This is a genomic window from Porphyromonas pogonae (assembly GCF_036320655.1).
Lineage (GTDB): Bacteria > Bacteroidota > Bacteroidia > Bacteroidales > Porphyromonadaceae > Porphyromonas > Porphyromonas pogonae.
This window is the reverse complement of sequence record NZ_CP143258.1, coordinates 1,384,115-1,614,800: the sequence shown is the minus strand read 5'-3', so window position 1 is coordinate 1,614,800 and position 230,686 is coordinate 1,384,115. Positions and strand designations below refer to the sequence as shown.

General features: G+C 39.8%; 175 protein-coding genes, 4 tRNA genes, 1 other RNA gene, 4 pseudogenes and 2 riboswitches (2 of these 186 cut by a window edge). Of the genes and pseudogenes, 73 read left to right on the top strand and 111 right to left on the bottom strand.

All coding sequences use genetic code 11. The annotated features are described in order from the left end of the window. From gmk to VYJ22_RS06210, 3 genes are all read left to right on the top strand, one after another. A protein-coding gene (gene gmk / locus VYJ22_RS06220) for a guanylate kinase (RefSeq protein ID WP_329903053.1) crosses the window boundary here: on the top strand, positions 1–328 show its 3' portion. Its footprint begins 239 nt before the window's first position; only the last 328 of its 567 coding nucleotides appear in the window; the start codon falls outside the window, past its left edge; its stop codon occupies positions 326–328. Positions 329–423: 95 nt separating this feature from the next. Then, the gene (locus VYJ22_RS06215; protein ID WP_329903052.1) at positions 424–2,073 is read left to right on the top strand and encodes a diphosphate--fructose-6-phosphate 1-phosphotransferase; all 1,650 of its coding nucleotides are present in this window, start codon (positions 424–426) and stop codon (positions 2,071–2,073) included. 116 nt (positions 2,074–2,189) lie between these two features. After that, a complete protein-coding gene (locus VYJ22_RS06210) occupies positions 2,190–2,534 on the top strand; it encodes a C-GCAxxG-C-C family (seleno)protein (RefSeq protein ID WP_329903051.1) in 345 nt (114 codons plus the stop codon). 44 nt (positions 2,535–2,578) lie between these two features. Here the strand turns inward: VYJ22_RS06210 and VYJ22_RS06205 are convergent, their stop codons facing one another. The 7 genes from VYJ22_RS06205 to VYJ22_RS06175 all read right to left on the bottom strand — a co-directional run bounded on the left by VYJ22_RS06205 (position 2,579) and on the right by VYJ22_RS06175 (position 11,391). Continuing rightward, positions 2,579–4,033 carry a TrkH family potassium uptake protein gene (locus VYJ22_RS06205; protein ID WP_329903050.1) on the bottom strand — a complete coding sequence of 485 codons (1,455 nt, stop codon included), beginning with the start codon at positions 4,031–4,033 and terminating at the stop codon, positions 2,579–2,581. Between the two features lie 19 nt (positions 4,034–4,052). Beyond that, entirely contained in the window at positions 4,053–5,393 is a 1,341-nt protein-coding gene (gene trkA / locus VYJ22_RS06200; protein ID WP_329903049.1) for a Trk system potassium transporter TrkA, read from the bottom strand. A 40-nt stretch (positions 5,394–5,433) separates the two neighbouring features. After that, on the bottom strand, positions 5,434–7,350 hold the full coding sequence (gene dxs / locus VYJ22_RS06195) for a 1-deoxy-D-xylulose-5-phosphate synthase (protein ID WP_329903048.1): 1,917 nt from the start codon (positions 7,348–7,350) through the stop codon (positions 5,434–5,436). A gap of 62 nt (positions 7,351–7,412) precedes the next feature. Beyond that, positions 7,413–8,777, bottom strand: a complete 1,365-nt coding sequence (gene hisS, locus VYJ22_RS06190; RefSeq protein ID WP_329903047.1) for a histidine--tRNA ligase — start codon at positions 8,775–8,777, stop codon at positions 7,413–7,415. Between the two features lie 17 nt (positions 8,778–8,794). Then, positions 8,795–9,295 (bottom strand): dihydrofolate reductase, encoded by a 501-nt coding sequence (locus VYJ22_RS06185; protein ID WP_329903046.1) that lies wholly within the window; start codon positions 9,293–9,295, stop codon positions 8,795–8,797. 15 nt (positions 9,296–9,310) lie between these two features. Further along, on the bottom strand, positions 9,311–10,105 hold the full coding sequence (locus VYJ22_RS06180) for a thymidylate synthase (protein WP_329903045.1): 795 nt from the start codon (positions 10,103–10,105) through the stop codon (positions 9,311–9,313). 200 nt (positions 10,106–10,305) lie between these two features. Continuing rightward, complete coding sequence (locus tag VYJ22_RS06175; RefSeq protein ID WP_329903044.1) at positions 10,306–11,391, bottom strand: IS5 family transposase; 1,086 nt, start codon at positions 11,389–11,391, stop codon at positions 10,306–10,308. Positions 11,392–11,828: 437 nt separating this feature from the next. On the opposite strand from VYJ22_RS06175, the gene asnA reads away from it, so the two are divergent. Beyond that, positions 11,829–12,866 (top strand): aspartate--ammonia ligase, encoded by a 1,038-nt coding sequence (gene asnA / locus VYJ22_RS06170; RefSeq protein ID WP_329903043.1) that lies wholly within the window; start codon positions 11,829–11,831, stop codon positions 12,864–12,866. 1,309 nt (positions 12,867–14,175) lie between these two features. Here the strand turns inward: asnA and VYJ22_RS06165 are convergent. Beyond that, positions 14,176–15,315 carry an acyltransferase family protein gene (locus VYJ22_RS06165; protein WP_329903042.1) on the bottom strand — a complete coding sequence of 380 codons (1,140 nt, stop codon included), beginning with the start codon at positions 15,313–15,315 and terminating at the stop codon, positions 14,176–14,178. Positions 15,316–15,641: 326 nt separating this feature from the next. On the opposite strand from VYJ22_RS06165, the gene alaS reads away from it, so the two are divergent. The 10 genes from alaS to VYJ22_RS06115 all read left to right on the top strand — a co-directional run bounded on the left by alaS (position 15,642) and on the right by VYJ22_RS06115 (position 26,587). Beyond that, a complete protein-coding gene (gene alaS / locus VYJ22_RS06160) occupies positions 15,642–18,272 on the top strand; it encodes an alanine--tRNA ligase (RefSeq protein WP_329903041.1) in 2,631 nt (876 codons plus the stop codon). A gap of 22 nt (positions 18,273–18,294) precedes the next feature. Further along, positions 18,295–19,353, top strand: a complete 1,059-nt coding sequence (gene aroB / locus VYJ22_RS06155; RefSeq protein WP_329903040.1) for a 3-dehydroquinate synthase — start codon at positions 18,295–18,297, stop codon at positions 19,351–19,353. A 29-nt stretch (positions 19,354–19,382) separates the two neighbouring features. Further along, a tRNA-Pro gene (locus tag VYJ22_RS06150) sits at positions 19,383–19,457 on the top strand. A gap of 283 nt (positions 19,458–19,740) precedes the next feature. Next, positions 19,741–20,883, top strand: coding sequence for a DNA polymerase III subunit beta (gene dnaN / locus VYJ22_RS06145; protein WP_329903039.1), 1,143 nt, complete (start codon positions 19,741–19,743; stop codon positions 20,881–20,883). After that, positions 20,883–21,647, top strand: coding sequence for a 3'-5' exonuclease (locus VYJ22_RS06140; RefSeq protein ID WP_329903038.1), 765 nt, complete (start codon positions 20,883–20,885; stop codon positions 21,645–21,647). The genes dnaN and VYJ22_RS06140 overlap by 1 nt, the downstream gene beginning before the upstream one ends. A 3-nt stretch (positions 21,648–21,650) precedes the next feature. Continuing rightward, positions 21,651–22,859, top strand: a complete 1,209-nt coding sequence (gene coaBC / locus VYJ22_RS06135; RefSeq protein ID WP_329903037.1) for a bifunctional phosphopantothenoylcysteine decarboxylase/phosphopantothenate--cysteine ligase CoaBC — start codon at positions 21,651–21,653, stop codon at positions 22,857–22,859. Next, positions 22,856–23,758: a type IX secretion system protein PorD gene (porD, locus tag VYJ22_RS06130; RefSeq protein WP_329903036.1), complete on the top strand. Its 903-nt coding sequence runs from the start codon at positions 22,856–22,858 to the stop codon at positions 23,756–23,758. The genes coaBC and porD overlap by 4 nt, the downstream gene beginning before the upstream one ends. Positions 23,759–23,769: 11 nt before the next feature. After that, a complete protein-coding gene (gene recN, locus VYJ22_RS06125; RefSeq protein ID WP_329903035.1) occupies positions 23,770–25,437 on the top strand; it encodes a DNA repair protein RecN in 1,668 nt (555 codons plus the stop codon). Between the two features lie 6 nt (positions 25,438–25,443). Beyond that, the gene (gene rlmB / locus VYJ22_RS06120; protein WP_329903034.1) at positions 25,444–26,184 is read left to right on the top strand and encodes a 23S rRNA (guanosine(2251)-2'-O)-methyltransferase RlmB; all 741 of its coding nucleotides are present in this window, start codon (positions 25,444–25,446) and stop codon (positions 26,182–26,184) included. A gap of 22 nt (positions 26,185–26,206) precedes the next feature. Next, on the top strand, positions 26,207–26,587 hold the full coding sequence (locus VYJ22_RS06115) for a RidA family protein (RefSeq protein ID WP_329903033.1): 381 nt from the start codon (positions 26,207–26,209) through the stop codon (positions 26,585–26,587). Between the two features lie 9 nt (positions 26,588–26,596). After that, positions 26,597–26,796, top strand: a riboswitch (cobalamin riboswitch). Between the two features lie 300 nt (positions 26,797–27,096). Here VYJ22_RS06115 and VYJ22_RS06110 read toward each other — a convergent pair. The 9 genes from VYJ22_RS06110 to VYJ22_RS06070 form a co-directional block, all read right to left on the bottom strand. Then, entirely contained in the window at positions 27,097–28,053 is a 957-nt protein-coding gene (locus tag VYJ22_RS06110; RefSeq protein ID WP_329903032.1) for an NAD-dependent epimerase/dehydratase family protein, read from the bottom strand. 223 nt (positions 28,054–28,276) lie between these two features. Continuing rightward, on the bottom strand, positions 28,277–29,548 hold the full coding sequence (locus tag VYJ22_RS06105) for a M64 family metallopeptidase (protein WP_329905584.1): 1,272 nt from the start codon (positions 29,546–29,548) through the stop codon (positions 28,277–28,279). A gap of 23 nt (positions 29,549–29,571) precedes the next feature. Next, on the bottom strand, positions 29,572–30,951 hold the full coding sequence (gene hemG, locus VYJ22_RS06100; protein ID WP_329903030.1) for a protoporphyrinogen oxidase: 1,380 nt from the start codon (positions 30,949–30,951) through the stop codon (positions 29,572–29,574). 1 nt (position 30,952) lies between these two features. Further along, positions 30,953–33,217, bottom strand: coding sequence for a GH92 family glycosyl hydrolase (locus VYJ22_RS06095; protein WP_329903029.1), 2,265 nt, complete (start codon positions 33,215–33,217; stop codon positions 30,953–30,955). 43 nt (positions 33,218–33,260) lie between these two features. Continuing rightward, positions 33,261–33,680, bottom strand: coding sequence for a SufE family protein (locus tag VYJ22_RS06090; protein ID WP_329903028.1), 420 nt, complete (start codon positions 33,678–33,680; stop codon positions 33,261–33,263). Between the two features lie 25 nt (positions 33,681–33,705). Further along, the gene (locus VYJ22_RS06085; protein ID WP_329903027.1) at positions 33,706–34,701 is read right to left on the bottom strand and encodes a M28 family peptidase; all 996 of its coding nucleotides are present in this window, start codon (positions 34,699–34,701) and stop codon (positions 33,706–33,708) included. A gap of 165 nt (positions 34,702–34,866) precedes the next feature. After that, positions 34,867–35,781 carry a DMT family transporter gene (locus VYJ22_RS06080; RefSeq protein ID WP_329903026.1) on the bottom strand — a complete coding sequence of 305 codons (915 nt, stop codon included), beginning with the start codon at positions 35,779–35,781 and terminating at the stop codon, positions 34,867–34,869. A 1,723-nt stretch (positions 35,782–37,504) separates the two neighbouring features. Further along, on the bottom strand, positions 37,505–38,863 hold the full coding sequence (locus VYJ22_RS06075; RefSeq protein ID WP_329903024.1) for a dihydroorotase: 1,359 nt from the start codon (positions 38,861–38,863) through the stop codon (positions 37,505–37,507). Next, positions 38,860–39,606, bottom strand: a complete 747-nt coding sequence (locus VYJ22_RS06070) for a polyprenol monophosphomannose synthase (RefSeq protein WP_329903023.1) — start codon at positions 39,604–39,606, stop codon at positions 38,860–38,862. Before VYJ22_RS06070 ends, VYJ22_RS06075 begins: the two co-directional genes overlap by 4 nt. A 297-nt stretch (positions 39,607–39,903) precedes the next feature. Between VYJ22_RS06070 and VYJ22_RS06065 the strand changes: the two genes are divergently transcribed. From VYJ22_RS06065 to VYJ22_RS06010, 12 genes are all read left to right on the top strand, one after another. Continuing rightward, positions 39,904–40,863 carry a cation diffusion facilitator family transporter gene (locus VYJ22_RS06065; RefSeq protein ID WP_329903021.1) on the top strand — a complete coding sequence of 320 codons (960 nt, stop codon included), beginning with the start codon at positions 39,904–39,906 and terminating at the stop codon, positions 40,861–40,863. A gap of 124 nt (positions 40,864–40,987) precedes the next feature. After that, positions 40,988–42,421, top strand: a complete 1,434-nt coding sequence (locus VYJ22_RS06060) for a hypothetical protein (protein ID WP_329903019.1) — start codon at positions 40,988–40,990, stop codon at positions 42,419–42,421. Positions 42,422–42,450: 29 nt separating this feature from the next. Next, on the top strand, positions 42,451–43,329 hold the full coding sequence (locus tag VYJ22_RS06055) for a nucleoside phosphorylase (RefSeq protein ID WP_329903018.1): 879 nt from the start codon (positions 42,451–42,453) through the stop codon (positions 43,327–43,329). A 121-nt stretch (positions 43,330–43,450) separates the two neighbouring features. Further along, positions 43,451–45,175 carry a lysine--tRNA ligase gene (gene lysS / locus VYJ22_RS06050; RefSeq protein WP_329903017.1) on the top strand — a complete coding sequence of 575 codons (1,725 nt, stop codon included), beginning with the start codon at positions 43,451–43,453 and terminating at the stop codon, positions 45,173–45,175. A 60-nt stretch (positions 45,176–45,235) separates the two neighbouring features. After that, positions 45,236–46,240, top strand: coding sequence for an NAD(P)H-dependent glycerol-3-phosphate dehydrogenase (locus VYJ22_RS06045; RefSeq protein WP_329903016.1), 1,005 nt, complete (start codon positions 45,236–45,238; stop codon positions 46,238–46,240). 20 nt (positions 46,241–46,260) lie between these two features. Next, on the top strand, positions 46,261–47,607 hold the full coding sequence (locus VYJ22_RS06040; protein WP_329903014.1) for a glucose-6-phosphate isomerase: 1,347 nt from the start codon (positions 46,261–46,263) through the stop codon (positions 47,605–47,607). A 37-nt stretch (positions 47,608–47,644) separates the two neighbouring features. Next, a complete protein-coding gene (locus VYJ22_RS06035; protein ID WP_329903013.1) occupies positions 47,645–48,238 on the top strand; it encodes a DUF4290 domain-containing protein in 594 nt (197 codons plus the stop codon). 57 nt (positions 48,239–48,295) lie between these two features. Then, positions 48,296–49,603: a UDP-N-acetylglucosamine 1-carboxyvinyltransferase gene (gene murA / locus VYJ22_RS06030; protein ID WP_329903012.1), complete on the top strand. Its 1,308-nt coding sequence runs from the start codon at positions 48,296–48,298 to the stop codon at positions 49,601–49,603. 2 nt (positions 49,604–49,605) lie between these two features. Further along, positions 49,606–50,142, top strand: coding sequence for a ribosome maturation factor RimM (gene rimM, locus VYJ22_RS06025; RefSeq protein ID WP_329903011.1), 537 nt, complete (start codon positions 49,606–49,608; stop codon positions 50,140–50,142). Further along, entirely contained in the window at positions 50,139–51,290 is a 1,152-nt protein-coding gene (locus VYJ22_RS06020) for a 1-deoxy-D-xylulose-5-phosphate reductoisomerase (protein WP_329903009.1), read from the top strand. Before rimM ends, VYJ22_RS06020 begins: the two co-directional genes overlap by 4 nt. A gap of 16 nt (positions 51,291–51,306) precedes the next feature. Next, positions 51,307–52,629 carry an RIP metalloprotease RseP gene (gene rseP, locus VYJ22_RS06015; RefSeq protein ID WP_329903007.1) on the top strand — a complete coding sequence of 441 codons (1,323 nt, stop codon included), beginning with the start codon at positions 51,307–51,309 and terminating at the stop codon, positions 52,627–52,629. Then, positions 52,629–55,187: an endonuclease MutS2 gene (locus tag VYJ22_RS06010; RefSeq protein ID WP_329903006.1), complete on the top strand. Its 2,559-nt coding sequence runs from the start codon at positions 52,629–52,631 to the stop codon at positions 55,185–55,187. Before rseP ends, VYJ22_RS06010 begins: the two co-directional genes overlap by 1 nt. 278 nt (positions 55,188–55,465) lie before the next feature. Here the strand turns inward: VYJ22_RS06010 and VYJ22_RS06005 are convergent, their stop codons facing one another. Beyond that, the gene (locus tag VYJ22_RS06005) at positions 55,466–56,842 is read right to left on the bottom strand and encodes a FimB/Mfa2 family fimbrial subunit (RefSeq protein ID WP_329903004.1); all 1,377 of its coding nucleotides are present in this window, start codon (positions 56,840–56,842) and stop codon (positions 55,466–55,468) included. Positions 56,843–57,781: 939 nt separating this feature from the next. On the opposite strand from VYJ22_RS06005, the gene VYJ22_RS06000 reads away from it, so the two are divergent. The 4 genes from VYJ22_RS06000 to nrdG all read left to right on the top strand — a co-directional run bounded on the left by VYJ22_RS06000 (position 57,782) and on the right by nrdG (position 64,401). After that, positions 57,782–58,684 (top strand): glycosyltransferase family protein, encoded by a 903-nt coding sequence (locus VYJ22_RS06000; protein ID WP_329903003.1) that lies wholly within the window; start codon positions 57,782–57,784, stop codon positions 58,682–58,684. 26 nt (positions 58,685–58,710) lie between these two features. Continuing rightward, on the top strand, positions 58,711–60,759 hold the full coding sequence (locus tag VYJ22_RS05995) for a M13 family metallopeptidase (RefSeq protein ID WP_329903002.1): 2,049 nt from the start codon (positions 58,711–58,713) through the stop codon (positions 60,757–60,759). A 713-nt stretch (positions 60,760–61,472) separates the two neighbouring features. Then, positions 61,473–63,881, top strand: a complete 2,409-nt coding sequence (locus VYJ22_RS05990; RefSeq protein ID WP_329903001.1) for an anaerobic ribonucleoside triphosphate reductase — start codon at positions 61,473–61,475, stop codon at positions 63,879–63,881. A gap of 37 nt (positions 63,882–63,918) precedes the next feature. Then, positions 63,919–64,401: an anaerobic ribonucleoside-triphosphate reductase activating protein gene (gene nrdG / locus VYJ22_RS05985; RefSeq protein ID WP_329903000.1), complete on the top strand. Its 483-nt coding sequence runs from the start codon at positions 63,919–63,921 to the stop codon at positions 64,399–64,401. Positions 64,402–64,747: 346 nt separating this feature from the next. Here nrdG and rplT read toward each other — a convergent pair whose 3' ends face one another. The 23 genes from rplT to VYJ22_RS05870 all read right to left on the bottom strand — a co-directional run bounded on the left by rplT (position 64,748) and on the right by VYJ22_RS05870 (position 91,555). Then, complete coding sequence (rplT, locus tag VYJ22_RS05980; RefSeq protein WP_329902999.1) at positions 64,748–65,092, bottom strand: 50S ribosomal protein L20; 345 nt, start codon at positions 65,090–65,092, stop codon at positions 64,748–64,750. 109 nt (positions 65,093–65,201) lie between these two features. Continuing rightward, the gene (gene rpmI / locus VYJ22_RS05975) at positions 65,202–65,399 is read right to left on the bottom strand and encodes a 50S ribosomal protein L35 (RefSeq protein ID WP_329902998.1); all 198 of its coding nucleotides are present in this window, start codon (positions 65,397–65,399) and stop codon (positions 65,202–65,204) included. A gap of 111 nt (positions 65,400–65,510) precedes the next feature. After that, the gene (infC, locus tag VYJ22_RS05970; RefSeq protein ID WP_329902997.1) at positions 65,511–66,146 is read right to left on the bottom strand and encodes a translation initiation factor IF-3; all 636 of its coding nucleotides are present in this window, start codon (positions 66,144–66,146) and stop codon (positions 65,511–65,513) included. 66 nt (positions 66,147–66,212) lie between these two features. Continuing rightward, positions 66,213–68,174, bottom strand: coding sequence for a threonine--tRNA ligase (gene thrS, locus VYJ22_RS05965; RefSeq protein WP_329905583.1), 1,962 nt, complete (start codon positions 68,172–68,174; stop codon positions 66,213–66,215). 129 nt (positions 68,175–68,303) lie between these two features. Beyond that, positions 68,304–69,170, bottom strand: coding sequence for a hypothetical protein (locus VYJ22_RS05960; protein ID WP_329902996.1), 867 nt, complete (start codon positions 69,168–69,170; stop codon positions 68,304–68,306). 11 nt (positions 69,171–69,181) lie between these two features. Further along, positions 69,182–69,901 carry an HmuY family protein gene (locus tag VYJ22_RS05955; protein ID WP_329902994.1) on the bottom strand — a complete coding sequence of 240 codons (720 nt, stop codon included), beginning with the start codon at positions 69,899–69,901 and terminating at the stop codon, positions 69,182–69,184. Continuing rightward, entirely contained in the window at positions 69,898–72,246 is a 2,349-nt protein-coding gene (locus VYJ22_RS05950; protein ID WP_329902993.1) for a TonB-dependent receptor, read from the bottom strand. Before VYJ22_RS05950 ends, VYJ22_RS05955 begins: the two co-directional genes overlap by 4 nt. 262 nt (positions 72,247–72,508) lie before the next feature. Then, entirely contained in the window at positions 72,509–73,159 is a 651-nt protein-coding gene (locus VYJ22_RS05945) for a DUF4903 family protein (RefSeq protein ID WP_329902992.1), read from the bottom strand. A gap of 6 nt (positions 73,160–73,165) precedes the next feature. Beyond that, complete coding sequence (locus VYJ22_RS05940; protein ID WP_329902991.1) at positions 73,166–73,663, bottom strand: hypothetical protein; 498 nt, start codon at positions 73,661–73,663, stop codon at positions 73,166–73,168. A 92-nt stretch (positions 73,664–73,755) separates the two neighbouring features. Continuing rightward, positions 73,756–75,129 (bottom strand): leucine-rich repeat domain-containing protein, encoded by a 1,374-nt coding sequence (locus VYJ22_RS05935; protein ID WP_329902990.1) that lies wholly within the window; start codon positions 75,127–75,129, stop codon positions 73,756–73,758. Positions 75,130–75,316: 187 nt separating this feature from the next. Then, positions 75,317–77,935: an outer membrane beta-barrel protein gene (locus VYJ22_RS05930; RefSeq protein WP_329902988.1), complete on the bottom strand. Its 2,619-nt coding sequence runs from the start codon at positions 77,933–77,935 to the stop codon at positions 75,317–75,319. Positions 77,936–79,067: 1,132 nt separating this feature from the next. Beyond that, the gene (locus VYJ22_RS05925) at positions 79,068–80,003 is read right to left on the bottom strand and encodes a protein-glutamine glutaminase family protein (protein ID WP_329902987.1); all 936 of its coding nucleotides are present in this window, start codon (positions 80,001–80,003) and stop codon (positions 79,068–79,070) included. A 287-nt stretch (positions 80,004–80,290) separates the two neighbouring features. Beyond that, on the bottom strand, positions 80,291–81,013 hold the full coding sequence (locus VYJ22_RS05920; protein ID WP_329902986.1) for a glycosyltransferase family 2 protein: 723 nt from the start codon (positions 81,011–81,013) through the stop codon (positions 80,291–80,293). Between the two features lie 4 nt (positions 81,014–81,017). Then, positions 81,018–82,319: a glycosyltransferase gene (locus VYJ22_RS05915; RefSeq protein WP_329902985.1), complete on the bottom strand. Its 1,302-nt coding sequence runs from the start codon at positions 82,317–82,319 to the stop codon at positions 81,018–81,020. Then, a complete protein-coding gene (locus VYJ22_RS05910) occupies positions 82,316–83,425 on the bottom strand; it encodes a glycosyltransferase family 4 protein (protein ID WP_329902984.1) in 1,110 nt (369 codons plus the stop codon). Before VYJ22_RS05910 ends, VYJ22_RS05915 begins: the two co-directional genes overlap by 4 nt. Positions 83,426–83,454: 29 nt before the next feature. After that, on the bottom strand, positions 83,455–84,960 hold the full coding sequence (locus tag VYJ22_RS05905) for an oligosaccharide flippase family protein (RefSeq protein ID WP_329902983.1): 1,506 nt from the start codon (positions 84,958–84,960) through the stop codon (positions 83,455–83,457). Positions 84,961–84,964: 4 nt separating this feature from the next. Beyond that, a complete protein-coding gene (aroC, locus tag VYJ22_RS05900; protein ID WP_329902982.1) occupies positions 84,965–86,038 on the bottom strand; it encodes a chorismate synthase in 1,074 nt (357 codons plus the stop codon). Between the two features lie 92 nt (positions 86,039–86,130). Then, the gene (locus tag VYJ22_RS05895) at positions 86,131–86,709 is read right to left on the bottom strand and encodes an FKBP-type peptidyl-prolyl cis-trans isomerase (protein WP_329902980.1); all 579 of its coding nucleotides are present in this window, start codon (positions 86,707–86,709) and stop codon (positions 86,131–86,133) included. A 53-nt stretch (positions 86,710–86,762) separates the two neighbouring features. Further along, positions 86,763–87,173 (bottom strand): hypothetical protein, encoded by a 411-nt coding sequence (locus VYJ22_RS05890; protein ID WP_329902978.1) that lies wholly within the window; start codon positions 87,171–87,173, stop codon positions 86,763–86,765. 66 nt (positions 87,174–87,239) lie between these two features. Further along, positions 87,240–87,638, bottom strand: a complete 399-nt coding sequence (locus VYJ22_RS05885; RefSeq protein WP_329902977.1) for a hypothetical protein — start codon at positions 87,636–87,638, stop codon at positions 87,240–87,242. A gap of 49 nt (positions 87,639–87,687) precedes the next feature. Beyond that, complete coding sequence (locus VYJ22_RS05880) at positions 87,688–88,272, bottom strand: RNA polymerase sigma factor (RefSeq protein ID WP_329902976.1); 585 nt, start codon at positions 88,270–88,272, stop codon at positions 87,688–87,690. A 62-nt stretch (positions 88,273–88,334) separates the two neighbouring features. Further along, the gene (locus tag VYJ22_RS05875) at positions 88,335–90,878 is read right to left on the bottom strand and encodes an ATP-dependent Clp protease ATP-binding subunit (RefSeq protein WP_329905582.1); all 2,544 of its coding nucleotides are present in this window, start codon (positions 90,876–90,878) and stop codon (positions 88,335–88,337) included. A gap of 116 nt (positions 90,879–90,994) precedes the next feature. Beyond that, the gene (locus VYJ22_RS05870; RefSeq protein WP_329902975.1) at positions 90,995–91,555 is read right to left on the bottom strand and encodes a DUF2284 domain-containing protein; all 561 of its coding nucleotides are present in this window, start codon (positions 91,553–91,555) and stop codon (positions 90,995–90,997) included. Between the two features lie 94 nt (positions 91,556–91,649). Here VYJ22_RS05870 and VYJ22_RS05865 point away from each other — a divergent pair, with 94 nt between their 5' ends. The 4 genes from VYJ22_RS05865 (at position 91,650) to queG (ending at position 96,307) form a co-directional block, all read left to right on the top strand. Then, positions 91,650–93,143 carry a transglutaminase domain-containing protein gene (locus VYJ22_RS05865; protein WP_329902973.1) on the top strand — a complete coding sequence of 498 codons (1,494 nt, stop codon included), beginning with the start codon at positions 91,650–91,652 and terminating at the stop codon, positions 93,141–93,143. A gap of 83 nt (positions 93,144–93,226) precedes the next feature. Beyond that, complete coding sequence (locus VYJ22_RS05860; RefSeq protein ID WP_329902972.1) at positions 93,227–94,084, top strand: hypothetical protein; 858 nt, start codon at positions 93,227–93,229, stop codon at positions 94,082–94,084. 149 nt (positions 94,085–94,233) lie between these two features. After that, the gene (locus VYJ22_RS05855; protein WP_329902970.1) at positions 94,234–95,307 is read left to right on the top strand and encodes an HU domain-containing protein; all 1,074 of its coding nucleotides are present in this window, start codon (positions 94,234–94,236) and stop codon (positions 95,305–95,307) included. Then, complete coding sequence (queG, locus tag VYJ22_RS05850; protein WP_329902969.1) at positions 95,300–96,307, top strand: tRNA epoxyqueuosine(34) reductase QueG; 1,008 nt, start codon at positions 95,300–95,302, stop codon at positions 96,305–96,307. The genes VYJ22_RS05855 and queG overlap by 8 nt, the downstream gene beginning before the upstream one ends. A gap of 37 nt (positions 96,308–96,344) precedes the next feature. Here queG and VYJ22_RS05845 read toward each other — a convergent pair whose 3' ends face one another. The 3 genes from VYJ22_RS05845 to VYJ22_RS05835 all read right to left on the bottom strand — a co-directional run bounded on the left by VYJ22_RS05845 (position 96,345) and on the right by VYJ22_RS05835 (position 100,707). Then, the gene (locus tag VYJ22_RS05845; RefSeq protein WP_329902968.1) at positions 96,345–97,106 is read right to left on the bottom strand and encodes an SDR family NAD(P)-dependent oxidoreductase; all 762 of its coding nucleotides are present in this window, start codon (positions 97,104–97,106) and stop codon (positions 96,345–96,347) included. Positions 97,107–97,687: 581 nt separating this feature from the next. Continuing rightward, positions 97,688–97,927 carry a hypothetical protein gene (locus VYJ22_RS05840; protein WP_329902967.1) on the bottom strand — a complete coding sequence of 80 codons (240 nt, stop codon included), beginning with the start codon at positions 97,925–97,927 and terminating at the stop codon, positions 97,688–97,690. A gap of 245 nt (positions 97,928–98,172) precedes the next feature. After that, positions 98,173–100,707, bottom strand: a complete 2,535-nt coding sequence (locus tag VYJ22_RS05835) for an alpha/beta hydrolase family protein (RefSeq protein WP_329902966.1) — start codon at positions 100,705–100,707, stop codon at positions 98,173–98,175. Positions 100,708–100,926: 219 nt separating this feature from the next. Between VYJ22_RS05835 and VYJ22_RS05830 the strand changes: the two genes are divergently transcribed. From VYJ22_RS05830 to VYJ22_RS05800, 7 genes are all read left to right on the top strand, one after another. Then, positions 100,927–101,268, top strand: coding sequence for a zinc ribbon domain-containing protein YjdM (locus VYJ22_RS05830; RefSeq protein WP_329902965.1), 342 nt, complete (start codon positions 100,927–100,929; stop codon positions 101,266–101,268). Between the two features lie 483 nt (positions 101,269–101,751). Then, a complete protein-coding gene (locus VYJ22_RS05825) occupies positions 101,752–102,417 on the top strand; it encodes an ABC transporter ATP-binding protein (RefSeq protein WP_329902964.1) in 666 nt (221 codons plus the stop codon). A gap of 11 nt (positions 102,418–102,428) precedes the next feature. Beyond that, positions 102,429–103,721, top strand: coding sequence for an ABC transporter permease (locus VYJ22_RS05820; RefSeq protein ID WP_329902963.1), 1,293 nt, complete (start codon positions 102,429–102,431; stop codon positions 103,719–103,721). Between the two features lie 6 nt (positions 103,722–103,727). Beyond that, positions 103,728–104,999 carry an ABC transporter permease gene (locus VYJ22_RS05815; RefSeq protein WP_329902962.1) on the top strand — a complete coding sequence of 424 codons (1,272 nt, stop codon included), beginning with the start codon at positions 103,728–103,730 and terminating at the stop codon, positions 104,997–104,999. A gap of 63 nt (positions 105,000–105,062) precedes the next feature. Next, on the top strand, positions 105,063–106,169 hold the full coding sequence (locus tag VYJ22_RS05810) for an efflux RND transporter periplasmic adaptor subunit (protein ID WP_329902960.1): 1,107 nt from the start codon (positions 105,063–105,065) through the stop codon (positions 106,167–106,169). A gap of 11 nt (positions 106,170–106,180) precedes the next feature. Beyond that, positions 106,181–107,548, top strand: a complete 1,368-nt coding sequence (locus VYJ22_RS05805; protein WP_329902958.1) for a TolC family protein — start codon at positions 106,181–106,183, stop codon at positions 107,546–107,548. 383 nt (positions 107,549–107,931) lie between these two features. Beyond that, complete coding sequence (locus VYJ22_RS05800) at positions 107,932–108,840, top strand: IS982 family transposase (protein ID WP_329902957.1); 909 nt, start codon at positions 107,932–107,934, stop codon at positions 108,838–108,840. 134 nt (positions 108,841–108,974) lie between these two features. Here VYJ22_RS05800 and VYJ22_RS11630 read toward each other — a convergent pair. Further along, positions 108,975–109,240 (bottom strand): annotated as a pseudogene (locus tag VYJ22_RS11630) (transposase); the annotation flags it as partial. Positions 109,241–109,259: 19 nt separating this feature from the next. On the opposite strand from VYJ22_RS11630, the gene VYJ22_RS05790 reads away from it, so the two are divergent. Further along, on the top strand, positions 109,260–109,382 hold the full coding sequence (locus VYJ22_RS05790; RefSeq protein WP_329902954.1) for a hypothetical protein: 123 nt from the start codon (positions 109,260–109,262) through the stop codon (positions 109,380–109,382). Here VYJ22_RS05790 and VYJ22_RS11625 read toward each other — a convergent pair. From VYJ22_RS11625 to VYJ22_RS05765, 5 genes are all read right to left on the bottom strand, one after another. Next, complete coding sequence (locus VYJ22_RS11625) at positions 109,347–109,568, bottom strand: transposase (protein ID WP_407988655.1); 222 nt, start codon at positions 109,566–109,568, stop codon at positions 109,347–109,349. The two genes, VYJ22_RS05790 and VYJ22_RS11625, sit on opposite strands and share 36 nt — an antisense overlap. A 48-nt stretch (positions 109,569–109,616) precedes the next feature. Further along, complete coding sequence (locus VYJ22_RS05780) at positions 109,617–110,180, bottom strand: transposase (protein ID WP_329902950.1); 564 nt, start codon at positions 110,178–110,180, stop codon at positions 109,617–109,619. Between the two features lie 142 nt (positions 110,181–110,322). After that, entirely contained in the window at positions 110,323–110,913 is a 591-nt protein-coding gene (locus VYJ22_RS05775; protein WP_407989462.1) for a M15 family metallopeptidase, read from the bottom strand. A 98-nt stretch (positions 110,914–111,011) separates the two neighbouring features. Continuing rightward, positions 111,012–111,524 (bottom strand): threonine/serine exporter family protein, encoded by a 513-nt coding sequence (locus VYJ22_RS05770; protein WP_329902948.1) that lies wholly within the window; start codon positions 111,522–111,524, stop codon positions 111,012–111,014. A 5-nt stretch (positions 111,525–111,529) separates the two neighbouring features. After that, positions 111,530–112,333, bottom strand: coding sequence for a threonine/serine exporter family protein (locus tag VYJ22_RS05765; RefSeq protein WP_329902947.1), 804 nt, complete (start codon positions 112,331–112,333; stop codon positions 111,530–111,532). Positions 112,334–112,778: 445 nt separating this feature from the next. On the opposite strand from VYJ22_RS05765, the pseudogene VYJ22_RS05760 reads away from it, so the two are divergent. From VYJ22_RS05760 to VYJ22_RS05750, 3 genes and pseudogenes are all read left to right on the top strand, one after another. Continuing rightward, positions 112,779–112,949: pseudogene (locus VYJ22_RS05760) on the top strand (IS5/IS1182 family transposase); the annotation flags it as partial. 192 nt (positions 112,950–113,141) lie between these two features. Continuing rightward, positions 113,142–114,278 (top strand): annotated as a pseudogene (locus tag VYJ22_RS05755) (IS5 family transposase); the annotation flags it as partial. A gap of 127 nt (positions 114,279–114,405) precedes the next feature. Continuing rightward, a complete protein-coding gene (locus VYJ22_RS05750; RefSeq protein WP_329902946.1) occupies positions 114,406–115,713 on the top strand; it encodes an IS5 family transposase in 1,308 nt (435 codons plus the stop codon). A 180-nt stretch (positions 115,714–115,893) separates the two neighbouring features. Here VYJ22_RS05750 and miaA read toward each other — a convergent pair whose 3' ends face one another. The 7 genes from miaA to VYJ22_RS05715 all read right to left on the bottom strand — a co-directional run bounded on the left by miaA (position 115,894) and on the right by VYJ22_RS05715 (position 121,416). Further along, a complete protein-coding gene (miaA, locus tag VYJ22_RS05745; protein WP_407989460.1) occupies positions 115,894–116,793 on the bottom strand; it encodes a tRNA (adenosine(37)-N6)-dimethylallyltransferase MiaA in 900 nt (299 codons plus the stop codon). 21 nt (positions 116,794–116,814) lie between these two features. Next, positions 116,815–117,366 (bottom strand): IS1096 element passenger TnpR family protein, encoded by a 552-nt coding sequence (locus VYJ22_RS05740; RefSeq protein ID WP_329902944.1) that lies wholly within the window; start codon positions 117,364–117,366, stop codon positions 116,815–116,817. 59 nt (positions 117,367–117,425) lie between these two features. Then, positions 117,426–118,787 carry a YihY/virulence factor BrkB family protein gene (locus tag VYJ22_RS05735; protein ID WP_329902943.1) on the bottom strand — a complete coding sequence of 454 codons (1,362 nt, stop codon included), beginning with the start codon at positions 118,785–118,787 and terminating at the stop codon, positions 117,426–117,428. 34 nt (positions 118,788–118,821) lie between these two features. After that, an RNA gene (gene rnpB, locus VYJ22_RS05730) (RNase P RNA component class A) lies at positions 118,822–119,192 on the bottom strand. Positions 119,193–119,221: 29 nt separating this feature from the next. Then, positions 119,222–120,334 carry an Mrp/NBP35 family ATP-binding protein gene (locus VYJ22_RS05725; protein WP_329902942.1) on the bottom strand — a complete coding sequence of 371 codons (1,113 nt, stop codon included), beginning with the start codon at positions 120,332–120,334 and terminating at the stop codon, positions 119,222–119,224. A gap of 2 nt (positions 120,335–120,336) precedes the next feature. Beyond that, positions 120,337–121,080: a tRNA (guanosine(46)-N7)-methyltransferase TrmB gene (gene trmB, locus VYJ22_RS05720; protein ID WP_329902941.1), complete on the bottom strand. Its 744-nt coding sequence runs from the start codon at positions 121,078–121,080 to the stop codon at positions 120,337–120,339. A 9-nt stretch (positions 121,081–121,089) separates the two neighbouring features. Beyond that, positions 121,090–121,416, bottom strand: a complete 327-nt coding sequence (locus tag VYJ22_RS05715; RefSeq protein ID WP_329902940.1) for a hypothetical protein — start codon at positions 121,414–121,416, stop codon at positions 121,090–121,092. Between the two features lie 296 nt (positions 121,417–121,712). Between VYJ22_RS05715 and VYJ22_RS05710 the strand changes: the two genes are divergently transcribed. Then, entirely contained in the window at positions 121,713–123,584 is a 1,872-nt protein-coding gene (locus tag VYJ22_RS05710; RefSeq protein WP_329902939.1) for an ABC transporter ATP-binding protein, read from the top strand. A 13-nt stretch (positions 123,585–123,597) separates the two neighbouring features. Next, positions 123,598–126,066, top strand: a complete 2,469-nt coding sequence (locus VYJ22_RS05705; protein WP_329902938.1) for a glycosyl hydrolase family 95 catalytic domain-containing protein — start codon at positions 123,598–123,600, stop codon at positions 126,064–126,066. A 26-nt stretch (positions 126,067–126,092) separates the two neighbouring features. On the opposite strand, the gene VYJ22_RS05700 is transcribed toward VYJ22_RS05705, so the two are convergent. The 4 genes from VYJ22_RS05700 to VYJ22_RS05685 all read right to left on the bottom strand — a co-directional run bounded on the left by VYJ22_RS05700 (position 126,093) and on the right by VYJ22_RS05685 (position 131,444). After that, positions 126,093–127,400, bottom strand: a complete 1,308-nt coding sequence (locus VYJ22_RS05700) for an IS5 family transposase (protein WP_329902937.1) — start codon at positions 127,398–127,400, stop codon at positions 126,093–126,095. A gap of 145 nt (positions 127,401–127,545) precedes the next feature. Beyond that, positions 127,546–128,508 carry a sirohydrochlorin cobaltochelatase gene (locus VYJ22_RS05695; protein WP_329902936.1) on the bottom strand — a complete coding sequence of 321 codons (963 nt, stop codon included), beginning with the start codon at positions 128,506–128,508 and terminating at the stop codon, positions 127,546–127,548. Between the two features lie 38 nt (positions 128,509–128,546). Beyond that, positions 128,547–130,607 carry a TonB-dependent receptor plug domain-containing protein gene (locus tag VYJ22_RS05690; RefSeq protein WP_329902935.1) on the bottom strand — a complete coding sequence of 687 codons (2,061 nt, stop codon included), beginning with the start codon at positions 130,605–130,607 and terminating at the stop codon, positions 128,547–128,549. Between the two features lie 102 nt (positions 130,608–130,709). Beyond that, positions 130,710–130,897, bottom strand: a riboswitch (cobalamin riboswitch). Between the two features lie 211 nt (positions 130,898–131,108). Beyond that, entirely contained in the window at positions 131,109–131,444 is a 336-nt protein-coding gene (locus VYJ22_RS05685; protein ID WP_329902934.1) for a transcriptional regulator, read from the bottom strand. A 158-nt stretch (positions 131,445–131,602) separates the two neighbouring features. Between VYJ22_RS05685 and VYJ22_RS05680 the strand changes: the two genes are divergently transcribed. Then, a complete protein-coding gene (locus VYJ22_RS05680; RefSeq protein WP_329902933.1) occupies positions 131,603–133,135 on the top strand; it encodes a helicase HerA-like domain-containing protein in 1,533 nt (510 codons plus the stop codon). Between the two features lie 291 nt (positions 133,136–133,426). After that, a complete protein-coding gene (locus VYJ22_RS05675; RefSeq protein ID WP_329902932.1) occupies positions 133,427–133,888 on the top strand; it encodes an HU family DNA-binding protein in 462 nt (153 codons plus the stop codon). 131 nt (positions 133,889–134,019) lie between these two features. Here VYJ22_RS05675 and VYJ22_RS05670 read toward each other — a convergent pair whose 3' ends face one another. From VYJ22_RS05670 to clpP, 20 genes are all read right to left on the bottom strand, one after another. Further along, positions 134,020–136,095: a family 20 glycosylhydrolase gene (locus tag VYJ22_RS05670; protein ID WP_329902931.1), complete on the bottom strand. Its 2,076-nt coding sequence runs from the start codon at positions 136,093–136,095 to the stop codon at positions 134,020–134,022. A gap of 301 nt (positions 136,096–136,396) precedes the next feature. Then, entirely contained in the window at positions 136,397–137,740 is a 1,344-nt protein-coding gene (gene sufD, locus VYJ22_RS05665; protein ID WP_329902930.1) for a Fe-S cluster assembly protein SufD, read from the bottom strand. Positions 137,741–137,743: 3 nt separating this feature from the next. After that, the gene (gene sufC, locus VYJ22_RS05660; RefSeq protein WP_329902929.1) at positions 137,744–138,496 is read right to left on the bottom strand and encodes a Fe-S cluster assembly ATPase SufC; all 753 of its coding nucleotides are present in this window, start codon (positions 138,494–138,496) and stop codon (positions 137,744–137,746) included. Between the two features lie 39 nt (positions 138,497–138,535). Next, positions 138,536–139,981 carry a Fe-S cluster assembly protein SufB gene (gene sufB / locus VYJ22_RS05655; protein ID WP_329902928.1) on the bottom strand — a complete coding sequence of 482 codons (1,446 nt, stop codon included), beginning with the start codon at positions 139,979–139,981 and terminating at the stop codon, positions 138,536–138,538. A gap of 73 nt (positions 139,982–140,054) precedes the next feature. Beyond that, entirely contained in the window at positions 140,055–140,609 is a 555-nt protein-coding gene (locus tag VYJ22_RS05650) for a CvpA family protein (RefSeq protein ID WP_329902927.1), read from the bottom strand. A 97-nt stretch (positions 140,610–140,706) separates the two neighbouring features. Beyond that, the gene (gene infB, locus VYJ22_RS05645) at positions 140,707–143,886 is read right to left on the bottom strand and encodes a translation initiation factor IF-2 (protein WP_329902926.1); all 3,180 of its coding nucleotides are present in this window, start codon (positions 143,884–143,886) and stop codon (positions 140,707–140,709) included. 66 nt (positions 143,887–143,952) lie between these two features. After that, on the bottom strand, positions 143,953–145,308 hold the full coding sequence (gene nusA, locus VYJ22_RS05640; RefSeq protein ID WP_329902925.1) for a transcription termination factor NusA: 1,356 nt from the start codon (positions 145,306–145,308) through the stop codon (positions 143,953–143,955). A 15-nt stretch (positions 145,309–145,323) separates the two neighbouring features. Then, entirely contained in the window at positions 145,324–145,794 is a 471-nt protein-coding gene (gene rimP / locus VYJ22_RS05635; RefSeq protein WP_329902924.1) for a ribosome assembly cofactor RimP, read from the bottom strand. 169 nt (positions 145,795–145,963) lie between these two features. Then, positions 145,964–146,167 (bottom strand): winged helix-turn-helix domain-containing protein, encoded by a 204-nt coding sequence (locus VYJ22_RS05630; RefSeq protein ID WP_329902923.1) that lies wholly within the window; start codon positions 146,165–146,167, stop codon positions 145,964–145,966. 59 nt (positions 146,168–146,226) lie between these two features. After that, the gene (locus VYJ22_RS05625) at positions 146,227–146,919 is read right to left on the bottom strand and encodes a B3/B4 domain-containing protein (protein ID WP_329902922.1); all 693 of its coding nucleotides are present in this window, start codon (positions 146,917–146,919) and stop codon (positions 146,227–146,229) included. A gap of 42 nt (positions 146,920–146,961) precedes the next feature. After that, positions 146,962–148,161, bottom strand: coding sequence for a GTPase ObgE (gene obgE / locus VYJ22_RS05620; protein WP_329902921.1), 1,200 nt, complete (start codon positions 148,159–148,161; stop codon positions 146,962–146,964). A gap of 197 nt (positions 148,162–148,358) precedes the next feature. Then, complete coding sequence (locus VYJ22_RS05615; protein WP_329902919.1) at positions 148,359–148,928, bottom strand: adenylate kinase; 570 nt, start codon at positions 148,926–148,928, stop codon at positions 148,359–148,361. A 57-nt stretch (positions 148,929–148,985) separates the two neighbouring features. Further along, complete coding sequence (locus tag VYJ22_RS05610) at positions 148,986–149,525, bottom strand: phosphoribosyltransferase (protein ID WP_329902918.1); 540 nt, start codon at positions 149,523–149,525, stop codon at positions 148,986–148,988. 304 nt (positions 149,526–149,829) lie between these two features. Next, positions 149,830–151,773 (bottom strand): DNA mismatch repair endonuclease MutL, encoded by a 1,944-nt coding sequence (mutL, locus tag VYJ22_RS05605; protein WP_329902917.1) that lies wholly within the window; start codon positions 151,771–151,773, stop codon positions 149,830–149,832. Beyond that, positions 151,770–152,018, bottom strand: a complete 249-nt coding sequence (locus tag VYJ22_RS05600) for a hypothetical protein (protein WP_329902915.1) — start codon at positions 152,016–152,018, stop codon at positions 151,770–151,772. The genes mutL and VYJ22_RS05600 overlap by 4 nt, the downstream gene beginning before the upstream one ends. After that, positions 152,015–154,039, bottom strand: coding sequence for an OstA-like protein (locus tag VYJ22_RS05595; protein WP_329902913.1), 2,025 nt, complete (start codon positions 154,037–154,039; stop codon positions 152,015–152,017). Before VYJ22_RS05595 ends, VYJ22_RS05600 begins: the two co-directional genes overlap by 4 nt. A 29-nt stretch (positions 154,040–154,068) precedes the next feature. Beyond that, entirely contained in the window at positions 154,069–155,454 is a 1,386-nt protein-coding gene (locus tag VYJ22_RS05590) for a peptidylprolyl isomerase (protein WP_329902912.1), read from the bottom strand. A gap of 68 nt (positions 155,455–155,522) precedes the next feature. Continuing rightward, positions 155,523–157,709, bottom strand: coding sequence for a DNA helicase RecQ (recQ, locus tag VYJ22_RS05585; RefSeq protein WP_329905537.1), 2,187 nt, complete (start codon positions 157,707–157,709; stop codon positions 155,523–155,525). Between the two features lie 70 nt (positions 157,710–157,779). Beyond that, positions 157,780–159,003, bottom strand: a complete 1,224-nt coding sequence (gene clpX / locus VYJ22_RS05580; RefSeq protein ID WP_329905536.1) for an ATP-dependent Clp protease ATP-binding subunit ClpX — start codon at positions 159,001–159,003, stop codon at positions 157,780–157,782. Then, positions 159,003–159,665, bottom strand: a complete 663-nt coding sequence (clpP, locus tag VYJ22_RS05575) for an ATP-dependent Clp endopeptidase proteolytic subunit ClpP (RefSeq protein ID WP_329905534.1) — start codon at positions 159,663–159,665, stop codon at positions 159,003–159,005. Before clpP ends, clpX begins: the two co-directional genes overlap by 1 nt. A 1,592-nt stretch (positions 159,666–161,257) precedes the next feature. Here clpP and VYJ22_RS05570 point away from each other — a divergent pair. From VYJ22_RS05570 to VYJ22_RS05550, 5 genes are all read left to right on the top strand, one after another. Beyond that, on the top strand, positions 161,258–161,410 hold the full coding sequence (locus tag VYJ22_RS05570; RefSeq protein WP_329905533.1) for a hypothetical protein: 153 nt from the start codon (positions 161,258–161,260) through the stop codon (positions 161,408–161,410). A 550-nt stretch (positions 161,411–161,960) separates the two neighbouring features. Further along, the gene (locus tag VYJ22_RS05565; RefSeq protein ID WP_329905532.1) at positions 161,961–163,181 is read left to right on the top strand and encodes a C10 family peptidase; all 1,221 of its coding nucleotides are present in this window, start codon (positions 161,961–161,963) and stop codon (positions 163,179–163,181) included. Positions 163,182–163,629: 448 nt separating this feature from the next. Then, positions 163,630–165,336 carry a C10 family peptidase gene (locus tag VYJ22_RS05560; RefSeq protein ID WP_329905531.1) on the top strand — a complete coding sequence of 569 codons (1,707 nt, stop codon included), beginning with the start codon at positions 163,630–163,632 and terminating at the stop codon, positions 165,334–165,336. 459 nt (positions 165,337–165,795) lie between these two features. Continuing rightward, positions 165,796–167,475 carry a C10 family peptidase gene (locus VYJ22_RS05555; RefSeq protein WP_329905530.1) on the top strand — a complete coding sequence of 560 codons (1,680 nt, stop codon included), beginning with the start codon at positions 165,796–165,798 and terminating at the stop codon, positions 167,473–167,475. Positions 167,476–168,133: 658 nt separating this feature from the next. After that, the gene (locus VYJ22_RS05550; protein WP_329905528.1) at positions 168,134–169,828 is read left to right on the top strand and encodes a C10 family peptidase; all 1,695 of its coding nucleotides are present in this window, start codon (positions 168,134–168,136) and stop codon (positions 169,826–169,828) included. 208 nt (positions 169,829–170,036) lie between these two features. On the opposite strand, the gene VYJ22_RS05545 is transcribed toward VYJ22_RS05550, so the two are convergent. Together VYJ22_RS05545 and VYJ22_RS05540 are read right to left on the bottom strand one after the other, a co-directional pair. Beyond that, positions 170,037–170,672, bottom strand: a complete 636-nt coding sequence (locus VYJ22_RS05545) for an IS982 family transposase (protein ID WP_329905581.1) — start codon at positions 170,670–170,672, stop codon at positions 170,037–170,039. A gap of 162 nt (positions 170,673–170,834) precedes the next feature. Next, positions 170,835–170,944 (bottom strand): annotated as a pseudogene (locus VYJ22_RS05540) (IS982 family transposase); the annotation flags it as partial. 97 nt (positions 170,945–171,041) lie between these two features. Here VYJ22_RS05540 and VYJ22_RS05535 point away from each other — a divergent pair. Continuing rightward, positions 171,042–171,254 (top strand): C10 family peptidase, encoded by a 213-nt coding sequence (locus VYJ22_RS05535; protein WP_329905580.1) that lies wholly within the window; start codon positions 171,042–171,044, stop codon positions 171,252–171,254. 237 nt (positions 171,255–171,491) lie between these two features. Here the strand turns inward: VYJ22_RS05535 and VYJ22_RS05530 are convergent, their stop codons facing one another. Next, complete coding sequence (locus VYJ22_RS05530; protein WP_329905526.1) at positions 171,492–174,188, bottom strand: DUF5686 family protein; 2,697 nt, start codon at positions 174,186–174,188, stop codon at positions 171,492–171,494. A 144-nt stretch (positions 174,189–174,332) separates the two neighbouring features. Here VYJ22_RS05530 and VYJ22_RS05525 point away from each other — a divergent pair, with 144 nt between their 5' ends. Further along, the gene (locus tag VYJ22_RS05525; RefSeq protein ID WP_329905524.1) at positions 174,333–175,169 is read left to right on the top strand and encodes a DUF6263 family protein; all 837 of its coding nucleotides are present in this window, start codon (positions 174,333–174,335) and stop codon (positions 175,167–175,169) included. Positions 175,170–175,600: 431 nt separating this feature from the next. Here VYJ22_RS05525 and scpA read toward each other — a convergent pair whose 3' ends face one another. From scpA to VYJ22_RS05510, 3 genes are all read right to left on the bottom strand, one after another. Beyond that, entirely contained in the window at positions 175,601–177,754 is a 2,154-nt protein-coding gene (gene scpA, locus VYJ22_RS05520) for a methylmalonyl-CoA mutase (protein WP_329905523.1), read from the bottom strand. A 12-nt stretch (positions 177,755–177,766) separates the two neighbouring features. Continuing rightward, entirely contained in the window at positions 177,767–179,626 is a 1,860-nt protein-coding gene (gene mutA, locus VYJ22_RS05515) for a methylmalonyl-CoA mutase small subunit (protein WP_329905522.1), read from the bottom strand. A 241-nt stretch (positions 179,627–179,867) separates the two neighbouring features. Further along, complete coding sequence (locus VYJ22_RS05510; RefSeq protein ID WP_329905521.1) at positions 179,868–180,521, bottom strand: MarR family winged helix-turn-helix transcriptional regulator; 654 nt, start codon at positions 180,519–180,521, stop codon at positions 179,868–179,870. A 124-nt stretch (positions 180,522–180,645) separates the two neighbouring features. On the opposite strand from VYJ22_RS05510, the gene VYJ22_RS05505 reads away from it, so the two are divergent. From VYJ22_RS05505 to VYJ22_RS05490, 4 genes are all read left to right on the top strand, one after another. Further along, entirely contained in the window at positions 180,646–181,344 is a 699-nt protein-coding gene (locus VYJ22_RS05505) for an ABC transporter ATP-binding protein (protein ID WP_329905519.1), read from the top strand. 28 nt (positions 181,345–181,372) lie between these two features. Beyond that, complete coding sequence (locus VYJ22_RS05500; protein ID WP_329905517.1) at positions 181,373–182,311, top strand: HlyD family secretion protein; 939 nt, start codon at positions 181,373–181,375, stop codon at positions 182,309–182,311. 18 nt (positions 182,312–182,329) lie between these two features. After that, entirely contained in the window at positions 182,330–183,466 is a 1,137-nt protein-coding gene (locus VYJ22_RS05495) for an ABC transporter permease (protein WP_329905516.1), read from the top strand. A gap of 64 nt (positions 183,467–183,530) precedes the next feature. Next, positions 183,531–184,868 carry a TolC family protein gene (locus VYJ22_RS05490; protein WP_329905515.1) on the top strand — a complete coding sequence of 446 codons (1,338 nt, stop codon included), beginning with the start codon at positions 183,531–183,533 and terminating at the stop codon, positions 184,866–184,868. Between the two features lie 92 nt (positions 184,869–184,960). Here VYJ22_RS05490 and VYJ22_RS05485 read toward each other — a convergent pair whose 3' ends face one another. Next, positions 184,961–187,471, bottom strand: coding sequence for a glycoside hydrolase family 2 TIM barrel-domain containing protein (locus tag VYJ22_RS05485; protein WP_407989424.1), 2,511 nt, complete (start codon positions 187,469–187,471; stop codon positions 184,961–184,963). A 293-nt stretch (positions 187,472–187,764) separates the two neighbouring features. Between VYJ22_RS05485 and typA the strand changes: the two genes are divergently transcribed. After that, on the top strand, positions 187,765–189,564 hold the full coding sequence (typA, locus tag VYJ22_RS05480; protein WP_329905514.1) for a translational GTPase TypA: 1,800 nt from the start codon (positions 187,765–187,767) through the stop codon (positions 189,562–189,564). Between the two features lie 161 nt (positions 189,565–189,725). After that, positions 189,726–190,067: a hypothetical protein gene (locus VYJ22_RS05475; RefSeq protein WP_329905513.1), complete on the top strand. Its 342-nt coding sequence runs from the start codon at positions 189,726–189,728 to the stop codon at positions 190,065–190,067. 202 nt (positions 190,068–190,269) lie between these two features. Here the strand turns inward: VYJ22_RS05475 and VYJ22_RS05470 are convergent, their stop codons facing one another. Both VYJ22_RS05470 and VYJ22_RS05465 read right to left on the bottom strand, forming a co-directional pair. Beyond that, a complete protein-coding gene (locus VYJ22_RS05470) occupies positions 190,270–190,791 on the bottom strand; it encodes an isoprenylcysteine carboxyl methyltransferase family protein (protein WP_329905511.1) in 522 nt (173 codons plus the stop codon). 1,034 nt (positions 190,792–191,825) lie between these two features. Next, positions 191,826–193,478 (bottom strand): fumarate hydratase, encoded by a 1,653-nt coding sequence (locus VYJ22_RS05465; RefSeq protein WP_329905509.1) that lies wholly within the window; start codon positions 193,476–193,478, stop codon positions 191,826–191,828. A 388-nt stretch (positions 193,479–193,866) separates the two neighbouring features. Between VYJ22_RS05465 and VYJ22_RS05460 the strand changes: the two genes are divergently transcribed. The 4 genes from VYJ22_RS05460 to VYJ22_RS05445 all read left to right on the top strand — a co-directional run bounded on the left by VYJ22_RS05460 (position 193,867) and on the right by VYJ22_RS05445 (position 199,315). Continuing rightward, positions 193,867–195,093 carry a hypothetical protein gene (locus VYJ22_RS05460; protein WP_329905508.1) on the top strand — a complete coding sequence of 409 codons (1,227 nt, stop codon included), beginning with the start codon at positions 193,867–193,869 and terminating at the stop codon, positions 195,091–195,093. 150 nt (positions 195,094–195,243) lie between these two features. After that, positions 195,244–196,461, top strand: a complete 1,218-nt coding sequence (locus VYJ22_RS05455; RefSeq protein WP_329905507.1) for an NADase-type glycan-binding domain-containing protein — start codon at positions 195,244–195,246, stop codon at positions 196,459–196,461. Positions 196,462–196,553: 92 nt separating this feature from the next. Continuing rightward, entirely contained in the window at positions 196,554–198,035 is a 1,482-nt protein-coding gene (proS, locus tag VYJ22_RS05450; protein WP_329905506.1) for a proline--tRNA ligase, read from the top strand. Between the two features lie 362 nt (positions 198,036–198,397). Next, a complete protein-coding gene (locus VYJ22_RS05445; protein WP_329905505.1) occupies positions 198,398–199,315 on the top strand; it encodes a ketopantoate reductase family protein in 918 nt (305 codons plus the stop codon). A gap of 496 nt (positions 199,316–199,811) precedes the next feature. Here the strand turns inward: VYJ22_RS05445 and VYJ22_RS05440 are convergent, their stop codons facing one another. The 10 genes from VYJ22_RS05440 to VYJ22_RS05395 all read right to left on the bottom strand — a co-directional run bounded on the left by VYJ22_RS05440 (position 199,812) and on the right by VYJ22_RS05395 (position 205,341). Further along, positions 199,812–200,399: a DUF4230 domain-containing protein gene (locus VYJ22_RS05440; protein WP_329905504.1), complete on the bottom strand. Its 588-nt coding sequence runs from the start codon at positions 200,397–200,399 to the stop codon at positions 199,812–199,814. Between the two features lie 4 nt (positions 200,400–200,403). Further along, positions 200,404–200,979: a DUF4230 domain-containing protein gene (locus VYJ22_RS05435; RefSeq protein WP_329905503.1), complete on the bottom strand. Its 576-nt coding sequence runs from the start codon at positions 200,977–200,979 to the stop codon at positions 200,404–200,406. Positions 200,980–201,233: 254 nt separating this feature from the next. Further along, positions 201,234–201,306 (bottom strand) — tRNA-Gly (locus VYJ22_RS05430). A 26-nt stretch (positions 201,307–201,332) separates the two neighbouring features. Beyond that, positions 201,333–201,415 (bottom strand) — tRNA-Tyr (locus VYJ22_RS05425). A 40-nt stretch (positions 201,416–201,455) separates the two neighbouring features. After that, positions 201,456–201,965, bottom strand: a complete 510-nt coding sequence (gene ribH / locus VYJ22_RS05420; RefSeq protein ID WP_329905502.1) for a 6,7-dimethyl-8-ribityllumazine synthase — start codon at positions 201,963–201,965, stop codon at positions 201,456–201,458. Positions 201,966–201,985: 20 nt separating this feature from the next. Continuing rightward, entirely contained in the window at positions 201,986–202,669 is a 684-nt protein-coding gene (locus VYJ22_RS05415; protein WP_329905501.1) for a tetratricopeptide repeat protein, read from the bottom strand. An 86-nt stretch (positions 202,670–202,755) separates the two neighbouring features. Further along, a complete protein-coding gene (locus VYJ22_RS05410) occupies positions 202,756–203,349 on the bottom strand; it encodes a 4'-phosphopantetheinyl transferase family protein (RefSeq protein WP_329905500.1) in 594 nt (197 codons plus the stop codon). Positions 203,350–203,353: 4 nt separating this feature from the next. After that, positions 203,354–204,667, bottom strand: a complete 1,314-nt coding sequence (gene gldE, locus VYJ22_RS05405) for a gliding motility-associated protein GldE (RefSeq protein ID WP_329905499.1) — start codon at positions 204,665–204,667, stop codon at positions 203,354–203,356. A gap of 36 nt (positions 204,668–204,703) precedes the next feature. After that, complete coding sequence (locus VYJ22_RS05400; protein WP_329905498.1) at positions 204,704–205,141, bottom strand: single-stranded DNA-binding protein; 438 nt, start codon at positions 205,139–205,141, stop codon at positions 204,704–204,706. 118 nt (positions 205,142–205,259) lie between these two features. Continuing rightward, positions 205,260–205,341, bottom strand: a tRNA-Leu gene (locus VYJ22_RS05395). Between the two features lie 336 nt (positions 205,342–205,677). On the opposite strand from VYJ22_RS05395, the gene VYJ22_RS05390 reads away from it, so the two are divergent. The 7 genes from VYJ22_RS05390 to VYJ22_RS05360 all read left to right on the top strand — a co-directional run bounded on the left by VYJ22_RS05390 (position 205,678) and on the right by VYJ22_RS05360 (position 214,061). After that, entirely contained in the window at positions 205,678–206,988 is a 1,311-nt protein-coding gene (locus VYJ22_RS05390; RefSeq protein ID WP_329905578.1) for a cobyrinate a,c-diamide synthase, read from the top strand. Beyond that, positions 206,969–207,541: a cob(I)yrinic acid a,c-diamide adenosyltransferase gene (locus tag VYJ22_RS05385; protein ID WP_329905497.1), complete on the top strand. Its 573-nt coding sequence runs from the start codon at positions 206,969–206,971 to the stop codon at positions 207,539–207,541. The genes VYJ22_RS05390 and VYJ22_RS05385 overlap by 20 nt, the downstream gene beginning before the upstream one ends. 1 nt (position 207,542) lies before the next feature. Continuing rightward, positions 207,543–209,051, top strand: a complete 1,509-nt coding sequence (locus tag VYJ22_RS05380) for a cobyric acid synthase (RefSeq protein ID WP_329905496.1) — start codon at positions 207,543–207,545, stop codon at positions 209,049–209,051. Beyond that, the gene (locus VYJ22_RS05375) at positions 209,048–210,061 is read left to right on the top strand and encodes an aminotransferase class I/II-fold pyridoxal phosphate-dependent enzyme (RefSeq protein ID WP_329905495.1); all 1,014 of its coding nucleotides are present in this window, start codon (positions 209,048–209,050) and stop codon (positions 210,059–210,061) included. Before VYJ22_RS05380 ends, VYJ22_RS05375 begins: the two co-directional genes overlap by 4 nt. After that, the gene (gene cbiB, locus VYJ22_RS05370; RefSeq protein ID WP_329905494.1) at positions 210,058–211,071 is read left to right on the top strand and encodes an adenosylcobinamide-phosphate synthase CbiB; all 1,014 of its coding nucleotides are present in this window, start codon (positions 210,058–210,060) and stop codon (positions 211,069–211,071) included. The genes VYJ22_RS05375 and cbiB overlap by 4 nt, the downstream gene beginning before the upstream one ends. A gap of 440 nt (positions 211,072–211,511) precedes the next feature. Next, the gene (locus VYJ22_RS05365; protein WP_329905493.1) at positions 211,512–212,765 is read left to right on the top strand and encodes a DEAD/DEAH box helicase; all 1,254 of its coding nucleotides are present in this window, start codon (positions 211,512–211,514) and stop codon (positions 212,763–212,765) included. 78 nt (positions 212,766–212,843) lie between these two features. Continuing rightward, the gene (locus VYJ22_RS05360) at positions 212,844–214,061 is read left to right on the top strand and encodes an ROK family transcriptional regulator (RefSeq protein ID WP_329905492.1); all 1,218 of its coding nucleotides are present in this window, start codon (positions 212,844–212,846) and stop codon (positions 214,059–214,061) included. A 294-nt stretch (positions 214,062–214,355) separates the two neighbouring features. Here the strand turns inward: VYJ22_RS05360 and VYJ22_RS05355 are convergent, their stop codons facing one another. The 11 genes from VYJ22_RS05355 to VYJ22_RS05305 form a co-directional block, all read right to left on the bottom strand. Then, complete coding sequence (locus VYJ22_RS05355) at positions 214,356–214,574, bottom strand: hypothetical protein (protein WP_329905491.1); 219 nt, start codon at positions 214,572–214,574, stop codon at positions 214,356–214,358. Between the two features lie 541 nt (positions 214,575–215,115). Further along, positions 215,116–216,900, bottom strand: a complete 1,785-nt coding sequence (locus VYJ22_RS05350) for a serine hydrolase (protein ID WP_329905490.1) — start codon at positions 216,898–216,900, stop codon at positions 215,116–215,118. Beyond that, positions 216,897–217,739, bottom strand: coding sequence for an N-acetylmuramic acid 6-phosphate etherase (gene murQ, locus VYJ22_RS05345; RefSeq protein WP_329905489.1), 843 nt, complete (start codon positions 217,737–217,739; stop codon positions 216,897–216,899). The genes VYJ22_RS05350 and murQ overlap by 4 nt, the downstream gene beginning before the upstream one ends. 18 nt (positions 217,740–217,757) lie before the next feature. After that, positions 217,758–218,597: a BadF/BadG/BcrA/BcrD ATPase family protein gene (locus VYJ22_RS05340; RefSeq protein WP_329905488.1), complete on the bottom strand. Its 840-nt coding sequence runs from the start codon at positions 218,595–218,597 to the stop codon at positions 217,758–217,760. Then, a complete protein-coding gene (locus VYJ22_RS05335) occupies positions 218,594–219,757 on the bottom strand; it encodes an acyltransferase family protein (protein WP_329905487.1) in 1,164 nt (387 codons plus the stop codon). The genes VYJ22_RS05340 and VYJ22_RS05335 overlap by 4 nt, the downstream gene beginning before the upstream one ends. A gap of 49 nt (positions 219,758–219,806) precedes the next feature. Further along, the gene (locus tag VYJ22_RS05330) at positions 219,807–221,036 is read right to left on the bottom strand and encodes an exo-beta-N-acetylmuramidase NamZ family protein (RefSeq protein WP_407989413.1); all 1,230 of its coding nucleotides are present in this window, start codon (positions 221,034–221,036) and stop codon (positions 219,807–219,809) included. A gap of 9 nt (positions 221,037–221,045) precedes the next feature. Next, positions 221,046–222,413, bottom strand: coding sequence for an MFS transporter (locus VYJ22_RS05325; RefSeq protein ID WP_329905486.1), 1,368 nt, complete (start codon positions 222,411–222,413; stop codon positions 221,046–221,048). 18 nt (positions 222,414–222,431) lie between these two features. Continuing rightward, positions 222,432–224,672: a DUF4922 domain-containing protein gene (locus VYJ22_RS05320; RefSeq protein ID WP_329905485.1), complete on the bottom strand. Its 2,241-nt coding sequence runs from the start codon at positions 224,670–224,672 to the stop codon at positions 222,432–222,434. Positions 224,673–224,707: 35 nt separating this feature from the next. After that, positions 224,708–226,177, bottom strand: a complete 1,470-nt coding sequence (locus tag VYJ22_RS05315; protein ID WP_329905576.1) for a glycosyltransferase family 2 protein — start codon at positions 226,175–226,177, stop codon at positions 224,708–224,710. Further along, positions 226,177–229,257, bottom strand: coding sequence for a golvesin C-terminal-like domain-containing protein (locus VYJ22_RS05310; RefSeq protein ID WP_329905484.1), 3,081 nt, complete (start codon positions 229,255–229,257; stop codon positions 226,177–226,179). Before VYJ22_RS05310 ends, VYJ22_RS05315 begins: the two co-directional genes overlap by 1 nt. 1 nt (position 229,258) lies before the next feature. Next, positions 229,259–230,686, bottom strand: the 3' portion of a protein-coding gene (locus VYJ22_RS05305; protein ID WP_329905483.1) for a sodium:solute symporter. It continues 33 nt past the right edge of the window; 1,428 of the gene's 1,461 nt are visible here — the last part of the coding sequence; its start codon lies beyond the right edge, outside the window — the gene reads right to left on this strand; its stop codon occupies positions 229,259–229,261.

Below are 230,686 nucleotides of genomic sequence, written 5' to 3'. Positions count from 1 at the left end.
TTATGGAACACTAAAATCAGAAATTACAAGAATACACGCTCTTGATAAAAATGTAATTTTAGATATTGATGTTTTAGGGGCGCTTAACATTAAAAAAATGTATGGTCCCAGTGCCCTTACCATTTTTGTAAAACCACCTTCACTCGATGCATTACGTAAAAGACTCGAATACCGTAATACCGATACCTCCAAAGTTATTGAGGAAAGAATCAGAAAAGCTGAGTTTGAAATAAACCATTCAAAAGACTTTGATGCCTGCTTTATAAACGATGACTTAAGTAAATGTTGTAAAGAGATTGAAGTATATCTTAGACAACAACTAAAATAAGAAACACTTACTTAACTGTATTTCCAATATTTTTTGCGATATTTGTAATGCTTAAAAAGAACTTTTAAAAACATATAGATAAGCATTAAATATTTATGGTAAAAAGTCCATTGCAAGAGGCCAGGAGCAAATATGCTCCTAAGTTGCCTAAAGCACTTCAGGGTGCAGTAGAACCCGTGATGGGAGAGAATACGATGAGTGTAAGTGATCAGGAAGATATCAAACGTTTATTTCCTAACACTTATGGTTTACCTAAACTGACATTCAAAGCTTCGGACAAAAAGCAACACAACACTCCCATTCATGGTGGAGTAATCTTATCCGGAGGTCAAGCTCCCGGTGGGCACAATGTCATTGCCGGTATCTTTGACGGTCTGAAAGCTATCAATCCTGACAGTAAGCTATATGGATTTTTGATGGGCCCCGATGGTTTGGTTCAACATAAATATATAGAGCTCACAGCTGATATTATTGATGAATACCGTAATACGGGAGGGTTTGATATTATAGGTTCGGGACGTACAAAACTTGAAGAAACAGAACAATTCGACAAAGGTCTTGAGATACTCAAACAACTCAACATCTCTGTTTTGGTTATCATAGGTGGTGATGATTCGAACACCAACGCTGCCGTATTGGCCGAATACTACAAGTCTATCAATGCACCGGTTCAGGTATTGGGTTGCCCAAAGACTATTGACGGAGACCTAAAGAATGATCAAATCGAAACATCATTCGGCTTTGATACAGCTACCAAAGTTTACAGTGAAGTGATAGGTAATATACAGCGTGACTGTAACTCAGCACGCAAGTACTGGCACTTTATCAAGCTAATGGGTCGCTCAGCATCGCACATAGCTCTTGAGTGTGCTTTACAAGTCCAACCCAACGTGACTATCATCTCTGAAGAGGTAGAAGCTAACAACATGTCCTTGGACGATGTGGTTACTTATATTGCAGAAATCGTAGCGCAAAGAGCCTCTAAAGGCGAGAACTTCGGTACGGTTTTGATTCCTGAGGGGCTAATTGAGTTTATCCCTGCTATGAAACATCTTATTGCAGAACTCAATGACTTGATGGCATCACACGAGGCCGAATTCAAACTTATCGGAGCCAAGAAACAGAGAGAATATGTAATAAGAAAACTTTCTGCCAAGAATTCGGCTATCTACTCAAGCTTACCAACATTGGTTGCACGTCAGCTGACTTTGGATCGTGATCCTCATGGTAATGTACAGGTATCTCTTATTGAAACAGAAAAGCTCCTTGCCGAGATGGTAAAAGCTAGGCTTGATAAGTGGCATGAAGAAGGTAAATACAATGGAAAATTCTCCACAATCACACACTTCTTCGGATATGAAGGCCGTTGTGCTATGCCATCAAACTTCGATTCAGACTATTGCTATGCTTTGGGGCGTAATGCTGCATGTTTGGCAGCAGCGGGAGTTACAGGTTATATGAGTTCTATCATGAATACCACAGCTCCTTCTGAAGAGTGGATTGCAGGAGGTATCCCTACCACAATGATGATGAATATGGAGCGTCGTCATGGTGAATTGAAGCCTGTTATTCAAAAAGCACTTGTGGATCTGAATGGAAATCCGTTCAAGTATTTTGTTGCAAATAGAGATACTTGGGCACAAGATGTATGTTACATCTACCCTGGTCCTATACAATATTTTGGAGGTCCTGAGCTTTGCGATAAACCATCCAAGACACTAGAACTCGAGCAAAGCAAGCTATAGTTTATAATAAAATAGCTTTCACATCATATCTATTCGCTTTACGGCTTTTTGGAGCTGTAAAGCGAATTTCTTATTAATATTCTTACTAAATTTACAGTACATAAATATATCACGACATGAACAGGAACAAATCCTTAGAGTTTTTTCATAATGAAAGTAACCACTGGAACTGTGCTCAGGCCATACAAAAGTCTTTTCAAGATATTACTAAACTTTCTGACGAGACTATAGAATTAGAATATCGTCCTAAAGGAGGCGGACGTGCCGAAAATGGAATATGCGGAGCTTTATACGCGGCCAAACAAATTATAAATGACTCGGCTAAAGCACAAGAAATAGAGGAGGAATTCCGTAAAAGATTAGGGGGAGTGACATGCAAGGACCTTAAACAAAATCTCAAAGTACCGTGCACACAGTCTGTCGCTATAGCAGAAGAAATACTGGCAGATAAGCTAAAATAGATAGTAAGAAATAAAAGGCAGAGACGACAGGGTTTAAGGAAGATTTATCTTCTCCAGAATGAAGTGGACAATATACTCATCACTGTAAACACTTCTAATCTCCCTGCAAGCATGAGGAAGCTCAATACCCATTTTGATAATACTCCTGCCGATGCCATATTAGCCATATAAGCCCCCACTCCGGGGCCGGAGTTACTGATACATGCAGCTGCAGCACCAATACTGTCAGCAAACAGAGAACCATCAAACATCATGATCATAGCTCCGGTAATCATCAATGAAATATACAAGAATATAAAAGCTATTACTTGATGTACCACGCTGTTTTGGATTTGATGTCCATTGAGCTTCACCAATACTACCAGATTGGGGTGTGTACGTTTCTTAAATTCATTACCCAGATTTCTGATCAGAATAAGAAAACGTCCGGTCTTTATGCCGCCACAGGTAGAACCTGCACAGCCATTGATAGACATCATTACTATAGCCATCATCCAAAAGAAAGGTTGCCACAGGTTTATATCTGCAGTAGTATATCCCGTACTCGATGCAAAGGTCATAACTTGAAAAAGCGCATGTCTAAATTTACTCTCAAAAGTATCATACATATTCAAGCGACATAGCCATAAAGTACATATTACAATACATATTGTCACAAAAATACCATATGTCCTAAATTCTTCATCTTTAAATAACTTAGATGGCTTTCCTGTAAAAGAGAAATAAAGAAGCGTAATATTCAAGGCACTGATAAACATAAAAGCAGACAGCACATACTCCGTGTAAGGAGAGTTAAAATCCGCGATACTATTATCTTTTGTGGAGTACCCCCCGGAAGCTACACAGGTAAATGCATGACACACGGATTCAAAGAGGTTCATGGGACCTATCAGAAGTAATACGATCAAGACTAAAGTAATGGCAATGTATACCCCCCATAGCCGTTTGGCTACCTCAGTAATACGGGGTAAGAATCTGTCGTGAGTTATTCCTGTAGATTCTGAGTTAAATAAGTGGCTGGCTTGTCCACCATTGAAAAGAGGTAGTAGAGCTACAGTAAACACAACGATCCCTACACCTCCTTGCCATTGTATTATGCTACGCCAAAACAAAAGAGCTTTTGGGAAAAAGGATACTTGAGGAAACATAGTAGCTCCTGTAGTTGTAAACCCGGACATCGTCTCAAAAAAAGCATCTGTGACATTATCGGTCACGCCCGAAAGCAGAAAAGGAATCATCCCAAAGAGAGATAGTGTTATCCATGTAAGGGTCACTGTAAGCATGCCTTCGCGAGTACTCACATTAGACTCATCGGTCTTCTTACCCATAAGAATAAAGAGACCTCCTGCTATAACCATACACATGGCCGTGGAAAAATAAGGCATCACGTCTTCTCTATATATCAATGCTACAGCAACGGTAAGAAGGACAAAGACGCTTTCAATCAAACACATTATTCCCAAAATCTTGAAAATAAATCTGCCATTAATCTTCCACATAAACCAGAGATAATAAATATTAGCTAAAAAAATCTTTTAATTTGCTCATCGATATATCATGGCAAAATACAACCACATGATCATAAGGCTCAATTTGTGTATCCCCATTGATCATCATAGGCACGCCATTCCTCACCAGTCCCCCAAATGTTATATTAGGACTGAGTTTATAGTCTTTTATAGGCTTTTGGGTTATTTTTGAGTTCCTTTTTGCAATAAGCTCAGCAACATCAGCATTGGCTACAGTAAGGCATTTTACAGAGCTGGTATCCACACCAAGCAGTAAACGATATATGTGTCCGGCAGCCATCAATTTTTTATTGATAAGGGTGCCTATGTCCAGGCGGTATGCCAAAGGGATATAATCTATATTTTCTTCTTTGGCTATAGTCTTAAAGACACCGTATCTTTTGGCCGCAAGGCAAGCCAAAACATTCGTCTCAGAGTTTTCCGATAAGGCTATAAACACCTGAGCTTCTTCCAATCCTACCTCCTTCAAGATCAACGGATCACGTCCATCTCCGTGATAAATTTCCACATTCGACGGCACTACAGAGCTTAGATTTAAACATTTCTGCTTATTCTGTTCTATCAGGCAGACCTTGATATGGGAAGGCAGATGCATAATGGTTCTGAGTGCGATGCGACTAGCTCCCATAATCACTACCTTTTTTACAGCAGGATTCCTTTTGCCTGCCATTCTTCTTACATCTTCAATACTATCCGGTGAACATGTAAAAAAGACAATATCATTATGAAGCACCTGACTGTAACCTGATGGAATAATAGTCTCAAAATCCCTCTTTATAGCCACAATGTGAAACATCTTATTATTGTCTTTATGAAGCTCGTGCAGATATTTTCCAACCAACGGAGCTCCCTCACGGACTTTGACTCCTATTAAGACAATAGAGCCGTTGAATAATTCGATATATTGCCTTGCCCATGGATTACCGATGGTGGATACAATCTCAATTGCAGCCAATTCCTCAGGATAGATCATTGAATCTACTCCCATTTCCTCGAAAAAGTCATGATTATCACCTTGAAGATATTCATGATTATTGATTCTGGCTATGGTTCTTTGGGCTCCGAGTTTTGATGCCAACATACAAGCAGTAATGTTAGTAGACTCTTCCGGAGTAACACTTATAAAAAGATCAGCCTTATTGATCCCTGCTTCCTGAAGATCTATCAAGGACGTAGGGTTACCTACTTGAGTCATTAGTTCCAGTCTCCGACTTGCAAAAGCAAGTCTGTCCGGATCAGAGTCTATAAGTATAATATCCTGATCCTCGTGTGATAGCATTTTTGCCAAGTGCGTTCCCACTTCACCGGCTCCGGCAATAACGATTCGCATTTCTTGTTTTGTTTGAGAGTTTTATCCGCGGCACATATTGTTATAACTGATTATAAAGCTCAATGGCCACCTCATATATAGACCGGGCATCCATCTTACAATATTCATATTGTTCCCGAGGAGTACCGTGAGCAATAAATTCATCCGGAACCCCTATCCTTCTCATCTTAATATTAAGATCATTGTCAAGCATAAATTCGCCTACAGCAGATCCCATACCGCCTTTTAGACATCCGTCTTCCACTGTAATCACAGCTTGATACTGCGATGACACTTGTCTCAGGAGCTCTTCATCAAGAGGTTTTACAAATATCATATCATAGTGTCCCGGAGTATAACCTGCTTCATACAGTAACTCACAAGCTTTTACTACCTCATTTCCGATGTGTCCTATACTCAAAAAAGCAATTTTGTTACCATCTCTGATTACACATCCTTTACCTATAGGAAGAGCCCGAGGAGGTTGCTTCCAATCAACAATCACACCTCTACCTCGCGGATACCTTATAGCCATAGGCCCCTCTTGGAATTGATATGCCGTGAGCATAAGATTGCGGAGTTCCACCTCATTCATGGGTGCACATACAACCATGTTGGGTATCGACCTCAAATATGCAATATCAAATACCCCTTGATGAGTAGCACCATCCTCACCTACAAGCCCTCCTCTATCCAAACAGAATATCACATGTTCTTTCAACAAAGCTACATCATGAATCAGCTGATCATATGCTCTCTGCATGAAAGAAGAATATATGTTGCAAAAAGGAATCATGCCCTCTTTGGCGAGACCTGCGGAAAAAGTCACAGCATGAGCTTCGGCAATTCCTACATCATAAGTTCTATCTGGGAATTCCCGCATCATAAAAGTCATGGAGCATCCTGTAGGCATAGCAGGTGTTACACCCACAATACGTTCATCCTCACGAGCAAATTCGACTAAAGTCTGTCCAAAGACATCTTGATACCGAGGAGGCAGAGGCTCGGTCTCTTTTTGTGGGGCACGTTCTCCTGTAGAGACATTGAACAATCCCGGAGCATGCCATACTGTGGCTTGCTTTTCTGCAGGAGCATATCCCTTACCTTTTATTGTACTTACATGTAATATTTTGGGTCCCTTCATCGACTTTATATCAGTAAGGACCTGCACCAGACGATGTACGTTATGTCCATCAATAGGGCCAAAATAACGAATACAAAACCCATCGAAAAATGAACTCTGCTTTGAAAGAAGCGCCTTGAAACTGTTATTAAACCGTTGAACGCTTTTCCTCTTGGATTCATCAATCAATTTGAGCTTTTTCAGACCTTTATATACATCATATCGAACAGTGTTGTAGGTTTTACTTGTGATAAGGTCTACCATATAATGATTGAGACCTCCTACGTTCCTGTCAATAGACATATTATTGTCATTGAGCACAATGATAAGATTGTTGGGAAATGAAGATGCATTATTTAACCCTTCGAAAGCCAGTCCCCCTGTCATAGAACCATCTCCTATCACAGCTACAACCATGCGATCCTCATTCTTTTTTGCGGCAGCTACAGCCATCCCCAAAGCAGCAGAGATTGAGTTTGACGCATGTCCTGCTGCAAATGTATCATATTCGCTTTCCGAAGGAGACGGAAAGCCTGATATCCCCCCCCATTGCCTCAAGGTATTGAAGGAGTCTCGCCTTCCTGTCAGTATCTTATGACTATAAGCCTGATGGCCTACATCCCACACAATACGGTCATAGGGCGTATTGAAAACATAATGCAAAGCCACCGTAAGCTCAATGGCACCAAGGCTTGACCCTAAATGTCCGGGATGCTCCGATAATACTTTGAGTATAAATGACCTCAACTCATCACAAACGATGCTCAGTTGCTCTTCCGGTAGTTTCCTGAGGTCAGAAGGGTTATTTATATCGGACAATAATTTATATGCAGTAGTTTTCTGTGAGATTTCCATTTCAATATATATCTGATTCCCGTTTTTGAATAAAAGAAACCGTATCGTATGTGATATCTATTCTATTTTTCAGCGAACATTTCCATGAGTTCTTGCTCTGTGATGGTCTTTTGCTCACCGGTGATCATATTTTTAAGATTAATTACTTGATGTTTAATTTCTTCTTCGCCTACAAGAGCAACAAAAGGTATCTGCATATTGTTTGCATAGCTCATTTGCTTCTTCATTTTCGCTGATTCGGGGTAAAACTCCACACGTATCCCTTTACCTCTCAACCGAGCTACTACACTCACCAGATATTCTTCCTCCGTTTTCCCGAAATTTACAAAAAGAATTTGAGTCGAGACAATTGCTTCTTGAGGGAACAAGTCCAATTCATTCATCACATCATAAATCCTATCTGCTCCGAAGGAGATCCCTACACCAGATAGTCCCGGCAAACCAAATATACCGGTAAGATTGTCGTATCTACCGCCTCCGGTAATACTACCCATCTGTACATCCGTGGCTTTTACCTCCAAAATAGCTCCCGTATAATAGGATAACCCTCGTGCTAAACTCAGATCAATCTCCAGCTCAGAGCGCATGGGTAGCTTTTGGATATAATTAAGGATGTAGCGTAGTTCTTCGATACCTTTGAGTCCTATCTCAGAAGTTTGTATCAGCTCTTCCAGTTGTTCCAGTTTCTCATTATTGTCACCACTTAGACTGATCAAAGGCTGCAATTTATCCACCGTGTCTTGAGCAAAACCTTTATCAATAAGTTCTTGACTCACCTTCTCAAGACCAATCTTATCGAGTTTATCTATTGCTACAGTGATATCTACAATTCTATCGGCCTCACCTACTACTTCTGCTATACCGGTGAGTATTTTTCTATTATTGAGTAGTATTTTAGTCGAAATATTTAATCTGGAAAATACTTCATTGATAATTTGGATAAGCTCTACCTCATTCATCAAGGAGTCCGATCCTATGACATCTGCATCGCACTGGTAAAACTCTCTATATCTCCCCTTCTGTGGTCGATCAGCACGCCATACCGGCTGTATCTGGAAACGTCTGAAAGGAAAAGATATTTCCTCCCGGTGCATCACCACATAACGAGCAAAAGGAACAGTGAGGTCGTACCTCAATCCCTTTTCACAAGCCTTGGATGCAAAGCGCAAGGAGTTCTTCTCACAGAGCTCTTCTGTGGAGAAGTCTTTGAGTACATCTCCCGAATTGAGCACCTTAAATAACAGCCTATCTCCCTCTTCTCCGTATTTGCCCATCAAAGTGGACAAGTTTTCCATTGTGGGTGTTTCTATCTGATTGTAACCATAGAGGGCATATACTTCTTTTATGGTGTTGAATATATAATTTCTCCGAGCCATTTCTTTTGCTCCGAAGTCCCTCATCCCTTTGGGTATTGATGGCTTTTGCATATATCTTTTTATTTTTCTTAGTTTCTTTTACGTTCTAATTCGTAATAAGTACTTGCCTCATCGTTTTTATCATCGGCCGGTATATATTGTTGCTCCAGCACTTCCCATTCATTCCTATCAAACTCAGGAAAGAATGTATCAGCTTCAGGGTAAGATTTGTGCACTACCGTCAAATACATCTTGTCAGCCTGAGGGAGCATAGAGTGATATATCTTGCCACCGCCTATCACAAATACTTCATCATCGTTACGAGTAAGAAGATATTTTTTCAATTCTTCTTCGTTTTTGAAACATTGAGCATCCGGCAAGCTATCCAAAGATGACGACAACACAAGATTCTCTCTATTGGGTAAAGCTCCGTTGGGCAAAGAATAATAAGTATTCTTACCCATAATAATAATATGTGAGGAAGTTATAGACTTGAACCGCTTAAGGTCATTGGACAAATGCCATGGCATCTTATTGTTTATACCTATGGCATTATTCTCAGCCACTGCTACAATAATTGAAATCTTCATGATTACATCATTTGCTTAAATTGATACTGCACCGGGTATGTGCGGATGAGGGTCGTACCCTTCCAACTCAAAGTCTTCGTATTTGAAATCAAATATATTCTTTACTGTAGGATTTATAGTCATCACAGGCAACTCACGTGGTGTACGTGACAATTGTAACTTTACTTGCTCCAAATGATTGAGATAGATATGTGCATCGCCCAAAGTATGCACAAACTCACCGACCTTAAGCTCGGTAACTTGTGCTATCATCATGAGCAACAACGCATAAGATGCGATGTTGAAAGGAACCCCCAAAAATACGTCTGCACTTCTTTGATACAGTTGCAGGCTGAGCTTCCCCTCATTGACATAAAATTGCAGGAAACAGTGACAAGGAGCCAAATGCATCTCAGGCAATTGGGCCACATTCCATGCGCTCACGATGATGCGCCTGCTATCCGGCTCATGTTTTATTTGCTCTATAATCTGGCTAATCTGATCAATATAGCCTCCGTTGTAATCAGGCCAAGATCGCCATTGGTATCCGTATATAGGCCCCAAATCACCTTGATCGTCAGCCCATTCATTCCAGATACGTATACCATGATCCTGCAAGTACTTTACATTCGTATCGCCTCTAAGAAACCATAGAAGCTCATAGATAATGCTTTTCAAATGTAATTTCTTGGTCGTCAATAACGGGAATCCATCCTCCAGATTAAATCTCATCTGGTAGCCAAATACACTTTTAGTGCCAGTACCGGTGCGGTCGGACTTCACACTGCCATTATCCTGAATGTGTCGAAGAAGATCTAAATACTGATTCATGGATGCAAATTTAGTTATTAATCCCTCATAAGAAAACAACCCAGACTCTAAATATAGAGACCTTTGAAAAATGTAAAGGGTAAAAAAGGATGGGTAGACTGGGGTGAAAACTGATCGAAATCCCGGAAATATTTATCGGAACATGCCCCCCTTCCCCCTTCGGAGCTCCAAAGAGGGGCTCCGAAGAGGGCTTTCTCACACTATCCGACACAATGGGACACAATTATCCCCGGAGTCCGATAAAGGTTAAAGGCGATGCTTTCGATAACGTTCTGAGTGTGTGCTTTTGCTAACCCTCGGTAACGACATCGCCCTCCATGGAACCACCTACAGATGCTTCCAAAGGTACGCTCGATAGTGCTTCGTATAGGGCTTATAGATTTATTAAAGGCTTTCTGCATATCCGTTAACGGTCTATTTCGATGAGACTTGTGCATTATCCCATCTCGTAATCCATGACTTTGTAAGTATGCTCTATTCTCCCGCGAGGCGTAGCCTTTGTCCGCAAGAACAGGTGTCTCTTTGGGAATTTCCTCTCCTTCCAATAGTGGGATGAACTCCTTCGTATCACTACGATTGGCAGGAGTGGTAATCACCTTTTGAACTATCCCTTGAACATTCGTCATCACATGTTTCTTGTATCCATACCGGTATCCATGCTTGTACACCCATCTGCCTTCTTCATCGGTTCCTTTGCGCTGACGAACCACGGTTTTCTGATAATCCGCCTCCGCCTTCTTAGCTTCCTCGCTACGTGTATCTTCACGATCCTCGGCCACCTCAATCGTGATACAGCCATTAGGCTTGTGGGGGGTATCTACAATACTTGCATCCACTAATACGCCTTCTCTTACTGAAATATGATGCTTGGATAATTGCTTGTTAAACATCTTTAAGAGTGGATCCATTAGATTAAGCTCTGTCAAGGAGGTACGAAACCGACTCACCGTGCTGTGATCCGGTGAAACCTCTTCCAGCTTCAATCCTAAAAAGCGAGAAAAAGAAATGGAATCATTTACACGCTCCTCCAAGGCAACGTCGCTGAGATTGTACCACGTTTCCAAAAGCAACATCTTAAAAAGAAGTATCACGTCATAGGCAGGTGCCCCAACTGCATTCTGTCTCTTCGTATATTTCTTATTGATCAACGTACGGATGGGGCGCCAATCAATCAATTGGTCAATTTGATTCAAAAATTCATTTTGAACCTTACGATATCGTCTCTGATAAAGAATGTCTCCAAAGGTTACATCCTCTTCTTGTGTGTTTTTTTGCTTGTTTGCCATAATAAACTACTGAATTTTATACTACAATATACTAAATATATGGCTAACATACAAGCTTTTACGATACTATTTTTCGCCAAATTACCATGCAAAGGTCTCATATAATAAATCAATTGCATAAAAGGTACATATAGGCCTGTTATACCTCTTTTCAATGATTAGGGTGCCCCAATCGGATATTATTTCTAATAGTTCCTTGCACAACTTCATAATTAGATTGACCACTACATTGCACGAGCTTTACATTGAGGTGGTAAGATGAAAATTGACCAAGCAATAAACACAAATATCAAAACTCACATATAAACATATAATATACAAACAATAACACACCCAGAAAGGAAAAATAAAATCATTATGGTCAAATTAAGACACAAATAGCAACTATTTGAAATTAATTATTACTATATTTGTCATTCATTAGTAATTTATTTTTTATGTCAAAATTGTATATTCCGGAAGGATATTCACCTCTCCTAAACCTCAAACAAACCGAACTCGGTATTAAAAGTATAAAGGATTTTTTTCAGGCCAACCTTTCTTCAGAGCTAAGACTACGACGAGTTACGGCTCCACTTTTTGTAGAAAAAGGCATTGGTCTCAATGACGATCTCAATGGTATAGAAAGACCCGTAACATTTCCTATCAAAGACATGAATGAGCAGTGTGCTGAGATTGTACACTCCCTAGCCAAGTGGAAACGACTCATGCTCGCTGAATATGATATTAAAGAAGGATATGGCATCTATACGGATATGAATGCCATCAGAGCGGACGAAGAACTTGACAATCTCCATTCTCTATATGTAGATCAATGGGATTGGGAAATGGTAATCACACCTGAACAGCGATCTCTGGCATTTCTCAAAGATATTGTTGAGCGAATCTATGGAGCCATGTTACGAACCGAATTTATGGTTTACGAACTTTTCCCCAGTATTGAGCCTTGCTTGCCTCGGAGCATCAAATTTATTCATAGCGAGGAACTTCTCATGCAGTACCCCGAATTATCAGCTAAAGAACGCGAAGATGCTATATGTGAAAAATACGGAGCTGTTTTTATCATAGGCATAGGAGCCTCTCTTTCCAATGGTGAACCTCATGACGGCAGATCACCTGACTATGATGACTGGTGTTCTGTCAACGAAGACGGTTATGTAGGGCTCAACGGAGATCTTCTCATCTGGAATCCGATCCTTTCCAAAGGCATGGAACTTTCCTCGATGGGAATTAGAGTGAATCCCATGACCCTAAAGCAACAACTTAGCATTAGAGGACAAGAAGAAAAATTGAATCTTTATTTTCATCAAAGACTTGCCAATGAAGAGCTCCCCCTTTCTATCGGTGGTGGTATAGGTCAGTCACGCCTGTGCATGTATTATCTTCGTAAAGCTCATATTGGAGAGATACAGTCGAGCATATGGCCACAGGATATGCGCTCCCAAGCAATGAGCCACCGTATCCATCTTATTTAAGATTTACGTTTGCCTATTAATTATATATTTTCAGTGGAGCGGGTGTTTCAAAATTTCTATTTTGTCGCACCCGCTTTTTATTTTACATATAAAGATGTTTGCTCATCATACCCATCTACACTTTGAATAAGGTATTACTAAGGACACAACAGGAAGTCACTTTTGGAGACCGTTGCACAGCAGGCCAATTGCTTCGTTGCTTGCGAGATTCGCGCTTGGTCATTTACCTGAAGTAAACTCCCTGTGCACTCACTCTTAGCGCCTTGCACTTTACCTTCTCTACCCGGTCAAAATGTCAAAATACACCTCCCCCTATTGCTCCCAAAGAATCTGCATAATCATTTGATTATAGCCATTGTAAGTAAATTAAATAAATAGGTATTTTCAATAAAATCAATGGTGGCTTAGTTACAATGTATAGCTTATTTGCACAAAGTCTAAATAAGAAAAGGCTTTTTTAGGTTAATGACCCACTGAAAAAGATAGCTAAATAAAGGCAATCGTCATATTTCATTCTTAAAATGAAAAACTGAATTATATATTCTGGTTAAATAATATTTTTCACAGAAAAGCATAGATCTAAGAAACATGAGGGCACTAACAGTAATTTTATTATGATGAGTCAATCATCCGTGTATGATAAGTCTGTCGTCCGTATACATAAATCTATCGTCCGTATAGGATAGAGTTATCGATCGTATAGGATGAGTCTGATGACCTATTATGAAAGATCGGACAAAGATAAGTGAAGTTGGAAGGATAAAGTACATTATTTGCTGTGAAAGAGGACAGCAAAAAAACTGTATAAGATTATGATAATCATAATGATTTCTACAATGTTTAAGAGATCAAGGTCTGGAAACGATGAACTGCAATACATCACACTTATTCAAGGATGGGCACCCATACTCTTCATTTATCCGCAAGGTATTATTTGTCATAGTGTTCATAATTGCTACCTCTGTATAAATTAGTCTTAATTTGTCTCTAAGTTATGTTATCAATAAAGGATATAAAAAATTCAATTACAAAGATACAACATGAATCACCCTTTGTCAAGTACCCTCGATTGCTGATAACGTCTGAAAACATGAAGTAGCATCATAATACAATAAAAGCTGACAAAATGTAAGATTATTTCCTTAAAACGACAATATACTGCAAACAATTATTTCGGATAAAACCTATGGCGTAGAAGGGTCAATACCTTCACATAACCAAGAATATGATGCAAACTTTACGCCATGCAACACTTTGTCTGATCTGAATAGAGCTATATCCAAACAATAGGAATAAAAGCTTATGGCCTCTATTTCTTGGTCAAACAGACTTTACTAAGCCATCTTCGTACCGGGATATCATATACTTTCAAGAAGAAATATGCCAAGATTATATTACCAACAATCAGCGTCAAGCCAACAGCCCAAGTTTGTCGCAATGTAAAGCCATTGTTCCAGACCCATGCATAAAAGAGATACATCGAAGGGTAATGCACCACATACATAGGATAAGAGACATCACCCCAAAATTTACAGATTGCAGCGGATTTAGTATCTGTTGTTTTGCCCGATGCACCCACCCAGATTACCAAAGGAAACAAGACTGCAACACAGATTGTATCATAAATTCCGTTTAACCATGGCATTTGAGTGCCTCCCAAATGTGGTATGGATGTCAAAATAATCACAGCTAGGCTACAAATCCAAAAAGCCCCACGGATATGTATTGGTTTGAATACTCTTGATATTAGTAGACCTATCGAAAAACAAAAAGTCATAGAAAGAATGCCTGCTTCGAGATAATGATTGTCCATCGTCCACCCCACCCCCAAATGCCCATAACCAGAGCCATTGCCTATGGCATACCACGCCATACCTACTCCTGTAATAGCAACAAGTATAGTCAAAATACGATTGGATAAATGCCGTAGAAATAAAACGTATAAAATATTGCCGATATATTCCACAAACAAAGACCAATAAGGTCCGTTCAATGGGAACAACTCTCCATTGCCCCTGATATCAATGGCTGACCCGGGTGCTGCAGGAATCATAAAAAGGGTACACAGCATTGCCAATATCACATAAGAAATAGATACAGGAGATCCATCCCATTTTACACTACCTTGGATGATAAACGCAGCCACTCCTAATATTATCCCCATTACTACCATAGGGTGCAAACGAATAAGCCTTCTTTTGAAAAATTCTCCAACACCCATTCGCTTCCAGCGGTCATCATAAGCATAACCTATAACAAAGCCTGAGAGTATAAAAAAGAATTGGACAGCCAGATATCCATGATTGCACCACTGATCCACAGGACTTGTAGAGAAACCCTCAAACACATGATAAATCAATACCATCAGTGCCGCAACTCCTCGCAATCCATCCAGAATATTATAATGAGGCTTAGTGTCTGCAAAGACATTAGAAGCTATATTTCCCATCCTATAATTTTAAATATTGCTACAGTGCAATATAATTTGCCACAAAAATACACAATTATAAAAATAAAAAAGAAAGCCATAGGACAAACAGATAATTTTTTTAAAATAGCGTGGTAAAATGATTGTATATGCATGAGTGATAATAACATTGCACCATCTATTGATGCACTACTGAGTTGTTTGCCCCTCTTGTTCAGTTATTTTAATAATCTTATTATCTGCCAAGTAGCTATAATTGAATGTAAAAAGTGTGTTCGAAAAACGCATATCCGTAAAATTAGCCTATTTTTGTATTCAAATAAAAAAAGACATTGCATTAAATTAATATGTTGACATCTAAAGAAATCAGAGATTCATTCAAAGCTTTTTTTGAAAGCAAACAGCATCACATCGTTCCTTCCGCCCCTATGGTGATCAAAGGAGACCCCACACTCATGTTTACAAATGCAGGTATGAACCAATTTAAGGATATTATCCTGGGAAATACAGAAGCAAAATATGCCCGTGTGGCGGACTCGCAAAAATGCCTGCGAGTGAGCGGTAAACACAATGATCTGGAAGAAGTAGGACGCGATACCTACCACCACACTATGTTTGAGATGCTTGGCAACTGGTCTTTTGGGGATTATTTCAAGAAGGAAGCAATAGAATGGGCATGGGAGTTTCTTACAGATGTATTGAAGATATCGCCGGATATTCTTTATGTAACAGTTTTTGAAGGAGCCGAATCGGACAAACTGGAACGAGACAATGAAGCTGCTGATATCTGGGCAAAATTCTTGCCCAAAGAACGTATTATCAATGGTAACAAACATGATAATTTCTGGGAAATGGGTGACACAGGACCTTGCGGACCTTGCTCGGAAATACATATTGATATACGCCCTCAGGCTGAAAAGGAAAAGGTAGATGGGCTCACATTGGTAAACCAAAGCCATCCGCAAGTAATAGAGATATGGAATTTGGTGTTTATGCAATTTAATCGTAAAGCAGATGGTAGCCTGGAACCCCTACCCAAAAAGGTAATTGATACGGGAATGGGATTTGAAAGGCTTTGCATGGCCATCCAAGGCAAGACATCCAATTACGACACGGATATATTCACCCCCCTCATAGATGCGCTAAGCACTATGACAGGAATCACTTACGGCAAGGAGGAGCAAGCAGACATTGCCATGCGTGTTATATCTGACCATATACGCACCATAGCTTTTGCCATTACCGACGGGCAACTACCATCAAACGCCAAAGCCGGTTACGTGATCCGTCGTATCCTGCGCCGTGCAGTACGATATGGCTATACTTTCCTAAATAGAAAGGCTCCCTTCATGTACCGTCTGCTACCGGTTCTTATCGAAACAATGGGCGATGCTTATCCCGAACTGCAAGCCAACAAAACGCTCATTGAGAAGGTGGTGAAAGAAGAAGAAGAAAGTTTCCTGCGCACTCTGGAAACAGGAATACGCCTCTTGGACAAAAAAGTAGAAGAGGCCAAACTATCTGGCAAAACAATGCTCAATGGTGAAGACGTTTTTGTACTTTATGACACTTATGGTTTCCCTCTGGACTTGACGGCACTCATCCTGGAAGATCATAAGATGACCGTGGATGAGAAGGGATTTCACGAGCAAATGCAGAAGCAAAAAGAACGTGCACGCAACGCTGCCGCTGTTGATGCGGGAGACTGGGTGAGTGTACATGAAGGCGAAAGTAAGTTCGTCGGTTATGATTTGACCGAGAGTGATACTGAAATCATCAGATACAGACAAGTAAAACAGAAAAATAAGGAGTATTATCAAGTAGTTTTGACCTCTACCCCGTTTTATGCTGAGATGGGTGGACAAGTAGGTGACAGTGGTTATCTGCAAGATGAAGAAGGCAATAAATATGCTATATTCGATACCAAACGAGAAAATAACCTAGCCGTTCATCTCATGAACAAACTACCAGAGAACATTGATGAGACATTCTTCGCTGTGATAGATCAGGAAAAAAGACGTGCAGCAGAAGCCAACCACACTGCAACACACTTATTGCACGAGGCATTGCGCGAGTTGCTGGGTAATCATGTAGAACAAAAAGGATCATTTGTAAGCCCGGAAGTTCTGAGATTCGACTTCTCACATTTTTCTAAAGTGACAGCAGAAGAACTTCGTGAAGTAGAAATGCTAGTCAATGTTAAAATAAGAAAGGATTTGCAACGGGAAGAATACAGAGATCTACCCATAGAAAAAGCTAAGGCTATGGGTGCTATGGCTCTTTTTGGAGAAAAATATGGAGACGAAGTACGTGTGCTTAAATATGGTACATCGGTAGAATTATGCGGAGGTACACATATCCCCTCGACGGGCATGATAGGATCTTTTCGCATTATCTCTGAAAGCTCTGTAGCTGCGGGAGTAAGACGCATTGAAGCTGTTACGGGTAAAGGTGCAGAAAGGTATATTTACGAGCAGGAAGATTTGCTCAACGAAGTCAAAGGGCTCTTCAATAACAACCCCAACCTGCTCAAAGGTATCCAAAAACTAATGGAAGAGAACTCACAGCTCCGAAAAGAAGTTGAGGGATTTGCCAAAGCGCGCATAGCCTCTGTAAAAGCGGAAATTATCTCTAAACACTTTATAGAGAATGGCATAAGAGTTTATACCTTGCATGATGAAATGCCTGCTGATCAGGTAAAAGATCTTGCTTTTCAGATCTCAGGTGAAACAGCTCCGCAAGACTCATTTATATTTGTAGCCGGAACATCGGACAAAGATAAGTGTAATCTCACCGTGATGCTATCCAAAGACCTCACCGAAAAAGGGCTCAATGCAGGGCAACTGGTAAGAAACGCTTCCAAACTTATTCAAGGAGGTGGCGGAGGCCAAGCACACTTTGCTACAGCAGGCGGCAAAAACAGTGCGGGCTTGAAAGAAGCTATAGATGCGGTGCTGAAAGAAGCAGGTGTGATGTAATGCCATAGTATAATGTAATATCATGCGCGTCATATATAATTCATTGGGTCGTGAGTGTATCTCTGCAATTGCAGAGATACCTCACGACTTTCTATTTATATTATGTGATAGCCAGGTTTATAATCTACATAAGGAGGGGGCATTAAAAGATATTTTATCCATGTTACACCCTACCCACTTGCAGGTATTCGAAGCTTCTGAAAGGTCAAAAAGCATAGACTCAGCCACAGATTTATGGGAATGGCTTATAGCTGAAGGAGCAACAAGAAAGTCCTTGTTGGTAAATATCGGTGGCGGAGTCGTTACAGATTTGGGGGGGTATGTAGCTTCATGCTACATGAGGGGGATTAAAACAATTAACATCCCCACAACCCTTTTGGCCATGGTAGACGCTTCTACAGGAGGGAAGACAGGGGTAAATCACCAAGGGATAAAGAACATCATAGGTGTATTTTATATGCCGGAAGAAGTTATAATTGACACCTGCTTCTTGAGCACGCAAGCTATTCCTGATTTGCTCTCTGGGTATGCAGAGGTAATCAAACATGCACTCTTGGGTGGGATGGAAAGCTGGAAGAAATGCTGCATGACGGATCCCCTTGCACTTACAGGAGAAGAATGGAAAGACATTGTTGCTGAAAATGTAATTTTCAAAGAGTCTATTGTAGCTGCTGACTTCAAAGAAAGTGGTTTGAGAAAAATCTTAAACCTCGGACATACCTTTGGACATGCCATTGAGAGCCTCAGCCATTATAAGCAACTTGCCCCACTCAAACATGGGGAAGCGGTAGCAATAGGCATGATCATAGAACTATATCTGACGTCATCACTACTAGGGACATCTACGAAAACACTCTATCAATTAGTTCAAATTTGCAGAGAAAATTTTTCACCTTATGCTTATAACTGCAAGGACTATGATTCCATCATAGGATATATGACGCATGATAAGAAAAATGCCGGAAATAAAATTAGTTTCATCGGCCTTGCACAACCCGGTGAAACAAAGGCAATTGAAATAGAAGACAAAGAAATTTTGAAAAAAGGCCTTGATTTCTATCGTGAAACCTTTGGCGGATAAATAAAAATGTCTTACTTTTGCAACGCAATCGGGGCGTAGCTCAGTCCGGTTAGAGTACACGTCTGGGGGGCGTGTGGTCGCTGGTTCGAATCCAGTCACCCCGACAACAAAAACAGGCGACAAAGTTTTTTCTTTGTCGCCTGTTTTTATATTATCATCTAACCTAAAGCTTTATAATTTCACCTCCGGTTTTGGCTTTCTTGCGAGATAATTGGCAGGATCTCTTACCATACAATAATCCTCCTATAGACACAATGAGTACCCAAATTATCAAAAGCATAAAATATGTATTATACACTATATAGTCTTAGCGGAAATACTCAATGAATATGCCCATAAATGATTATATTTGTAAATTAAACAAAAACCCATATAGAGGAATAAATTATGAAATTTACAGTTGCAAGTAATGAGATTCTACAGCACCTACAAGCTGTTGCCAGAGTAATTTCTCCTAAAAGTACCATGACCATGCCTATCCTGGGTAACATTCAGTTTGAGCTCAAAGGAAATGAGCTTACACTGACTGCTGCTGACATGGGTAACCGAATAACGACTAAACTTGAAGTAAATAATCAGGGAGAAGATGGAGCCTTTACGGTATTGGAGAGAATGATACTGGAAGCCATTAAGGAGCTGCCTGATCAACCCATTACTTTTGATATAAATATAAAGAGCAAGGAGGCCTCCATTACTTACAACAATGGTCTCTACAGCTTAGTAGTGGAGTCAAACGAGACTTTCCCCATTGCTAAGGAATTAAAGCCCACCGCAGAAAAAACGGTAATTGATCCCAAAGCGTTATTAGATGGTTTGCTATCAACATTGTTTGCATCCAGCACAGACGAAAGACGTCCTATCATGACGGGAGTATATATGGATTTCTACGAAGATAAACTCGTGTTTGTTGCTTCTGACGGAAGAATCTTGGTAAAGCATACCAATAATAACATCAAGAGTCCCACACATACCTCTTTCTCTCTGTCTAAAAAAGCATGTATGCTCTTGACTCGCACATTACTACCCAAAGAGGACAAGGAGGCAAAAGTGAGCTATGATTATGAATACGTACATTTCGAATTGTCCGGATTCACTCTTACTTCTCGTCTGCTGGAGGGAAGATATCCCAACTATAACAGTGTAATACCAGAGAATAACCCATTCCATATTGTTGTAGACAAACAGCTCCTTCTTTCTGCCTCTAAACGTGTGGCTGTGTTCTCTAACCAAGCTAGCAATATGGTAAGACTGGAAATCCATGATAATGACATCAAACTATCGGCAAATGATATAGACTTCTCTGTAGCAGCAGAAGAGCATGTTCCTTGCCAATGTGTAGAAGAGGACATCAATATCAGGATAGGATTTGACTCTAATATGCTCCAGACTATCTTACAGAATATTACTTCAGAAGAAGTTACTATATGTCTTGCAGACCAGACAAGAGCTGGAATCATATACCCTAATGAGAATGAAGATGGCATAGAACTATGTAATCTTATTATCCCTATGAAACTTATCGGTGAATAATGAAACTGAAACTCAAAAATCCTATTATAGTTTTTGACCTCGAGACTACGGGGGTTAATCTATCCAACGATAGAATTATAGAAATATCTATACTCAAGGTTAGTCCTGATGGATTGGAAGAAACCAAAACGAGAAGAATTAACCCGGATATGCCTATCCCCAAAGAAAGTATAGCTATCCATGGAATCACGGACGAAGATGTACAAGACTGCCCTAAATTTAAAGAGGTGGCTAAAAGCTTATATCAATGGATTGAAGGGTGTGATATTGTTGGGTTCAATTCCAATCGTTTTGATGTACCGATGCTCGTGGAAGAATTTCTGAGAGCAGGTATTGATGTAGATTTCTCCAAGAGGAAATTAATAGACGTGCAGACAATATTCCACAAAATGGAGAAACGTACACTGGAAGCTGCTTATAAGTTTTACTGTGGTAAGGTTCTTGAAAACGCACATTCTGCTGAGGCAGACACTTATGCTACTTATGAAGTATTGCAGGGGCAACTGGATAAATATGAAGATTTGGAGAACGATGTAGCATTCTTATCAGATTTCTCCAGATTTAATAATAACGTTGACTTTGCAGGTTGTCTTGTGTATAATGATAAGTCAGAAGAAGTTATTAATTTTGGTAAATACAGAGGACAGAAGGCTACGGATGTTTTACAGAAAGATCCGGGTTATTACGGTTGGATCATGCAATCCAATTTCACGCTTGACACCAAAAATTGTTTTACACGTATCAGACTCGCTAATAATATCTAACTCGTGGGTAATCTCAAAGGTAAACATATTGTTCTAGGGATAACAGGAAGCATAGCTGCTTATAAAGCTGCGGTGCTGACAAGACTTTTAATAAAAGAGGGAGCAGAAGTTCAGATCGTAATCACTCCCGCCGGTAAAGAGTTTATTACTCCTATTACATTATCTGCATTGACATCAAAACCGGTGATCAGTGAATTCTTTTCGGGGAGAGATGGGACATGGAATAGTCATGTGGATTTAGGATTGTGGGCAGATGCTATGCTGATAGCTCCTGCTACAGCTGCCTCAATAGGTAAAATGGCTCATGGCATTGCCGATAATATGCTCATAACAACCTACCTCTCAGCCAAAGCCGATGTTTTTATCGCACCGGCTATGGATCTTGATATGTTTGCTCATCCAAGTACTCAGGAGAATCTTGAGATTCTCAAGCGCAGAGGAAATATCATCATTGAGCCTGGTGAAGGAGAGTTAGCCAGCCATTTAGTGGGCAAAGGACGCATGGAAGAGCCGGAAGTGATTGTAGAGAGATTGAAATCGCATTTTGCTAAAAAGCAAAGTCTGCAAGGGAAACAAATTCTGATTACAGCAGGACCTACATATGAAAACATTGATCCGGTGCGCTTCATCGGCAACCACTCCACAGGATTAATGGGGATATGCATAGCTAATGAATTTAGAGATAGAGGAGCCGATGTTACTTTGGTTTTGGGCCCAAGTTCATTGAGTCCTAAAGATGAAAACATCAAAATAATCCGAGTAACTTCGGCTCTAGAGATGCTTGCAGCTTGTAAAAAATATATTTCCACAACTGATATTGCCGTTTTTAGTGCAGCAGTTGCCGATTATAGACCGTCTATATCATTTGAAGAGAAGATGAAACGCGAGCCAAAAGACGAAATAAATATCTCATTGATAAAGAATCCTGATATAGCAGCAACATTTGGCAAAGAAAAGACAGATAAGCAATATTTTGTAGGGTTCTCTTTGGAGACGTCTTCCGGAGAAGAAGAAGCACAAAGGAAGCTTCGGAATAAAAATTTGGATATGATCGTACTCAATTCTCTCAAACATGAAGGGGCAGGCTTCGGACATTCTACTAATCTTATCACCATTTTTGATAAAAGTGGAAATAAAGAGGTTTATGAGCTTAAGGCAAAAGAGCATGTTGCACAAGATATTGTAGATTATATTGAGAAGGTTATTCGATGAAAATCATTTGCAAAGGCTTCATATTCTTATTGACTGCAATAGCATTGCAGTATCGTCCTCTATATGGTCAGGAGATCAAGGCGACGGTAAGCCTCGATGTGAAATACACCAACAATGCATCTACAACACTGATAAATGAACTGAAACGACAAATTAGTGATTATATCAATCTGAATACTTGGACTGAGACCAAATTCTTACAACAAGAAAAGGTTAATGCTAACTTTGTCTTTACCTTAACCCAAATGGATGATTTGGGTAATATCAAAGCTTCTTTGGTTGTGTCTGCACTCAGACCTGTGTACAATTCAGATTATTATACACCCCTGCTAAACATCAAAGATGATGATATTGCTTTCAATATTGACGACCTCAAAGAGAGTAGTAATGAATTGAGCAATGTGCGTAATAACTTATCAGCCATCTTATACTATTACTGTACACTTATTACTTTTCTAAACAATGAGAGCTTTGCTGAGCATGGAGGTGAAGATCAGCTCCACAAATTGGAACAGATAGTCTCCATAGCTTCGTCACAATTCGATTGGAGCGGTTGGGACAAAAGGTTATCCAAAAGTCGAAGGTTTTTATATGATGGACTGATTTCCAACACAGATGTTCTTAATGCTTTCCGAAACTTTTGGTATCGCTACCATAGACTTTATTTGGATGAATTAGCCTCCCATGATGTATTATTTCGGCATACGCTACTACCTATTATCAAGCTACTGGAACCTATCTCGAATAAGATTCCAAACTCACTCACTTATCTCCTGCTGAGATATAAAATGCAAGAAATTTTGCTTATGAGTGAAAGGATGGATTATGATGATAAAACGTATATTAACGCATTCCTAACTAAGAATTTTCCTACATTGATTACTCAAACATATAAGTAAACGAACGGGATATGCTCAATACACTATATATCAAAAATTATGTACTAATAGAGTCGCTTAAGATACAATTCCATCCTCATTTCTCTGTTATTACAGGAGAAACAGGAGCAGGAAAAAGTATTATTCTAGGTGCACTATCTCTGCTCACAGGCAATAGAGCTGATCCCTCTGTTATACGGCCGGGGATAGATAAGTGTATCATCGAGGCATCCTTTACAAATATAGGGACGGAGATAAAAGAAATTCTATCCGAGGCGGAAATTGATGTGGATGATTATGAATGTATTGTCAGACGTGAAATATCCGTAAAAGGAAAAAGCAGAGCTTTTGTCAATGATACTCCGGCATCGGTAAGTTTACTCAAAATACTTTCTGAGCACCTTATTGACATCCATTCTCAACACAAGAATTTACTTTTAGGCGATACACACTTCCAATTGAGTGTGCTAGATTTATACGCCGGCAACCAAAATTTGCTCAAAGAATACAAATGTCATTATAACGAATATAATAAGCTCAAGGAAGTCCTGAGAAATAAAGAGGAAGCATTGGAAGCAGGAAAGAAAGAACAGGACTATATGGAATTCCAATGGAATCAGCTTAACGAGCTAAATCCCCAACCTGACGAACTGGAACAACTGGAGGAGGAAGAAAAAATACTATCTCATTCTTTAGATATCAAACTGGGGTTGACCAATGCTTACGAATCCTTATATGAGAATGACTGCAATGCTATGTCATGTCTAAAATATGCTCATGATAGCCTGAATGCGACAGCAAAATATTATCCTCAATCAGAGGAATTGTTTACACGTCTTCACAGCATACAACTCGAATTAGAGGATATCGCACAAACAATATCCAGAGAGTCGGAAAAAATCAATTATGACCCTCAGAGATTATCGATAATCAGAGAAAGGCTTGATGCACTGAATTCTTTATTACTCAAACATAATGTTACTACATCTAATGAGTTAATAGCTTTCAAGGATGAATTAGAAAGGAAACTAATGACTCTGTCCAATTCGGACAATCTCATCCAAGAGCTAAAGGCTGAATTAAGCCAAAAACATAAGGAACTCACCCTCTTGGCGGAGGAGCTGAGTGCCCATAGGCATAAGGCAGCACAACATATAATAACCAAATTGATTGAGAGTCTCAAAGAGCTGGGAATACCCTTTATCCGATTTGATATAGCTTTTGCAAAGTATCCTGATTTACATGAAACGGGATATGATCAAGTTACCTATTTATTTTCAGCAAATAAAGAGTTACCGATTGAGCCCGTAGCCAATATTGCCTCAGGAGGTGAGATATCACGCTTGATGCTCTCTCTCAAAGCACTCATTGCTGATAAAAAAAGCTTACCTTCAATAATCTTTGACGAAATAGATACAGGTGTATCAGGCGATATTGCAGAAAAGATCGGTTTTATCCTTCAGCGGATGGGACATACTATGCAAGTCATAGCCGTCACACATCTACCACAGATAGCTGCCTCCGGTAATTCTCATTACTTCGTTTACAAAGATTCCACAAACGACACCACCGTTAGTACTATCAAAGAGTTGAGTAAACAAGAGCGTATAGAAGAGATAGCCCGCATGCAGAGTGGCAATAACCTCTCTGAAATATCACTGGCTGCAGCAAAGCAATTATTAGAACAATCACATTCATAATCAATAATGAAAGATAACAAACTTATATACGGTGTTCATCCCGTGCTTGAAGCTCTTGAAGCCGGCAAGCAATTGGACAAGATATTTATAAAACGAGGTCTCAAAACAGAAGATACGGATTCAATATATGCTCTTGCCAAAGAACAGATGGTACCCGTATTGAATGTACCTCAAGAGAAATTGGATAGGATAACGAAAAAGAATCATCAGGGCATTATCGCATTCCTGTGTGATATTGAGTATACTCAACTTGATCAACTAATCCCCATGCTCTATGAAAATGGTAAAAGTCCATTTTTAATGTTACTTGATGGCCTCACAGATGTAAGAAACTTCGGAGCCATAGCACGTACTGCAGAATGCGCCGGCGTAGATGCTATCATTATACCAGAAAGAAACAGCGTATCCGTCACAGGTGATGCAATTAAAACTTCTGCCGGAGCACTACATCGCATTCCAGTATGTAGGGTAAGCTCTATACCTGCTGCAATACGGATGTTACATGACAATGGCATACAAGTCGTAGCAGCTTCAGAAAAAACAGAAAATATATTTACGGAAGAGAACTTATCCTTACCTTTGGGTATTGTGATGGGTGCTGAAGATACAGGCCCCTCCCAAGAAACATTGCGATTGGCTGACAAAATTGTCACCATACCCCAAACAGGATCTATAGGCTCACTGAATGTATCCGTAGCAGCAGGGATCCTTGTATATGAAGTAATCAGACAACAAAATATTCATTAAATCTAAATATTACTACAATCTTATGAAAAAAGTAATCTCAACCCAATTGGCTCCCGCCGCTATAGGGCCTTACAGCCAAGCTATTCAGGTTAATAACACGTTGTATACATCAGGTCAACTGGGAATAGACCCAGAGACAGGTGACTTTGTATCCGATAATATTACTGCCCAAACAGAGCAAGTATTTCGCAATCTTAGGGCAGTGCTCAGTGAGGCAGGTTTTGAGATGAGTCATGTGATCAAAACTACATGCTTTCTTTCTGATATGGGAAATTTTACAGCAATGAATGATGTATATCAGAAGAATTTTGAAGGCGATTTTCCTGCACGCTCTGCGGTAGCTGTAAAAACATTACCAAAAAATGGTTTAGTAGAAATTGAGGTCATTGCTGTAAAGGACTAAATTATTTATATATCTTTGTATAGGTTTTGTGCATAGCACTATATGGTGTAAATGCTTAAAAGGGAATTAGGTGTAAATCCTAAGCAGTCCCGCTGCTGTAATCAGCTGTTTGAAGATCCGCGATTAACCACTGATAGTTCTGTACTCTTGGGAAGGTGCCGGATAATTAGGCTGAAAGCCAGAAGACCTGCAAAACTTTTCTGCAGCTTCGAGGAAAGCTATGACAATGAAATAAACTTCATGTCAAAAATTCCACTTAGGAAACCGTTCTCACGCAGAGAGAACTTTTAAATTATTATTTGCCATAATAATTTAGTGAATTAAAGCCTTCGGGATATAAAAGACTTGGTGTAATGAGCGACATTAGGTTATTTTATTTCCGGAGGTTTTATTTTTGGATCCTTATTGCATAACCTTTCTAGGTGTATAGGTTACTTTCGGAATACTATTAAAAAAGCGGGATGGTCATCGAAATGACATCCCGCTTTTGTATGATTGTCAGAAAATACTTACTTTCCGAAACGGATTTTCAACTTCTCTATCATGTCTTTACTCATAGAGTCAAGATCATAGGAAGGAGTCCAGTCCCATTCTTGACGGGCACAGGTATCATCCAATGAATTAGGCCATGATTCCGCAATGCTTTGTCTCAAAGGATCAACATCGTAGGTCATCTCAAAGCCTGGCACCAATTTCCTGACTGCTGCTGCTATCTGTGAAGGTTCAAAGCTCATTGACGCAATATTAAAGGAGTTGCGATGAACAAGTCTTGAAGGATCAGCCTCCATAAGTTCCATACAAGCACGCAAAGCGTCCGGCATATACATCATATCCATATAAGTACCCTCTTTGATGGGACATACAAACTTTCCTTCCTTGACGGCTGCATAATAAATATCCACGGCATAGTCTGTGGTACCGCCTCCTGGAGGTGTTACATTAGAGATAAGACCGGGGAATCGCACCGAACGAGTATCAACACCAAAGCGTTTAAAGTAATAATCTCCTAATAATTCACCTGCTACCTTGGTTACACCATACATAGTTTTGGGACGTTGGATTGTATCTTGAGGTGTTTTATCTTTGGGGGTGTCATTACCAAAAGCTCCGATAGAACTGGGAGTAAACACAGCAGAACCAAGCTCACGCGAAACTTCCAAAACATTGAAAAGTCCACCTAGCCCGATTTTCCATGCCAACTGCGGCTTAGCCTCGGCAACAGCGCTTAATAAAGCTGCAAGATTGTAAATAGTATCGATTTTGTACTTTTTCACAACATCCGCTATCTGTTGAGCATCAGTGATATCAACCACTTCGGATGGTCCACTCTCAAGCAACTCTCCCACAGGCGGGGCTCCCGGTATATAACCTGCTACTACTTGTCCTTCCGGATAATGCTTTCTCAACGTCATAGTTAGCTCCGATCCGATCTGTCCGGTAGAGCCTATAATCAGAATGTTTTTCATATTTGAATAATTATCTAACAAAGATTCTTTTTTGTGGAAAATAATAATTTTATTTTGCGAGCAAAGTTATAGATAATTCTTTGAATCCTTTGCTTTAGCTTTCTATTTTAATAGGGTAATCTATATGAAAAATAATACGAGAATAATTAAATATATTATACTTAATAATCAATCAATCTCAGAAGCTCCTTCACTCCCCGATATATAAGGAGCAAATATCGGCTTATTGGCAATAAAATTTGATCAAATTCTCCAATGCCAAGCGACATGCAGGGCAAAATCCGGGAGCTTCATTTGTACGCATCCGGCAGTCATAGCTACATCTGTAAAAACCTTTCATGCTATAAGCCGCGCCTTCATATAATCCAGCTAACACTTTATCTTTCAAATCCACAGGAGTTGGAGTAGGTGTCCCTTTACGAATAAGACCTGACCATTTTTCGCCTTTAAAGGCAACCAAATTAGTTACATTCTGTTCCCATGGCTCTGTAGTTCGTGAGTAAGAGTCTGTCATAGTATCATTGTCATAAAAATACTCATCGGCAAGACCTCCGAAGCTATGTCCAAACTCATGCACTACTACTGGCTCAAACATTTTGTTATGAGAAGTTGTCAATGTAAAGGCGTTGTATATACCGCCACCGCCATATACATCTGTATTAGCAAGGATAATTATGTGCTCATAAGGTATGCCTGAGAGAGCATTATGTATAGCCTTCACCCTTCGGCTGGTAAGATATCTGGCGCTATAGAAAGTATCAAAGTGGGATCCATAGGGTGTATTCTTCCACGTATGATCACGGGGTACGCTCACACCACTATCTTCTGAAGGAGACTTTACGGCAATAACATTGAAATGAGACTTATTGGATTTGAACGGCTCATGCGAAAATAAAGCATCACATGCCTTGCGAGCATCAATCATAAATGTACTCATCTCTTTCGAAGTATATCCCTCAGCCATAATCACAACGTCAATACAACTGCTTGGGCTACCACTTTTGACAAGATATTCATGAGGAATTACGTGAGAATCAGACCTCTGATGTATTAGTATATCCTTTGGGTCAATGTTCATTTCATGGTGAGCTATTATCTTACGATGCATATTCTCCAAAGTAATGGAGACATTGACAGGTATTTTGGGATAAGGAACAAGAAAAATATTTTCATACGAACGCTGTGTCACACCAGCCTCGTCCGTAGACAACCATTCCTGGAAAAGAGAGGAGAAGCTAGTCTTATAAATCACAGCTCCGCTTTTTTGATCTCTAACCACTATTTGTCCATTGCCTTCAAGAGGGAGCTTGTCCAGATTATGTCGCCTACCACTCCAACCATCGAGCATATTAAGCTCTTCAGGGAAAATGTTGACTTGTTTAGTATCTCCGGCAAAGATATAATCCAGGCGAAGCGTACTATCTGCAAAGAAAACATCGAACTGTTGTGCCTTACTTGGAAAAAGGGCGATACTCAGTAAAATAAAAAGGGGCATTATGCCCCTTGTAATCATTTTATTCATAAGCTATCAATAATATGTTGTGCAATATGTGTACCTTGTGTAATACGATGAGCCATACCAATACCATCACGGATTGACCCGCCAAGATAAAGACCGGGGAAAGCTCGCTCTATGCGATCAATCGCATCAAACCGCTCACCTGAATCGGCATAGTATTGGGCTATAGCATATGGGTATTTACTTATATGTATCAGATCAGGTTTTATATCGGGATCAATATTCAGCATTGCGTTGAGTTCGCAGAGTGCAATCTCTTTCAATTCATCATCAGTCATATCAAGATACTCCGCATGCTTGATGCCTGCCATAAAAATAGTATACAATGCCCCCCCCTGCGGTGCACGACCTTGGAAACAGTCCGAAGGAAACAAAATACCCAGTATCTTGCGTTTTTCAATAGAAGGAACAAGCCCTCCGAAAGCTTTGTACTTATAGGGCTTGATCTGCTTATAACCCACAGCGACTTCGATGACAGGGGCGTATTGCAACTTACTTATCTGTGCAACGTCCTCCACAGAAGCATCTGATAAAATAGTCCCGAGTGCATACGCTCCCACCGTGGTAACGACTTTGCGTGATCGTAGTACGTGTCGGGTTCCCTTCTCATCATCATAGCATACGTCGAATACTCCATCATCTCCTCTCTTCAATGATATTATATTTGCCGAAAGATGAATATTATCAGAAGATATATATTCACTCATAGCCTTAATAAGATTACCAAAACCACCCTTGGCTGAAAACACCTCCTTAGTAGCTTTACGATCACGTTCTGTCTTGGGTTGCTTCATCTTGTGAATGGTTCCCTTGACAAAGCTCCCATGGTCAGCCTCAAGATTATAAAGCTTAGGCAAGGCATATCGAGTAACCAACTTGCATGGATCACCGGCATAAACCCCTCCCAAGAAAGGATCTACCGCATATTGGAGATAGGATTTACCAAGTCTTCTCTGTGCCAATGACCCTACACTTTCGTTAGGATCAATTCCTTTCTTTCTGAATGGTTCTCCCAGAATTCTAAATTTGTCATACCATGTAAACAGTGGAGTAAATAAGGCTCCCGACAGCGAAGAAGGGATTGGATGAAAAGTATTGCCCTTCCAAATCAATCGATTGGATGCCTCCTTATCAGCCACCTCAAGCTCTACCCTATCACCAAGCAACTCAAATAACTCTTTGACTTCGGGTGTAGACACAGATCCCGTATTAGGGCCCAATTCATATACAAACCCATCACGATGCATGGTTCTTATTTGTCCACCTGCTACAGAATCCTTTTCCAATAAAAGAACCTTTTTTCCGGCTCTCTTCAGGTGACATCCTATAGTAAGTCCCGTAAGTCCGGCACCTATTACTATCACATCCAACTCTTCCATCTCACTTTCCATTAGGGCTTGAACTCATCTTAATCTCAAGTAAACCACCGGCTTTAAGATCACGGTGTTTAAATGTATTGTTAGATAGAGGCTTACCATTGATCTTTGCTGATACCACGTATTTGTTACTGCGACTATTGCCTTGTACTCTGATGGTAAATATACCGCCTTTGACTGGAATTACAGCTTCATCAACTAATGGACGTCCTATGATATACTCCGCCTTACCGGGACATACCTGATAAAATCCCAATGCATTCATCACATACCATGCCGACATTTGCCCACAATCTTCATTCCCGATGATACCGTCCGGTGCAGGTTTATAAAAAGTATAAAGTATAGAGTCTAGTATCTCCTGAGTTTTATATGGAGTTTTGGTCCAGTTATAAAGATAAGCAATGTGGTGGCTGGGCTCATTGCCATGAGCATATTGTCCGATAAGTCCGGTAATATCCCCGGCTGGTTTGCCTTCTAGTTCGGATGAAGTAGTAAAGAGCGTGTCAAGATTAGCCTGCAATATATGATTTCCGCCCATCAAGCTTATAAAACCATCCATATCATGGGGTGCATAAAAACTCCATTGGTAGGCATTACCCTCTGTATAGTCATTCTCCCCGTGTGTAGAATAGCGAGGATTAAATGGGGTTTTGAATTTTCCATTACTCATGATGGGACGCATTAGGTTAGTTTCATGATCCCAGTATTTTTTATAAAACATCGCTTTCTCATCATATGCTTTGCGTAGGCTGTCATTTCCTACAGCTTCGGCAATACGAGCAATGCACCAGTCATCATATGCCATCTCTACAGCCCATGATACAGACTCATGTACAGAATCGGCAGGAACAAATCCATATTTGTCCTTATAGTAATTATGCTTGGTAATAAGGTCATGTTCACGTGTACCCTTGAACTTCTCATCCAGATCAGGGCGATAAATGGCTGTTCTGTAAGCAGCTTCAGCCCACTCTTTGAGGTCTTCTCCATCAACCAATCCCTTAGCTACCAGATCCGCCAGGATACTCACACTATGGTAGCCCGGCATGCAGCCTGTATAGTTAGAAGCTAATGGCCAACGGGGTATAATACTACCCTCTCTGTAATCAGATATAAGACTTCTGCCATATTTTTGGGCTTTGGTCGGATCAATGATAGTGAGCAAGGGATGCAAAGCCCTATAAGTGTCCCAAATGGAAAAAACGGTATAATGTCCGTTCTTGCTATCCTGCTTATGTACTTGCTTGTCCATTCCTAAGTAATTACCATCTACATCCTGATAATTATACGGAGCTATGTACATATGATACATGGCCGTATAGAAATTCTTCAAAACAGCTGTATCCTGTGTGGTAATGCTTATTTTAGAAAGCGTTTTATTCCATTGACTGCGACTTTCTTCCTTGATATCATCAAAATTCCATCCTGGCATCTCTTCATTGAGATTCTTGAGAGCACCATCAGGATTAACAGGTGATAATGCGACCTTGACCAAAACATCCTCTTTGCCATCGGGTAAATAAATATGCAGTTTGACATCTGCTGTGTCAGTCAAACTCATCGGATATTGTACAGCTTCACGCATTCCGTCACGCATGAGGGCCATACTATCAGCTTTTGTGTTAAGTACCATGTAATAACTCATGCGATGATGTTCCGCCCATCCTTTGGTATAATAAGTACCGAAGATTGTGCTATCATTGAGCATAGTCACTTCATTTTTCACCACCTTATGCCCCCAATTAGGTTGTAATATATGCCCCAAGTCGAGCATGATACGCCTATCAGAGGGGTTGATGTATTTATATCTATGCACACCTACTCTGTCCGTACTCGTAAGCTCTACTTGTATGTTGAAGTTGTTCAGTGCAACCTTGTAATAGCCGGGTACAGCAACTTCAGACTTCTTATCAAAGGTTGCTACAGGCTTGAGACTATCGGCTCCCGAATAAGGCAATACAGCTACATCCCCCATATCGCCGATACCGGTACCACTCAAATGCGTGTGAGAGAATGCATAAATTACGTTATCATCATCATGATATCCGCTACTAGCCTCCCATCCTAATAAATGTGTATCAGGACTAAGCTGTACCATAGCATTGGGGCGTGTAGCACCGGGAAAAGTGTGGCCATGAGCACCTGTGCCTATAAACGGATCTACAAAAGCGGCATAATCAATAGTTTGTGCCTTTTCTTTAGATTTACAACCGACAAAAACTAAAGAGAAAGCACATAAAGAAAATAAAATATGTCTGTGGGACATGATACTATACTTAAAATAATATTGTTTGTTGGAGAATCAGTAATTATTGCTGAGCAGCGAAAGCCACTGCATACATCTTCATTTGGTTGAGCATGGCTACCAATCCGTTGGAACGAGTAGGAGACAAATGCTCATCAAGCCCAATTTCTTTTATGAAATAGAGATCAGATTCAATAATGTCTTGGGGCTTTTGGTCATTGAGTACTCTCAAAAGGAGAGATACAATCCCTTTTACAATGATGGCATCACTTTCGCCCTGATAATGTACCTTACCGTCCTGCATGGCTGCGGTAATCCATACACGGCTTTGACAACCTTCTATGAGATGAGCGGGTGTTTTCTCGTCTTCGGGCATCGGATCCAATGAATTTCCCATCTCTATGAGCAGTTCATACTTATCCATCCAATCATCAAATCCGGAAAATTCAGCTATAATCTCGTCTTGAATTTCGTTAATGGTCATTTTATTTTCGATTTACGTCCAAGTGTTATTTATATTCTTTTATTACCGTCATCACAGTGTGGCCTACTGCACGCAGTGTTTCGGTAGAAATGATATTCATATTATCTTCATGGGTATGCCAATAATCACCAAACCCTTTTGAATTCTCATTGCTATAATTGATAATATCGATACAGGGTATCTTCAATTCTTTTATAACAGGTACATGGTCATCCGTCATAGTACCACCGTCACTTTGTTTAAAGAACTTACCATAGCCCAATCGTGAAGCAGTATCCCATACCAGATTCAATATGCGTGATGCATAGATTTTAGAGTAACCCTCGTAAAAGAATGTTGCATCTTTGGATCCAACCATATCCAGCAAGATCCCAAAATCCGCGGTATACCCCGGCGCATGGGGATTTTTTGCCCAGTATTGCGATCCCAAACACCATGAATTATCATCATTGGGAGTTCCATAATCCTCAGAGTCAAAAAGAACTATATCCACGCCTACTGAAGGTTTATCAATGGCGTACTGCCGAGCCATCTCCATCAGAACCCCTACGCCACTGGCTCCGTCATCGGCACCCAAAATCGGAGTCTTACGTTTTTTAGGATCAGGATCCTGGTCTGCAACAGGACGGGTATCCCAGTGAGCCATAAGCAGAATACGCTGTTTGTTTTGAGGGTTTATGCTTACAATAATGTTTTTAGAGGGTAATATAGTCCCGTCATAAGCTTTAAGATCGGCATTTTGCACAATCACCTGATGGCCCCAGTTTGTAAATTTAGCCTCCATCCATTCAGCACAAGCTTTGTGAGCCTTGGATCCGGGTACACGAGCACCAAAAGCCACCTGATCTGCAATATATTGATAAGCACTGTCGGCATTGAACGTGATATTATTATGCTCAACGGATACAGTATCTGAACTCTCAGCGGAGTCTGTTTGCTGAGTCTTATGACCACAACCTGTAAAACAGGCCAAGACAATAGATACACAACAAGCTCCTATGGTTATCATTTTTTTATTCATCCTTGATATTAATTTTATAGATTTACAAAGTTGCTAAAAAACAATCATATTTCCTTTCTTTCTATATACCTTTATACCTTTCATCATTGCATCAAAAAATATCAGACCTGTTACAAGATACCGCGATCAACAACGATATGCGAATAAATAGGTATATCAAAAAAGTTACTTCACCTTGGGATTGATTTTGCTGGTTGTAACAATATAGACACCTACAAATACAAGTGCAACTGCAAGTATTTTGTCCGGGCCAAAAGTATCCATCCCTATTGCCACCGTATATATAGCAGACACAATAGGTTGTACATAGTTGTACATACTCAGCATAGTAGGCTTGAGCATCTTTTGGGCATACATCATCAAAATATAAGTAAGAAATGTGGCACCTACCACCACGAATGCAAGTCTTAACCAAATATTTTGAGGAATATCCACCCAATTGATTGTTTGATATTTTATAAACACAAAAGGCAAGATACAAACCGATGAAGACAAAAACATATATTTGTTCAACGTCACTACAGAGTATTTACCAATAAGGCCCCTGAAACGAGTCAGATAAAATGCAAATGAAAATTGGGCAATAAGGACCATGATATCTCCCCAAATACTACCCTGTTGTCCGGATATTACTGCCGCATGATTAGTAAAAATAAGTACAAGGGCACCTACCAAACCAATGAACACCCCTAAAACCTTTTTTTGTGTTACCGGCTCTTTGAGAAAGATAGCCGCTAAGATCATAGTGATGATTGGTGACGTAGTAGTAATGATAGAAGCATTGATGGGTGATGTTTTGGATAGGCCGAATATAAATAACCCTTGGTTGAGCAATGCCCCAAAAATACCTGCAAGTAATAATGCTCTTTTATCTCTGGTCTCAACATGCTCCCTTGGTAAAAATAGTGAAAGAAGCCAAAAGCACATCAACCCGCCACATAACCTAAACCCTACTACTGTGGTAGCATCAAGGTAGCTAAGCACTTGCTTTCCTATGGGTGCATTGATGCCCCACAAGGCTGTGGCAATTAAAATATAGGCATGTCCTTTAAAGGAGTATCGACTTACCCGGGTATCCATATTTGAATCTCAATTAATAAACAATGTCCCGACAAAAGTACTAAACCTGTAGTATAACAACATGAATTTACCAATATTTATTAATTGAAAATAGGCATCATTCATGATAATTAGGACAAGATCAATTAGATATAAATAAGCATATAAGCATAAGATGAATCGGTCTCAACCTATAAACATTATTGCTATGTATAAATACAACGGTGTTAAGTGACATCACCCTGCGTATAGAAAACACCCAAATGTATCTGTTTTGTTAGGAACAGATTAAGATTAAATATTATGAAAAACAAACAGTTCAGCAAAGAGTTGACCATGCTGAACTTTGATAAATGTCCTATCTCTTTTATAAACCATAAGGTGGAATTACTCGATAAGCAAAATAATAACAATCATTCAATTATCGCATCTGATGCTTGCATATTCTGCATAAGAAATATAGAATATCATTCTGACAAAATGATAGTTTGAATACATTTATTTTTAGTATTTGTAATAGCAGTAACATACTGTGATAATTACAATTAAATATATTTAACAAGCCTAAAAATCAATTAAAATAAGGTATAGCTTAGTTACAAGTCATGACTTATTTAGACTAAGTCTAAATAAGAAACACAATTTTCGACCCTAAAATAGCAGAAAAATAAGAGCTAAATAAACAGTAGGGGTAATTTTAAAGCCAAAAATAAATAATTAAAAGTTGGCATGGCCACATATTATATATTTTCACTCCTCGGTATAAATCAAGCATATCTCTTCCAATGTATTTGATTCTATTATGATGAGTCAATGATCCGTATATGATAAGATCAATGACTGTATAGGATAAAGCGATCGATCGTGTACGATAAGTCAATTGACCGTATAGGATAAGTCAGTCATCCGTCTATGATAAGTCGATGGACTTATCTACAAGAATTTATGATAAAGCAATAAGGAGTTCTGAAAAACGATAGTAACACAAAAAGCTTCATAATACAAGAAATAGGAAAGCGGTAATAATGAGAAGTATCTGAGTATACTTACCTAAGATTCATAGCTACATGGTTACCTATATGAGACTGTTGTCTTTTGCAACAGTCTCATGGATTTTGGAGGCAAAGCCGACAAAAGACACTTTGACCGGGCAGAGAAGGTAAAGTGCAAGGCGCTAAGAGTGAGTGCACAGGGAGTTTACTTCAGGTAAATGACCAAGCGCGAATCTCGCAAGCAACGAAGCAATTGGCCTGCTATGCAACGGTCTCTATATGGCTTTCTGCCTACTATAATTGAAAGCATGCCCCCGTCGTTTATACTATGGTTATGAAGGCTATAAACCTCGGTATAACTAGATATATTTACGATATTTGCTTTCATACTCATGAGTTCGTTATTGCCTATGGATAGTTATGAAGATATTTTTAGCGTTTGGTTACAAAGATACAATATTAGCACCCCATTTGTCAATAGCCCGCAAATGGAGCTAAAACAAACTAAAATGAAAAATGATAAAAGATATAAATACTGACATAATGATAGATGTAGATGCATTTGGCTATGACAAGTCATGCAGGAGGGTAAATCGCGATAGATAGACCAGACATATAATGGTAAAACATCTACAACCTCAAAAAGGGTGCTTAATAATGGGCAAAACTGTAGAGTAATAACTACAGGATAATAGCTGGGATACTATGAAGATTGCATCATATAAGATACCAACGCAGGGGGATTTTTGCGTTTACGAAAATACCAAAGGCATTACCGAAGGCCGTTCCTCAGAAACCACACCTTGCTTTACGGCAATATAACCATTGACTAAGGTATACTCCACTGCGTGTGAGAATGTTTGTCCTTCAAAAGGAGACCATCCGCACTTACTGAGTATCGATGATTTATCAACTGTGCATTGAGCATTGGGGTTTACAAGAACAAGATCGGCGTAATAACCTTCTCTTATATATCCTCTCTTGTGGATATGAAAAAGTTCGGCAGGTTGGTGACACATCTTATCCACCACTGTCTCACGGCTAAAGATGCCGCTACGAGCCATTTCGAGCATGGTGAGCAGAGAATATTGAATAAGAGGACCTCCACTGGCAGCACTGAGACAATTGCCTTGCTTTTCCTCCCACAGGTGAGGGGCATGGTCAGTAGCAATGATATCAATCAGGTTGTTATTGACCCCTTGGCGCAGTGCGTCTCTATCTTGTATAGTTTTGATAGCTGGGTTCCATTTGATTTTATTGCCGTAGGATTCATAGTCCTGATCACTGAACCATAAGTGATGCACACAGACCTCAGAGGTTATTCGTTTGTCCTTGAGTGGAATATCATTGCGAAACAAGGACAACTCTTTGGCTGTAGAAATATGGAGGATATGCAATCGGCTATTATATTGCTGTGCAAGAGATACAGCCTCATAAGATGATTCATAGCAGGCCTCAGCACTTCTGATTATGGGATGAAAAAAGATGTTGAGATTTTCCTGATTATATTTTTTCTTGAAAAATTCCTTGTTTGCCCTTATAATCTCTTCTTTTTCGCAATGAGTGGCTATGAGTAGATCTGTTTCTTTGAAAATACGGCTCAGGGTCTCTTTGTTGTCGACCAACATGTTGCCGGTAGATGAGCCTAAAAAAAGCTTTAGCCCGGGTACTTTATGCGGATCTATTTTTTTGATTTCTTCGATATTATCATTGGTACCTCCAAAAAAGAAAGCATAGTTTGCCCAAGAGGTATCGGCCGCTCTTTGGAGTTTATAATCGAGTTGTTCTGTTACAGTAGTAGGCGGGTTGGTATTGGGCATATCCATGAATGACGTAACGCCGCCTGCAATAGCAGCACGGCTCTCACTCATAATATCGGCCTTCTTGGTAAGTCCGGGTTCTCTGAAGTGTACCTGATCATCAATGCAACCCGGGATGAGTAGCAGTCCTTCACAATCGATCACTTCATCAAAGTGCATGGACTCTGCATATTCCGCCTCCTGCTCATCCGCTTTTACAATGCGTGATATCCACTCATTCTCTATAATGACTGAGCCAAGGTAGGTTTGTCGCTCATTGATGATTGTGGCATTCTTCAGATATATTCTCATTGCTGACTGTTTCTTTTAGGAAATTTATTGGTCATACGCCACCATCGGAGTTTGAGTACTCCGGTAAATGCTTCTCCGAAAATAGAACTATTCATCTTGGATGTACCCAATACCCTATTTTCAAAAGTAATAGGGACTTCTTTGATTTTAAATCCAAGGCACCTGGCTGTATACTTCATCTCGATCTGGAAGGCATATCCTTTGAAGTGTATAGAATCTAAGTCTATAGATTCCAATACACGCCTCCTATAGCAAACAAAACCCGCAGTAGTGTCATTGACAGGCATCCAAGTTACAGCCTTTACATACAGAGATGCTCCGTAACTCATCATGATCCTACCCAAAGGCCAGTTCTTGACCTTACCACCTTTTATATATCTGGATCCTATAGCTACATCAGCCCCATCTTGCGCACATGCATTGTATAGGTCAATAAGCTTATGGGGGGGATGACTAAAATCACAGTCCATCTCAAAGATATATTCGTAGTTGTGAGCAAGACTCCATTTGAATCCTGCGATATATGCCGTACCTAAACCCAACTTACCGCTACGCTCGACCAAGAATAGATTGCTGTGATTGGATTGCAATGTTTTTACAATCTGCGCGGTGCCGTCAGGCGATCCGTCATCAATAATGAGGATATCAAAGGCTTTGGGTAGACTAAAAACGGTCTCAATCATTTGAGCAATATTCTCTCGCTCGTTGTAAGTGGGGATTATTACTATGGAATCGTTTTGCATATTACAAAATTAATTACTCCGATATAAGGATTCAAATAGACAACAAAGTTAATTATATAAAGAATTAATAAAAGGAAATATGATGCAAAGTTTTTAAAAACATTATCACTATCACGGCATATAATATAAATCGAAGTAAACAAAGGCCGTAAATGTAAGATACAAGGTTATTGAGCTGAACCGGGACCTTATCATACAATACCTACATGAGGGTATTTTTATTTTTTGGATACTGTAGTCATGGGATATGATAGAGTATTAATTAATTTTGTAATTATAAATAAATGGATGACAATTATGAATGATATAGATAAATCACAAGAGCACATGCATTGTTGCCACGGTCACAACCATAGTCATCAAGGACATCATCATACCCACATGCATGGTCATCACAGTGAGGGCAATATACTCACGGCTTTTTTCCTGAATATCTTTTTTGCTATTATAGAACTTGTAGGAGGTATCTATACCGGAAGTGTGGCTATCATGTCTGATGCTTTGCATGATTTCGGAGACTCTATATCTCTGGGTATCGCATGGCGACTTCAGAAGTTGTCCAAGAAAGGCCGTGACGCTACTTTTACTTATGGTTATAAGCGATTTGCTTTACTGGGCGCACTGCTCATTTCTATCTTACTACTCGTGGGATCTGTATTTGTTATCATTGCTTCTGTAGAGCGCCTCATCGACCCATCAGAACCTAAAGCCAAAGGTATGCTTATTCTAGCAATATTCGGTGTGATCATAAATGGTGCAGCAGTATTGAGATTACGCTTAGGACACTCGCTCAGCGAACGAGCAGTAATGCTCCATATGCTGGAAGATGTATTGGGATGGATAGCAGTACTTATCGTAAGTTTGGTAATGATGTTTGTAAAAGTGCCTATATTGGACCCCATATTATCACTATGCATTACAATGTGGATACTATACAATGTATACCGCAATCTAAGGGAATCGTTCAAAATATTGCTTCAAGGAGTACCTACAGATGTAGATCGAGCCGGGCTGGAAACCAAAATTTTGGAGATACCTAATGTATGTTCTGTTCATGATATACATCTTTGGACATTGGATGGTGAGAGTCACATTATGACTATACACGTAGTTTATCGATGTAACAAAATCTGTACCCCTGAAACAATAGCCGCATTCAAAAGAGAAATCAGGGATGTTGCTGCACAATATCACATAGAGCATCTGACTATAGAACTTGATCCTGAGAATACATCTTGTTCTCTCGAAAACTGTTAATCATGCTTCACATATAGTATAAAGTATCCATTAGACAGCATACGCAGCCATAGCAAGCAATATAAAATTGTGTATCTTTACATCTGTAAGAGTTACTTCCCCTAATAATATTAATACTCTTTAGATGAAGAAACGTAATTTGATAAAAAAAGTAATGGGAATAATGTGCCTGGGATTGTCATTATTTTCATATAATTGTTACTACGCCACGGGACAAAGTCTTGAAGAGGCTCAGAATCTTTATAACAATGGCAATTATGCGCAAAGCCTCACTATGGCCAGGCAGCTAGAGAGCCAAAACCCCAAAGACAAGAATATCAAGTTATTAATTGCGCAAGCCACTCTACATAACGGCAAACCTGAGATAGCTTTAACCCTCTTTCAGTCATTAGCACCCAAATTGGGTGCTCAAGGACATATCTATCTTGCCGAGGCCTATTATTACAACTATGATTTTGGTAAAGCCAAAGCTTCTTTGGAAAAATATACGGCTCCACTCAAAAAACGGAAGAAAGAAGTTCCTCATCAAGCAATGATACTGGAAAAAAAGATATCCAAGGCAGAGAAGCTACTTGATAAGACAGAACGACTCACCATAATTGATAGTACAGTTTATCCCAAACATGAAATGCTCAAAGCGATCAGACTATCTCATGGCGAAGGTACTCTACAAAAACAAGAAGTCACAACACTAAACAAAGGCAGTATTGCGACTGCATGTATAAATGGGTTGCAGAGCAATAAAGTATTTTCATCTCAACAAAGCAATGACAGTTCGCTCAATCTTTATACATCAAGTATTATAGGAGGTAAGTGGTCTACTCCCGTAGCTATAGACAAGCTCAACAGCACAGCAGACGAAAACTTTCCGTTTATAAGACAAGACGGAACTACTCTTTACTTTGCACGGAATGCTGAGGATGGACTAGGTGGATACGACATATATTTCTCGAGATTCAATCTTGACAACAATGAATACTTAGAGCCGTCCCACTTGGGAATGCCCTTCAACTCACCATTCAATGACTATATATTAGCTTTTGACAATGCTAAGAATATTGGCTATCTTGTCAGTGATCGGTATCAGTCTTCTGATTCTGTAGTCATATACACCTTTGTACAAAACAAGGAGTTTATACCTGTAGCAGATGACAATCCGGATGTAAAAAAAATGTGGGCTACTCTCAAGAGCATGAAAGAACTGAAAGACACTTCTGAAAAAAACTCAGAAATATCAAACAATAAACAGGAATCGCCCAAGGAAGAATATGAGTTTGACTTTGTAATTACGGGAAACAGGGTATATCATTATCTCAAAGATTTCAAAAGCTCAATGGCATTGGAGCGATTTTCTGAAGTGATGAAATTACAGAAAGAGCTGAATATCACTGAGACAAACCTACTTTCACTGAGAAAGAAATACACCGAAGGCTCAGCAGAACAAAAAGCACAGCTTACTCCTGATATAGTGGCACTTGAGAAGAAGCAAGAGACTGCAAAGCAAAAATTGCAAACTCTCATATTAGAAACAAGAGAGTTAGAACTAAGAAACAACTAATCACACTTATATTTTAAAAACTACATATTATGGAAAATAAAAGAATTATACCACCATCAGAGCTCATAATAAATGAAGATGGATCAGTGTTTCATCTGCATATTAAACCGGAACAATTATCAGATAAGATTTTTTTGGTAGGAGATCCGAGCAGAGTAGATATGGTGGCTCAACGGTTTGACTCGATAGAATGCAACATCAGTAGCAGAGAGTTTCATACAATAACAGGTGTATACAAAGGCAAACGTATCACAGTGCTAAGCCACGGGATAGGCACAGACAATATTGATATTGTGATGAATGAGCTTGATGCTTTGGCCAATATTGACTTCAATACCCGAGAAGTAAAGGATGACTTCAAACAACTGACACTGGTACGTGTGGGTACTTCTGGAGGGTTACAAGAAGAATGTCCTATAGGCACTTATGTAGCCGCTGAAAGAAGTATTGGTTTTGACGGAGTACTTTATTTTTATGCTCACAGCGGACGCGTAAGAGATGAAAAGTTTGAGGAAGCATTGCTGGAACAACTGGATTGGAAAATAGAGGGTCTCAAACCTTATGTGGTAAAATCGGACAACTCACTCATTGAACAAATAACACAAAATGATATACTACGAGGCAATACCATAGCTGCTAATGGGTTCTATGGTCCGCAAGGGCGTCAATTGCGCTTAGCTCTCAGAGACCCCAAGCTCAATCAAAAGATTGAGAGCTTCAATTTTGAAGACAAACACATCACTAACTATGAAATGGAAAGCTCATCGCTTGCAGGTCTATCAGCCCTTATGGGACATAGAGCTATGACAGTGTGTTGTATCATCGCAGGAAGGAGAGCTGAAAATATGAATACCAATTATAAAGGTAGCATTGAGGGTCTTATTGATTTAGTGCTCGAACGCATTTAGTATTTTGACTAATTAAAACTATCTTTGTGTAAATTTATAGCTTAGGGAAAGCTTGTATTGTATATGGATCCGAACTTTTTATCATATCATACAAGCTTTCATTCATATCGAATATATAAAGATGAATATTTTAGAACTTAGTGAACAGGAGATAATAAGAAGGCAGAGCCTCGAAGAATTGAAAGCTATTGGGATCAACCCGTATCCGGCTGAAGAATACCCAGTTACAGCTTATTCAAAAGAAATTTTAGACACATTCAAAGATGATGCGCCCCAAAGGGAAGTAAGCATCGCAGGGCGTGTTATGGGTAAACGAATCATGGGTAAAGCTTCTTTTCTTGAACTCCAGGACTCTGAAGGGCGTGTCCAGATATATGTGACTCGTGACGACATCTGCCCGGGAGAAGATAAGACCCTGTATAACACCGTTCTGAAAAAACTACTTGATATTGGTGATTTCATTGGAATTAAAGGCTTTGTATTTAGAACCCAGATGGGTGAAATATCAGTCCATGCGCAAGAATTTACATTCCTATCCAAAAGCTTGAAACCCCTTCCGGTGGTCAAAGTAAAAGATGGAGTGGTATATGATGCTTTCAGCGATGCAGAAATGCGCTATCGCCAAAGATATGTAGACCTGGTAGTAAACGACCATATAAAAGATATATTCTTAAAAAGAACTAAGATATTCAATGCTATGCGTAACTTCTTTAATGAAAGAGGTTACATAGAAGTAGATACTCCGGTATTGCAGCCTATCCCCGGTGGAGCTGCAGCTCGTCCATTTATTACCCATCACAATGCATTGGACATGCCGTTGTATCTCCGTATTGCAAATGAGCTTTACCTCAAAAGACTTATAGTAGGCGGATTTGAAGGAGTATACGAATTCAGCAGAAACTTCCGCAATGAGGGCATGGACAGGACTCACAATCCTGAGTTTACAGCCATGGAAATATACGTTTCTTACAAGGATTACAATTGGATGATGAGTTTTACCGAACAAATGCTGGAACATATATGCATGGAGGTCCTCGGAACAACCAAAGTAAAAGTAGGAGATAAAGAAATAGACTTTAAAGCGCCCTACAAGCGAGTTACAATGATTGATGCCATAAAGGAGAATACCGGTATTGACATCAGTAACATGAATGAAGATGAATTGCGTGAAGTATGTAAAAAGCTCAATATAGAAGCAGATGAGACAATGGGTAAAGGAAAGCTCATTGATGAAATCTTCGGAGAAAAATGTGAAGGTACTTACATACAACCTACATTTATCACAGATTATCCCAAGTCGATGTCTCCACTTACTAAAGAACATAGGAATAATCCGGAATTGACAGAACGTTTCGAGCTCATGGTCAATGGTAAGGAAATTGCTAATGCATACTCTGAGCTAAATGACCCTCTGGATCAGCGTGATAGATTTGAAGAACAACTTAAATTATCTGAGAAAGGTGACGATGAAGCGATGTATATTGATCAGGACTTCCTCAGATCTCTTGAATACGGCATGCCACCCACAAGCGGTATGGGTATAGGGATGGATAGACTAGTGATGTTAATTACAGGTCAAGAAAGTATACAGGAAGTGCTTCTATTCCCTCAAATGAGACCGGAAAAAGTATTGCCTAAAGATAGTAAAGAGGTATTTGCACAAAAGGGTGTACCTGAAGAATGGGTACCTGTATTGCATAAAGCAGGATACCTTACCGTGGAAGATATGCTCAAAGAAAAAGATAAACCGGGGAGATTATTGCAATCTTTGATGGATCTAAAAAAGAAATATAAATTAGATATAGAATCTCTCAATCTTGATATTGTAAGCAATTGGCTGAACTAATCATAGCTATTAATGATTTTATGATAAAGTCAATTGTAATATTTAAATCGAAATGTTTTGATGAATGAGGTTGGTAATATCGGCATTTTGGGAGGGGGCAGTTGGGCAACTGCCCTAGCGAAGATTGTACTAAAATCTGAGCCTAAAATTAATTGGCTATTGCGTACATCAAAGCAAATTGACGAAATAAAAAAGACCGGAAGAAATTCCAAATATCTCCCGGGAGCAGAATTTGACACTTCTAAAATCAAGTTTTTCTCAGATTCTGATATTAATTCTTTTTTCAGGGCAAGTGACACTGTCATATTAGCCGTGCCCTCTCCGTTTATAAAACAATTCCTCAAACGGGTAAGAACTTCGAGTACAAAAAGTAAGCTTTTCATCAATGCAATTAAAGGTATTGTACCGGATGAGAATCTACTTGTATCTGACTATTTGCAGGATATAATGGATGTGCCCATGGATATGATCGGGGTGGTATCAGGCCCGTGCCATGCGGAGGAAGTGGCGAAAGAAAGAATGTCTTACCTCACTGTAGGGTGTTTCGATATCAATAAAGCGAGCATAGTAGCAAGTACCCTCTCTAATGACTTTGTAAGATGCGCTATCAGCAAAGATGTTGTAGGTATCGAGTATGCATCAGTATTGAAGAATATATATGCTATTGCTGCAGGTATTTGTAATGGATTGAGTTATGGCGACAACTTTCAGTCTGTATTAATATCAAATGCTATATCTGAAATGAATAGTTTTGTCAACACTGTACACCTCTTGGGTAGAGATATTACAGAATCTGTATATCTCGGAGATTTATTAGTTACCGCATACTCCAATTATAGTCGCAACAGAACTTTTGGCAACATGATCGGCAAAGGTTATAGTGTCAAAGCGGCGCAGATGGAAATGGCAATGATCGCAGAAGGTTACTATGGAGCCAATTGTATACGGGAATTAAATAAAAGATATCAAGTAAATATGCCGATAATGAGTACAGTATATGAGATACTGTATGAAAAAGCACCTGCTAAAGAAGCAATACTGAAACTAGCGCAAAATTTTAAATAAATTATACAAAGAATATTATTATGAATAATATTAAATTAGATTTAAAAGGAATATTATCTTTTGTATCTCAAGAAGAAATCAATGCTTGGGAAAACAAGAGCAAGCAATATATGGAGTACCTTCACAAAGGTACCGGGGCGGGCAATGATTACATCGGGTGGTTGAATTTACCGGCTGAAATATCAGACCATGATTTTGACAAAATCGAGTCAGTAGCACAAACTCTAAGATCGGAATGCGACTATGTTATAAGTATAGGTATAGGCGGAAGCTATTTGGGAGCAAGAGCAGTTATCGAAGCAATGAGCAATAGCTTTGAGGCATATTACCCCACACATAAAAATCCGATTATCCTTTTTGCAGGTCATAATATTGGAGAAGATTATTTGTCCGAGATGCTCTCCTTCTTGAAAGATAAAAGATTTGGTATCATCAACATTTCTAAATCAGGAACTACTACTGAGCCCGCTATTGCATTTAGACTGCTCAAAGAACTACTTGAGAAAAATGTAGGTAAGGCGAAAGCTAAAGAGCTTATTGTAGCAATAACTGATGAAAAGAAAGGAGCATTGAGAACATTGGCGGATAGTGAAGGCTACCAAACTTTCATCATCCCTGATAATGTAGGAGGGCGTTTCTCCGTACTTACTCCTGTAGGATTATTACCCATAGCTGTTGCAGGCTTCAACATAAAAGAATTGGTAAAAGGAGCAAAAGATATGTCTGGATTTGTAGGAGAAGATGTAGACTTCGCCCATAATATGTCAGCTCAATATGCTGCAGCCAGGAATACACTTTATCAAAATGGAAAGAAGATTGAAATTTTGGGTAATTTCCATCCTAAACTTCATTACATAGGCGAATGGTGGAAACAGCTTTTTGGCGAAAGTGAAGGAAAAGATCACAAAGGAATCTTCAATGCAGCCGTTGATTTTACCACAGATCTCCACTCTATGGGGCAATGGATACAAGAAGGTGAGAGAAATATTTTCGAAACTATCATTTCCATAGAAACCCCCGATAATGAACTTCATATCCCAACTGACGAGCAGAACCTTGATGGACTGAATTATCTATCGGGGAAAAGAGTGGACGAAGTGAACAAGATGGCTGAACTGGGGACTCAAATGGCTCATATTGATGGTGGTGTCCCTAATATCAAGGTCTCACTACCACAATTAAATGAATATTATATCGGACAGCTGTTTTACTTCTTCGAAAAAGCAGTTGGGTTAAGTGGATATATGCTTGAAGTGAACCCATTTAACCAACCTGGCGTAGAAGCATATAAAGGTAATATGTTTGCCTTGCTGGAGAAACCGGGGTATGAAAAAGAAACTGAAGAAATAAAAAAGAAACTTCAGTAATCAATAAATTTTGAATCATCAATATTAATTGTGAGTAATGAAATATAATAGTAAAATGAAACCATTGGCATTACCTGAATATGGACGTAATGTCCAAAATATGGTAGATCATTGTCTGGCTATCGAGGACAGGGATGAAAGAAACATTTGTGCACGGACGATTATCAAGACAATGAAAGGAATGACGCCCGAACTCAAGGACAATAACCAATCTGATAAAATATATTGGGATCATTTGGCTATTATGTCGGATTTTAATTTAGATGTCGACTTCCCCGAAAATACTATCACAAAAGAGAAACTTATCAGAAAACCATCCAAGATAGAATATCCTAACCATAAGATAACTTACAGATATTACGGTAATCTTATTGATGAACTAATAGAGAAAGCATGTAATATGGAAGAAGGTGAGGAACGTAACGCCCTATCTGAGCTTATTGCAAAGCAAATGAAACGGTCATACATGGCATGGAACAAAGATAATATTGATGATTCAAAAATTTTCAGTGATCTATATGATATGTCTAAAGGTAAAATTCACCTGAATATTGACAATTGTAAATTGACGATTCCCAATACCCCTGAAAAAAGGGATAATAAGCGTATCAAAAAATACAAAAGAAAATAGCTTATGTATCCTTAATTAGACTATACATATAAAACCCTCAATAAACACACACATAATATGTCATCATATGTAATTGAAGGAGGTTATAGCTTAAAAGGAACTATCGAACCTCAGGGAGCCAAAAACGAAGCTCTCCAAATTGTAGCAGCGACATTACTTACTTCCGAGAAAGTAACCATAAACAATGTTCCCGACATCTTGGATGTAAACAATCTGATTGAGTTGTTGAGAAATATGGGGGTGAAAGTAACCAAAGAGTCTAAAGGGGTATTTACATTCCAAGCTGATAATATTGATATAGATTATCTAAAATCAGATCAATACCGGCAAAAAAGTATGGCTCTGAGAGGTTCTGTTCTTACTTTAGGTCCGCTGATTTCAAGATTTGGATTCGCTATTTTTCCTAAACCCGGCGGTGATAAGATAGGACGCAGAAGAGTAGATACACATCTTATCGGCGTACAGGCATTAGGAGCAGAATGTCAATATAACCCTTCCATAAAATCCTATGAAATAAAAAGCGACAAACTCAAAGGAGCTTATATTTTATTAGATGAAGCATCAGTTACCGGTACAGCCAATGTGCTTATGGCTGCTGTGCTTGCCGAAGGAGAAACCACAATTTATAACGCAGCCTGCGAACCTTACTTACAACAATTATGCAAACTCCTTATTGAAATGGGAGCGAAGATTGATGGAGTGGGTTCTAATCTGCTGAAAATTCAAGGAGTGAAGGAACTTCACGGTGCTGAACATCGTCTTCTGCCTGATATGATTGAAGTGGGAAGCTTCATCGGTATGGCTGCAATGACAAAGTCTGAAATTACAATAAAAAATGTAAGTATACCTAATCTGGGTATCATACCCGCATCCTTCCAGCGTTTAGGAATTACTATAGAGCAAAGAAATGATGATCTATTTATCCCTAAACATGATGGATATGAGATCGAAACATTTATAGATGGATCCATAATGACTATAGCAGATGCTCCATGGCCGGGACTCACACCAGACCTTCTGAGTGTTTTTTTAGTTGTTGCCACTAAAGCCAAAGGAAGTGTCCTGATACATCAAAAAATGTTTGAGAGCAGGCTGTTCTTTGTCGACAAGCTCATCGATATGGGTGCACAGATTATTCTATGTGATCCACATCGTGCCACAGTTATCGGATTGGACAAAAGATATAACCTAAGAGCAGCTGAGATGATCTCACCGGATATACGGGCAGGTATCGCATTGCTTATTGCAGCAATGAGTGCCAAAGGGACAAGCATTATACACAACATTGAACAAATCGATAGAGGATATGAAAATATTCATGAACGACTCAATGCATTGGGTGCAAGAATTTCAAGACTTTCTTAAACATGATCGATAAGAATCAATTTGATTTAATTGGGAAACTCTCCAAGCCACATGGAATTTCAGGCGAAATTAATGCAAAGCTATCTGTAGATTTATCCCCTCTTTTGGAGGATAAAGAAAACTCTTCAGTATTTCTAATGGTTGAATTCAACAATTTATTAGTTCCTTTCAGACTTTTGGGATACCGTGACAAAGGCGAGGAATTAGCGTTGCTCAAGTTCAAAGATATTGATACCAAAGAGCAAGCCATGGAGCTTGTGGGCCTATCGGTATATCTGAGCAAAACATATCTTGATAGTGAAGAGGAAGGTGTAGTAAAAGATCTTCAATTTTTCGTAGGGTTTGATCTCTTTGATGAAGACAAAAGAATAGGTAAGATTATAGATATTGATGACTCTACTCTCAACACTCTAGCACTGATAGCCACACCTTCGGGAGAAGAAGTCATGGTGCCCTTTGCTGAAGAACTCATCAAAGATATAGATTTGAAGTCTCGAAAAATGAACTTAACTATCCCTTCCGGATTATTAGACTTATGAAAAAGAATATTGCTATTTTAGGGTCGACCGGCTCTATAGGAACTCAAACGTTAGACATTATTAAGGACAATCGGGATCAGCTCAGGGTCTATGCTATTACAGCTAATAATAACTATAAACTCCTCATAGAGCAAGCCATAGAATTCGAGCCTGAAATAGTTGTTATCGCAAACGAAAAGCATTATTCTATTGTCAAAGACGCCCTTCAGTCAAAGCCGATCAAAGTATGGGCGGGCAACCAAGCTATAGCAGACGCTGCCACTATGGCCGATGTGCACATTGTTATTACGGCAATGGTGGGATATTCCGGTCTTATACCGACACTGAAAGCAATCGAAGCCGGCAAAGTAATAGGTTTGGCAAATAAAGAAAGCCTAGTCGTAGCAGGTGAGCTGATTATTCAAAAGGCAATTGAGTTCAAATCTGCTATTATACCGGTGGACTCTGAACACTCTGCTATTTTCCAATGCTTGATGGGCGAGGTGCAAAACCCCGAAAAGATTATACTCACAGCTTCCGGAGGACCATTTAGAGCTTTTGATAGGCAGGCTCTTGAAACAGTAACGGTGGCACAGGCTCTAAAACACCCTAATTGGGATATGGGAGCCAAAGTAACTATTGATTCAGCATCATTGATGAATAAAGGCTTTGAGATGATCGAGGCCAAATGGCTTTTTGATATGCAACCTCATCAGATAGATGTTCTGATACATCCGCAGAGCATTATTCACTCTATGGTACAGTTTCATGATGGTTCTATTAAGGCGCAATTGGGCATCCCCGACATGAGACTCCCCATAAGCTATGCCTTGGGGCTTACTCATAGAATTCCCAATCAATATCCAAGGCTCGATTTTACGCAATATCAATTTACATTCGAAAAGCCCGATACCGAAAGGTTCCCTAATCTTAGATTTGCATTTGAATGTATTGACAAGGGTGGCAATCAGCCTTGTGCACTAAACGCAGCTAATGAAGTAGCGGTAAAAGCTTTTTTAGAAGAAAAGCTTTCCTTTAGGAAGATGAGTGACCTCATTGACCGTTGTCTTCAAATAAACACATTTATAACTCATCCGTCATTAGAAGATTATATTGAAACTGATCGTGTAATACGCCAAAGCGCAATAGAAATGATAGATAAAATTTAAATCATATATTTAATTAATGAGTCCGTTCTTCAGTTTAACAATACAGCTACTTGCTTCACTAAGCATTTTAGTCTTCATACACGAATTAGGGCATTTTCTTTTTGCTCGTAAATTCAAAGTAAGAGTTGAGAAATTTTATCTTTTCTTTGACCCTTGGTTTAGTCTTTTTAAATATAAGCCCAGAGGCAGCGATACAGAATATGGTATAGGTTGGCTTCCTTTAGGTGGATATTGTAAGATATCGGGAATGATTGATGAGTCTTTGGACACTGATCAGATGGCAAGCGAACCACAACCTTATGAATTTAGGAGTAAGCCTGCGTGGCAAAGACTCCTTATCATGTTTGCCGGAGTCCTTTTCAATGCTATTCTTGCCATATTTATTTATACAGGTATTAGCTTGGCATGGGGTAAAATACAGCTACCCTCCGAAAACATACATTCAGGGATGGCTTTTTCTGATGTAGCCAAAGATATCGGCTTTCAAGACAATGATATTATCATTGCCGTAGACGGCCAAAAAGAAGATGCGCTGGACAGAGGATTTATGCGCAAAATCATCCAAGCACAGGATGTAGAGGTTCTCAGAAATGGTCAGAAAGTTACTATTGATATACCATCAGACATGATGGAACGCTTGCTTCGCACCAATAATGGGCTTATGAGCATACAGTTTCCTCTGGTAATAGATAGTGTGATGAAAACAGGAGGAGCATCCCAAGCGCAACTGCTCCCGGGTGATAGTCTTGTAGCTATTGATAGTACTTCTGTGCCTGATGTAAGAGATGCATTAACCAAAATGAATTCACTCCGAGGAAATGAGTCCGTATTTACCTTTGCTCGCAATGGAGAACTTTTTACGACTCCCGTAAAAATAGACACAGCAGGGCACATAGGCATAGTCATGAAAAGAGTAACAGATGTATATAAAACCAATCATATATCTTACAACATATTCAATGCCATACCAGCCGGTATAGACCAGGGCATGGGAACAATGAAAAGCTACGTGGGAGATATGAAATATGTTTTTACCAAAGAAGGAGCGAAACAAATGGGAGGCTTTGGTACGATAGGCAAATTGTTCCCTTACCCATTCAATTGGCATGACTTCTGGAGCATAACCGCATTCCTCTCAATTATCCTGGCCGTTATGAATCTCCTTCCTATTCCGGGATTGGATGGTGGACATATCATGTTCTTGTTCATTGAAATGATTTCAGGACGTAAGGTAAGCCAGAAAATATTAGTAACGGCTCAAGTGATAGGCATGCTCCTATTATTTGCCTTAGTATTGTATGCCAATGGCAATGATCTATTCAGATATTTAATCAAATAATGCTTCGCTTAGAAACATATCCCTCTAACTTTGAAAATAAAGTAGGGTTTGATGAAGTAAGACATATATTGAAATCTTATGCGTCAAGCAGCATCGGCAAAGAATATGCCGATCAGATGGGTGCTACTACCGAGTTTGCAGAAGTGGACCGTCTTCTCTCAGAAGTTGTAGAGATGATGGATATCAAACAACATGCCTCAGAATTCCCTTCTCTCTTGATCGCTGATAAAAGAGAATCGCTCAATAGCCTTCGTCCTCAAGGAGCTTATCTTGAAGAAAAAGAATTATTGGATATAGCGGATACTCTCGCTGTAGCCAATGCATTGGATGTATTCTTTCATAGCAATAATGCCCCGGGTGAAGATGCACAACACCTATACCCTCATCTGAAATTGATCGCTGATGAATGTCCTGCCTATCCCAAAATTGAGTCTAATATCAGATCTCTTTTTGATATTACAGGCAAAATCAAAGACAATGCTTCCAAAGAGCTTTATAGAATAAGAAAAGAGCTCAACCAACTGGAAAAAAGCCTTTCGGGATCCATTCACAGGATTATCCGCGAAGCCAAAAAGGAGGGTTGGGTAGAAGGAGATGTCAATCCAAGCATTCGCGACGGTAGATTAGTAATTCCTATAGCTCCTGCTCATAAAAGAAAAATCAAGGGGATCATTCACGACGAGTCTACCACAGGGAAGACTGTTTACATAGAACCTGCCGAAATAGTAGAAGCCAATAACAGAATTACTGAACTGGAAACGGAAGAACGTAAAGAAATCATCCGCATCCTTATTGAGGTGGCCAATAAAATAAGACCTCATATTCAGGAACTCATCTTTCTGTTTCTTATCATTGGGAAATTTGATTTCATTATGGCTAAAGCTTGTTTTGCCATAGAACACGGAGCGATCAAACCGATATTGCACAAAAAACCAACAATCCAATGGTATCAAGCCAAACATCCACTTCTACTACGTACACTGAAACTGCATCAGAGAGATATTGTTCCTTTAGACATAGAGTTACTTTATCCCGACAGCCGTATTCTGATCATATCAGGGCCCAATGCCGGTGGGAAATCTGTATGTCTCAAAACAGTGGGAATTTTGCAATATATGCTACAGTGCGGTATGCCCATTCCTGTAAGCAATTACTCCCATGCAGGTATTTTCGGGCATCTTTTTATTGATATAGGGGATGAGCAAAGTATTGAGGACGATCTAAGCACCTACAGTTCTCATCTTCGAAACATGAAGTATTTTACCCGTAATTGCAATTCACATTCATTACTCCTTATAGATGAGTTCGGAGGCGGCACTGAACCTCAGATAGGCGGCGCCATAGCACAAGCATTATTGAGAAAATTCAATGACAACAAATCTTTCGGAGTCATCACTACACACTACCAAAATATTAAAAATTATGCTGAAGACACCTTAGGCCTTATCAATGGAGCTATGTTGTATGACAGGCATGAGATGAAACCTCTGTTCAAGTTGGCTATAGGACGTCCGGGCAGCTCTTTTGCCATAGAAATAGCTCGTAAGACAGGTATTCCCGAAGACGTTATTGACGAAGCGACTTCCATTGTAGGTACTGACTATATCGATATGGACAAATATCTGCAAGATATTGTGCGTGACAAAAGATATTGGGAAACTAAAAGACTCAGCATAAGAAAAGAAGAAAAGAGACTGGTCGAAGAGGTAGAGTTATACAAAGACAATCTTGAGAAGATAGAAAAAGAGCGGAAGAAAATCATTGTAGAAGCCAAAAAGGAAGCACTACAAATCATCTCAGATTCAGGCAAGATGGTAGAGCGTACCATACGAGAAATCAAGGAAGCGGAAGCTGAGAAAGAAAAAACAAAAAAAATCCGTGCTTCTTTAGATAATTACAAGAAGACATTGGAAGATGTAAAAGATTCCGTTTCTGAGGAAAAAGATAAACTCAAACGAGAACTTGAAAAAATAAAAAGAAGGCAAGAAAGAAAAAAGGAGAAGCAAGAAAATAATCGAAACAACCCGGCTAAAACTTCGACTACTCGAACAGGTTCATCTGAACAAAAAACGGATAAACAAGAATTCAAGGTTGGTGATCATGTAAAGATAAAAAGTCAAAAAGCCATTGGGTCCATCTTGGAAATCAAAGCAAATGGATCTGCCGTTATAGCTTTGGGCATGATCAAAACTACTATTGAGACAGACAGGCTGGTACATGCTTCAGGACAAGAGATCAAAAGTATCAAATCAGATATCCGTACTACTCATCCAAACCATAATGCTATCATTGATCAAATTCATGAGAAAAGGCTTAATTTCAAACAAGATATAGATGTGAGAGGAATGAGGGCAAGTGAAGGAGTACAAGCTATTTCTTATTTTATTGATGAAGCTGTACAATTAGGGATCAATAGAGTCAGAATTTTACATGGAACAGGTACCGGAGCTCTCAAAATATCAATTCGGGAATATCTAGCAAGCCTAGCTGTCGTAAAGCATTTCCAGGATGAGCACGTGCAGTTTGGCGGAGCAGGCATCACTATCGTAGATCTATAAGTATTGATCTCTTCTCCCACTCTCAATCAAATGATAGTGAAAATATAGCTACTTTACTACTTAGTCTCCCTTTAAAAATCATATTTCAGCAAAACGATTCTGATGGTTAGTGTTTCGCTGAAATAAGCTTTTTTAAGGGGCGACTATTTATCATGAAAATCTGCAAGTTTGTGCACCTAAAGATACAACAACATGTAGATTCACAAGAGGATTTATGATATTATATTATTGATAATCAGCGCATAGATAAAGACGTTTAAGAGTAAACTGTGTAAAATTTACAACGATACTTTTTGTTTTATTATTTTACTCTCAGATAGGGAAATTCCAGTTTTCACTCCTTTTGATTGTATCGGCTCCAAAGCCATCTCTTTCATATTAAAATTAGGAAATTCAGCTAATCCCCTTTTTGTGATCCGTTCTATTTGTATCTGATATTCATGATTTCGTACTGTTCCCAGGATCACATTTCCGGTATCGTCATTTCTGTAATGTTCGATATATACAATGTAATAGTTGATCCCTTGGTGATAATATTGTATTCCTCCCACGTCAAAGCTCTTGGTAAAGAGTTTATTGCTTTCTGATAGCTTTTCTATTGCTCTTTGTAATGCAATACTTTGATTTGATTTATTGGATATCACGGATCTAAACTCCGCCAGTGTATAATATTTATCATTGAAACATACCCAGCTCTTTTCATGACTAACAAAATTTAAACTATTAGGCAGATATTTTACTCTTATTATTACATGAGGGCACAATCCTTTTAGGTATGCAGATTTATCTATAGTTGTTTCTTTTACATATACTCCTATTTCATTATATATAAGAGGATCTTGAGCCTCTTTGACAACCAACCATAAGACTTTGTCATTATCGTCACTGTAACAAGAGATTTTTTCCATCAAGGCACTCTTATCTGCCAAAAGCGATCCTGTATAAAGCGAAGTCTCCGGATAGATCACTTGTGATCCCTCTTTGGATATCATCTGTTTGCCTTTTATCAGTCTTGAGCCTTTAGCCATACTGTTTATGGCGAACCAAAAAGTTTGTGTGTCAATGGTACCATTTTCAACCAAAGGTTTACCCGTGACGATTACGCGGCAGATATTGGGCTCTAATGAAACCTCAATAGGAATATTACTCTTCTCACTATCAATTGTTATGTCAATCAAACCATCTTTATTGAGCATACTTGCTACTTTACTCTTTTTTGTATTGTTATCCTCAAAGCTGATTGTTTTATATATTGAGCAGGGATAATCTATAGAGAGACTGTCAATATGGCTCAAGGCATGAGCCTTTACATGCTCGGAAGAATTCCCTACGACAAGAAGCTTATATTTCCCATTTTTCAAATCCAAATCTATATCATAGATATTTTTACCGGAAGTAGCTTTGAACGACTTTTGATAGCAAAAATCTCCGGATTGGTCGTAGAAATAAAGAGTGTACTCTTTCACCAATGCCATCGGATCTGCTTGCATACCCCGCAGTGTAATGCCCGGTTTATGGATCTTCAGCGTAATAACTTTTTGAGTTTTAGGGGACGAATTTGATCCCGGATGTGTGTTATAACGATCTACATCTGATGTGCATCTTGAGGTAATAAATATAATCAACAATGCACCAACTAAATTTGTGTATTTCATAAAATATTTATTGGTTAAAATCGGTCAAATTTAAGAACATATAATTATTTTACCAAGAGATATTTAATGCTTTACCCATAAAGCGGTTTTTCTTGTGACTGCAAAATACTTAGTTGTCATCGGTGAGTTAAGGATTGCTCAGTATAAGGGAGCCATGGATATTCATTTTATAGCTGACAATCCCCTACCTTAATCGTTTTGCTAATAAGATGTAGTTTGACCCGGCTGTGTAGAAAGAAGTCTAACCTATGCTTACCGCATTTAAAACACTTTTATATATGCCTCCTGAAATTTATACATGATCAATTAGGCCCTCTATCTTGTCCTTAAAATCAATACTTGAAGGATATATAACTTCATTTTTTCATCTCTTTGCAGTTATAATCCAGAGATAAATTGCTTGAAGTTGAGGATATAAAATTCTATTATGATAGGTCTGTTGTCCGTGTACGATAAATCGATTGTCCGTGTACGATAAGTCTGTCGTCCGTGTACGATAAATCGATTGTCCGTATACGATAGGTCAGTCGCCCGTATATGATAGTTGAATTTGTTCCCATCTAAGAATACTATCAGTGGGCAGAAAATCAATTTATCGTTATGCATATCTAGGGCTGCTTTAGACCGCATATTTGAAAATTGAAACCCGTTGAATAGAAACGCATATGTAACCAGGTAAATTTCAAATATCATCCTAGATTTTAATGGGACAGCAATGTAGCAAAACGATAAATCAATGGCCTCATATAAGAGTTTAATAACACTCTATTTTTCATTTCCTGTAGAATACAAATGATTCTAAAAGATGCGATGATAAGAAGTCTTGACAGAATAATAGATGCTGTAACCAAAAATAATTAACTTTGTGTGATATGTATTCATATCAGATTAGACATTGGTAACAATACAAAATATCAAATAAAAATCTCATTATTCAAAATGAAACCAACTCTTTATGTATTAGCTGCAGGTATGGGCAGTCGTTATGGAAGTTTGAAACAGCTTGACGGACTGGGTCCTTCCGGTGAAACTATTATGGACTACTCCATCTACGATGCTATTCGCGCAGGATTCGGTAAACTGGTGTTTGTAATCAGGCGCTCTTTTGAAAAAGACTTTCGAGAGAAAATTGTATCTAAATATAAAGATAAGATCCCGGTAGAGGTCGTTTATCAGGACATGGACAATCTCCCCGAAGGCTTTACATGCCCTGAAAACAGAGAAAAACCTTGGGGTACCAATCATGCCGTAATGATGGCAGCCGGAACAATAAAAGAACCATTTGCCGTCATCAATGCCGATGACTTCTATGGCCGTAGCAGTTTTGAAATATTGGCTAAAAAGCTCAAAGAACTCAACGGACACCACGGTGAGTATTGCATGATAGGATATCATGTAGGCAACACCTTGAGTGAGAGTGGATCTGTAGCTCGTGGGGTTTGTGAAGTAAATGACAAAAACTTCCTAACAAGTGTTGTGGAACGTACAGCCATTGAACGCAAGAATGGCCATATTTGCTTTAAAGATGAAAACGGAGAAGAAAAATGTATCGAAGACAACACCCCGGTATCTATGAATATGTGGGGATTCACTCCGGATTATTTTGCTTTCTCAGATGAATATTTCAAAGAATTCCTCAAAAATCATATCAATGAAAAGAAAAGTGAATTCTTTATCCCCCTCGTTGTAAACCAACTTATCCAAGAAGGAAAAGCAACGTGCGAAGTACTCGATACTCCTGCCCAATGGTTTGGGGTTACTTATGCTGCTGACAGAGAAAGTGTAGTAGCAAAGATCAACAAATTAGTGGAAGCCGGAGAATACCCCAACAAGTTATTCTAATACCTCAAACTAATTTTAATTTATTTATGAAGAAAATCTCAATTTTAACTCCCGCATTGATAGGAGCTCTTGTACTTACATCATGCGGAGGGGAAAAGACATCAGAAAAGATGCACAAAGTACCCGCAATTGATCTGACGGCTTTAGATACTACAGCACGTCCCCAAGATGATTTCTATCAGTATTGCAATGGTAACTGGATGAAAAATAATCCTCTAAAGCCAGAGTATAGTCGATTCGGATCATTTGACTTGCTACGTGATAGCGCACAAGAAAGAATACACTCTATTGTAGAAGAGCTATCAGCCAAAGAATCAAAAAAAGGCTCGAACGAATATAGAGTGGGTACGTTGTATCGTCAGGCGATGGATAGTGCTCAACGCAACAAGCTAGGTGTAGAACCAATCAAGCCTGAGCTACAAGAAATACAGGATTTGAAAACAAAAGAGGATATTATAAAATATGCCTCAAAAAAGGATAAGATGTATGGAAGTGCTTTGTTTACATCTTATGTCTCAGCTGACCTTGTAAACAGCGATATGAATGTTTTCAATTTGGCACAAACAGGGCTTGGACTAGGGAGCAAAGACTATTATGTGGAAAATACCCCTGAAATGAAGTCTATACGTGAAGGCTATGTCAAATATGTTCAAAAGATAGCACAGTTGGCTGGATACGATGCTTCTGCTATAGATAGAATTGCTAAAAATAATTTGAAAGTCGAAACAGAGTTGGCACAAATTTCTTACAGCAGTACAGAGCTTAGAGACACGTACAAAAACTACCACATGCTGAAGGTGAAGAAGTTCGTTGACGAAAACAAGGGCTTTGACTGGAAAGGGTATTTTGAAGGTAGAGATCTAGGCTCATTGGATAGTATGAACGTAAGCCAACTTGACTACTTTACGAAATTCGATAAATGGTTTGCTAAGGCTAATATCGAAGAGATAAAAGATTGGATGGTTGCTCAAGAAATCAACGACGCAGCTTCTGCTTTGAGCGATGATTTCCAAAAAGCACAATTTGAATTCTTTGGAAAAAAACTGAGCGGTAAAATGGAGATGAAGGCTCGCTGGAAAAGATCTGTTGATGTTGTAGACGGATTATTACCTGAAGCCTTGGGTGAAATATATGTAAAAAAATATTTCCCCAAAGAAGCTAAAGACAAAATGCTCAAATTGGTGAAAAATCTCCAAACAGCACTCGGGGAGCGCATCAAAGGTCTTTCGTGGATGGGTAGCGAAACCAAACAGAAAGCATTGGAGAAGCTCAATAGCTTTGTTATTAAAATAGGCTATCCTGATAAATGGAAAGATTATAGTAAACTCGAGATAGACGAAAACAAGTCTTACTACGAAAACCTATTATCAGCCAGAAGTTTTGAACACCAAGATAATATGAGCCGTCTAGGAAAAAAGGTTGATCGTACAGAGTGGCAAATGGCTCCTCAGACTGTAAATGCATATTATAACCCCACAACCAACGAAATATGCTTCCCAGCAGGTATATTGCAACCTCCATTCTTCAATATGGATGCTGATGATGCAGTCAATTATGGTGCTATAGGTGTAGTTATCGGTCACGAAATGACTCACGGATTTGATGACCAAGGTCGTAACTTCGACAAAAACGGGAATCTCAATGACTGGTGGACAGAGGACGATAGTAAAAAATTCAATGAAGCAAGTAAGAAATTAGCTGATCAGTACAGTGAAATATTGGTTGCTGATGGCGTACATGCCAATGGAGAGCTTACTTTAGGTGAAAACATTGCCGATCAAGGTGGACTCCTTATTTCTTATATGGCATTCAAAAATGCATCCAAAGATACAAAGGCTGATCCTATCGACGGATTTACTCCTGATCAACGTTTCTTTATTGCATATGCTCGTCTTTGGGGGCAAAATATCAGACCGGAAGAAATCCTTCGTCTGACCAAGATGGATGTACATAGCTTAGGTAAATGGAGAGTAAATCAGGCTCTGAAAAATATAGATCCTTTCTATGAAGCTTTCAGCATCAAGCCTGAAGACAAAATGTACTTAGCTCCTGAAAAACGTGTAGTAGTATGGTAAAAGCTACATGCGTCTGATATCAGGACTGAAGTAAAGCTTAACTAAATAATCCCCTGTAGTACTTATAATGTATTATAGGGGATTATCTTTTTTACAAACTAAAATGAGCTCAAAAGAGACTGCTGCAAAAGTCAACAGTCTCGTGGATTTTGGAGGCAAAACCGACAAAAGACACTTTGACCGGGCAGAGAGGGTAAAGTGCAAGGCGCTAAGAGTGAGTGCACAGGGAGTTTACTTCCGGTAAATGACCAAGTGCGAATCTCGCAAGCAACGAAGCAATTTGCCTGCTATGCAACGGTCTCCAAAAAGGATAGCAGACAATATATATTCATTACATATCTATTTTTTCAAATTATTAACATAAAAAGAGAGCCGTTAATTATGAATTCTAATCAAAAAAAACTATTTTAGACAAATAGAAAGTAGGCTGAAAATTTAATTGAAAAACGTAAAAACATCAGTAAAAATCGACAAAATTGAAAGACAATAAGTTAGGTCGGTGATGAAAAATTATCTTAAAAAACAACAGTTTCTTGATAGTTTTTGAGGGTCAAATGATGATTTTTTTTATCTAACTTTGCTTCAAGGCTAAGCAAAATAAAGCATTTTGAATATCTGCTTACAAGGAATAATCAATGTAACTCTAATGAAGGAAGGCATCGCACAAGTCTTTTTAATAGAACAATTTAAAAACAATTAAACAATAGATAATCATGCAAGACGTAGAACTATATATCATCAAGCGTGACGGAAGCCGTCAGCCATTCAACGGAGATAAGATACGACAAGCGATCATTAAGGCTTTCCGTGCCGGCGGCGTGCAAGAGGACTCCAAAAGATTAGAGCAAATTATACAATCAATACAATATAATGTAATGATAGCTCAGGATGCAACTTTGGCTGTAGAAGAAGTACAAGATCTTGTGGAACGTGAGCTGATGAACTATAATACGTACATTGCAAAGAAATATATTATCTATCGTGAATGGAGGAATGTAGAGCGTGATAAGAGGACATCACTCAAGCATACTATGGACGGCATAGTATCCATCGAAAAAAATGATGTCAATCTCGGCAATGCTAATATGAGCGCTCATACTCCTGCAGGTCAAATGATGACTTTTGCTTCTGAAGTAACCAAAGATTATACAACTAAGTATCTTCTACCTCTTACTTACAGCAGAGCTCATAAGCACGGAGATATTCATATACATGATTTGGACTACTACCCCACAAAAACGACGACTTGTGTACAATATGACCTTGAAGATATTTTTGAAAGAGGATTCAAGACTAAAAACGGCAGCATACGCACGCCTCAGAATATTCAAAGCTATGCCACGCTGGCTACGATAGTATTCCAAACCAATCAGAATGAGCAACACGGAGGACAAGCTATCCCTGCTTTTGACTTCTTTATGGCGCCGGGGGTCAGAAAAACATTTATAAAACATCTGACAGAACGTTTGGCCTTTATTTTGGAACTGCAAAACGGTCTCAAAGCACCATCTACAGAACAACAAACCCTATTGAAAGAAACTGTTCGCACCATAGAGCCAAAGCTTATGGATTCGGATGAGGAAGCCCATAGGATAAACGAAGAACTAAATAAAGCGGGGTTTAACTTCTCCCAAGAAGATGTCAGAGCCGCATTGAGGCATTCATACGCCAACACTTCTAAAGATACACACCAAGCTATGGAGGGCTTCATACACAACTTGAATACAATGCATTCAAGAGGAGGCAATCAGGTAGTCTTTAGTTCTATTAATTATGGTACAGATACGAGTCTGGAAGGACGTATGCTCATCAGAGAGTTACTGAAAGCAACAGAAGAAGGGCTTGGAAAAGGTGAGGTGCCTATCTTTCCTATCCAAATTTTCAAGGTAAAAGAAGGTATAAATTATTGTGATGCGGACTATGAGAAAGCAATGGAAGATTTCGATGCGGCACTTAAAGGCGACATTGTGTTCGAGACTCCCAACTTCGACCTCCTTATAGAATCATGCCGCACTACAGCAAAAGCACTTTTCCCAAATTTTGTATTTCTTGACACCCAATATAATATAAATGAAAAATGGAGAGCAGATGACCCTAAGCGTTACCTCTATGAGATAGCAACTATGGGTTGTCGCACCAGAGTATTTGAAAACCTTAATGGCGAAAAAAGCTCTGTAGGAAGAGGTAATCTTTCGTTCACTTCTATGAACATGCCGCGTATAGCCATACAAGCTCGTAGGGAAACAGAAGAAATGTATCCTGATGCTGACAAGCACAAAATACAAAAGGAAGCCCGTATCATGTTCTTAGAAGGAGTGCGTAGAATGTCCACTTTAATTGCTGATCAACTCTATGACAGATACCAATATCAACGCACAGCCTTAGCAAGACAGTTCCCCTTTATGATGGGTAACGACGTTTGGAAAGGTGGAGCTAAACTCTCTATGCAAGATGAAGTGGGAGACGTAATCAATAGTGGGACACTCGGTATCGGATTCATTGGGGGGCACAATGCTATGGTAGCTCTTTACGGAGAAGGGCATGGGCACAATGATCTGGCATGGCAAACTCTCTATGATGCCATTATGGTGATCAATGATGTAGTGGAAGAGTACAAACGCAAGTATCATCTCAACTATTCGGTTTTAGCGACTCCTGCTGAAGGTCTCTCAGGCAGATTCACAAAGATCGATCGTAAGAAATACGGTATTATCCCGGGGGTTACAGACAAAGATTATTATGTAAACTCATTCCATGTCGATGTACAAGAAAATATTGGGATGTTCGAAAAAATCAAACGTGAAGCACCTTTCCATGCTATCACACGTGGAGGCCATATTACTTATGTAGAACTTGATGGTGAAGCCAAAAAGAATGTTTCAGTAATTCTAAAAATTGTACGTACAATGAAAGAAGCAGAGATAGGCTATGGCTCCATTAACCACCCTGTAGATACTTGTCAAAATTGTGGATACAAAGGAGTAATCTACGATAAATGTCCTGTATGCAAGAGTGATCAGATAGCACGTCTCAGACGTATTACGGGATATCTTACAGGAAGTCTTGATAGCTGGAACAGTGCCAAGCAAGCTGAAGAGCATGACAGAGTAAAACACCACTAATTGCCAATTTACAGAATTAAGAAAGGGATATCACAGGGTGAATCTTTTGAATATATATCGCGAGACTATCATTGATGGTCCGGGGTTACGCTATTCTATTTACCTTTCAGGATGTAGGCATGCATGCAAAGGCTGTCATAACCCCGAAAGTTGGAATCCGCTTGCAGGTATTCCCCTGACTGATTTTATGATTGAGCAAATCATTGATGAGATCAATGCTAACCCCTTGCTTGACGGTATTACAATTTCCGGAGGAGATCCCTTTTATAATCCAAGTGAACTGACTGAGTTACTCAGAAACCTTAAATCTCAATGCAAATTAAAAATTTGGTGCTACACAGGATATACCATAGAAGAGATAATGCAAGATAAAAACCTATCTGAGCCGTTGCAATATATAGATACATTGATCGATGGTCCATACATTTCAGAGCTCTATGACCCCACTCTTCTATGGAGAGGAAGTAACAATCAAAGAATCATCAGAATAAAAGATGGTAAACCCGTAGGAAAGTATTAGAACTATTAGGAGTGTTACAGATAAATTTGCAAATCAAAAAATAGGCTAATTGATATAAAGATTAGCCTTAAGATACTATCCCAAAAGTGTGCAAGACTCAAGAATGTTATCTTAGATTTTTGGACAAAAAAAGAATAACAATATGAAACTTACACAGGAGCAATTTAAGGGAATCATTTCAGATTTGATTATTTGAGTAAAACGTTTGATGGAATTGATAGTAAAGGTCTGTATCGGGGATCTTCACTCTCTTTATCAAGTTTCATATATATTAATACAAATAAAAAACGAGACAAAGTAGTAACACATTGTCCCGCTCTTTTATATTTTATCGAAATAAGGTATATTATTTTACCTTAGCAACGATAGCTTTGAATGCTTCAGGATGATTCATAGCAAGGTCAGCAAGGACCTTACGGTTGATTTCAATACCATTGGCATGCAACGCTCCCATAAGACGAGAATAAGACATTCCTTCAAGACGTGCAGCAGCATTGATACGCTGAATCCACAACGCACGGAAGTTACGTTTTTTGTTCTTACGGTCACGGTAAGCATAAGTAAGACCTTTTTCCCAAGTATTCTTGGCTACGGTCCAAACGTTCTTGCGAGCACCATAATACCCGCGAGTAAGCTTCAAAATTCTTTTTCTCTTGGCTCTTGAAGCGACGTGATTTACTGATCTTGGCATAATACTAATTGTTTTTGATAGGCAGCGGTCGAAGAAGTTGTACGACTCTTTTTATTGGCTGACCTCTCTGTTACTTAAAATCCTAATTGTTAGCGTCTCTTTAAAAGTCTTACTTCAAGCAAAGAAGTTCCTTAACATTTGTTTCATCCACTTTATTCACTGTAGTGAAATAAGTAAGATTACGCTTCTGCTTTTTAGTCTTCTTTGTTAGGATGTGACTCTTAAAAGCGTGCTTACGTTTGATTTTACCTGATCCGGTAAGAGTAAATCTCTTTTTAGCACCGGAATTAGTCTTCAATTTAGGCATTTTTCCAAAAATTAATTATTAAAACTCATATATCAACCCCCTTACGCAGCCTTATGCGCGGGAGTGCTGATTCATTAATAAAAGTGATAGTTTTCTGACTTAGAGTGTCGATTACTCTGGAATTTCTTCACTTTTGACCTCAACAGCTGATTGTGGTGCAGTCTTTTTATCTACTTTACCGTCATGCTTGGCGACAGGTTTCTTGGGGATTGGGGGAGCTACTTTTTTGGGAGCTATCATGATGGTCATGCGTTTTCCTTCCAATACAGGCATACTCTCTACCCTTCCATACTCTTCCAAGTCATTGGCAAATCTAAGCAAAAGAACTTCTCCTTGATCTTTGAACAAGATGGAGCGTCCTCTAAAGAAAACATATGCTTTCACTTTAGAGCCCTCTTCCAAGAAGCCTACAGCATGCTTGAGTTTAAAGTTATAGTCGTGATCGTCAGTTTGAGGACCAAAACGTATCTCCTTAACCACAACCTTCACGGACTTGGCTTTTTGCTCTTTCTGCCTTTTCTTTTGCTGATAAATAAATTTTTGATAATCTATAATCTTACAAACCGGAGGAGTAGCATTGGGAGATATTTCCACCAAATCCATACTTCGCTCTTGTGCCATACGGCGAGCGTCTTGAATAGAATACACACCCTGTTCAACATCATCTCCTACAAGGCGAACTTCACGGGCACGAATACTTTCATTCGTTTTGTATTGATACTTCAACTGGTTGTTGTCTACTGCCATTCAGTCTTTTTTTTGGGGATTTCCCCGTTTGTCTGTTTTATAAATTATCTATAATTAAGTCCCAAATTAAGCATTGTTGCTACGCCATGCGTTGAGCATACCGTCAACCTCTTGTTTAATTAGTTCCGCAAAGTTAGTAATTTTCATCGAACCCATATCACCTTCGCCTTGTTTTCTTACAGAAACCTCATCATTTTCAGCTTCTTTTTCGCCAACAATGAGCATATATGGTATTCTTTTGAGTTCATTATCTCTAATCTTACGACCTATCTTTTCATTTCTATCATCAACTTGTACTCTTATATCCTGAGCATTGAACTCTTTGGCTATTCTGTGTGCATAGTCATTGAATTTTTCACTGATAGGTAAGATTACAACTTGATCAGGCGTAAGCCAAAGAGGGAACTTACCTGCAGTGTGCTCAATAAGGACAGCTACAAATCTCTCCATAGAACCGAAAGGAGCTCTGTGAATCATAACAGGACGATGCTTCTTATTATCTTCACCCGTATACTCAAGTTCAAACCTTTCGGGTAAATTATAGTCAACTTGAATAGTCCCCAATTGCCATCTACGTCCCAAAGCATCTCTGACCATGAAATCAAGCTTAGGACCATAAAAAGCAGCTTCACCATACTCTATTACAGCAGGTAATCCTTTTTCTTCACATGCCTCAATAATGGCTTGCTCAGCTCTCTCCCAATTCTCTTCGCTCCCGATGTATTTCTCTCGATTGACCTTATCTCTCAATGATATCTGAGCTTCAAAGTTCTCAAAATCCAAAGCCTTGAAAATAATAAAAATGATATCCATTACTTTACAAAACTCATCTTTGATTTGATCGGGGCGACAAAAAAGGTGTGCATCATCTTGGGTAAAACCTCTTACACGCGTAAGACCATGCAACTCTCCACTCTGCTCATAGCGATATACAGTACCGAACTCTGCTAAACGAAGCGGAAGATCCCTATACGAATGAGGAGATAAAGACTTATAAATCTCGCAGTGATGAGGGCAGTTCATAGGTTTGAGCATAAACTCCTCACCTTCTTGAGGTGTAGTAATAGGGCGGAAAGAATCAGCTCCATACTTAGCATAATGCCCCGAAGTTATATATAGGTTTTTATTACCTATATGCGGGGTCATTACCTGTTGGTAACCAAAGTCCTTCTGTATTTGTTTGAGGAAATCCTCAAGTCGTAGTCGCAATTGAGTACCCCTAGGCAACCATAAAGGCAGTCCGGCTCCTACATTTTGGGAAAAAGCAAACAACTGGAGCTCTTTCCCAATCTTGCGATGATCTCTTTTCTTGGCTTCCTCAAGCATCTCCAAATACTCATCTAGCATTTTCTTTTTAGGGAAAGCTATACCATAGATACGAGTAAGCTGTTTACGAGTTTCGTCTCCTCTCCAATATGCACCCGCAACATTCAAAAGTTTGATAGCTTTCATATACCCGGTATTGGGTAAGTGTGGGCCTCTGCAAAGATCAGTAAAATTACCTTGCGAGTAAGTGGTTATTGTGCCATCGGGAAGTTCGCTGATCAACTCTACTTTGTATTCATCACCTTTGTCTCCAAACATCTTGAGAACATCAGATTTTGAAATATCATTGCGAACGATCAATTCCTTACGAGCAACAATTTCTCGCATTTTATTCTCGATAGCAGGGAGATCGGAATCCTTTATCGAAACGCCTTCACCGGGATCTACATCATAGTAAAAACCATTTTCAATAGCAGGACCTATACCAAATTTAATTCCGGGATAAAGTTCCTCAAGTGCTTGTGCCATCAAGTGTGCGCCGGAATGCCAAAAAGCATGCTTGCCTTCAGGATCGTCCCATTTATATAATTTGAATGTACAATCTTCATTAATGGGACGATTCAAATCCCAAATCTGCCCGTTTACGCCTGCGGCCAAAACCTCCTGCTGAAGCCGACTACTAATGCTTCCGGCTATTTCCATCGCAGTGATACCGCTTTCAAAACTTCTTTGACTACCGTCAGGGAATGTGATATTTATCATCATTATAATAAGATTTACTTATCGTTTCATTTTAAAGTACAAAAGTATAACATATAATTGGATTGATAGCAAGCGTACAATGTAAAATGGACGATAAAATATACAATTATAAGACTTTCAAAATACCCTTTAGGCTTTCTTGTGATAAGACTGTCTTATAATAACATACAAAACCAACAATACAAGGCATACAAGTAAGGAAATCATTTCTACTTTGTATTCAATGGGTTCAACCCATATCTCTCGAAGAAAATTTTTGCGTCCCATCACTTCTACAAAAGTCCAAAAGACAATAACCGTAGGTATGGCATAGCGAATAGCAGGCCCCCAGGATTGATAGCGAAGTAGTTTTGGAAACATAAAAAAGGAACCAATCAGGCAGGCAAAACCAATAATTAATGTTATAGGATTGTGATCTCCTATAAAGTTTTTATCATAGATAAACAATAATAGCAAATAACTAGTCCATAAGATAAGATTCAACTCCAAGAACGTAACAACGGAGATGTGTCTGGCTATGGGCTTTACTTTCATGATATTATGATGATTTCTTCTGAGCAAGCGTTGTACCCAATTGATAAAGTCGCAACCTGTTTGTATGCTGAAAATATAAAGCAATAGAAACATTACCCAAAAGCCAAATGAAGAAGGCATGATGAGATATTCAGGCTTGGTAACAACCTCGCCATTCTCCATTAGAGGTTGTACCCCAAAACGGTGAGAGTAATAAACAAATATGAATTCTATCCACCCTGTCCAATACAATAAGCCTCCAAAAAGGCCCCACAACGTTTGCTTAGTATCCCCCTTGGCTGATATGCCGTAAAGAGTCATGATGAGTCCTACCAAACCCATACCAAATGCAACGTAATTGAGCATAGCCCCCTTGAGATAATGTTCCATAAGGATCATTAAGCCATGACCTATAGGCATCGTAAAAAGTACAATACAAAAAGAAGCTATCCCAATGAGACCACTTTTCTTGGTAATTTTCATTGATATAATTTTTATTGATTAATTTCATCACAATAGTAACTTATCTCACCGCCGGTATCTCCGATTTGTGTATAGGTATTATACCAATTGACGATCTGTATCTTGAAATATCTTTTGCCATCAGCCGTTCTCACCACATAAGTATGATAAGAAGGTGTATATGTCATTGGTGGGCCGGAGATAGTCATAGATTCTGCCAAAACCTTATTGGCAGATGTCAATGTACGTTGAGGACCTTTGTTAGGATCAAACCAGGGGTTTTCTTTTGCATCCAATTTATTCTTGGCTAAATAACGAAACCAATCGGCCTGAGAGATCGTTATGTATACATCTTTATCCGTATCAGTAACCCAAGGTTGATCTTTAGGCAATTGGGTGACGTTTATCCATTTATCATAATTACTATACCCCAGATCCATTGCTCCACCTTTCCCCGGGCCACTGGTGCCACTATTTGTTCTGAGTCTGTAGCCACAAAAACCAATATCCCAATCCATAGATTTGAGTTGCTCCCCCTCCTTGATATCCTGATTAGGATGCTTTTTATTGAATATATGTCCTGTGCGTAAGTTAAAATAAAGCCAATCATTCGTAACCCCCGAGGTATATCCTGTAGCACGAGGTAATATTTTACCACTAAAAGGCTCTGCATCATATTTGACACAAGAAGTGGATAGAGAGGTAATACAAAAAATTAATAGAAATATATTTATAATATTACTTTTCTTCATTTCTTTCTAAATATTTTAGCAATTTGATCAATCAATAATTCCGTTTGGATATAAAAGCGAGCACCGGGTGTAGCCGGCACATTGAAAGCAGTAAGCCCTGAGCCTAAAGTCTTGGGTTTGTAATTAAATAGGTTATTGACACCCAGCATTAGACGAACTTTATTATCGAATGTTTGAGTTATGACAAGATTACACAATACATATGCAGGCAATTTACATCTAAAGTATGCATCCTTGCTCCTTCCGAGTTCCTCTATGTATAGCCTGTCCTGAACATCAAATTTCTTTTCTCCAGTAAACGAAGCATTAACTCCTACTTTCAGTTTATACTTATTTTTATTCAAATCATAGTTGATTCCCGCTGTGGCAGCATGAGGAGAAGATGTATTTATTTTGAGTCCTTCCAACGTACTCACGTTTACATATGAATAATTGGCATTGAGAGAAAGCCAATCAGCAAGTCTCCATTTCATCAGAATTTCTCCTCCCAAAAGATTCTGGTGTCCCAGATTGGTGTATTCAAAGTTGTACTGTAAATCATAAATACGCCATACGCCCTCTATTTTTTTAGTGAAGAAATTGCCAAATAACGCCCCATTGATGAAAAATCCATTTTTAGAATATTCCGCACTAAATGACAAGTATCTATTTCTTTCAGGTCGCAAATACTCATTCCCCTTAATTTGGAACATCCCAAGATGATCCCAATTGAAAAAGAGTTCTTTGATTGAGGGGGATCTATAACCCAGTGAAGCGTTGGCTCTCAAGGTCCAATTTTCATTGGGAGCATATCTAATAGCGACTTTGGGCATAGCCATAAGTCCAAATTGATGAGAGTAATTGCTTCTTACCCCTGTAGAAATCATCAATTTGGGACTAATTGACCACTCGTCTTGTAAATAAAACTCAGCCTCTCTAAGCTCACGTGAGGTCATTTTCCTATTGACAAACCTATCACTGGTTAGCACATCAGAAAAATACTCAACCCCGAAAATAAGATTATGATTTTTGAAATATTGACTCGTTATATTCAAATTGGGCTGTAATATGCGAGACTTATACACTTTTAGACGTTCATCTCTGAGTTCATGTCGCTTAAAACGATCATAGAAGTCACTATGTAACTTAAGAGTAACGGTAAAATAATCTTTGAGTGAATAAGAAATTTTGGTTCCTAATGACCAATCTCTTGACTGTGTAAAGACCAAATCTTGTATCATATCATAAGTATTCATGAAGAATACATTACCATACAACTGAATTTTAAAATTACTCAAAGGCTCAATAAAGAATTTCTGAGATCCCGTAAAATGCTCCGTACCTTCTACACCCATAGGCGGACGAGGCATACGACTCTCCACAACTACATCTTTTTTAAGGAAAGGATTGGCCTCCTTAGTATAGACCTTCACATCATGATCACTCTGATATAAATAAAAAGCATCGCTCTCGCTATATAGCAGATCGGTTTGGGATCCAAATATTCCTTTTTTAATACCCATAGACATCCATGATTGCAAGTTGGGTCTATCGACATTCTTTTCGTACATATACAAAAAGTCCTTTTTGGATGGATTCTTATAGTTTCGCTCATTCATCTGACCATAACGTGCACCTACTTCACATGAAAAAGCTTTTGTTGGCTTCTTGGTTATTAAATTGATTACTGCTCCCGATGCCCTTGATCCGTATAAAGTACTACTGGCCCCTTTGACGATCTCGATATGGTCTATAGCATGCAGATTGAAACGCTCATAATCAATATTTCCTGCCATATCTCCGGTCATACGCTCTCCATCCAAAAGAAACATTACATGACGGGCATCCAAGCCCTGCATACTTATTTCATTGCCAAATCCAACCTTCTGGATATTAAGCCCGGGCGTTTCTTGTTGGAGTACCTGCTGAAGGTTACCATAGCCGGCTTCCCTCATTGCTTTGCCGGTAAGGACTTGAGTCAAAACAGGAGAAAACTTCACCGGTCGCGTATTATTTGCAGTGACTACAATCTCATCCAAGCTTGTCGCCGACTCCTTTAGATTCAAATTTAAATATTTATCATTACTACCCAGGATGCCGGTCATAGGATTATAGCCCATCATCTGCGCTTTATAGAACAATTTTTTACTGGGAAGTTTTATGTTTGCAAACCCTTTGGCATCCGTAATTGCATAGGAACTTATCTCTTTCAACGATTTGTCTTCAGCAAAACTCACAGCGACTCCAGAAATAGGTTCCATACTTCCGGCTTCTAATATTTTTATCCGTACATTACGCTGAGCCAGTACCGATGTGGCATTAAAAAAAAGGAGAAATAATAACAGTTGTGATATATGTTTCTTCATAAATAAATGATTTTACCAAAACTTACATCATCTCTTCATGGTGTTTTTTGTTCAGAAGGTTTTGGTAATAAATTATATATTGTTGATACTAACATAATAGATGCAAATCTATCTTCTCATACAATTACGCACAAAAAGATTCGAGATATTATAATAGCTTCGTATTCTGAGGAAAAATCAGGGATAAAAGAACTGTCTGAAAAGTCTCTGACTTTTCAGACAGTATCCTCTCACACAAACGACTGACAACTAAAATATCAATCTATAAGCCATTATCTTTTTTGTATTTTTCCAAATCACGTTCGAACTTCGCAAAATCTTCATCAAAATGAGCTATCCTTGATTTATCTATTTTTTGTTTGAAAACATCGGATGTTACATTCAATACATTGAAGCTTGTAACGAATTCTATTTCCATTGTTTTATAATTGAAATATCCAGTTACGGTACCGGCTCCACCATCACCATCATCATATGATGGGTCTATACCATTGGCCGTATACTTTACCAAGCCTCCATTTCCTTCAAATTTCATCCACTCATCACCGGGATATTCGTTTTTCTCCCATGAATTAAGCCTCATAAATTTAAGATTAATAGAAAACCACATAGTTACGGGCATAGTGCCTACCGTAAACTTATTAATCTTCATATTCAATATATCACCATTCCAAGAAAAATGATATTTCATTGGACAACCTTGAGGCAACTGTGTCTTATTTACAGTTCCCATCATCGCTCTCGCATTAAACACGATGCTATCTTGCAGTACTTTCTTCGCTTCGCTGATATAATCGGCAGAAACCGGCTGTTTGCTTATTTTTTGATCATCTGTACATGAAAAGAAAATACAGCCCAATACTAAAACTGAAAAGAAAGTCTGATAAAGATTTTGTTTTCTCGTTCTTAACATGACTTTTTATTTTGTTCCTTTATAATCAAATGTGGCTGTAAAATTGATCAAGCTGATGTAAGCCACACAATGAAATTCAAGTTGCATTTTTCCATTTACCGTTTTTACACTTCCGGTAAGAGTTTTGATCTCGAAATTTTTAGTGATAGGGCCAATGATCACACTTCCACTTCCGCTTTTAAATGCGATTTGCCCATTAGTAATGGTTACAACTGCATTCAAATCAAGGTTTGGTTTTCCGAAAGTATTGTTTCCCGTAAGGTTATAAGTACCATCACCATTATCATGCAACATATAATTTGCATCATAGGGTTTTTGGATAACTTTTCCATTCATATTAGCATTAAAAGCCTGGCCAAAGTATGTACCCTCAAACTGAGAGGCCGCAGCCGCATATGTTGGGTAATCATGACTTGTAGGTAAAGCTATTTGAGCATTTGCACTAAATATTCCGGCAGAAGCCAACAGCATAGCGCCACACAATAGAATTTTGTTAAATTTCATAATTAAATAAGTTAAATGTTAATAAAAAAATAAAGAGAGTATTCATTGGTTACACAATAGCAGATCGGTAACCTTCATCATAATAGATATTTTTATTTTACCACAGACACTTTGCAGTTTTTACTGTATTTCTGCAAAAAAGCTTTGGTTTCCGGTCTGTTTGATATGTCTTCCGATACTTTAACGTACATTGTACCATCATCACACGGCTCTTGTTCAATACTTTTCATAAACTTCTTAGGCGAAAGGTATTTGATAGAGGTGTTAGAAGAAAGTTTGATCAAGTCCAAAGAGTACATAACATCAAACTGTGTCAAATCAACTTCTTTTAACATAGGGAGATTCACAGCATATAAGCAGCAAAGGTACTTGGCAGCTTTAGGGAATTTTATTTCTGTAAGTTTAGGACAATTTTCGGCCTTCAAGAAGCTTGCATTTGCCAATATATTAAATTCCTCTTTTGCATTTCTTTGTCCCAGCCACTTTGATGCAGAGACATCAAGTGTTGTAATATCTTTATTATTGATTAATACGTATTGAACTAAGGATGTAGCATTGGATAAATCTATACCATTCGGAGTATCAATATTTTCAAGAGCAAGCAAGGTTATCTTAGAATTGATTTTGAGATAAGGCATTACATTCTCTTTTTTGCCCGTACTGGTAAGGCTTATTGAACGACCATTATATGTTCTGTTATGAATCACATACTCCACGCCGGTAAAATCATCATAAAAAGGGCCATTCTTTCTACTCATGAGCTCGATACCTCCATCTCGTTCCAAAGCTTTTATCATACGTTTACTGATATCTATGGATTCACCGTCAAACAATGAAGGGAATTGCTTCTTCAGCTCCTTACGTACATTAGCATCAGGGACTTCTCTTTTGGTAGTATACTTTACAAGTTCATTTTTGTTATTTTGAATTTGCATATCCAATGAACCATTCTTATTTTGTTCATACACATACACTAGCTGATTGCAATCATATTGAGCTGTATGAGGGAGATACAACTTTTTGAGAGGACGAAGTACTTTGACTATTTCATCACCATTCTCCTGTGTTTTTACATCTACAAGTCCTTTGAATTCATATAAAGGATTATTTCGTAAATCTACAGAAACAACAGTATGAGGTAATGAAGAGAAATCAAATTCTTTTTCAAATTTATTATTAGATAGATTTACTTCCTCTAATTTGGGAAACAGCTCCAGCCCTTTCAATTCTTTGAGTTTAGAATTTGAAAGATCAAGCTTTGTGGTACTCTTCACCTTTTCATCAACTAATAAACGACCCTTGTTATCAAAATTAAAACCTTTACTCTGTAGAGCAGCTTTGAATTCAGGGCTCACAATTTCAATAGGGGGCGTTACAGGTGATGGCTCTTTCTTTTCATCCTTGCATGACACCAATAAAGTTGCACCCAGAATAAATGGGTAAAATAGGTTGATAAATTTTTTCATGTTTTTATTATTTTGGTAAATAGCAATTTCGCGCAGTAAAATTGGCAAAAAGGGTTTGCCTTTTCAATACCTACTTATTAGCATATTAGATATAAAAATCATCATTTAAGAGTATAGTTTTTAATACGTTTTTGAATAAGCAACGTCGATATAAATACAATATCGTCCAATATAGCTGTTTTGAAAATTATTTAAATCTGTTAATATTAATCTTAAAAGAAATCATTACATAACCTGCAATTGTTTGCACATAAGACTCATATATACCATCAGAGCTTGACTGACGAATAAAATTCCGATTCCTCCCCAGTACATCTGCCCAATAGACTGCTAACTCTGCATTGTTTGCTTTGAGGAAGTTCCATGAAAGCCCCAAATTCCACAATAAGTTATCAGTATTACCTTGTAAGAAACTTCCCTTTCTAATCTGATATGCCATATCAGTTCTCAGTTGAAGATTAAAAGGCAAATCAGCAAAAGCATCTACACCCAAATCATATAGAACTGTAGTAAAAGATCGTCTATAGGGAGCATTATTTATAGATTTTGTATAGTCTGTCGCGCCCATAATTTCTATACTACCCCACAATGGTTGGTACGATAGGCGAAATTGAGAACGGATATTTGCTATTCGACTTTTATTCTTAGTTGATCCTAAAGATTCATTCGCAATAAGCCCTACTCTATCAGCTATGCTACCCGTAGAGTATAAAGATAGAATAAACTTTTGCCAGCGCTTCTGCCAACGAATATCTCCGCCCAACCACCAATTACCATCTAGATTTACAGGCATAGTTATACGAGTTCCTGTCTCTGTATCAAGATAAACTGATTGCACTATACTATTCTTTTCAAGTCTATAATTCAGGTTTACAAACAAAGATTTCTTGGTATCCTGAAACTCCATTCTAAGATTATGATTAAAACTTCTCTGCAAGGCAGGATTGCCCTTTCTGACGAAAAGTGGATTGGTATTATCTGTAATGGGGACAAGCAATCCCAGCATGGGATTATTACTATATCCTGAGTACGTCAAGCTCAATCTGTTTTCTTTAGTTGGTATCCATGACAAGCGCAAAACAGGGGTAAAGTTGCAATATCTCAAAGCAGTATCCACCTCATGATAACCGACTCTACGTTTTAGCCTACGTTTTTGAGGATCGGCGGAAAGTGAAGCATTGATATTCCATTTATGATTATTAAAAATAAATCTCACTCCTATCTGATTAGTTGCAAGGCTACTTCTACTTGCATTGTTGAGACTATCGATTTTTATACTGTTTCCATTGATTAAGTCAAATGTATCTCCCTCTTCATGTTCTTGTCTATCGGTGTAGGAGTAAAAAGTTTGCAACTGCATCTTGTCACTCCAGGGAACCACCAATGTAGCATTTGCTATCCATGAATTGATACGACGTGGCGATAATACGGACCGATGCTGAACTAGTAAAGAATCTTTGTGCCCCAACAACTTTTGAAATCCGTAAAAGATAGTGCGTGTATCGGCATCATTTTGACTTTCATTATGAGAATAATCCATACTTGCACCCAAAGTAAGAATTACCCCCTTGTCACTAAGTTTTCTGTTTATACTGAAATTCACATTATAGTTGTCAGTCTTGTTACGGTTTGATGTACGAGCATTGATATCATTGACTCTAATGCTTTTGTCTACCTTATCAATATCTCTAAAGGGATCTTGAAGAGAAAGTAAAGGAGGAGCATTGAATGTGGCAGCATGGCTTGAAGCATGGGAGTGTAATTTGTTGTTATAGAAAAGAACATTAAAATTAATTTGCGTTCTGGGATTTAAAATATATGACAAATCTACATTTCCACTCAAATTCTTATTAGTATTGATGGATTCGTCCGCACTGTTGGTATATTGTGTGTTATTGCTTAGAATATTCTGTGTATATGCAGAAGAGTTACGTCCTTCACGTTCACGTTTGTATTGTAAATTTCCATTGAGAGATATCTTTGGGGAGAATTTATGGGACACACTCAATGCACCCAAATCAGTGCGATTTTTATCATATGTTGTATTCTGATTGAGATTGTCCATAGAAGCGGAGATAGAGAAGTTTTCACCTCCCGAATCAAAGTAATTACTGATAAGATCAGCACTCTTCTTATGATTAGAGCCTATACCGACTTTACCTGATGATATAATAGAACCTTCAAACTTCTTTTTGGTCTGAAGATCTATTACATAATGCTCCAGTCCCCTATCAATGCCTCCGGCAATATCTGCCTTACTCCTTTTGTTATAAACTTTGATACGACTTATCATATCTGCAGGTAGGTTGTCTAAAGCTTGCTTGATATTGCCTCCAAAAAAAACTTCGCCGTTGACATTCACCTCTTCAATATCCAAACCATTGTACGTAAGGCTGCCATTTTTAGAGTCGTAGTATAATCCTGAAATACGTTTCACAAGATCTCCCGCATATGCTCCCCTTCTTATTTTATAATCAAGCGTGTTGATAAGCACGGTATCTCCCTTTTGTGTTATGGTAGATTGTTCCGGTGTAACAACCACTTCAGAGAGCTCTATGGACTTTTCTTGCATCTCTATAGTACCTACTAGGTAGCGGCGAGGGGTAAGTACTGTGACATTCTTAAAAATAGACACATAACTCGTATGGGAGATCTTGATACAGTAGTTTTTGCCCATAGGGACATTGGAAAAAACAAAGTATCCCAATTTGTTGCTTACAACACCTTTTACATGAGAAGAGTCGGGCAAAGAAAGCAACACGATAGACGCACCGGGCAATGGCTCCAGCTTCTTGCCTTTTTTCACCGCAATCGACCCGGAAAGAGAACTACTTACATTTTGACCGGTAACTGAAGATGGATAAATAAAACAGTAGAATAAAAATATAATTGATATTCGTGTTATAAGTTTTGATAAATATTCTGAGTCTATCTGCATAATAAAAACATTGTTTGCAAATCTAATGACTTCACACAACTGATCCAATACCTTATATCAGGTATGGTGGATAATGTGTTTTGATAAAAAAATATAATCGATACAAATGAACCCTCCCTCTTGACAAGAGGGGGTATAATGTTGTATCTTTAGGGACTGAAAATTACATAAATTTATTCTAATCATGCAAACTATACTTCAAATTACACAACACACTTTAAGAACAAAAGGATACAATACATTATCATTTTGTCAAAATAGAATTAAAAGTATAAGATATCAAATTGTCAAAACATAAACGAAATATATAATAATTGACAGAAAAGCGTAAAATGCCTATATTCGGCATTTTACGCTTTTTTATTCCCTTCTCATAAAAGAGATATTTTTATAACTAGATCTCACTTTTTTTCTAACTAAGCATTTATATTTTTCTAACTGCAAAATTGGGAAGTGCTAGTTAGAAAAATAATGAAGCCTAACTAAGAAAATAATCATACCTAACTACAAAATCAACAAATGTTCTATATCTGTTTTTCAAATAGATTTATAACCATTTAACACAACAAACATCAAAATCAAAATAACACTACTAAAGATTATTTTACATCAAAATTAAACAAACAAGACTATTTCATAATCATTTTAACACATAACGCAGCTATTAAGTTGAACCCTTTTACAGCCCCAAAAAGAATAAAATGTTTCTTTCTCGGCTAATACATGGTAAGATATTATTTTATTTGCAAGCCCAATAGTTCATTACTTTATAGTAGTTAATTCCTTATTTTACTCTGTATATATCCTACGCCTTATATTTTTTAAGGCTATCGCATCCTTCATATCTACTTCCTCTAACACCTATAAATCAACTGCAAATTCTTTGTCTAAACAAAAACCAACCGTCACACAGAAAAAGCCTCCACCGCAACAGCGAGTGAAGGCCTTTATTAATATCAAACTATTAATGAATAAATTTTCCACTTACACAGAAAACAGATTAATAGTAGTAAGAGTTATTACCACAACCCTCCAAACCAGTATAGTCACGAATTACATCATTCGTTTTCCTGTAATCATTGTCATAAACACTTGTCTTGCTGTAATTATTGTAATAATAAACAGCACCATCAGTATTTACGTACTCAGTAATGTTTACAGGGCCTTTACAATTTTGAGAATTGATACAAGCATTTCTCCATGTTTCGGGAGCTACAGGCTCTTGGAACATAGAAGGATCAATAATCTTCTCTACAACTCTACCATTAGATGTTTTTACTTTTACCAGAGGAGCTACATGGTACACCCAGCTAGTACAGCAATATCCATTGAATGCTCTCAGGCTACCGTATACAAACTGCTTTTTACATTCGATACCTTTTTGAAGCATCAATTGTCTCATCTTATGAGCTCTTGCATAACATCCATCAGCAATATACTTGAATGGAATAGGTTGATTTTTTAGATAGTTAAATAGTTTCATCAATTCGGCCTCACTGGAAACTACAGTCATCGCCCTAACAGATGCTTTAGGATCATATTTCAATGATTCTTGGTAATCCAATAGTGCTGTAACTGACGGAGGATTGACTTTTACAATTGATGTGGAATTTTCCGGTACGGCGATAGACAAAGGACTATTTTCTGCAATTGCTTTTTTGATTTTCCCAAGGAGATCCTGACTATTTTGAAGTCTTAAATCTAAAGAATAAGGACGTGCACTCTGGAGGAACTCAACTTTAACGCTATATTGATCAATGGGTTCGACATGAATAGGTGTCATACCGTCCATATCAATCAATTTTAGCCCGCGAGTGGCATCTTCCACAGAAAGATAAGAGGTTGTTACAGGCTGGACAGATTCTTTATTACAAGATACAAATAGTGTAGAAACAAAAAGTGCTGAGGCACATAGTTTTAAGATAGAATTTTTCATATAATTTTTCAAGTATTTAAAATAAAAATTAGTGTGTAATTTCTAGGATTTATAGGTCCGCCGATGCCTCACTTAAGACATCGACCCAAATAGCTTGGTGGATTAGATTGTGAATAAGATATTTCATTCATAAATAAAAAAGATTTTGATAATAATACAACAGGTTTCTAAAATATAATTAACCTTGTTGCGACATGTAAAACAGAAAATAAACAGCAATTGATTGTGAATATATAAATAAAAATCTGATTGATAAAAAAAACGAATAAAATAATTTTTTTTATTAATCAACGCCTTTTCACAAACACAAATTTAAGGTGATGATATAGTGTACTCACTACTCCATAGTGCTTTGTCATGATGCAAAAGCGTTCTATAAGAGATTTTTTCCTATTAGCAGTAGTAAGCCCTTCATGCAAGTACTTTACAAGAATAAAGTTACTATTATAAATAGAGTTAGCTTTTTTCATGCAACGAATGCACCAGTCGACATCGGAAGAGAGCTTATACTTCAGGTTGTAATCCATGGCTACAGACCTTCTTACAATAAAAGCCTGATGACACACAAGCATACCGTCTTTGAAACTCGTCCACTTAAGTTTGTGAGGAGGTCTCAACCTACGCAAACCTAACTCTTTATTATTATCATCAACAAGCATGGTATCTCCATAAATAATATCGGGGAGAGCGTTCACGCAGCAATCACTCAATGCTGAGATAATATCGTTGTCATAAATCTGATCACCAGCATTGAGAAACCACACATATTCGCCTTGAGCCATATGCAGCCCCTTGTTCATAGCATCATATATACCTGAATCCTTCTCACTTAAAACCTTAATTTCCGGATAAATCTTACGGGCAATATCGACTGTGTGATCTGTAGAGCCTCCGTCTATAAGGATATACTCAATATTGTCATCGGTTTGATTGTACACACTTTGCACTGTACGAGCTATGGTGTGCTCAGCGTTATAAGAAACTGTAATAATTGAAAATATAGGTTTCATTAATTTATAAGTCGGAACCTTTGTTTAGTTTTGATAAATAAAGTTGTTTCATTTTCTCGGCAATTGCAGTAGCATTGAATTTCTGTACACTTTCCTTACACTGACTTCTGCCCTGGGGATTGTCAGATAGCTCTATGGCTTTGAGGATATTTATGGCCATAGCTCGGGTATCATATGCCGGAGTGAGATAACCATTGATTCCGGGTTTTATAATATCAGTCTGTCCTCCGAAATCAAAAGCAACAACAGGGCAACCGCAGGCCAAGGATTCAGTAAGAGTCTGCCCAAAAGTTTCGCACAATGAGGTACTGATAGTAACTCGAGCCACAGAATAGATAGAAGCCAAAGAAACCTCATCATCTACATGACCTAAACAATATACAGGCATTTTGATATCACTAAAAACTCTTTTGTCTTTGATATTTCCAATTAAGACAAGTCTCCCATAATTGATAAGGCTCGGCTCAATATGACACAGTCGGTTGATCGTCTTTACACAAAGGGAAGGCCCTTTGATAGGATCATCCAACCTCGCCGCAGACATTACTATAGGTATGCTTTCAGGAGTAAGCCAGTCAGTTTCCTCTGATGCGGGAATAGGACGGAAAGCTTTTGTGTCTATAGGGTTATGCACAACCTCTATGTTACAACGCTTGAGATTTGCACTTATTCTGACTTGCTCTTTGAGCCAATTGCTTACAGCAATAAATTGGATATCACCATTGCCCAAAAATCTTTTACGCATAAGACCTGTATACGAAAGATCCCTAGGCTTTGAGCTTTTTAGAAAAGGACAATAACCACACTCCTCAGTATATCTGCTACAAGATTTTATGTCACCTTTGGGAGACAAATAATAAGGCAAATGGCAAATACCTGTCGCAGGCCACATATCGTGCATAGTCCAAAAAACAAGCTTTTTGAGCTCTAATAATGCTTTTATTCCATTGAGCGAGAGGAAGCCTTGGTTTATCCAGTTGATGTGAATTACATCAGCATTTATGACCCATGGATGATGCAGAATGTTGAATCCCATGCTTGCCGTAGAGACTTTGAACATACGAGAGCGATCTCTACCGTTGGCATAATAAATAAGTCCTCTCTCCGATATAAAACGTGCTTTGGCAATAAGCCCCATTACACGAGACGAAGTCAGTTCGTCTACATAAGCCTTAGGGATATTATCAGAATATAATACCAGCAAACGAGCATCAACGCCTATTTTGCGCAATGCCTCCATAAGACGAGTTGTTGCAATAGCTGCACCTCCACCGCTTTCATAGGTATTTAAAAAAAGAACTTTCATCGTCCAATAAATGAAATAAGCTTCTGTATCTCTTCTTTAAATAATAGAGTCATCAATGATGGCTTCAAAGTTACATTTTTATATAATAATATAGAAGACAATGCTTCGTTAAGAGTATTCTCCATATCTCCCGGTAGATAAGGATTAAATGTTTTTCCATTGCTATCATCTATAAGCGAAGCGGCTCCTGCCACTTTGCTACAAATCACCGGTAAACCGGAGAGTAAGGCTTCGTTTACAACAGCACCGAAAGGCTCTTTCAAACTCGGTAGAATAAATAAATCGGCCATGGCATAATAGGCATACAAGGGAAGACCTTCGTGTTTACCTTCGAAAGACACTTGAGGCTGTATGCCCAACTGTTTTGTCATATCTATCAGATCGGATTTTTCAGGACCATCTCCCACTATCACTAATCGGACATCAGACTGTTTATCTAAGATCTTGCTGAAAGTCTGTAGCAATCCATGAACGTTTTTTTCAGGAACTAATCTACCCACAAATAATATCACCTTTTCCTCAGGTCTGCACTTACTCCTCAGATCATTTGCCAATGGAAGCGCATCACAGAGCTTTCCTCTAAAAAAAGAATCATCTTGGATAATGGGGTATGTATAAAATCTGCTACCTCTAGCAAAAGATTGACTATAAACTTTCTCTGCTCTTCGGTCACATAGAATAACGCCATTTACAATGCCTAAAAACCTCTTCTTCAATCCTCTTCCGTATTTCACTTCACACAAAGCGCTTTGCTCATTATCATCGCACATCACATAGATCGTTGAGTGGTGTGAGTATAATGCTTTTGCATAATAGAGCAGAGGAGTGATAAGATTGAATTCACTGGCAAGGATGATATCGGGTTTGAAATCTTTAATAATAGAAATGACCTGCGGTCGCCAATTCTTTAGCTGTGACTTGGGCGCATTTAGTACTTCTGACTTAAATTTTACGCGCTCATCAATCGCATCTTTTCTAAATTGCTGCTCCAGTGGTGATGGATACTCAAAATAAATACGCGTGTCAAAAGCTTCATAGAGTTCGTTGAAGAGCTCTATTCGATATGGAGCCAAAGCTCGATGAACAATGAGTAATTTCTTTTTCATTAGTACATAGAATCAACAAAAGAAAAAAATTAAAAACCCCTTTTGGTTTTTATTTTTTGAAAGAATTCAGGCACAACTCTCAGATAATATGCCAGGATCGTGACGATGAATATAACAATAATTGAGCGAAAAAATAAATCTAACCATTTATTAAATAAAAATGGAATGCAAAAATTGATTCCTACAACCACACTCAGCAGTAATATTATCTTGAAATAATTCAAAGAAAAGGGATTGGCTTTGATGCGCCAACTGATAAGGATTTGTTGTACTCCATAACTGATAGACATAGTTATGAGAGTAGCAACAGCTGCACCCACTATTCCAAGTTGAGGTATAAAAATAAGATTTGACACAATGGATAATGTAGTAACCAAAAAGGTATAATACAGATTCCAATGATAATATTTGGAACAACTGACAATGGGATTTCCATAATTGAACGTCAGTTCTACCAACTTTGCCAATCCCAAGAAGAAGACTACCCACTTACCTTGAGAGTAAATATGACCATTAGGTATGATAGCGAAAATGGTATCGATATTAAACCAAATGAGAAGGAAAATAATGGCTCCCGTAAAAAACTGATATAAGGTAATCTGTTTGTATAGGTTATTTACTCTATCAATATCATTATTCTTCATCGCGTCAGCCATGCCGGGAGTGGAAATACTAAGGATAGAGCGGGAAGGTATCTCAATAATAGCAACAATAAAGAATGCTATGGAAAAAATACCGGCCGAATTGAGTCCACCCGAATCAATAGAACTAACCATAAAAAGATCCATACGGCTGGCAAGTGTAGATCCGAATGATGCTACGACGTATAATCCGGTATATTTGAAAAAACTATGTTTTATTTCTTGAGTGATGTAAGTTGACTCATGTTTAAATGAAAGAGGTGTTATGCTCCTCAAATAAATTAATGCAAAAATCATACATAACCCGTAAGATGCGACAAATAAATATATAAATACAGACAAACTAATGTGGTGAAAGGCATATAATAGATACACTACAATGAGTAATAATCTCAATAATATCTCCCTAATAAACTTGGGTATAGCTATACGCATCAATTGTACGGCATATAACTCAAACGTGAGCCAAAATAACAAACACAGAGACAAAGGAATAACTTGGTAGTAATAAGTATTGAACAAGGCACTATTTCTGCTAAAAAAGGAGGAGATCGGCGCCTGTAAGATTAGGTACAAGGGTATAACAATAAGTGCTCCGCCCAAGGCAACTTTGATGAGATAATAGAAAAAACCATGATGGGGTCCGTGTTCAGGGCAATGAGGATTATCAGGCGAATCTTTGAAATAAGGAAAGAATCGAAATATTGATGAGGTCATACCCATCATAGAAAAACCGGATAGTAATGTAGCAACTTCAAGCAGGACACGAGTGAGCCCTATCTCTTCTGTTGTAAGGTAAGACGTGAGGATAAAAAATGTAGTAATAAATCCTATAAAAGCACCGGTATAAGTAATTATCGTTCCTTTGATGCTTTGTCGCAAAACGACGCCCATATTATTATATTTTAGACTTATTCATGAGGTAAAAATCAGCCAATACTATTGCAGCCATTGCTTCCACAATAGGGATGGCACGAGGAACTACACAAGGATCATGCCTGCCGGTAATGGTTATTTGGGCATTATGTTGCATCTTGTCTATAGTTTGTTGAGATTTAGATATGGATGCTGTGGGCTTAAAACCAACTCTAAATACGATATCCGCACCATTACTTATACCAGCCTGTATACCCCCTGAATAATTGGATCCGAAGCAGACATCATTGTCATGCATATACATGGAGTCATTGACTTCCGATCCTTTTCTTGCACACATATCGAATCCTCCACCATATTCAAAGGCCTTAACGGCATTGATACTCATCATAGCAAAAGCCATTTGGCTTTGGAGTTTATCATAGACAGGCTCTCCCAAGCCTGCCGGGACATTCTTAATGATACATTTAACCGTTCCCCCCGTACTATCTCCTTGGGTCTTTAATTTCGTGATATAATCATACATTAAGGAAGCTATTGCGGGATCAGGACATCGAACAGGATTGCTGTCAATATTCTCAAGTGTTAAAAGCTCATCTTTAATCTCTGACGTGGAAATAGGACCCACAGACTGAGTATAAGCTATAATAGAAATATTGAGTGGTGCTAAAATCAACTTGGCAAACTCGCCCACTACACAGCGGATGCCAGTCTCTCTAGCTGAAGCACGCCCCCCTCCCTCGAAGATAACGTGTCCGTACTTTTTCCAATATGTATAATCACCATGAGAGGGCCTGAAAGCCGTTTTAAGATCAGAATAATCACTACTTCTGACGTTTTTATTTTTGATGATAAAAGCAATGGGTGTACCGGTAGTAATGTCATTGGAAATCCCCGAGAGAAAATGAACTTCATCCGGCTCATCTCTCTGAGTAGATAGAGAAGATTGTCCAGGGCGACGTCTCTTCATAGCCTCCCTTAGACGATCCATATCAATCTTAAGACCGGATGGACATCCATCTATAACACCACCGATAGCTTCGCCGTGTGACTCTCCAAATGAGGTGAATTTAAAAAGATTACCAAATGAATTCATGAGTATAAGAATACCAATATTACATAATCAATACGGACTGTGAAACCCTGAAAGAGTTAAACAGTCCGTGTAAAAGAGTTTATCTTAATTTATTAATGGCAACATCCACCACCGCAGCCTCCGCCACAGCCTTCATCGGAAGAGTCTTCATCTCCACAGCCACAGCCACAGCCGCCACCATGTGAACCAAAGAAACCTTCAATTTCTTCCGCAGTTGCTTCATGAACATTTTTTACTTCTCCGATAAAATGCAAAGTTTCGCCTGCAAGAGGATGATTGAAATCCATCACCACTACATCTTCGCGAACCTCCATAACATTTCCCTGAAGCACGTTACCCTCAGAGTCTCTCATAGGCACAATATTACCTTCAAAAACAACAGAAGAGTCAAATTCATTCTTCTCATTCATGAACATGTCCTTGGGCAATTCTACTACAGCATCTTCCACGCGGTTACCGTAAGCATCTTCTACAGACAGCTCGAAATCGAACTTATCACCGGCAGATAATCCAAAAAGATTTTTTTCAAAAGCCGGTAGCATCATACCCATGCCATGGATATATTCCAATGGCTTTTCTGAGGTAGCCTGCTCCATCAACTCTCTTTCAGACTCAGAGCCAACATACAAATCGTATGTACACGCAACATATTTATTGGGTGAAATAGTCATATTTATCAATTTTTAAATGTAAAAGTTTACCAAAGATAACATAAAAAAAGAAACTATATAGAAGATTCCCTAACATACTGCTTGGCAAACTTCCTATTGGCTCTCCTCAGTTTAAGTAGTTTATCAATGGGTAGTATAGCTTTACATTTTGTATAATATTCTTTTTCCAATAAAGCCTCCTTGACCTTATTATTGAGAGACTGGTCAAAAAGAGCTTCTTTATCTTTGGTAGACAATGAATCGAAATTTGATTTACCGGAGTGCAACATAGACTTCCACAAATCAAACCTCTTGTTATCTAATTCTTTTAATATCGGCATCAATGCTTTCGACTCCGTAGGTGTAAGATTTAATTCTTTAGTAAGAAAAGCTTCTTTTTGAGCACGTATCTTTTCTCTCACCCGTTGCATCTCAAGACAATGATTATGTTTGTTTGTCCCTTCGGCCAAAACTGTAAATTGCATAGAGCATATTGTACAAAAGATTAAGACAAAAGGAATTATTCGACATGACTTCATAAATGCACTATTTTAAAATTCGGTTTTATAAAAGCTCTCATCCACCTTTTCCAAACAATCATCCATAAAATATTCCAAATACGCTTCATCTTCGCTAGCACCGATTTTGGTCTTATCGAGGGTGGCAATATTCTTGGATTGATACTCCAAAATATTATTATGATTTTGCGTATAATGCCTAAATATTTGAATACCGCCAATAAGTATAAGAAAAGAAGCCGCCATATACAGTAAGGGTTTCACCTTAGTCCTGAACGAAACCTTAGGAGAACTTTTGACGATGTCCGAATACATGTCGCACTGCTTTATAGACGACATAATCCTATTATCAAGCTCTTCAAAGAATCCTTCGGGCACACTATAATGGCTGGAACTGTCCGTTTTAGTCTGTATGTTATCAAAGTCTATCATAACAAATAATCTTACTCTTAATGTGATAGATAAATATTAGCAGAAAAGTTTAATCCTCTGTTTTTAAATATTGCTCCAATTTCTTTATCGCATGATGATAGCTAGCTTTAAGCGCTCCTTGAGAAGTACCGGTTATTGCCGACATCTGGTCATAAGGCATCTCATCATAATAACGTAATTGGAATACCAAACGCTGCTTTTCAGGCAGTTTGAGAATAGCTTTTTGAAAAGACTTTTCCGCTTCATCGCCATCAAAATAAGGATCAGCATTCAACTTATCCAATAGATAGAGATTATCATCAGTTATATTTACACGCATATCATTTTCGCGCTTATATTTTTTGATAAAATTTAGAGCCTCATATAAGGCTATGCGGTATAGCCATGTAGATATCTTGGCATCTCCTCTAAATCCATCAATAGCCTCCCATGCTTTTAGAAAAGTATTTTGTACAAGGTCGGCAGCATCCTGATGATCATAAACCATACGGCGCATTTGCCAATAAATGCGTTTACTATATAATTTAACCACAACAGAGAAAGCTTCTGAACGTGTCCGGGTATCTTCCAACATTTTCAGAAGCTGCTCGTCTGTCATAGATTTTGCAGATATGATGACTTTATCTTCACTCATATTTTCTATAGCCAGCAATAACTATAGTTACAAATATAATACAAAAAGCGAGTAGAATCGCCTTATTTCACTCTTACTATCCTTCCATCCTCAACTGAAAGGATCAATTTTTCGCCTTTTGCTATTTCACCTGATAATATCATATCCGTGAGTTTATCCTCTACTTCTTTTTGTAAAGCTCGCTTAAGAGGCCGAGCTCCATACTGCACATCATATCCTTGAGAAGCAATAAGGTCTTTGGCCTCATCAGTCAGTTCTATTTCGTATCCGGCTTTACGTATTCGGTCGGATATTGACTTAAGTTCTATATCAATAATAGAGCGTATTGATGCTTTGTCCAAAGAATCGAACAGAACTATTTCATCCAATCTATTTAAGAATTCAGGACTAAATGTTTTGTTAAGTGCCTTCTTTATCAAAGAATCTGAATACTCCTTATTGATTTCTGAAGAAACACTGTAACCGATGCCTCGGCCAAAGTCTTTGACTTGACGTGTTCCGACATTAGAAGTTATAATAATAACAGTATTTCTAAAGTCAATCTTGCGCCCTTCACTATCCGTCAGATAACCTTCATCCAAAACCTGTAGTAAAAGATTATAGACATCAGCATGCGCTTTTTCGATCTCATCTAGTAAGACTACGGAGTAAGGATGGCGTCTCACTTGTTCGGTAAGCTGTCCTCCTTCTTCATAGCCAACGTATCCGGGAGGAGCCCCTACTAAACGTGATACAGCAAACTTCTCCATATACTCACTCATATCTACTCTGATCAAAGCATCGTCGGAGTCAAAAAGGTATCTGCTCAATTCTTTAGCCAAGTGAGTTTTTCCAACTCCCGTAGGGCCTAAGAACAAAAATGTACCTATAGGTCTTTTCTCATCTCTCAGACCTAAGCGACTTCGTTGGATAGCTTTGGTGAGTTTATCTACAGCCTCATCTTGTCCCACTACTGATTTTTTAAGATTGAGCGCCATGTCTTTTAGACGAATATTCTCCTCCTGAGCAATTCGCTCCACAGGCACACCTGTCATCAGAGCCACGACTTTAGCAACATCTTGTTCTGATACGGTCTCTCTATGGTTTACCATCTCCTTTTGCCAGTTTATTTTAGCTTCGGCTATAGCTGTCTCCAAAGATCTTTCCTTGTCACGGAACGATGCGGCTAGCTCGTAGTTCTGAGCTTTCACTGCATTTAATTTATTTTCTTGCAATGAAGAAAGTTCGGTCTCCATATTTTCAATTTCCACGGGCACCCCTATTTTTGAGATATGTACACTTGCACCACTTTCATCCAATGCATCAATAGCTTTATCAGGGAAGAAACGCCCATTGACATATCTATCAGTCAAATCTACTGCGGCCTTTATCGCTTCATCTGTGTAGTTTACAAAATGATAATTTTCATAGTGTGACTTGATATTTCTCAATATCTCAAGAGTTTCGTCTTTGGTCGACGGTTCTACCTGTACCTTTTGGAATCTTCTCTCAAGGGCACCATCCTTCTCTATGTTCTTTCTATATTCGTCTATAGTCGTGGCTCCTATACATTGCAATTCACCACGAGCCAGGGCAGGCTTAAGCATATTGGCAGTATCCATAGATCCGGCAGCAGATCCGGCTCCCACTATGGTGTGCAACTCATCAATAAAAAGAATTATATTAGTATTCTTCTTCAGTTCGTCTATTATTGCCTTAAGTCTTTCTTCAAACTGGCCTCTGTATTTGGTACCGGCCACAAGCAATCCTAAGTCCAAACTAACAATACGCTTGTCAAATAATACTCGGCTTACTTTTCTTTGCACTATCCTTTGAGCCAATCCCTCAACAATCGCACTTTTACCCACACCGGGTTCTCCTATCAGCACAGGATTGTTTTTCTTTCTTCTACTAAGGATCTGTATCACTCGCTCGATTTCACGAGTTCTTCCAACCACCGGGTCAAGTTTGCCTTTTTCAGCCAAAGCAGTAATGTCATTACCAAAACTATCAAGAGCAGGAGTACTACTGCCGGGTTCGTGAGTCACGGACGTAGCAGACGATGCTGAAGATTTCCCCACACCTGAAGCGGGTTTGTCTTGCTCATCATCCTGCATATTGTCGTTGTCGTCAAAATCATTATCCTTATAACCATTCAGCGGGTTATAATCCTGAGTCTGTAAAGATGAGTCTTCAAAAGCAACATCCATATTCATCAGTTTTTCTATATCTATATTCTTGTTCATAAAAAACTCTTTCAAATAGTTGTTATTCTGTGTCTGCAATACAGCCCACATAAGATGTAAAGGACTGATGGCATCATCGCCCCTCTCCTGACATATACGTGCAGCTCTTACAATACAATGTCTTGATTCGGAATCAAACACCGGTACCACAATTTGGTGACCATTATTATTGATACCTATAACCTCATTTTTGATCCTTTCTGATATTTCAGCAGGATCAAAGCCAAGATTGTACAAGAAGTCCGTGCCTGAGTTACCACCGCTTTCAATAATACCCAGAACAAGGATATCCGGTGTCACAATAGGCAATCTAAAACTCTCTGCAAGCCTATAGCTATTTTCCAAAGAATTTCTAAAGGTGTCAGTATAATTATAAGTCATAATATGAACAAAATTCAAAAACCATGCCATTATTCTTAAATTGATGCTGGGGTAAGGTTGTAATGAGGCATGGTTATCTATACAACGACTACAATATAACGTAAGTTCATTATTATTTATTCTTTTAGCAGGGCTCCTACCAAAAATAAATATTCCGGGAGTTTATCAGCGGTGCTCCACTGAATCTTTTGATTGAAATATCTTTCCATTGCAATACACACATCTCCGCCTAATGCTTCAATGGAGTAACGCAGTGTCGTGGGATAAATACAATCTTTGCCTAAAGCTTTAGCACAATACTCACAAGTTTCACACCGACCTGGGTTTAGCGCTAGCGAACCCACACATAGGCGCTCACTAGCCATAAGCTCGTTATTCATTCTGACTTTCTCCTTCGACAAGGTTTTGGTTATTATGCTATGGAGAGCATCAGGACTTAAATGTTGTTGTGTAACATGTTTATCAAAAATAATCTTTCGTCCCCACAATCTCAACATAAAATATCTATTCCATACAGACATTATGTCAAAATCAAAGGGCGGACAAGACCAAATCTTACCATAATGAGGGCAATTATAGCAAAATGCCTGTATTCTAACCACATCTACACATCCCTGCATAAATTCACGTACATTAATGTCTTTTTTGTAATCTACAAGCTCATATTTAACACTCATTTTGCAGGGACAATACAAATAGAAAAATTACTTTTGCAATCGCAAAATCAAATTTACTTAAACTTAAATTATATTCATAATAATTGATAAAAAAATGAAATCTTTATCTAAGAGAAAAAGTCTTATCTTTTCTACCCTCTGTGCATGTTCGTTATTGTTCTCATGCTCCAAAGAAACTCCGGAAATACAGCCTGACAATGCTGAAAAAACAAAAACCGAGGATACCAAACCGATACCCGGATCGACTACCCCAACCTTATCTGACACTCCTGATTATAAGGCAAAGAACATGATGGACTCTCTTTTTCATGTCATGGAAGAAGCTGCTCTCGGTTGGAAGAGAACTGTAAATGTTGAGAAATTCAATATCAGGGCACACAAAACAGGCTCAGGAGAAGACTACCAATCCCTCTTCTATAAATTTGTAGAAAGCCATCCATACCTGTTCCATCTGCATTCTTCGTGGATAAGAATTCAGTACAACCCTCAAACAGATCTGCTTAATCAGTTTGAATTTTCTTACAGAAACAGCGATATTGATAAATCATCCTATGTACGCAACTATATACAAGCCGTAGAAACAGCTTACAAATCGACAATCGAAAACGGGATGAAACCTATAGACGTCTTTTATTCCATCCACAATTATGTAGGAGAAAAAACCTTTTATCAGGAGAACTCCCAGGCCCATGATGCATACGGCTCCCTGGTTACCGGCAAGGCTGTATGCGAAGGATATAGCCGTGCCCTATTTAGACTCCTCAACCCGTTGGACATCCAAGTGATTTGTTGTACCAGTGCAAGACATATGTGGAATAGGGTGAAACTCGATAACTCATGGTACAACTGCGATGTTACTTGGGACGACAATGAATCGAAAGACAGAGCTCAAAACAGAGCTCGATTTATGCTCACATCCGACAGCAAGTTCTATAGTATGGACAATCATGACAGAATCAGTCACGAGGGAGATACTCTCACGGTAAACAACAGAAAGTTCGAAGGATCCAATTATTTCTTCAGAAATAACACGTACAACTCGAACGCACATTTCAAAAAAGGATACTGGTATTATCTTGATCTTAATAAGATGTCTATCAACAGAGATGCCCTTGACGGCAAAGGTCCTCAGCAACTACATCAATGCAAACAATCATATTACACCCATTCATTATACAAAAAGGTGGAATTTGGCGAAAATAAGATATTTTTCATCGAAAGTTCCGATAATGAATTCATGATTTCATCTATTGATTATGACGGTAAGAATTATAAAGTTGAGAAAAAGGTAACTCGTAATGAGCTTATGTATGACAAGAGCATAAATCTTGAACCCGGAAAAAAGAGCGACAGATATATTGATCGCCATGTCTTATTGGGCGAGATAGCACTCTGTAAATATGTGATGATGTTTTATAACAATGGTAAGTATTATAAATTCAGTAATACAAGCGAGTGTGGAAAGATCCGAAAATTGATATATAATGCGGAACAAGCATGCAAAAACAAGACTACAGCCCAGTATCAATATTTCTATAATGAACTCACTAAATGCAGAAAATCATACCCCAGCAATATGCCTATGTAAATAGCTGATGTCTAAAAAATAATATCCCAAATACTTTTAATATATTTGGGATATTATTTTACACCTACAATTGACATCCACTCATGAAAAAGATTTTTACAACAAACTTCTACAGCATGTTCCTACTGTTGCTATTCAGTTCTTGTAATACTTATTACTATGCTCAGGTTGCCCCGGTATCAAGAGAGAAAGTCAAAGTTGAAAATAATTATATGCAAGTCACAAAAGACAGTATATACATCACTTATAACTTCCTTTCAGAATATTACCCCGTAGAAATAACTATAGAGAACAGAACTTCACATCCCATTCTCATTAATTGGGAAGAGTCAGGAATGATTCTGAACGGGGTTATGCACACCTATGCCAACACCAATTCGCCCATACGCATTACAGGCTCTTCGTGGGAAACATCGAGCCATAGCAGTTCACTATCTAATAGTAACATGAATGGGGTTGTCAAAAACGAACTTTTGGCAACATTCCTCCCTCCTATGAGTTCCAAGACCTACTATCCTAAGCAGATTGCAAAAATACCCATAGACAAGATTGATAAAAAATTATATGAAAAAAGAAAGGTATTTCTCAATGACAACCTCGAAAGCTTGCCTATATATTCCCCACGCGAAGGCGACTCTAAAATCAAATTTCGTAGTTATATAACCGCCTCGATACCTTCACTCAATCAAAAGATTATTTTTGATGATGAATTTTATGTATCAGCCCTATTCCACTCGGGTTATAAAATCCCAAACATACAGCAAATGTTTACTCAAAATTTGCACTTCCCTGCCTTTAAGATGGGCTCGCCCATGGTTTATATCAAGAGCAATAATACGCTCAAAGCCATAGGATATAGTCTTCTCCTTGGAGGATTAGCGGGTGGTATGGGAGCTATTTTGCCCGATACTCAAACTCCTACCGATCAACAATCTCGCTAGATCAAAAACATCCGTGACATAGGATTAAGTGAGGTAACAAACAATATTTTGCCCTTCGAACACGACCTCATCAATAAGAAAATCACTATATTTGTATAATAGAAAAGAAAGAGCAATATAATCCCAAAGTATAAACAAGCATTTAAAGTATGAACTCACGTATAGTATCGCACATCAAACGAAACATATTGTTGCATCAATGCGTAGTAGTACCGGGCTTGGGTGGTTTCGTGATGCAAACCATACCTGCATACTTTAATCGCGAAGAGCACTTAGCATATCCCCCTAAAGAACAAATACATTTCAACGAATTTCTCAATCATCGTGACGGATTGTTAGAGGAGAGCTATGCACGTGTTTATGCCGTATCTCTCAGGCGAGCCAGAGTAATGCTCGAAGAAGACATCAAGATACTCCGCCAAGAATTGATTTCGGAGCGCATAGTTGATTTGGGAGGGATAGGCAAACTATCATTGAGTGAAGGCGGTAAATTATCCTTTTCCAATACAGTCAAAGAAGATCGCTTTGCGGGGTGTGCATATGGTCTTATTCCCGTATCCTTACCTATTCGTATAGAAGAGAGAGCTGCTATGCAATCAGAGACTTCTCATAACCAGAAAGAAGCTATACATGCGGAATCCACACCCACCGAGCTTATACCATCAACAGGTATACCTCAGATATCTATGCACAAAGAGGGCTACGTATATATACCTAAGAAAGTCATACACATAGCGGCTGCCGTAATATTGCTTTGCCTGTGCATTTTGCCTTTCGGATCTGTCAAAGAAACCAATCGCAACTACACTGCGAGTTTTGTTCCTACTGAAATCACGGCCAATAAGCTATGGAGTAATAATTGGAAAGAAGTATTCAAGCAATCAGAACCCGCAACAAACAAAAGTGTAGAGATATCTCCTCAGGATCAGCGTTTTTCCTCAAGTAGTCATGATAATAACATTCGCATCATCACTTCGCCCACAAACAGTAAGCGATATTATGTAGTCATAGCTACGATCAAAGATGTAAAAAAAGCGACGAGCTATTATCAGGCTCACGTAGATGCAGCTATACTCCCTCATGCGGGTATGCTCCAAAGCAAATCCATCAATCGCATATTTGCCGACTCTTTCGATACAGCCAAAGAAGCCTATACGTATCTCAATCAATTGACCAAAAACCAGCCACAGCACAGCACGGCATGGGTTTATCTAAGTGAATAAAAAGCATCCACTTTCCCTGCAAGACCAAACTCTCCTTATTAAGGATCATGCGCTCAAGCTTGGATTCAGAGCGTGCGGTATAGCTTCGGTAGCATCACTTCCACAGGATATCATGCAGCAGTACAATAATTGGATAGCCTCCGGTCATCATGGCTCTATGTCTTATCTCGAACGCAATGTAGAGTTGCGCCAAAATCCGGGTCTGTTGGTTCCGGACACTCGCTCTGTCATTGTGGTGGCACAAAATTATTACCCCAAAGTCAAGCAGGATCCCGACAAACCCCAATTTGCCTACTATGCCTACGGAAGAGACTATCACAAAGTGGTCAAGAAAAAGTTGGACAAGTTGCTACAATTCATCCGCGAATATATTGATCCGGATGTCCAAGGGCGGTCATTTGCCGATTCTGCTCCCATCATGGAGCGTTACTGGGCACAGCAAAGCGGTATAGGCTGGATAGGCAAAAACGGACTTATCATCATCCCCAATCACGGCAGTTACTTTTTTCTGGGAGAATTGCTGATCAATATGGAGCTTTTTCCCGATAATCCCATGGCTAGCAAATGTGGCTCCTGCACACGATGCATGGATAGTTGCCCCACACAAGCCATAGTAAACCCCACGATCATTGATGCCCGCAGATGCATTAGCTATCTTACCATTGAGAACAAAGATGAGATACCGGAAGAACTGGCATCACATCTCGAAAACAGGATCTATGGCTGCGATGCTTGCCAACAATGTTGCCCATGGAATCGTTTTGCACGCCCCACGGATGAGGATGATTTTACTCCTAAACCACATTTTTGGGAAATTGATTACCATACGATCCATGACATGGATGAGTCCTCATACATGCATCATTTTAGTGGTATGGCCATCAAAAGAGCAGGACTTGATGGGCTAAGAAAAAACCTTAGAGCTCTACATAAGCAGGCTGGCAAACAAGCCCGCTCACAAGGTAAAGACAGAGACTCACTCAAAGAGAACAAGGAATAGTCATCCCATCGTCACAATATTTAGACACAACAGTCTCTTATAATTTCTTATAGAAATTAGAGCTGTTGGCTTGAGCTGTAGGCATTACCACCATATCGTTGATATTGACATGCTGCGGTAGAGATAGGATAAAAAGCACACATGTGGCAATATCATCACCTTTGAGGGGTTCGTAGCCTTTGTACACGGTAGCAGCTCTATCTGCATCCTGATGGAATCTCACTACAGAAAACTCAGTTTCCACTGCACCCGGACACACCTGAGACACCTTGATCCCGGAAGATAACAGATCAATGCGCATAGCTTTGGTAAGAGCATCCACAGCATGCTTGGTGGCACAGTAAACATTGCCATTGGCATAAACCTCTTTACCGGCTATGGAGCCAATATTAATGATATGTCCCCTCCCCTTCTTTTTCATCAATGGGACTATGGAGCGTGTCACATACAGCAGTCCCTTGATGTTGGTATCTATCATCTTTTCCCAGTCTTCTATATTGCCCAGATCTATAGGGTCAAGTCCTGAGGCCAACCCGGCATTATTGACCAAGATATCTATACTGCACCAGTCTTCGGGTAGCGACTGTATAGCCTTGAATACATCTTTCTGGTTGCATATATCGAATGAAAGGGTTTTGACTTTGGTGCCGTTTTTCTCCAAGTCTCTTTTTAGCTCTTTGAGGCGCTCAGCCCTTCGTCCGGTGAGGATAAGGTCATACTTGTTTTCTGCTGCCATCTTTTGGGCAATAGCTTTACCGATACCTGAGGTGGCACCGGTAATCAGTGCGATTTTTTTCATAAGAATTCTTGATTAGAACGTTATGCTACCAAAAATACGAATTCCTATTCATACCCCACCTATAAACCATTGAGATATTCAGTTAATAGGATTTGTGTCAGTGAGATAAAATAAGAGAAGTACAAATTGGCCTGACATAGAGTCATGTAATAACTCAGCATCGTTCTTAATATCACGAAAATAAATGAATAGACATGTGACTCAATGTCATGGCCCATATATCTTTTATGATAATAATTATCAGCTCGAATGCGGTATAGAATTGGTGTTTTCGGCATAGGGGTACGGACCTCAGGACGAATATGTCGACAGTTTCGGGCGAATATGTCGACAGTTTCGGGCAAATATGTCGACAGTTTCGGGCGAATATGTCGACAGTTTCGGGCAAATATGTCGACAGTTCCAGGCGAATATGTCGACAGTTTCGGGAGGACATGTCGACATGCGGTATCACATAAGCAAAATTATCATCATAGAGTTCTATACAATGCGCAGATGACATGCTCGTTGGTCTCCAAAATAGAATATGCAATGTGCTTGTTTTGACAATATTGATTGAGCCGTGCAAATACGATGTTTCGTTACTTTGTGCTTTGGATATGCGTGGATTTATCCCGCCTCAAAAGCTCTTTGATGTTTAGATTATGACTGTATAAACTCAATATCACAACTAAGAAGTCACACATAATGTAGGCATATATGATATATACGATCGGCTTATTAATAATAAACACAGAGCCTGCACTGACGAAATCACGTATTAGAGACCGTTGCATAGCAGGCAAATTGCTTCGTTGCTTGCTAGATTCGCGCTTGGCCATTTACCTGAAGCAAACTCCCTGTGCTCTCACTCTTAGCGCCTTGCACTTTACCCTCTCTGCCCGGTCAAAGTGTCTTTTGTCGGCTTTGCCTCCAAAATCCACAAGACTGTTGACTTTTGCAACAGTCTCTATTAGGCTATGATGGTGACATAAGCTGAAAATACACACAAAAAAAGAGGCATAAAAGGGATTTCCTTTTATGCCTCTGTATACTCATCAAGCCGGTGTTATAAACTACCCGCGGCCTATAAGTTTTGTTTGGGATACATAGTGTCCCACCAGGATGGATCATCTTTGAGCCACTTGGCAAACCAGGCAAACATGGTATGCGTCCATGCGATCTTACGCGAAGGCTCTAAGATAAAATGATCTTGACCGGTAAACTCGATAAACTCAACTTCCCGTCCCAATATCTTGAGGGCATTGTACATATTGGTACTCTCTGCCGTGGGCACATTGGTATCGGCCGATCCATGAAGCAAGAGCAGGGGTGTGTGTATTTTATCGGCATTGAAGAGTGGACTATGCTTGACGTACAAATCAGGGTTATTCCAAGGGAAGCTCCCTGCTGATGCTACAGTGCTATAGCCCATGCCCCAGTAGCCGCTACCCCAATAATTGCTGATGGATGTAATACCTGCGTGGCTGATGGCACAGGCAAATATGTCGGTTTGGGTCTGCAGGTATTGTGTCATAAAACCTCCATAGCTGGCACCGAAACAACCGCTCTTTTTGGCATTGACAAAGTCGTGCTTTTGAGCAAAGTCTTTCACTGCTCCTATGATATCATTGGCTGTATAATCTCCCCATGCATTGATATGACGTGCTGCAAATTGCTGCCCGTAGCCTGTAGAGCCACTGGGATTGAGGGTATATACCACATAGCCCTGAGCAGCATACATAGCCAGAGAGTACGTACCCTCGAGCGTACGCTGTATAGGGCTTGTACCTCCGTAATAATATACAAGCATGGGGTACTTCTTTTGGGGGTCAAAATTGGGGGGGAGGTAATACCAACCATCGATCTTGGAGCCATCGGGAGCTTGATACACCCAGTCTTGAGCCGGGGTGAAAGTAACGTGCGCCAGCTTCTCAGCAGACAGGTCGTACAAGAGCTTACTCTTGTTTACCCCCTCAAGGATATAGAGGCGATCAGAGTTATTGGCACTTTGCCCCATATACCAGATATTGCCACCATAGGGAGCTACCGAGTAGCTACGGACTACATCCTCCTTGACCTTGAGATCAGTGATTTTATTATTCTTGAGATCCAGCTTGTAAAGAGACTTACGACCTCCATTTTCGGCTGTAAAAAGGAGAGCATTGTTTTTCAAATCCATAGAAGTAGAGACTACTGCCGGATCAAAATCTTTGGTCAGAGGTATTACCTTGCGCGTGGTAATATCCATGCGAAACAATTGCTTGTCATAAGAATTGGCTAGTTTATCCTTGGGCAACTGCTTGCCGATACCGTCGAAAGCATTGGCAGATGCCGATATGAGAATATCATTGGTATGAGGTATAAACTCGGCATGATCTACTTCAAAAGCTCGCTTGATTATAGTATCTGTTTTACCTGTTTGGGGAGTATAGAGCATCACAGTAGTCTGATTGTATGGCGATTTGGTCCAGTCTGTACTGTAAATTCCTATTAGCAGTTTGCTCCCATCATCATTCATATCCATGAGCGAAACAGATTGGTAACCAAATGTAATGGGCTCATATATACCGCTCTCGATATGATATCGATAGATACGAGAGCGTTCCCTCCAGTTGGGCTGACGGTCATTAGGATCAAGTCTCCTGATCACTTTATCATCCTTTTGAGGGCCCTTCTCTTCTTCATAAGCATAGAGCGTTTTCTCATCAGGACTTACTTGAAAATTCTTGCCGGGAAGGCTCTCTACCCATACAGTCTTACGCCCTGTAGCGGGATTCACCTGCAACAGTTGGGTGACACTCCCCTTGGGGGATTGCTCCAAAAGCAAGTCACTCTTGGGCATCCAATAGCACTGGTTGAGGTCTTTGTCCGTTTTTAAGATTTTACCGGTGCGGTCACGCAACTCCGTATAAGTTGTAGACGCATCTACTTCTTTGATCACATAGTGCACCAAAGCATATTTTCCTGACGGAGATAAACTCACAGAAGTGAGACTCTTCCCTGTCATCATAAACGGCAAAGAGAAATATTCGCGTCGATTATTGGAAGCTAAAGAGTCAAGCTTAGGGAACTTCTTGTCAGGCTTAAATTCAACTTTAAAATCAGAGGAAACACTATCATGAGGTAGACTCAATGAGCGTATTATAAGGTGGCGTGTCGATGCTTCAAAAGTAATTTTTGTTTTGAGAGCCGGCACAGAGTCAGCATTTTTATTGACATCTTCACTTGCAGCCAAAAGTGTATTACCGTCATAAATCGCATATCGGCCATGTCCGTAAATGAGCATATCACCCGTGGTATAAGTGTTGATAGTGGGGGCAAAGGTGAAAATACTGAGACATGAAGAGCTATTCTTCTGAGGCCTATCGACTTTGAAGAAGCCCTTGGCTCCGGTTGTAACCATTTTCCCCTTATGCTCGTCAGGAGTGTACGGGGTTTTGAGCAACTCATCTATAGAGAATACTTTGTTTTGTGAATTGACCGAATCAACGATGAGAGGAGCAGATGTTGTGTAAGGTCCATACTGCAGGGCTTTGGTCAGAATTTGTCCGTTTGCACGTACGGAAATAATCGCCACCATGGTAATCGCTAAGATTAATTTGAGCGTGGAATGTTTCATATATTAACTGGTATTTTATTCATTATCGAAGCAAATATACTAAACATCTAATTACTTTAGCTTAGAAAATACAAAGTATTGGTCTCAATGGAATTATTGCGAGTCATTGTAGATCTAAGGGCTATACTAAGACAATACTATAACCTATTGGCAGGGGCAGAGATTTGACCTTTAGGATTAGAATAGCTAATTTTGTGTCATTCAACAATTATTTTTATAATGAACGACGCAATGGTCTGCCCGAAATGCAACTCGGAATATACCTATGAAAATGGTATACTCATAACTTGTACACAATGTTTTTATGAATGGAATCCCCAAGAACTTGCTATTGAAGAAACCTCAGAAGCTAAGGTATTAGACTCCAACGGAAATGAACTCCTTACAGGCGATACCGTAATAGTAATAAAAGATCTTCCGGTAAAAGGAGCACCAAAACCTATAAAAGCGGGTACAAAAGTCAAAAATATCAGATTGGCTGAAGGCGATCATAATATAGATTGCAAAATCGATGGCTTCGGTGCCATGGCTCTCAAAAGCGAATTTGTGCGGAAAGCTTAGTCTTAATTAAAAACCATAAAAAGAACCATATCGTAATCCTTCATTTGGGGGATGGCGATATGGTTTTCTTTTTAGCTAAATCAGAGGTATACTTGACTTCAATTCTTTATGAAGATACCGGTATCGAATCAGGCCCCCTCAAAGATAAAGCTGTCATTTGATTTTTTTTCATCCTGTCTTTTTGTATAACTGTTATATTTTCCCTCTATTATCTCTCTACAAATTTAACGAAACACAATAAAATCGCCCGAAAACCAGCAACACAAACAGCTAAACAACAGATAATTAAAAATAAATAAAATAAATTGAATAAATATTTTTGACCAAAGTATTGTAAATATCAATTATAATTTAATATATTTGCGGTGTACTAATTTAGTAGAACACTAAAATGATTATAAAATAATGAGAAAAAATAAATAATTTATTTCTGTAATCTCTGTAAAAAATTTGCGTCTAAGAAATAAAATATAAAATTCAGGCATGATAACACTAAGAGGTATTCACAAAACTTATCAAGGGGCACAGCCTTTACACGTACTCAAAGGAATAGACCTGACCATAGATCAAGGTGATCTTGTAGCGATAATGGGAGCATCAGGCTCAGGCAAGAGTACACTACTCAATATATTGGGAATTCTGGACACATATGACGAAGGCTCCTACTATATCGAACAGGAACTGATAAAAGATCTATCGGAAAACCGTGCCGCCGAATTGCGAAGCACTCATATCGGATTTGTATTCCAATCATTTAATCTGATTTCTTTTAAGAACGCACTTGAGAACGTTGCTCTCCCTCTCTATTATCAAGGTGTATCTCGCAAAGAAAGAAACAATATAGCAATGGAGTATCTCGATAAAGTTGGACTCACAAACTGGGCTCACCATTTACCCAATGAACTATCTGGTGGTCAAAAGCAAAGAGTAGCTATAGCTCGTGCCCTCGCAGCAAACCCCAAAGTTATACTGGCGGATGAACCCACAGGAGCTTTGGACAGTGTAACGACCGTAGAAGTCATGGAACTTCTGAAAAAATTAAACAAAGAGGGTATGACCATGATCATCGTTACACACGAAAAGTCTGTCGCAGAGGAATGCAACCGCATTATTCATATTAAAGACGGAATAATCACAAACGATAATTAATATCCCCCACCATGTTTATTAATAGAGATAGCATACAAGAAATAACAGCAACATTAAGAACCAATAAGCTGCGAACATTGCTCACAGGCTTTTCGGTGGGTTGGGGCGTATTACTATTAGTAATATTGTTGAGTGCAGGTACGGGGGTAAGAAACGCTGCTCAAAACAATATTGATAAAAGCGGACAAAACGATGCTTCGGCAGAATTAAACGCAGGATATACCTCTAAAGTTTATAAAGGATTTGATAAGTGGCGCATGGTAAAGCTTACAGTGGAAGATTGTGAATTTCTTCAAAAAAATAATCCTGAAATAAAAGAGATGTCACCTTTCAAAGAAAAATGGAATTGTAAAATAGCCTATAAAGATAAGAGCATAATGACTCCTATCATGGGAGTAAATGAACAGTACAGCAAAATACGAAAACTCACATTTATTTCAGACAATAGCCGTTACATCAACATCGGTGACATTAACGGAAATAGCAAGGTAGTCATACTCAACAGCAGTATTGCCAAAGAACTTTTTAGCGATGAGAAAGAGGTGAGTGGAAAAATTATAACCATAGATTCTATAGGGTTCAAAGTTATAGGGGTATTTGAAGGCAAAAACCAATGGGATAAAAACATTATTCCTTTATCTACAATGGTGCAACTCAAATTTGACAGAAAGAATCCAAATATCATGGATGGAATGCACTTCATATGCTATAATCTGGATGATAATAACAAAAACAAAGCTCTCTCTGAAAAAATACGTAAACAACTTTACCACAAGCTTTACTTCGACCCTAATGATGAATATGTAATGAACATAGATTCTCAAGCTGAAAGTTTAAAGTCCATGAATAAAATAATGGAAGGGTTAAACACTTTCCTTTGGATAATAGGGCTCAGTACATTAGCTATAGGAATTATAGGTATTATCAATATAATGCAGATCTCCGTAACCGAAAGACAAAGGGAAATAGGTATACGAAAAGCTTTGGGTGCGAAACCGCGTGATATTATCAGTATGATTCTGCAAGAATCTATCTTTGTCACCTTTATCTCAGGGCTCATTGGTCTTATCATAGGCGTAGGTATCATGTATATTGTATCCAACATCATGATGCAAACGGGAGCAGGTGCAGCCTCCGGCGCCGAATCGGAAGAAATGAAGTTTAGCCTTTTATTAGACCCTGTTATTACACTGCAAACGGCTTTAGCAACTTTGGCGGTTATGATCGGAAGTGGAGTCATAGCCGGATATCTCCCTGTAAAAAAAGCATTAAAAATACCCACCGTTGAAGCAATGAGAAATTAAAAAGTCATGAAAAAAATATTCGACAAAGATCGCTGGACTGAAATCTGGCATACTATCATAAGTAACAAAAAAAGAAGTATCATCACCTCTTTTGGTGTATTCTGGGGTATTTTTATGCTTATCTTACTGCTGAGTGCAGGCAAAGGATTTGAAAATGGCATCAATCTTATCACAGACGGCGTTAGTACCAATTCGGCTTTTTTCTGGACAAACAATACTTCCAAAGCCTACAATGGCTTCCGCAGCGGAAGATCATGGAGCCTTGATGTCAATGACTTTGAAAATATAAAAAAGATAGTACCCGAAATTGATAAAATAGCGACTGTTGACTGGGGGATGAGAAAAGACAAGAATGTGAGCTATAAAGAAAAGAGCGGAAATTACTCCGTATTGGGTGCACAACCTGATTTTTTCGAAATCATATCTTTCAATATGATTGAGGGGCGAAGGCTCACAGTCAATGATGACCTTGAGGAGCGCAAATACTGTATGATAGGAAGTGACATCAAAGAGAAACTTTTCGGATTGGAGAAATCTGTATTAGGCAAATCAATAAAAGTCAATAATCTATACTATAGTATTATCGGTGTGGTAGCTTCCAAAAGCGCTGTCAATATAGGAAGCAATCCTAAAAGCACAGTATATATACCGGGTAGTATTCTCAGAAAAGTGAATAAGAAAGGAAGCAAGGTAGAAAATTTTTCGTTCTCCGTTCATAAGGATGTTGATATCAATCCTGTAATAGAAAAAGTAACCACCTTTTTAAAAAGCAGACATGATATAGCCCCTGATGATAAAGCAGCCATACAATACTTCAACTTGAGCAAAGTGTTCCAAACAATGAATAATATATCAACCTCTATCAATCTTTTGATCTGGATTGTGGGCATCGGCACTTTACTCACCGGTATTGTTGGTGTAAGCAATATTATGTTAGTTACCGTGCGAGAGCGCACAAGGGAAATAGGTGTACGAAGAGCTTTGGGAGCAAAACCTCTTGATATTATCAGTCAGATATTATCTGAAGCAACATTACTTACTTTAATCGCTGGAGTCACGGGACTCATATTGAGTGTATTCATAATGGGAGTAATAGACAGTGCTATAGGAATACCCAAGTTTGATCACGACGGACTACCATTCTATAATCCCAATATTCCTTTTTGGCAAGCAGTCATATCAATGATGATCATTATAAGCGGTGGTATTCTCGGAGGATTACTACCGGCATACAGGGCCATCCAGATAAAAGCCATCGATGCCATACGTGATGAATAATAAATCTGTCGCATATAATCAAGAACATAATACAATTACGAATCAATTAAATCCATTATCATAATGAAAAAGTTTTTTAGAATCTTCCGTTGGGTCATTTTAGGATTGTTAGTAATACTGACGTTTGGATACTTATGGAGTAAATCACGCCCCAAAGCTAAGGAGTATGAAATAGAAACAGTGAAGCAAGAAGCTCTGTTGGAAACCAAGAGCGTACTTACCGGTACCATAGAAGCTCGAGATGAAGTAGCAGTAAAACCACAGCTCAATGGCATTATCTCTGAAGTTTTACACAAAGCTGGCGACTTTGTACAGGCAGGCGATATTATAGCCAAAATAACCGTAATACCTGATATGATGCAGGTCAACAACGGTTACTCACGTCTTACCAATGCCAATATCACGTTCAATACGATTAAAGAAAAGTATTTGCGTGACAAAAGTCTCTATGAGAAAGGTATTATAGCACGTGAAGAATATGAAACATCAAAAGCTGATTATGATCAAAAGAAAGAAGATCTGAGCAACGCATCCGACGCTCTGCAAATAATGAAGACAGGTATATCACAACGCAGTGCTAAAGAAAGCAGCACACTGGTCAAAGCCACCATATCCGGCAAAATACTATCAATCCCTGTAAAAGTAGGAAACTCTGTAATACAAGCCAACACTTTCAATGAAGGTACTACCATAGCCAGCATTGCCAATATGGAAGATCTCCTCTTTATTGGTAAAGTAGACGAAACTGAAATTGGAAATCTACAGATAGGTATGCCCATGAGAATTACCATAGGAGCTTTTGGGAAAGAAACATTCCCCGCAACCATAGAGTACATTGCACCTAAAGGCGAGAATACTACCGGAGCCACCCTCTTCGAAGTAAAAGCTTCCGTAAAAATAGGAGAAAAAGCTAAGCAACTTCGAGCAGGTTATAGTGCCAATGCCGAAATAATCACCAAAAGCGTAAAAAATGTTTTGGCAGTACCGGAGGCTTGCATTGAGTTTAAAGGAGATTCCACATTCGTAGAAATAGTAAAACAGGAAAAGCCAGAGTTGAAGACTCAACGAAAACTTGTAAAAACAGGAGCTTCTGATGGAGTAAAAATCCAGATTATCGAAGGTCTCAAAGCAGGACAAAAAGTTAGAGGGAACGAAAAACAATTAAAATAACCCCGCAGATCATGAATATTAAAAGAATAGCTTCCCTACTCATTGTAACCGGTCTGACCCTATCCTTTGGAGGATATGCTCAAGAAGTGGTTCCAACACCCGAGTACCAAGGTTTGAGCTTAGACAAATGTATTGAGATTGCGGTGAAGAGAAATCTCAACGTCAAGAAGCAGGAACTCAATATACGCAATTCAAAAATAAAAGTATCATCAGCGCAAAATGCCTTTCTTCCATCGGTGGGTAGTGACATCTCTCAGGGATGGGGCTTCGGACGCTCACAAGATAAAACAGGAGTTTTTGTTCAGCGATCCTCCTCATCATCCTCCTTTTCTATTGGAGGGAATATTACTCTTTTCAGTGGACTTAGTCGCCTGCACAATCTCAATACAGCCAAGTTGAATCTACAAGCAGCCAGAGAGAATTTAGAACAGTCTAAAAATGATATATCTCTCAACGTAGCTCAAAACTATATAACGCTCCTCTTCCAGCAAGAGCTTAAAGGCGTTACTAAATTACAAATTGAGCTTACAAGAAGGCAACTCGAAAAAGCACAAGCTTTAGTGGCTTCGGGCAAATGGGCTAAAGGCAAACAAATGGAAGTAGAAGCCCAGCTGGCTAAAGAGGAACAAGACTACGTCGTTGCCCAAAATAGTGAAAATATGGCTCGCCTTATACTGATGCAATCGATGGAGATTACCGGCGATACGATTATTTCTATTCAAGCCCCCAATGTGGACGAACTTCTTTTACAAAGTAAAAATGAATTAAGCAACATCGGTGAGATATATAATTTTGCTCTACTCAATAGACCTTCTGTCAAATCAGCCGAATTGAATATATATGCAGCGGAAGAAATGGTAAAATCAAGTAAATCAGGGCATCTACCGACCCTTTCGCTCAATATGGGATACTCCAACAGCTACTATTATCAGTTAGGAAAAGAATATAGCCAATTCAATGAAAGCTTTAGAAATCAGCTTAGGAATAATGGCAGATCATCTATAGGTTTATCTTTGAGTATACCCATTTTCAACAGGTTTGAGACTCGCAATCAGATCAACCAAAGCAAATTGGAGGTCCTTAATAGCCGATTGGCTTTAGAAGAAGAGAAAAAGCGACTCTATAAAGAAGTCAGTGAGGCTTATTATAATGCCTTATCAGCATTAAAAAACATCAGTGCTGCTGGGAAATCGGTATCTTCTAATAAATTAGCCTTTGACTACGCCGAAGAGCGCCTCAAAGCTGATAAGATCAACGTATTTGAGTACAATGAAGCCAAAACAAGGTATATGGTAAGCCTTGCCGACGAACTCAAAGCAAAGTACGACTTTATCTTCAAAAGTAAAGTTCTCAACTTTTATAAAGGCATTCCTTTATAAAATTCTAAAAAAGAAATTTGACGTGATTAGTTAAATAATTAAGTTCTTGTTGTGTAAGCCGTCTTAGAAGGGATTCTGAGGCGGCTTTTTTTAAGACAGCCACCACAGTCTTGGTTTATAGAGACCGTTGAAAAAGTCGGATCGATAGACAGAGACATAAAACGAGCAGTTTTCCGCCCGATTTTAGTGAACAGACGAAGGAATTTTGATTCTAATTTTCTTGATTTAACGTGAGTTCGATATAAGGGATAATAGGAATAATAGAGTTTACAAAGTGTTGTAAATCAGTGTAATTTCTTATGTATTTCTTTGCAAAAGTGGTGAATTATTTGCATCTTAGTAGTTGATAATCAATAAGATATAAACAAACAAAACACCACTTTATGAAAACAAATATAGTTGAAATTTTCTGTCTTACCGATGATTTTTCCAAACTTTTCGATACCTTGATTCAGCAAAGAACCCTTTGCGAAGGAAACAAAAAGCGAAGAAATCGCAAGTTTAGGATGTCCGATGCTGAAATCATGACTATTCTGATTCTTTTCCATCATTCGAGGTATCGCGATTTTAAGTCCTTTTATCTTCAATATATTACGCAACAATGTCATTCGGATTTTCCTTCGTTGGTCTCTTACAATCGTTTTGTGGAATTACAAAGCAAGGTGGCATTCAAACTAATTTCATTTCTCAATATGTGTTGTTTGGGCGAATGCACCGGTATCTCATTCATTGATTCCACACCTTTACGCACCTGCCATATCAAGCGGGCACACGGGCATAAGACCATGAAAGGATGGGCCCAAAAGGGCAAATGCAGTATGGGATGGTTCTATGGTTTCAAACTACATATTGTGATTAACGACCGGGGTGAAATCATTCAATATCAAATCACACCGGGGAATACGGATGACCGTGCTCCACTTAAAGGCGGAACCTTCACGAAGAAACTTTTCGGCAAACTTGTTGGCGACAGAGGATACATCTCACAAAGTCTTTTCGATAAGCTCTTCATTGACGACATACACATGATTACGAAGATAAAGAAAAACATGAAAAACACTCTGATAAGCCTGTATGATAGGATATTACTCAGGAAAAGAGCACTTGTGGAAACCGTTAATGACCTACTCAAAAACGTTTGTCAAATAGAGCATACACGACACAGAAGCGTCAATAATTTCGCCATTAATTTGATTGCCGGCATAATTGCCTACAATTTGCTACCCAAAAAGCCGGAATTAAACCTAGAAATCATACACAATCCATCAACCCTCTTAGTACACCACGCTTAGACCGAACTCACGTTGATTTAGCTCATTTTTGAGCTACTTGAGGGGGCTTCCCCTTCAATCGGAGGCTAGCTTACACTTTGTTGCATAAGTAGCCTTGGCGCACGTTTGAGATTGTAGGCCAAAGACTCAATGAGGTTCTGATAATGCGTTTTAGAAATTCCTCGATAGCGACATTGTCCTCCATGAAACCATCGTATAATGCTACCAAAGCTACGCTCTATCTGCCATCGCATGGAACTGACAGCCTATTCAATTGCTTTTTACCCTCCGTCAGTGGCATCCCCTTGACTGCTTTGTGCATGATGCCATCTATCAGGTTGTGGTCGCACAGATAACCTCTGTTTTTCTTGGATGTGTAACCTTTGTCCGCTAATATCATTGTCTTTTGGGGGAGTTGAGCCTGCACCAAAAGGAGACTGTTGCAAAAGTCAACAGTCTTGTGGATTTTGGAGGCAAAGCCGACAAAAGAACACTTTGACCGGGCAGAGAGGGTAAAGTGCAAGGCGCTAAGAGTGAGTGCACAGGGAGTTTACTTCAGGTAAATGACCAAGCGCGAATCTCGCAAGCAACGAAGCAATTTGCCTGCTATGCAACGGTCTCAAAAGAGGAATGATTTGTGTCGTATCTGCCACGTTAGCCGCTGTGGTGATTACTTCATGTATCAGCCCCCCGGTGTCTGTTAAGACGTGCTTCTTGTAACCGTATCTATATGAGTTGCATTTCTTCACCCATCGAGCCTCGTCATCTACGCCGGGTTTCGTTGAGCAGACTTTGACCTAGTATTCTCCTTCAGCCTCTTTCTCCTGATCGCTACGAGTATCCTCCCGATCATCGCAGATCACAATTTGACACCCTCCTGTTGGTTTGTTGGGACTGTCAACAATGCTTGCGTCCACAATGGCGCCCTCTTTGATCTCCATGATGCCATGTTGTTTGAGTTGCTTGTTGAGAAGCTTGAACAGCTTTGCCATTAAGCCTTTCTCTATAAGCTCCAGACGGAAGCGGCAGATGGTCGAGTGATCGGGTGAAACGAAATCCATCGTCAGCCCTAGGAAGGCAATCCATGTGAGGGAATCGTTGATTCGCTCTTCTACTTGACGATCTGAGAGACCGTACCAAGTCTCCAAAAGCAGGATCTTGAAGAGCATAATGGGGCGGTAAGAGGAAGCGCCAAATGGGGTGTCTCCCTTAAGGCAATGTTTGTTGAGCAAGTTGGAGATGGGACGCCAATCTACAATGGTGTCAATCTGATGCAAAAAGTTGTTTTTGGTGGCTTGCAGACGACGTTCTACTGCTAGTTCTGCAAAAGATGGGGCCTTGGTGTTCTTTTCCTTACTCATAGAGACTGTTTTGATTCCTGTTTTATATATCAAATATAATGATATTCAGCGATATAGACAAGATTAAAAGGACAATTCTCATGCAACAGTCTCTTATCATAGAAAATGAGGTAAGTCCGAAAATAGTTAAGAAAAGAACCAGTCAAAAGTCCAGCAATCTATACCGCTTTCTTACTTCCGCTATAGTAATAGGCTCTTCATAGTGCCACCATTCCCGCCTGTAAGGTTTAAGCCCCACAGCATGCATCACTGATCGGAGGAGCTTTCTATTCTTCATAGCTTGCGTGGATATTACCCCTTTCTTTATGAGCACAGCTTCATCTCCTATATGAGCCTCCATCCCAAAATGATCAAAGTCTGTACCCATATCCAAAACTTCGCCTTTGGCATTGCAAATTGTTATGTCGACGGCAACACCGTAGTTATGACGGCCCCCTCGTTTGCCATTAGCCACATACACTTTATGTGGTGTATTCTCCACTAATTGATACATCTTGCGTTGAACACTTAGAGGCCTTGCAGCATCATAAACCAATAGCCTATATCCCGGATCTTTAGCTTGGATTAAGTGTTGTGCCTTAACTATCCTCTTTACAAAATTCTTTTCAAAATATGCTTTTTTCAAAGTTCCATATATATCTACTCCCACAAAATTATCAGTGGTGCTATACTTGAGATCTACCAAGATAGATGTGTCTAAAGTATGTATATCCACCATACCATATGCACGCATGAGGGAGTCATAGTCTGTAGCTGATGCCCTGGCGAATGCCTGAGAAAATATAGTTAGAAAAAAAAGAAATATGAATATGTATAAAGCTCTGTACTTATTCATAAAGAATTACAATTACGGGTCTTGTATATTCCGTGACGAGTCATCTGGAAAGATTGTTTATAAAAAATAAATAAAGGAATAGCTACCCCTACACACAGTGCAAATAAAATAAGGATAGCTGTAATACCATTTGTCATAGCTTCCATAACATAGCTCCATTTCAAATCAATATTTTTAACTTGTACAAATTTGATAAAACCCAGAAGCGAACGATATGCATATAATCCCGGGATCATAGGCAAAAGAGCCGGATAAGAAAAGACTTCTGAGGGGCAATGAACCTTGAAAGCACACAATGTACTGATAAGCCCTATAAGGAAGGCTGCCAATAAAGAGCCAAAGATGATATCCAAACCTAGATAATTCATCATTGCATATCTAAAAGCATGACCGCAAGCTCCCACAAAAGGCACTATATACAATGCTTTTTTAGGAGGGTTTGATACGGCAGAAAAACCGAGAGCAGCTCCTGCAGCAAATATAGCATCAGAAAAAACAGGATTTATCATATATACTAAATAAATGAAAGGTTAAGGATAATCAGAGAACAAGACAAACCCACAGTCATGCTGATGAGTAACATCACTGCATTTATAAATCTGGATACACCGTTGAGAACATACCCATCCAATAAATCAATAACCGAATTGATAAGATGCACACCGGGAATCAAATAAAGCACACAACTACTCAATGCTATTTCCGGAGTCTCCGTCCAACCTCCGTACTTCACACATAGTCCTGCTATAAGAGAAGCTATAAAAGCAGATATTACGAAGATGAACATATGATTGAAATTACGCTTAGTAAGTTGCTGACGGATATAAAATCCGGCAGCAGTAGCGACAAAAACAATCAACATAGACATAGCATCACCTCCAAAAATTCGGCAAAAGCAAGCATTAGCAATACTTATAAGAAGAAGCATCATGTAGTGACTCATCTTTGGATAAGAAATGATTGATTTAAAATCATCCTTTACTAATTTAAGTACTGGTTTATTGTCATATACGTACCAACTCAGGGCACTCAATTCCGAGTTCATATAGAAATTCAGTGGAAGAGTCTTGTGCTTCATTATAGATGTCACAGAGCTGGAACTTTGTTTGGTCTCACTTACATTAGGGTGATCTTTCTCCACCAAAGTGATCCCTATAGTTTTCTGCGACATCATTAAAGACAATCGATAGCCATAGGTCTCAGCAATACGAGCAGTATTCCTTATAATTCTTGAGGTTTGAACTCCCACCCCCATTTGCACCGTTGCAAACTGCAGTAAAAAATCCAGCAACTCATCAATATTACAATTCTTCTCCATAATTATAAGTGACAAAAATTTATGATATAAGATATTTGATATTGATTACAAAGTTATAACATCTAAAAATAGGAATTACCATTTACATATATGTTTTAATGAATTACCGCAAACACACGTCTGTAATATTACTGTAATCAAGAATGTAAAGAAATTGTTATACCCCATGAATAAGATGTGCGGGATGTATAATATCATTAATACTTTATGAATTGATTCTTATGCGAATTCTACTAAACGAACAGTTACAACCTTGAGTAAAAAATAAAGATTATATTGCGAAGCCTATAAGGGGAATTTACATTGAAATTCAGCACTTTTTTTCTAGTTAGTCACCCCTTAAAATCGCGTTTACTTTCTGATATACAGCGAATTGCGCTCTTCTATTCTTTGATAAATCTGCAAGTTTTTGTATCTTTGGATGTAGAAACTTGCAGATTTTTTTATGATACGCCCTACTCAAACAGTTCAATCTCTGTTCTCTTCGCTGGACGATTTGCTCAACCAGCAACATCCTCTGTATAAACTTTCCCATAAAATCGATTGGAAAAGGTTCGAAGAGGCTTTTTCTTCCTTGTATTGCCCTGACAATGGTAGTCCCGGTAAGCCTATTCGTTTAATGAGACCGTTGCATAGCAGGCAAATTGCTTCGTTGCTTGCGAGATTCGCGCTTGGTCATTTACCTGAAGTAAACTCCCTGTGCACTCACTCTTAGCGCCTTGCACTTTACCCTCTCTGCCCGGTCAAAGTGTTTTTTGTCGGCTTTGCCTCCAAAATCCACAAGACTGTTGACTTTTGCAACAGTCTCTTAATGTGTGATCTTTTAATTCTCAAGCATTTGCGCAATATTTCAGATGAATCTGTTGTAGAACAATGGAGTGAGAACGCTTATTTTCAATATTTTTGTGGCATGCAAGAGTTTACACCCTCCTTTCCCTGCAATGCCTCGGAGCTGGTTCACTTCCGCAAACGCATCGGCGAAAAAGGGATAGAGCTTATTCTTGCAGAAAGTATTCGTGTGAATGATGACAAAAATGAGAAGGATCACCACGATACCGCTTTTATAGACTCCACCGTGCAGGAAAAGAATGTGACTTATCCTACAGATGCCAAGTTGCATAAGAAGATAGTAGGCCAGGTTCTCAAAATCGTAAGGGCTCTCAATCTACCCATTCGTCAAAGCTATACTTTCGTATTGAAAAGAATTTATCGGGATCAACGTTTTCGCAACCATCCCAAGAACCGTAAGAAAGCTCTTAAAGCGGATAAACGGTTACGAACAATAGCGGGACGTTTGGTTCGGGAACTTAAACGAAACCTGGGTAATAACAGGGAGTACGACAAACTCATTTCCCTCTTTGAAAGGATTCTTTCGCAACGGCGTAATTCCACTCAAAAGATTTATTCTATTCATGAACCGGATGTTCAATGCATCAGTAAAGGTAAGGAGCACAAAAAATATGAGTTTGGAAACAAAGTCTCGATTATACGCTCCATGACGGGAGTGATTTTGGGAGCCTCTTCTTTCCGTAATGAGTACGACGGACATACCATAGAGCAAAGCCTCGATCAGGGGAAGAGACTCACGGGAGAAAGGATTAAGAAATTGGCCGGAGATAGAGGTTACCGTGGGAAAAAAGAAATAAACGGTACGCAAATATTGATTCCTGACACTCCAAAAGCTAAAGACAGTTATTATCAACGTAAAAAGAAGCATCGACTTTTCTGCAAGCGTGCAGGAATAGAACCAACTATCGGACATTTGAAGTCAGATTATCGCTTAGGACGTAACTTTTACAAAGGGCTCTTCGGGGATGCTATCAATGGAATGTTAGCTGCAGCGGCATATAACTTCAAAAGAGCCATGAAGCTTCTTTTGTACCTAATAAACAAAATCAGCGAAACACTCCCAATGGAGAGGATTGCACTGAAATGTGCTTTTTAAGGGACGACTAGTTAGTCGCCCCTTAAAATCGCGTTTATTTTCTGATATACAGCGAATTACATTCTTGTACTCTTTGATAAATCTGCAAGTTTTTGTATCTTTGGATGTAGAAACTTGCAGATTTTTTATGATACGCCCTACTCAAACAGTTCAATCTCTATTCTCTTCGCTGGACGATTTGCTTAACCAGCAACATCCTCTGTATAAACTTTCCCATAAAATCGATTGGAAAAGGTTCGAAGAGGATTTTTCTTCCTTGTATTGCCCTGACAATGGTCGTCCCGGTAAGCCTATTCGTTTAATGTGTGGTCTTTTAATTCTGAAGCATTTGCGTAATATTTCAGATGAATCTGTTGTAGAACAATGGAGTGAGAACGCTTATTTTCAATATTTTTGTGGCATGCAGGAGTTTACTCCTTCCTTTCCCTGCAATGCCTCGGAACTGGTTCACTTCCGCAAACGTATCGGCGAAAGAGGGATAGAGCTTATTCTTGCAGAAAGTATTCGTGTGAATGATGACAAAAATGAGAAGGATCACCACGATACCGCTTTTATAGACTCCACCGTGCAGGAAAAGAATGTGACTTATCCTACAGATGCCAAGTTGCATAAGAAGATAGTAGGCAAGGTTCTCAAAATCGTAAGGGCTCTCAATCTACCCATTCGTCAAAGCTATACTTTCGTATTGAAAAGAATTTATCGGGATCAACGTTTTCGCAACCATCCCAAGAACCGTAAGAAAGCTCTTAAAGCGGATAAACGGTTACGAACAATAGCGGGACGTTTGGTTCGGGAACTTAAACGAAACCTGGGTAATAACAGGGAGTACGACAAACTCATTTCCCTCTTTGAAAGGATTCTTTCGCAACGGCGTAATTCCACTCAAAAGATTTATTCTCTTCATGAACCGGATGTTCAATGCATCAGTAAAGGTAAGGAGCACAAAAAATATGAGTTTGGAAACAAAGTCTCGATTATACGCTCCATGACGGGAGTGATTTTGGGAGCCTCTTCTTTCCGTAATGAGTACGACGGACATACCATAGAGCAAAGCCTCGATCAGGTGAAGAGACTCACGGGAGAAAGGATTAAGAAACTGGCCGGAGATAGAGGTTACCGTGGGAAAAAAGAAATAAACGGTACGCAAATATTGATTCCTGACACTCCAAAAGCTAAAGACAGTTATTATCAACGTAAAAAGAAGCATCGACTTTTCTGCAAGCGTGCAGGAATAGAACCAACTATCGGACATTTGAAGTCAGATTATCGCTTAGGACGTAACTTTTACAAAGGGCTCTTCGGGGATGCTATCAATGTAATGTTAGCTGCAGCGGCATATAACTTCAAAAGAGCCATGAAGCTTCTTTTGTACCTAATAAACAAAATCAGCGAAACACTCCCAATGGAGAGGATTGCGCTGAAATGTGCTTTTTAAGGGACGACTAGTTAGGGTTTGTTATTTTTTTTAATAGGCTTTTGAGAAATCACAGTTAGCCTTTAGGGAAAGGATAGTTAAGAAAATAATGCAACCTAACTAAGAGCTTGGGAGTAGTCTTATAGATTAACTTTGAAGGACTTGATTCATATTAGATATGAACGACCAAGTACATCAATCCTACCTAATATGTTGCGTGATATGCTCGACAATCGCATGAGAATCTTCGGGCGGAAACCAGACAATATCAGCGTCTCTTTTCCACCACGTCTGTTGCTTGCGGGCATAAACCCTTGTATTTTTCTGAATTTTTGACACAGCCTCATCCAAAGATATATCGCCATCGAAATACTCAAATATTTCTTTGAATCCTACCGTGTTAAGAGCATTGAGATCACGAAAAGGGTACATTGCACAAGCTTCTGAAACTAAACCGTGATCTATCATCTTCAACACCCGGGCATTGATACGATCATACAGTTCTTTACGTTCGCGCCAAAGTCCCACTTTGATTATATTAAATGGTCGTGCTACAAAGGCGTTGTTATGAAATGAAGAAAAGGGCTTTCCCGTAGTCAGGCATATCTCGATAGCATGGATGACTCTTTTATAATTGCTTTTATCAACCTTTTCATAATAAACCGGATCTAACAGCTTGAGTTCCTCTGCAATCAGAGATAGCCCTTCGCTATCATAGCGCTCATAAAGACTCTTACGAATGATAGGATCCACATCCGGGATATCATCCATACCTTTACAAACAGCATCAATATACATCATGGAACCACCCGTAAGAATAACGTTGTCATAAGTAAGGAAAAGCTCATCGAGTAGATTCAATACATCTTGCTCATACATGCTGGCACTATAGTAGTCAAATACCGACTTAGTTCCCACAAAATAATGAGGCACAGCCTGCCTCTCCGTAATTGAGGGAGCCGCTGTGCCTATAGGGATTTCTTTGTATATTTGCCGAGAATCTGCTGAAATTATTGGTGCTCCCAGTGTTTTGGCAAGAGATATGCTCAATTCTGTCTTACCAATGCCGGTAGATCCTAACAGGACAATTAAATTTTTTATTTTTGAGTCCAAAACTTCTCTTTAGAGAATATCATCAATGTTGGCTGAACCATCGTCAAGCCCGCTGAAACCATCAGGATCCAGATCATCAAAGTCAATACCTTCCTCATCAAACATATCATTGATGCTCGAAGAAGAAGCTACACGAGTCTCAGCAAATTCCAAAGAAGACAATTGTTCGGGAGCTGAGCCTTCACTCAGTATTACAAGAGGCTTATCCAATGTCTCGCCGGGAATGATCTCTACTAAATCCATAAAAAATGCACGCTCCGAGAGCATATCAAATACAAACAGGAGATGCTGATGCTCATCCTCAATAAGATCCTCAAGGCGTGTAGAATCCATCACATAGTTATCTTCCTCAGAAGATGTTTCCATCTCCATCAAGGTAACCTCCTGACCTTTGTTCCACTCTTCGTCACAAAGAAAAAAAGAAGTCATTTCCGTATGGTCATAACCGGCGGAATCAAGGATAATATTGTTTAGAGAGAGAAAGGTGTCATCAGAATTGATCTCAATTTCTCTCTTAAAAAAGTCATTTTCATCTGACAGTAATATGAATCGATATGTCATATAAACAGAAAAGATATTTTAATTAATGTGTCAAATATAATCAATATTTCAAAGGGATATTACAGGTCTTTCAAAAGAATTTTCGCATCAGGCATCACAAACCCTTGGCGGGAAGCAAGAATAGTATTCCATTCACGATGAAACTGATCCTTACGATCAATTTTGAAATCCTCGGACCCCTTGCGATCTATAAGATCCAAAACATATCCTGCGCTGAGCTTATTGGGGTCTATAGCAGGATGATAATAACCGGACTCATCTTCATCTCCATAGTTGACCTCGACAATCACCCCGATCTCAAGTAGCAGTTTGATCACTCTGTTAGCCATCTTCATTGGGACTTTACACTCATTAGCGATAGTCTCCACTCTATGAGGCGGTGTAACGGAATTTACAAATCTCTTGGTGATCTGTGCAGCCATTATCACTGCTACAAAATCAAGATAACGGCGAGAAACATTTTCACTGGACTTTTCAAAGGCAAAATTACCAACATTCTGAATAGAAAAACTGAGTTGTGCACCAAAAAGACATATCATCCATGAAAGTTGCACCCACAACAGCAACAAAGGAAAAGCTGCAAAACTACCATATATGGCATTATATTTTGATATCCATAATACCCCTCCTATATATAATGATTGGAATATCTGAAATCCTATCCCCGCAACAATACCTGATATGAAAGCAGGCATAAACTTCACTTTTACATTGGGCAAAAGAATATAAATTGTGGTAAAAGTGAATATGATAACCAAATAAGGGATAAGGTTAAACATAAATGACCATATGGGGGCAAAGAAGATATAATCACTAAAAAAAGTATTTTGGATAGTAGTCATTACCAAAGTAAGCCCGCTGGAAACGGTGATAGCAAGGGGCATAATGATGAAAAAAGACAGATAGTCAACAATCTTCCTAGACCAAGGACGACTTTTGGGAGCCTGCCAAATACGATTGAAGGAGTCTTCTGCAGTAGACACAAGACTAATAACCGTGTACAAAAGAATAATAAGACCGAATCCCAGGAAAACACCTCCCTGAACTTGTGAAAGATAATTCTCTACATAAGTAAAAGCTTTTTCGAGTTCATGCACATGGCTGGGTATATTATTAATAAGTCCTTCATAGACCACCTTTTGGAGTCCAAAGCCCTTAGCTATGCCTATAATTACTGCAAGGAAAGGTACTATAGACAATACGGTGCTGTATGTAAGAGCAGAAGCATTGCTACTCAAATCATCATTGATAAATCCTCTTATTGCCAGATATAATGCTTTCAGAGAATTCACAGGCAACTTCTGAGAGCTCTTGAGCTCCTCATCTGTAAGTCGCCACATATCATATGTAATGAAACGAAAGCTTCTGTAATAAGCAATCTTGGCTTTGCGTATAAATCTACCAATACTGAATTTAGCCATGAATGTCTTCGTAGTTAATAATGTTAAAGATAATAAAAGCAGCAGATCTATAAGCCGGGTTCTGTACTTCCGATAAGTTTCCCCAGTCGAAAGCGTCTGTCATTTATCTGATCTGTTTGTCACCAAACAGCTTTAGCGATCTACCCTCCAACATCGGGCGAGCAACCCTGATAGCGTCGGTTTACATGATCTTACAACCCATAAGACGTACGGCTTGCCCAGTTGCTTGGACAACCGGTGAGCTCTTGCCTCACCTTTTCACCCTTACCGAGACCAGCCCGGCGGTTATTTTCTGTTACGTTACTCTACCCTCACGAATAGCTTCCCGTTAGGAAGTATGGCGCTCTGCGTTGCCCGGACGTTCCTCGCAGAATATCTATCTTGCGCGACAGACCGATCTGCTGCTTTATTAAATTTATATAATAGTTCTTTCTCTACTTCTTTGTTAGCTCTACCTTTTGAGTAGGAGCCAAACCTGCATTACGTTTGCTCACGGCATCGATAAGTTTATGAGCCAAATCGGTAAAAGCTATTGACGTTACCGTATCTTCACGAAGGGCTGCAGGTGCACCTTCATCTCCCGCTTCACGGATACTCTGCACCAAAGGTATTTGTCCCAAAAGAGGGATATTTAATCTTTCTGCGAGCTTTTTTCCTCCATCTTTCCCAAAGATATAATATTTATTATCAGGGAGCTCAGCGGGAGTAAACCAAGCCATATTTTCGACCAATCCCAATACCGGCACATTCACCTTATCATCAACGAACATACTTATACCTTTTACAGCATCAGCTAAAGCTACATCCTGTGGAGTAGTTACTACCACAGCACCTGTTAGCCCCAATAGCTGGACCAAGGTAAGATGAATATCACTCGTCCCCGGAGGCATATCTATGAGGAAGTAATCCAACTCACCCCAATTTCCCTCTGTAATAAGTTGCTTCAGGGCATTACTTGCCATACTTCCTCTCCACAAGACGGGAGATTCTTTGTCCACAAAAAAACCGATGGAAAGCAATTTCACTCCATAAACCTCTTCGGGAGCGATCATTTCCTTTCCGTTTACAGGAACCAAAACAGGCCTTGCATCTTCACAACCAAACATTTTGGGCATTGAAGGTCCAAAAATATCAGCATCCAAGAGCCCTACTTTATAGCCTTGGCGTGCCAGGGCAATCGCCAAATTAGCAGAAACGGTACTCTTGCCCACTCCTCCTTTTCCCGAAAATATTGCTATCGTATTCTTTACGTCAGGGAGCACCTTCGGATCTGCCTTAGGAGCTACCTCCTTGAGCACAGCCTTGATGTTGCCTTTGATATCAATCTCAGGATCTATATAAGTCAGGATAGCTGATTCGGCAGCTTTGATTACAGATTTTACAAACGGATCATTAGGTTTATCAAAAATAATAGAAAAACTTAGTTTGTTTCCATCTATGCGAATATCATCTTCTATCATACCAGCAGAAACCAGATCTACTCCGGTACCGGGATAACGCACTTTACTCAGTGCGTCCAATATTAATTGTGGGTATAATGTAGTCATATCTATTGTACTCTTCGTGACCGACTGAAGCTTCTATAACTGTCGGGCTCTATTTCTATATCAGGTTCCACTAATTCATCATTATGTATCGGTGCAAATCGTATATACTTTATAGTAAGCCCTCGGTCTAACCACTGTCGCTCGTAATAAGTTTTTATTTCGAGGATTTCATCTGCTTTGCCTGAAGCATAGAGATCCTCTGTAATCACTTGTATAGGCAATTGATTTAGCTCTACAAGAGCTTTTGTATAGATGTACAAAAACGGGCTATCGGTTTTGAGATGAATGATACCCTCAGGTTTAAGCACACTCATATATTTATTGAGGAAACGGGTCGAAGTAAGCCTTTTCGAAGTCTTTTTCATTTGAGGATCTGGAAAAGTAATCCATATCTCATCTATTTCGTCTGAACCAAAGAAAGACTCCAACATCTCAATCTCTCCACGAATAAATGCCACATTGTCCAGTCCTTCTTCATAAGATTCCTTTGCTCCTGTCCATATACGAGCACCTTTGACATCCATCCCGATGAAGTTCTTATGAGGAAAACGACGAGCCAATCCCACGGCATATTCGCCTTTGCCACAACCTAACTCCACCACAATAGGATTGTCGTTTTTGAAAAATGATTTACTCCATTCGCCTTTTAGTGGGAAATCTTCCTGCTGCAAACGTGCAAAAGGGAATTGAAACACATGAGGAAACGTCTCCATCTCCGCAAATTTAGCAAGCTTATTCTTACCCATGTAACCTATTTACTCTTCAAACATATCTACGCTTTGGCAGTATTCAAGTTCTCCTTGAATAATAAAGCGAACTTCATCACTATCGAATTTACCCACCTTATCTTTCTGCGCATTCTTCACAACGTAATCGACCAATTCATCCTCATCGATTTCCACGATCTCATCATCGTCGTCTTCCATATCCATATACCCCCTGCTTTCGTAGAAGTCATATATCAAGTCCACGATATACACAATATCATCATCAGAAAGCTTTTCCTTCAAATCCTGAGGGATATAATTGCGAATGAAAGCAACTGAAGCCATATCATCATAACCAAGAATATTATCTTCCATATTTCAAAAAGGATTTATATTATTACGATATTCAAAGATAACACAAATTGCCCATGTGCAACCTATATATACCTATTGAGTATATAATTCTAAAAAGAAAAAACTGCTGAAACGACTAATAAAGAGCTCCATACTTTTAGAAATATTAAGCGTATAGGTCAAATATTATTTATGACACGGGCTACATGTCAGAAACATTCCTATAACAGTCCGTGAATACACGGACTACTTTATACAGATTAATAAATAAAGTTAGTATCTTCGTTTCTGTTTAAGTATTTAATACGATATACAAATTGAAAAAGTTTCTCCATATACTCCGAAGGTTTGTACCGCCTTACAAGGGTTACCTTATGCTCAGCGTTATAGCTAACGTATTCAGCGCACTGCTCAATCTGATCTCATTTTCTTTGATTATCCCTATACTGCGTATACTTTTCAATATCGAAAGGCGAGTTACAGTATATATACCCACTGATGATATCCAGCTCAATTCTATCAGAGGATTCAAAGAATATGGTAATGCTCTCTTCAATAATTTCAGCTGGTATATAGGAGATCTTATCACTACCCAAGGAGCCTCTACAACCTTGATTTGGTTGGGTATTATGTTAGTAGTGCTCACTTTGGTCAAAGTCGGAGTAACTTATCTGGCTATGTTTTCTATGATTCCTATCCGGACAGGTATTGTAAGAGATATCAGAAATCAAATCAATGATAAGATCATCGCCTTACCTTTGAGCTTTTTCAGTGAAGAGCGGAAAGGAGATATCATAGCCCGTGTATCCGGCGATGTAAATGAAGTAGAAGGTTCGATTATGAGTTCATTGGATATGCTACTCAAAAACCCTATTCTCATGCTGGTATATCTTTTTGCCATGTTTTCCATCAGTTGGAAACTGACCCTTTTCGTATTCATACTACTTCCTGTGGCCGGATTCATTATGGGGCGTGTAGGCAAAACGTTGAAAAAACAAAGCCTTGACGCTCAGAATCAGTGGGGAGGTCTTATGAGCCAAATAGAAGAGACTTTAGCGGGACTACGTATAATCAAAGCATTCAATGCTGAAGATAAAATCAGAAGTCGCTTCGGTAAAGCGAACGAGACATTCAGAAAAACTACCGTTCGAGTCTCAGCTCGTCAGCAACTAGCCCATCCCATGAGCGAGTTTTTAGGTACTGCTACCATAGCTATAGTGCTTTGGTATGGAGGGTCATTAATTTTGAATAATCAAAGTTCAATCGATGCTTCTACATTCATCTACTATCTGGTTATTTTTTACAGCATTATCAATCCGGCAAAAGAACTCAGCAAATCCGCCTACGCCATCCAAAAAGGGATGGCTTCCATGGAAAGGATTGATAAGATACTCCTTGCAGAGAATACAATCAAAGATCCTCAAAACCCCTTACATATTACTTTTAATAAGCAAATACAGTTTGAGAAAGTTTGGTTCAAATATCAAAACGAATGGGTTCTAAAAGATATAGATCTCACCGTAAATAAGGGGCAAACTGTAGCATTGGTAGGGCACTCCGGATCAGGCAAGAGTACACTTGTGGATCTGATACCTCGCTTTTACGATATCCAACAAGGAAGCATCAAGATAGATAGTACGGACATCAGGGATACTACTGTACACGAGTTGCGAGAACTTATGGGCAATGTAAATCAGGAGGCTATATTATTCAATGACAGTGTTTATAACAATATTGCTTTCGGGGTGGACTTTGCTACAGAAGAGGAAGTAAAACGTGCTGCGAATATAGCACATGCCGATGAATTCATTGACGAAATGCCCCAAGGATACAATACGAATATTGGGGATCGTGGCGGTAAACTTTCCGGAGGGCAAAGACAGCGTTTGAGCATAGCAAGAGCCATACTAAAAAATCCACCTATACTTATTCTCGACGAAGCGACTTCAGCATTGGACACAACATCTGAAAGGCTCGTTCAGGAAGCTTTGGAAACGTTGATGAAAGACAGAACTACCATTGTCATAGCACACCGCTTATCCACCATCATAAATGCTGATATGATTTGTGTGATTGACAAAGGTGAAATTATCGAACGAGGCAAACACCAAGAGTTATTAGCATTAAACGGTGAGTATGCTAAACTTTATAATATACAAATGAATAAAGGGGTATCTACCCTCCATTAAAAATCGGCAAATCATGAAAAACATTGTGAGGATAATTCAAGGGCTTGTGATATTCATGACAGTGTCTTTTTTTTCCACTGCCCAAGAGCATCTTGGTTACTATTTTGATAAACCGGGCAAGGATATTAATGATCAGATTCCTTTAGGCAACGGACGGCAGGGAATGATGTCCGACGGAGGAATTACTAATACCCTCATAACACTCAATGAAAGCTCTATGTGGAGTGGCTCTATTGATCCCTCTGCCTTCAATCTATCAGCGGTAAAACATTTGGAAAAGATTAGGCAATTGCTCTTCCATGGCAAAAATAAAGTTGCCGAAGATCTGATGTACAATACTTTTGTATGCGGAGGTAAAGGTAGTGCTTTGGGAAGCGGAGCTCGTGCTCCATACGGAAGTTATGAAGTAGGAGCTTTCTTAAATATTCAATCCTCCCCTATGATCCATTCTGTATCCTCATATCGGAGAAGTCTGGACATCATGAAAGGGATTAGTAAAGAAACGATTGATGTCAATGGAAAGCTTTATCGGGAAAGAGTATTGTTTTCATCATACAACAAGGATGTCAATATTATTCATATTCACAATAGCACTCAAGCTCTATCAGACACTATTAAAATAGGACTCTCTCGCCCCGAACGCGGCGGACAAATCATTGAAGATAATAAGTTGATCTTATCGGGAGCCCTAAATGATGGTTATGGAAGAGAAGGGTTACGATATACAATTATCACCACAGCCAAGTTACCTCAAGGCGGAAAAATCATCAATTCCAAAAATTATATCGCTATAGTGAATGCTCCTGAGATCACTCTTTATACAGCTCATAATACCAATTATTATAATAAACAAACCAATCTTCTCAACCTCGGTAAAACTCAAATCAATCAAGCTCAAAAAATTTCTTTCAGAAACTTACAACTTGAACATGAGAAAATTTTTGGGGAGCTAATGAATAGAGTTCAAGTAGATATTCAAGGGAGTATGTCCCACATGAAAGAAGATCCCATAGACATACGTTTGAGTAAATACAATCAAAATCCCTCAGCCGATCCAGGCCTTGCCGCCCTGTACATGCAATTCGGAAGATATCTTCTAATATCTTCTGCAAGAGCTAATGCACTTCCACCCAATCTCCAAGGATTATGGACTACAACAATTCAGGCACCATGGAATGGTGATTACCATCTCAATATTAATCTGCAAATGAATTATTGGCCTGCAGAAAAAGGTAATTATACCGAATCTGTAGTATCGCTCATCCGTTGGATTGAAGGTATTGTTCCAAGTGGAGAAAAGACTGCACGTTGCTTTTATAATGCTAACGGATGGGTAACACATATTTTGGGAAACCTATGGCAATTTACTGCCCCGGGCGAACATCCGAGTTGGGGAGCTACCAATACCGGTGCTGCTTGGCTATGCCGACACTTGTACGATCATTACCTTTACGGTAGGGATATCTCTTATTTGAAAAGAATTTACCCCATCATGAAAAAGGCTGCTTTGTTTTTCAATGATGTTTTAGTCAAGGATCCCCGAAATGGATATTTCGTCAATGCCCCAACTACATCTCCCGAAAACTCTTTTATCACATTGGAAGGAGATCAAGCAAGCGTTTGCGCAGGCTCAACCATGGATAATCAAATTATCCGAGAATTATTTCACAATACTATTGAAGCCGGCAAGATTCTCAACACGCCCGACAAAAATTTTAGAGATCTTTTAGCCTCGAAACTGACGCAAATCAAGCCCACCACGATAGGCAAAGACGGACGGATAATGGAATGGATGCAAGACTATACGGAAGCCGAGCCTAATCACAGACATGTTTCGCACCTTTATGGCTTATTTCCCGGCAATGAAATCACACCCGAAAAAACTCCAGATCTCAGCACTGCAGCAAAACTCACATTGGAAAAAAGAGGAGACAGCAGTACAGGATGGTCTATGGCCTGGAAGATCAATTTCTATGCAAGATTGGGTGATGGAGAAAAAGCTCTAAGTTTACTCAATATGCTTTTAAGACCCGCTCAAAAGCTCGATCCCCAAACAGGCAAAGTCCTTGAAGTACGTGGTGGTACTCTACCCAATCTCTTCTGTACTCACCCCCCTTTTCAGATTGATGGTAATTTCGGAGGCTCTTCGGGAATCATGGAAATGTTGCTAAGCAGCGAAACAGGATACATAAAACCCTTGCCTGCACTTCCCAAAGCATGGCAAAAAGGAGAGATCGAAGGACTGAGAGTTATTGGCAATGCTGAGTGTGATTTACATTGGGATCAAACACAACCGTGCGTACTCAAATCATTGAAAATTAGAGCCCAAAGCGCCTATACACATAAAGTCTTATTGCCTGATCATTGTTACCGGTATAGGATTTTGATCAACGGTAAACAAATAAAGCAGTTACAAGGTAAGCAACGTGAAATAGCTATCCCCATGAAGGAAGGACAGATTGCAGAAATACTAGCACCCTAAATCTTAGTACTTTACTTAGTCGTCCCTTAAAAAGCACATTTCAGCGCAATCCTCTCCATTGGGAGTGTTTCGCTGATTTTGTTTATTAGGTACAAAAGAAGCTTCATGGCTCTTTTGAAGTTATATGCCGCTGCAGCTAACATTCCATTGATAGCATCCCCGAAGAGCCCTTTGTAAAAGTTACGTCCCAGGCGATAATCTGACTTCAAATGTCCGATAGTTGGTTCTATTCCTGCACGCTTGCAGAAAAGTCGATGCTTCTTTTTACGTTGATAATAACTGTCTTTAGCTTTTGGAGTGTCTGGAATCAATATTTGCGTACCGTTTATTTCTTTTTTCCCACGGTAACCTCTATCTCCGGCCAGTTTCTTAATCCTTTCTCCCGTGAGTCTCTTCCCCTGATCGAGGCTTTGCTCTATGGTATGTCCGTCGTACTCATTACGGAAAGAAGAGGCTCCCAAAATCACTCCCGTCATGGAGCGTATAATCGAGACTTTGTTTCCAAACTCATATTTTTTGTGCTCCTTACCTTTACTGATGCATTGAACATCCGGTTCATGAAGAGAATAAATCTTTTGAGTGGAATTACGCCGTTGCGAAAGAATCCTTTCAAAGAGGGAAATGAGTTTGTCGTACTCCCTGTTATTACCCAGGTTTCGTTTAAGTTCCCGAACCAAACGTCCCGCTATTGTTCGTAACCGTTTATCCGCTTTAAGAGCTTTCTTACGGTTCTTGGGATGGTTGCGAAAACGTTGATCCCGATAAATTCTTTTCAATACGAAAGTATAGCTTTGACGAATGGGTAGATTGAGAGCCCTTACGATTTTGAGAACCTGGCCTACTATCTTCTTATGCAACTTGGCATCTGTAGGATAAGTCACATTCTTTTCCTGCACGGTGGAGTCTATAAAAGCGGTATCGTGGTGATCCTTCTCATTTTTGTCATCATTCACACGAATACTTTCTGCAAGAATAAGCTCTATCCCTTTTTCGCCGATACGTTTGCGGAAGTGAACCAGCTCCGAGGCATTGCAGGGAAAGGAGGGTGTAAACTCCTGCATGCCACAAAAATATTGAAAATAAGCGTTCTCACTCCATTGTTCTACAACAGATTCATCTGAAATATTGCGCAAATGCTTGAGAATTAAAAGACCACACATTAAACGAATAGGCTTACCGGGACGACCATTGTCAGGGCAATACAAGGAAGAAAAAGCCTCTTCGAATCTTTTCCAATCGATTTTATGGGAAAGTTTATACAGAGGATGTTGCTGGTTGAGCAAATCGTCCAGCGAAGAGAACAGTGATTGAACTGTTTGAGTAGGGCGTATCATAAAAAAATCTGCAAGTTTCTACATCCAAAGATACAAAAACTTGCAGATTTATCAAAGAATAGAAGAGTGCAATTTGCTGTATATCAGAAAATAAACACGATTTTAAGGGGCGACTAAATAATCTAAAATTTAGTCCGGGCCGACCTTATTCTATTTCCTCGGCCTCGTGAGTATGTTTGATCCAAACTTTTAGGACCTCTGGGTAATCGCCTAATCCTTTGATGTAAATATTATCCTTATCAACAGAAAAACCGGCTTTCTTAAGAATTACTTTCCAACTTTGATCTTCAGGTTTCTCTTTCGGATCCTCATCACCGGCCATGTCGTTGTTGGCATGATCACCGGCTATTGACATCAGTGGTACAAGATTGACGTGTGTACCAGCTTTTACAGAACTTTTTATTTCGTCAACTAAATAATCGATGAGCATCTCACCATAATCTACCGTGGCCACAAAGTAATTTTTGTTGTACTTACTTTTTAGTTCCTTTTCAATCTCCCGATAACGAACATTCCCAAAGTCATACCTTACATCAGGATTGCCATGTCCCATGAAAGCAACAGCCTCTCCTTTATGTACCAAGCTTTTGTATATATCATTCAAGGCTTTTGCCACAACAGGGATATCAACATCTTTATCCCACAATAAAGGATGACCAGCATAAACCTTTACATTAGGAAATTGATTCATAAAATCCTTGATATAAAAATCACGAAGTTTACCAAATTCCTCACCGGGTATCACGTGCAATGATTGTACTTTGACTTCTTTGTATCCTGCTTCACCTATGGCTTTGAGCCAAAGGTCAGGAGTGGCAAAATATTCATGAGTTTTAGCCCCCCAGCGCGTAATACATTTCGTTGATGTCATAGAGAAATAGATATCATAGTCGGGAAATTCTTTTTTATAGGCATCTCGAATATTCTGATATGTTTTGTGAGGGCCTTCCCAAGTACTGCCAAATGTAGCCAAAAGAATAGCTTTTTCATGCTGCTTTACGACCTTTACAGGTTGTCTGTCTTCCTTTTTGTCATCATCTTTACTACATGACGACAAGAAAAAAAGGCTTGAAATAACAGTTAATGTAATGATCCAAATCTTTTTCATAAATAATAAATACTATAAGTTAATAATGTGAATGTTTGTCAATGTCTGAATTCATATTTGAGAGAGAGGTAGTATGTTCTTCCGGGTGTTTTGGTACCGTAGTTATATCCATAAGGTCTGGTATCTTTGAAATCAAAGATATTATCTACCCCCACATTAAGTTCAAGTTTATTCTGGGTTGATAATTTAAATGCATGTCCCGTATTGAGCCTCCATAAGTTGTATCCGGGAGCATCACCATATGACTTATAAAATCTTTTGCTCTGGATACGTCCGAAAATCGACGCTTTTATCGTATATGTTTTAGTGATATCCTTGTTCCATGTAGCTCTTAAGGTAGCATGATGAAAGGCACTTCCATCAATCCTGATATGTTCTATTTTATTATCAGCATTCAGTAGATTTCCTGAAGCGTCATTATAGCTGTATCCACCGCCAATACTAAAATACTTCAAAAAATTATAATCCACATTGATCTCCAGTCCTGAACTATGGGCATTTTCAAGGTTTTTGTACATCATAGTTCTGTCTATTTCGTTGACATGATCATAAGCTTCTGTTGGGATTTCCACCAAAGCTATCATTTGGCGAATCTTATTGTAAAATAAATTTAGTGACATTGTAAAATCTCCTTGCTTATAGTCGATTGCTGTAGATAAATAGTCTGAGAGTTGAGGTTTCAGATTTTTATCACCAAGATACAGAACGAGTTTAGACATCATTGTCTTTTCATACCGATAATACAGTTCCTTCAAAGTAGGAGTCTTGAACCCTGAGGCATAAGTGGCTCTCCAGTTTAGTCCCGGCATTACTTTGTACAACAACGAAACTTTGGGGCTAAATCTGAAACCGAAATGCTCATGCTCTATAACTCTGAATCCGTAAGTGACATTGAAGCCCTTGGTAACATTCCACTCGTCTTGTGTAAATAATGCAAATGAATATGTATCTTGTATCTTGTCGCCTTGCAACCTATGAGGAGCTTTGAGAAAATCCTGATTATACTCTACGCCTGTGGTGATTTGATGATTATGTATGTTGAATACGCCTTTTAGATTTGCGATCATAGACTGTTGCAAAGTTTGGCGTTCATGGTCTCCCGCATAAAAAACGGGATGATAAATACTTCCCTGACTATCAACATATTCCTCATGAGTCTGTGCTTTATATTTATGTAAATATTCATCCCAATTGTAATTGACATCAAAAAGCAAATAATTTTTCCTTCCTAACTCATATCTTCCCCCCATATTATAGCTTTGACTTACATAAGCCATATTGAATGTACTATACTGAGGATTTCCCATGGGGCGGTATATATCCTTTTTATAAAATTGGGCTTCGAGATGCAAATTCAGGTTTTCATTGGCAATAAATCCTATTCTCTGACTGATACTCCAATCCAGGAATTTATTGGCAGTCTTGGTTACACTATTATCATAAACTACATTTCTGTAAAGCTCTTTGTCTGTATTTTTCCAACCATCAGAGCGCTTTAGCGTAAATGAAGTCTCACTACTCCACCTCTTCGAGTTTAAAACAATCTTATCAAATTGGCGTAAATCATTGTATGAGCCGTAACGCGTCGTATTCTCTAATTTAAAAGGGTGTGTAACACGCTTGGTTATGATATTGATCACACCGGCTATAGCATCAGATCCATAAAGTGAAGATGCCGCCCCCTTTACAATCTCAATACGCTCAATGGAAGAAGGACTGATTTTATTAAGATCTACTTGTCCTCCCATAGTTTGCGGCAACCTACGCCCATTGAGCAGAATGAGTACATAACCACTACTCAAACCATTCATCTGTAGCCCCGCACCCATATCTGTCTGATTAAAATCAAATGAAGGAGATATAGCCGAAAGGATTTCTTCCAGACTTTTCCCCTGATAAGAATTCAATGTTCGGGAAGATATTACCTCTGTTTGTACGGGAGCATTATGTATCTTGTGCAGTGTGCCCGTTCCCGTAACAACGACAGAGTCCAGATGATAATTCTCCTTAACAATGGTATCTTTTACAGACGTTTGACCACAAAGATGCCATGGCAATAGAAATAACGATAACCACAATGGCAATGATTTCTTGCTCATCAGATGTTGTAATAAATGTTAGAGGTAAGAAAGTCGAGTGTACAAAATCTATGGTAAGTTTAAGCGCACCTACTTCATTACCTGTGAAGTGTAAGTGATATATCTAATAACAGAATATAAGCAGGTCTTCTGGCTCTCTTCCGATAACATCGACCTTCCCTTCTTCCTGTGGAGAAAGTGGCCAATAGTAAAAAGACGTTATCGTTTATAAAGATCACAGCTGCAGGTACAGCTCCGGTTTTACACCGGATTCCCTTGAGTCACGCCACACCTTTGGGATGTGAACGGTGATTACTTTATTCTTTCACAAAGGTATCAATTATATACTTAATTCAGCAATATGTCCATTCTTTTTGAGAAGTTTGGTCAGTCATTTTACGCACTACAGCACGTCATTTCCAGTGATAGTAATATCGCCCAATAGGCAAGAGAGCAATATACAAGATGGGGTAATGAAAAGGATACAGGATGCCAAAGTCACATAGCCTTCAAAGCTTTACTCTAAGGTGTGCGTACCTTGTGCTCCATTTCAAAAGGTATCACCATAGAGAGCTCCATGAATCCCATATACACGCCGTCTTCATACCACGGGATTTGATAGATGAGCTTCTTCTTACCGTTTTTCTCTATGGTATAAACATGCTTGGTTTCATTTTGCATCATCGACTCCAGCATGGCTTTCGAGGCGCCGTGATGGCAATCCAGTACATTGGAGCCCGTAAGAGATACTCCGTCTTTTTCGTTTACTTCACGTGATTGGCGGTTCATCTCGATAATGGTGCCGTGATTGTCAACCACGGTGACTGCAATGTCAGCTTCTTCAAAGTATTTAAGCATAATCGTATTGGTTGTGCAAGGTTATTAACTCGTCACAAAGGTAAGATTATAAAGAATTACATAACTATCTGATGCAGTTATTAATCATCTTTTTTGCTTCATTAAATCAAAAGGCGTACTTTTAAGCAAATAATAACCACAATTAAGCCGCCATATCTATGTTTGATAATACACAAAGAGCTTTTATAGCTATCAATAAAGACCATGAAATATGTCTTCTTCCCCAAATGGCAAATAGGCACGGACTCATTACGGGTGCTACCGGTACGGGCAAGACGGTAACACTGCAAACCCTTGCGGAGACGTTCAGCGAGATGGGAGTGCCCGTGTTTGCCGCCGATATGAAAGGTGATCTCTCCGGAGTATCTATCATGGGAGGGGACAAGGACAGTGTGCACAGGAGGGTGCAGGAGTATAAACTCGAGGCCAAGGGGTTTGATTACAAGCCTCATCCCGTCATGTTTTGGGATGTCTTCGGCAATGCGGGGCACCCCATACGCACCACTGTGACGGAGATGGGGCCTTTGCTGCTCGAAAGACTACTGATGCTCAACGACACTCAGTCGGCAGTACTCTCCATTGTGTTTAAAATTGCCGACGACCATGACCTCTTGCTCATCGATCTGAAAGATCTGAGCAAGATGCTGGAGTATGTGGGAGCCAATCGCAATGACTTTAGTAACAAATACGGCAACCTCTCGCCGGCCAGCATAGGAGCTATACAACGCAACGTGCTTAGGCTCGAAAACGAAGGCGGAGACAAATTTTTCGGCGAACCGGGACTTAATATCGAGGACTTTATACAGACCGATCAGGGCAAAGGTGTCATCAACATCCTGGCGGCAGACAAGCTCATGCAATCGCCTAGGCTCTACACCACATTCCTCTTATGGATGCTGGATGCTCTATATAACACCCTGCCGGAAGTGGGCGATATGGATAAGCCCAAGCTCGTATTCTTCTTCGACGAAGCCCACATGCTTTTCAACGACATGCCCAAAGTATTATTAGAGAAGGTAGAACAGATCATCAGGCTCATACGCTCCAAAGGAGTAGGAGTATATTTTGTAACCCAAAATCCCGGCGACATACCTGAAAACATCCTGGGGCAGCTGGCAAGTCGCATCCAACATGCCCTGAGAGCCTACACTCCCAACGATGCCAAGGCAGTCAAAGTAGCGGCCAATACCTTCCGCCCCAACCCTTCGTTCAAGACAGAAGAAGCAATTACCGAATTGGCTACAGGCGAAGCACTCATATCGTTGCTCGATGAAAAGGGCGCCCCCGGCATCGTAGAGCGGGCTTTTATACTCCCACCCGAAGGTCGGATAGGAGCCATCGCCCCGGAGCAGCGGCAGAGGATCATCAAGCAATCAGCCGTGTATGGCATCTATGAAAAGGCAGTTGACCGCGAGTCGGCATACGAGATACTCTCGGGCAAAAGCCGTGAAGCCGAAGCACGCAAGGCCGCTGCCGAACAGGAAAAAGAATGCGCCCGCCAAGAAAAAGAGCTGGAGAAGCAAAGGCGTGAAGCTGAAAAAGCCGACAAAGCTCGTAAGTCGCAAGAAGGCGGTTTCATCGAAGACCTGATCAAACAAGTAGGCAAATCAGCCACAAGACAAATCAGCAACGAACTGGGGCGCAATATCACCCGCACAATATTCGGAGCTATTTTCGGCAAGAAAAAGTAGCGAACCAAAGGACTCTCAAAGGTCGATTTAAAGCAAATCTTAACAACCTTTGAACCACATGCCGACAGCTCGCTGAAAATATGTCGACAGTTTCGGCTGAATATGTCGACAGTTTCGGCGAAATATGTCGACAGTTTTGGCTGAATATGTCGACAGTTTCGGCAGGATATGTCGACAGTTTTCTCCCCCTCACACAACAGCCCACGAAATCAGAGATTGCAGAGGCTAACTCCTCCGGCCTTTGCATCTCCCTAAAAAACTCATCGGAGGAGTTACTTAACCATATAAACCATGGCAAATAAACCATTGGCCTACACGCTCAATGAGCGCAAAGGCACCCTCGGCAAATATGCCGGCAAGATCGTAATCCAAGCACGCCCCACGGGCAGACAACGCATTGACCATCGCAACTTCTGTGAGGAAGTGGCTCGAGCCACCACATTTACAGGAGCCGAAGTGGAAGCCGTGTTGCGCTTGGCAGCCGAAATAGCCAAAAAACACGTGGAAAACGGCGACATTGTAGACTTCGGAGACCTCGGCACACTCAGCCCCAGCTTCCAGAGCAAACTGGTGGAGAAGGGCAAAGAAGAGTTCATCGTGAACAAACACATCACCAAACCCAAAGTACTGCTCCGCCCCAATGCCCGTTACTTTAGGCTCGAAGGGGTGAGCTATGAGCGCATCGAGATGAAGCCCAAGAAGCCTGCCAAGCCGAACCCAGGCTCCGACACACCGGGTAATTCAGGATTGTAAGAGCCTAAATGATAGAGACGGAGTAGAAAACAGGCTCTTGCATCCGGAGCACTATATAAGCTCCGGGAGCAAGAAATGTCTCTACTTCGTCTCCATCCGATCAGCATCGCCACAAGCATACACAGAGCTCATCACCATGCCCCACCCGAGCCAAAGTACTGCGCCAGCCGTACATTCATTGCCAATTCGTACAGAAACAGCCAATCATCATTATTACTCAATGCCGCCAAATGCTTTTTCTCATTCATGTCCAACTTATATTCGCGAGGGTTGGACATATATCTCGTTTCCCCATACACAGTCTCAAGATGTTGTCTCATATCAGGAAAATGCACCCGTACCAACCGCTCCACTTCCTCCCGCGCAGCAGACGAAGGCGACGCATCATAACGCTCCAATGCCACAAGAAGCAGTGCAGGGTACTCAAAAAGACGATTCGTAGCCTCCAGCACTTTCACGGTGTATTGCCCCCGACGAGCATCACGACGCAAGCCCGCACTCAGCTCCTTGACCCGTGCACAGCGCTTGAGCTGCTCATGAGCAGCCGTCAGCAGGCTGTCATGTGAACGAGACCACACCCCCGGGCGGATGCTATCGGGCAGATCGATCAAAGAGAACTTACCCACTCCCCAAGCAGGATTCCTATGCCCATTTTTAACCAATGCTCCATCGAAGAACGCAGCAGACTTCTCCAACAATCGGATCATCTCCCAATCAGATGCCGAGGTACCGGGGCCAAACTCACGCTGAGCATAAGCTTTTTGAAATTCATCTAACGAACGTTTACCCGACCAGCCGTACTCGGCCTGTCCGATCCATCCGCGCCACACCGTTTCCCAATGCGGCGAACCATCGTCCCACGCCGTAGCGAGGATACCTTCAAGCTTGTTGTCGGAGATAAGCCGGCTGAATGATTTTATTTCAGGTAAGCGCCCATTGTCACGAGGCATAAAGGGCGAATCGCCCGCCGAAGCCGCCGTAGCTCCCATCACCCTCAAGCCATTGTGGGCATACCAATCAAGGATTTTGCAATTTCCGGGATCACCTGCATCAGTATATCTCCACCTCATATAAATAGCGTCACGGGGAAATAACTTCAAAGAAGCATCCAAATCAGCCCTTCGCCACAACGAATCAACCTGATCCGGGGTATTGGAATCTTCCAAAAGCCTTCCCAACCCCATGTGTTTCCATGGCATATCATCCCAAAAGATGGGCACCTTACCCTGTGAAGTAACGAAGTTACATACCTTATTAAACCACATCATCTGAAGTTCAAAAGGAGATAATCCTAACTGTTTGCAACGGTAATCCTTGCCCACATCGCCCACTTCATCACCTCCGATATGGATAAATCGAGTATACGGAAAAGCATCTATGGCATCGCGGTACAGGTCAAACTGAAGTTCATAAGTCTTAGGTTCGGCAGGACAAAAGACAAAGTCACTCTCTGGATCTTCACGCAATTCAGGATGATGCTTCAGTATATGCGCTGCATGCCCGAGACCTTGTATGAGAGGCGTGATCTCGACATGACGGTCATGGGCGTATTTGCATAATCTTTTCATCTCTTCTATAGAGATATTTTTAGGCGCAGCTATCTCCGGGCGCCTGCGAAAGCCAAGCTTATCCTCCACTTCCCAGATGATGGCATTGATCTTATACTGAGCAAGACGATCAATACACTTATAATAATAGTCGGGCATAGAAAGATGATGCTTCACATCGAACTGAACGGCACGATAGGCTATGGAGGGATAATCGACGATATTTGCATAAGGAATCATCAGATTCTTATCCTTGGCATCCTGCATGAGCTGACTCAATGTAAGGCATCCGTAGAAAAGACCGGCAGGCGTTTTGGCCTCAATAAATATGCCTTGCGGTTTGATTTTCAAGATATAGCTCTCAGGAGACGAAGGTATTTCAGAGGAATTACTCATCGAGAGCTTTACTTTAAGCCCTTTCTCCTGTGATTTACGGGATGACAATGACTGAAGATCTCCGTAAAGTATAGGCAAAGAATCGATGTCAGAATCATCAATACCCTTGATCTGTCGGACATATATACCACCGTGACCCATCAATTCCACCTTTTGAGGATGAGGTAATATCTCAAATCCGTATTTATCAAGCTGAGCAAACATACTGCTCTGAACACAGAAGGAAATCAACAGAAAGGCAAGTGTAAAAATATTAGATCTCATAGACGATTGTTTTATATGATAAGCAAAGGAAACATTTTACTCTTTTATAGTAAGCTCATTAAGTATGAGCTTGATATATTTTCTAATAGTTCTGTCATGAATAAGCGGGCTTAAAGATCGATAAAAATGTCGGACCAAACAACAGTTATACCTCTTTCAGCAGGCATTGTCCCCTAATTGATGATACTGTATGCCCCTAACCAATGATGTGCATACAACAGGAAAGAGGTAAGCTCTTTTTACAGAACTTACCTCTTTTATCTCATATCAAAGAGATCATAAATCTACTCTGACCTATCTTTCAGGAGCAACTGCCGCAATCGCTGCAATGCTTGCTCTGATCACCCCTGAAACGCGAGTCTATAATCTCACGAAGTCTATCTTGCAAAACTTCGGGCTCTACCAACTGCACCACATCTTCCATAAAAGCAACGCTGAGCATCATCTTAGCTTCATCCGCAGGAATACCTCTGGAACGAAGATAAAACAAGGCATCTTCATCCAACTGCCCCGTAGTCATACCATGCGAACACTTGACATCATCGGCGTAAATTTCTAATTGCGGCTTGGATTGCATTTTAGCTTTATCTGACAAAAGCAAGTTTCTATTATTCTGATATGCTTCGGTTTTCTGAGCGTCCTGAGCCACTAATATGCGCCCCGAGAATACACCGTAAGAGTCATCAGAAAGCACATATTTGAATAACTCATTAGTGTGGCAATTGGGCTTATTATGTTCTATACGGCTATAATTGTCGATATGCTGCGAGCCTGTGCCTATGGCCATGCCTCCAAGAGTAAGGTCAGCATATTCGCCCTCCAATTTGCAGTAGTAGTTATTTCGTGTAAAACCATTATTCATAGTCATACCATTGATAACAATATTACTTTTCTCCTGCTGTAACAAGTGCGTTGAAGTCACTCGCTTAGACGACACACTGCTCTCCTCCAAGTCTGTCATCTCAAACCGACAGCCTTTACCCGCAAATATCTCCACGACTTCCACCGAAGCCAAAGGTATTGAGTCAAGAGTATGATTGCATATCAAAAGACTGGCAGATGAGTTATCTTCCATAATGATGAGAAGACGGCGCACAGCCAACAACTCCACATCGGAACGAAGGAGTTGAACAAGCTGGATAGGATGCTCAATGGTACAATCTTTGGGCACATAGACTACTAAGCCGTCTTGGGCAAACATCGTATTCAACGCCACTATGCCGTCATGATCAGGCTTAGCTATACGAGCATAGTACTTTTCAGCCACTTCGGGCATAGCTTGCGCAAAGGTGTAGAGGCTTCCCACAAAAACGCCGAACGGCAAACGCCCCGGAGAGCTTAATTCTGCTTGATAAGTATCATTGACCACACAAAAGAAATGCTCACAACCGGGTAGATTGCATTGGAACCCTTTGATATTTTTTACAGGAAAAGCAAGACGTCCGATATTGATCCCCCAGTCTTTTTCAAAGAGTTGAGCCAGATCAGTACGCTGATAATCTTCCGATTTATATCGAGGTAATCCATATTCTTTAAGGTATTCCAATGCCTTATCCCTATAAATATTGAGTAATGTGGGGGCATCGGATAGAACGTCTCTCTGGCTATTGTACAGCTCTATATATTGATCTTCCATTTTAGCCATAGCTTACTCCCCCACTTCTTCTTTGATCCAGTCATAACCTTTTTCTTCGAGGATAAGAGCAAGTTCAGGGCCACCACTACGTACAATACGTCCTTTGTACAAAACATGTACATAATCAGGTTTGATATAATCAAGCAGACGTTGGTAATGGGTGATAACAATGGCTGAGTTTTCAGGGCTTCTAAGTTCGTTTACACCTTTGGCTACAACTCGCAATGCATCAATATCGAGACCACTATCCGTTTCATCCAGGATAGCTAACTTGGGCTCCAACATTGCCATTTGGAATATCTCATTGCGTTTCTTTTCTCCACCCGAAAAGCCTTCGTTAACAGATCGACTCGCAAGCTTGTTGTCAAGCTCCACTATAGCGCGCTTGTCTCTCATGAGTTTAAGGAAGTCACTTGCCGAAACAGGTGCTTGCCCGGTAGCTTTGCGATGTTCATTGACTGCTGCTCGCATAAAATTAACCATACTCACTCCGGGGATCTCCACCGGATATTGAAAGCTAAGGAAGATACCCAAATGCGCACGCTCTTCAGGAGCCAACTCCAATAAATCTTTACCTAAGAAGGTAACAGAGCCTTGGGTAACGGTGAAATTAGGATGCCCTACAAGAACAGAAGACAAAGTACTTTTGCCCGAACCGTTAGGTCCCATAATGGCATGTACTTCACCCGGCTTAATCGAAAGATTGATCCCTCTTAATATTTCTTTTTCTCCTATCGAAGCATGGAGATTATTTATTTCTAACATAATTATGATTGACTTTATCTTTTACTACAATACAAAACTTTAGCCGACAGAGCCCTCCAGAGAAATGCTCAGCAGTTTCTGCGCTTCTACGGCAAATTCCATAGGTAACTTATTCATTACCTCTTTGGCATAGCCGTTTACAATGAGACCTACAGCTTCCTCTGTACCGATACCTCGCTGATTACAATAAAAAACCTGATCTTCACTAATCTTTGAAGTGGTAGCCTCATGCTCTATAATGGCTGTATCATTGTCGACTTGTGCATAGGGAAACGTATGAGCTCCGCACTGGCTACCCATAAGAAGGCTATCGCACTGCGAGTGATTGCGAGCATTCTCAGCATTCTTGCCGATTTGTACCAATCCTCTATAGCTGTTTTGACTCTTACCGGCCGATATCCCTTTGGATACAATACGGCTACGGGTATTCTTTCCTATATGGATCATCTTTGTACCTGTATCTGCTTGTTGATAATTATTTGTTACTGCTACAGAATAAAATTCTGCTACAGAATTATCCCCCCTGAGAATACAACTCGGATATTTCCAGGTGATAGCAGATCCTGTCTCAACTTGTGTCCAAGAGATTTTAGAATTGTCACCTCTACAAATACCGCGCTTAGTTACAAAGTTATAAATACCTCCTTTACCGTTTTTGTCTCCCGGATACCAATTCTGTACAGTAGAATATTTTACTTCAGCATTAGTTTCGGCTATAATCTCTACAATAGCAGCATGGAGCTGGTTTTCGTCACGCTGAGGAGCAGTACAACCTTCGAGATAACTCACATATGCGTCTTCATCAGCTACGATAAGGGTGCGTTCAAACTGCCCTGTATTCATAGCATTGATACGAAAGTAGGTAGATAATTCCATGGGACAACGTACTCCCTTGGGAATGTATACAAATGATCCGTCACTAAAAACAGCTGAGTTGAGGGCTGCAAAGAAATTATCTTTGTATGGTACCACAGTACCCATATATTTACGTACAAGATCAGGAAAGTCTTTTACAGCCTCACTGAAAGAGCAAAAAATAATTCCTTTTTCCGCAAGTTTTTCTTTGAAAGTAGTTTTTACGGATACGCTATCCATAACCGCATCTACCGCCATACCGCTTAAGATTTTCTGCTCTTCGAGAGGAATACCCAATTTATCAAAAGTCTTGAGTAATTCCGGATCTACTTCATCCAGACTTTTAGGACCTTCTTTTTTCTTGGGAGCTGCATAATAGATGATATCCTGATAATCAATCTCAGGGATAGTGAGCTGTGCCCACTGTGGTTGTTTCAATGTAAGCCAGTGGCGATAGGCTTCTAATCTAAAATCCAAAAGCCACTGGGGCTCTTGCTTCTTTGATGAAATGAGACGAACAATATCCTCTGATAATCCTTTGGCAATAGTTTCCGTCTCTACATCCGTGGTAAAGCCGTATTTATATTCGCTTCGGGTTACTTCGTCTATAATATTATCATTGTCTTGCATGATTAACTAATCTAAATCTTAAAAATAAGTATACTTTGTGAACAAAATTTATTAAAAAAGGTTGATACAACCTTCATAATTCATCCCTTGTACTAGGAGCAAAAGCGCCTGTTCCATTTTCTTGATGGTCTTTTTTACCTGCAACACGTTCAATATCCTTGACCAAGTGTTGTATTTTATAGTAGAATTTTGATTCTACACGAGAGTCTGTCTTGGCTGGCTGAGCATCATATGCAGAAGATCTTGCCGGCACGATTTTATCAAAACCCAAAGAGATATAGCCTATGACCAAAACAGTAATAATAAAGCCGCATAGACCACCAACTAAATGATTGATAAAACCCAGAAAACCTAATTTGGGTATTTGGATAAGAAAGTATCCTATAATTGTCCCAATAATCACAAAAAAGACAAAGGACAAAAGGATGCTAAAGGGTTTGACCATAGAACCTGTTACATTAAAAACAGGTAATATATTTGTTTCCACCCACGGCTGGAGCCTCCAACTTTCACGCAAGGCTATAATGAAAATAGCAATTCCCAGTATTTGCTTGACTGCACCTTTGAGAAAACCCTTGACTGTAAACCAACCTATAATAATGATAAGTACTAAATCTAACCAATTCATAATATAAAAATAGCGCTTAAGGCATGTATTTCATCTTATAAAAAGATATTGAAACATACCTTAAGCGCAAATTTGCAACTAAATTATAATGACGTTTTTACACGTTGAGAGTTTTCTTAACCTCGATTTCATCATATGCTTCGATGATATCCCCCTCCATAATATCGTTATAACCTTCGATATTCAGACCACACTCAAGCCCCATAGGAACTTCCTTAGCATCATCCTTAAATCTCTTGAGAGAACCAAGTTCTCCTGAATATTTCACAATACCATCCCTTATGAGACGGATCTTGTTGGTACGTTTGACCTTACCTTCAATAACCATACATCCTGCAATAGTACCGACTTTGGATACTTTGAAAACTTGTCGTACTTCAATATTTGCAGTAACCTGTTCTTTGATTTCAGGAGAAAGCATACCTTCCATAGCTGATTTCACATCTTCTATGGTATCATAGATAATACTGTATGTCCTGATCTCTACTCCCTCACGCTCAGCTTGGCGACGTGCAGCTTGGCTGGGTCTTACTTGGAAACCAACTATAATAGCAGAAGAAGCTGCTGCTAAAACAACATCAGACTCTGATATCTGTCCTACTCCCTTGTGGATAACATTGACCTGAATCTCTTCGGTAGACAGTCTGATCAAAGAGTCAGACAAGGCTTCTACAGAACCATCCACGTCACCTTTGATAATAATATTAAGTTCTTGGAAATTACCAAGTGCTCTACGGCGAGCCAATTCCTCAAGAGTAAGCCCTTTTTTGGTTCTATTATCTTGTTCACGTTGGAGTTGCTCTCTTTTATTGGCAATATTACGAGCCTCTTGCTCAGAATCAAGAACGTTGAAGTTATCTCCCGATGTGGGTGCACCATCCAAGCCTAGGATAAGAACCGGCTCACTTGGCCCGGCACTATCGATTCTTTGGTTTCTCTCATTAAACATAGCCTTTATCTTACCATGGTGAGTACCAGCAAGAACAATATCTCCCATACGAAGTGTTCCATTCTGGACAAGAACTGTAGATGTATATCCACGCCCTTTGTCAAGAGAAGACTCTATCACAGAACCCACAGCCTTCTTGGAAGGATTGGCCTTAAGATCCAGCATTTCTGCTTCCAATAACACTTTTTCCAGAAGCTCTTCAATGTGAAGCCCCTGCTTGGCTGATATCTCTTGACACTGGTACTTACCGCCCCAATCTTCAACAAGATAATTCATGTTAGCAAGTTGCTCTTTGATTTTGTCGGTATTGGCTCCGGGTTTATCAATCTTATTAATAGCAAAGACAATAGGAACACCTGCCGCTGCAGCATGATTGATAGCTTCTTTGGTTTGAGGCATCACATCATCATCGGCAGCAACTATAATGATAGCAATATCTGTAACCTTAGCCCCGCGAGCACGCATGGCTGTAAATGCTTCGTGACCGGGAGTATCAAGGAAGGTAATTCTTTTTCCGTTGGTCAAAGTAAGATTATAAGCTCCGATATGCTGGGTGATACCTCCTGCCTCACCGGCAATAACGTTGGTGTTTCTAATTCTATCCAGCAACGATGTCTTACCATGATCGACGTGTCCCATGACTGTTACGATAGGAGGACGAGGTACCAAATCCTCTTCAGTATCGATCTCATCTTCCTGTCCGATACTTTCTACTACATCAGCACTTACAAATTCGGTCTTGTATCCAAACTCATCCGCTACAATATTGATCGTTTCAGCATCAAGTCTCATATTGATAGAAACCATAACACCGAGATTCATACAAGTAGCGATAACCTGATTTACCGGCACATCCATAAGATTGGCCAAATCACTCACAGTTACAAATTCTGTAAGCTTGATAGTTTTGCTATCAATAGCTGTCTGATCCAAGGCGTCCTGAGCAGCAGAACGAGCAGCTTCACGTTTGTCCTTACGGTATTTGGCGCCCTTACCGGTCATTGTTTTCTTACTGGTAAGTCTTGCCAATGTTTCTTTTACCTGCTTTTGTACATCTTCTTCCGTTACAACAGGCTTTGGGGCGGGGCGTCTATTATTATTTCTGCGATTCTTATTAGCAGCATTCTGGTTGGTATGAGAAGGATGCTGAGCTCCACCTCCCGAGTTATTATTGGCTCCTCCCGCATTACCACCTGCGTTGTTGTTACGAGGCTTATTTTTCTGTGCATTGCGACTATTCTCAGCAGCTTTTGCTGCTTCCGATTTTATATCGACTGCATTTTTATTGATGCGTTTGCGTTTCTTGCGAGCTTCGCCTTCTGCATTTTTCTCTTTATTCCTCTCTTCTTTAGTCTTCTTCTTAGGACGTGTAGAATCATTGATACTACTTAGGTCAATCTTGCCTACAACTTTGACAGATGGCTCCGGTTTTGATGAACTGATGCGAAAAATCTCAGGCTCTTTTGTCGCTCCTCCTTGGTCAGATGGACTAGTCTTTACTGTTACTTTGGGTTTATCCGACCTCTCTTGATTCGTTGGTTTACTATCGGGCTTCTCATTAGTGGCCTGATGTGAATGGTTTTTCATATGACCCTGCTTACTCTGATCTGAATATTTCTTAGATTTTAAATCTTTATTTTCCAAATTGTTTTTCGGCTCTTGAACCGTTTTATTAGGGATAGATTCTGCGTGAACAGATTTATTTTGAATAGGAGTAGAAGATTTCTTCTCTTCCTTGACAGTCTCTTTTTTCTGAACTTCCTTCAGAGGTTCTTTGGGTGAGGCCTCTATGTTTTTGGATGTATCAGCTCCGGTTTGTTTTACCTCTTGAACCTTTTCAGCCTGCTTTTGCAAAGGTTTAGCTTCTAAAGCATCAGATTTCTCTACAATAGGCTTATTACTATCAGTTTTTACAGCCTCATTTTGCTTTAAATCCTTCTGATCATTCAAATGACCTTTGATATTAATTTTAGGTTTTAGATCTTCAGGCACCACTGTAGCAATTTCTTGTACTTTAGATCCAACAGGGGCTGTATTGCCAGTTTTATCACTTGATACAGAATGAGTATTATTTTGATTATTATCCACAGTAGAATGAGGGGAAGCACTGCTGTCATCTCTCAAAAACTTCTTGCAAATTCTCTCTTTTTCAGTTTTTGATAAGTTTTTTCCAAACTCCTGAAGCAGCAGATCAAATTCACTTCTGCCGATACGAACATTAGGATTTCCGGTCTCAACTTCGAATCCTTTTTTTTGCAAAGATTCCGTAAGTGATGCTACTCCTACATTCAATTCTTTTGCTAAACTAAACAACTTTATTTTTGACATAACTGCTTCTTCCCTTCCTCCACGTTTAAATTATCAATATATTACTCATTTTTCATCCCTACTATCTTAAGGTTTTTCAATCTCTTCATCTTCTACAGCCTCCGCGGCACCTTCTTCAGGAATTTCATGATTAGAGTTTTCTTCACTATCATCAGTAGACTCTTCATCCATATCGCTAAACTCTGCTTTGAGAATATCTAATACATTATCAATAGTAGACTCTTCCAAGTCAGTTGTTTTGATCAACTCTTCACGAGTTTTACGCAAAACAGATTTAGCTGTAGTACAACCAATATTCTTGAGAACATCAATTACCCATGCATCGATTTCATCCGAGAATTCATCTAAGTAAATATCTTCCTCTCCTTGGTTTTCGACATCACGGAATACTTCTATTCTGTAACCGGTGAGCAATGAAGCCAATTTTAAGTTTGAAGCATTCTTGCCTATAGCTAATGGCACTTCATCAGGACGCAAATAAACCTCTGCTCTCTGCTCATCTTCAATCAAAGAGATAGCGGAAACTTTGGCCGGGCTCAACGCTCTCTGTATAAACAATATCGGATTGGATGTATAGGTGGTAACATCAATATTCTCGCCTTTGAGCTCTCTTACAATACCTCTGATACGTGAACCGTTCATGCCGACACAAGCTCCCACAGGATCAATACGGTCGTCATAAGACTCAACAGCAATCTTAGCTCTTTCTCCAGGTACACGAGCCACAGCTCTTACTGTAATAAGTCCATCGGCTATTTCCGGCACATTGAGCTCCAATAGTCTTTTCAAAAAATCTCCGCTAGTGCGAGACAAAATAACTTTAGGGTTATTATTTTCGTTCTCGACGCGCTCAATAACAGCATGAACAGTTTCACCTTTTCTGAAAAAATCCCCGGGGATCTGTTCGTTCTTGGGCATAAGCAACTCATTACCTTCATCGTCAATAAGCAATGCTTCACGCTTCCAGACTTGGTATACCTCGGCAGAAACAAGCTCTCCCACTTTTTGTGAAAATACATTATAGAAATTACTCTTTTGCAATTCAAGTATTTTACTTGACAAAGCTTGTCTTAAATTCAATACAGCTCTACGGCCAAAAGCAGCAAAGTTCACCGAATCAGTAACCTCATCACCAACTTCAGCTTCAGGGTCAATCACATGGGATTCTGTAAGACCGACTTCTTTACTGGCATCACTCACTGCTCCGTCTTCAACAACAACGCGAGTACGCCAGATCTCAAAGTCACCTTTCTCAGGATTGATAATTACGTCAAAATTCTCGTCAGAACCGAACATCTTCGCCAATACATTGCGGAAAGAGTCTTCCAAGACGTGAATCATTGTCTCTTTATCAATACTCTTAAGCTCTTTAAATTCAGCTAACGAATCAATTAAGCTGACAGTTTCTTCCTTTTTGGCCATAAATTATTATAATTCTTAAATCTTTATTACTCGTTTTGCTTGAAGTATCTCTGACATCGGAATCTCAATCAACGCTTCAACTTTTCGTTTTCTCTTCTCTCCTTCAGGCTTTACCATACGCTCTACATGCAATGTTATTTTATCATCATCTGCAGACTTGAGTATTCCTTTTTCTTTGACTCCACCTTTTCTCAATACCTCAATCTCACCATCAATATTCTTGGTATACTGGCGAAGGACTTTGAACGGTGAGGTCAAACCACAAGAGCCGACTTCCAATTCGAAGTCTTCCACTTCACGCTCCAACTTGGACTCAATATATTTACTTAGTGCTACACAGTCGTCAATAAAAACACCTTTTTCATTATCAACTTCGACCACAATCCTATTGCCGGGATGGACTACTACATCCACTGGGAACAAATCCACTCCATGAGTTTGTATAAACTCATCGACAAGGGTCTTTATTAATGCCTGTTGTACCATAAAGGATTACATATTAAAAAAGTCTGAATTCAAAATCATAAAAAAAGAATGGAGAAAGCCGTCTATCGCCTCCTCCACACACCTTTCGGATAACAAAGATAAGTAATTATATGTTTTATGCAAAATATTACTTATCTAATTTAACCAAGTAATGTTTAAATTGAAAAAATTAATAAATAACGGATATTTTCAAGTCATCTCCATCATCCTCAAAATTCAATTTCCCCTCTTTTGCCAGCCAGCCTAAAGCCGCATAGAGGTCCTTATCCAACCTGATTTTGGTCACTTTCTTGAGTTGTTTTACGTCCATCTTCCCAAAATCGTTCAGTGCTCTCCACACACATCCTGCATTTTCTCCAATTTTCTGAACCATTGTTGCTTCGTTTTTTTAATATAAATCTTTATTCGCTTTTAAGGCGTTTTGTGTCATAGTTATAACACTGGAGATTCAATATTTGTTTCAAACGCAACAACATCAAAGTATTTTGGCAACATAAGTTTAACCTCGGCAAGAGCATCTGCCAAGAGGTCTCTATCAGTTGAAAAAGACTGAGAACCAAAATCATTTATGAACATCAAAACCTTTGAAGTATATTGCTGAATCTTAGTACGCTCATGATCACTGGTAGGAGTAGCAAAAGGACCATGCTCATCACAATATACCGGTAGTCCCGCTATATTCATTATACCTCGACCTATACCTTCAAACACATCATTATCTATGCCCACCCTGAATAAAATAGGCATTTGTATGGTCTCGAAATCGAACAATCCTACAGAAAAACCTGTGGATAGCGAAATAAGATTCCCAAAATCGACCAGGGGACTTACGCGATACAACCCCAAATCATTCAACAAACGCCTGCCCAACTGCTCAGCAGCTGGTCTATAACGATTGGGGTCCTTACCGAATGCTTTATATGCCAGACGTGTGGCTTTAATAGCCGGACGTTCTTTTAGATCTGATACATTATACCTTTTCATTCCGATACCGCAGTCATCAAAATCGTTGTAAAGTAAGTCCGTATCCTTGGTTCCTTGAATATCAAAACGTATTACCCCCACTCTAAAACCGGCACAAAGGGTTAAGACCTGAGGGTCAAAAGTTATATTAGGTACAGTCATCACAGAATCTTTTGGGGTAATTAAGAACAATAGATTAGTAAGCTATTTCTTGCCCTCATCATCTGTTTCAGGATATATAGAGTCTTCTCCTTCTTCTTCCAACTCAAATTCAAAATCTTCATCTGCCTCATCCCATTCATCATCGTCTTGTTCATCAGACTTCGGTATAAAATCATCCTCATCATCCCACTGAAGAGATGTTATATCCATTGGTTTATGCACTATACGCTGGGCTTCATGCTTTGTTTCACGATTGAGCTCTTGCCATAATGTATCTTTAAGCTTGTCAAGTCCCATGTGTGCAACTGAAGAGATAAAAACAATAGGTAATCCCTCAGGCAACTCAGCTTTGAGCATCTCTTGCAGCTCTTCATCAATGAGGTCACACTTAGTTATAGCCAATACCTTGCGCTTACCTACAAGATCTTCATTGTACTTGACCAACTCACTGAGCAACAACTCGTATTCTTCACGAATATGCTGTGTATCCGCCGGTATCATAAAGAGGAGTAAAGCATTGCGCTCAATATGTCTAAGAAATCTCAATCCCAAACCTTTACCCTCTGAAGCTCCTTCTATAATGCCCGGAATATCAGCCATTACGAAAGACTTATTATCCCGATATGATACAATACCCAAATTGGGTTCGAGTGTAGTAAAAGGATAATTGGCAATCTTAGGCTTTGCCGCTGTAATAACAGACAACAATGTAGATTTACCCGCATTGGGCAAACCGACAAGACCTACATCAGCAAGCATTTTGAGTTGAAGTATAATTGTACGTTCGCGCGCAGGTTCACCCGGCTGAGCATATCTCGGAGCCTGATTAGTTGATGTTTTGAAGTGAGTATTGCCTTTTCCGCCCTTACCCCCACGCAACAACATTACCTGCTGTTCATGCTCAGTAAGATCACAGATAAACTCCCCGGTCTCTGCATCATATACTACAGTGCCCGTTGGCACTTCTATGACCCTGTCTTCTCCATCACCACCGGTGCTTCTTTTGGCACTTCCTGACTTTCCTGCGGTCGCTAGAATATGTCTGTCATATTTGAGATGCAGCAAAGTCCAGTAATTTCTGTTTGCACGCAGGTATATATGCCCTCCTCGGCCACCATCACCTCCATCGGGACCTCCTTTGGGTATATATTTCTCTCTCCTAAAATGAGAAGATCCTCTACCGCCCTTTCCCGAACGACAATATATTTTTACATAATCAACAAAATTTGACTCTGCTGCCATATTATTTACTTTTATATTGTGAAAATCACTTAAATTACTAAACCTTTGTCCCTTCCTATAATAACACACTCATGCGTGCATATAAAGAGAAACAAAGGCTCTGATACTCGATAGTGGAATGATCAATGCGATCACAATCTCAAAAACAGCGAAAAGTTCGCTATTCCTTTCTGCATCATTACAAAAGAAGCAAGTTATTAAAGTTTATCGATAACTTCACTTATGCGATGTGAGATGTCCTCAATAGACCCTGTACCTAAAATAGCATTATGAGTCCCTTTTGAGGCATAATATTCTGCTATTGGAGCTGTTTGTGCATGATAAACATGAAGTCTCTTTTGTATTGTTTCCAAATTATCATCACTACGTCCACTTTCCAAACCTCTCTTCAAAAGCCTATCGATCAGTTCTTCCTCCGGAACTTGCAAGTCTATTACAGCATGCACACGTGTATCATGCTTGGCAAGTAACTCGCCCAAGGCTTCAGCCTGAGCCACTGTTCTAGGAAAGCCATCAAGAATAAGGCCTTTTTGAGGTTTCTTTTCCTCAAGCACCTTTTCTATCATATCAATAATCAAAGAGTCCGGAACCAACTGCCCATTGTCAATATATTGCTTGGCGGTCTTTCCCAGCTCGCTTTCTGCTTTCATTTCGGCGCGAAGTAAATCTCCCGTCGATACATGGTCAAAGCCATATTTACTTATCAACTCTTCACTTTGTGTGCCTTTGCCCGAACCGGGAGCACCGAAAATAATCAAATTCAACATTTCTCTTCTCTTGAAATTAATTAGTAAGATTTATCAAAAAACACCAGCTTTACACAATCACTCTTGCTTCAGCTGATAAATATCTTTGTACATTCGTCCAAAGCCATCATAGTCCAATCCATGCCCTACAATGAATTTGTTTTCTATTTCCAACGCAATATAATCCGTCTTTACGTCACATAACAAAGCCTCAGGCTTGATCAACATTGCTGCAATATAGACTTCTTTAGCACCAAGATTCAGGAATCTATCTTTGACACACTGCATAGTATAACCCGTGTCAATAAGATCTTCAAGCACTACAACTGTGCGCCCTTCAAGTGACTGTGTTACGGGCATAATTTCTTTCAATTGCATTGTACTTGATGTTCCCTCATAACTGGAGTAACGAGCAAAAGCCACCTCGTAACTCTCATCAATAGCCAACATCAACTCTGCCGCAAACATAAAGGATCCGTTCATAATACACACGAACAAAGGATCTTTACCCTTGAAATCAGCCTTTATTTTTACAGCCATCTCATTGATGGCTTGTTGGATAACCTCATGCTTAAGGTATAGCTCAAAAGTATAGTCTTTTACTTTAACCTGCTCCATATTTTAGATGATTATCCCGCAAAGGTAACTCTAATCCATGAAATAACAATTAGCCGGCTAAGTATTACCGCACAGAAAATATCTCCCCTGATATATAAAAACTAATACAAATAGCCCTACCAAATGCATATTGAAACAATTTTGTAATTTCAAATCACACTTAATCTCGCATCGAGCAAAGAAAGATATTACAGATGTGTATAATAATTTATAAGATGAGACATATAATAACAGTCACTCAATCTTTCCGTTTACTAAGTTTAATCTAAAATATATTCTAGGCTGATACATGCATACACCTCCATCAACTAAACATTTTATCTATATCTGTTTCGTTTATAATGGATATGATAAGCTTCCCATCAGGAGTAAAGGTTGGTTCTTCCGAAGCAAAGAGTTGTGCCAGTAATATCTCAGCATCATCCAAGCAAACACATTTACTTATTGACCGGGATTTATAGTCAGCAATCTTGAGTGCTATAAGTTCCATTAGTTGCTCTGCACCCGTTTTACCGGTGTCAATAGTTGTATCGATAATATCTCTTACAACCTCTACAGCCTCTGTTATAATAAGAGAAGGTGCAGAAAGCACCGAATAGGTCCCTTGTCCCAAAGGAGAGAAATCGAATCCTAATGAAGACATTTCGTCCATCACCTTCTCCGCTGTTGAGACATTACGGAGTGGGAATTCTATAATCTCAGGAAACATAAGCTGCTGTTGCTCCAGGGCTCCACTGGCAGAATCAGATAAAAACTGTTCATAAAGGACTCTTTTTTGTGCCCGCTGATAATCTATCAGAGCCAAACCACGGCTCAAGGTCGTAACAACATATCTATTCTTATACAAATAGCAAAAAGCATTTTTCCCTACATTATCCAATGCAACAGGAGTAAGCGAGACTGCCTTAGTTTCATAGACAGACTCAGAAGTAGAGTCTAATATCTCCTCTTCAAATAAATTATCCTCTTTATCTGGTATGCTTTGAGGCATGCTATCAATATTGTCCGATGGTAAAATTATCTCTCCATCTTTCTCGAAATCACTTTTCAGGTCAGCCCAATCAATCTGAGGCTCCGTACGCGGACGGAAAGGACGATTAAGTGTATTAGGCGAAGTAACGGATCCAGAAGAACGACTAAAAGGATTATAATCACCTTTTAAGCCCATGCCGGGCATCTTCAAAGATTCTTCAGTACGTCCCTTATAAACGGGGATATCAATAAGATGACTTTGTTCAAAATCAATAGAAGGCATAGCCACAGATGAACTGAGCGTTTCTCTTACAATACCGATAAGCAACTGCCAAATGGCCTTTTCATCAGCAAATTTGATCTCGGTCTTGGTGGGGTGTATATTGACATCAATAAGTGCCGGATCCAAATTGAAATAAATAAAATAATTCGGTGATGCACCTACAGGTATAAGTTGCTCATATGCCATCATGAGAGCTTTATGAAAATAAGGATGGCGCATAAACCTTCCGTTGACGAAGAAGAATTGATTAGCACCTCTTTTACGTGCACCTTCAGGCCGCCCCACATATCCGCTTACATTAGCTAATGGACTTTGCAGACTTACCGGCAACAGATCTTTATCCAACTTTCCTCCCATAATACTCAAGATACGCCCTCGCAAAGAGGCTGCAGGGAGTTCTTGTACCAACTGTCCACTATTATAAACAGAAAAAGATATTTCAGGATTGACCAAGGCGACACGCTCAAATTCCGTCATAATATGCCTGAATTCGGTATCATTAGTCTTAAGGAATTTACGGCGTGCCGGTACGTTATAAAAAAGATTCCTTACAGTAAAAATAGTGCCTTCAGAAGCTGTTACAGGTTCTATATGCTGTACCTCACTTCCATGTATCGTAAGTAAAGTGCCTAGCTGCGCCTCAGACTGCTTAGTGGTAAGCTCCACTTGTGCTACCGCAGCAATAGAAGCCAAGGCCTCACCTCTGAAACCCATAGTTTTAAGTTTAAAAAGCCCTTCTATGTCAGATATCTTAGATGTCGCATGGCGTTCAAAAGCCATACGAGCATCATTGGGAGACATACCTTTGCCATTATCCGACACCTTGATGACTTCTCTTCCGGCTTCACTGATGTCTAAGCGTATTTTGGTAGCACCTGCATCTACTGAGTTTTCAAGTAATTCCTTAACCACAGAAGCCGGACGTTGAATAACCTCACCGGCTGCAATCTGATTGGCAATGCTATCCGGTAAAAGATGTATTATATCACTCATCGCATAAAGAAATACCAGTAAATAAAACCGATTACAAGCATAATAAGTATATAACGAATGATACTTTGAAACCTATCAGAAGAAGTAATGCCTTTGTCTTTTTGAGTCTTCAAATTAGAAGTGCCGGCCAGAAAAGAACCGCGGATACGTTTTTCGGCATCCATCGTGATATTTTTTTCATATTCTCTTTTTTTAAGCTCTTCTAGGAATGAATCATTTTCATGAATCTCCCCCCGCTCAATCATTTCTTCTCTGATTCGCTGGATTCGTTTTTCGAGTTGCTCTTTTTTGGGATCCCAATAGATGGGCTTATGATCGAATTGTCTTGGACGTCGTTGCTTGTAGAAACTTTGAATACCCATGATAGATTGATAATTTGTTTAAGAATATCTATGTCCCGGTCTTTATTGTCACGCAAAATATAAGGAGAGAGTTTGGTCTGTTCTTCAGCCTGAGCATCCTTTTGCCGCTCCTGTGCAGCAGCTTTAGCTATCTCGGCTAATGAGTTATATGCCCGCAAAGCTGCATCAGCACCTTTGAATCTGGAGTAATCAGGTAAAGCAGTAGTAACCTGACCCGTAGAGTCTATTGTACCTATACCTGAGATGACATCGTATCTTGTTTTGGGCCTAATATCATTATGAAGTTTGAAGCCTTCCAGTTGATTCACTTCAGCCGTGCGAGCTAATCTCAAAGGAAATATTTTACCGGTTGCGGGACCAACCCATAGTATTTTTTCTGATTTGCCAGCTTCGTTCAAGTAAATATAATTACCATCAGACTTAATCCTATTGAGACCTGAATAAGTAGTATCATTCTCTTCTTTGAGATAATTAATAGACTCGGCTTTGCCATGTATCTCTATTTGCTTTGCCAAAGAATCTCGCATAATAACCTTCATCCAATCACCTTTGGCCTGATTGAATCTATCTTCTTTCAGGTCCTCAAGAACAAATGCATTGGAGAATATATATGCCTTATCAAGTTTTTCTTTTTTGAAATCAAAACGTACCGTATCGCCCGATAACTGATAATTTTCATTCCACATTACAGGTGATCCGTACATATACATAATAGAATCTATGGAGATTCCCACCAAAGAGTCAGAAACAGCTTGTACATCTTTCCGGTAAACCTTGACGTGATGATATGCCTTGAGGATATGATTTACCGTAGTATCATTTGGAGACAAAGTCTTTGACGGGAGTGAGTCATTGATTGGCTTAGCATCGGATTTTGCTACAGGCTTTTTCTCTTTTCCCCATGTAATCAGCTCCAAAGTATCAGCACCTATGTATAAGGTATCAGCTTTGGAAAAGTCCATGACAAAAGCTTTCGATGTAGTAAAAGCGTAATCACGATTTTCGTCATAATAACCATAATCACCGAAAAGAGATACTTTTTTTACCGTATCACTTATTTGCATATTACCGAAAGCTTCTCCAAAAAGATTCTTTCGATCATAATAGATAGAATCACCGGTAAGAGTCTTAGCTCCGGATTGAACCAATGAGCGATCAAGAAGTATAGACAAATCTTTTTGAGAGTCATACACACCGCGTGTAGAGACTATCATACCTGAATCAGACTCTATAGTGGTCTGACCTTCAAAACGCCCTATCTGGGTTTTGGTATTATAAAACAATATTTCGGTATGCATGACAGCCTTATCATTCTCGAGCTTCACATTATCTCGGAACTCTGCATCATCAGTCTGCGGAGAGTATTGTCCATAGTCTGATGTAAGTGTATTGAGTGAGTCTACAATAGTGCCTCCATCAAAATAGTAAGCAAGGTCGGCTACACGGTCATAATCAAGACTATCGGTATAGAGCGTTGTCTTTCTATTCTCAAGCCTTACATTGTTACGAAGCTTAGCTAATTTCTGAATACCATCGTAATACAAATACTGGGCGTAGATATTAACGGTATCTGCTTGTATCATATGCACATTACCAAAGGCTTCAAAAGTCTGCGTCTGTTCATCAATATATGCACTATCACAAAACATCCGAGCATTACCATGAGTAAAGGCTACATTGCCCAATAACCGCTGTGCATTAGGATTAATATCTTTGTCGAATGTCAATTGATCCGCATGATCTAATATAATACGAGATTTTTGCGGGGGAGTTCCGTCCCTCTTAGTTATAGTGTCTTTTAAGAGCCCAAATGCGGAAGTCCCATAAGCATGAGATCCCGCAAACCATTGAGCACTCACGCCTAAATATGCTCCTATAAGCAGGAGCACAATAAGCGGCTTCATTCTACTATTATGCTTTGTTCCGGCAGGCATTACTTGTCTTTATGAACCCAATTAGGATACTTAAATTTGCAATCCCTATACCTCTCATTGATAAACACGTAGGTTTCCTTTTGCTTCCTTCTGATCCATGAGTCAAGGACTTCATTGCGTTTCTTCTCAATAGCCAGTTCGTTGATTTTCTGGAAATCGGCATTCATATTCGCTTTATGCCCTTCAGTAATATTTTTGAGTTTTACTATTGCTACCTCCTTTACGCCTTTATCATTGGTCATAATGAAAGGAGCCGATACTTCCCCCTTTTTCATGCCATATACTTTACGGCTTATATCTTGCGGAAGTTCTTCGTAGGTAAACATAGATGAACCGCTAAAGGCACTTTCATTCTTATTATTGACCATAAGACCTTGATTGTTTCTGGTATTATTGTCATCCGAGAAGAAGTCTACCGCTTTTTCAAAAGTCAATTTATTATCACCAATGAGGGTCTTGATAGAATCAAGCTTAGAAATGGAGTTTTGCAAAGCACTGTCAGCAATTGCAGGGCGCAAAAGGATTTGCCTGAAATTCACCAAATCACCACGTCTCTCTATCAACTGCACGATATGGTAACCTTCTTCAGTTTTGACAATAGGCGAAACTTTCTTCGTATCTGTAAGATTGAAGACAGTGCCGGCAAAATCAGATTCCAAAACCGACTTACTTGTAAAGCCATATTCCCCCCCCTGCGCAGCAGTACGCCTATCATCGGAATAGAGACGAGCAATAGTAGAGAAGTCTCTTTTCCCTGAATTGATTTCATCTGAAAATTCTCTAAGACGCTCTTTTATAGCATCGATCTCAGACATGGACACCTGAGGCTTTGAGGTAATTATCTGTACTTCCACGGTGGTAGGTATAAAGGGAAGACTATCTACCGGCATACTCTCAAAAAACTTACGGATCTCAGACGGAGACACCTTCACATCAGACGCTATTTTATTCTGCATCTGCTCTATGATATTATTATTTTTGACTTGATGACGCAGATCTTCACGTATCTGAGAGTATTTCTTGGAGTAATATTCCTCAAGCTTCTCTCTTGATCCGGCCTGATTGACTAAATATTGTAGGCGTGATTCCACAAAACGGTTAACTTGAATATCATCAACCTGAATACTATCGATCTTGGCCTGATTGAGGAAGAGTTTATGAATGGCGATCTGTTCCGGAATAAAACAATCCGGATCACCGTCGAAGCCCATGTTCAACATCTTCATATTGATTTTTTCAGCTTCAATATCAGAACGCAAGATGGGCTCGTCGCCAACCATCCATACCACCTCGTCTATTACATTCTTTTTTTGAGCCTGTGCAGGCACAAATGACAATGCTGCCAAAAAGGCAAACAATAACGGTGCAACAAAAAACTTCTTCATCAATTTTTTATGATATAAAAGTAAGCATATGCCTTACGTTTTTTGAAAAGCATACACTCACCTGTTTATTAATTTGCTAATTCGGAAAGGAACTTTATTCGCACAAGACGTATCTCCTCCTCTGTATAGTCATCGCCCAACTCATCCATAGCGGCATCAAGGCTGTCAGTCGTAGATTCCTTGAAATACTGGAAGATATCTTCCTGATGATCTTCATCCATGGCCTCCTCAATAAAGTAGCTGATATTTATACGTGTACCCGAATACACAATAGCTTCTATTTCTGAAAGCAATGCATCGAAGTCAAGCCCATGGCTCATAGCCACATCATCCAAGGCAACCTTGCGGTCTATTTGCTGTATGATACTAACTTTCATCTTGGACTTATTGGGCAGTGTACGCACACGCATATCTTCGGGTCGCTCAATGTCATTGTCTTCGACATGACGCTTGATCAACTCCACAAATTTGGCCCCATAGCGAGCAGCCTTGCCGGCTCCCACTCCGGGTATATTTTGCAATTCGTCCAGGGTAACTGGGTAAAACGTAGCCATTGATTCCAAAGACGAATCTTGGAAAATAACATAGGGTGGGACTTTGTTCTGAGCCCCCATCTTTTTCCTCAAGTCCTTCATCATGGAAAAGAGCACAGGATCTACAGCTCCACCGGAACCTCCTCCCGAACGAGAAGCATTGTCATCATCCACTTCTTCCTCGTCATTCTCATCCACAACTTTGAAACTCACGGGCTTTTTAATAAACTTCTTTCCCGCTTGAGTCATCTTTAGCACTCCATATGTCTCTACGTCTTTATCGAGATAACCACTGATGAGAGCCTGACGTATTACAGCGTTCCATAAATTTTCATCCTCTTCTTTTCCAATTCCAAAACATTCCAGATTTTCATGTCCGAAAGATTCTATGTCGGCATTGGTTTCTCCACGTAAAATTTTGATTACATAGTCGGTTTTGAACTTCTCTTTAAGAGTGTCCACGACTTCTAATACATTTAATAGTAATTCTTTAGCTTCCACCTTCTTTTTAGGCATCAAACAATTATCACAACTTCCACAATTATCACTCTTGTACTCCTCTCCAAAATAGTTGAGAAGAAATATGCGTCTGCATATACTTGACTCGGCATAAGCGGCTGTCTCTCCAAGGAGCTGGCGTCCTATTTCCTGCTCGGAAATAGGTTTGTTTTTCATAAACTTCTCCAACTTATCCAAGTCTTCCGGTCTATAATAAGCAATACACTTGCCTTCTCCACCATCACGTCCGGCACGTCCTGTCTCCTGATAATACCCCTCGATGCTTTTGGGCATATCATAGTGTATTACATAGCGTACATCCGGCTTGTCAATTCCCATTCCGAAAGCGATGGTAGCAACTATAACATCAACTCTTTCTTCAATAAAAGCATCTTGATTCTCTGCTCTTTCTTTGGCATCAAGCCCGGCATGATATGGCAAAGCCTTAATTCCGTTGGCTTGGAGTACTTGCGCAAAGGTAGTAACCTTATTGCGACTCATGCAATAGATAATGCCACTCTTTTGGGGTTGAGACAAAATAAATTTTACAATATCCTTGTCAACACCCTCATTTTTAGGCTTAATCTGATAAAATAAGTTGGGTCGGTTAAATGAACTTTTAAAAATAGCTACATCTTCCATACCCAAGTTTTTCTGAATATCATGCTGCACTTTAGGTGTAGCTGTAGCTGTAAGCGCTACAATAGGATGCTCCCCTATTTCCGAAACGATAGGTCTGATACGCCTATACTCCGGACGGAAATCATGCCCCCACTCCGAGATACAATGAGCTTCGTCAATAGCATAGAAAGAGATATTGATAGAGCGTAGAAATGCTATATTATCTTCTTTGGTCAGGGATTCCGGTGCTACGTATAGCATTTTGGTTATACCTCGCCGTATGTCTTCTTTTACGCACTCCAATTGATTCTTATTGAGCGAAGAGTTCATGAAGTGAGCTACCCCGTCTTCACGGCAGTATCCCCTGATAGCATCCACCTGATTTTTCATCAAAGCTATTAGTGGCGATATTATTACTGCCGTACCTTCCATAAGCAAAGCCGGGAGCTGGTAACACAAACTCTTGCCTCCACCGGTAGGCATTAGTACAAACGTATCACGGCCCATCAAAACATGTTCAATAATAGCCTGTTGGTTGCCTTTAAAAGAATCAAATCCAAAATGATCTTTTAAAGCTTTTAAAAGGTCATACTTTTCCGCCATGATAAACCGAGTAATAGTTTCTACTAATTTATATAAAATATCAATTGAAATACATCGTCAAGATAAACATTTATGCATTTAACTCAAATTGTTTTTGAGCATATTCCTTAGTTACCCTAAATTCTTTCAAGTTTTGGGAAGGAGCTGTATACATGCTATCTATCATTATAGCCTCGACTATAGAGCGCAAGCCTCGAGCTCCAAGTTTATGCTCCATAGCTTTATCTACAATATAATCCAGTGCCTCATCGTCAAAATGAAGTTCAGCTCCATCCATCTCAAAAAGCTTGGCGTATTGTTTAATAATAGCATTTTTGGGTTCGATAAGGATTTTTCTCAGCGTCTCCTTATCAAGTGGGTGCAAATAAGTGATAATCGGCAAACGCCCAATAATCTCCGGAATAAGACCAAAAGCTTTGAGATCTTGTGCATTCACATATTTAAGCAGATTGTCTCGCTCGATCTTTTTATCATTAGCAGCAGAGGTATACCCCACCACTCTAGTATTCAGTCGATGAGCAATTTTGCTCTCAATGCCATCAAAAGCTCCCGCACATATAAACAGGATATGGTGCGTATTCACAGCAATAAGCTTTTGCTCAGGATGTTTGCGTCCGCCTTGTGGCGGTACATTTACAATAGATCCCTCAAGGAGTTTGAGCAAACCTTGTTGCACTCCCTCACCACTCACGTCACGGGTGATAGACGGGTTGTCAGACTTACGAGCTATCTTATCTATTTCATCAATAAAAACAATGCCTCGCTCTGCCTCTTTGACATTGTAGTCCGATGCCTGAAGCAATCGGGTAAGTATGCTTTCAATATCTTCGCCCACATATCCGGCTTGTGTAAGCACAGTGGCATCTACCATAGCAAAAGGCACATTGAGCATACGAGCTATAGTTTTGGCAAGTAAAGTCTTACCTGTACCGGTAGGCCCAAGCATCAGGATATTGCTTTTTTCTATTTCCACATCGTTGCTATCGTCTTTTTGCAACAAGCGTTTATAGTGATTGTAAACCGCTACAGAAAGATACCTCTTGGCTTCGTCCTGTCCTACTACATATTGATCCAAATGTTTTTTGATCTCCATAGGCTTAGGCAGCGGTTGTTCTTTTAGATCCTGCAGTTTAGCTTCTTGGTTTGCCTCCTCCATCTCTTTTACAATCTCGGAAGCCCTCACAGCACACTCCATACAAATAGAGGAGTTGAGCCCCTGAAGTAAAATGCCGGTTTCATTTTCGCTGCGACCACAAAAGTCGCAGTGGTGTCCCATACTATTTTTCTTTGCCATTAATCGCGTTTCAATATCTTATCAATCATTCCATATTCCATGGCTTCCGAAGCAGTCATCCAATAGTCACGATCGCTATCACGCTCCACAACCTCTATGGGTCTGCCGGAATGTTCCGAAATAATAGAATAGAGTTCCTTCTTCACACGAAGTATCTCTCGTGCGGCAATCTCAAGGTCACTGGCCTGTCCCTGCATACCACCCAGCGGTTGGTGAATCATCACTCTGGAATGAGGCAGAGCAAAACGCTTACCTTTGGCTCCCGCAACAAGCAATACGGAGGCCATCGAAGCTGCCATACCTGTACATATAGTAGAAACATCACATGATATGTACTGCATGGTATCATATATACCATAGCCGGCATATACAGATCCTCCGGGAGAATTGATATAAATAGAGATATCTTTACCCGGGTCGCTACTGTCAAGATAAAGAAGCTGTGCTTGTATCACATTGGCTGTATAATCATCGACCTGTGTTCCCAGAAAGATAATCCTATCCATCATGAGTCTCGAGAAAACATCCATCTGAGCTACATTGAGCTGACGCTCTTCAATGATAGTAGGAGATATATAACTGCTTTGGATGTCCATATAATTGTCCAAAGCTAAGCTATTCATCCCTAAATGACGAGTAGCATATTTTTTAAAATCGTTCATCGCTTATGTTTAATCTAATTTGCTTCTATGTAAAAAACTCTTTGAGGGTGAATGAAATTGCACCCTATTATAACAAAGTTAAGAAAAATATTAAAATCCATTCTCAACAAGACTTACACAGAGTAACGCCTCTTCCCAAGCATGAGTATATTACCCTTTACTCATCATATTCTAAGAGGTGTATTGTATCATGAACCCTATTTTTGATAAGGTACAAATCATTTTTCCGAAAAATACAGCATTGTATTAAAATTGAATTTCTTCCGTTAAGTTCGGGCAACGAAATTATACAAAATTTGCAATTGAACAAAAGAATCGTGCGAGAAGCTCTTTATACCACCCAATTACCCTCAGTCCTCCTATTGATAATCAAAATAGCCTTACGAGCATTCAAGCTAAGAATATCATCCCCATCCTCCAATCATTACATTAGAAACTGAATTACAATAATTTAAAACAGAATAGATCTATTTTTGTTCTAGAGTGAAATCACAACTGACAATCAGTTCTTATTCTTATCCAATATTATCTATCCATCTTTGATAAGTTTGACTTTACATTTAGTATCGTACAGCTATACAAAGCAAGATAAGTAACAATTGGAATACTTCTAAGCCATAAGACAATCAATAAAACAGCATAACTCCCCCCCTAATTCCTATTAACGTCAAAGTATATTATTGGTCATAACTGTACATCACAGAAAAGATATCAAAATAACATTTTACGGCAACATATAGAATCATAATGTCAGAACAGCAATCACTCCTGACACAAAATTTTTTTCGTAAATCTGTAATTGCCAGACTAATAAGATTATTACAAATACATCTGATTGCAGCTGGCAAGCTAACGTGCCTTCCTAAACAAATATAGCTCACGTGATACAAACAAATATCGAATCATCTATACAAAAATTATTAGCTCTCGATTAGGCTGTAAAATTCTATTATGATAAGTCTGTCGTCCGTGCCTAATAAGTCAGTCGACCTATTAGGATAGGATTTTATCCTTATATGATAAGTCAACACACCTATCATATAAGAATAGAGCATCACACCCCAAATATTATAAATATTTCGGTACAATTTAATTGAGCCCTGGAAGGATATGATGGAAAGATTTAGGAAGGAAATGAAAGGGAATAATGAAATAAGAAAAAGTATTACAAAAAAGATGAAAAGAATCAAAAGCCTACGGCTTCACAGCCAAGTATAAATGCTTCTCATTTATATAACAAATAGTGGACAATGCTTTATTGACGCATTCTTGACATATATTAATAGAGATGTATATTTGGTCTGATATATGCGCGATGTAAAGTGGCTATCCCCTTGTACTTCTCCACACTTTACTACCTGTGGCATCGACCTATTATACTGTAATATATACTCTATTGATCCCATATTTCCTTCTATATATTGGTTTATAATTTCATCCCTGTTCATCCCAAAGATACAATATTTGCCCCCCCTTTGTCAAGATCCCGGACAAACAATCTGAAATATCAATATGACAGGATTTCCACAAAATCATGATCACACTCACACTTTCCACCATTCACAACGGTGGATCTAAATCAAATAGATCTGATGAAACATAGGCCTGGGATACGTACGTTTATCAACAAAAAATATCTCAACCGTATCAATGCAGCAGGTCGTCCCGGCTACGGTTGTATACTTCTTTTGAAAATGCTTTTGCTTCAAACCTGCTATAGGTTGAATGACTTTGCATTCAAGTAATGTACCAATGACTCGGTAACCTTACGTAGAGTGTCGGGTTTGGGGTTAAAAGAAGTGTCTCCTAGGCAAAACGTCCGTATGGGACTCGTGTATTTGCCAATCGGAGCTATCCATCGGAGATTAATGAAAAATATCTAAGAGAACAAAAACTCAAGTAAGGATGCATACTCTTGCAGCACCATGCCTATATTTATAAATAATAATGCTACATGATATCATTTTTATTTAGATCTAAACACATCAGTTTAATAAATACATCGCATCAGGCAGATTAAAACACAAAACAACCATGAATATAGATAGTATAATAAAATTTCCATAAAATAATTTATATTTCATAAAAGGTATTGGAAATCCACACATATTTATTACTTTTACGTTGGATTATGTTGCAATGTCAATGTATACTAAATTATTGCAGACATGATCCGCGGTAAAAAGACTTTTTTTGCTATGTATTGAATTTTATTAAATATAAAGGTGTGAAAATGGGTTAGGCTCTTATATCCAACGATCACCGACTTTGTATAATTTAAAAATAGTTTTTACCATGAGTAGATTTAATCGTTTTTGGCGGCTTTTACTTGCCGGCTCCGCAGTTTTACTTTTATTTTCGTGCACTAAGGACAACTTAGCCTCAAAGCAAGAAGGCACAACCGAACCAACCGAATCCGGTTTTGTAACAGAGAAACAAGCGCTGGACATTGCCGCAACCTTTATGGAGAGTGACAATATTGCTCCGGATTTACGTGCATCATCAAAACCAGAACTAAGCGTTATTTATACTGATGCCCAAGGCTCTGGTATGAAAAGCTCTGCAAACTCTAATCAAAAGCCAACTTATTATGTTATTGATGTAAACAAAAAAGGCTTTGTAATCGTATCAGCATCAGATGCTACTTATCCTGTTCTTGGCTATTCTACTGAATCAGCTTTTAATCCAAAGGACATACCTACCAATATGCAGGATATGCTCTCTGATTATTCAAAAGAAATTAAATATGCTTGGAAGCATATCAAATCTAATGAAAAAACAGAAGCTATGCGCAGTTCTATTTTGAGCAGAAGAACAAGAAATTCTCAAGATACTATTGTTGTAGCTCCTTTATTGGGAAGTATCAAATGGGCACAAGATCCATATTACAATGATTATTGTCCCAAAGGATGTCCTGTTGGTTGTGCTGCAACAGCTGTAGCTCAGATTATGCGTTATTGGGAATACCCTAGATCAGGGACAGGAAGTCATAGCTACAAACATAAAGTCTATGGAACTCAATCTTTCAATTATGAATACAATATTGATTGGAAATCAATGCCCAAAGCCACGTTGTCAGAGGCTGATTCATTGGTTGCGAAATTCTGTTATGGAGTAGCTGTCGGTTTGGATATGGAGTTTAGCCCTAGAGGAAGTGGAGCCCTCCCTGAGGATATACCGAATATGTTAAAGACATATTATAAATATCCTTCTACAGTACAAATTGCTTATCGCTCTCAATACGAAGTAAAAGATTGGCATAAATTAGTACGTAAAGAATTAGATGCTAGGCGCCCCGTGCAATATTCAGGTCATGGAAGCAGAGGTGGTCATGCCTTTGTATGTGATGGATACACCAAAAACAATTACTATCACATGAACTGGGGCTGGGGTGGAACTTCAGATGGTTACTTCTTGCTAAATGCGCTTAACCCAAGTGATCTTGGTACAGGTGGAGGAGCCGGAGGATTCAACGCAAGACAATCTATAATTGTAGGATTTGCTCCTAGAAGATAATTTTCTGAAAACAAATTTAATGGGTTTTGCATAGATCTCAAAATGATGTTTTGAGATCTATGTAAAACCATTGATAAAACAAGACTACAATTTGTATTTTTAAGTCTAAAGTTAAAAACAGATTTAAAAACAGGACTATTATAGAAAACCGAATAATAGAGCTGCCGAACTTTATTTACGCCATTCTCTCTATTCATTACTATAATAACCAGACCAACCTCTATAAATCAGAATAAATTACAAACGTAAAATATTCTAATCATGAGATTATAATCACGTCTTTTATTATAGAAGATTATATTGTGACAAATCTATTATTGTTTCACAAATAATCAGAGATAAGACTTTTTTGCTGTGTATTGATTTTTTTATTGAATAATGGTGCGAATTGGAAAAGCCCTTCTTCCAAATCAGCACCGAATTTGTATAATTTAAAATAGTATTTACCATGAGTAATTTTAATCGTTTTTGGCGGCTCCTACTTGCCGGATCCGCAGTTTTAATTTTATTTTCGTGTACAAAAGATGAGTTAGGTTCAAGACAAGAAAGTACAACAGAACCTACTGAATCTGGTTTTGTAACAGAGAAACAAGCTTTAGACATCGCTGCAACTTTTATGGAGAGCGAAAACTTAGCTCCGGGACTACGCACAACATCAGTTCAAGATTTGAAAGTCATTTACACAGACATTCAATCTTCAGACTTGAAAAGTGCAACATCTTCAAATCAAAATCCAAGCTACTATGTAATAGACGTAAATAAAAAAGGATTCGTTATTGTATCAGGATCTGATGCAACTTATCCTGTACTCGGCTATTCTACAGAATCTCGTTTTACCCCCCAAAATATTCCGGCTAACATGCAACAACTACTTGCAGGATATTCAAAAGAGGTTAAATATGCCTGGAAGTATATCAAAACTAATGAAAAAACTGTGGCTATGCGAAACGCAGCGTTGAGAGGTAAAAAAGATTCATTACAGGATACGGTTACGGTGGCTCCCCTTCTTGGCGATATCCACTGGGACCAAAGCCCGTACTACAATGATTATTGCCCTAAAGGTTGTCCGGTAGGATGTGTTGCAACAGCGGCAGCACAGATCATGCGCTACTGGGAGTATCCAGAATCAGGTACAGGTAAGCACAGTTATAACCATCCCACTTATGGAACACAATCTTTCGACTACAATTATAAACTGGATTGGAAGGCTATGCCCAAGCACAAACTCACAAAACCGGATTCTTTGGTCGCAAAATTCTGTTATGGCGTGGCTGTGGGTATAAACATGGGCTTTACAACCGAGGGTAGCGGGGCATACCAATTTGACGTACCCACTATGCTTCAAAAGCATTATAAATATCCTAAAACTGTAGCGAGCGTTAACCGTTGGGGACACTCTGATAAAGAATGGATAGCCCTCGTAAAAAGAGAGTTGGATGCCAAGCGCCCTGTGCAATATGCTGGGAGTGGAAGCGGAGGCGGTCACTCATTTGTTTGTGACGGCTACTCTAAAAATGATTACTTCCATATCAACTGGGGATGGGGAGGTATGTCTGACGGATACTTCAAGCTAAATGCTCTTGACCCTGATAATCTGGGCACAGGAGGTGGTGACGGAGGATTCAATAAACACCAAGAAATTGTAATCGGGTTCGCTCCAGGCCAGACTCCTCCCCCCGGGCCGGATCCCGACCCAGATCCTAATCCTACACCTGACCCCGATGCTCCTAAGTACTGTACATCTGCATCAATATATACACAATACCTCTATATCAAGGAAGTTACAATAGGCAATATGTCAAATGTGACGGGAGGTAGTGAAACTGGCTATGGTGATTACACTCAAAAAAAGATCATAGCAACAGCAGGTACTTCATTGGCTTGTAGATTTGTTCCAGGCGTTTACGATGGTGGACTTTACAACAACTACTGGGGGGCTTGGATTGACCTTGATAACAACGGTATTTTTGAATCATCCGAGATGATTCTTAACCAAAATACTTCAAATGTTATTAACGGTAATCTTAACTTACCTAAAGGATTAAAGCCCGGCTCATACAGAGTACGTGTTACAATGAAGTATGATGCACAACCGGCTCCTTGTGAAACATTTAATCACGGTGAAGTTGAAGACTACACTCTTGTTATTAAATAGCAAGAAACTTACTTGATCTGGCTACGACACATATGTATCATTTTTTATTTAACAGAAGGGCAAAATAAATGTGTTAATAACAGAGATAAGATGTAGAACCAAGCGAGGGGCTGTCTCATTTTGAGACAAGCCCCTTTTCCATGATTACGACAGTGTATCAGAATGAGAGATATAACATACATTCATTTTTTCAAACAACAAAGAAATATGTTAATTTAAATGACATAATCATAATTAATGACAAGGATGGTAGTAAATGCATTATATTACCAAAATATTGACTAATTTTAGTTTGAATTATGCTGTATTATCAACCTATATTATATGTATATATAGTATAATCTGAGGTAAAAAAACCTATTCCTGTGTATTGAATTTTTATTAATAAAAGGTGTTCTATGAAAATGCCCTTCTTTCATAATAACACCAAATTTGTATAATTTAAAAATAGTTTTTACCATGAGTAATTTTAATCGCTTTTGGCGGCTTCTACTTGCCGGATCCGCTACTTTACTTTTATTTTCGTGCTCCAAGGATGACTATGCCTCAAGACAAGAAAATCCTGCCGAACCTAACGAATCGGGCTTTGTAAACGAAAAACAAGCCTTGGACATTGCCGCAACTTTTATGGGTAGTGAAAACCTCACCCCCGGGATGCGTACTTCGTCCCCCCCTGAGCTCAAAGTTATTTACACCGATGCCCAGGAATCAAATTTGAGAAATTCAGAAACACAAAAACCAACTTACTACATTATTGACGTAAATAAAGCCGGTTTTGTTATCGTTTCAGCTTCCGATGCGACCTATCCCGTATTTGGTTACTCTACGGAATCAACCTTTAACCCCAAAGATATCCCTGCTAACATGCAGGACTTGCTTGCCTATTATTCAAAGGAGGTTAAATATGCATGGAAGCATATTAAAGCTGATGATAAAACTGTGTCAATGCGAAACGCAAGCTTAAAGGGCAGATATACTGATCCTCAAGACACCATTACAGTAGCCCCCCTTCTCGGTGATATCCATTGGGCTCAAGAGCCATATTACAATGACTATTGTCCTGATGAGTGCCCGGTGGGCTGTGTAGCTACAGCTACAGCACAAATCATGCGCTACTGGGAATACCCCGAATCGGGAAGGGATGTGCACAGCTACAAGCATGCCGTCTATGGAGTGCAATCCTTCGATTATAATTATAAGCTTGATTGGAAAGCCATGCCAAAAGCCAGACTTACCGCACCGGATTCTTTAGTAGCAAAGTTCTGTTATGGCGTAGCAATAGGATTAAATATGAACTTTAGCCCTAATGGTAGTGGCACATCTCATACAATAGTCCCTAATATGCTCCAAAAACATTATAAATATCCCAGCACTGTAGCATGTGTCTACCGTTGGGGGTACTCCGATGAAGAGTGGATAGGCATAGTAAAAAAAGAGCTAAATGCCAGACGTCCGGTGCAATATGCAGGTTATGATAATGCAGGAGGACACTCATTTGTTTGTGATGGTTATTCTAAAAATGATTACTTCCATATAAACTGGGGATGGGGAGGAAGATCAGATGGATATTTCAGGTTAAACACTGCCCCAAAGAGTGTTGATGGGTATAACTTACACCAAGAAATTATAATCGGGTTTGCTCCAGGTCAGACTCCTCCTCCTGGACCAGATCCCGACCCAAATCCTAACCCTACACCTGACCCCGATGAACCTCAGTATTGCACATCTGCGTCAAGAGAGACTCAATATCTTTATATAAAAGAAGTTACAATAGGAAGCATGTCCAATATAACTGAAGGTAGCAAAACTGGTTATGGTGATTATACTCAAAAAAAGATCATAGCAACAGCCGGCACTTCATTGGCTTGTCGCTTTGCTCCGGGGTATCGTGACGGCATACTTTATAATAGCTTTTGGACTGTTTGGATTGACCTTGATAACAACGGTATTTTTGAATTATCTGAGATGCTCCTTAACCAAAACACATCAGACATTATTAACGGCAATCTTAAATTACCTAAAAAATTAAAGCCCGGCTCATACAGAGTACGTGTTACAATGAAGTATGATGCACAACCGGATCCTTGTGAAACATTTGATCACGGTGAAGTTGAAGACTATACTCTTGTTATCAAATAGCAATAAGCTTATTTGATCTGTCTACGACATACATGTATAATTTTTATTTAACAGAAGGGCAAAAGTAGTGTATAATTAAATGAAATAAGATCTGAAACCCGGCGAGGGGCTGCCTAAAAGGAGGCAAGCCCCTCGTTTTATGTTTGATTTCAGTATTATTAGAATAGTCCCGTAAATTAATTCAGTTTACAAGAGACCGTTGCATAGCAGGCAAATTGCTTCGTTGCTTGCGAGATTCGCGCTTGGTCATTTACCTGAAGTAAACTCCCTGTGCACTCACTCTTAGCGCCTTGCACTTTACCTTCTCTGCCCGGTCAAAGTGTCTTTTGTCGGCTTTGCCTCCAAAATCCACAAGGCAGTTGACTTTTGCAACAGTCTCTACAAAGATCCGTCTACTTATTAGTAAATATAAAATTATAGATTTTTATATGAGCTATATTATTACATTAAAAGCCTTGTAAATTCAGATATATTCACTACTTTTACAATTGGATTATGTTATATTATCAATCTGTATTACATATATGTATAACATACTCTGAGGTAAAAAATCTTTTTTTGCTGTGTATTGAATTTTATTAATATAAAGGTGTACTATGGGAAAAGCCCTTCTGCCATATCAACACCGAATTTGTATAATTTAAAAATAGTTTTTACCATGAGTAATTTTAATCGCTTTTGGCGGCTCCTACTTGCCGGATCCGCAGTTTTACTCTTATTTTCGTGCTCCAAAGACGACTATGCCTCAAGACAAGGAGGTCCTGCTGAACCTTCCGAGTCTGGCTTCGTAAATGAAAAACAAGCCTTGGACATTGCCGCAACCTTTATGGGTAGTGAAAACCTGGCTCCCGAGATGCGTACTTCGTCGGCGTCCGAGCTCAAAGTTATTTACACCGATGCTCAGGGATCAAATTTAAAAAGCTCTGATTCCCAAGCACAAAAACCAACTTACTACGTAATTGAGGTTAATAAAACCGGTTTTGTTATCGTTTCAGCTTCTGATGCAACTTATCCGGTACTTGGTTACTCCACAGAATCTACCTTTGATCCGAAAGATATCCCCGCAAATATGCAGGATATGCTTAGTGATTATTCACAGGAGGTTAAGTATGCATGGAAGCATATCAAAGCCAATGAAAAGACTGTAGCTATGAGAAATGCAGCTTTGAGAGGAAGATATAACAACCCTCAAGACACCATCACGGTAGCTCCTCTTCTCGGTAATATCCACTGGTCTCAAAGGCCATATTACAATGCTTATTGCCCAGAAGGTTGCCCGGTAGGTTGTGTTGCAACTGCTACAGCACAAATCATGCGCTACTGGGAGTATCCTGAATCAGGTAAAGGTAAGCATAGTTATAATCATCCCTCTTATGGAATCCAATCTTTCGACTACAATTATAAACTTGATTGGAAAGCCATGCCCAAACCCAGACTCACTGAACCTGACTCTTTGGTGGCAAAGTTCTGTTACGGTGTAGCTGTAGGGGTAAATATGCGCTTTGGTCCAAAAGGCAGTGGTGCTATGCAAACAGATGTACCTAACATGATTCAGAAGTTTTATAAATATCCAAGTACTGTAACAAACGCTTTTCGTTGGGCTTATTCAGATAAAGATTGGGAAGCTCTCGTACGCGCAGAATTGGATGCCAGACGCCCTGTGCAATATGCAGGTTATGGAGGCGGAGGCGGCCACTCATTTGTTTGTGACGGCTACTCTAAAAATAACTACTTCCACATCAACTGGGGATGGGGTGGCATGTCTGATGGATACTTCAAGCTAAACGCTCTTGATCCCGATAATTTGGGTACAGGCGGTGGTACGGGTGGATTCAACAGAAACCAAGTTATTGTAATTGGTTTTGCTCCAGCTCAGACTCCTCCTCCAGGACCAGATCCTGATCCTACTCCAGATCCCGATGCTCCACAATATTGTTCATCAGCGTCAATATATACACAATATCTCTATATCAAAGAAGTTACAATCGGTAATATGTCAAATGTGACCGGAGGTAGTGATATAGGTTATGGTGATTACACTCAAAAACACATCATAGCAACAGCAGGTACTTCATTGCCTTGCAGATTTGTTCCGGGTGTTTATGATGGTGGACTTTACAACAACTACTGGGGGGCTTGGATTGACCTTGATAACAACGGTATTTTTGAATCAACAGAAATGATCCTTAATAAAAAAGCAACAACAACTATAACAGGCAATCTTAATTTACCTAAAACTCTAAAGTCGGGTTCATACAGAATGCGCGTTACAATGAAATATGGTGCTAAGCCCTCTCCTTGTGAAACATTTAATCACGGTGAGGTTGAGGATTATACTCTTGTAATCAAATAGTAAAAGACTTATCATCTATTTGTCTAAGAAACACATATATCATTTTTATTATAAGTGAAGGGCAAACAATGTGTGATTTCGCATGACAAAAGTATAAGATCAAATGAGGAAGTATCATAAACTTCATTTTATTGATACTCCCTCAAATTATCTTTACATACAATTTGTATTCTTTTATTGATTAATATCTTTTTAACGTGAGTTCGGTCTAAGCGTGGGATACTAAGTGGGTTGATGGATTGTGTATGATTTCGAGATTTAATTCCGACTTTTTGGGTAGCAGATTGTAGGCAATTATGCCGGCAATCAAATTAATGGAGAAATTATTGACGCTTCTGTGTCGTGTATGCTCTATTTGACAAACGTTTTTGAGTAGATCATTAACGGTTTCCACAAGTGCTCTTTTTCTGAGTAATATCCTATCATACAGGCTTATCAGAGTGTTTTTCATGTTTTTCTTTATCTTCGTAATCATGTGTATGTCGTCAATGAAGAGCTTATCGAAAAGACTTTGTGAGATGTATCCTCTGTCGCCAACAAGTTTGCCGAATAGTTTCTTCGTGAAGGTTCCGCCTTTAAGTGGAGCACGTTCATCCGTATTCCCCGGTGTGATTTGATATTGAGTGATTTCACCCCGGTCGTTAATCACAATATGCAGGTTGAAACCATAGAACCATCCCATACTGCATTTGCCCTTTTGGGCCCACCCTTTCATGGTCTTATGCCCGTGTGCCCGCTTGATATGGCAGGTGCGTAAAGGTATGGAATCAATGAATGAGATGCCGGTGCATTCGCCCAGACAACACATATTGAGACTGTTGCAAAAGTCAACAGTCTCATGGATTTTGGAGGCAAAGCCGACAAAAGACACTTTGACCGGGCAGAGAAGGTAAAGTGCAAGGCGCTAAGAGTGAGTGCACAGGGAGTTTACTTCAGGTAAATGACTAAGCGCGAATCTCGCAAGCAACGAAGCAATTTGCCTGCTATGCAACGGTCTCATATTGAGAAATGAAATTAGTTTGAAGCCACCTTGCTTTGTAATTCTACAAAACGATTGTAAGAGACTAACGAAGGAAAATCCGAATAACATTGTTGCGTAATATATTGAAGATAAAAGAAATTACACTGATTTACAACACCTTGTAAACTCTATTATTCCTATCATCCCTTATATCGAACTCACGTTAAATATACTGCTGAAAATTGGGAGAAAATTGTAAAATCAGAACTCGATGCCGGTCGACCCGTTCAATATGCCGGAATGGGTAGAGAAGGAGGTCACTCATTCGTATGCTATGGATACAAAACTGACGGTTACTTTCATTTCAATTGGGGATGGGGAGGAAAATTATACGGTTACTTCAAGCTCACAGCACTCAACCCTATTGACAAGGATTCCCAATGGAGGCCGTCAAGGATTCAATAGCATGCAAAATATCTTGGTTGGGTTTGCTCCTCCTACAGCCCCAACACCCGTTGCACCATCTGTAAGATAATAAAGGAGCTTGATTTCAGATCCCCTTTATTAAGCTTTACTCGAGGCATTGCCATATAATAAGATAATGCCAAATGAGCCCCAAACCTATCACAAACCTACAAGTCCTAAGTAAACTTATAATATTTATTCAGGACTTGTCTTTGGGGGTGATTTCATGAGGGAACTTTATATTCTCGATGATATCCTGAAAGCTACCCCCCAGTCATTAAAGGCAGCCGATGTACCCACAAAAACGCCCAAGCGAAGCAGTGTGCCCAAGCCTTCGGAATAACCCGTTTCTACATATGTCTTATCATTACTCCCCCAATAAACTTTCAGGTGAATCTGCTCATCGGTAACTCTAAAAAATCGGTAAGGGAGCCTATTTAGTAATATTCGGTTGGCTTTATAAGTAAGTCGAGCTATAACATATTTATTGCTATTTACATAAGAGTAAGGTGGCAGAGTATGGAACAAACGATTGATATCCCTCTCATTCGGAAACAATATAGAGTTATTTGTTTTCAAAAAAGTCATTTGATCTACAGTTATATCTCTTTTATGCAGATAGGTTCCCATATTGATGTTGTAGTATAACCACTGATCCGAATAATATCCAAGTCTAAGGTCTTGATTCACACTCAAACTCAATTGAGAGTAATCATTTATGGCTTCTTTATTATTCTTTATAGGAAAAGATATACGATACATCAACTGAAATATAGGGCTATGTATGCCTCTTTCTATAATTTCTTTCCTTCCGTCTTTATCATAATGATAATAAGGAGTAGGATTATAAATCAGAGCTCCTGTAAATCCTAAAGAATGATTGAAAGGAACATTGGGCAATGGTCTGTCCTTCCCCTTGGCATGCCCAAAAGAATAATCATCCCCTTTGGGCTCTTTGCTCTTGCCCCAAATCTTACGATTGTCCAAGGGGCCGTTATCTGAGTAACTAACTTCAGTATAAAGGTTGAGCTTATTAGTCAGATCAATAGAGTTCGTTATAGAGGCAAAGTGACTATCATAAAGCCTAAAAACGCCTATACCATCAAACAATGTATAGATTGTATTGAGCCATATATAACCTCGTTTATGATAGCCTGAAAGATTATTGGTCTTATGCCCAAAAGCGATTCCCAGATACCCTCGACGGCTGGGAGCATATAGTAACTCTGAGTTGATCTCCCATTGAAAACGTTTCCTGCCCATTGCGTAGAAGACAGCGGGCTTAATGATAAGTTTGGATTTCTTATCGATTTTTTCTTCAAAGAAAAACCGCTGCCCTACCACCCATCCATCCACAGCATTAAGGTCATACAGTAAACCCTGAATAGCTCCATCGAATCCCAGCGTAAGGGTATTGTTGTGATGTTCATAGTCATGCCCCATCAGGAAAGCTTCGAAAGGTGGAGCATCCCCTAATCTTTTCCCGGACGGCCTAACGATATAAGAAATGCGTCTTGCACCTTTGCCCTCTATAGTGTCATTTTTAATAAAGCAATCGGAGCGTGCAGAATCTAAAAAGTTAGTACTGAGCTGTGACCAGTAATCCTCACTCTTGTAGTTTGCAAGACTATCCCTCGTTTTCGTAACGAATGGCTTTCTATAAGGTCTCAGATAAGGATCATCATGGGTAATATGTAATGTATCGAGTCTTGATTCGAGATAATGACATACCTCCAACATCTGTTCGTTATTGGTAATTTTATAAGCATCAAGTACTCTGTTTCCCTCAATCCATCTATCGGATAAGTCAATACTGTGATACGCGATAGATGCATAGTATTCGTAAGCCCCTTTTGTAGCCAAAGCATTTACTCCTAATTTGGCATAATAAGCCGTAGGCATACATATGCCGGGCGATATCTCTGAGAGATAAACCTCAATCGATTGTAGTAAAATATCACTTTTGTTGTAAAGGACTTCTATTGAGCGCAACGTCCACTCACCATCAGTAACGTTTATGGTGCCTTCTGAGAAAATACCGGAGCCTCCACGAGATTTGAATAGAATTCGATGAATGAGCTTACTACCTACCGTATAACTTCCACCATACGCATACTTATAGTAAGAGAATGCTCCGGGACGTATGGGGCTCAACGTAGAGCCCATCTCTTCATACCCCAAATACTCCCCATAAACATTACGGCTCAATATCTTATCTATCCCCTTACTCAAGTCACTCAGCACTTTGGGTGCATTTGTTCTAAAAGCCTTTACGTGCAGGTCATACTTATTCGGATCATTATATGCAACCTCTATATCTCTCTCTGCACTCAAGCATTTTTTCACCATATCCTTAACTTTGACGCCCCCGCGCGCTATAGGCACATTGCGTAGGAGATGAGGTATTCTTGTAATATTAATAATTCCCTTGATAAAAATATCGGCCTTATATGAGTCAAACATACGCTCGTATAGCGGCACCCGTGCCATAATCTGGCGCATGATACAGTATGCCTTATCATTTTCATCCTTCCTATTTTTCCAGTCTATAGAATCAATGGAGAGAAGTAACTTTGTTAGTTTATATGTAACGTACTCATCTCCCGACTCCGTATCGACATTCATGTTGATGATCTCAGTTTTATAGCCTGAGGCATTTACTTCCATGTCGTATGCACCCAAAGGAAGAGATACCACAAATCGTCCTTCACGATCAGCGATCATACCTTTTTTGAGCACCTTGAGATAAACAGACGAATAAGCTATAGGCTCACCTGTCTCAGCATCCACAATAGTGCCCACAATTCTCTTTGCAGCAAGCACTGTGTGTGCTGCAAAGAATAATAATAATATAAATAGTAATGGAATCTTGAAACTCCTGGCTTTTCTATACTGTAAAAACATCACCCAAAGTCGTTCTATATTTCGTTTCATTCATATAACAAAATAGTGTTTGCGAATGTATCATAAATGTACTTTTATTTTGAATAACTTTATATCAGAGATAATATTATTTTATATTTCAACTTCAAAATAATTAATTACATTTGTCGTTATTCATTAAATTAATTAAGTAGCATGCGACCATTGAAAAAAACTATTACAGCAACCTTATTTCTACTCTGCTTCACAACCTTGATGAATGCGCAGAAAAAGTATGAAATCAAGATCAATCCGGTGCTTGGCAAAGTGTATACCACATCTTCCAATATCGACATGGACTATACCATTAAGACCAATGGTAATGAAATGAAGATTACCTCTAAGCAAAACTTTGAGATTGAAAATACTTATGCTAAGTCGGGTAGCAATTTTGCACTACAGTCAGTCTTCCAAAAACTTGAAACCAGTGTATTGATGCCAGGTATGGAAAAAAAGATTTCCTCAGAAGATCCGGAGAATGCCGACAACAAAATATTCAAAATGATGAAAGGCAAAGCAATCAAAATGGTGTATACCCCTGACTTGAATATGGTAGGAGAACCTGACCTATCTGAGCTAGAAAAGCTAACGGGAACCATACCGGCTGATCAGATGGCAATGCTGAAAACCATGGCTAAAGGAATGCAAAGCCTGAAAGGATACTACCCGTCCAAACCGGTAGCAGAAGGAGAATCATGGCCCTTGAAGCTTAATATGGATTTGGGCACAGGGATAAATATGGAAATGAACGGTAACGGAAAACTTATCAAAGTAAACCCTGATAGCTATGAGGTACAATACGATATCAATATGAACTCCTCTGCACAAGGAATTGTCATGGAAGGAAAAGGCGTACAAACAATTTCATTCGATCGCAAAACAGGACTTCCTTCTTACTACAAATTTAGCATGCCTTTACAGGGCAAAGGCAACATACAAGGTAATGCAATAGAAATGACAATGAACCTAATACAGTCCGGTTCAACCAAATAATGTTGGCGACCTAAATAAGCATTATAAAACCATTGCCTCTTACATCCCTTACATAAAAGGATGTAGGAGGCTATTTTTTTGTATAAAATCACGAAATAAAGAATATCAAAAAGACACATCAATCCACAAAAACAAATCATAAAGACACAAAAACAACAAAAAACGACCCAGCCCAGCCCGGGTTAACAAACAATATACAAAATGGACTTCAAAAAGGTAGTATCCCCATAAAGCGTCTAAGGCTCATTATTCTTTTTTCCTTTAAAAATCTAAGATAGCATCCTTGAACCTTACACTCTTTTTCGGGAAAGTACCAACACCATCTACGAAAGCTTTGTAATAAAGTGTTGTACAAAATATCAATGCCGGCAGTCCTCAGGGAGCTACCGGCATTGTATCTATAGATTTAGAAGATATGATCTGTGATGCGATCAGGCATTTTCACCCAGAAGGATTTCGAGTACCTTGGCGGCAGAGTATGCTACTGGAGTACCGGGGCCGAAGATTGCGGCTACACCTGCGTTATACAAGAATTCATAGTCTTGGGCAGGTATTACGCCTCCGGCAGTAACAATAATATCAGGACGTCCCAGTTTTTTCAACTCAGCGATCACCTGAGGAATCAACGTCTTGTGGCCTGCAGCAAGTGAAGAAACCCCCATGACATGCACGTCATTTTCTACGGCTTGGCGTGCTGCTTCTTCCGGAGTTTGGAACAAAGGTCCCATATCTACGTCGAATCCGCAGTCGGCATATCCGGTAGCCACAACTTTGGCTCCTCGGTCGTGCCCGTCTTGTCCCATCTTGGCAATCATGATACGAGGCTGACGCCCTTCTTGCTTAGCGAACTTGGCGGCCAATGCTTTGGCACGCTCAAAGTCTTTATCTTGTCCTGATTCTGATGAATACACGCCTGATATTGTTCTGATAATTGCTTTATAACGTCCTACAACTTTTTCACATGCATCAGAGATTTCACCGAGAGAAGCTCTCAAGGCAGCTGCTTTCACTGCAAGATCAAGAAGGTTGCCCTCCTTGGTCTCCACACACTTGGTGATAGCTTCGAGTGCTTCTTTGACAGCTTTTTCATCACGATTTTTGCGCAACTCTTCTAGACGTGCTATCTGCTGTTTACGCACTTGTGTGTTATCAATCTCAAGGATATCAATAGGATCTTCTTTTTCCAAACGATATTTATTGATCCCCACAATCACCTGCTGACGTGAGTCGATACGTGCCTGTGTACGTGCTGCAGCTTCTTCGATACGCATTTTTGGAAGACCTGTTTCGATAGCCTTGGCCATACCTCCCATTTCCTGCACTTCCTTGATGAGATCCCAAGCTTTGTGCATGAGTTCGTTGGTAAGGCTCTCTACATAGTACGAACCTGCCCATGGGTCGATCTCTTTACAGATGAGAGTTTCTTCCTGAATGTAAATCTGAGTATTACGAGCGATACGAGCTGAGAAGTCTGTAGGCAATGCAATGGCTTCGTCAAGGGCATTGGTGTGCAATGACTGGGTATGTCCCAACGCAGCTGCCATAGCCTCAATACAAGTACGGCCTACGTTGTTGAATGGGTCCTGCTCGGTAAGTGACCACCCTGAAGTCTGGCTGTGTGTACGCAGTGCCAGTGATTTGGGGTTTTCGGGATTAAACTGCTTTACGATCTTGGCCCACAGCATACGTGCAGCACGCATCTTGGCAATCTCCATAAAGTGATTCATACCTATAGCCCAGAAGAAAGAAAGACGTGGGGCAAACTTATCCACAGGTATACCGGCCGCTATACCGGCTTTGAGGTACTCCAAACCATCTGCCAAGGTATAAGCCATCTCGATATCGGCAGTAGCACCCGCTTCTTGCATGTGGTATCCGGAGATAGAGATAGAGTTGAACTTAGGCATGTTTTGAGATGTATACTCAAAAATATCAGCGATAATACGCATCGAGAATTCGGGCGGATAGATATAGGTATTACGCACCATGAATTCTTTGAGAATGTCATTCTGGATAGTACCTGCCATCTCCTCCAACTTGGCGCCTTGTTCCAAACCGGCATTGATGTAGAAAGCCATGATGGGGAGTACTGCGCCGTTCATGGTCATGGATACAGACATCTTGTTCAATGGTATACCATCGAAAAGGATTTTCATATCCTCCAATGAACAGATAGATACCCCTGCTTTACCTACGTCTCCTACTACACGCTGGTGATCTGCATCATATCCACGGTGAGTAGCCAAGTCGAAGGCTACAGACAAACCTTTCTGTCCTGAAGCAAGGTTACGACGGTAGAAGGCGTTGGATTCCTCGGCTGTAGAGAAACCCGCATACTGACGGATAGTCCATGGACGCATAGCGTACATACCGCTATAAGGGCCACGAAGGAAGGGAGGTATACCGGAAGCATAATCCAAGTGCTCCATACCTTCCAAGTCGTCAGCTGTATATACCGGTTTTACCAAAATCTGCTCGGCTGTGCGCCAGTCAGCAGTAATATTCTGCTCTTTAATCCATCCGGCTACATTGGTATGTGTAAAACCGGTGGTACTGATATTAATATCTTTATATTGAGGTCTCATTTCAAGTCTTTCTTATTCGTTAATGCCTAATTTCTTGTTAAATCCACGAAGAGTCTCGAGTACATTAGACTTGACATGTATAAAGTTTTCAATGCCTTTGGCCTTCAAGTCTTCCATACATGCCGGCGCACCCGCCACTACAAACTGGGCACGACCATCGAGATACTCGTAAGCTGCCGGTGCAAACTCGGCATACTCATCATCGCTCGAACATATAACAATAATATCTGCCTCGGCGGCAAGAGCAGCATCAACACCTTGTTGTACGGTATCAAAGCCAAGATTGTCCTGAATCTTATAGCCTGCGCAAGCAAAGAAGTTGGAAGAGAACTGTGAGCGAGCCAAACGCATAGCGAGATTTCCTATCGTAAGCATAAACACAAGAGGTTGCTTTTCATTCTTCTCTGTTGCAAGTCGGAGGTCCTCAAACTCTGAAGCTCCGCGACGCATATCCAACTTTTCGATAGACGGGTTGCAATGTGTACACTCGTGAGCATCTTCTTCATGCTTGATCTTATTTAAGGCTTTCTCTGTGAAATTTGGGAATTGGTTGGTACCCAATAGAGTTTCCTTACGTCCGGCAATATCTTTATGACGTTTTTCATTTGAAGCGTTTATAGCCTTCTGAATAGAACCGGCTTCTGCTACAGCACTAAATCCCCCAGCCTCTTCCACCTGCATGAATACCGCCCATGCTTGACATGCGATAGCGTTTGTAAGATGTTCAATATAATATGAACCGGATGCAGGGTCAATAACTTTATCGAAATGGCTCTCTTCCTTGAGAAGCAATTGCTGGTTCCGTGCTATTCTCTCAGAGAACTGATCAGGTTGCTGATAAGTCACATCAAAAGGAAGTACGGTGATAGAATCTACACCACCCAGAGCAGCAGACATAGCTTCAGTTTGAGTACGGAGTAAATTTACGTGTGCATCAAATATGGTCTTGTTCCAAGTAGATGTAATCGCATGTTGACATATTTTGGCAGCAGCACCTTTATATTGTTCGCCATACGCTCCGATAATTTCAGCCCACAACCAACGTGCGGCACGGAACTTGGCCATCTCCATGAAATAATTGGATCCAATACCAAAGTTGAATTTGATGCGATCGGCAACTTCTTCCACTGAATAACCAGCTTCTGTAAGTCTGTCCATCAAATCAGCACCCCAAGCCAAAGCATAACCCAATTCTTGAGTGATATATGCACCGGCATTATTGAGGTTTACAGCATTGACATTGATCACTCTATATCCGGGAAGAGTTTTAGCAGCATCAATTACTTTCTTGGCTGCTTCTACCCATTGCGGGTTTGAGACGCCTTTGACAAGTTGTTTTTTGAACGGGTCAAAATTGATAGAACCCTTGCACTGATCGAGTGAAGCACCACTTTCCTGAAGATAATCGGCAAGAACAGCGGTAAGTTTGTCGGCAACAGATATACAGCAGCTGAAGTTGAGCTCTACAGCTTCCGGTACGATCTCATGGAGCAATTGAGCGAGGGACTCCTTATTGATCTGTGATTTCTTGAGCTTGAAACCTAATGAGGTAATTCCTTTGTTGAGTAAGTCAAGTGCTTTTTTGTTAGCCTCGTCCAAAGAATCCACCTGAATATCCTGACGAATAAGCCACTCGTTGTCCATACGTGTTGAGCGAACATAAGGAAACTCATTGGGCAATACTTGAGGAGTTGGTAGCTCTTGAATGTCTTCTCTACGGTAAAAAGGATTAACATTAAAACCTTCGTTAGTACGCCATACTAACTTTTTTTCAAAGGGAACACCCTTCAAATCCGCATTGATTTTGTCTATCCACTCCTGCGTTGAGGTAGGAGCAAAGTCAACCATCAAGCGTTCTTTTTGGTTTGCCATAATGAATGAATTTAGTGAAATTAGAATTCTTAGTCTTTCAATTAAAGACAAATTTACATAAAAAGAAAAAATCAATCTATGTATAAGTGATATATAATTTATCTATAAATATAATTATTTATATTTTTACAGAATGTGTAACACTTTTTGATAGCTTATATTGGGTAGTGATTACAAACCACCTATTTAAGAAACAAATTATGGTATAAGATCATTGTGCAGAGGCAGCTAAATTTAAAAACTATTCTTTATTTTTCATAGCTGCGTATATCTGCTCCAAAGTCATATCTCCACGCTTACCAAACATGCAACGGTGTGCCTGACACAGCTGTGTAAGAAGGTATGAAAGTGTATCTTTTTGCTCGTCACACAAAGGAGCGCATAAGATACCGGCACTTATCCTCAGACTTGGAAACATTTTATAAAGTTCCTCACGTCCTTTGTCTGTAATAAACACCCTTACACTACGACGGTCTTCGGTATCGGGCTCTTCGTAAATAAGACCGTTTTTATTGAGTCTTCTGATAATTTCGGCTCCGGAAGTCTTTTCCATGGCATTTCTGTTGTTGAGCTCAGTTTTGGTGAGACCATTGTCCGAAAACAAATTTACCAAATAACTGTAATCGTCTTCGGTCTGTAAGAAATCAGATTTGCTCAAAGCTGTTTTGATATAGCTCTTGGAATAGCGGTGAAGCAAACTGATATCGCGTGCGATATTGGCGTGTTGTCTGACATTATTTTGATCGCTTTGGTCATACGAAGGTTTTTCTTCTACCAAAATACCATTCATAAAAGCGATAAAACTTTTGATGTTCAAATCCGACTGAAAAGGATTTGATTTCTCGTATAATTCAATATACTCCAATAGATCTATTACAAGCTGTTTTGTCCTCATACATGTCTTGAGATATCTTCATTTGAGAATGTAAATTTATACTATCTAAAAATTATATCCAAAAAACTTGTTTGTTGGTACGATTTTGTATTTATTTGTATTTACAAAGTACACATACATACCTATGAAGCAGATTGCATCATTAAAAGGAGTCAGCAAGAGTTACAAGACGGGAGACACTACCATCATAGCTCTACAAACTACTGATATTTCCATCAATACGGGTGAGCTTACACTCGTTGTAGGACCATCAGGGTCGGGCAAAACTACACTTATATCTATTATAGGTGGAGTATTGTATCCATCGGAAGGAGAGGTATACCTTGACAATAAAAAAATCAGCGAAATGAATGAGACGGAGTTGGCACACCAAAGATTACAACACATTGGCTTCGTATTCCAGGGATTCAATCTTCTGGCTCCACTCACGGCTTTGGAAAATGTAATGCACCCCCTAATACTCAAAGGGGTGAAAAGGAAAGTAGCGAAAAATCAGGCAAAAGAGTTACTGACTGAATTGGGACTGGCCAACAGGATGAATAACCTGCCTAAAGAACTAAGTGGAGGACAACAACAACGGGTAGCTATAGCAAGGGCGCTAATCTCGAATCCTGAAATTATTCTCTGCGACGAACCCACAGCGGCTTTGGATCATGAGAGTGCCAAAAAGGTAATGGATACGCTGCAAATACTATCGCATCAAGATAAAGCGGTAGTGGTGGTAACACACGATATGAGACTGAAAGAATACGCCGACAGAACTATCGATGTGATAGAGGGGAAGATAAGCTCCGATACCTCTGATAATTCCAATAAAAATTGAAAAGATGATGACTAAAAAACTATTGAACATGAAAAGAAATATTGTGGCCGGTACGGTTATAAGCTTAGTTTTGTACGGTTGTAGTGGCAAATCAGATAATAAGGCTACAGGTGAATCACAATATACATTGGACTCGCTTACCACTGCAATGGGTAGCGGCATGATACAACCCATAGGAGGTATAGTAAATCTGGCTGCCCCACAAAAAGGAGTGGTAAAAAAAGTTATGGTAAAGTCTGGGGAACTTGTAGAGAAAGGACAGCCACTTATTGAACTGGAAAATACAGAACAATCTATCTCCTTGTCCGAAGCTCGAGAAAACTATCAAACTCTGCAAGCTGAAGTACAATCAGCACAAATCAATTATCAACAAGCACTGATAGAATTGAACAAGAAGCAAAAAGATTACCGGGACGGACAAGCTTTGTTTCAAGCAAAAGCCATGACAGCTAATGATCTGCTCAACTTACTAACAGCATATGAATCTCAAAAAGCAACTAGCAAAAGATTGGAGAATGAGGTCAACATTGCTCGTAAAAAAGCATTCGGCAGCAACTATAACGTAGCCTCGATAAACAAGACTTACGGCGACATGACCTTCAAAGCACCTTCCAAAGGACGCATCATTGATCTTGACCTCAAACCGGGCGAAGCAATAGAAACTTACAAAGAGTATGCTGTACTTGCGCCTAGTGACTCTCTGGAAGTGAAAGCTGAGATGGACGAACTTGTTGCCAATAGAATTAGAGAAGGTCAGAAATGCACCATAAAATCTCTTGCAGACAATTCCGTCGTAGCCACAGGTACAGTAAAATCTATGAGTCCCGATTTAAAAAAGAAATCAATATTCTCTGACACGGGAGATGATATGCAAGACAGACGAATCAGAATTGTATATATCAGCTTGGATAAGCCCGATAATCTACTTATAGGAAGTAAAGTATCCTGCGAGATCAAAATCAAGTAAACTTTTATTATTCGTGCTATGATCAAAACAGCCATTAGTTTCATGCGCTACGAGCGAAGTAAGAGTATAGGTATACTTGTCAGTATTGTCATAAGCATATTCTTAGTAGGTCAGCAAGTGGGTATATTTCTCTTCCTGGCAAGCATCATCGGTGGACTTGTAAATAACTCGGACACCGAGAAGGCTGATATTTTTGTAATCAGCAACCGTACCGAGAACATGAATCAACTTACACCTTTTGATATAAGATGGGTAAATCAGCTCAAAGGAATAGAGGATGTAGCCGATGCGCAAGGGTTCTTGATGATGACTGTACCAATAAAGTTTCCTGACGGCTCCGTCTCTGCTACTACCCTTGTGGGTAGCGATTTCCCTGAAATGATAGCCGGGCCCAGAAATGGATTGATCAAAGAGGGTAACTACGGAAATCTTTTAGGACAAAATGTGGTATCAGTAGATCGTTATGATTTCAAAACTTTCGGACATAAGATGCATACCGGTTATGCTTTCGAAATCAATGGAAAAAGAGCTGAGGTAGGCGTTATCACACAGAATGCTAAGGGTTATTCATCCCCTATAGCATATACTACAACAGAGAATGTACGCAACCTAGCCAATGTATCACCGTATCTTGTAAGCGGAGTAATCATCACTGCTAAAAACAAACAAGACATTCCTGCTATTATAGACAGGATCAATTCTTCCCAGATAGACCTCAGGGCATGGAGTCGTAAAGATCTGGTCCGAAGTACGGTGATCAAAATAACGACGGCAAATAATATGGGTGTCAGCATGGGTATCATGGTGATCTTTGCAGTGATCAGCGGCTTCTTTATCATTGGGCTTACACTTTACTCTTCCACCTTTGATCGCATCAAAGACTATGGCACACTCAAAGCCATAGGAGCCACCAATGGGTACATCAAGAAACTTATCATGACACAAACAGCGATCTATGGTGTTTTAGGCTTTATCTTGTCTTATCTACTACTTATAGTTGCACAGATAGGAATGGCCAAGGCTGGGTTGGTGATCAGGTATACACCACTCTTCCTGCTGGCATTATTCTCCCTGACCATGATAATCGCTATAGGAGGATCGCTATTTTCCGTAAAAAAACTAAGTAAAGTGGATCCGTCAATGGTATTCAAATAAATACAACACACCTATGAGCAGCAATAAAATTATCAAATCTTATATAATATGTGTCGGACTCCTTATGTGGGGAAGTAATATACTTCATGCGCAGCAATCGCTTCAGGATACATTGTCACATCTCACTTGGAATGACGTAAGTGAAATTACAATGCGTCATCACCGAGATATTCTCATTGGAGAGCAAGAAGTGCTGAATGCACAAAAAGAAAGAGGCATCAAAACAGCAGAGCTTTTCCCTATAATCAAGGGTACTGGCAACATACGCCATAATATAAAGATACAACAAACACCGATGCCTGCAAAACTAATTGATCCCAATGCTCCATGGGATGAGATGACTACCGTAAAGATGGGAAGTAAATGGGGAAGCGCTGTAGGACTTCAAGCAGATTGGACACTCTTCGACCCCGAAGTGCAAGGAGAGAGACAGAGTGCTGTGTATAGTATCAAAGAGAAGATGCTGGACAAAGCTATAACTATCAATCAAAAAAAACAAAATGCCCTCAAAGCGTTTGCAGCATTCGTTGTAAGTAACGAACAGCTGACCTCTACCGTAGCAGACACTATATCGGCTTACGAGAATTACAGATATAACAAAGAACTATTTTCAAAAGAAAAAATCCTCAAAGAAGAGCTAAATAAGAGCTATGCCGCACTGATTGATTCGAAAATAAGATACGACGAAGCATGGAAGATAGAGCGATCTGCAAAAGCAGAATTACTATCTAGTATGGGGCTACGTCCTACGAATCAATTTATTGAAGCTCTTGCCACAGACGAGACTCTTTTTTCTATGATCACTGACCGATTAAACAATTATACCGGGGATAAATGGCAAACCTACACCAAGAATAAAAGCCTCACAATACAAAAGCTGGATATAGAAATAGACAAAGCAAAACACAATATTAAGATAGATAAGCTGAGCTTTTTACCCAAATTATCCCTCAATGCATATTACGGTGCTAATTTTTACAGCAAAGACATTGATTTGGGGCATAGAGACAAATGGTATGGCAATAGCTTTATTGCCCTGAATGTCACACTTCCTCTTACAGGAATATATACTAATGCGTCCAAATTGAGTCAAAGTAAAACTCAAGAGATAATAGCTTTACTCCAATACGAAAAAGAAAGCAATCTTAGACTCAACGAAATACAAAAGGCTGTAATGGAAATACAATACAGACAGAAAACTTATGACAGCAAGAAAGAAGCAGTTACACTCTATAATGAAAATTTTAATACTGCTAAATTGCGCTACTCTAAAGGTTATTTGCTAGAAAAGGATCTAAAAAACGAAGAGTTCAAGTACAAACAAAGTTTAGCAGATCAGATGCAGGCTGCCTACAATCTCATCGTCTCACTCATAGACTACCAAGCAGCTATACAAAACTAAAAATATTGAAAAAATGAAGACGCTTGTTTCAGTGAAACAAGCGTCTTTGTAATTATACTGTGAATCAGTTATAATATAACCGTTCCCACGTATTACTTTGTATTTATGGTAACAGAAGCAGATTTCAAGCCTTTGGCAGAAACCGTAAGTATGGCTTGTCCTTTTTTCTTAGAAGACTGCACCAATACCGTAAGCATACCACTGAAAGCATGGTGGCGTGGCAGATGAAACTGATCCAACGAAGCAGGATTGCCCGAAGCAGCAGCCTTAAAATGGCCTACACCTTTTACATCAAATATGAGTAACCTATCGTCATCAGGACACAAATTACCATCTTTGTCCACAATGCTTACGGTAACAAATGAAATATCTTTACCATCAGCACTGATCTCATTTCTATCGGCTTTCAGTTGTACTTTATATGGTTTACCTGCTGTTTTTACTTCACGTACGGCAGCCTCCCTCCCTTGGGCATCATAGGCTACCACCTTCACGGTACCGGGCTCATACACGGTATTCATCCACATCAAGCGATATCTCTTTTGGCGTGTAAAATTCTGCTCATGTTCTTTCCCCTCTGAATTATCTGCAGTCACAGACATATCTTTTTTTATACGCCCCTGACTCTTGCCATTGATAAATAATTCCGCCTCAGGATAATTTGTATAAACAAATATCGGGGTAACTTTGCCTTCTCTACCTGGCCATGTCCAGTGAGGAAGGATATGCAGTGTTGCAACTGAGGGATTCCAATGACTTTTGTATAAGTAGTACCGATCTTTGGGAATTCCGGCCAGATCGACTATACCAAATAGAGAGCTATGACTGGGCCATTCGCTGTAATAAGGAGTAGGTTCGCCAAGATAATCGATCCCTGTCCACACAAACTCACCCATAGACCAAGGCAGGTCATCGTGACGAATAAAATCATCTTCGGGCAGATTACTCCAACCGCAATGTTCCACATCATAAGAAGAAGATTGGTGATCATCATATTTTGCCATGGACTTACGCTCTACAGGGAACTTGTATACACCACGTGAGCTTACTGTAGATGCAGTTTCAGAACCAAGGAGAAACCCTTGGGGCAGTACTTTGTGTGCTTCATTATACTTAAAAGGTCTGTAATTGAACCCCGGCACATCCAATATCGCTGCCATACTGTTTTTGAGCACGGCATCAGGTGCATCCATCCCGTTAGTTACAGGTCTGGTAGGATCCTCCATGTGACAGAGTTGTTGCAATTCATATTCCATTTTGGCACCATCCGCATCCCATTGCTCGGGAACTTCATTGCCTATGCTCCACATTACTATACTGGCATTGTTTCGGAACTGATGGATGAGATTGGTAAGATCACGACGATGCCACTCCGCGAAATCTCTGTTGTATCCGTTGGCTACTTTGGGTTTTGCCCAAGAATCGAAAGACTCCGCCATCACCATCATTCCCATTTCATCACAAAGTTTGATGAATTCAGGAGCAGGCATGTTGTGCGATGTCCTGATAGCATTGGCTCCCATGTCTTGCATTTGTTTTATCTGGCGTCTCATAGCCGCAACATTCACTGCTCCGCCCAGTGGGCCAAGGTCATGATGCAGACATACTCCTTTGAACTTTAGCTTACGTCCATTGAGGAAGAAGCCTTCATTTTGCACCAGTTTTATACTCCTTACTCCAAAGGGAATAACTTCTTGATCCAATACCTCTCCCACATTATTTTTCAGCGTAACCGTACAATGATAAAGATTAGGTTTGTTGATGTCCCACAAAGCAGGATTATCTATGCGAGTAGTTACTGCTACCAGAGAATCAGACTTACTCATCGCCTTCTTTACGGAAGTGGATGCATATTGTACAGCATTGCCCCGAACATCCGTAATCATATAATCGAGGGCATAGTCTTGTTTTTGTTCAGCCAACCCTGATACACGGGAGGTAATATCTACCTGTGCATAACGGTCGTTTATCTCAGGTGTTTGAATAAATGTACCCCACTCCGGTAAGTTTACTTTATTTTGAATAATGAGATGCACATTACGATATAGTCCCGCTCCGGGATACCAACGACTACTCTCATGTGGGTTTTCGAGACGCACAGCAATAACATTCTTACCGGGCTTTACAGCCTTATCAATATCCAGTATAAATGTATTGTATCCATATGGCCAATACCCCACAGAGTCTCCATTGACATACACTTTGGCGTGGCTCATGGCTCCGTCAAATTTGAGAGAGACTTTATGTGAGCCTATATCTGACGGTAATTGTACATACGTTCTATACCACCCTACTCCCACAAAAGGCAAACCTCCGGTTCTACCGGCATGCTCCATGGCTTCCTTTTGACCATCTTGAGCTATAGCCACATGTTGCATATCGTTTTTGTAGCTAAATGGACCATAGATTGCCCAATCATGAGGCACTGTTACAGACTGCCATTTAGTATCATTATAATTAACAGCAGAAAAATCCGGCTTGTCTTGCCGAGTAAATTTCCATCCTTCTTCCAGTGTTTTCACAATGCGGCTTTGTGCGCTAATGCCCCATGACATAGCACTAAGCAAACTCATCAGTAGCCAAAAGTGTCTGTATCTATTCATACGTAGAGACTTGATAAAATTTAAAACTAAATAAGGGTTATTTTCTTCAAAGATACAGTAACAAAAGGTAAAACCCAATATGGCGCTCCCTCTTACAAACAAAAACAACATATTTTATTATTAAACGGACTGTAAAACAGAGGTAAATATACAGATCATGCAAAACTGATTATTCCCCAACGTGCTTCTCTCTATATTGAAAGCCAAGAGACAATGGTGGGCAAAAGGTTTGAACAACTTCTAAGACAAACGATTTCTTTTTCGTAACTTTGTGGGGAATTATTTTATAATCAATGCAAGACATTAGAAATATTGCAATTATTGCACACGTAGACCACGGAAAAACTACGCTGGTAGACAAAATGCTCCTAGCGGGCAAACTTTTTAGAGATGACAAAGCTGCTGAAGTTGACACTTATCTCGACAACAACGACTTGGAGCGTGAGCGTGGTATAACGATCTTGTCCAAAAACGTAAGCATCCAATACAAGGGGACTAAAATCAATATTATTGATACTCCGGGACACGCCGACTTTGGCGGTGAAGTGGAGAGAGTACTCAACATGGCGGATGGTTGCCTTTTGCTGGTCGATGCTTTTGAAGGCCCTATGCCTCAAACACGCTTTGTACTCCAAAAAGCCATTGAGATGGGGCTGAAACCCATTGTGGTTATCAATAAAGTGGACAAACCCAACTGCCGTCCTTCCGAAGTACAAGATATGGTATTTGACCTCATGTTTAGTCTCAACGCCACGGAAGACCAGCTTGATTTTGAAACGATATACGGATCTGCAAAGCAAGGTTGGATGAGCTTGGAGTATCAAAAACCGGCCGAAGATATTACCCCTCTGCTTGATGCGATCATAGAACATATCCCTGCTCCCGAACAAATAGAAGGCCCAGCACAGATGCTTATCACATCGCTGGATTTCTCTTCTTATGTAGGGCGTATAGCAGTGGGGCGTGTGCATCGCGGAACTCTCAAGGAAGGCCAAGAGATAGCACTATGCAAAAGAGACGGTACTCAATCCAAGATGAGGATCAAAGAGCTTAATGTATTCGAAGGGCTGGGTAGAACCAAAGTGGCAGAAGTCTCCTCAGGAGATATTTGTGCGGTTATAGGCATTGAAGGTTTTGAAATCGGCGAAACCATTGCTGATGCAGCACAACCCGAAGCCTTGGATGCAATAGCAGTAGATGAGCCTACAATGAGTATGCTTTTTACCATCAACAATTCGCCATTCTATGGCAAGGAAGGTAAATTTGTTACTTCACGCCATATCCATGATAGATTGATGAAAGAGCTTGATAAAAATCTTGCTCTCAGAGTAGTCCCTACAGACTCGGCCGATAGCTGGCTTGTGTATGGTAGAGGTGTACTGCATCTTTCTGTATTGATAGAAACCATGAGGCGCGAAGGATACGAACTTCAGGTGGGCCAACCACAGGTAATCATCAAAGAAATCGATGGAGAGAAGTGCGAACCGATCGAATTATTGACAATCAATCTGCCCGAAGAGGCATCGAGTAAGGTTATAGACTTAGTGACACGTCGCAAGGGCGAGATGGTTATGATGGAGAACAAGAATGAAAGGGTATTCCTCGAATTTAAAATACCATCCAGAGGTATCATCGGACTCAATAATACTGTGCTCACCATATCGGCGGGCGAAGCGGTAATGGCACATAGATTTTTAGATTTCGAGCCGTGGAAAGGAGAGATAGAAAGAAGAAACAACGGCTCTATCATAGCATTGGATGGAGGTACTGCTTTTGCCTATGCTCTCAACAATCTCCAAAGTAGAGGTAAGTTTTTCATATCTCCCCAAGAAGAGGTTTATGGTGGTCAAGTAGTAGGCGAGCACTCCAAGGAAGGAGATCTTTGCGTCAATGTATGCAAGAGTAAAAAACTCACTAATATGCGAGCTTCGGGCAGTGATGATAAAGTTTCTCTAGCTCCTCCCATCGTATTTAGCTTAGAAGATGCATTAGAATACATCAAAGCTGACGAATATGTAGAGATCACTCCTAAAAGCATGAGGATGCGCAAAATCATTTTGGACGAAACGGAAAGGAAACGTTCGTCGAGATAATAAGATTTCTAAACGTATCTGTAATAATAAATGAAAGGTTGACTCGGGGATGTCTGAGTCAACCTATTTATTTTGTTTCCAAAAAGAATGTAAATATTAAACCTTATATACCCTCTGATCTCTAATGTATAAAGTAGGCAATAGATATAAAACAAACAGTTATGAAAAATAAATTATTAATCATCGCATCCACCATTGCGTTGAGTTTAGTTTTGGTATCTTGCAGCTCCAGAAGGGTTGCATATGACAATGATGACTACTATGGCTATAGGACTGCTCCATACGGCCAAACTTTACCTCCGGGACAAGCAAAAAAAATATATGGAGATAAAAATGCTCGTAGATATGCTCCCGGCCAGCAAAAGAAACAATATCGCAACCATAGATATTACAGAAAAAAGAGAGATGGACGGAGGGTAATTATTTATGACCGTTATGGCAATCGTGTTTACACTCAAACATCATATCCCCCCGGATCTGTAATAATAGTACAAAAGCGATGAAGAGTTAGCTCTCGCCTATTTTCATAGGTTCAACAATTATATATCATAATTAATAAAAAAGTCTCCCTTTCAGGGGAGAAATAGATTGAAAAGGTTCTCTTAGAAAAGCGAAAGCTGCAAGAATCGATATCCTATAAAAGAGGAGAATTTCGATTTTTGCAGCTTATTTTTATAATCGACTCTGAATTACGATCAAATACAATCAAGCGGCTTTAGAAAAGAGGCCTTTCATGGCTCTTTCTTCCTGCACAATACGCACCAATAGCACACAGCAATAGATAGGTAAGCCATACATCATAGTATTCCACGAATTACACAAAAGGGCCACACCAATAAGCTCAGGTATAATATTCAGAATATAATTGGGGTGCCTCACTACACGAAAAAGAAAACTTTTCTCTATCCTATGATTAGGAGCAATATACAACTTCACAGTCCAGACATCTCTCAGTTTGTATATGACATAAAAGAGCATAATATAAGAGAAAGCTATAACTACAGCACCAATAGCAGAATAATTGTTGAACGAAACGCCCGAAGTATAGGCTTCATACAAAGCACAAAAATAATAGGCTATGTGAGCGAGTGTAAGTAAAAGCGAATTGAGCTTCCCGTATTGCACAGCACCCATAAGTTTGAGGCGCTTTTCATTTTTGATAGAAATATACAATGACATTAGTCGCAATACAAAAAATGCACTAAAAATAATTACAATTTGCTGCATATGAGTAAATAAATATTTAGATGAAACTAATTTAATCATGTAAGCTTATATTATCCCCAACGTATGACTACGAAAAACATTAAAATGATACCCTTATATCATATTTACAATATAGAGAATAGTTCGCATCACGGATAATCAAAACTATTTGTACATGATCAGATTTTGATTAAAACTCTTTAAAAACATACAAATATAGCTAAAAAACCGCACACAATAGCAAAAAGTGAGCAAAAAAAAACAAAGACGTAAAGTTTAGCTCAAGCATATTAAGGCAATTTAAATACTGATAATCAAAATCTTATATTTAACTTATAAAATCATTCATACCTAACAATCTATTTTTAAACTTTCCCTACCTCATCCTTGTTAAATCACAGAATCGGGGAAAAACACGAAATTTATTTATTACTTATATACTGAATTTATATGAAAAGAAATAATTACTACTCAAATGAAAGAGACTTCCTGAATATATATATGTTGATGCACAGGACAACAATATGAAATATGAGAATAACTTTTTTGAAACGGAAATGAAATATCATTTTATCAATTTCTGAATATCAATATAGAGTATCACATTGTCAAAATAAGTTTTTTTGAATACGTCATTCGGCGTCTTCAGATATAAAAGACATGAATGCGTATAAAATAAATCCGTAAGCAGTGTAAAAACCTGCTTACGGATTTTTATTTTTTTGGTTGAAAAAGTAGTTTATTCTTAGTTACGCTTCTCTTTTTTTCTAACTAGCTTCTTATATTTTTCTAACTAAGAAATTATAAATTGCTAGTTAGAAAAAAAATAAAACCTAACTAAGAAAATAGTGAAGCTCAGTTATAAAACTGAAGGCATCATAAAGAATGTAAAAAAAACAACGTTTTCAAGGCTTATCACAAATATCAAAAAGACAAATTTCACAAACAAACCACATCACAATGAGCATAAATAACTCAATATTAAATCAAATTATCAAAATTAATTTTATTGATATGATTGAGGTAAAACTGACTTTTTGATAAAGAATTGCAGATTATTTCATCAATCCACAATTCTGACATTTTTCTTTGATCTGGGTAAAGAAGTCGTTACCCTTGTCATCTACAAGAATAAAAGCAGGGAAATCTTCCACTTCGATCTTCCAGATAGCCTCCATCCCCAATTCAGGGTACTCCAAACACTCTACCTTCTTGATACTGTCTTGAGCAAGTATAGCAGCAGGGCCACCAATACTTCCCAGATAGAAACCTCCATGCTTTTTACATGCATCAGTAACTTGCTGGCTACGATTACCCTTGGCTATCATTATCATACTACCGCCATGACTTTGGAAGAGATCGACATAGCTATCCATACGTCCTGCGGTAGTAGGGCCAAACGAACCGCTCGGCATTCCTTCGGGAGTCTTAGCCGGCCCGGCATAATAAATAGGATGATCCTTGACATACTGCGGTAATCCCTCTCCATTATCAATGCGCTCTTTGAGCTTGGCATGAGCTATATCACGTCCCACAATAATGGTACCGGTAAGTGACAAACGTGTAGATACAGGATATTTGGAGAGTTCCTGAAGAATCTCAGGCATAGGACGATTCAGATTGATTTTCACCGCTTCGCCTTCGCCTGCGTTGCGCATGGATTCTGGTATAAACTTGCCAGGATTTGTTTCGAGTTTTTCTACCCATATCCCTTCCCTATTTATCTTAGCTTTGATATTTCTGTCTGCTGAACAGCTTACTCCCATACCAACAGGGCAAGAAGCTCCGTGGCGAGGAAGACGTATGATGCGCACATCATGAGCAAAATATTTACCGCCAAACTGTGCTCCTAACCCAAGTTTATAAGCCTCTTCGAGCACTTTCTTTTCCAGCTCTATATCACGAAAGGCTTGTCCGCCCTCATTGCCTACAGTAGGCAATTCATCATAATATTTGGCAGAAGCGAGCTTCACGGTCTTGAGGTTTGTCTCTGCAGAGGTACCGCCTATAACAAAAGCAATGTGGTAAGGGGGGCATGCTGCTGTGCCTAAGGTGCTCATCTTATCAACCAAAAATTTAACCAAGGTGTCGGGATTAAGAAGAGCTTTGGTTTCCTGGAACAAATAGGTCTTATTGGCCGATCCTCCCCCCTTGGCTATACAAAGGAAATTATATTCATCTCCATCTACCGAGAGCAAATCAATCTGAGCAGGAAGGTTGCATCCCGTATTGATTTCCTTATACATATCCAAAGGAACATTCTGTGAATATCTCAGATTGTCTTCGGTATAAGTATCATACACACCATGAGAAAGATGTTCTTCGTCATGACCGCCTGTAACCCAAACTTGCTGACCTTTTTTGCCTAAAATAATAGCCGTACCGGTATCTTGACATACCGGTAGCTGACCTTTGGCAGAAACTTCGGCATTGCGAAGGAAAGTCAAGGCTACATATTTATCATTTTCTGAAGCTTCCGGATCATGAAGTATTTTGGCTACTTGCTCCTGATGCTCAGGACGCAGATAGAAAGACACATCATGAAAAGCTTGCTTGGCAAGCATTCTGAGAGCTTCGGGATCTACTTTGAGGATATCTTTGCCTTCGAAATTGCTTACTGATACATAATCTTTTGTCAGAAGATAATACTCAGTTCTATCCGGACCTACCGGAAAGGGCTTTTGGTACTTAAATGGAGGTGTTGCCATTACATTAAAATTTAGGAATAAACCGATTAATGATATTTTTATACAAATATAACAATTTCTTATCTATGAATCTCATAATAAAGGAAGAGTTATCTGCATGATATCATTTTTTCGTTTTCTGCCAATATAGACAGTATCAAATATAGGTAAGAATAAAATTTGACAAACTTACATAAAAATCAGCAATACACATATCAAATAACAACGCAAAAAACAAATTGGGCAACATAATGGAAAAGAAATTGGATAAATGTGTTGTATGTGTTAAGATTTAATTACATTTATGCGTTCGTTAACAAAGGTCCACTTAAGGATATTACCTTTGCAATCGATTTTTTTTAAAATATTGCAAAACGACTTTTCTTTTAACTTTATTTTATATAAGCAAATGAAATCAACAAAAACACTTCGTTCTTTAGCGGCTTTATCCGCTGTTGCTGCATTTAGTTTATTCAATTCGGTTCGCAGTTACGCTCAAGGAATCAAAGACTATGATTTTGACATTAGCGGTTATATCCAGGCTGATGTAGCATATGGGCAAAAGTATGCCCGGTCTATGGTAGGAGAGATTTATCGGTTCAATGGACAAGCCAATAAAGACTTTTGGCGTGCAGGTATAGCCCGCGGTCTTGTCAGAGCTGCGGTAACTCGTGGAGAATGGCAGGCAGTAGCCCAGATAAATATGACTGAAAACAAGATCAGACCTTACAGCATGTTTATTAAGTATAGTCCCGATTATCTATACAATTCTAATCTTATAGTCGGGTTGCAAGACCAAATATTCGGACAGGAATGTCCCGGAAGTTCAAAATATAGGGAAAGTCCGGAACGTAGTATTTTCATTTCGGATTTATTCAACGGTGTGATTGAGCTAGGAGCACGTGCCCACTGGGCTCCCAAACAACAAATCAGCGGTTTTAATCAATTAGGCTTTGACTTGATGGTAACCGGAGGTAACAGCGGTGGTGCTTTCCGCAAAAATACTCCTGATGTTATAGCCAAACTGATATTGGGTAATACCGGTGATAAAACATCTTGGCAATTGGGTGGATCAGCATATATCGGTAATGTACCTCAAGTAGACGAACAATCTAATATCAAGAGACAATATTGGGGTGCCTATGGCGAATTTAAGCAGAAATGGGCAGCTGGTATTACCAGTCTTCGTGGTGAAATGATCACAGGATGGCAGCCCGGACGCAAAAACAGCAATACTGTAACAGGGCAATTTGTAACAACAGATCAATATTTTGTAAAAGACGATCCTATTCTCAAAAGACACTTCTTGGGGGTAAGCAGTACTTTCATGCACGAACTCCCTTGTGCTCCCTTGCAAGCAGTAGTAAAATTTTATCATTATGACAGAAACACTAAATTGTCTGCCAATGATATAGCTGCGCAATTGGACAAAGATCCCAAAAGTCTAAATGCTTACAATGAAGGTACGCACAATGTATGGGGATTCGGTCTCAACTATTGGTTAGCCAATAGATCGGTAAGACTTACGGCTTACTACGAAAAGGTAGATCATCAGAAAATAAATTCTAAAAACACGATCTACAGTGGCAATGTCAATGATGATACATTCACCTTCAGAATGCAATATATCTTTTAGACAAAATCATACTTATATATACAACCAAGGCTCTTGCATAGAATTTATGCAAGAGCCTTATTTTATTATTACAAAGCTGTTGAAAATAATTTGCATCGAAATCATATAAATAATTTATGTAAATTGCATCCTACTTAAAAAATCTTGAATATGAAAAGAATTGCAACTTACATATCTCTTACATTATTACTTGCAACACAGTACATAATGCATGCACAAGATCTCCCCACACTGAAGGCTGAGACCAGAGAGGCAAAGAAGTTTTCAAAGATAGAGAGTGAAAATTGGCAAAAGGCATTGGACCTATTCGAAAGAATAAATTTGGGGAAGATGGATCCCCAAAGCCTTTCTCCATCACAAAAAATGATGATTGATTCTCTGGAACAAACAGATGCAGGGCCTCTTACAGTTCCTTCAGGCTGTAGCTGGTATTGTGGAGGTGGTCCGTACAAAATCACAGCAAGCTCAACCCTAAAAGGGATGATGAACAATACTTATAAGGCTGACAATATCCATGACTTTAATATTTTGACTGCATGGGGTGCCAACAATAAAATCAACCCTATAGGGCAGAAAGTCAATTTTTATTTCAAACCATTTTCACCCAGAGTAACAAAGATCATTATTTGGAACGGTTATCAGAAAAATACAGATTTATGGAAAGCAAATTCGAGAGTCGCAAAATTCAAACTCTTGATAAATAATAAACCTATTGCTATTCTCGAACTACAAGACATCATTAATGCCCAGGCATTTAGTATAGATCCCATTCAGTCGACAGACAAAGCTAAAGATATGATTATAACTTTGGAAGTCATGGATATATACAAAGGGGATAAGTACAATGACTTGATGATCAGTGAAATTAATTTCGACGGATTGGATGTTCATTGCTTTGCACCCGGGACATTGATCACAATGGCCGATGGTACAAAGAAAAAGATAGAAGATATTACCACTACAGATGAAGTAATGACTTATGATGTGCAAAACAATAGACTGCTTGCAGCCCATGTAAAAGAACTTATCAAAGCCCGCCACACCAATCTTTGGGAATTGAGGTTTAGCAAAGGAGCCGTTATTACCACAGATGATCATCCTTTTATGCTTGATGATAAGTCTTGGGCATCCTTAAATCCTGAGAAATCAAATAAAAACTACAATCAGCAGTCAGTGGTAAAAAAGCTATCTGTAGGTGATAAAGTCTATTGGAACAAAGGTGATGCTAAACAAACTTTACTGATAGAAATAATCTCTAAACATCACACCGAAGGATTGACTTATACGCTCGAACTCGAGAGCGGTACAAACTTCATTGCTAATGATATGGTGGTAAAAACTGAAACAATACGCACCGCTAAAGACTGATAGTGTACAATTAGTTGACTTAATGAAGTATTAAGGCTGTGTTTTTATTAACTTTGCATCCAAATTAATCAACGAAAAGAAAAATACCTATCATGGCAAAAGAACTGAAAGAGCTTACACCACGAAGCGAGAGTTACTCGCAGTGGTATCAGGACTTGGTTATCAAAGCAGACTTAGCAGAAAATTCTGCCGTACGTGGTTGCATGGTGATCAAACCCTATGGATATGCTATCTGGGAAAAGATGCAAAGAGTATTAGATGATATGTTTAAAGAAACCGGTCATGTCAATGCATATTTCCCTCTGTTTATCCCCAAAAGCTTTTTGAGCAAAGAGGCAGATCACGTAGAGGGTTTTGCCAAAGAATGCGCTGTAGTAACTCATTATCGGCTCAAAACAAACCCTGATGGTACAGGCGTGGTTGTGGATCCGCAAGCTAAGCTTGATGAAGAGCTGATAGTGCGCCCGACATCGGAAACAATCATATGGAATACCTATAAGAACTGGATACAGTCGCATAGAGACCTCCCTATCCTATGTAATCAATGGGCCAATGTTGTGAGATGGGAGATGCGTACACGCTTGTTCTTGCGTACAGCCGAATTTTTGTGGCAAGAAGGGCACACAGCCCATGCGACACGTGAAGAAGCGGAAGAGGAAGCCCGTAAGATGTTGGAAGTCTATGCCACTTTTGCGGAAAACTACATGGCTATGCCTGTAGTCAAAGGCGTCAAGTCGGCTAATGAACGCTTTGCCGGAGCTGTAGACACCTACACCATAGAGGCATTGATGCAAGACGGTAAAGCCCTTCAGTCCGGTACTTCTCACTTCTTGGGGCAAAATTTCGCCAAAGCATTTGACGTTACTTTTACCAATAAAGAAGGGCAGCGGGAACTCGTATGGGCTACTTCTTGGGGAGTCTCTACCCGTTTGATGGGGGCTCTGATTATGTCTCACTCCGATGACAATGGTTTGGTACTGCCTCCGAAATTAGCTCCTTTCCAAGTGGTCATTGTACCTATTTACAGATCAGAAGAGCAACTCAAGCAGATTAGCGAGAAAGTGGATGAGATTATACTGAAACTTAAAGCTAAAGGGATTACAGTGAAATATGACGACTCTGATAACAAAAAACCGGGATGGAAATTCTCGGAATATGAACTCAAGGGTGTTCCCGTGCGTTTGGCTATGGGAGGCAGAGATCTTGAAAATGGGACAATTGAGGTAGCACGCCGTGATACACTTACCAAAGAAACGGTGAGCATAGACGGAATTGATGAATATATAGCAACCCTATTGGAAGAAATCCAAGAGAATATTTTCCGTAAAGCACATGACTACCGTGCCGGACATACCATTACGGTGGAGACTTATGACGAGTTCAAGGAAAAAATCGAAGAAGGAGGATTTATTTTGGCACATTGGGACGGCACATCACAGACAGAAGAGCTTATCAAAGCGGAGACCAAGGCTACTATCCGCTGTATACCCATAGACGGTGATAAAACTCCTGGCAAATGCATGGTTACCGGTAAGCCTTCATCTCAAAGAGTTCTTTTTGCCAGAGCTTACTAACCACTACTCGAGCATTTAGACTGATTATAAAATAAGATTACATGATGCCGATCACTGAACCTCAGTGGTCGGCTTTTGTTTTATTTACGTAGATAAAATATTTTGCGTAATGATAAGATCAATTACACAAAAAGAGACTGTTGCAAAAGTCAACAGTCTTGTGGATTTTGGAGGCAAAGCCGACAAAAGACACTTTGACCGGGCAGAGAGGGTAAAGTGCAAGGCGATAAGAGTGAGTGCACAGGGAGTTTACTTCAGGTAAATGACCAAGCGCGAATCTCGCAAGCAACGAAGCAATTGGCCTGCTATGCAACGGTCTCAAAAGAATATTTCTCTCTATTAATCTCTAAATACCACATCAGATGTTGAATATTTGTATATCAGGATTAGGCGCCGTGGGTGGCTACTATGGAGCGATGCTTTGTAAATGGGCTCAGGAAAGCGGTGAAGCTAATATCTATTTTATAGCGAGAGGTGAGAACCTCAAAGTAATCAATGAACAAGGCTTACATATTATAACTCCTACACGTGAGTTTACTGTCCATCCTACAGCAGCTTCGGATCATCCGAATGAACTCCCGGTGATGGATATGATCATACTTACGACAAAAAGTTATGATCTCAAAGATAATATAAAACAGCTCCAACCTCTTTTGAAAGATTCTACAATATTATTACCCCTCCAGAATGGGGCTGATATTGCTGAACAAGTAAAGGAATTACTACCGCATAATGAAGTTTGGATGGGATGTACATATATCTCATCACGAAGAAATGAGCCGGGCATTATTACTCTTGAGGCCGATCGAGAACTTCTCTATATGGGGAAAGACGGCTTTCCTAAAACACACGAAGAACAGATCTACAATAAGATTTTTGAAAAAGCAGGAATCAATGTATTCAATCCGGAAGATGTATCAATGTATATACGTAAGAAATATATGATGATATCAGCTACGGCAACTGCCACCTCATATTATAATGCCACAGTAGGTGAGGTTATATCACAACATCCCACAGAAATGCATAAACTCTTGGAGGAAGTATATGATTTATTTGTGCAAATGGGGCTTAAAATGCCTTCTGATTCCATTGAATCGGCTTATCGTAAGCAAACCCTTATGCCGGCACACTCTACTAGCTCTATGCATACCGACTTTCAGAATGGTAATAAAACAGAATTGGAAAATCTTACGGGCTATGTGGTACACACTGCTAAAGAAATAGGAATTGAAGTTCCTGTTTACGAAATGATGTACGAAAAACTCAAACAAAACTGAAAAGATAGACCTGTACGCCAAGATATACTATTCCGACTTTTATATCATGCGTATTACCTCTTTATACACATTATTCAAGTATTGATTTTGACGCATACGCCTTGATTTCTTGCGTACTGGAATAAAAGAATAAGTTTCCTAACCATCAAAGGCTGAATTACTATTGGTCTGAGATTGTCAGACTCATGTCTACACAAAAGGTTGTTACCACTGGAGCTTTTAAATGCTATCGGCAATAATATTCGGTTTAGACAATGTAACTCACAATCTAAATCTGCTAAAGAAATCTATGATGCACTCCATCTAAAATATGTCCTCTTCAAAAAATAAAAGTTTGTAGGACACAGCCACCACCGTCCTAATCCTTTCTTTCATCATCATTGCATGAAACTCATTATTCTAGCGGTGAAAGTAGGGTTAGGACTCTACAAAGTAAAGTAGAAATGGGATAGAGCAGATCAACAGGTTGCGTTATAAGCAGCTAAAAAAAAAATAATTAGTGTGCAGGCAAGGTAAGATCTGAAGCCAATACAGTGATATGCTTACCTTCGAACCCGTTTACAAAACTCTGTAACTGCACAGTAGCTCTGTAAGTAGCATCAGGGATGTATTTAGGATCACGTATAATATCGTTATAGGCTTTGTCAAGAATTTTATCTTTGAGAGCATCCACAGCCTTACGCTCTCGTAAAGGAACATTGCCCCATAGAAAAACATTCTTGTAAAATTTGATTTGATTATATCCGTCGATCTTCTTTCCTATCTCGACCTCAGGTTCGGGGAGTACTACAGTGATATTGCCTGCACTGTCTTTACGCACTTTGAGTTTCTCCAGATCATATTTTACATAAGCTATCAAGTCCGCAGTTCCCTCTGCAACATAATCGCCATCTCTTACATTGACTTCTTCGCGGTACTCAATCTCTTGTGTAATAAGTTTTGAGTGCTCGGTTATTTTCATTTTAACTTCTTCCGGAGTCAGTGAAGGCTCAGGCTCTTTTTGTCCCAAGAAATATACGAGTGCACCTCCTATAAGGATACCGATAAGGAGTATGAGGGCTTCTTTTGCAATACGTCTCATCATGTGTCTAATATATAATTTTTACAGGGAGTTCCATCTCTGACAATTTTTGACTCAAGCGTCGCTCTGCAGCTTTATGAGCCGAAGCTATCATCTGTGGCTTGACTTTTTCTATGGCTCCATCTATATACCGTTGGATGATCTCTCGTTTTTTATGTAAAATCTCTTCGATTTCGTTTTCGGACAAAGGTGACCTCATGGGATCAGCTTCTTTGACAATGCGATGTTTGAGATCTTCCATTTCTTTGACAATTGTGATTTCAGGTAGTTTTATCGTGTAGGTCCCATCTTCACCCTTGTGAATGGAAGATTGGTCAATGTGAGAAAAATCACAGTAAGCAGAGACTCTGGTGTTAATTTCAAGCACCGTTTCCCGGCTACCAAAAACCTTTTTCCAACCAAGTTGTCCATCATTATTCGGGTTGATCCTGATCTTTGTGCGCACATTATTGGCTGCAAGTTCCAGCCTGCTCAGCTCATTGGCTTTGACTAGTAGCATAGTGATATCTTCTTGCTCTGTACTTGTTTTGCATGAAGTAAGGAGCAATGGTATGCATATAAGAAACCACACAATCTTTTTCATCTCTTCAATTTACTATAAGTCATAGAACATGCAAATATAAGTTCAATTCCTTTTATCTATAACATTTCTCGGGTAATCTTTGTAATCGACATAAAGAACTACAGCTCTAATATAGCTTGTGTCTGGATAGTTTGGAGCAATATAACAGAAAAAGATACACGAAACTATTTGTACTGACAAATGAATAAAATTACATAAAAGGGCATGTCCCGATAAAACAAAAAAGTCATCTATTCAGATGACTTTTTCATTAGAGCGGAAGACGGGGTTCAAACCCGCGACCCTCAGCTTGGAAGGCTGATGCTCTATCAACTGAGCTACTTCCGCAATCTTTGATCGTTGCATGTAGAGAGTGGGCAGTGATGGATTCGAACCACCGAAGGCGAAAGCCAGCTGAGTTACAGTCAGCCCCATTTGGCCACTCTGGTAACTGCCCTTTTTCTCTCGTTTGCGATGCAAAGATAGAACAAATATTTTTAATAGCAAAGAGGTTTACACATTTTTAATGCAGTTTCTGCAGCCTCTTTCCCTTTATTACCAAGGGTTCCACCAGCGCGGTCTTGTGCTTGCTGCATAGTCTCTGTCGTTAACACACAGAATATAACCGGTATACGCACATGTGCCATAGGAGCCTTGTGCAAATAGGTGCCGTTGAGATTAAGATGTGTAATACCCTGAGTAACCCCCTGACAAATATAATCGAAATGTGGAGTATCGCCTCTGACCACACATCCAATAGCTATCACTGCATCATATTTACCCTCAGAAACCTTTTGAGCACACCCATAAGTGAGCTCAAACGTACCTGGGACTTGCATGACATCAATAGTGTCAACTTCTTTTTCTCTAAGCAAACTGATACAGCCGTCGAGCAATGCTCCAGTAATATGGCTATTCCACTCGGCTACTACGATGGCTACTTTAAGCCCATTACCGGCAGGAACGGGAGACTGTTGGTCGCTCAAGAGATGATATGCTGTTGCCATAATATTTTTATCGGAAAAATTTATTTGATTTTTGACTGAACACGGATGATGTCTGCCTCTACTGTAGCAGATTCCGGAGCAGTATAATACTTATCTTTGATGGTTTGGTATTTTTCCAATGCTTTTTTGTTCTCACCCATTTTCTCATAGACGTGTCCGGCTTTGAGCAAACAGCTTGGAGTTACAGCTTCATTATTGGCCATAGTAGCAGCTTTCTCATAAGCATCTACTGCATCTTTCAACTTATCGAGCTGTACGTAGCAATCTCCGATAAGGCGCTGTATGGATGGAGCTACAATATCTTCTTTGGAGCTAAATTTCTTAAGGTGCTCCAAGGCTTCTTTATACTTACCCATGTCATAGTAACAAATCCCCGTATAAGCCTCAGAAAGATTTGAAGCGTCTGTTCCCGAATATTTGTCAATAATATTGAGCAAACCGGGATTTCCTGCGCCAAGGCCATTAAGGGCAACGCTGTCTTGTGAATTCATGAATTTGTCTTCGGCAACATACATTTTGGCAGAAGCTTTCTCATTACGAGGCTTCTTAATAAAATGCACATAAGCCAGGATACCGGCAACAACCGCAATCACGATGAGAACAACTGTAATAATCTTGGAAATGTTTTTTTCCACAAACTGCTCTGAGCGAGAAACAATCTCTTCAGCGTTTGTTTCCTGTGGATTAGTTTTTTTGTCTGCCATATAGCGTTTAGTTAATTATTATTTGCAGTTTTTAATGGGGCAAAGGTATATATTTAAGAGATATAGTACAAGCTAAAGTACAACTTTCAGGGAGCAATCTTTAAATCTTTATAAGCAGGGTTACTCCATGTAAGCACATATCTGTCGGTAATCTTATAATTTATAGGAATATCTATAGCCTGCTGCTTGTATGAGAGAGAGAAAACACCCTCATCTTCAAGTCGCATTATAGGCCTGATTAGAAATGATTTGATAAAATTACCTCCCGTAGGGTTAAAAATTTTAAAAGCAGTCTCCTTGGCACTCCAAAGAATGTGAAGCAATTCGAGCCTCTGCGAAGATTTCTCAACCCATAACAATTCCTCTACGGACAAGAACCGGGGAGCTATACCTTCTACCCTATTTTTCAGACATTCGATATCTACACCCGGAGCATGGAAAGCATCGGTAAGTAGCATAGCCAACATTTCATAAGAATGAGAGATACTTATATTCACGTCTCTTCGTTCTATTATGTAAGGCTTACCATAATCTTCATGACCGATATTATAGACAGAATGATCAGCCGGACTTAGAAGTTTGTTGAGAATCACGCCTGCATGAAACCGCTCTGCTTGTCTTTTACTCAGAGCAGAATGTCGATCAATAACAGAGACATGAGGAGTTATGGAAAATTCCACGGACTTAATCTTTTTTTAAAGGTACAGGTGGAATGATCTTGACTTCAATGATACGATGTTTTTCAATGCGTATAACCTGAAATTTCCAAACACCTGACACGACTACGTCTCCAACTTTGGGTAGATCTTGCTTGATCTCCAGAATCAAGCCTCCCAACGTATCCACTTCTTCTTCAAACTTACCAAAGGTACCGGAGTTGATTTCTAATATGCGCTGCACATCAGTAAGCGAAGTTTTGGCTTCGAAAAGATAACTACCGTCGGGTAATATTTTATAGGGTAGTTCTTCGTCATCATACTCATCAGAGATTTCTCCCAATATTTCCTCCAAAACATCTTCCAGCGTGATAATACCGCATGTACCGCCATACTCATCGACTACAATAGAGATATGCATGCGGTTGGCTCTAAACTCCTCGAGCAGATCATCAAGCTTTTTATTTTCGGGGACAAAATAGGCTTTGCGAACCAAGGATGACCAGTTGAATGTCTCATCTTGATCCTTGTGAGGTATAAGATCTTTTACATATAATATCCCTTTGATATTGTCCTCTGAACCCTCATACACAGGAATACGCGAATAGCCGGAATTGACAACAAAGCTGAGCATCTTCTTGAAATCCCATGAAATGTCCACATCCACCATATCGATACGGGGAACCATAATCTCACTGGCGGTTTTGTTATAAAAATTGATGATTTCATTGATCATCGCTTTACCCTCAGTAGTGCTATCCTGGATGAGATCGACAGCCTCACTGAGATCATTCATAGAAATATCATATTTCTTTTTACCTATCGATTTGGTTACAACTGAGGACGATTTTACAAGAGCTGTGGAAAGTGGTGCAAATATTTTACTTAAAACCTGCATTTTGGGAGCGGAAAATCTACTGAAACGCAGAGGTAATCTCTGTGCATAAATCTTGGGAATAATCTCACCGAAAAGCAACAACAACAATGTAAGCACGACTGTCTGGATGAGAAAACCGATCAACGGTGCATTACTAAAATCATAGATAAGCCCAAAAGCATAGCTTGTAACAATAACAATGGCCACATTTACAATATTATTACCGATAAGAATCGTAGCCAACAATTTCTCAGAATCGCCCAATAGAGATAAAAGGATGGGATCGACTTTTGCCTCTTTGTTTTTGATAGATTCGATATCCACCGGACGTAAAGAAAAGAAAGCAACTTCCGACGAAGACATGAAGGCGGAAAGAAAAAGCAATATGACGGTAATAATAAGCGCTATGGCTACACCGGATGTAAAAGGATGAACTATAACCTGACTAAATATGTTGCTATCCATTGAACGTAGTTAATACTTTATTAATCACAAAAGTAATCAAAATGGTTCACAATCATGTTTTGTAGAAAAGCTATCATCAGAGAAGTCAATGCCGATATCGCGACTCACCGAAGGAAGGTCCTGTGATTGCATGGGGGATTTGTTTTCTTTGGGAGATAAATTTTCCAATCGTTCACAAACGATCTCCGTCACTTGGCGTGTTATTTTATCTTTGTCCACATACTCTCTGTTTCGCAGATGACCTTCAGCATACATCAACTGTCCTTTGCGGACAACTTTCTCCGCATACTTTGCTTGCTCGTTGTATACTACGATACGATGCCACTCGGTCTTTGTTTCATAGTTGCCGTAGGCGTCCGGTATACGATATGATGTAGCAAGAGAAAACTGTGCTACCACAAAATCCTCCTTGATATATCTTACCTCAGCATCTTTGCCTACTCGGCCGATAAGCATTACTTTATTTAATGACATGAAGCACTTTTTTGATTAAACTTTCCCCCAAATATAACTTAATTATACAGGTATAAAAAAGAAAAAGCATAGTAATGATCATTACTACGCTTTTCTATATAAGCCTAAGCTTACTCTGTGCGGCTGAAGGGACTCGAACCCCCACGCCTCTCGGCATCAGATCCTAAGTCTGACGTGGCTACCAATTACACCACAGCCGCAACTGAATCCGCTATCTCTATTTCCTAAAGACACTGCAAAGGTAATGCTTTCCTTGAAATACACAAGAGCCACAATACATTTTTTCTCATTAGTCTCCATAGGCGCTTATTACCCATAACTTTTACCCGCGGTGTACGGGTCGATAATGGATAATTCTTTATACCCACCCCACAATATTAAGTACAATATCATTCAGGCTCAACACGACTACACATCACACACAAAATCAATTATTTCGACATCAACATCGACATTCCCCAAAGTCCTCCTACTCACTCTTTCTATTCTAATGATTATATTTGTATATTATTAATTTAGGATAAGATTTTCACGTGATTACTAAACCACAATTTATTATAGCAGCAACATCTTCAGGGTCAGGCAAGACTACTTTTTCTTTGGGATGCATGAGAGCACTTACTCGCCGGGGTATGCGAGTGCAGCCTTACAAATGTGGCCCAGACTATATAGATACGCAATTTCACAAACTTGCGTCCGGAGAGATATCGATCAATCTTGACGGATTCATGATGAGCCCCGAACATATCAGTCAGGTTTATTATAGGAACCTTTGTGACAAAGATGCTGCCATTATAGAGGGTGTAATGGGTATGTTTGATGGCTATGACGGCATGAAAGGCAGTAGTGCCGATCTTTCACTCACACTCAATGTGCCTGTAGTACTGCTGGTCAATGCTGCATCCACAGCATATAGTGTAGCTCCATTGATATATGGTTTCAAAAACTTCAATCCACACGTGCGAATTGCCGGGGTGGTATTTAATCGGGTAGCTTCTCCATCTCACTTTAGCTACGTCAAACAAGCCTGTGAGAATGTAGGCGTCAAATGTTTCGGTTATTTACCCAAACTCAAAGATATAGAAATACCATCGAGGCATTTGGGACTTTCCATTGAAGAAATGACACAATACGAATATATTCCTAATAAAATTGCCGATGAAATAGAGAAGACTATTGATCTGGATTTGCTTCTGAAAAGTACAGAGTCAGGAGGTGATTTCTCGTCAAACGTAATAAATGACTCTCTGGTTACCTCAGACAAAACGGTTGCTGTAGCATGGGACGAGGCTTTTAATTTTACTTATAAGGAAAATATTCGCAGGCTAGAATCTCTCGGCCGTATTATTTATTTCAGTCCTATTCATGATACACATTTGCCGCAAGCAGACTTTCTTTACCTCCCGGGAGGATATCCTGAATTTTACTTACCTGCCCTGAGCTCCAATGAATCAATGAAAGCAGATATAAGAAATTACATAGAGAATGGAGGCATGGCATTAGCCGAGTGTGGCGGGATGATGTATCTCTGTGAAGGAATCACAGGAATGGATGGCAACAATTATCCCATGTGCAACATATTACCGTACCAAGCAACAATGCATGGGATGAGGCTTCATCTCGGATACAGAGAGTTTACCCACAACCAAACAAACTGGCGTGGACACGAGTTTCATTATTCCAAACTGAATGTGCCGGGTGACAGTGTGGTAGAGATATTCAATACCAAAGGATCGAAAACCGATACAGCACTTTACAAATACAAGAATTTAATAGCGGGTTATACCCACCTCTATTGGGGAGAAAACAATATTTTAAATCTATTCGATGGGCAGGATATACACTAAAACAGGTGATAAAGGCAAAACATCCATCTTCGGGGGTGAACGAGTGGAAAAGGATGATAATCGCGTAGAAGCTTATGGCACTTTAGACGAGCTCAATGCTGCACTGGGTGTGGTGCGATCCCTCGTTTCAGACAAACATATCTTTTACTCCAAACTCTACCTCATACAAATGCATATGATGCCTACCATGAGCATCGTAGCAACACCTGATGTGCGCAGATCTGAGAATCAAAACATCTTTGATAAAGAATGGGTTACTGATTTGGAAAACGATATTGATCAATTGTTGAGTCAGACCAAAGATAACGGCTTTTTCATTTTGCCCGGCGGTACTGTGGTTTCAGCTCAACTCCAATGGGCTCGTACTGTAGCACGCAGAGCGGAAAGACGGTTATGGAGTTTAAACCGCATTGATCCTGTACCGGAAGATATACTCAAGTGGATCAATCGAATTTCCGATCTTTTGTTTGTAATGGCAAAATACGAAATGCAGAGCCAAAACTGGCCTGAAGAAAAATGGAAAGAATTTGCTTACAAACGTAAAAAGAAGTAACATGAAGACTAAGACTAAGCGCCAAGACCTGCGTCCTCTTATGTTTGTGGGTACAGGTAGTGATGTAGGCAAGAGTATTATCACTACGGGCTTTTGCCGTATTTTCAAACAAGATGGGTTGAATCCGGCACCTTTCAAAGCTCAAAATATGGCATTGAACTCCTATGTAACACCTGATGGCTTAGAGATCGGGCGTGCACAAGCCGTGCAGGCCGAAGCTGCGGGCGTAATTTGTGAATCCGATATGAATCCGGTATTGCTCAAACCAAGCTCCGATAAAACGTCACAGATCGTACTACATGGCAGACCCAGAGGGAATAAGGACGCATATGACTATTTCCGTAAAGAAGGACGCGAAGAGCTTAGGCATGAAGTCAATGAGGCATTCGACAGACTTGCTGCAAAATATAATCCTATTGTGATGGAAGGTGCGGGGAGTATATCTGAAATAAATCTCAGAGACTCGGATATCGTCAATATGCCTATGGCTATACATGCGGGAGCTAGCGTTATTTTGGTGGCCGATATCGATCGTGGAGGTGTATTTGCATCTATTTACGGCTCTATCATGCTCCTTACGGAAGAAGAAAGAAAATATGTCAAAGGAATACTTATCAATAAGTTTAGAGGAGACCTCAGGCTGTTTGAGTCTGGCAAGAAACTTATTGAAGATTTGTGTCATATGCCTGTGTTAGGAGTAGTACCATATTATAATGACATACACATAGAAGAGGAAGATTCGGTAGCTCTCAAAAACAAACATCTGCAATCACAGCAAAACAAAATCAATGTGGCGGTAGTGATGCTACGCTATTTGTCCAACTATACCGATTTCAACCGTCTTGAACGTGATCCTAGAGTGCATCTCTTTTACACAAACAACACAGAAGAGATCTCCAAAGCCGATATTATTATTGTACCCGGTAGCAAAAGCACACTAGCTGATCTATACGAACTTCGTAATAACGGTGTAGCTCAAGCTATAGCCCGTGCTCATCGGGAAGGTGCTGTAGTATTGGGCATCTGCGGAGGTTACCAAATACTCGGTTTGGAAGTGCATGATCCTGATCATGTAGAAGGAACCATAGAAATGTTACCCGGCCTCGGGCTATTACCGACCATTACAACAATGGATGGTGATAAAGTAACACGTCAAGTTAGTTTCCATGTCAGGGACACATCTTCAGTATGCAAAGGCTATGAAATTCACATGGGACGTACTCGTGTAGCTGATGGATATCCTCAATCGCCTCTCAACAATCTTGATTCAGGAAGTACGGATGGTTATTTTAGAGACAACAAATGTATGGGCACCTATATCCATGGCATTCTTGACAATGACGCTTTTATCGATTTCCTTTTACAGCCTTTTCAAGAACGTTTGCAGGACAAGGACAAAAAGCACATTGATTATGATGCTTTCAAAGACTCACAGTATGATAAGCTCGCAGAACATTTACGGCAGTATGTAGATGTGGATTTGGTGTATAAATTAATGGAAAAGGAATGATCAACGGACATGGCGACGATCTCTTTCGTCATACTAATATCCGAGCCAATTTTAGCTCCAATGTTTATGGAGGCGTGGATATATCGGATCTCAAAAGGCATTTGAAAGAACATATTGACTGCATTGATTCCTATCCTGAGCCGGAGCCTTACGCATTACAAAAGGCTATAGCCGATTTTTACACACTCTCACCCGATAATGTATTGGTTACCAATGGCGCTACGGAAGCGATCTATCTCATTGCTCAAACGTATTCAGGGAATAGCTCTGGTATATTACAGCCTACTTTCAGCGAATATGCCGATGCTTGTACGATACATCATCATCAAATCCAAAACCTTTTTGCGTTGGATGAGATTTCCAATAGCGTTCAAATGGTATGGCTCTGCAATCCTAATAATCCGACTGGTAAGGTCTGGGATTTGAAAGTATTGAGAGAGATGATACAACACTACCCCCAAACTATTTTTGTTATAGACCAGTCTTACGAATATTTTACCCATAAAGAAGTATTAGAAGTACAGGAAGCGGCGGAGTATAATAATGTAATTCTTATTCACTCCATGACCAAGAAATTCGCAATGCCAGGCTTAAGATTAGGTTATATCACGGCAGCGACTCCTCTTATTCATCTTTTGAGGAACGAGCGTATGCCGTGGTCGGTAAATGCTCTCGCTATCGAGAGTGGTATGTATCTCTTGGCGCAGGGTATGCCTGATACTCTGGACAAACATCTTTTGTGGCGTGAGACGGAAAGGCTTTCCAATGAGATCAATGCATTGAAGCACTTTATCGCTCCCCCCACCGATACGCATTTTATGCTGGTACAATGCAAAAACATCTCTTCAGCCCAACTCAAGTCTATGCTGGTACATGATTATGAGCTACTCATTAGAGATGCTTCCAACTTCGCAGGCCTTGATAGAAGCTATGTGCGCATTGCTACCCAAACACCCATGCACAATGACTTGCTTATCAACGCTCTTAAAATGATCGATAATATATTATGACACTTCTCATCCTGATAATCACCGGCACATTCATATTAGGCTGGCTCTTGGATTTTTATTTTGGAGACCCCTCAGGCTTCCACCCCATTATTTGGTTTGGTAAAATCATTGCTTGGGGCGAAAGATTATTCAACAAAGGCAGATCCCGTGTGCTCAAAGGTGCTATGATCACTATCGTCATCGATATACTCACCTTCATTATTTCCCTCTTAATACCTCTTTGGTTGCTGATAGTCGGTATCAATGAACTTCTGAACCTCAAGTATAATCCTGACTTTTATAATCCCATTGTCCTTTTCGGATCTCTCATCTTATTCATGATATATGAATGTGCAGGCGTATTTTACAGTTTGGCCGGCACTACACTGATCCGTGAGGTAAGAGATGTTTTCAAAGCAGTGGATAGGTCACTTGATGAAGGGCGTAAGCAGGTAGCACGTATTGTGGGGCGCGATACTTCGCACCTCACAGCACAAGAAGTGCGCACAGCAGCATTGGAAACATTGGCAGAAAATCTGAGTGACGGTGTCATAGCTCCTATGTTTTGGTACATGCTACTGGGTGTTCCGGGTATGCTCACTTATAAAATGATCAATACCCAAGACTCTATGGTGGGATATAAAACAGATCGTTACAAGGATTACGGACGTTTTGCCGCTAAAATTGATGACGGAGCCAATTATCTGCCGGCTCGCCTTACGGCATTTCTCATGATTGTTTCATCAGGCAAATGTAGCTTATTAAGTTTTGTACAGCGTTATGGCAGGCAGCATGCAAGTCCCAACTCAGGATATCCCGAGGCAGCCCTTGCCGGGATTCTCAAGTGTCGCTTTGGGGGCTCGCATGATTATTTCGGTGAAACTATCTATAAGCCTTATATCGGTGAAAAGGAGAAGCAACTTACTACGCAAGATATGATGATAGCCACAAAAATCAATCGCAAAGCAGAGATAATCATGGTGATACTCACTTTAGGCATACGCTTCCTTGTCCTCACAACTTTATTCTAGCTTTTTTACTGACAATTTTTAAGGTTATTACAATAAATTTCATATACACCCGGTTATCTCTAATCACTTTCACCATATCACGCACTTTTTGCCATACAAAAAACACATACGACAAGCACCTACGTATACCCGACTATATCAATGAATTAACTCCTGAAAAAATCAAATTACACAGAGCACCCAAAACCGTTGGTCAATGAGTCTCTGCACACAAAAAAACGTCTAAACTCTTGTAGCTATGGTGTTTTATTATCTACAAAGTACTTTTTTCAATAAAATAAATAATCAAAGCATTTAATTAATACTTTTCAAGACTAATGTAAAAATTCATTTTTTGACACTATTCTCTATAATTGTACAAAGTCATGATTAAAAAATAACCATGTTTTATTGGTATATTTGAAAATATATTTATTTTTGTATGAAACATTTTTAATAAAATGAGATTTGAAGAGTTTGAATTGGAAGATGAAGTATTGGATGGTCTGGATGCGATGAATTTCTCTGAGCCGACACCCATTCAACAAGCCACGATTCCATTAATATTACAGGGAAAAGACCTTATTGCATGTGCCCAAACAGGTACCGGAAAAACCGCAGCTTACCTACTGCCCATTATCAATAATTTAAGTAGAGGTTTATATCCGGAAGATCGGGTCAATGCTATTATTATGGCTCCAACCCGAGAATTGGCACAGCAAATAGATCAGCAGGTGGAAGGCTTTTCGTACTTTCTCCCTGTTTCTGCCGTAGCGGTTTACGGTGGCACCGATGGTATTACCTGGGAGCAACAAAAAAGGGGTATTGACATGGGAGTAGACATTATCATAGCTACTCCGGGCAGACTCATATCCATGCTCAACTTGGGTACGGCCGACCTATCCTCTGTATCATGCTTTGTATTGGACGAAGCCGACAGGATGCTCGACATGGGATTCTATGAGGATATCATGCAGATATATAATCAACTGCCCAAAACATGCCAAACAATCATGTTTTCGGCCACAATGCCTCCTAAAATCAGAAAGCTTGCCAACAGTATTTTGAAAGATCCAGAAGAAGTTCAGATAGCATTGTCCAAGCCCCCTGAGACCATCTTACAGTCGGCCTACATATGCTATGAACGACAAAAGATGCCCATCCTACTTGACTTATTCAAAGCATCTCCCCCAAAGCGTACTATTATCTTTTCATCTTCCAAACTGAAGGTGAAAGAACTTGCCGCTGCACTCAAGAGAAAAGGCTTCAAGGCAGGAGAAATGCACTCTGACTTGGAACAAAGCACAAGAGAAGTGGTATTGAAGGACTTCAAAAACGCCAATGTAGATGTACTTGTTGCTACAGACATCGTAGCTCGAGGTATCGATATTGATGAGATCAGACTTGTGATCAATTATGATATACCTCGTGATCCAGAAGATTATGTACACCGCATAGGACGCACCGCCAGGGGCGTCAATGGAGAAGGACTTGCCATCACATTTGTTTCGGAAAGTGAACAAACCGACTTTAGTCGTATTGAGAGCTTCTTGGGCAAACAAGTATATAAAATACCCATCGACTCCGAATTTGGAGAGACTCCGCCTTACAACCCGGCTCCACCGAGAAAGAAGTCTTTCAGGAAAAATGGTAATGGCAACAAAAACGGTAAAAGATCATTCGGCACACAAGGTAAACCTCGTAACAAGAGTTAGTATAAGTAAACCCTAAATTTTAGCGACAATCTTTTTTTAACAGTTGAATATTTTTATGATCGAAAAACACATATAATTATGAATCAGGAACTATTAGAAGAAATTGAGCAGAGCACAAAATCAGCTCAGATCAAAAAGCAGATTATTGCTTATTACATCGAACACGGTGCATCCACGATTACAGACTTAGCCAAAGTGCTTAATCTGAGTGTTCCCACGGTAACCAAGTTCATCACGGACATGATGAATTGCAACTGCCTCAAAGATTACGGCAAACTTGAAACAGCCGGCGGACGTTATCCTATTTTATACGGGCTCAATCCTGAAGCCGGTTACTTTATCGGTGTAGACGTTAAGCATCACTCGCTCAACATCGGGCTCATCGATTTTGTAGGCAATATGGTCAAAACAGAGTATGACATCCCCTATATGCTCGACAACACTCCGGAAAAACTTGAGGAGATGTGCTCTCTAATTCAAACATTCATTTCAGAATGTGGTGTCAAAAGACAAAACATTCTGAATATCAATATCAATCTACCGGGACGTATCAACCCAGATACGGGACATAGCCATTCCATTTTCAATTTTGATAGCAACAGACCTCTTACCGCTATCATTTCCGATAAGCTCAAAACACGTGTCACCATCGACAACGATACTCGTGGTATGGCCTATGGCGAGTATACCCAAGGTTGCGGTTTGCAACATTCATCCAAAAACGTATTGTACATCAATATGAGTTGGGGTATTGGATTGGGAATTATTCTCGATGGTAAGATCTATATGGGTAAGTCCGGTTTCAGTGGAGAGTTTGGTCACGTCAGTACCTATGACAATCAGATTCTTTGCCACTGTGGTAAGAAAGGTTGCTTGGAGACTGAGGTCAGTGGCTACGCCATGCACCGTATTGTGGTCGAGAGAATCAAAAACGGCGAAAGCTCTATCCTTACGGAAAGAGTACTGGCCGGTGAGGAAATCTCTCTCATGGACATCATAGATGCTGCCAATCAGGAAGACATACTCTGCTTGGAGGTATTAGGCGAGATAGGTCGTAAACTGGGAAAACAGGTAGCTACACTCATCAATATCTTCAACCCCGAATTGGTGATTATAGGAGGTACCCTATCTCTTACAGGAGATTACCTCACACAAGCTATCCAAACTGTGGTAAGAACCTACTCCCTCAATCTTGTAAATAAAGACACAGAGATTGTCACTGCATGTTTAGGAGAGAAAGCCGGAGTTGTGGGGGCATGTATGCTAGCAAGGACACGCAGATTTGCCACCGTATAAAACTCTATTTTATTATAAGAAGCAATCCCGGATTTGACATTTTGTCAAATCCGGGATTAATATTTCTCCCCGGGTAAGGTGATCTAACAAGTTATCGTCTAATCAACTAAAATTATTCATCAACCTGCAGCTTAAGTTCAAATCACTTATATTGCAGTTGTATTATCAGGCTTATTTGTACAAAGTTCAAATAAGAATGGGCTTTTTTATCTCTTAAAACAGATAAATATTAAGGCTTAATAAAATGACCTTGCTGCTATAGCTTGTAAAAGAAATATCTTAAAAATACTTGTTTCATATGCTATATTTATTTACTCTAAGTTTTGGACATATGGTACATGTATCAGAAATTCCAAAACCATTATGATGTGTCTGTTGTCCGTGTAGCAAAGTCTGTTGTCCGTATACGATGAGTTGATTGTCCTTATATGATAAGTCAGCAGATTTATCATATAGAGACCGTTGCATAGCAGGCAAATTGCTTCGTTGCTTGCGAGATTCTCGCTTGGTCATTTACCTGAAGTAAACTCCCTGTGCACTCACTCTTAGCGCCTTGCACTTTACCTTCTCTGCTCGGTCAAAGTGTCTTTTGTCGGCTTTGCCTCCAAAATCCATGAGACTGTTGACTTTTGCAACAGTCTCATATAAGGACAATTGATTTTATACACAGAACAAAGAAGACAATAAGACAAAATGCAAACCGATTGCTAAGGTCACAAAACCGACATGAATTATATGATAGGAAGTTGATAGAGCAACCAAGAATAAAGCAATAGTTCGGGACGAAAAACACTCTCCATAAAGCATCGGCAACCGAGCCTTATCGACTTATAATTACTTGTATAATCTATTGTAGAGCTTTTATAGATAAACATATATGAGAGTATAATCCGAATAATTGATCTCTAACAAAGATAATACATTTGTAAGCCTTTGTCAAGAGTATAAATTTACCTATCAAGCGGATCTTAATCCCAGAAAAGAAGAAGGGCTATTTTCTTGACAAATGCAACAAAACAGCCCTTCAACGATACAAAAAGAAAGCAACATAAAATTAAAGATAACGCTTCAATACCTTACTCCAGATTCCATAGCCCGTATCATTGAGGTGTAACCCATCTTTGGTAAGCTCTTTGCGCATGATGTGTGTGCCAGGCTCTACAAATAAAGGAAAGAGATCAATGTAAGGGATCTTCTTATCTTTTGCCAACACTTCCAGTTTTTGGTTGATTTCGGGGATAAGATCCGTTTTACCTTCGAGCTTTTTCCATCTCCCAAATGACTCATTGATAGGCAAGAGACTTTGCAAATAAAGCTTAGTCTCCGGCGACTCATATTGTATACGCGAGATATTCATATCTATTAGGCTCACTATACTGTCAGCACTAAGGCCATGGGATATATCATTTACACCACACATCAAGAAAATCTTTCGAGGGTGTGCCGGGAGTATATCAGCCAGTCTGCTATAGATCCCCATGCCGGTATCCCCACTAATGCCTCTGTTTACGACATGTTTCTTACGCAAAAGCTTACACCAGTCGCCACCTTCTGTAAGACTATCCCCAAGGAATATCACATCAGTTGCAGACAATGCAGGCTCTTGGCTAAAGTGTTGCATGCGTGCATAATAATAGAGGGGGAAAGGCTGATCTATAGGCAATACCGATGATGCCACCACATTGGATACACACCATCTGAGGCGACTTACCGACGTAGTATCTGCAGGGTGTACTCTATTGGTGAGTAATATCACAGCCGTACGTGTATCAGGATCAATGGTTACGGATGTACCCGTATAGCCGGTATGCCCATAAGTATGAGAGCCAAATAGGTCTCCCATGTTCGAGTCTGTCCTTGAGGATGACCATCCGGGTGTCCTACCCGATGCCTCACTGATGGATTGCACTGATGTCATAAGCTTTACAGAAGCCGGGCTGAGGATGCGTCGGTGATTATACTCCCCACCGTTCATCAAGGCGGTAACAAGTATAGCCAGATCCTCTACATCAGAGAACACTCCTGCATTACCCGATACCCCACCATTCATGATTCGAGCGAGAGGGTCATGCACCTGCCCCTGCAAGCATCTGCCGTCAGGCTGCTTTTCGGTGGGAGCACACAGCGGTCTCAGCATTACTCCGGGGGTATAGCAAGTATGTATCATACCGAGTACACCAAAGATATTACGAGCAGCAAAATCGGCGAGATTCATTCCGCTCACCTTCTCTACAATACGCTGTAGCATGATAAAGTTGAGACAACTATAATCGAATCCCTTGCCGGGGATATAATGCCGTGGGCAATGTGAGATATAGTCTATAAGTCCATCAGGGTTGGGTGCTCCGTACTTTTGTTTCAAATCCTCTACAGGAGCATACGGGGGCAATCCTGAAGAATGAGTAAGCAGATTCATCACCGTAATAGGGACTTCCTGTCCGGTAGTATCACGGTAATTGTCAAAATCAGGAACGTAATATTTCACCGGATCAATCAACCTGATAACGCCACGCTCTACAAGTATCATCACCGCAATAGCTGTAGAGATCGATTTGCTTACGGAAGCCAAATCAAAAACGGTGTTGTCTGTCATAGGTATAATGCGAGGATAAACCTGCTTATTGCCGTATGCCTTTTTATAAACCATACATCCATCTTTGACAACGCCAATCACGGCCCCGGGGATCTCATGGGTATCGATTGCCGATTGTATCAACCCATCCACAAGGCTGAGATGTACGCCGTCTATCCCCACTTGCTCAGGATGTGCCCGAGGTATTTGCTGTGAATATAAAACAAAGGGAAATAGTAACATAAGTGTAATAAGCAACTTTTTCATATTTCATTTCCTATGTGATGATTATCATTACCTTTACGATAAGCGTCTGCAGCCTTCTTGACCGATCCATACCTGAGCAATAAACTATTGGCAGTCTCATAGTCCAACCCTAACTCCTCTACAAGCATGCGAGTACCTCTATCCACAAGTTTGCTATTGCTCAGTTGCATATTTACCATCTTATTACCCTTGACCCTGCCCAGTCTGATCATTACGGAAGTACTGATCATATTGAGGATCATCTTTTGGCCTGTACCCGACTTCATGCGTGAGCTTCCCGTGATATATTCCGGGCCTACAATCATCTCTATAGGATAATCAGCATTTTCTGCCATAGGCGAACCGGGATTGCTGGTAATGCATCCTGTAAGAATACCATGGGCTCGAGCTTCTCGCAAAGCACCTATGACATAAGGAGTAGTACCTGAGGCGGCAATGCCTATGACGGTATCAAGGTCACAGATATCATGTTCCATAAGTTCTTCCCACCCTCTTGAGGTATTATCTTCTGCCCTCTCAACGGGATTGCGCAAGGCGGTATCACCACCTGCAATAAGGCCTATAACCCATGAGGGAGGCATACCGAAGGTAGGCGGTATTTCGGAAGCATCCAATACGCCCAATCGTCCACTGGTACCTGCTCCCATATAAAATATACGACCACCCAGTTGCATCCGTGACACAATCTGCTCTACCAGTTTTTCGATTTGCGGAATAGCCTTTTGTACGGCAAGAGCCACTTTCAGATCCTCACGATTGATGTCTTCGAGGATCTCCCTTACCGATTTGTCCTCCAAATGATCATAGAGGGATGGTTGCTCTGATATTTTATTAAACATAGTTCAGACTGATTGTAATCATTGTTGATGAAATTCGATCAAGCCTTGCATAGGGCTTTTGAGTATAATACCTGTTTCGAAACGGTGCAGAGACAGTACCTCACGTAATATGTCCTGATAATAATAAGCTACCGATCCCACAAAATGGACAGGCAGGTGTAGTTTGTATTGACAAACATTGCGAGTGATGAAATCTACAAAGCTTTTATAAACCATACCCCTTACCTCGGGTACGTATAAATGTTTGAGAATGAAAGGTGAGAATGTTGCAAGATATCTATTGGGAAAAGGCTGGCGGTAAACCTTGTCTATAATATCGGCTGGGGTAATAGCATACTCATCAAGAAATTCAGCCTTGAGATGTTCGGGGAATTGGTTTTTCAGGATATTTCCGATAAATAATTTCCCCAAGACTGCTCCACTGCCCTCATCACCTAATATGAATCCGAGGGGAGATACATTCTTGACAATCTCTTCACCATCATAATGACAAGAATTGGATCCCGTACCCAAAATGCAAGCAATACCTTCCGAGTGCTTGCACAGAGCTCGTGCAGCAGCCAACATATCGGTAGAGACGCAGATCTCTCCTGATACGGTAAGATATTTACCCAAAGCCTTGCGTACCATGAGTATCTTATCTTCAAAGCCACAACCCGCACCATAGAAATGAATCTCACTCAACTTTACGTCTCGCGTAAGTTGGGGAAGCAGGCTTTGCTCAATCACACTACAAATCTGATCTTCAGTCTGAAAGAAGGGATTAGTCCCTTCGGTTTTGATTTCGAGTACACTCCCTGAGCGATCAACCAAAGCCCAGTCAGTCTTGGTAGAACCGCTATCACCTATTAGAATCATATCTTTATGTAAATTTTCTTTTTGTATAAAATATATCCGAAACACCAGTTGAACGCTACAAACAACAACGCATAAGCCAGTGAACCACCATAATCGCCAAACAATGGATTGAGCAGATATTCGTAGATAATATTGCGAATATTCTTGGTATGCCCATCTATATTGAAATTAATCCCGGTCAACAATATCGTAAAGATAGCTCCGAGGACATACATAAACAAAGGATTGACACCAAAGGCCTCGAAGAAACGACTCCAACGCTTGTAGCCTTTGACATCAATAATCCAAATCAATACCGCAAGAAAACTTGCTGCAAGTCCACATGTAACTAATGTATATGTAGGCGACCAGATCTTCTTATTAATGGGACAACCATAGGCAAGTAAGAACCCTCCGAACGTGAGTATGGTACCGATAAGGAAGAGTCGCTCGATCTGCTGATGGATATCATGTGTACGCATCATCACTTTACCGACACAAAACCCTATAAGTACATGTGCTATAGCCGATATAGTACTAAGCAATCCTTCCGGGTCTATCCCATGATCTTTATACATATGATTTAAGCCTAGAACAGCTCTATCTACACGAGACAAAATATTAGTTTCGTCATAAGCAAATCCATTACCCATAAATAGGATAAAAGTGTAAATGATAAGTAATATCGCTATCAAATAGGGGATATGCCGATGTTTGACGGTAAGGGCGATAATAGAGGCAACGCCATAACAAATAGCCAAACGCGGCATGACACCCAATAGGCGTAAGTGTTCGAAATTAGTGATAGCTTTCCATAGCCTCTCCCCAAAAGGTAATCCTGCAAGATCTGCACTATGCCATGTTCTGAAAGATAAAGACAGCCAAGCGATGGCAAGACCTATAACGTAGATCACGATAGTACGCCTCACAATTTTCATAGCAGAGGGATGAGAGTATCTGAAATCATATTTTCTCAATGAAATATAGGTGGAAATCCCCATGATAAACATGAAAAACGGGAAAACCAGATCGGTAGGCGTCAGGCCATTCCACTCAGCATGCTCCAGCGGAGCGTATACCTTGCTGCCCGTGCCCGGATTATTGACGAGAATCATACCGGCTATGGTAATACCTCGAAGAATATCCAAAGCTAATAACCGCTTTGTTGTTGTCTTTTCCATTGTGTATAATTTATTGACAAAGACTATATAAATAACATCATGTAACCAATCAATAGAGATGATAAGGACGGGATAATTGTGCAAAGTGATTGACATCTTTATTCCAATACCCCTTGACATCCTCCCATAAATAACGACGAGAAAAAAGCATCCTTATCACCTTGGATCCGGAGACTTTGTCAAACATACCAAAACGAGAGGGGTCGGCTTTGACAAATGTTTTATATTCCGGATATAGGGATGCTGCTACTTGCATGATATAGAACTGTATCTCACTCAGCGAAGCCTTGCGATAATCACTGAAATAGACTTGCACCCCCTCCAACTGCTCACCCTTACCCACAGAATAGAATGGCTTGAGATAGATGGGTCTGAATATCACACCCGGCAAATGAAGCGCATTGAGTTCACGTACGAAATCACCGGCATGTATCCATGATGCAGCAAACATCTGAAAAGGTATCGTATAACCAACACCTATAGAAAAGAAACCTAACTCTCCTAAGATACCGGAAACAGGATAGAATAGAGCCGAGAGTGACTCAGGTATATGCGGAGAAGTAGGCACCCATGGCAGTCCCGTATCTGCAAAAATCATTTTTCGCTTCCAGCCTTTCATCTTGATGACCTTGAGATTGCATTCCAACCCACGAGGCATAAACAACTCATTGATCATTCTGGCTAGCTCCCCACATGTGAGCCCATAGATGTAAGGGATTTTGAATTGGCTGACGAATGATATACAGTTGTCTTCTGTAACACACCCTTCTATCTTTTCTCCCCCCAAAGGATTGGGGCGGTCAAGTACTATAAATTCAATATTATTCTCTGCAGCAGCTTCCATAGCCAAACCCATGGTACTGATATAAGTATAGGATCTGCAACCAATATCTTGGATATCGTAGACCAAGACATCTATATCTTTCAGCATCTCCCGTGATGGTTTGCGTGTAGCACCATATAGGGAATAGACGGGAAGCCCTGTCTTCTCATCCTTTCCGCCAGCAATCTTATCTCCGGCATATACATCGCCCCTTACACCATGCTCGGGGCCATAGAGTGCAACCAAATTTACGCCCTGAGCTTCTTGTAGGATGTCTATGGTAGATTTAAGTTCTCTATTCACACCTGTAGGGTTGGTTATAAGCCCTACACGTTTGCCTTGGAGGGCTCTGAAATTATCTCTTATCAATCGTTCCAACCCTGTCTCAACCCTACCTGCATGCATGAATGAGGAGATTATAAGCGTAATAAAAGTGAGGAATAAAATCTTTTTCATACCCATATCTTATTTAGTTCTTTTTCCAAAATCGGGTTCCATCTTATGTCTGATAATATTGGCAGCAATAATACCAGGAATAGTGCAGACACATACCCAGATAAAGAAATGAGAATACCCCAGAAGTTCTTGTATCTTACCCGCAGGAATACCGGGAAGCATCATACCCAAAGCCATAAAACCTGTAGCAATGGCATAGTGAGCGGTCTTGTACTCACCGTCGGCAATATAGATCAGATACATCATATAAGCGGTAAAGCCGAATCCATACCCAAGTTGCTCAATGGCCACACAAACCGATACAATGATATTCCATATCATCTGCCTATCCATATGCATTGCGCCTACAGTCCAGGTAGGCATAGACTGTAATTGGTCTGCATACAGTGGTTGGAGGTAAGCCAGCAATACATAGAGCAGGTCGGGTATATTGATGGCAAGAGCCATAGGTATGAGCCATTTCCTATAACCGTCCCTGGAAACCAGATAACCGCTGATAATACCTCCCACAAGGAGAGCAATAACACCTATAGTACCATAAATCATACCCACAGTAGCGGTATTCAAAGCCATGCCGCCTTTGTCTACGGAGTCTAAAAGAAAGGGAGCTGCTATTTTGGCAAGTTGTGACTCTCCCAAGCGATAAGTCAGTAAGAAGAAAAACATGAGCCCCAGGTCTCTTTTGCGAAAGAATGTTGCGAACGTTTTACCAAAATCCGAAAACAACTGAGAAGCGTTTACCTCTTTGCGTGGTTTATCCTGAGCAGGATAGGGCAATATGAGAAAATGATAAAGTGTAAAAAGGATAAAGAGACCTGCCATGAGATAGAAAGTAAGGCTCCATGCTAATGGGATGTTACCTCTAAGCGAAGGGAATATGACACCTTGCTCGATAAGGCCTGCTATCATCACGAGTATGCCCTGTCCGAAAATATTGGCAAGGCGGTAGAATGTATTACGAATACCGACAAACAGAGCCTGCTCACCTGTAGTGAGGCCAAGCATGTAAAAACCATCGGCAGCAATATCATGGGTGGCAGAGCTGAATGCCATAAGCCAAAAGCATGCAAGCGTAGCTCTGACATAAAAATCAGCCGGAATAAAAAAGGCAATTCCAGCAAATGCAGCAGCAATAAGCCCTTGCATGGATACAATCCAGAAGCGTTTGGTTTTGATAAGATCAACGAACGGACTCCAAAGCGGTTTGATAACCCATGGGAAATAAAGCCATGAAGTGTAGAGCGCTATATCCGTATTGGACAACCCCAAACGCTTGTACATGATTACGGCTATGGTCATTACCGCTACATACGGTAATCCTTCTGCAAAGTACAAGGTAGGGATCCACGCCCAAGGAGTTCTTCTTTCTCTTTTCATGATAATTTATTTCACCGGTTAGTATCTCAATGTTATTTCTGCTTGTATGTAATAATGTTTCAAAATGGATAAATAATCATATCCCTCATGTGCCATAACCGCTGCACCTATCTGACACAAGCCCACTCCATGTCCCCAGCCTGCCCCGGTGATGATAAAAGTAGCGGGATCGCCTACAGAATCACACTCTTTGTCTACAACAAAGGCCGAGCTGTAAAGATGAGTACGAGATAACCACTTACGAATGATGAGTTCTTTACCCACTGTCATATCCCGCAGTGTACCTTTGATACGCAACATAGACATCCTGCCTGATGGTCCCCGTTTTACAGGAATAAGATCTATAATATCACCGAAATCTATCCCCGAACGATTACGAAGGAGCTCCGAGAGTTCTCGGCGACTATAAGTCACCTTCCAGCGATAGAAGTCAGTCGTTTCCTGGTCATAATTATTGAGCACTTGGGTGAGAATATTTCTATCGTTAGTATTACAGAAAGCTTCGGGCGAAGTGCGTATCCAATGCTCAGCATTAACTTCTAAAGTCAGGTCGGGAAGAGAATCAGGCTGAAGAGCCACATCGGCTTTCCTCTTGAGATAAGGGTAATGAATATCACCCCAACAAGTATCGAACTCCTCCATAATCCCACCACAACATTTAGAAAATCGGGCATCACACAAAACGCCTTCATAGGTGAGCACTTGCCCTGCGGTTTCCTTTACAGCCTGTTCGACTAGTGGTGAGGTCTTGCGAGTAATGCCCTGATATCGCTGGCAGTGGTCGTCTGCACAGACATCAAACAGCTCATGATCTTCTCTATCAAACCACATCATCACTTCGTCCGCATCATTCTTCTGTATACTATTATGATTGTGGGCAGGACTTGACTGCTCTATTTGAGCAAGTAACCAGCTACGGGATATCACGGCATGAGCTTTGAGCAGTTCATAGGAAGAAGTAGCGCTCATCTCTGATGAAATAACACTTTTGAGGTATTCCTCAACCCTAAGAATATTAATCAATACGAGCTTTCCGTCATGAACGATCACCTTAAGATCTCCATGAAAGCGTTGATTCTCTTTTCGCTCCCAATGAAAGTCTATGCCAATTACCACATCATTGATCTGAAACACAGAGTCAATTGTGGGAGCCTTGAAATACAATTCGTCATACATACCACCTTTCCACAAAATACGGTTACCCTCTGCTTCAAGCTCAATGCTACCGTTTACATTCAGGCTCTTGTTGTATTGATAAGGAGTGATGAAATCTATTGTTGCATGTTTATTTTCGAGAATCCCAACTTTTACAAGAGGCTCCTGATTATGCCAGAGGCACCTCATAATTGGGACAAGTTCCGCTTGGGAATAGCATACCTCACTCAATACGGAGCGAAGAATATTAGCATCTATCCTATCGAAGTCTTTTGCTTTGGGCATCACAAATACACCTCCCATATCCACGGCACCTGGACTAATAAGCATAGGATTGTCACTTTGGTAATAGCATGAAGGCCTGTGAGCTCTACGAAAGAATACGAAGAGGGTGTAGCGGTTGTCTTTGTAAAAAGCAATAATATTCATCATGGGTTCTTCCCCCGGGTTGACATATAGCGATGATTGCTTAAAGCTTTCCAACAGTTTTTCAAAAGTAGTAGCTACACCGGAAGCGGATGATGAACTGATCATGAAAGTTCCTCTAAGCTTATCTTTCATCAGTGCCAGTGTAGTCTCTTGCCCCATAAGTATACTATGCGCTGTACTCATATACAAATAATCCCGCTCTATAGGCAGAAAACGTGTATTTCCGGCCTGGAAATGCAAATGATCGGGAGCAGAAGCACCACACCGAGCTCCATTGTAGAATACCACGAAACCCTCCATTTCTTTCGCCAGAATCAAAAAATCATCAAGGCGCCCTTCCATTGATTGAGAGGTATGTGTCTTACAGGGAATAGTAAAATGTATGGGAAAGATGGGGTATGGATTGATCAGGATATGATAGCGGGAAAGAAAATCACACTTTATCTGCTCTGGGGGCAAATTATTGTCACAAAGAAAACATCTCCTTGAACTGATAGACGCGCTATCCACTTTTGCCGATGACGAACGCTCCCTGCCGGGATTATACTGTACAGTATATTCTATACCGTCTATATTGATAGTACGGTACCGTACACGGGACAAAGCTTCATAGTTATCTCGCGCTTGCTCCCAAACGGCCAGCTGTTTTTCAAAAAAGAGATTGAAGTCCATCATCAATTTTCTTATATTATTCAAAGGATCACTCCACTCTATACTACCCTATTTTTATTATAAGCTATACGAGCTTGTAATTCCCAAGTACGTATCCTGTCTTTATAGAAATTGTTCCTATTTGTCTTTTCTGCATCCAATGCTGCATCAGAGTTATCATTCCATCGCCTACACAAGTATAATACGTCATAGATGCGGCCAATCTGATAATGGCGAGAGAATCGAAGACCTAATGCATAGTCCTCGCCATAACTCGTATTGGGAAGATTGATCTGACGCAACAGTGGAGTATAAAAAGCTCTGGGTGCACCCAGCCCATTAATACGCAAAGCATTGTTACGGCCATTGTCGGGAGTCCATTCTTTATGGTCGATCACGCCGGGTGGTAAAGTATTAAAATCAAAATCAGTCATCATATAAGTACCGACTATCATAGCGCAGTTTTGTTCATAGAAAGCATCGACTATCTTCTGTAACGTATGCTCATCCTTGTAAACATCATCGCTATCAAGCTGGATAGCAAATTTACCGCACTCACGATGGTGAACTGCTGTATTCCAGCATCCGCCTATCTGCAAATCCGTTCTTTCTGGGACAATATGAATAAGTTTATCATCGTGACTAAATTCACGTAGAGCTTCTGTGGTACCATCCGTCGAATGATTATCGACAACAATCAGATTGAATTTAAAACGGGTTTTCTGCGACAATACTGACTTCACGGCGTCACGAATAGTAGCGATACGGTTGCGAACCGGAATAATTACAGAGGCTTCGAAAGGAAATTCGAGATCACTAAAATCAATGCTTCTGAACGTCGGCACCAAGTATGCCCCAACATCTTTGAGGTGAGCAGTACAAGCGGCTTCCATCTCTATCTGCTTAACCCTATTGCGTGGATCCACATAGTCAAAAAGCTTTTGTCCGCTAAGGCGTGCATCATACTCGACATCCGTATATAAGTACTCATTGACATGTATAATACTTGCTCTTTGTGATAATTTAAGCCTAAGATCATACAGCCCTGCATAGGTATAATCTCCACTGGCTCGAGCTATGGCATCTTTGAGTACATCTGTCCGAAAAATCATCAGAGAACCAAAATCAAAGTCATCACGCAGACTCCCCTCTTGGTAGTCTATCACAGGTGCACTTACCACAGTACCACCTTTAGACTTGTAATGATCGGAATAGATCATGCCTGCTTGAGTGTCCCGTGCTATATCGATAAGCCGTTCCAAAGCAAATAGGCCCAATACTGGTTTGGTGCTCTGCGTATAAAACAAAGTATAGTCACCTTGCGCCTGATCCGCTATCCGTTGCAAACCCCTGGTGGTATAGAATGACCCATCCACAAGAATAGTAGAGTCCGCCACTTGTTCTGATGAAACATCACTATCAGGGATCAAGAATATCTTATCAGTCAGTGCACTGTCTCTGAAAGCTGCTATAGCAGGTTCTACAGGAGTACCTGCGGAGTATGAAATGAAGCAAGTAATCATATGGATTATTTTCGTTTTTTTGATTTCTTATCTGTAACAAGAGGTTTGGGAGTGGGTTTATACGGGTTTTCTTTGGGCATCAAAAAATCCAAAACAGACTTCATAATCTCATCTCTTGATTTCGCATTGATAATAGATTCGAATGGCAATCCCAAAATACATGTCTTGTAATTCCCTTCATAGGCCACACCGGCACTTAGATTGTTTTCGCTATATCTCATGAAAGTGTATCCATGATCGTCTACCGGTTCTATAGCATCAGGTGATTCTACGGCATATACCTCGGGGTTCATTCTGCTACAATAGTTATATTGTTTAGTCGATTGGGTTACAGGGCTCACCACAGATTTAAAGCTACCGCCTGCAGCCGCTTTGGAAGCACGCCACATATATTTGAGAGTCTTCTCAGCAAAATCACGATCTTCTTTTGTCGATTTAATCAGTGGGTTGTCATATAGGTCTGTGCCGACATAAGATCCGGAAACAAAGAACGAACCACCGGAATTACAGTAAGTCTGTATGATCTTCTGCGTTTCGCTGTCAAAAGTCTTAAACTCCAGTGGCTTTACACCTCCTCGTCCCATCTTGGTCTGACATTGCTTTCCCAATATCCAATCCACAATAGGATAATCAGTAAGGCTCACCATACGTTCTTTGACAGACTCGTTGCTTGAAGAGACAAACGAATAACCGGCTTGCATGATAGACTGTCCGTGCAAATAGGGATAATCGAAGCTATTACCGGCAATCACTATCTTTTCATAGTTACCGTAACTATCCCCAAAGCCCGAAGCATCGTCATCCATCCAAGGAATTGTTCGCCTAAACTCTTTCATCTGTCCTACAAAACTGATTGACCTTATATAAGGTACTCCATGATCCAAATTATTTACAAATCCGGCCAATGAATCTCTTGTTGCAACAAAATCAGTAGGGGCTGATATACGGTCAAATCCATTTACAACAAGGACAGTACCCTTGCTTTGCGGAGCTTTGCCTATAGAAACAATCTCGGAAGGGAAGCTTTCTCCTCCGTCATTCAATGCTGCAACCTTGAAACTATAGATGTGACCGGGAAGTATCTTGTAAGATAACTGATTTTTGCGCACTACTCTACCGTTGTCAAAGCCTCCATCATCTACCCTCACATACACAACATAACTTTTGGCTTTTGCAAAAGGCTCTATAGGGTCGTCTACAGGCTCCCACCGGAGTATAGCTCGCTCATTGTCTTGTGAATCAAAGAGGACGTTGACGTTATCCACCGGTAATGGCTGTATCGCATAATCGGTTTTTTGCTGGTAAGCCAAAAACTTGGTGATACCTTTATAAATAGAGCGGCTCACCGTAAACTGGAATCTGGGGTCAAGCCCGTAACGCATATCGGCAAAGTTCTGATGCGAAAGCAGCTCCAAAAGCATTGTAGGGACTTTCGGATCTTTGGCTTCAAAGTAGCTCTTATTCCACATCCCTCTGCGTGTCCATCTCGGCTCGTACAGCGTACGCACATCATTGACAATCTGCGATTGTATCATATCGGTAAGATCTCTGGCAGCATAGCGGGAGGATCTGTTTTCGTAAAGGCCGTCATATGATTTCGTAAAGAAGATACCAAGTGTACCGATGATAGAATCATTATAAGTAGTACCCGCATCACTATGGAAAGCAAACGCCATATCTACCGGGACGTGAAGACCGTTTTCTGTAGGATTGATAACAGAGCCTCCGGAAATATAATTGACCCATCGCCCACGTGACTTATAGTCATCGGTATAGTCGTTCTTGCCGTGACTTTCAGAATAGATACTATCCGGCATACCTGCCCATTGTAACCAGTAACGTGCCCCTTCGGTATATCTAGGATAACCACTAATCTCATAGGGCACTTCTATTTTTTTCTTACCTATCTTTTGTGTTGTACCACGAGCTATATTGCCCATACCACCGCCAACCTTAATGCCGTCTGCTGTTACCATACGTCCCTTGCTGCCGGATTTATTGGTTAGAGTAATCTTGTTTGCCGATGGATTTTCCTTGTCAAACTTATAAGTTCCAATATAGATCCATGTACCGCCTCCCATAGTCTGATTTACTGCTACACGGGTACTTCCGCCCATGTGGTTCACTTCGTAGATAGCCTCGTCAGTGGAGTTGGGCAGTGATTTATAGGAAACATATACAGCAAAGTAACCCGTTTTATTGACTTTGACACTCCACGACGCTTTACTCTCATTTCCATCCGTTATAGTCTCGGCCTGACGGTATGTTCCGTCTCTGAAAGGATTCTGATAATCTTGATAATAAAAGTTGCTGTATGCAAATCCCCTATCCGCGCCTGTGATCCAAGGTTTGTCTCCGTTCTGCTCCTCATAGCCTTTTTGCCCCACACCGGGATCATTGTCTATGATATACTCCTCAGTATTTACATCTCTTTCTCTGGGAAGCATCACGCAAGCTCCTGCATGTTCCAGCATAGGCACCAAATAAGGTAATACATAGCCTTGAGTGTAAAGATCCTCTACCGTCTCAAAGATACGTGCCCGCTGCCATTCCCACCTGCGCAACTTTTGCTCATAGTAAAATCCGTGACTCTGCCACATAGCTATATGGCGATTGGTGAGTCCTTTCTTCACACTATACGGCAGTGCCAGATTGCGCACCAAAGGATTACCGTCGTATGTATTAAAAACCTCACGCTTGCTGTCTTTATTATATCTCAATACTCGAGGTATCAATTCCTCGATAGGTCTGTCATCAGTAATTACCTTCACCTTAAATCCATCGTATACGGATGGCAAAGCTTCTTTGATGCTTTCATAAATAAGGTGTACGTTATTTTCCCTAAATGGAATGTAAGCACAATTTTCCGATGCGAAAATAGTAACCATATCAGGGCCAAAAAGGATATTCTTAACCTTGATTTGTCCGATAGACAGCCCGGGATAGTTATGTTTGTTTAGAATATACTCGACTTCTATTTTGAACTGCTCCATTTCATCGGGCTCAGTTTCTTCCTGCGCACACAAGACGGCAGGCATGAGAGAGAGAGCAACACCCAGTAGAATACTTTTCCAGAAAGCTTTCATATTATCTCTTGATTTCCTTGTTTTTTAATGACAGAATCCACAATCCCACCATCGTAAATAATGCATTAAAGATAAGGAGTTCGTAGCTAAATTTATACCCATCGAACCATTCTTCCGAATTCATTTGTAGTATATAACAGAGTATCGGAGCTATAACTGCGACAACGGGCACCCAGCGGTCACGCAAATGACGGCGTGAGAATATCCCGAAAATAAACATACCCAAAATAGGCCCATACGTATAGCTCGCCAAGGTGTAAACGGCGTCTATCACACTGGTCTTGTTCAGAGAGTTGAAAACAAAGATTACCACCCCCATCACAACAGCCATACCTATATGTACCAGCTTGCGTATCCTGACATCCGAAAACTCCCCTTTCTTTCTCGCGCCCAAGATATCCAATGTAAAAGATGTTGTAAGAGCGGTAAGGGCTGACCCCGCAGCTGAGTAAGCAGATGATATAAGCCCCACAATAAACAGGACTCCCACTATAATGGGAAAATATCCGCCTGTGGCGACCATAGGAAAGAGCTCGTCTGATTTGGGCGGATTGGCAATGCCTTTGGCTGCAGTAAAGGTATAGAGCAGTACGCCCAACATCAGAAACAAGGCAATCACAAAGAACTGCAAGATTCCGCTCGTGATCATATTCTTCTGTGAATCCTTATAGTTTTTGCAACTAAGTGTACGTTGCATCATATCCTGATCCAGCCCCGTAGTGGCAATCACCGTGAATACACCCGCCAGAAACTGTTTGAAGAAATATCGCTTGTCATTGACATCATCGAAGAAGAATATTTGGGAGTAATCGCTTTCGCGAATAGTACTCGCAATGCCGCCTAAGCCTAACCCCAACTCCGACGCAATGTAAACGATACAAAGTACTACCGACACAATGATGCACAACGTCTTGAAGGAGTCCGTCCAGATCAGAGACTTCACACCACCCTGAAATGTGTAAAGCCAAACGAGCAACATAGTCACGAATACATTGAGCACAAAGGGTAATCTCAGCGGTGCAAATACAAGATACTGCAACGTGAGGCATACAAGAAACAATCGTACCGCTGCCCCCAGCATTTTGGAGATAAAAAAGAACCACGCACCTGTTTTATATGATGAGAGCCCAAAACGATTTTCAAGATATTCATAGATCGAGACAAGACTCATCTTATAAAAAAGGGGAATGAGCACAAAGGCTATGAGGAATTGCCCCACTACAAACCCCAATACCATCTGTAAATAAGAAAAAGCCCCGGTAGCTACCATACCCGGGACAGAAACAAACGTAACTCCGGATATGCTGGAGCCTATCATGGCAAAGGCAACCATGTACCAACGGGACTTGCGGTTACCGATAAAAAAACCTGCATTATCGGCTTTACGTCCCGTAATGTATGCGATGGTAAAAAGCAGTGCAAAATATGC

Bases quoted from the DNA above. Each gene is read 5' to 3' on its own strand.
- VYJ22_RS06215 (WP_329903052.1), top strand. From the start codon at position 424: ATGGTAAAAAGTCCATTGCAAGAGGCCAGGAGCAAATATGCTCCTAAG.
- VYJ22_RS06210 (WP_329903051.1), top strand. From the start codon at position 2,190: ATGAACAGGAACAAATCCTTAGAGTTTTTTCATAATGAAAGTAACCAC.
- VYJ22_RS06205 (WP_329903050.1), bottom strand. From the start codon at position 4,033: ATGTGGAAGATTAATGGCAGATTTATTTTCAAGATTTTGGGAATAATG.
- trkA (WP_329903049.1), bottom strand. From the start codon at position 5,393: ATGCGAATCGTTATTGCCGGAGCCGGTGAAGTGGGAACGCACTTGGCA.
- dxs (WP_329903048.1), bottom strand. From the start codon at position 7,350: ATGGAAATCTCACAGAAAACTACTGCATATAAATTATTGTCCGATATA.
- hisS (WP_329903047.1), bottom strand. From the start codon at position 8,777: ATGCAAAAGCCATCAATACCCAAAGGGATGAGGGACTTCGGAGCAAAA.
- VYJ22_RS06185 (WP_329903046.1), bottom strand. From the start codon at position 9,295: ATGAAGATTTCAATTATTGTAGCAGTGGCTGAGAATAATGCCATAGGT.
- VYJ22_RS06180 (WP_329903045.1), bottom strand. From the start codon at position 10,105: ATGAATCAGTATTTAGATCTTCTTCGACACATTCAGGATAATGGCAGT.
- VYJ22_RS06175 (WP_329903044.1), bottom strand. From the start codon at position 11,391: ATGGCAAACAAGCAAAAAAACACACAAGAAGAGGATGTAACCTTTGGA.
- asnA (WP_329903043.1), top strand. From the start codon at position 11,829: ATGTCAAAATTGTATATTCCGGAAGGATATTCACCTCTCCTAAACCTC.
- VYJ22_RS06165 (WP_329903042.1), bottom strand. From the start codon at position 15,315: ATGGGAAATATAGCTTCTAATGTCTTTGCAGACACTAAGCCTCATTAT.
- alaS (WP_329903041.1), top strand. From the start codon at position 15,642: ATGTTGACATCTAAAGAAATCAGAGATTCATTCAAAGCTTTTTTTGAA.
- aroB (WP_329903040.1), top strand. From the start codon at position 18,295: ATGCGCGTCATATATAATTCATTGGGTCGTGAGTGTATCTCTGCAATT.
- dnaN (WP_329903039.1), top strand. From the start codon at position 19,741: ATGAAATTTACAGTTGCAAGTAATGAGATTCTACAGCACCTACAAGCT.
- VYJ22_RS06140 (WP_329903038.1), top strand. From the start codon at position 20,883: ATGAAACTGAAACTCAAAAATCCTATTATAGTTTTTGACCTCGAGACT.
- porD (WP_329903036.1), top strand. From the start codon at position 22,856: ATGAAAATCATTTGCAAAGGCTTCATATTCTTATTGACTGCAATAGCA.
- recN (WP_329903035.1), top strand. From the start codon at position 23,770: ATGCTCAATACACTATATATCAAAAATTATGTACTAATAGAGTCGCTT.
- rlmB (WP_329903034.1), top strand. From the start codon at position 25,444: ATGAAAGATAACAAACTTATATACGGTGTTCATCCCGTGCTTGAAGCT.
- VYJ22_RS06115 (WP_329903033.1), top strand. From the start codon at position 26,207: ATGAAAAAAGTAATCTCAACCCAATTGGCTCCCGCCGCTATAGGGCCT.
- VYJ22_RS06110 (WP_329903032.1), bottom strand. From the start codon at position 28,053: ATGAAAAACATTCTGATTATAGGCTCTACCGGACAGATCGGATCGGAG.
- VYJ22_RS06105 (WP_329905584.1), bottom strand. From the start codon at position 29,548: ATGCCCCTTTTTATTTTACTGAGTATCGCCCTTTTTCCAAGTAAGGCA.
- hemG (WP_329903030.1), bottom strand. From the start codon at position 30,951: ATGGAAGAGTTGGATGTGATAGTAATAGGTGCCGGACTTACGGGACTT.
- VYJ22_RS06095 (WP_329903029.1), bottom strand. From the start codon at position 33,217: ATGTCCCACAGACATATTTTATTTTCTTTATGTGCTTTCTCTTTAGTT.
- VYJ22_RS06090 (WP_329903028.1), bottom strand. From the start codon at position 33,680: ATGACCATTAACGAAATTCAAGACGAGATTATAGCTGAATTTTCCGGA.
- VYJ22_RS06085 (WP_329903027.1), bottom strand. From the start codon at position 34,701: ATGAATAAAAAAATGATAACCATAGGAGCTTGTTGTGTATCTATTGTC.
- VYJ22_RS06080 (WP_329903026.1), bottom strand. From the start codon at position 35,781: ATGGATACCCGGGTAAGTCGATACTCCTTTAAAGGACATGCCTATATT.
- VYJ22_RS06075 (WP_329903024.1), bottom strand. From the start codon at position 38,863: ATGAGAATATATCTGAAGAATGCCACAATCATCAATGAGCGACAAACC.
- VYJ22_RS06070 (WP_329903023.1), bottom strand. From the start codon at position 39,606: ATGCAAAACGATTCCATAGTAATAATCCCCACTTACAACGAGCGAGAG.
- VYJ22_RS06065 (WP_329903021.1), top strand. From the start codon at position 39,904: ATGAATGATATAGATAAATCACAAGAGCACATGCATTGTTGCCACGGT.
- VYJ22_RS06060 (WP_329903019.1), top strand. From the start codon at position 40,988: ATGAAGAAACGTAATTTGATAAAAAAAGTAATGGGAATAATGTGCCTG.
- VYJ22_RS06055 (WP_329903018.1), top strand. From the start codon at position 42,451: ATGGAAAATAAAAGAATTATACCACCATCAGAGCTCATAATAAATGAA.
- lysS (WP_329903017.1), top strand. From the start codon at position 43,451: ATGAATATTTTAGAACTTAGTGAACAGGAGATAATAAGAAGGCAGAGC.
- VYJ22_RS06045 (WP_329903016.1), top strand. From the start codon at position 45,236: ATGAATGAGGTTGGTAATATCGGCATTTTGGGAGGGGGCAGTTGGGCA.
- VYJ22_RS06040 (WP_329903014.1), top strand. From the start codon at position 46,261: ATGAATAATATTAAATTAGATTTAAAAGGAATATTATCTTTTGTATCT.
- VYJ22_RS06035 (WP_329903013.1), top strand. From the start codon at position 47,645: ATGAAATATAATAGTAAAATGAAACCATTGGCATTACCTGAATATGGA.
- murA (WP_329903012.1), top strand. From the start codon at position 48,296: ATGTCATCATATGTAATTGAAGGAGGTTATAGCTTAAAAGGAACTATC.
- rimM (WP_329903011.1), top strand. From the start codon at position 49,606: ATGATCGATAAGAATCAATTTGATTTAATTGGGAAACTCTCCAAGCCA.
- VYJ22_RS06020 (WP_329903009.1), top strand. From the start codon at position 50,139: ATGAAAAAGAATATTGCTATTTTAGGGTCGACCGGCTCTATAGGAACT.
- rseP (WP_329903007.1), top strand. From the start codon at position 51,307: ATGAGTCCGTTCTTCAGTTTAACAATACAGCTACTTGCTTCACTAAGC.
- VYJ22_RS06010 (WP_329903006.1), top strand. From the start codon at position 52,629: ATGCTTCGCTTAGAAACATATCCCTCTAACTTTGAAAATAAAGTAGGG.
- VYJ22_RS06005 (WP_329903004.1), bottom strand. From the start codon at position 56,842: ATGAAATACACAAATTTAGTTGGTGCATTGTTGATTATATTTATTACC.
- VYJ22_RS06000 (WP_329903003.1), top strand. From the start codon at position 57,782: ATGAAACCAACTCTTTATGTATTAGCTGCAGGTATGGGCAGTCGTTAT.
- VYJ22_RS05995 (WP_329903002.1), top strand. From the start codon at position 58,711: ATGAAGAAAATCTCAATTTTAACTCCCGCATTGATAGGAGCTCTTGTA.
- VYJ22_RS05990 (WP_329903001.1), top strand. From the start codon at position 61,473: ATGCAAGACGTAGAACTATATATCATCAAGCGTGACGGAAGCCGTCAG.
- rplT (WP_329902999.1), bottom strand. From the start codon at position 65,092: ATGCCAAGATCAGTAAATCACGTCGCTTCAAGAGCCAAGAGAAAAAGA.
- rpmI (WP_329902998.1), bottom strand. From the start codon at position 65,399: ATGCCTAAATTGAAGACTAATTCCGGTGCTAAAAAGAGATTTACTCTT.
- infC (WP_329902997.1), bottom strand. From the start codon at position 66,146: ATGGCAGTAGACAACAACCAGTTGAAGTATCAATACAAAACGAATGAA.
- thrS (WP_329905583.1), bottom strand. From the start codon at position 68,174: ATGATAAATATCACATTCCCTGACGGTAGTCAAAGAAGTTTTGAAAGC.
- VYJ22_RS05960 (WP_329902996.1), bottom strand. From the start codon at position 69,170: ATGAAAATTACCAAGAAAAGTGGTCTCATTGGGATAGCTTCTTTTTGT.
- VYJ22_RS05955 (WP_329902994.1), bottom strand. From the start codon at position 69,901: ATGAAGAAAAGTAATATTATAAATATATTTCTATTAATTTTTTGTATT.
- VYJ22_RS05950 (WP_329902993.1), bottom strand. From the start codon at position 72,246: ATGAAGAAACATATATCACAACTGTTATTATTTCTCCTTTTTTTTAAT.
- VYJ22_RS05945 (WP_329902992.1), bottom strand. From the start codon at position 73,159: ATGTTAAGAACGAGAAAACAAAATCTTTATCAGACTTTCTTTTCAGTT.
- VYJ22_RS05940 (WP_329902991.1), bottom strand. From the start codon at position 73,663: ATGAAATTTAACAAAATTCTATTGTGTGGCGCTATGCTGTTGGCTTCT.
- VYJ22_RS05935 (WP_329902990.1), bottom strand. From the start codon at position 75,129: ATGAAAAAATTTATCAACCTATTTTACCCATTTATTCTGGGTGCAACT.
- VYJ22_RS05925 (WP_329902987.1), bottom strand. From the start codon at position 80,003: ATGAAAAATTCTATCTTAAAACTATGTGCCTCAGCACTTTTTGTTTCT.
- VYJ22_RS05920 (WP_329902986.1), bottom strand. From the start codon at position 81,013: ATGAAACCTATATTTTCAATTATTACAGTTTCTTATAACGCTGAGCAC.
- VYJ22_RS05915 (WP_329902985.1), bottom strand. From the start codon at position 82,319: ATGAAAGTTCTTTTTTTAAATACCTATGAAAGCGGTGGAGGTGCAGCT.
- VYJ22_RS05910 (WP_329902984.1), bottom strand. From the start codon at position 83,425: ATGAAAAAGAAATTACTCATTGTTCATCGAGCTTTGGCTCCATATCGA.
- VYJ22_RS05905 (WP_329902983.1), bottom strand. From the start codon at position 84,960: ATGGGCGTCGTTTTGCGACAAAGCATCAAAGGAACGATAATTACTTAT.
- aroC (WP_329902982.1), bottom strand. From the start codon at position 86,038: ATGAATTCATTTGGTAATCTTTTTAAATTCACCTCATTTGGAGAGTCA.
- VYJ22_RS05895 (WP_329902980.1), bottom strand. From the start codon at position 86,709: ATGACTATTTCACCCAATAAATATGTTGCGTGTACATACGATTTGTAT.
- VYJ22_RS05890 (WP_329902978.1), bottom strand. From the start codon at position 87,173: ATGCAATTTACAGTTTTGGCCGAAGGGACAAACAAACATAATCATTGT.
- VYJ22_RS05885 (WP_329902977.1), bottom strand. From the start codon at position 87,638: ATGATAGACTTTGATAACATACAGACTAAAACGGACAGTTCCAGCCAT.
- VYJ22_RS05880 (WP_329902976.1), bottom strand. From the start codon at position 88,272: ATGAGTGAAGATAAAGTCATCATATCTGCAAAATCTATGACAGACGAG.
- VYJ22_RS05875 (WP_329905582.1), bottom strand. From the start codon at position 90,878: ATGACTTATAATTATACTGACACCTTTAGAAATTCTTTGGAAAATAGC.
- VYJ22_RS05870 (WP_329902975.1), bottom strand. From the start codon at position 91,555: ATGAGTGTTAAATATGAGCTTGTAGATTACAAAAAAGACATTAATGTA.
- VYJ22_RS05865 (WP_329902973.1), top strand. From the start codon at position 91,650: ATGAAATCTTTATCTAAGAGAAAAAGTCTTATCTTTTCTACCCTCTGT.
- VYJ22_RS05860 (WP_329902972.1), top strand. From the start codon at position 93,227: ATGAAAAAGATTTTTACAACAAACTTCTACAGCATGTTCCTACTGTTG.
- VYJ22_RS05855 (WP_329902970.1), top strand. From the start codon at position 94,234: ATGAACTCACGTATAGTATCGCACATCAAACGAAACATATTGTTGCAT.
- VYJ22_RS05845 (WP_329902968.1), bottom strand. From the start codon at position 97,106: ATGAAAAAAATCGCACTGATTACCGGTGCCACCTCAGGTATCGGTAAA.
- VYJ22_RS05840 (WP_329902967.1), bottom strand. From the start codon at position 97,927: ATGGCCAAGCGCGAATCTAGCAAGCAACGAAGCAATTTGCCTGCTATG.
- VYJ22_RS05835 (WP_329902966.1), bottom strand. From the start codon at position 100,707: ATGAAACATTCCACGCTCAAATTAATCTTAGCGATTACCATGGTGGCG.
- VYJ22_RS05830 (WP_329902965.1), top strand. From the start codon at position 100,927: ATGAACGACGCAATGGTCTGCCCGAAATGCAACTCGGAATATACCTAT.
- VYJ22_RS05825 (WP_329902964.1), top strand. From the start codon at position 101,752: ATGATAACACTAAGAGGTATTCACAAAACTTATCAAGGGGCACAGCCT.
- VYJ22_RS05820 (WP_329902963.1), top strand. From the start codon at position 102,429: ATGTTTATTAATAGAGATAGCATACAAGAAATAACAGCAACATTAAGA.
- VYJ22_RS05815 (WP_329902962.1), top strand. From the start codon at position 103,728: ATGAAAAAAATATTCGACAAAGATCGCTGGACTGAAATCTGGCATACT.
- VYJ22_RS05810 (WP_329902960.1), top strand. From the start codon at position 105,063: ATGAAAAAGTTTTTTAGAATCTTCCGTTGGGTCATTTTAGGATTGTTA.
- VYJ22_RS05805 (WP_329902958.1), top strand. From the start codon at position 106,181: ATGAATATTAAAAGAATAGCTTCCCTACTCATTGTAACCGGTCTGACC.
- VYJ22_RS05800 (WP_329902957.1), top strand. From the start codon at position 107,932: ATGAAAACAAATATAGTTGAAATTTTCTGTCTTACCGATGATTTTTCC.
- VYJ22_RS05780 (WP_329902950.1), bottom strand. From the start codon at position 110,180: ATGAGTAAGGAAAAGAACACCAAGGCCCCATCTTTTGCAGAACTAGCA.
- VYJ22_RS05775 (WP_407989462.1), bottom strand. From the start codon at position 110,913: ATGCGTGCATATGGTATGGTGGATATACATACTTTAGACACATCTATC.
- VYJ22_RS05770 (WP_329902948.1), bottom strand. From the start codon at position 111,524: ATGATAAATCCTGTTTTTTCTGATGCTATATTTGCTGCAGGAGCTGCT.
- VYJ22_RS05765 (WP_329902947.1), bottom strand. From the start codon at position 112,333: ATGGAGAAGAATTGTAATATTGATGAGTTGCTGGATTTTTTACTGCAG.
- VYJ22_RS05750 (WP_329902946.1), top strand. From the start codon at position 114,406: ATGATACGCCCTACTCAAACAGTTCAATCTCTATTCTCTTCGCTGGAC.
- VYJ22_RS05740 (WP_329902944.1), bottom strand. From the start codon at position 117,366: ATGACATATCGATTCATATTACTGTCAGATGAAAATGACTTTTTTAAG.
- VYJ22_RS05735 (WP_329902943.1), bottom strand. From the start codon at position 118,787: ATGGCTAAATTCAGTATTGGTAGATTTATACGCAAAGCCAAGATTGCT.
- VYJ22_RS05725 (WP_329902942.1), bottom strand. From the start codon at position 120,334: ATGACTACATTATACCCACAATTAATATTGGACGCACTGAGTAAAGTG.
- trmB (WP_329902941.1), bottom strand. From the start codon at position 121,080: ATGGGTAAGAATAAGCTTGCTAAATTTGCGGAGATGGAGACGTTTCCT.
- VYJ22_RS05715 (WP_329902940.1), bottom strand. From the start codon at position 121,416: ATGGAAGATAATATTCTTGGTTATGATGATATGGCTTCAGTTGCTTTC.
- VYJ22_RS05705 (WP_329902938.1), top strand. From the start codon at position 123,598: ATGAAAAACATTGTGAGGATAATTCAAGGGCTTGTGATATTCATGACA.
- VYJ22_RS05700 (WP_329902937.1), bottom strand. From the start codon at position 127,400: ATGATACGCCCTACTCAAACAGTTCAATCACTGTTCTCTTCGCTGGAC.
- VYJ22_RS05695 (WP_329902936.1), bottom strand. From the start codon at position 128,508: ATGAAAAAGATTTGGATCATTACATTAACTGTTATTTCAAGCCTTTTT.
- VYJ22_RS05690 (WP_329902935.1), bottom strand. From the start codon at position 130,607: ATGAGCAAGAAATCATTGCCATTGTGGTTATCGTTATTTCTATTGCCA.
- VYJ22_RS05685 (WP_329902934.1), bottom strand. From the start codon at position 131,444: ATGCTTAAATACTTTGAAGAAGCTGACATTGCAGTCACCGTGGTTGAC.
- VYJ22_RS05680 (WP_329902933.1), top strand. From the start codon at position 131,603: ATGTTTGATAATACACAAAGAGCTTTTATAGCTATCAATAAAGACCAT.
- VYJ22_RS05675 (WP_329902932.1), top strand. From the start codon at position 133,427: ATGGCAAATAAACCATTGGCCTACACGCTCAATGAGCGCAAAGGCACC.
- VYJ22_RS05670 (WP_329902931.1), bottom strand. From the start codon at position 136,095: ATGAGATCTAATATTTTTACACTTGCCTTTCTGTTGATTTCCTTCTGT.
- sufD (WP_329902930.1), bottom strand. From the start codon at position 137,740: ATGGCTAAAATGGAAGATCAATATATAGAGCTGTACAATAGCCAGAGA.
- sufC (WP_329902929.1), bottom strand. From the start codon at position 138,496: ATGTTAGAAATAAATAATCTCCATGCTTCGATAGGAGAAAAAGAAATA.
- sufB (WP_329902928.1), bottom strand. From the start codon at position 139,981: ATGCAAGACAATGATAATATTATAGACGAAGTAACCCGAAGCGAATAT.
- VYJ22_RS05650 (WP_329902927.1), bottom strand. From the start codon at position 140,609: ATGAATTGGTTAGATTTAGTACTTATCATTATTATAGGTTGGTTTACA.
- infB (WP_329902926.1), bottom strand. From the start codon at position 143,886: ATGTCAAAAATAAAGTTGTTTAGTTTAGCAAAAGAATTGAATGTAGGA.
- nusA (WP_329902925.1), bottom strand. From the start codon at position 145,308: ATGGCCAAAAAGGAAGAAACTGTCAGCTTAATTGATTCGTTAGCTGAA.
- rimP (WP_329902924.1), bottom strand. From the start codon at position 145,794: ATGGTACAACAGGCATTAATAAAGACCCTTGTCGATGAGTTTATACAA.
- VYJ22_RS05630 (WP_329902923.1), bottom strand. From the start codon at position 146,167: ATGGTTCAGAAAATTGGAGAAAATGCAGGATGTGTGTGGAGAGCACTG.
- VYJ22_RS05625 (WP_329902922.1), bottom strand. From the start codon at position 146,919: ATGACTGTACCTAATATAACTTTTGACCCTCAGGTCTTAACCCTTTGT.
- obgE (WP_329902921.1), bottom strand. From the start codon at position 148,161: ATGGCAGCAGAGTCAAATTTTGTTGATTATGTAAAAATATATTGTCGT.
- VYJ22_RS05615 (WP_329902919.1), bottom strand. From the start codon at position 148,928: ATGTTGAATTTGATTATTTTCGGTGCTCCCGGTTCGGGCAAAGGCACA.
- VYJ22_RS05610 (WP_329902918.1), bottom strand. From the start codon at position 149,525: ATGGAGCAGGTTAAAGTAAAAGACTATACTTTTGAGCTATACCTTAAG.
- mutL (WP_329902917.1), bottom strand. From the start codon at position 151,773: ATGAGTGATATAATACATCTTTTACCGGATAGCATTGCCAATCAGATT.
- VYJ22_RS05600 (WP_329902915.1), bottom strand. From the start codon at position 152,018: ATGATTGAGCGGGGGGAGATTCATGAAAATGATTCATTCCTAGAAGAG.
- VYJ22_RS05595 (WP_329902913.1), bottom strand. From the start codon at position 154,039: ATGAAGCCGCTTATTGTGCTCCTGCTTATAGGAGCATATTTAGGCGTG.
- VYJ22_RS05590 (WP_329902912.1), bottom strand. From the start codon at position 155,454: ATGAAGAAGTTTTTTGTTGCACCGTTATTGTTTGCCTTTTTGGCAGCA.
- recQ (WP_329905537.1), bottom strand. From the start codon at position 157,709: ATGGCGGAAAAGTATGACCTTTTAAAAGCTTTAAAAGATCATTTTGGA.
- clpX (WP_329905536.1), bottom strand. From the start codon at position 159,003: ATGGCAAAGAAAAATAGTATGGGACACCACTGCGACTTTTGTGGTCGC.
- clpP (WP_329905534.1), bottom strand. From the start codon at position 159,665: ATGAACGATTTTAAAAAATATGCTACTCGTCATTTAGGGATGAATAGC.
- VYJ22_RS05570 (WP_329905533.1), top strand. From the start codon at position 161,258: ATGAAACATAGGCCTGGGATACGTACGTTTATCAACAAAAAATATCTC.
- VYJ22_RS05565 (WP_329905532.1), top strand. From the start codon at position 161,961: ATGAGTAGATTTAATCGTTTTTGGCGGCTTTTACTTGCCGGCTCCGCA.
- VYJ22_RS05560 (WP_329905531.1), top strand. From the start codon at position 163,630: ATGAGTAATTTTAATCGTTTTTGGCGGCTCCTACTTGCCGGATCCGCA.
- VYJ22_RS05555 (WP_329905530.1), top strand. From the start codon at position 165,796: ATGAGTAATTTTAATCGCTTTTGGCGGCTTCTACTTGCCGGATCCGCT.
- VYJ22_RS05550 (WP_329905528.1), top strand. From the start codon at position 168,134: ATGAGTAATTTTAATCGCTTTTGGCGGCTCCTACTTGCCGGATCCGCA.
- VYJ22_RS05530 (WP_329905526.1), bottom strand. From the start codon at position 174,188: ATGAAACGAAATATAGAACGACTTTGGGTGATGTTTTTACAGTATAGA.
- VYJ22_RS05525 (WP_329905524.1), top strand. From the start codon at position 174,333: ATGCGACCATTGAAAAAAACTATTACAGCAACCTTATTTCTACTCTGC.
- scpA (WP_329905523.1), bottom strand. From the start codon at position 177,754: ATGAGACCTCAATATAAAGATATTAATATCAGTACCACCGGTTTTACA.
- mutA (WP_329905522.1), bottom strand. From the start codon at position 179,626: ATGGCAAACCAAAAAGAACGCTTGATGGTTGACTTTGCTCCTACCTCA.
- VYJ22_RS05510 (WP_329905521.1), bottom strand. From the start codon at position 180,521: ATGAGGACAAAACAGCTTGTAATAGATCTATTGGAGTATATTGAATTA.
- VYJ22_RS05505 (WP_329905519.1), top strand. From the start codon at position 180,646: ATGAAGCAGATTGCATCATTAAAAGGAGTCAGCAAGAGTTACAAGACG.
- VYJ22_RS05500 (WP_329905517.1), top strand. From the start codon at position 181,373: ATGAAAAGAAATATTGTGGCCGGTACGGTTATAAGCTTAGTTTTGTAC.
- VYJ22_RS05495 (WP_329905516.1), top strand. From the start codon at position 182,330: ATGATCAAAACAGCCATTAGTTTCATGCGCTACGAGCGAAGTAAGAGT.
- VYJ22_RS05490 (WP_329905515.1), top strand. From the start codon at position 183,531: ATGTGGGGAAGTAATATACTTCATGCGCAGCAATCGCTTCAGGATACA.
- VYJ22_RS05485 (WP_407989424.1), bottom strand. From the start codon at position 187,471: ATGAATAGATACAGACACTTTTGGCTACTGATGAGTTTGCTTAGTGCT.
- typA (WP_329905514.1), top strand. From the start codon at position 187,765: ATGCAAGACATTAGAAATATTGCAATTATTGCACACGTAGACCACGGA.
- VYJ22_RS05475 (WP_329905513.1), top strand. From the start codon at position 189,726: ATGAAAAATAAATTATTAATCATCGCATCCACCATTGCGTTGAGTTTA.
- VYJ22_RS05470 (WP_329905511.1), bottom strand. From the start codon at position 190,791: ATGCAGCAAATTGTAATTATTTTTAGTGCATTTTTTGTATTGCGACTA.
- VYJ22_RS05465 (WP_329905509.1), bottom strand. From the start codon at position 193,478: ATGGCAACACCTCCATTTAAGTACCAAAAGCCCTTTCCGGTAGGTCCG.
- VYJ22_RS05460 (WP_329905508.1), top strand. From the start codon at position 193,867: ATGAAATCAACAAAAACACTTCGTTCTTTAGCGGCTTTATCCGCTGTT.
- VYJ22_RS05455 (WP_329905507.1), top strand. From the start codon at position 195,244: ATGAAAAGAATTGCAACTTACATATCTCTTACATTATTACTTGCAACA.
- proS (WP_329905506.1), top strand. From the start codon at position 196,554: ATGGCAAAAGAACTGAAAGAGCTTACACCACGAAGCGAGAGTTACTCG.
- VYJ22_RS05445 (WP_329905505.1), top strand. From the start codon at position 198,398: ATGTTGAATATTTGTATATCAGGATTAGGCGCCGTGGGTGGCTACTAT.
- VYJ22_RS05440 (WP_329905504.1), bottom strand. From the start codon at position 200,399: ATGATGAGACGTATTGCAAAAGAAGCCCTCATACTCCTTATCGGTATC.
- VYJ22_RS05435 (WP_329905503.1), bottom strand. From the start codon at position 200,979: ATGAAAAAGATTGTGTGGTTTCTTATATGCATACCATTGCTCCTTACT.
- ribH (WP_329905502.1), bottom strand. From the start codon at position 201,965: ATGGCAACAGCATATCATCTCTTGAGCGACCAACAGTCTCCCGTTCCT.
- VYJ22_RS05415 (WP_329905501.1), bottom strand. From the start codon at position 202,669: ATGGCAGACAAAAAAACTAATCCACAGGAAACAAACGCTGAAGAGATT.
- gldE (WP_329905499.1), bottom strand. From the start codon at position 204,667: ATGGATAGCAACATATTTAGTCAGGTTATAGTTCATCCTTTTACATCC.
- VYJ22_RS05400 (WP_329905498.1), bottom strand. From the start codon at position 205,141: ATGTCATTAAATAAAGTAATGCTTATCGGCCGAGTAGGCAAAGATGCT.
- VYJ22_RS05385 (WP_329905497.1), top strand. From the start codon at position 206,969: ATGGGCAGGATATACACTAAAACAGGTGATAAAGGCAAAACATCCATC.
- VYJ22_RS05380 (WP_329905496.1), top strand. From the start codon at position 207,543: ATGAAGACTAAGACTAAGCGCCAAGACCTGCGTCCTCTTATGTTTGTG.
- VYJ22_RS05375 (WP_329905495.1), top strand. From the start codon at position 209,048: ATGATCAACGGACATGGCGACGATCTCTTTCGTCATACTAATATCCGA.
- cbiB (WP_329905494.1), top strand. From the start codon at position 210,058: ATGACACTTCTCATCCTGATAATCACCGGCACATTCATATTAGGCTGG.
- VYJ22_RS05365 (WP_329905493.1), top strand. From the start codon at position 211,512: ATGAGATTTGAAGAGTTTGAATTGGAAGATGAAGTATTGGATGGTCTG.
- VYJ22_RS05360 (WP_329905492.1), top strand. From the start codon at position 212,844: ATGAATCAGGAACTATTAGAAGAAATTGAGCAGAGCACAAAATCAGCT.
- VYJ22_RS05355 (WP_329905491.1), bottom strand. From the start codon at position 214,574: ATGACCAAGCGAGAATCTCGCAAGCAACGAAGCAATTTGCCTGCTATG.
- VYJ22_RS05350 (WP_329905490.1), bottom strand. From the start codon at position 216,900: ATGAAAAAGTTGCTTATTACACTTATGTTACTATTTCCCTTTGTTTTA.
- murQ (WP_329905489.1), bottom strand. From the start codon at position 217,739: ATGTTTAATAAAATATCAGAGCAACCATCCCTCTATGATCATTTGGAG.
- VYJ22_RS05340 (WP_329905488.1), bottom strand. From the start codon at position 218,597: ATGATTCTAATAGGTGATAGCGGTTCTACCAAGACTGACTGGGCTTTG.
- VYJ22_RS05335 (WP_329905487.1), bottom strand. From the start codon at position 219,757: ATGGAAAAGACAACAACAAAGCGGTTATTAGCTTTGGATATTCTTCGA.
- VYJ22_RS05330 (WP_407989413.1), bottom strand. From the start codon at position 221,036: ATGAAAAAGATTTTATTCCTCACTTTTATTACGCTTATAATCTCCTCA.
- VYJ22_RS05325 (WP_329905486.1), bottom strand. From the start codon at position 222,413: ATGAAAAGAGAAAGAAGAACTCCTTGGGCGTGGATCCCTACCTTGTAC.
- VYJ22_RS05320 (WP_329905485.1), bottom strand. From the start codon at position 224,672: ATGATGGACTTCAATCTCTTTTTTGAAAAACAGCTGGCCGTTTGGGAG.
- VYJ22_RS05310 (WP_329905484.1), bottom strand. From the start codon at position 229,257: ATGAAAGCTTTCTGGAAAAGTATTCTACTGGGTGTTGCTCTCTCTCTC.